The organism is Aeribacillus composti, from assembly GCF_031760945.1.
GTDB classification, from domain to species: Bacteria; Bacillota; Bacilli; order Bacillales; family Aeribacillaceae; genus Aeribacillus; species Aeribacillus composti.
Genome location: NZ_CP134501.1, coordinates 2344989 through 2575674, shown reverse-complemented (window position 1 = coordinate 2575674; position 230686 = coordinate 2344989). Strand labels below are relative to the sequence as shown.

Annotated in this window: 240 protein-coding genes, 1 other RNA gene, 3 pseudogenes and 2 riboswitches (2 of these 246 only partly in view); of the genes and pseudogenes, 208 read left to right on the top strand and 36 right to left on the bottom strand. The window is 39.4% G+C overall.

Annotated elements, in window-relative coordinates; genetic code table 11:
* From RI196_RS12520 to RI196_RS12510, 3 genes are all read left to right on the top strand, one after another.
* Positions 1-1592: the 3' portion of a vitamin B12-dependent ribonucleotide reductase gene (locus tag RI196_RS12520; protein ID WP_063388108.1), read on the top strand. The gene continues 970 nt to the left of window position 1, outside the view; only the last 1592 of its 2562 coding nucleotides appear in the window; its start codon lies beyond the left edge, outside the window; its stop codon occupies positions 1590-1592.
* A 587-nt stretch (positions 1593-2179) separates the two neighbouring features.
* Positions 2180-3439: a group II intron reverse transcriptase/maturase gene (gene ltrA / locus RI196_RS12515; RefSeq protein WP_311067329.1), complete on the top strand. Its 1260-nt coding sequence runs from the start codon at positions 2180-2182 to the stop codon at positions 3437-3439.
* A gap of 147 nt (positions 3440-3586) precedes the next feature.
* Positions 3587-4465, top strand: coding sequence for a patatin-like phospholipase family protein (locus RI196_RS12510; protein WP_066247600.1), 879 nt, complete (start codon positions 3587-3589; stop codon positions 4463-4465).
* On the opposite strand, the gene RI196_RS12505 is transcribed toward RI196_RS12510, so the two are convergent.
* On the bottom strand, positions 4462-4833 hold the full coding sequence (locus tag RI196_RS12505; protein ID WP_066247602.1) for an SA1362 family protein: 372 nt from the start codon (positions 4831-4833) through the stop codon (positions 4462-4464). The genes RI196_RS12510 and RI196_RS12505 overlap by 4 nt on opposite strands.
* 57 nt (positions 4834-4890) lie before the next feature.
* Entirely contained in the window at positions 4891-5829 is a 939-nt protein-coding gene (locus RI196_RS12500) for a DUF1385 domain-containing protein (protein ID WP_066247604.1), read from the bottom strand.
* Between the two features lie 243 nt (positions 5830-6072).
* Here RI196_RS12500 and RI196_RS12495 point away from each other — a divergent pair, with 243 nt between their 5' ends.
* The 27 genes from RI196_RS12495 (at position 6073) to spo0A (ending at position 30482) form a co-directional block, all read left to right on the top strand.
* Positions 6073-6567, top strand: coding sequence for a YqhR family membrane protein (locus RI196_RS12495; protein WP_063388112.1), 495 nt, complete (start codon positions 6073-6075; stop codon positions 6565-6567).
* 140 nt (positions 6568-6707) lie between these two features.
* Entirely contained in the window at positions 6708-7160 is a 453-nt protein-coding gene (gene aroQ, locus RI196_RS12490) for a type II 3-dehydroquinate dehydratase (protein ID WP_063388113.1), read from the top strand.
* Positions 7150-8211 (top strand): M24 family metallopeptidase, encoded by a 1062-nt coding sequence (locus RI196_RS12485; RefSeq protein WP_094246194.1) that lies wholly within the window; start codon positions 7150-7152, stop codon positions 8209-8211. The genes aroQ and RI196_RS12485 overlap by 11 nt, the downstream gene beginning before the upstream one ends.
* Before the next feature lie 50 nt (positions 8212-8261).
* The gene (gene efp / locus RI196_RS12480; protein WP_063388115.1) at positions 8262-8819 is read left to right on the top strand and encodes an elongation factor P; all 558 of its coding nucleotides are present in this window, start codon (positions 8262-8264) and stop codon (positions 8817-8819) included.
* Between the two features lie 481 nt (positions 8820-9300).
* On the top strand, positions 9301-10218 hold the full coding sequence (spoIIIAA, locus tag RI196_RS12475; protein WP_063388116.1) for a stage III sporulation protein AA: 918 nt from the start codon (positions 9301-9303) through the stop codon (positions 10216-10218).
* Positions 10219-10220: 2 nt separating this feature from the next.
* A complete protein-coding gene (gene spoIIIAB / locus RI196_RS12470) occupies positions 10221-10733 on the top strand; it encodes a stage III sporulation protein SpoIIIAB (protein WP_063388117.1) in 513 nt (170 codons plus the stop codon).
* A 27-nt stretch (positions 10734-10760) separates the two neighbouring features.
* Positions 10761-10967, top strand: coding sequence for a stage III sporulation protein AC (gene spoIIIAC, locus RI196_RS12465; protein WP_063388118.1), 207 nt, complete (start codon positions 10761-10763; stop codon positions 10965-10967).
* A 6-nt stretch (positions 10968-10973) separates the two neighbouring features.
* Positions 10974-11372, top strand: coding sequence for a stage III sporulation protein AD (gene spoIIIAD / locus RI196_RS12460; protein WP_094246193.1), 399 nt, complete (start codon positions 10974-10976; stop codon positions 11370-11372).
* A 13-nt stretch (positions 11373-11385) separates the two neighbouring features.
* Complete coding sequence (spoIIIAE, locus tag RI196_RS12455) at positions 11386-12603, top strand: stage III sporulation protein AE (protein ID WP_094246192.1); 1218 nt, start codon at positions 11386-11388, stop codon at positions 12601-12603.
* 12 nt (positions 12604-12615) lie between these two features.
* Positions 12616-13233, top strand: coding sequence for a stage III sporulation protein AF (gene spoIIIAF / locus RI196_RS12450; RefSeq protein WP_063388120.1), 618 nt, complete (start codon positions 12616-12618; stop codon positions 13231-13233).
* Positions 13226-13861, top strand: a complete 636-nt coding sequence (gene spoIIIAG, locus RI196_RS12445) for a stage III sporulation protein AG (protein ID WP_242009268.1) — start codon at positions 13226-13228, stop codon at positions 13859-13861. The genes spoIIIAF and spoIIIAG overlap by 8 nt, the downstream gene beginning before the upstream one ends.
* Positions 13862-13876: 15 nt before the next feature.
* The gene (locus tag RI196_RS12440) at positions 13877-14497 is read left to right on the top strand and encodes a SpoIIIAH-like family protein (protein ID WP_066247608.1); all 621 of its coding nucleotides are present in this window, start codon (positions 13877-13879) and stop codon (positions 14495-14497) included.
* Positions 14498-14682: 185 nt separating this feature from the next.
* The gene (gene accB, locus RI196_RS12435) at positions 14683-15174 is read left to right on the top strand and encodes an acetyl-CoA carboxylase biotin carboxyl carrier protein (protein WP_066247610.1); all 492 of its coding nucleotides are present in this window, start codon (positions 14683-14685) and stop codon (positions 15172-15174) included.
* A 10-nt stretch (positions 15175-15184) separates the two neighbouring features.
* Positions 15185-16534, top strand: a complete 1350-nt coding sequence (accC, locus tag RI196_RS12430; RefSeq protein WP_063388123.1) for an acetyl-CoA carboxylase biotin carboxylase subunit — start codon at positions 15185-15187, stop codon at positions 16532-16534.
* Positions 16535-16551: 17 nt separating this feature from the next.
* A complete protein-coding gene (locus RI196_RS12425) occupies positions 16552-16953 on the top strand; it encodes an Asp23/Gls24 family envelope stress response protein (protein ID WP_063388124.1) in 402 nt (133 codons plus the stop codon).
* A 158-nt stretch (positions 16954-17111) separates the two neighbouring features.
* Positions 17112-17510 (top strand): transcription antitermination factor NusB, encoded by a 399-nt coding sequence (gene nusB, locus RI196_RS12420; protein ID WP_063388125.1) that lies wholly within the window; start codon positions 17112-17114, stop codon positions 17508-17510.
* Positions 17511-17520: 10 nt separating this feature from the next.
* Positions 17521-18375 carry a bifunctional methylenetetrahydrofolate dehydrogenase/methenyltetrahydrofolate cyclohydrolase FolD gene (gene folD, locus RI196_RS12415; protein ID WP_066247612.1) on the top strand — a complete coding sequence of 285 codons (855 nt, stop codon included), beginning with the start codon at positions 17521-17523 and terminating at the stop codon, positions 18373-18375.
* Positions 18376-18397: 22 nt separating this feature from the next.
* Positions 18398-19744, top strand: a complete 1347-nt coding sequence (xseA, locus tag RI196_RS12410) for an exodeoxyribonuclease VII large subunit (protein ID WP_063388127.1) — start codon at positions 18398-18400, stop codon at positions 19742-19744.
* Positions 19741-19980 carry an exodeoxyribonuclease VII small subunit gene (locus RI196_RS12405; RefSeq protein WP_063388128.1) on the top strand — a complete coding sequence of 80 codons (240 nt, stop codon included), beginning with the start codon at positions 19741-19743 and terminating at the stop codon, positions 19978-19980. The genes xseA and RI196_RS12405 overlap by 4 nt, the downstream gene beginning before the upstream one ends.
* Positions 19980-20858 (top strand): polyprenyl synthetase family protein, encoded by an 879-nt coding sequence (locus RI196_RS12400; RefSeq protein ID WP_063388129.1) that lies wholly within the window; start codon positions 19980-19982, stop codon positions 20856-20858. Before RI196_RS12405 ends, RI196_RS12400 begins: the two co-directional genes overlap by 1 nt.
* A 764-nt stretch (positions 20859-21622) precedes the next feature.
* Complete coding sequence (locus RI196_RS12395) at positions 21623-22243, top strand: CNNM metal transporter family protein (RefSeq protein ID WP_094246530.1); 621 nt, start codon at positions 21623-21625, stop codon at positions 22241-22243.
* 10 nt (positions 22244-22253) lie between these two features.
* A complete protein-coding gene (dxs, locus tag RI196_RS12390; RefSeq protein ID WP_311066314.1) occupies positions 22254-24155 on the top strand; it encodes a 1-deoxy-D-xylulose-5-phosphate synthase in 1902 nt (633 codons plus the stop codon).
* The gene (locus RI196_RS12385) at positions 24148-24981 is read left to right on the top strand and encodes a TlyA family RNA methyltransferase (protein WP_063388131.1); all 834 of its coding nucleotides are present in this window, start codon (positions 24148-24150) and stop codon (positions 24979-24981) included. The genes dxs and RI196_RS12385 overlap by 8 nt, the downstream gene beginning before the upstream one ends.
* A gap of 67 nt (positions 24982-25048) precedes the next feature.
* A complete protein-coding gene (ahrC, locus tag RI196_RS12380; protein WP_063388132.1) occupies positions 25049-25498 on the top strand; it encodes a transcriptional regulator AhrC/ArgR in 450 nt (149 codons plus the stop codon).
* Positions 25499-25519: 21 nt separating this feature from the next.
* Positions 25520-27244, top strand: coding sequence for a DNA repair protein RecN (gene recN / locus RI196_RS12375; protein WP_311066313.1), 1725 nt, complete (start codon positions 25520-25522; stop codon positions 27242-27244).
* A 115-nt stretch (positions 27245-27359) separates the two neighbouring features.
* Positions 27360-28649 carry a SpoIVB peptidase gene (spoIVB, locus tag RI196_RS12370; protein WP_311066312.1) on the top strand — a complete coding sequence of 430 codons (1290 nt, stop codon included), beginning with the start codon at positions 27360-27362 and terminating at the stop codon, positions 28647-28649.
* A 1038-nt stretch (positions 28650-29687) separates the two neighbouring features.
* Positions 29688-30482 (top strand): sporulation transcription factor Spo0A, encoded by a 795-nt coding sequence (spo0A, locus tag RI196_RS12365; protein ID WP_063388135.1) that lies wholly within the window; start codon positions 29688-29690, stop codon positions 30480-30482.
* A gap of 20 nt (positions 30483-30502) precedes the next feature.
* Here spo0A and RI196_RS12360 read toward each other — a convergent pair whose 3' ends face one another.
* Positions 30503-30751 (bottom strand): DUF2627 domain-containing protein, encoded by a 249-nt coding sequence (locus RI196_RS12360; protein ID WP_063388136.1) that lies wholly within the window; start codon positions 30749-30751, stop codon positions 30503-30505.
* A gap of 211 nt (positions 30752-30962) precedes the next feature.
* On the opposite strand from RI196_RS12360, the gene lpdA reads away from it, so the two are divergent.
* From lpdA to RI196_RS12330, 6 genes are all read left to right on the top strand, one after another.
* The gene (gene lpdA, locus RI196_RS12355) at positions 30963-32384 is read left to right on the top strand and encodes a dihydrolipoyl dehydrogenase (protein ID WP_063388137.1); all 1422 of its coding nucleotides are present in this window, start codon (positions 30963-30965) and stop codon (positions 32382-32384) included.
* A 17-nt stretch (positions 32385-32401) separates the two neighbouring features.
* Positions 32402-33394: a thiamine pyrophosphate-dependent dehydrogenase E1 component subunit alpha gene (locus RI196_RS12350; RefSeq protein WP_311066311.1), complete on the top strand. Its 993-nt coding sequence runs from the start codon at positions 32402-32404 to the stop codon at positions 33392-33394.
* A gap of 13 nt (positions 33395-33407) precedes the next feature.
* Complete coding sequence (locus RI196_RS12345) at positions 33408-34391, top strand: alpha-ketoacid dehydrogenase subunit beta (RefSeq protein WP_063388139.1); 984 nt, start codon at positions 33408-33410, stop codon at positions 34389-34391.
* A 30-nt stretch (positions 34392-34421) separates the two neighbouring features.
* Positions 34422-35657 (top strand): dihydrolipoamide acetyltransferase family protein, encoded by a 1236-nt coding sequence (locus tag RI196_RS12340; RefSeq protein WP_311066310.1) that lies wholly within the window; start codon positions 34422-34424, stop codon positions 35655-35657.
* 117 nt (positions 35658-35774) lie between these two features.
* Complete coding sequence (locus tag RI196_RS12335) at positions 35775-36212, top strand: BrxA/BrxB family bacilliredoxin (RefSeq protein ID WP_063388141.1); 438 nt, start codon at positions 35775-35777, stop codon at positions 36210-36212.
* Between the two features lie 77 nt (positions 36213-36289).
* Entirely contained in the window at positions 36290-37267 is a 978-nt protein-coding gene (locus RI196_RS12330) for an aromatic acid exporter family protein (protein WP_066247620.1), read from the top strand.
* A 425-nt stretch (positions 37268-37692) separates the two neighbouring features.
* On the opposite strand, the gene prli42 is transcribed toward RI196_RS12330, so the two are convergent.
* The gene (prli42, locus tag RI196_RS12325) at positions 37693-37788 is read right to left on the bottom strand and encodes a stressosome-associated protein Prli42 (RefSeq protein ID WP_153028099.1); all 96 of its coding nucleotides are present in this window, start codon (positions 37786-37788) and stop codon (positions 37693-37695) included.
* A 150-nt stretch (positions 37789-37938) separates the two neighbouring features.
* Between prli42 and RI196_RS12320 the strand changes: the two genes are divergently transcribed.
* Positions 37939-39060 carry a tripeptidase T gene (locus RI196_RS12320; protein ID WP_063388143.1) on the top strand — a complete coding sequence of 374 codons (1122 nt, stop codon included), beginning with the start codon at positions 37939-37941 and terminating at the stop codon, positions 39058-39060.
* A 190-nt stretch (positions 39061-39250) separates the two neighbouring features.
* Here the strand turns inward: RI196_RS12320 and gltC are convergent, their stop codons facing one another.
* Entirely contained in the window at positions 39251-40153 is a 903-nt protein-coding gene (gene gltC / locus RI196_RS12315; RefSeq protein ID WP_063388144.1) for a glutamate biosynthesis transcriptional regulator GltC, read from the bottom strand.
* 128 nt (positions 40154-40281) lie between these two features.
* Here gltC and gltB point away from each other — a divergent pair, with 128 nt between their 5' ends.
* From gltB to RI196_RS12270, 9 genes are all read left to right on the top strand, one after another.
* Positions 40282-44841, top strand: a complete 4560-nt coding sequence (gene gltB / locus RI196_RS12310; protein ID WP_063388145.1) for a glutamate synthase large subunit — start codon at positions 40282-40284, stop codon at positions 44839-44841.
* 45 nt (positions 44842-44886) lie between these two features.
* Positions 44887-46368 carry a glutamate synthase subunit beta gene (locus RI196_RS12305; RefSeq protein WP_063388146.1) on the top strand — a complete coding sequence of 494 codons (1482 nt, stop codon included), beginning with the start codon at positions 44887-44889 and terminating at the stop codon, positions 46366-46368.
* Between the two features lie 268 nt (positions 46369-46636).
* The gene (locus tag RI196_RS12300) at positions 46637-47857 is read left to right on the top strand and encodes a DNA polymerase IV (RefSeq protein ID WP_066247697.1); all 1221 of its coding nucleotides are present in this window, start codon (positions 46637-46639) and stop codon (positions 47855-47857) included.
* Between the two features lie 110 nt (positions 47858-47967).
* Positions 47968-49380: an NADP-dependent phosphogluconate dehydrogenase gene (gene gnd / locus RI196_RS12295; protein ID WP_063388147.1), complete on the top strand. Its 1413-nt coding sequence runs from the start codon at positions 47968-47970 to the stop codon at positions 49378-49380.
* Between the two features lie 226 nt (positions 49381-49606).
* Positions 49607-50158, top strand: coding sequence for a hypothetical protein (locus RI196_RS12290; RefSeq protein WP_094246183.1), 552 nt, complete (start codon positions 49607-49609; stop codon positions 50156-50158).
* 161 nt (positions 50159-50319) lie between these two features.
* Positions 50320-51483: a hypothetical protein gene (locus tag RI196_RS12285; protein ID WP_311066309.1), complete on the top strand. Its 1164-nt coding sequence runs from the start codon at positions 50320-50322 to the stop codon at positions 51481-51483.
* Between the two features lie 41 nt (positions 51484-51524).
* A protein-coding gene (locus tag RI196_RS12280; protein ID WP_445958362.1) for an IS3 family transposase occupies positions 51525-52671 on the top strand; the annotation gives its coding sequence in 2 pieces (ribosomal slippage) (positions 51525-51796 and positions 51795-52671; 1149 coding nt in all).
* 223 nt (positions 52672-52894) lie between these two features.
* The gene (locus RI196_RS12275) at positions 52895-53245 is read left to right on the top strand and encodes a hypothetical protein (RefSeq protein WP_311066307.1); all 351 of its coding nucleotides are present in this window, start codon (positions 52895-52897) and stop codon (positions 53243-53245) included.
* Positions 53246-53542: 297 nt separating this feature from the next.
* The gene (locus RI196_RS12270) at positions 53543-54214 is read left to right on the top strand and encodes an ABC transporter ATP-binding protein (RefSeq protein WP_311066306.1); all 672 of its coding nucleotides are present in this window, start codon (positions 53543-53545) and stop codon (positions 54212-54214) included.
* A gap of 194 nt (positions 54215-54408) precedes the next feature.
* On the opposite strand, the gene RI196_RS12265 is transcribed toward RI196_RS12270, so the two are convergent.
* Together RI196_RS12265 and RI196_RS12260 are read right to left on the bottom strand one after the other, a co-directional pair.
* Positions 54409-54876 (bottom strand): CBO0543 family protein, encoded by a 468-nt coding sequence (locus tag RI196_RS12265; RefSeq protein WP_066247629.1) that lies wholly within the window; start codon positions 54874-54876, stop codon positions 54409-54411.
* Positions 54797-55948 (bottom strand): annotated as a pseudogene (locus RI196_RS12260) (DUF2515 family protein). The gene RI196_RS12265 and the pseudogene RI196_RS12260 overlap by 80 nt, the downstream one beginning before the upstream one ends.
* Positions 55949-56038: 90 nt before the next feature.
* Here RI196_RS12260 and shc point away from each other — a divergent pair.
* The 7 genes from shc (at position 56039) to RI196_RS12225 (ending at position 66012) form a co-directional block, all read left to right on the top strand.
* Positions 56039-57901 (top strand): squalene--hopene cyclase, encoded by a 1863-nt coding sequence (shc, locus tag RI196_RS12255; protein WP_311066305.1) that lies wholly within the window; start codon positions 56039-56041, stop codon positions 57899-57901.
* A gap of 215 nt (positions 57902-58116) precedes the next feature.
* Positions 58117-59232 (top strand): sugar-binding protein, encoded by a 1116-nt coding sequence (locus RI196_RS12250; protein ID WP_261308723.1) that lies wholly within the window; start codon positions 58117-58119, stop codon positions 59230-59232.
* Between the two features lie 14 nt (positions 59233-59246).
* On the top strand, positions 59247-60662 hold the full coding sequence (locus RI196_RS12245) for a sensor histidine kinase (RefSeq protein ID WP_488168134.1): 1416 nt from the start codon (positions 59247-59249) through the stop codon (positions 60660-60662).
* A complete protein-coding gene (locus RI196_RS12240) occupies positions 60655-61929 on the top strand; it encodes a response regulator (protein ID WP_311066304.1) in 1275 nt (424 codons plus the stop codon). The genes RI196_RS12245 and RI196_RS12240 overlap by 8 nt, the downstream gene beginning before the upstream one ends.
* Before the next feature lie 221 nt (positions 61930-62150).
* Complete coding sequence (xylF, locus tag RI196_RS12235; RefSeq protein ID WP_311066303.1) at positions 62151-63239, top strand: D-xylose ABC transporter substrate-binding protein; 1089 nt, start codon at positions 62151-62153, stop codon at positions 63237-63239.
* Between the two features lie 91 nt (positions 63240-63330).
* Positions 63331-64830 carry a xylose ABC transporter ATP-binding protein gene (locus tag RI196_RS12230; protein ID WP_311067359.1) on the top strand — a complete coding sequence of 500 codons (1500 nt, stop codon included), beginning with the start codon at positions 63331-63333 and terminating at the stop codon, positions 64828-64830.
* Positions 64831-66012, top strand: coding sequence for a sugar ABC transporter permease (locus tag RI196_RS12225; RefSeq protein ID WP_063388156.1), 1182 nt, complete (start codon positions 64831-64833; stop codon positions 66010-66012). It abuts the gene before it with no gap.
* 318 nt (positions 66013-66330) lie between these two features.
* On the opposite strand, the gene RI196_RS12220 is transcribed toward RI196_RS12225, so the two are convergent.
* Complete coding sequence (locus RI196_RS12220) at positions 66331-66423, bottom strand: hypothetical protein (RefSeq protein WP_375338814.1); 93 nt, start codon at positions 66421-66423, stop codon at positions 66331-66333.
* Positions 66424-66830: 407 nt separating this feature from the next.
* Here RI196_RS12220 and RI196_RS12215 point away from each other — a divergent pair, with 407 nt between their 5' ends.
* Positions 66831-67103 (top strand): acylphosphatase, encoded by a 273-nt coding sequence (locus RI196_RS12215; protein ID WP_094246179.1) that lies wholly within the window; start codon positions 66831-66833, stop codon positions 67101-67103.
* 85 nt (positions 67104-67188) lie between these two features.
* Here RI196_RS12215 and zwf read toward each other — a convergent pair whose 3' ends face one another.
* Complete coding sequence (zwf, locus tag RI196_RS12210) at positions 67189-68664, bottom strand: glucose-6-phosphate dehydrogenase (RefSeq protein ID WP_311066302.1); 1476 nt, start codon at positions 68662-68664, stop codon at positions 67189-67191.
* Between the two features lie 177 nt (positions 68665-68841).
* On the opposite strand from zwf, the gene rnz reads away from it, so the two are divergent.
* On the top strand, positions 68842-69771 hold the full coding sequence (rnz, locus tag RI196_RS12205; RefSeq protein ID WP_130157788.1) for a ribonuclease Z: 930 nt from the start codon (positions 68842-68844) through the stop codon (positions 69769-69771).
* 263 nt (positions 69772-70034) lie between these two features.
* On the opposite strand, the gene namA is transcribed toward rnz, so the two are convergent.
* Positions 70035-71060 (bottom strand): NADPH dehydrogenase NamA, encoded by a 1026-nt coding sequence (namA, locus tag RI196_RS12200; RefSeq protein ID WP_311066301.1) that lies wholly within the window; start codon positions 71058-71060, stop codon positions 70035-70037.
* Between the two features lie 129 nt (positions 71061-71189).
* Positions 71190-72026 (bottom strand): pyrroline-5-carboxylate reductase, encoded by an 837-nt coding sequence (proC, locus tag RI196_RS12195; RefSeq protein WP_130157792.1) that lies wholly within the window; start codon positions 72024-72026, stop codon positions 71190-71192.
* Positions 72027-72351: 325 nt separating this feature from the next.
* On the opposite strand from proC, the gene RI196_RS12190 reads away from it, so the two are divergent.
* The 5 genes from RI196_RS12190 to ltrA (RI196_RS12170) all read left to right on the top strand — a co-directional run bounded on the left by RI196_RS12190 (position 72352) and on the right by ltrA (RI196_RS12170) (position 78021).
* The gene (locus RI196_RS12190) at positions 72352-73320 is read left to right on the top strand and encodes an MBL fold metallo-hydrolase (protein ID WP_130157794.1); all 969 of its coding nucleotides are present in this window, start codon (positions 72352-72354) and stop codon (positions 73318-73320) included.
* On the top strand, positions 73321-74115 hold the full coding sequence (locus tag RI196_RS12185; RefSeq protein WP_094246172.1) for an SDR family NAD(P)-dependent oxidoreductase: 795 nt from the start codon (positions 73321-73323) through the stop codon (positions 74113-74115). It abuts the gene before it with no gap.
* A gap of 339 nt (positions 74116-74454) precedes the next feature.
* Positions 74455-75711, top strand: coding sequence for a Y-family DNA polymerase (locus RI196_RS12180; protein WP_063388352.1), 1257 nt, complete (start codon positions 74455-74457; stop codon positions 75709-75711).
* Positions 75712-75749: 38 nt separating this feature from the next.
* Positions 75750-76079, top strand: coding sequence for a YolD-like family protein (locus RI196_RS12175; RefSeq protein WP_066247653.1), 330 nt, complete (start codon positions 75750-75752; stop codon positions 76077-76079).
* 682 nt (positions 76080-76761) lie between these two features.
* Complete coding sequence (ltrA, locus tag RI196_RS12170) at positions 76762-78021, top strand: group II intron reverse transcriptase/maturase (protein ID WP_311067332.1); 1260 nt, start codon at positions 76762-76764, stop codon at positions 78019-78021.
* 423 nt (positions 78022-78444) lie between these two features.
* Here the strand turns inward: ltrA (RI196_RS12170) and RI196_RS12165 are convergent, their stop codons facing one another.
* Positions 78445-78816, bottom strand: coding sequence for an iron chaperone (locus RI196_RS12165; RefSeq protein WP_130157796.1), 372 nt, complete (start codon positions 78814-78816; stop codon positions 78445-78447).
* A gap of 22 nt (positions 78817-78838) precedes the next feature.
* Complete coding sequence (locus RI196_RS12160; RefSeq protein ID WP_130157798.1) at positions 78839-79210, bottom strand: iron chaperone; 372 nt, start codon at positions 79208-79210, stop codon at positions 78839-78841.
* 402 nt (positions 79211-79612) lie between these two features.
* Between RI196_RS12160 and RI196_RS12155 the strand changes: the two genes are divergently transcribed.
* The 4 genes from RI196_RS12155 to RI196_RS12140 all read left to right on the top strand — a co-directional run bounded on the left by RI196_RS12155 (position 79613) and on the right by RI196_RS12140 (position 81427).
* The gene (locus RI196_RS12155) at positions 79613-80395 is read left to right on the top strand and encodes a class I SAM-dependent methyltransferase (RefSeq protein WP_311066300.1); all 783 of its coding nucleotides are present in this window, start codon (positions 79613-79615) and stop codon (positions 80393-80395) included.
* Between the two features lie 209 nt (positions 80396-80604).
* Entirely contained in the window at positions 80605-80928 is a 324-nt protein-coding gene (locus tag RI196_RS12150) for an iron-sulfur cluster biosynthesis family protein (protein ID WP_066247658.1), read from the top strand.
* A gap of 10 nt (positions 80929-80938) precedes the next feature.
* Positions 80939-81181, top strand: a complete 243-nt coding sequence (locus RI196_RS12145; protein ID WP_063388346.1) for a DUF2552 family protein — start codon at positions 80939-80941, stop codon at positions 81179-81181.
* A gap of 36 nt (positions 81182-81217) precedes the next feature.
* The gene (locus RI196_RS12140) at positions 81218-81427 is read left to right on the top strand and encodes a DUF3886 domain-containing protein (RefSeq protein ID WP_130157802.1); all 210 of its coding nucleotides are present in this window, start codon (positions 81218-81220) and stop codon (positions 81425-81427) included.
* Between the two features lie 372 nt (positions 81428-81799).
* Here RI196_RS12140 and cyoE (RI196_RS12135) read toward each other — a convergent pair whose 3' ends face one another.
* The gene (gene cyoE, locus RI196_RS12135) at positions 81800-82717 is read right to left on the bottom strand and encodes a heme o synthase (RefSeq protein WP_063388344.1); all 918 of its coding nucleotides are present in this window, start codon (positions 82715-82717) and stop codon (positions 81800-81802) included.
* 170 nt (positions 82718-82887) lie between these two features.
* On the opposite strand from cyoE (RI196_RS12135), the gene RI196_RS12130 reads away from it, so the two are divergent.
* Positions 82888-83493: a TetR/AcrR family transcriptional regulator gene (locus tag RI196_RS12130; protein ID WP_094246168.1), complete on the top strand. Its 606-nt coding sequence runs from the start codon at positions 82888-82890 to the stop codon at positions 83491-83493.
* 264 nt (positions 83494-83757) lie between these two features.
* Here RI196_RS12130 and RI196_RS12125 read toward each other — a convergent pair whose 3' ends face one another.
* Both RI196_RS12125 and mciZ read right to left on the bottom strand, forming a co-directional pair.
* A complete protein-coding gene (locus RI196_RS12125; RefSeq protein WP_311066299.1) occupies positions 83758-84678 on the bottom strand; it encodes an aldo/keto reductase in 921 nt (306 codons plus the stop codon).
* 5 nt (positions 84679-84683) lie between these two features.
* Complete coding sequence (gene mciZ / locus RI196_RS12120) at positions 84684-84863, bottom strand: Z-ring formation inhibitor MciZ (RefSeq protein ID WP_145976098.1); 180 nt, start codon at positions 84861-84863, stop codon at positions 84684-84686.
* Positions 84864-84941: 78 nt separating this feature from the next.
* Between mciZ and RI196_RS12115 the strand changes: the two genes are divergently transcribed.
* The 18 genes from RI196_RS12115 (at position 84942) to lysA (ending at position 100745) form a co-directional block, all read left to right on the top strand.
* A complete protein-coding gene (locus tag RI196_RS12115) occupies positions 84942-85496 on the top strand; it encodes an NUDIX hydrolase (RefSeq protein ID WP_311066298.1) in 555 nt (184 codons plus the stop codon).
* Positions 85493-86662: a TIGR00375 family protein gene (locus RI196_RS12110; protein ID WP_311066297.1), complete on the top strand. Its 1170-nt coding sequence runs from the start codon at positions 85493-85495 to the stop codon at positions 86660-86662. Before RI196_RS12115 ends, RI196_RS12110 begins: the two co-directional genes overlap by 4 nt.
* 96 nt (positions 86663-86758) lie before the next feature.
* Entirely contained in the window at positions 86759-87397 is a 639-nt protein-coding gene (gene spoIIM, locus RI196_RS12105; RefSeq protein WP_066247667.1) for a stage II sporulation protein M, read from the top strand.
* 111 nt (positions 87398-87508) lie between these two features.
* Positions 87509-87967, top strand: coding sequence for a ferric iron uptake transcriptional regulator (gene fur, locus RI196_RS12100; protein WP_311066296.1), 459 nt, complete (start codon positions 87509-87511; stop codon positions 87965-87967).
* Between the two features lie 107 nt (positions 87968-88074).
* A complete protein-coding gene (locus tag RI196_RS12095) occupies positions 88075-88302 on the top strand; it encodes a YqzK family protein (protein ID WP_063388337.1) in 228 nt (75 codons plus the stop codon).
* A 6-nt stretch (positions 88303-88308) separates the two neighbouring features.
* A complete protein-coding gene (xerD, locus tag RI196_RS12090; protein ID WP_063388336.1) occupies positions 88309-89202 on the top strand; it encodes a site-specific tyrosine recombinase XerD in 894 nt (297 codons plus the stop codon).
* 99 nt (positions 89203-89301) lie between these two features.
* Positions 89302-90492: a phosphopentomutase gene (deoB, locus tag RI196_RS12085; protein WP_311066295.1), complete on the top strand. Its 1191-nt coding sequence runs from the start codon at positions 89302-89304 to the stop codon at positions 90490-90492.
* Positions 90493-90495: 3 nt separating this feature from the next.
* On the top strand, positions 90496-91314 hold the full coding sequence (locus tag RI196_RS12080; protein WP_094246165.1) for a purine-nucleoside phosphorylase: 819 nt from the start codon (positions 90496-90498) through the stop codon (positions 91312-91314).
* A gap of 15 nt (positions 91315-91329) precedes the next feature.
* Complete coding sequence (locus tag RI196_RS12075; protein WP_311066294.1) at positions 91330-92634, top strand: pyrimidine-nucleoside phosphorylase; 1305 nt, start codon at positions 91330-91332, stop codon at positions 92632-92634.
* A gap of 181 nt (positions 92635-92815) precedes the next feature.
* Positions 92816-93982, top strand: coding sequence for a D-alanyl-D-alanine carboxypeptidase family protein (locus tag RI196_RS12070; protein WP_063388332.1), 1167 nt, complete (start codon positions 92816-92818; stop codon positions 93980-93982).
* Positions 93983-94079: 97 nt separating this feature from the next.
* On the top strand, positions 94080-94433 hold the full coding sequence (gene spoIIAA / locus RI196_RS12065; protein WP_063388331.1) for an anti-sigma F factor antagonist: 354 nt from the start codon (positions 94080-94082) through the stop codon (positions 94431-94433).
* Complete coding sequence (gene spoIIAB / locus RI196_RS12060) at positions 94430-94870, top strand: anti-sigma F factor (RefSeq protein WP_063388330.1); 441 nt, start codon at positions 94430-94432, stop codon at positions 94868-94870. Before spoIIAA ends, spoIIAB begins: the two co-directional genes overlap by 4 nt.
* 12 nt (positions 94871-94882) lie before the next feature.
* The gene (gene sigF / locus RI196_RS12055; RefSeq protein WP_063388329.1) at positions 94883-95641 is read left to right on the top strand and encodes an RNA polymerase sporulation sigma factor SigF; all 759 of its coding nucleotides are present in this window, start codon (positions 94883-94885) and stop codon (positions 95639-95641) included.
* A 101-nt stretch (positions 95642-95742) separates the two neighbouring features.
* The gene (locus RI196_RS12050; RefSeq protein WP_063388643.1) at positions 95743-96360 is read left to right on the top strand and encodes a stage V sporulation protein AA; all 618 of its coding nucleotides are present in this window, start codon (positions 95743-95745) and stop codon (positions 96358-96360) included.
* On the top strand, positions 96350-96772 hold the full coding sequence (locus RI196_RS12045) for a stage V sporulation protein AB (protein ID WP_063388663.1): 423 nt from the start codon (positions 96350-96352) through the stop codon (positions 96770-96772). The genes RI196_RS12050 and RI196_RS12045 overlap by 11 nt, the downstream gene beginning before the upstream one ends.
* A gap of 37 nt (positions 96773-96809) precedes the next feature.
* Positions 96810-97817: a stage V sporulation protein AD gene (spoVAD, locus tag RI196_RS12040; protein ID WP_063388662.1), complete on the top strand. Its 1008-nt coding sequence runs from the start codon at positions 96810-96812 to the stop codon at positions 97815-97817.
* A 55-nt stretch (positions 97818-97872) separates the two neighbouring features.
* A complete protein-coding gene (locus RI196_RS12035; protein WP_130157487.1) occupies positions 97873-99348 on the top strand; it encodes a spore germination protein in 1476 nt (491 codons plus the stop codon).
* A 74-nt stretch (positions 99349-99422) separates the two neighbouring features.
* On the top strand, positions 99423-100745 hold the full coding sequence (gene lysA / locus RI196_RS12030; protein WP_311066293.1) for a diaminopimelate decarboxylase: 1323 nt from the start codon (positions 99423-99425) through the stop codon (positions 100743-100745).
* Positions 100746-100788: 43 nt separating this feature from the next.
* Here lysA and RI196_RS12025 read toward each other — a convergent pair whose 3' ends face one another.
* Positions 100789-101655: a DUF1002 domain-containing protein gene (locus RI196_RS12025; RefSeq protein ID WP_094246160.1), complete on the bottom strand. Its 867-nt coding sequence runs from the start codon at positions 101653-101655 to the stop codon at positions 100789-100791.
* 163 nt (positions 101656-101818) lie between these two features.
* Here RI196_RS12025 and RI196_RS12020 point away from each other — a divergent pair, with 163 nt between their 5' ends.
* The 6 genes from RI196_RS12020 to RI196_RS11995 all read left to right on the top strand — a co-directional run bounded on the left by RI196_RS12020 (position 101819) and on the right by RI196_RS11995 (position 106880).
* The gene (locus RI196_RS12020) at positions 101819-102256 is read left to right on the top strand and encodes a peptidylprolyl isomerase (RefSeq protein WP_063388640.1); all 438 of its coding nucleotides are present in this window, start codon (positions 101819-101821) and stop codon (positions 102254-102256) included.
* 392 nt (positions 102257-102648) lie between these two features.
* Positions 102649-102800: riboswitch (FMN riboswitch) on the top strand.
* 152 nt (positions 102801-102952) lie between these two features.
* Entirely contained in the window at positions 102953-104068 is a 1116-nt protein-coding gene (gene ribD / locus RI196_RS12015; protein WP_311066292.1) for a bifunctional diaminohydroxyphosphoribosylaminopyrimidine deaminase/5-amino-6-(5-phosphoribosylamino)uracil reductase RibD, read from the top strand.
* The gene (gene ribE / locus RI196_RS12010; protein ID WP_311066291.1) at positions 104041-104685 is read left to right on the top strand and encodes a riboflavin synthase; all 645 of its coding nucleotides are present in this window, start codon (positions 104041-104043) and stop codon (positions 104683-104685) included. Before ribD ends, ribE begins: the two co-directional genes overlap by 28 nt.
* A 13-nt stretch (positions 104686-104698) precedes the next feature.
* Positions 104699-105892 carry a bifunctional 3,4-dihydroxy-2-butanone-4-phosphate synthase/GTP cyclohydrolase II gene (locus RI196_RS12005; RefSeq protein ID WP_063388637.1) on the top strand — a complete coding sequence of 398 codons (1194 nt, stop codon included), beginning with the start codon at positions 104699-104701 and terminating at the stop codon, positions 105890-105892.
* Positions 105893-105913: 21 nt separating this feature from the next.
* Entirely contained in the window at positions 105914-106384 is a 471-nt protein-coding gene (ribH, locus tag RI196_RS12000) for a 6,7-dimethyl-8-ribityllumazine synthase (protein WP_063388660.1), read from the top strand.
* 127 nt (positions 106385-106511) lie between these two features.
* Entirely contained in the window at positions 106512-106880 is a 369-nt protein-coding gene (locus RI196_RS11995) for a GNAT family N-acetyltransferase (protein WP_063388636.1), read from the top strand.
* On the opposite strand, the gene RI196_RS11990 is transcribed toward RI196_RS11995, so the two are convergent.
* Positions 106881-107405 (bottom strand): DUF309 domain-containing protein, encoded by a 525-nt coding sequence (locus RI196_RS11990; RefSeq protein WP_311066290.1) that lies wholly within the window; start codon positions 107403-107405, stop codon positions 106881-106883.
* Between the two features lie 184 nt (positions 107406-107589).
* Between RI196_RS11990 and RI196_RS11985 the strand changes: the two genes are divergently transcribed.
* From RI196_RS11985 to RI196_RS11915, 15 genes are all read left to right on the top strand, one after another.
* Complete coding sequence (locus RI196_RS11985) at positions 107590-108354, top strand: segregation/condensation protein A (RefSeq protein ID WP_063388634.1); 765 nt, start codon at positions 107590-107592, stop codon at positions 108352-108354.
* Positions 108335-108919, top strand: a complete 585-nt coding sequence (gene scpB, locus RI196_RS11980) for an SMC-Scp complex subunit ScpB (RefSeq protein WP_311066289.1) — start codon at positions 108335-108337, stop codon at positions 108917-108919. Before RI196_RS11985 ends, scpB begins: the two co-directional genes overlap by 20 nt.
* A gap of 124 nt (positions 108920-109043) precedes the next feature.
* The gene (locus RI196_RS11975; protein ID WP_311066288.1) at positions 109044-110174 is read left to right on the top strand and encodes a D-alanyl-D-alanine carboxypeptidase family protein; all 1131 of its coding nucleotides are present in this window, start codon (positions 109044-109046) and stop codon (positions 110172-110174) included.
* Positions 110171-110761, top strand: a complete 591-nt coding sequence (locus RI196_RS11970) for a nucleoside recognition domain-containing protein (protein ID WP_063388631.1) — start codon at positions 110171-110173, stop codon at positions 110759-110761. The genes RI196_RS11975 and RI196_RS11970 overlap by 4 nt, the downstream gene beginning before the upstream one ends.
* Positions 110762-110763: 2 nt before the next feature.
* Positions 110764-111294, top strand: coding sequence for a spore maturation protein (locus RI196_RS11965; RefSeq protein WP_063388630.1), 531 nt, complete (start codon positions 110764-110766; stop codon positions 111292-111294).
* A gap of 99 nt (positions 111295-111393) precedes the next feature.
* Positions 111394-112131 (top strand): pseudouridine synthase, encoded by a 738-nt coding sequence (locus RI196_RS11960; RefSeq protein ID WP_311066287.1) that lies wholly within the window; start codon positions 111394-111396, stop codon positions 112129-112131.
* A 171-nt stretch (positions 112132-112302) separates the two neighbouring features.
* Positions 112303-112824, top strand: coding sequence for a thiol-disulfide oxidoreductase ResA (resA, locus tag RI196_RS11955; protein ID WP_063388628.1), 522 nt, complete (start codon positions 112303-112305; stop codon positions 112822-112824).
* 16 nt (positions 112825-112840) lie between these two features.
* Positions 112841-114472: a cytochrome c biogenesis protein ResB gene (gene resB, locus RI196_RS11950; RefSeq protein ID WP_130157473.1), complete on the top strand. Its 1632-nt coding sequence runs from the start codon at positions 112841-112843 to the stop codon at positions 114470-114472.
* A 24-nt stretch (positions 114473-114496) separates the two neighbouring features.
* Complete coding sequence (gene ccsB, locus RI196_RS11945; RefSeq protein ID WP_063388626.1) at positions 114497-115672, top strand: c-type cytochrome biogenesis protein CcsB; 1176 nt, start codon at positions 114497-114499, stop codon at positions 115670-115672.
* 91 nt (positions 115673-115763) lie between these two features.
* A complete protein-coding gene (locus RI196_RS11940; protein WP_066247683.1) occupies positions 115764-116486 on the top strand; it encodes a response regulator transcription factor in 723 nt (240 codons plus the stop codon).
* Positions 116483-118249, top strand: coding sequence for an ATP-binding protein (locus RI196_RS11935; protein WP_094246154.1), 1767 nt, complete (start codon positions 116483-116485; stop codon positions 118247-118249). The genes RI196_RS11940 and RI196_RS11935 overlap by 4 nt, the downstream gene beginning before the upstream one ends.
* A 50-nt stretch (positions 118250-118299) precedes the next feature.
* Positions 118300-118884, top strand: a complete 585-nt coding sequence (locus tag RI196_RS11930) for a cob(I)yrinic acid a,c-diamide adenosyltransferase (protein ID WP_130157471.1) — start codon at positions 118300-118302, stop codon at positions 118882-118884.
* A 92-nt stretch (positions 118885-118976) separates the two neighbouring features.
* Positions 118977-119567 (top strand): RNA polymerase sigma factor SigX, encoded by a 591-nt coding sequence (gene sigX, locus RI196_RS11925; RefSeq protein WP_063388622.1) that lies wholly within the window; start codon positions 118977-118979, stop codon positions 119565-119567.
* Positions 119542-120654 (top strand): GerMN domain-containing protein, encoded by a 1113-nt coding sequence (locus RI196_RS11920; RefSeq protein ID WP_311066286.1) that lies wholly within the window; start codon positions 119542-119544, stop codon positions 120652-120654. The genes sigX and RI196_RS11920 overlap by 26 nt, the downstream gene beginning before the upstream one ends.
* 84 nt (positions 120655-120738) lie before the next feature.
* A complete protein-coding gene (locus RI196_RS11915; protein ID WP_261308724.1) occupies positions 120739-120873 on the top strand; it encodes a hypothetical protein in 135 nt (44 codons plus the stop codon).
* Here the strand turns inward: RI196_RS11915 and serA are convergent.
* Both serA and RI196_RS11905 read right to left on the bottom strand, forming a co-directional pair.
* Entirely contained in the window at positions 120864-122435 is a 1572-nt protein-coding gene (gene serA / locus RI196_RS11910) for a phosphoglycerate dehydrogenase (protein WP_311066285.1), read from the bottom strand. The genes RI196_RS11915 and serA overlap by 10 nt on opposite strands.
* Positions 122436-122605: 170 nt before the next feature.
* The gene (locus RI196_RS11905; protein WP_063388619.1) at positions 122606-123103 is read right to left on the bottom strand and encodes an inorganic diphosphatase; all 498 of its coding nucleotides are present in this window, start codon (positions 123101-123103) and stop codon (positions 122606-122608) included.
* Positions 123104-123242: 139 nt separating this feature from the next.
* A riboswitch (FMN riboswitch) is annotated at positions 123243-123394 on the top strand.
* Between the two features lie 196 nt (positions 123395-123590).
* On the opposite strand from RI196_RS11905, the gene RI196_RS11900 reads away from it, so the two are divergent.
* Positions 123591-124133, top strand: coding sequence for an ECF transporter S component (locus RI196_RS11900; RefSeq protein WP_063388659.1), 543 nt, complete (start codon positions 123591-123593; stop codon positions 124131-124133).
* A gap of 135 nt (positions 124134-124268) precedes the next feature.
* On the opposite strand, the gene RI196_RS11895 is transcribed toward RI196_RS11900, so the two are convergent.
* On the bottom strand, positions 124269-124517 hold the full coding sequence (locus RI196_RS11895; protein WP_063388618.1) for a ferredoxin: 249 nt from the start codon (positions 124515-124517) through the stop codon (positions 124269-124271).
* Between the two features lie 277 nt (positions 124518-124794).
* Between RI196_RS11895 and RI196_RS11890 the strand changes: the two genes are divergently transcribed.
* The 8 genes from RI196_RS11890 (at position 124795) to RI196_RS11855 (ending at position 132389) form a co-directional block, all read left to right on the top strand.
* Complete coding sequence (locus tag RI196_RS11890; RefSeq protein ID WP_311066284.1) at positions 124795-125856, top strand: YpbB family protein; 1062 nt, start codon at positions 124795-124797, stop codon at positions 125854-125856.
* Positions 125853-127349, top strand: a complete 1497-nt coding sequence (locus tag RI196_RS11885) for a RecQ family ATP-dependent DNA helicase (RefSeq protein WP_311066283.1) — start codon at positions 125853-125855, stop codon at positions 127347-127349. The genes RI196_RS11890 and RI196_RS11885 overlap by 4 nt, the downstream gene beginning before the upstream one ends.
* A 4-nt stretch (positions 127350-127353) precedes the next feature.
* On the top strand, positions 127354-127977 hold the full coding sequence (locus tag RI196_RS11880; protein WP_311066282.1) for a CPBP family intramembrane glutamic endopeptidase: 624 nt from the start codon (positions 127354-127356) through the stop codon (positions 127975-127977).
* Positions 127952-128602, top strand: coding sequence for a LysM peptidoglycan-binding domain-containing protein (locus tag RI196_RS11875; RefSeq protein WP_157728008.1), 651 nt, complete (start codon positions 127952-127954; stop codon positions 128600-128602). The genes RI196_RS11880 and RI196_RS11875 overlap by 26 nt, the downstream gene beginning before the upstream one ends.
* Before the next feature lie 70 nt (positions 128603-128672).
* Positions 128673-129125, top strand: coding sequence for a DUF2663 family protein (locus RI196_RS11870; RefSeq protein ID WP_063388613.1), 453 nt, complete (start codon positions 128673-128675; stop codon positions 129123-129125).
* A 130-nt stretch (positions 129126-129255) separates the two neighbouring features.
* On the top strand, positions 129256-129837 hold the full coding sequence (locus tag RI196_RS11865) for a genetic competence negative regulator (RefSeq protein WP_063388612.1): 582 nt from the start codon (positions 129256-129258) through the stop codon (positions 129835-129837).
* 236 nt (positions 129838-130073) lie between these two features.
* Positions 130074-131330: a Glu/Leu/Phe/Val family dehydrogenase gene (locus RI196_RS11860; protein ID WP_063388611.1), complete on the top strand. Its 1257-nt coding sequence runs from the start codon at positions 130074-130076 to the stop codon at positions 131328-131330.
* Between the two features lie 90 nt (positions 131331-131420).
* Complete coding sequence (locus tag RI196_RS11855) at positions 131421-132389, top strand: YpdA family putative bacillithiol disulfide reductase (RefSeq protein WP_066247690.1); 969 nt, start codon at positions 131421-131423, stop codon at positions 132387-132389.
* A 257-nt stretch (positions 132390-132646) separates the two neighbouring features.
* Here the strand turns inward: RI196_RS11855 and RI196_RS11850 are convergent, their stop codons facing one another.
* The gene (locus tag RI196_RS11850; protein ID WP_144598199.1) at positions 132647-133615 is read right to left on the bottom strand and encodes an asparaginase; all 969 of its coding nucleotides are present in this window, start codon (positions 133613-133615) and stop codon (positions 132647-132649) included.
* A 224-nt stretch (positions 133616-133839) separates the two neighbouring features.
* On the opposite strand from RI196_RS11850, the gene prsW reads away from it, so the two are divergent.
* From prsW to RI196_RS11765, 17 genes and pseudogenes are all read left to right on the top strand, one after another.
* Positions 133840-134511, top strand: a complete 672-nt coding sequence (gene prsW / locus RI196_RS11845) for a glutamic-type intramembrane protease PrsW (RefSeq protein WP_066251976.1) — start codon at positions 133840-133842, stop codon at positions 134509-134511.
* A 92-nt stretch (positions 134512-134603) separates the two neighbouring features.
* Positions 134604-135557 carry a spore cortex-lytic enzyme gene (sleB, locus tag RI196_RS11840; protein WP_094246145.1) on the top strand — a complete coding sequence of 318 codons (954 nt, stop codon included), beginning with the start codon at positions 134604-134606 and terminating at the stop codon, positions 135555-135557.
* 14 nt (positions 135558-135571) lie between these two features.
* Positions 135572-136915 carry a germination protein YpeB gene (gene ypeB / locus RI196_RS11835; protein WP_144598200.1) on the top strand — a complete coding sequence of 448 codons (1344 nt, stop codon included), beginning with the start codon at positions 135572-135574 and terminating at the stop codon, positions 136913-136915.
* Between the two features lie 95 nt (positions 136916-137010).
* On the top strand, positions 137011-137658 hold the full coding sequence (locus RI196_RS11830) for a flagellar brake protein (protein ID WP_130156168.1): 648 nt from the start codon (positions 137011-137013) through the stop codon (positions 137656-137658).
* Positions 137659-137702: 44 nt separating this feature from the next.
* A complete protein-coding gene (locus tag RI196_RS11825; protein WP_232515564.1) occupies positions 137703-137888 on the top strand; it encodes a DUF5359 family protein in 186 nt (61 codons plus the stop codon).
* A gap of 79 nt (positions 137889-137967) precedes the next feature.
* The gene (cmk, locus tag RI196_RS11820; protein WP_063388604.1) at positions 137968-138639 is read left to right on the top strand and encodes a (d)CMP kinase; all 672 of its coding nucleotides are present in this window, start codon (positions 137968-137970) and stop codon (positions 138637-138639) included.
* A 3-nt stretch (positions 138640-138642) separates the two neighbouring features.
* On the top strand, positions 138643-139227 hold the full coding sequence (locus RI196_RS11815; protein WP_311066281.1) for a lysophospholipid acyltransferase family protein: 585 nt from the start codon (positions 138643-138645) through the stop codon (positions 139225-139227).
* 150 nt (positions 139228-139377) lie between these two features.
* Positions 139378-140523: a 30S ribosomal protein S1 gene (gene rpsA / locus RI196_RS11810; RefSeq protein ID WP_066251967.1), complete on the top strand. Its 1146-nt coding sequence runs from the start codon at positions 139378-139380 to the stop codon at positions 140521-140523.
* Positions 140524-141370: 847 nt separating this feature from the next.
* Entirely contained in the window at positions 141371-141967 is a 597-nt protein-coding gene (locus tag RI196_RS11805) for a YphA family membrane protein (RefSeq protein ID WP_063388601.1), read from the top strand.
* Positions 141964-142866 (top strand): YIEGIA family protein, encoded by a 903-nt coding sequence (locus RI196_RS11800; RefSeq protein ID WP_063388600.1) that lies wholly within the window; start codon positions 141964-141966, stop codon positions 142864-142866. Before RI196_RS11805 ends, RI196_RS11800 begins: the two co-directional genes overlap by 4 nt.
* Positions 142857-143045 carry a capping complex subunit for YIEGIA gene (locus tag RI196_RS11795; RefSeq protein WP_066251964.1) on the top strand — a complete coding sequence of 63 codons (189 nt, stop codon included), beginning with the start codon at positions 142857-142859 and terminating at the stop codon, positions 143043-143045. The genes RI196_RS11800 and RI196_RS11795 overlap by 10 nt, the downstream gene beginning before the upstream one ends.
* 190 nt (positions 143046-143235) lie before the next feature.
* Positions 143236-144546, top strand: a complete 1311-nt coding sequence (der, locus tag RI196_RS11790) for a ribosome biogenesis GTPase Der (protein ID WP_063388598.1) — start codon at positions 143236-143238, stop codon at positions 144544-144546.
* Positions 144547-144565: 19 nt separating this feature from the next.
* The gene (locus RI196_RS11785; protein ID WP_311066280.1) at positions 144566-145609 is read left to right on the top strand and encodes an NAD(P)H-dependent glycerol-3-phosphate dehydrogenase; all 1044 of its coding nucleotides are present in this window, start codon (positions 144566-144568) and stop codon (positions 145607-145609) included.
* Positions 145610-145723: 114 nt separating this feature from the next.
* A complete protein-coding gene (locus tag RI196_RS11780; RefSeq protein ID WP_063388596.1) occupies positions 145724-145924 on the top strand; it encodes a DUF2768 domain-containing protein in 201 nt (66 codons plus the stop codon).
* A 20-nt stretch (positions 145925-145944) separates the two neighbouring features.
* The gene (locus tag RI196_RS11775; RefSeq protein WP_311066279.1) at positions 145945-146658 is read left to right on the top strand and encodes a YphF family lipoprotein; all 714 of its coding nucleotides are present in this window, start codon (positions 145945-145947) and stop codon (positions 146656-146658) included.
* A 170-nt stretch (positions 146659-146828) separates the two neighbouring features.
* Complete coding sequence (spoIVA, locus tag RI196_RS11770; protein ID WP_063388595.1) at positions 146829-148307, top strand: stage IV sporulation protein A; 1479 nt, start codon at positions 146829-146831, stop codon at positions 148305-148307.
* Positions 148308-148703: 396 nt separating this feature from the next.
* Positions 148704-150004, top strand: a pseudogene (locus RI196_RS11765) (arsenic transporter).
* An 88-nt stretch (positions 150005-150092) separates the two neighbouring features.
* Here RI196_RS11765 and RI196_RS11760 read toward each other — a convergent pair.
* From RI196_RS11760 to RI196_RS11750, 3 genes and pseudogenes are all read right to left on the bottom strand, one after another.
* The gene (locus RI196_RS11760; RefSeq protein WP_375338754.1) at positions 150093-150758 is read right to left on the bottom strand and encodes a YwrJ family protein; all 666 of its coding nucleotides are present in this window, start codon (positions 150756-150758) and stop codon (positions 150093-150095) included.
* A 71-nt stretch (positions 150759-150829) separates the two neighbouring features.
* A complete protein-coding gene (locus tag RI196_RS11755; protein WP_066251960.1) occupies positions 150830-151702 on the bottom strand; it encodes a hypothetical protein in 873 nt (290 codons plus the stop codon).
* A 369-nt stretch (positions 151703-152071) separates the two neighbouring features.
* A pseudogene (locus RI196_RS11750) lies at positions 152072-152835 on the bottom strand (CotH kinase family protein).
* Positions 152836-153172: 337 nt separating this feature from the next.
* On the opposite strand from RI196_RS11750, the gene RI196_RS11745 reads away from it, so the two are divergent.
* The 29 genes from RI196_RS11745 to RI196_RS11605 all read left to right on the top strand — a co-directional run bounded on the left by RI196_RS11745 (position 153173) and on the right by RI196_RS11605 (position 179326).
* The gene (locus RI196_RS11745; RefSeq protein ID WP_311066278.1) at positions 153173-153364 is read left to right on the top strand and encodes a CotG/ExsB N-terminal domain-containing protein; all 192 of its coding nucleotides are present in this window, start codon (positions 153173-153175) and stop codon (positions 153362-153364) included.
* A 337-nt stretch (positions 153365-153701) separates the two neighbouring features.
* On the top strand, positions 153702-153980 hold the full coding sequence (gene hbs, locus RI196_RS11740; RefSeq protein WP_063388591.1) for a non-specific DNA-binding protein Hbs: 279 nt from the start codon (positions 153702-153704) through the stop codon (positions 153978-153980).
* 227 nt (positions 153981-154207) lie between these two features.
* A complete protein-coding gene (gene folE, locus RI196_RS11735; RefSeq protein WP_066251953.1) occupies positions 154208-154774 on the top strand; it encodes a GTP cyclohydrolase I FolE in 567 nt (188 codons plus the stop codon).
* A 17-nt stretch (positions 154775-154791) separates the two neighbouring features.
* The gene (gene mtrB / locus RI196_RS11730; protein WP_063388589.1) at positions 154792-155019 is read left to right on the top strand and encodes a trp RNA-binding attenuation protein MtrB; all 228 of its coding nucleotides are present in this window, start codon (positions 154792-154794) and stop codon (positions 155017-155019) included.
* Positions 155020-155132: 113 nt separating this feature from the next.
* Positions 155133-155909: a heptaprenyl diphosphate synthase component 1 gene (locus RI196_RS11725; protein WP_158640198.1), complete on the top strand. Its 777-nt coding sequence runs from the start codon at positions 155133-155135 to the stop codon at positions 155907-155909.
* Between the two features lie 3 nt (positions 155910-155912).
* The gene (locus tag RI196_RS11720) at positions 155913-156638 is read left to right on the top strand and encodes a demethylmenaquinone methyltransferase (protein ID WP_063388587.1); all 726 of its coding nucleotides are present in this window, start codon (positions 155913-155915) and stop codon (positions 156636-156638) included.
* Positions 156639-157601 (top strand): heptaprenyl diphosphate synthase component II, encoded by a 963-nt coding sequence (gene hepT / locus RI196_RS11715; protein WP_311066277.1) that lies wholly within the window; start codon positions 156639-156641, stop codon positions 157599-157601.
* A gap of 84 nt (positions 157602-157685) precedes the next feature.
* Positions 157686-158132, top strand: a complete 447-nt coding sequence (gene ndk, locus RI196_RS11710; protein WP_063388585.1) for a nucleoside-diphosphate kinase — start codon at positions 157686-157688, stop codon at positions 158130-158132.
* Between the two features lie 68 nt (positions 158133-158200).
* Positions 158201-158977: a CheR family methyltransferase gene (locus RI196_RS11705; RefSeq protein ID WP_311066276.1), complete on the top strand. Its 777-nt coding sequence runs from the start codon at positions 158201-158203 to the stop codon at positions 158975-158977.
* 105 nt (positions 158978-159082) lie between these two features.
* A complete protein-coding gene (aroC, locus tag RI196_RS11700; protein WP_311066275.1) occupies positions 159083-160255 on the top strand; it encodes a chorismate synthase in 1173 nt (390 codons plus the stop codon).
* Positions 160255-161349 carry a 3-dehydroquinate synthase gene (gene aroB, locus RI196_RS11695; protein WP_311066274.1) on the top strand — a complete coding sequence of 365 codons (1095 nt, stop codon included), beginning with the start codon at positions 160255-160257 and terminating at the stop codon, positions 161347-161349. Before aroC ends, aroB begins: the two co-directional genes overlap by 1 nt.
* Entirely contained in the window at positions 161346-161711 is a 366-nt protein-coding gene (gene aroH / locus RI196_RS11690) for a chorismate mutase (protein WP_311067356.1), read from the top strand. The genes aroB and aroH overlap by 4 nt, the downstream gene beginning before the upstream one ends.
* A gap of 237 nt (positions 161712-161948) precedes the next feature.
* Positions 161949-163463 (top strand): anthranilate synthase component I, encoded by a 1515-nt coding sequence (gene trpE, locus RI196_RS11685; protein WP_311066273.1) that lies wholly within the window; start codon positions 161949-161951, stop codon positions 163461-163463.
* A complete protein-coding gene (gene trpD / locus RI196_RS11680) occupies positions 163460-164476 on the top strand; it encodes an anthranilate phosphoribosyltransferase (protein WP_144598138.1) in 1017 nt (338 codons plus the stop codon). Before trpE ends, trpD begins: the two co-directional genes overlap by 4 nt.
* Positions 164469-165236 carry an indole-3-glycerol phosphate synthase TrpC gene (gene trpC / locus RI196_RS11675; RefSeq protein WP_144598139.1) on the top strand — a complete coding sequence of 256 codons (768 nt, stop codon included), beginning with the start codon at positions 164469-164471 and terminating at the stop codon, positions 165234-165236. The genes trpD and trpC overlap by 8 nt, the downstream gene beginning before the upstream one ends.
* Complete coding sequence (locus RI196_RS11670; RefSeq protein ID WP_066251930.1) at positions 165233-165871, top strand: phosphoribosylanthranilate isomerase; 639 nt, start codon at positions 165233-165235, stop codon at positions 165869-165871. The genes trpC and RI196_RS11670 overlap by 4 nt, the downstream gene beginning before the upstream one ends.
* Positions 165868-167067 (top strand): tryptophan synthase subunit beta, encoded by a 1200-nt coding sequence (gene trpB, locus RI196_RS11665; RefSeq protein WP_133309193.1) that lies wholly within the window; start codon positions 165868-165870, stop codon positions 167065-167067. Before RI196_RS11670 ends, trpB begins: the two co-directional genes overlap by 4 nt.
* A complete protein-coding gene (gene trpA / locus RI196_RS11660) occupies positions 167057-167851 on the top strand; it encodes a tryptophan synthase subunit alpha (protein ID WP_375338753.1) in 795 nt (264 codons plus the stop codon). Before trpB ends, trpA begins: the two co-directional genes overlap by 11 nt.
* 21 nt (positions 167852-167872) lie before the next feature.
* Positions 167873-168955 (top strand): histidinol-phosphate transaminase, encoded by a 1083-nt coding sequence (gene hisC, locus RI196_RS11655; RefSeq protein WP_066251925.1) that lies wholly within the window; start codon positions 167873-167875, stop codon positions 168953-168955.
* A 55-nt stretch (positions 168956-169010) separates the two neighbouring features.
* The gene (locus tag RI196_RS11650; protein WP_311066272.1) at positions 169011-170111 is read left to right on the top strand and encodes a prephenate dehydrogenase; all 1101 of its coding nucleotides are present in this window, start codon (positions 169011-169013) and stop codon (positions 170109-170111) included.
* A gap of 16 nt (positions 170112-170127) precedes the next feature.
* Complete coding sequence (aroA, locus tag RI196_RS11645; RefSeq protein WP_311066271.1) at positions 170128-171423, top strand: 3-phosphoshikimate 1-carboxyvinyltransferase; 1296 nt, start codon at positions 170128-170130, stop codon at positions 171421-171423.
* Positions 171424-171498: 75 nt separating this feature from the next.
* Positions 171499-172410, top strand: coding sequence for a hypothetical protein (locus RI196_RS11640; RefSeq protein WP_311066270.1), 912 nt, complete (start codon positions 171499-171501; stop codon positions 172408-172410).
* Between the two features lie 21 nt (positions 172411-172431).
* Positions 172432-173697, top strand: a complete 1266-nt coding sequence (locus RI196_RS11635) for a tetratricopeptide repeat protein (RefSeq protein WP_311066269.1) — start codon at positions 172432-172434, stop codon at positions 173695-173697.
* 72 nt (positions 173698-173769) lie between these two features.
* A complete protein-coding gene (locus tag RI196_RS11630) occupies positions 173770-174312 on the top strand; it encodes a ReoY family proteolytic degradation factor (RefSeq protein WP_066251907.1) in 543 nt (180 codons plus the stop codon).
* Positions 174313-174395: 83 nt separating this feature from the next.
* Positions 174396-174839, top strand: coding sequence for a YpiF family protein (locus tag RI196_RS11625; protein ID WP_066251905.1), 444 nt, complete (start codon positions 174396-174398; stop codon positions 174837-174839).
* A 140-nt stretch (positions 174840-174979) separates the two neighbouring features.
* The gene (locus RI196_RS11620; protein WP_063388569.1) at positions 174980-175492 is read left to right on the top strand and encodes a QcrA and Rieske domain-containing protein; all 513 of its coding nucleotides are present in this window, start codon (positions 174980-174982) and stop codon (positions 175490-175492) included.
* Between the two features lie 3 nt (positions 175493-175495).
* Positions 175496-176170 carry a menaquinol-cytochrome c reductase cytochrome b subunit gene (gene qcrB / locus RI196_RS11615; protein WP_063388568.1) on the top strand — a complete coding sequence of 225 codons (675 nt, stop codon included), beginning with the start codon at positions 175496-175498 and terminating at the stop codon, positions 176168-176170.
* A gap of 64 nt (positions 176171-176234) precedes the next feature.
* The gene (locus RI196_RS11610) at positions 176235-177002 is read left to right on the top strand and encodes a menaquinol-cytochrome c reductase cytochrome b/c subunit (RefSeq protein ID WP_063388567.1); all 768 of its coding nucleotides are present in this window, start codon (positions 176235-176237) and stop codon (positions 177000-177002) included.
* Between the two features lie 863 nt (positions 177003-177865).
* A complete protein-coding gene (locus RI196_RS11605) occupies positions 177866-179326 on the top strand; it encodes an alanine/glycine:cation symporter family protein (protein WP_063388566.1) in 1461 nt (486 codons plus the stop codon).
* 388 nt (positions 179327-179714) lie between these two features.
* Here the strand turns inward: RI196_RS11605 and RI196_RS11595 are convergent, their stop codons facing one another.
* Positions 179715-179915 (bottom strand): hypothetical protein, encoded by a 201-nt coding sequence (locus RI196_RS11595; RefSeq protein WP_311066268.1) that lies wholly within the window; start codon positions 179913-179915, stop codon positions 179715-179717.
* Between the two features lie 152 nt (positions 179916-180067).
* Positions 180068-180355 carry a hypothetical protein gene (locus RI196_RS11590; RefSeq protein WP_311066267.1) on the bottom strand — a complete coding sequence of 96 codons (288 nt, stop codon included), beginning with the start codon at positions 180353-180355 and terminating at the stop codon, positions 180068-180070.
* A 287-nt stretch (positions 180356-180642) separates the two neighbouring features.
* Here RI196_RS11590 and lhaT point away from each other — a divergent pair, with 287 nt between their 5' ends.
* Complete coding sequence (gene lhaT, locus RI196_RS11585; RefSeq protein ID WP_066251898.1) at positions 180643-181242, top strand: lipoprotein heptaprenylglyceryl N-acetyltransferase LhaT; 600 nt, start codon at positions 180643-180645, stop codon at positions 181240-181242.
* Positions 181243-181306: 64 nt separating this feature from the next.
* On the top strand, positions 181307-182086 hold the full coding sequence (ypjB, locus tag RI196_RS11580) for a sporulation protein YpjB (RefSeq protein ID WP_063388562.1): 780 nt from the start codon (positions 181307-181309) through the stop codon (positions 182084-182086).
* Positions 182087-182293: 207 nt separating this feature from the next.
* On the opposite strand, the gene RI196_RS11575 is transcribed toward ypjB, so the two are convergent.
* The gene (locus RI196_RS11575; RefSeq protein WP_094246122.1) at positions 182294-183163 is read right to left on the bottom strand and encodes a YitT family protein; all 870 of its coding nucleotides are present in this window, start codon (positions 183161-183163) and stop codon (positions 182294-182296) included.
* Between the two features lie 141 nt (positions 183164-183304).
* On the opposite strand from RI196_RS11575, the gene RI196_RS11570 reads away from it, so the two are divergent.
* The 16 genes from RI196_RS11570 to RI196_RS11495 all read left to right on the top strand — a co-directional run bounded on the left by RI196_RS11570 (position 183305) and on the right by RI196_RS11495 (position 196102).
* The gene (locus RI196_RS11570) at positions 183305-183628 is read left to right on the top strand and encodes a nucleotide pyrophosphohydrolase (protein WP_063388560.1); all 324 of its coding nucleotides are present in this window, start codon (positions 183305-183307) and stop codon (positions 183626-183628) included.
* 15 nt (positions 183629-183643) lie between these two features.
* On the top strand, positions 183644-184423 hold the full coding sequence (dapB, locus tag RI196_RS11565) for a 4-hydroxy-tetrahydrodipicolinate reductase (RefSeq protein ID WP_094246121.1): 780 nt from the start codon (positions 183644-183646) through the stop codon (positions 184421-184423).
* A gap of 11 nt (positions 184424-184434) precedes the next feature.
* Positions 184435-184839 carry a methylglyoxal synthase gene (mgsA, locus tag RI196_RS11560; protein WP_311066266.1) on the top strand — a complete coding sequence of 135 codons (405 nt, stop codon included), beginning with the start codon at positions 184435-184437 and terminating at the stop codon, positions 184837-184839.
* A 44-nt stretch (positions 184840-184883) separates the two neighbouring features.
* A complete protein-coding gene (gene bshA, locus RI196_RS11555; protein ID WP_063388557.1) occupies positions 184884-186026 on the top strand; it encodes an N-acetyl-alpha-D-glucosaminyl L-malate synthase BshA in 1143 nt (380 codons plus the stop codon).
* Positions 186023-187234: a CCA tRNA nucleotidyltransferase gene (locus RI196_RS11550; RefSeq protein ID WP_311066265.1), complete on the top strand. Its 1212-nt coding sequence runs from the start codon at positions 186023-186025 to the stop codon at positions 187232-187234. Before bshA ends, RI196_RS11550 begins: the two co-directional genes overlap by 4 nt.
* Complete coding sequence (locus RI196_RS11545) at positions 187204-188184, top strand: biotin--[acetyl-CoA-carboxylase] ligase (protein ID WP_063388555.1); 981 nt, start codon at positions 187204-187206, stop codon at positions 188182-188184. Before RI196_RS11550 ends, RI196_RS11545 begins: the two co-directional genes overlap by 31 nt.
* A 246-nt stretch (positions 188185-188430) precedes the next feature.
* Positions 188431-189264, top strand: a complete 834-nt coding sequence (panB, locus tag RI196_RS11540) for a 3-methyl-2-oxobutanoate hydroxymethyltransferase (protein WP_063388554.1) — start codon at positions 188431-188433, stop codon at positions 189262-189264.
* On the top strand, positions 189261-190109 hold the full coding sequence (gene panC, locus RI196_RS11535; protein WP_117016803.1) for a pantoate--beta-alanine ligase: 849 nt from the start codon (positions 189261-189263) through the stop codon (positions 190107-190109). The genes panB and panC overlap by 4 nt, the downstream gene beginning before the upstream one ends.
* Before the next feature lie 15 nt (positions 190110-190124).
* Positions 190125-190508, top strand: a complete 384-nt coding sequence (panD, locus tag RI196_RS11530) for an aspartate 1-decarboxylase (protein WP_063388552.1) — start codon at positions 190125-190127, stop codon at positions 190506-190508.
* A gap of 278 nt (positions 190509-190786) precedes the next feature.
* Positions 190787-190957 (top strand): YpmA family protein, encoded by a 171-nt coding sequence (locus RI196_RS11525; RefSeq protein ID WP_065095534.1) that lies wholly within the window; start codon positions 190787-190789, stop codon positions 190955-190957.
* A gap of 12 nt (positions 190958-190969) precedes the next feature.
* Positions 190970-191473, top strand: a complete 504-nt coding sequence (locus RI196_RS11520) for a cell wall elongation regulator TseB-like domain-containing protein (RefSeq protein ID WP_094246117.1) — start codon at positions 190970-190972, stop codon at positions 191471-191473.
* Positions 191474-191491: 18 nt separating this feature from the next.
* The gene (locus tag RI196_RS11515) at positions 191492-192676 is read left to right on the top strand and encodes a pyridoxal phosphate-dependent aminotransferase (RefSeq protein WP_063388549.1); all 1185 of its coding nucleotides are present in this window, start codon (positions 191492-191494) and stop codon (positions 192674-192676) included.
* Positions 192677-192801: 125 nt separating this feature from the next.
* Positions 192802-194094, top strand: a complete 1293-nt coding sequence (gene asnS, locus RI196_RS11510) for an asparagine--tRNA ligase (protein WP_144598146.1) — start codon at positions 192802-192804, stop codon at positions 194092-194094.
* A gap of 104 nt (positions 194095-194198) precedes the next feature.
* Complete coding sequence (locus RI196_RS11505; protein ID WP_063388653.1) at positions 194199-194891, top strand: DnaD domain-containing protein; 693 nt, start codon at positions 194199-194201, stop codon at positions 194889-194891.
* A 41-nt stretch (positions 194892-194932) separates the two neighbouring features.
* Positions 194933-195583, top strand: a complete 651-nt coding sequence (gene nth, locus RI196_RS11500; protein WP_063388548.1) for an endonuclease III — start codon at positions 194933-194935, stop codon at positions 195581-195583.
* Between the two features lie 3 nt (positions 195584-195586).
* Entirely contained in the window at positions 195587-196102 is a 516-nt protein-coding gene (locus RI196_RS11495; protein WP_311066264.1) for a YpoC family protein, read from the top strand.
* 109 nt (positions 196103-196211) lie between these two features.
* Here RI196_RS11495 and RI196_RS11490 read toward each other — a convergent pair whose 3' ends face one another.
* Entirely contained in the window at positions 196212-198836 is a 2625-nt protein-coding gene (locus RI196_RS11490; protein WP_311066263.1) for a transglycosylase domain-containing protein, read from the bottom strand.
* 40 nt (positions 198837-198876) lie between these two features.
* A complete protein-coding gene (gene recU, locus RI196_RS11485) occupies positions 198877-199473 on the bottom strand; it encodes a Holliday junction resolvase RecU (protein WP_144598150.1) in 597 nt (198 codons plus the stop codon).
* A 106-nt stretch (positions 199474-199579) separates the two neighbouring features.
* Here recU and RI196_RS11480 point away from each other — a divergent pair, with 106 nt between their 5' ends.
* The 3 genes from RI196_RS11480 (at position 199580) to RI196_RS11470 (ending at position 201480) form a co-directional block, all read left to right on the top strand.
* On the top strand, positions 199580-200524 hold the full coding sequence (locus RI196_RS11480; RefSeq protein ID WP_311066262.1) for a DUF2515 family protein: 945 nt from the start codon (positions 199580-199582) through the stop codon (positions 200522-200524).
* 312 nt (positions 200525-200836) lie between these two features.
* Entirely contained in the window at positions 200837-201064 is a 228-nt protein-coding gene (locus RI196_RS11475) for a hypothetical protein (RefSeq protein ID WP_311066261.1), read from the top strand.
* Between the two features lie 50 nt (positions 201065-201114).
* The gene (locus tag RI196_RS11470; protein WP_311066260.1) at positions 201115-201480 is read left to right on the top strand and encodes a YppE family protein; all 366 of its coding nucleotides are present in this window, start codon (positions 201115-201117) and stop codon (positions 201478-201480) included.
* A 236-nt stretch (positions 201481-201716) separates the two neighbouring features.
* Here the strand turns inward: RI196_RS11470 and yppF are convergent, their stop codons facing one another.
* Positions 201717-201902 carry a YppF family protein gene (gene yppF / locus RI196_RS11465; protein ID WP_063388541.1) on the bottom strand — a complete coding sequence of 62 codons (186 nt, stop codon included), beginning with the start codon at positions 201900-201902 and terminating at the stop codon, positions 201717-201719.
* A 160-nt stretch (positions 201903-202062) separates the two neighbouring features.
* On the opposite strand from yppF, the gene RI196_RS11460 reads away from it, so the two are divergent.
* Positions 202063-202377 carry a YppG family protein gene (locus RI196_RS11460; RefSeq protein ID WP_094246113.1) on the top strand — a complete coding sequence of 105 codons (315 nt, stop codon included), beginning with the start codon at positions 202063-202065 and terminating at the stop codon, positions 202375-202377.
* 738 nt (positions 202378-203115) lie between these two features.
* Here RI196_RS11460 and RI196_RS11455 read toward each other — a convergent pair.
* The gene (locus RI196_RS11455; RefSeq protein WP_063388539.1) at positions 203116-203583 is read right to left on the bottom strand and encodes an Hsp20 family protein; all 468 of its coding nucleotides are present in this window, start codon (positions 203581-203583) and stop codon (positions 203116-203118) included.
* A 146-nt stretch (positions 203584-203729) separates the two neighbouring features.
* On the opposite strand from RI196_RS11455, the gene RI196_RS11450 reads away from it, so the two are divergent.
* The 9 genes from RI196_RS11450 (at position 203730) to RI196_RS11410 (ending at position 213902) form a co-directional block, all read left to right on the top strand.
* Positions 203730-206012 (top strand): DEAD/DEAH box helicase, encoded by a 2283-nt coding sequence (locus tag RI196_RS11450; protein WP_311066259.1) that lies wholly within the window; start codon positions 203730-203732, stop codon positions 206010-206012.
* Complete coding sequence (locus RI196_RS11445; protein ID WP_311066258.1) at positions 206003-207262, top strand: ribonuclease H-like domain-containing protein; 1260 nt, start codon at positions 206003-206005, stop codon at positions 207260-207262. The genes RI196_RS11450 and RI196_RS11445 overlap by 10 nt, the downstream gene beginning before the upstream one ends.
* A gap of 365 nt (positions 207263-207627) precedes the next feature.
* A complete protein-coding gene (locus RI196_RS11440) occupies positions 207628-207855 on the top strand; it encodes a CotD family spore coat protein (protein ID WP_063388536.1) in 228 nt (75 codons plus the stop codon).
* A 187-nt stretch (positions 207856-208042) separates the two neighbouring features.
* Positions 208043-208342, top strand: a complete 300-nt coding sequence (gpsB, locus tag RI196_RS11435) for a cell division regulator GpsB (RefSeq protein WP_063388535.1) — start codon at positions 208043-208045, stop codon at positions 208340-208342.
* 65 nt (positions 208343-208407) lie between these two features.
* Positions 208408-208783: RNase P RNA component class B (gene rnpB / locus RI196_RS11430), an RNA gene on the top strand.
* Between the two features lie 76 nt (positions 208784-208859).
* On the top strand, positions 208860-210005 hold the full coding sequence (locus tag RI196_RS11425) for a THUMP domain-containing class I SAM-dependent RNA methyltransferase (protein ID WP_311066257.1): 1146 nt from the start codon (positions 208860-208862) through the stop codon (positions 210003-210005).
* A 58-nt stretch (positions 210006-210063) separates the two neighbouring features.
* Complete coding sequence (locus RI196_RS11420) at positions 210064-210237, top strand: hypothetical protein (RefSeq protein WP_157728005.1); 174 nt, start codon at positions 210064-210066, stop codon at positions 210235-210237.
* Positions 210238-210438: 201 nt separating this feature from the next.
* A complete protein-coding gene (locus tag RI196_RS11415; RefSeq protein ID WP_375338752.1) occupies positions 210439-212352 on the top strand; it encodes an ATP-dependent DNA helicase in 1914 nt (637 codons plus the stop codon).
* A gap of 26 nt (positions 212353-212378) precedes the next feature.
* Positions 212379-213902, top strand: a complete 1524-nt coding sequence (locus RI196_RS11410) for a carboxypeptidase M32 (RefSeq protein ID WP_311066256.1) — start codon at positions 212379-212381, stop codon at positions 213900-213902.
* A 143-nt stretch (positions 213903-214045) separates the two neighbouring features.
* Here the strand turns inward: RI196_RS11410 and RI196_RS11405 are convergent, their stop codons facing one another.
* Positions 214046-214951 carry a COX15/CtaA family protein gene (locus RI196_RS11405; RefSeq protein ID WP_063388531.1) on the bottom strand — a complete coding sequence of 302 codons (906 nt, stop codon included), beginning with the start codon at positions 214949-214951 and terminating at the stop codon, positions 214046-214048.
* Between the two features lie 427 nt (positions 214952-215378).
* On the opposite strand from RI196_RS11405, the gene cyoE (RI196_RS11400) reads away from it, so the two are divergent.
* The 6 genes from cyoE (RI196_RS11400) (at position 215379) to ctaG (ending at position 221368) form a co-directional block, all read left to right on the top strand.
* On the top strand, positions 215379-216251 hold the full coding sequence (gene cyoE, locus RI196_RS11400) for a heme o synthase (protein ID WP_232515768.1): 873 nt from the start codon (positions 215379-215381) through the stop codon (positions 216249-216251).
* A 105-nt stretch (positions 216252-216356) separates the two neighbouring features.
* Entirely contained in the window at positions 216357-217439 is a 1083-nt protein-coding gene (gene coxB, locus RI196_RS11395) for a cytochrome c oxidase subunit II (RefSeq protein WP_063388529.1), read from the top strand.
* Positions 217440-217470: 31 nt separating this feature from the next.
* A complete protein-coding gene (ctaD, locus tag RI196_RS11390) occupies positions 217471-219339 on the top strand; it encodes a cytochrome c oxidase subunit I (protein ID WP_063388528.1) in 1869 nt (622 codons plus the stop codon).
* The gene (ctaE, locus tag RI196_RS11385; protein ID WP_063388527.1) at positions 219339-219962 is read left to right on the top strand and encodes a cytochrome c oxidase subunit III; all 624 of its coding nucleotides are present in this window, start codon (positions 219339-219341) and stop codon (positions 219960-219962) included. The genes ctaD and ctaE overlap by 1 nt, the downstream gene beginning before the upstream one ends.
* Before the next feature lie 2 nt (positions 219963-219964).
* Entirely contained in the window at positions 219965-220294 is a 330-nt protein-coding gene (gene ctaF, locus RI196_RS11380) for a cytochrome c oxidase subunit IVB (protein ID WP_063388526.1), read from the top strand.
* A 174-nt stretch (positions 220295-220468) separates the two neighbouring features.
* On the top strand, positions 220469-221368 hold the full coding sequence (gene ctaG, locus RI196_RS11375) for a cytochrome c oxidase assembly factor CtaG (protein WP_063388525.1): 900 nt from the start codon (positions 220469-220471) through the stop codon (positions 221366-221368).
* A 32-nt stretch (positions 221369-221400) separates the two neighbouring features.
* Here ctaG and RI196_RS11370 read toward each other — a convergent pair whose 3' ends face one another.
* Entirely contained in the window at positions 221401-221760 is a 360-nt protein-coding gene (locus RI196_RS11370; protein ID WP_063388524.1) for a YugN family protein, read from the bottom strand.
* Positions 221761-221960: 200 nt separating this feature from the next.
* On the opposite strand from RI196_RS11370, the gene RI196_RS11365 reads away from it, so the two are divergent.
* The 7 genes from RI196_RS11365 to RI196_RS11335 all read left to right on the top strand — a co-directional run bounded on the left by RI196_RS11365 (position 221961) and on the right by RI196_RS11335 (position 225614).
* Positions 221961-222317: a CBS domain-containing protein gene (locus RI196_RS11365; RefSeq protein WP_094246106.1), complete on the top strand. Its 357-nt coding sequence runs from the start codon at positions 221961-221963 to the stop codon at positions 222315-222317.
* Positions 222318-222452: 135 nt separating this feature from the next.
* On the top strand, positions 222453-223484 hold the full coding sequence (locus RI196_RS11360) for a CAP domain-containing protein (protein ID WP_066251847.1): 1032 nt from the start codon (positions 222453-222455) through the stop codon (positions 223482-223484).
* A gap of 82 nt (positions 223485-223566) precedes the next feature.
* Positions 223567-223941, top strand: a complete 375-nt coding sequence (locus RI196_RS11355; protein ID WP_063388521.1) for a YlbD family protein — start codon at positions 223567-223569, stop codon at positions 223939-223941.
* 5 nt (positions 223942-223946) lie between these two features.
* Complete coding sequence (locus RI196_RS11350; protein ID WP_063388520.1) at positions 223947-224183, top strand: YlbE-like family protein; 237 nt, start codon at positions 223947-223949, stop codon at positions 224181-224183.
* Positions 224184-224364: 181 nt separating this feature from the next.
* Entirely contained in the window at positions 224365-224802 is a 438-nt protein-coding gene (locus tag RI196_RS11345; protein ID WP_063388519.1) for a hypothetical protein, read from the top strand.
* Between the two features lie 64 nt (positions 224803-224866).
* A complete protein-coding gene (locus tag RI196_RS11340; RefSeq protein WP_063388518.1) occupies positions 224867-225307 on the top strand; it encodes a YlbF/YmcA family competence regulator in 441 nt (146 codons plus the stop codon).
* 34 nt (positions 225308-225341) lie between these two features.
* Complete coding sequence (locus tag RI196_RS11335) at positions 225342-225614, top strand: YlbG family protein (protein WP_063388517.1); 273 nt, start codon at positions 225342-225344, stop codon at positions 225612-225614.
* 30 nt (positions 225615-225644) lie between these two features.
* Here RI196_RS11335 and RI196_RS11330 read toward each other — a convergent pair whose 3' ends face one another.
* Positions 225645-226034 carry a DUF7147 family protein gene (locus RI196_RS11330; RefSeq protein ID WP_063388516.1) on the bottom strand — a complete coding sequence of 130 codons (390 nt, stop codon included), beginning with the start codon at positions 226032-226034 and terminating at the stop codon, positions 225645-225647.
* Positions 226035-226243: 209 nt separating this feature from the next.
* Between RI196_RS11330 and RI196_RS11325 the strand changes: the two genes are divergently transcribed.
* The 3 genes from RI196_RS11325 to coaD all read left to right on the top strand — a co-directional run bounded on the left by RI196_RS11325 (position 226244) and on the right by coaD (position 227510).
* Positions 226244-226369 (top strand): hypothetical protein, encoded by a 126-nt coding sequence (locus RI196_RS11325; RefSeq protein WP_311066255.1) that lies wholly within the window; start codon positions 226244-226246, stop codon positions 226367-226369.
* Positions 226370-226442: 73 nt separating this feature from the next.
* On the top strand, positions 226443-226994 hold the full coding sequence (rsmD, locus tag RI196_RS11320; RefSeq protein WP_066251986.1) for a 16S rRNA (guanine(966)-N(2))-methyltransferase RsmD: 552 nt from the start codon (positions 226443-226445) through the stop codon (positions 226992-226994).
* Positions 226995-227015: 21 nt separating this feature from the next.
* Positions 227016-227510 carry a pantetheine-phosphate adenylyltransferase gene (gene coaD, locus RI196_RS11315; RefSeq protein ID WP_063388514.1) on the top strand — a complete coding sequence of 165 codons (495 nt, stop codon included), beginning with the start codon at positions 227016-227018 and terminating at the stop codon, positions 227508-227510.
* 40 nt (positions 227511-227550) lie between these two features.
* On the opposite strand, the gene spoVV is transcribed toward coaD, so the two are convergent.
* Entirely contained in the window at positions 227551-228771 is a 1221-nt protein-coding gene (gene spoVV, locus RI196_RS11310) for a dipicolinic acid transporter SpoVV (RefSeq protein ID WP_133309190.1), read from the bottom strand.
* 153 nt (positions 228772-228924) lie between these two features.
* Here spoVV and RI196_RS11305 point away from each other — a divergent pair, with 153 nt between their 5' ends.
* On the top strand, positions 228925-229719 hold the full coding sequence (locus RI196_RS11305) for a patatin-like phospholipase family protein (RefSeq protein ID WP_063388513.1): 795 nt from the start codon (positions 228925-228927) through the stop codon (positions 229717-229719).
* Positions 229709-230686, top strand: the 5' portion of a protein-coding gene (locus tag RI196_RS11300; protein ID WP_311066254.1) for a SepM family pheromone-processing serine protease. It continues 45 nt past the right edge of the window; the window shows 978 of its 1023 coding nt (coding positions 1-978); its start codon is at positions 229709-229711; the stop codon falls past the right edge of the window. Before RI196_RS11305 ends, RI196_RS11300 begins: the two co-directional genes overlap by 11 nt.

Sequence of the window (230686 nt, the reverse complement as noted above, 5' to 3'; positions counted from 1 at the left end):
TGTATCAAGGAATTGTCAACTTTAAAAATGTTCCGGGCAAAGGAGGCTTTTCAGACGCTGTTATTAGAGAGGCGGAATTAAAGCTTCGAGTCGGAGGAACATATACTGTTCATAATCCGGAATTTTTAACAGGCGCTAACATTTCTGTCTGCTTGACGAAAGAGTTTATGGAAGCAGTGGAAGAAGATCGGGAGTATGAGCTTCGCTTCCCAGATGTGGAAAGCTACAATGATGAAGAAATGAAGATTTACAATGAAGAATGGCATAAAGTTGGCGATGTGCGCGAGTGGGAGAAAATGGGGCATCGCGTGCGCGTGTACCGCAAAATTCGCGCAAGAGAGCTTTGGAAGCTGATTAACATTTGTGCAACCTATTCAGCGGAGCCAGGTATTTTCTTCATTGACAATGCCAATGATATGACGAACGCAAGAGCATACGGTCAAAAGGTTGTTGCAACAAATCCGTGCGGTGAACAGCCTCTTGCACCATATTCCGTCTGCAACTTAGCAGCAGTAAACTTGGCGAAGATGGTCGACAAGGAAAAGAAAGCTGTTGACTATGAAAAGCTCAAACGAACTGTGGAAATCGGCGTCAGAATGCAAGATAATGTCATTGATGCTACGCCTTATTTTCTCGAAGAAAACAAAAAGCAAGCGCTGGGTGAACGGCGCATCGGCTTAGGCGTTATGGGTTTGGCGGACTTGCTTATCTACTGCGAAAAAGAATATGGAGCAGAGGACGGCAACAAGCTTGTTGATGAAGTGTTTAAGGTAATTGCAACGACCGCATACCGGGCATCAATAGAACTGGCAAAAGAAAAAGGCAGCTTCCCGTTCCTAGTCGGCGAAACGGAGGAAGAGACGCAAAAATTAAGACAAGCCTTCATTAATACAGGATATATGAAAAAAATGCCGGAAGATATTCGCGAAAACATTTTAAAATATGGTATTCGCAACTCGCATTTGCTGACGGTAGCACCGACAGGATCAACTGGCACTATGGTTGGCGTTTCTACAGGTCTTGAGCCATATTTCTCCTTCTCATACTACCGAAGCGGGCGTCTTGGCAAATTTATTGAAGTAAAAGCGGATATCGTTCAAGAATATTTAAATGAACATCCGGAAGCTGACCCGAATCATTTACCGCATTGGTTTGTGTCAGCGATGGACTTGTCGCCTGAAGCTCATGCCGATGTGCAATGCATCATTCAACGATGGGTCGATTCAAGCCTTTCCAAAACAGTAAATGCACCGAAAGGCTATACAGTTGATCAAGTGCAAAAAGTATATGAGCGCCTATGGAAGGGCGGAGCAAAAGGCGGAACTGTTTATGTAGACGGAAGCCGTGATACCCAAGTCCTGACATTAAAAGCGGAAGAAAATGTATTGAATGACGACATTCCGGAATCGACGAAAGAAAATGAAGGTAAAGTTGTGTTAATGAACACTGTTCAAGATTTGCGCTCAACTGATGTCACATATGGCAACGAAGTTGGCAATACATGTCCTGTTTGCCGGGAAGGAAAGGTTCAAGAAATCGGCGGCTGCAATACTTGTACAAAATGCGGTGCCCAATTGAAATGTGGATTATAATAAAGCGGCAGACTTGTTCTGCTGCTTTATTCTTTGTGCGCCCGGCATGGGTGTAATCTATAGGGTGAAAGTCCCGAGCTGCGAAGGCAGAAGTAGCAGTTAGCTTAACGCAAGGGTGTCTGTGGTGACGCGGAATCTGAAGGAAGCGAGCGGCAAACTTCCGGTCTGAGGAACACGAACTTCATATGAGGCTAGGTATCACTGGGTGAGTTTGCACAACAAAACAAAGCCCTTTCTGCCGAAGGTGATACAAAGTAAATGAAGCAGATGGATGGAAGGAAAGATTACACTCTTACCCGGGGAGGTCTGGCTGGCACGCCAAGTAACCTTGGTAACCTATCTAGTGATAGATAGCTGAACAGTCAGAAGTCAGCAGAAGTCATAGTACTCTTCCAAGCTCGAGATGGAAGAGGAAGGACTGAACAATTAAGGAGAACGAATCGCTAGGCGTTCATCTTCTGTGTGGAAGCAGACAATCCGATAGGACTTACTTGAAGGAGGAAGTGGTGAATCCCACGGGGGACTTCAAGAGGGTGGAGCAGAAGATGGCACAAATAGAAGAATTCGTTCACGTGGAGAGGATATCAATGTTGATGGAAATGATTTTGTCACGGGAAAATCTCCTGGCGGCACTGAAACGAGTCGAACAGAATAAAGGAGGTCACGGAGTAGATGGCATGTCCGTAAAAGACCTACGAAGACACCTCTACGAAAATTGGGACTCCATTCGACAGTCGTTGAGAGAAGGAACCTACAAGCCCTTACCCGTCCGTCGAGTCGAAATCCCGAAACCGAACGGTGGAGTAAGGCTTCTAGGGATCCCTACCGTGACGGATCGTTTCATCCAACAAGCGATTGCCCAAGTGTTGACGAAAATCTTTGATCCGACCTTCTCGAACCATAGCTATGGTTTCCGCCCAGGTAGAAGGGGACATGATGCGGTTAGGGAAGCAAAGGGTTATATCAAAGAAGGATATCGTTGGGTAGTCGATATAGACCTAGAGAAATTCTTTGACAAGGTGAATCACGACAAACTGATGGGGATCTTGGCGAAAACGATCAAAGATCGAATTCTACTGAAGGTAATCCGCCGGTATCTTCAATCAGGCGTGATGATCAATGGAGTGGTAATGGAAACGGACATGGGAACGCCTCAAGGCGGCCCGCTTAGTCCACTTTTATCAAACATCATGCTTCATGAATTGGATAAGGAGCTTGAGAAACGTGGACATAAGTTTGTTCGGTATGCGGATGACTGTAACATCTATGTGAAAACAAAGAAAGCAGGAATTCGTGTCATGAACTCCATTACGAACTTTATAGAGAAGGAGTTAAAGCTCAAGGTAAATAAAGAGAAATCGGCGGTAGACCGTCCTTGGAAACGGAAGTTTCTCGGTTTCAGCTTCACACTCAATAAGACTCCAAAGGTACGGATTGCGAACGAAAGTGTGAAACGTTTGAAGAACAAGATCCGTGAAATTACATCAAGGTCGAAACCGTATCCAATGGAGAAAAGGATTGAGAATCTGAACAAGTATTTAATGGGATGGTGCGGATATTTTGCCTTGGCAGAAACACCAAGTAAGTTCAAAGAATTTGATGAATGGATTAGACGAAGGCTTCGGATGTGTTTGTGGAAAGAATGGAAAACCCCGAAAACAAGAATTCGGAAACTCAGAGGATTAGGGGTTCCAAGCCATAAAGCATTCGAATGGGGCAATACACGCAAGAAATATTGGCGGATTGCCTGCAGTCCCATTCTACACAAAACCCTCGACAACTCCTATTGGAAGCGTCGAGGGTTAAGAAGTCTATTCGAAAGATATCAAGCACTACGTCATACTTAATTGAACCGCCGTATACCGAACGGTACGTACGGTGGTGTGAGAGGTCGGGGGTTAGTCACCCCCTCCTACTCGATTATTGAAAACAAACTTCTAAACATCGTTTTCCCTTCTTAAAATGTAGTAACGGAATAGTAAGGAGGGAATGCTTTGAAAATTGACGGTGTTTTTTCTGGTGGAGGGATCAAAGGCTTCGCTTTTATTGGAGCATACAAGGCCTTGGAGGAAAAAGGATTTGAATTCGCCAGGGTTGCTGGCACGAGCGCCGGTTCGATCATTGCCGCTCTCATTGCAGCCGGCTACAAAAGTGATGAAATCCTTTCTTTGATGGACAGCTTAGAGCTGCGAAAGTTTTTAGATAAAAGAAAAGGAATTATGTCATTTATGCTCATGAAATGGATCAGTGTTTATTGGCGGATGGGACTATATAAAGGACAATTTTTAGAAGAATGGATGGAAGAAAAATTAAAAGCAAAAGGAGTTTCAACATTTGCAGATTTGCCGAAAGGAAAGCTTCGTGTGATTGCCTCCGACCTTACGAACGGAAAAATTGTTGTATTGCCGGACGATTTAAGCAAATATGGAATCAATCCTAATAGATTTTCTGTTGCAAAGGCAGTCAGAATGAGCTCATGCCTCCCGTATTTTTTTGAACCTGTCAAACTATGGACGAAGGATGGCGTCAGTATTGTTGTCGATGGAGGAGTGCTCAGCAATTTCCCGATTTGGCTTTTTGATGGAAAAATAAAAAAAAGACCGATCCTCGGTTTTCAGCTTAGCGCGCATATAGAGGAAAGGCCAAGAAATGAAATAAAAAACGCTTTATCAATGTTTCACGCGTTATTTGAAACGATGAAGGAAGCGCACGATGCAAGGCATATTGCCACAAGGCATGAACGCAGCATCGTTTTTATTCCGGTTGAAAATATTTTAACGACGGAATTTAAAATTACGAATGAGAAGAAACAGGAATTAATTCAGCTCGGCAAAGAAAAAACGGAAACCTTTTTAAAAAAGTGGTCCTATTAGAAAAGAGCTCTATTTTTCTTTTTTCCTTTTTTACCTTCGATGACTGTCAAATGATTGTTTTCTCTCCGCCTTTTAGCAGAGATAGCCGTTTTGTTTTTTTTGTGGAGTACGTGCTTTTGAGCATAATGTATCTTTTTATCTTTAAATCTTTTTTTCGATCTTTTCGCAGCTTTTAAAAACTGTGAATACTCATTATTTGTACGTTTTTTCATCACTAAGCGATAAATGAGGATGATGATCCCGATGACAACCGCCCAAATAAACAATTTGAAAAAAGTCTTTGGATTGAAAAAGAGCATATAAATAAGCCCTAAACCTCCTAAAGTAGCGATAACGGCGAATACGGGATGGACGGGAAAACGGTTCATCTAAAGGCCACCTCCATCAGTCGTTTTCAAGAAAAAGAAAAGCTCTCGTTTATCAAATCAACCAATACGCTCCATTTTTTCCGTCTCTTCTTCCAATAAAAGCAGCTTTTGAAAGCTTGCAATCGCTACTTCCACTTGATCGTCTGTAGGTTCTTTTGTCGTCAGCAGCTGAAGCCATAGTCCTGGATAACCAAGATATTTTAAAACAGGCTTATGCCGCAGCTTATTTGTAAACTGCAATACTTCAAATGAAATGCCGAGAACAACCGGTATAAGAGCGATTCGGTCAACAACGCGAAGCCAAAGCGGGTCTGTCGGAACGAGCAGATACACAAATACTCCAACAATAACCGTAAACAAAATGAAACTGGAACCGCATCGATAATGAAGTCTTGATTGTTTTTGTACATTTTCAACAGTTAAAGCGAGCCCGTTTTCATAGGCGTTAATCACTTTATGCTCAGCCCCATGGTATTGAAAAACACGCTTTACTAAAGGAGTCATCGAGATGAAATAAATATAAGCAAGCAACAGCAAAAGCTTAAAAAAGCCTTCGAGCAAAATTTGCCCCACATCCGATGAGATGATCGGCCTGAACCATTCTGCGATAAACACTGGAATTAAAGTAAAGATAAATTTGCCAAGCAAAAATGACAGCACTCCGACAGCAGCAGCTCCTAAAATGAGTGAAAGCTTCGACTCTTTTTTTTCTTCTGACAATAATTTTTCATCATCGGCTGGATCAACATCGTATCGATCTGAAGAATAGCTTAAATGTTTGGAGCCGTTTGCGCTTGCTTCAATAATGGCGGCAATTCCGCGAATAAAAGGAATTTTTTTGAAGCGGGATAATATAGGATGTTTTTTTCGCGGCAATTGAAAAAAATCAATTGAATTGTCTTTTCTCCTGATCGCTGTGACGAAATGATGCTTCCCTCCAAACATAACTCCTTCAATTACCGCTTGCCCGCCATACATAGTCTTTTCGTTTTTCATGACGCACCAACCTGCCTATCTATATAATAAAAAAGCTATTGAAAAGTTTTATTTATTACTATTCTACAAAAAATTAGATGAAACCTCTAGGTTGGATGTGTCTTTTTTCCAATAGGGCGGCGTGAAAAACTTTATCATTATTTAGTATGAATGAAATAAATTTTTTTATACAAAAAATAAACTTTTCATGAAAAATTCATCAAGAAAAGAAAAGTGGACATATTAAAAAAGGGAGGTGGACGGATGCTTAACAGCGAAAAAAAGAATTCTACTGGTAAGGAAAAGAAAAAAGAACCATTCCGATCCTTTTTTCTGAAAATTGTTGTCATTGGTTTTACTGGCGGAGTATTATGGAGTTTGATAGGATATTTAGCGTATGTGTTGAACTTTACGAAAATCGGGCCAAATCGAGCTCTCATGTTATTTGCCTTTGATAATTGGAAGAACGGAGTCGCTGGGCATTTTGCGGGAGCTGCCTTCATAGGCATCATTTCTATACTTACTGCATTTTTATATTATGTTCTGTTCAAAAAAGTTCGGTCAATATGGGGAGGCATTGTTTTCGGAGTCGCGCTGTGGGCCGTTGTTTTTTGCTGGCTGGGACCGGCATTTCTAAAAATCGATCCGCTCGGTCGGCTTGGTACAAATACCATTGTCACCTCCATCTGCTTGTATGTGCTGTTTGGCGTTTTTGTCGGGTATTCCATTTCCTACGAATATGGGGAGCGTCAATCATAAACTAAATGATGAGATTATAGAACTGTGTCAGGGTCACAAGATCCAATCATAAACTAAATGATGAGAGATCAAGAATCTTATGGTAGAATGTTCATAATACTGGACATTCTTTTTTAATACATGATAGAAAGGTGTAATCGATGGAGAGAATACTTGTGATCAATGGCCCGAATTTAAATTATTTAGGCGTGAGGGAGCCGCATATTTACGGAAAAAAAACATTGGCAGATTTGGAAAATGAATTGAAATCTCTCGGTGAAAAAAAACAAGTTCAATTTTCTTTTTTTCAATCGAATCATGAAGGAGAGATTATCGATAAGCTTTATGAAGCCGATCAACAATTTGATGGAGTGATTTTAAATCCAGGAGCTTTTACTCATTACAGCTATGCGATACGGGATGCAATTGCCAGCATTTCAAAACCGGTAATTGAAGTCCATATCTCCAATACAAATCAACGGGAACCGTTCCGGCATCATTCTGTCACAGCGCCGGTGACACAAGGGCAAATAATTGGCTTAGGGTTTTACGGCTATCAATTGGCAGCTTTATCTTTACTACATTTGATCAGGGAGGAAACACATGAAGCTTGAAAAAGTTCGTTCACAAATGGAACAGTTAAATATTGACGGCATGCTCATTACAAACGAATATAACCGCCGCTATTTGACGGGATTTACAGGTACGGCCGGGGTCGCACTGGTGGCAAAAGAGGATGCATGCTTTATTACCGATTTCCGGTATGTAGAACAGTCAAAAAAACAAGTAAAGCATTTTAGAATCGTGCAGCATTCAGGATCGATTTTTGAAGAAGTCGCTGCGCAGGCGAAGAAAATGGGGATCAAAACGCTCGGGTTTGAGCAGGATCATCTTTCTTATTCAACATACACATCGTACAAGGATGTTTTAAAAGGGATTGAATTCGTTCCTGTCTCAAATATTGTGGAAAAGTTGCGCTTGATAAAGACTGATGAAGAGATTAAGATATTAAAGGAAGCCGCTGAAATCGTTGATGCTGCCTTTACACACATTTTACATATGATCCGTCCAGGTGTGAGAGAGATTGAACTAGCGAATGAGCTCGAATTTTTTATGCGAAAAAAAGGAGCAGCTTCCTCATCTTTCGATACGATTGTCGCGTCAGGCTATCGGTCAGCCCTTCCCCATGGTGTAGCAAGTGAAAAACCAATTGAAAAGGGAGAGCTTGTAACGTTTGACTTTGGCGCCTATTATAAAGGATACTGTTCAGATATGACGCGGACAATTGCTGTTGGAGATCCTGGAGATGAAATGAAAGAAATTTATAACATCGTGCTTGAAGCACAAAAGAAAGGCGTGCGCGAAATCAAGTCTGGAATGACTGGAAGGGAAGCGGATGCTGTCACACGTACCTACATTGAGGATAAAGGGTACGGGGAATATTTCGGTCATTCAACTGGACATGGAATCGGACTTGAAATCCATGAAGGACCGACACTATCAGCTCGCTCTGATACCGTTCTTCAGCCAGGCATGGTGGTCACGGTTGAACCTGGTATATACCTTCCAGGAAAAGGCGGGGTAAGAATTGAGGATGATATTTTGATCACTGAGCACGGAAATGAAGTGTTGACTCATTCGAAGAAAGAGCTCATCATTCTCTAGCGAGTGCCCCAATCAATGTTGTTAAAGAAAATGTAATAGGAGGACCAAATATGATTTCTGTAAATGATTTTCGTACAGGTTTAACGATTGAAGTCGATGGGGGGATTTGGCGCGTTCTTGAATTCCAGCATGTAAAGCCTGGTAAAGGGGCGGCGTTCGTTCGTTCAAAATTGCGCAACCTTCGGACAGGTGCCATCCAAGAAAAAACGTTTCGGGCTGGCGAAAAAGTAGCACGTGCTCAAATTGACACCCGGAAAATGCAATATTTGTATGCAAATGGCGATCAGCACGTTTTCATGGACACAGAATCGTATGAACAAATTGAGCTTACTTCAAAACAAATTGAATATGAGTTGAAGTTTTTGAAAGAAAATATGGAAGTATACATCATGATGTATCAAGGCGAAACAATCGGAATTGAGCTTCCGAACACGGTTGAATTAACTGTTACGGAAACAGAACCTGGCATTAAAGGGGACACTGCATCAGGCGGCTCTAAACCGGCTACGCTTGAAACAGGGCTTGTCGTGCAAGTGCCGTTTTTCGTTAATGAAGGGGACGTTATTATCGTCAATACTTCTGACGGTTCTTATGTTTCCCGTGCGTAATTATTCTTAAAAAAATAATGAAAAAAGACAAAGAAAACGAAAAGACCCGCAGAATTCATAACTGATTTCTGTGGGTTATTTTTTTGAAAAGAAAGATTTTATAGCTATTTTCGCAATCGTTTATAAAAGATCAGAATACACAAGCTTTCCAACCTGGCCTTTTTTTAAACAGGATTCAATTACAGCTTGTCCACCTTTAATGATCCATCCACGCTTTTTTCTTTTTCCTCAATTCACTGAAAACGGCAAAAGGTATAACAATATAAATAAAAGCCGCAAGAAGCCATACAAGTCCATCATAAATTTGAACCAACATTCACTCACCACCCCCTAACTCCATTATAACTATTAAAATCAGAAAATTCTATCAAATTCTATTGAAAAGATAAATGCAAAAAAAGGAATAAGAGAAACGGTAGTCATAAAGTGGCCAAGCTTGCATACATTGAAAATAAATAAGGTATTAAAGGGGGAAGGAAGATTGAAAGAAATCATCTCAATTTTTCCCGAAACAATTGCAAATGAATTAAAGCAGCTTCCTTCTTCTTTTTTTGAACAGATGGAAGAAATTCGCATACGTTTGTACAAGCCGATTGAAATCATCGCTTTCGGCAAACCGCACTTTCTTCACTACGAGGCGACAAAAGAAGACGGGATGATGATTTTAAACAAGATCAGCCAATATTCGATTTACACACTGGAGGAAGAATTAAAGAGAGGTTTTATTACGATTGGAGGAGGGCACCGGATCGGCCTTGCTGGAAAAGTGATTACAGAAAACGGCAATGTCAAAGCCATACGGCACGTTACATCTTTTAATATCCGGATAGCAAGGGAGAAAATAGGCCTGGCTGAGCAATATATTCCTTATGTATATGAAAAAAAATGGTTAAATACGCTTATTTTTGGACCTCCCCAATCAGGAAAAACGACTCTGCTGCGCGATTTTGCCCGGATCATAAGTACTGGGGTTAAAACGATCCCGCCTCAAAAGGTCGGCATTGTGGATGAAAGATCAGAAATAGCCGGCAGTGTAAAAGGAATTCCGCAATTTACTTTTGGTCTTCGCATTGATGTATTGGACGGATGCCCGAAAGCAGAAGGGATGATGATGTTGATCCGTTCGATGAGCCCTGACATCATTATTGCTGATGAAATAGGGCGTAAGGAAGATACCGATGCATTAATGGAAGCTGTGAACAGCGGTGTTCAGCTGTTTGTGAGCGCTCATGGCGAATGCTTTGAAGATTTGCTGCACCGTCCGACTTTAAGAGAACTTATTCAATTAGGCATTTTTGACCGATACATGGAATTGGAGAAAAAAGGTACTCCAGGGACGGTTTCCCGTATATTTGGAAAAAAAGAAAAAGAGATTGTGTATAAAGCAGGTGTGAAATAGCGATGAAATTGCTAGGGTCTTTATTCATCTTATTAGCAACAACATGGATTGGGTTTGATTCGGCTAAAAGATTGACAGAGCGGACAAGACAATTGCGGCAATTAAAGGTTTCTTTGCAAAGCTTGGAAGCTGAGATCATGTACGGCCACACACCATTGCAGGATGCATCGCTTCATATTGCCAAACAGGCAGCCCCTCCGCTTTCTAATCTATTTACATTATTTTCTGAGAAATTATCGCAAGGCGACATTGATGTGAAAAGCGCATGGGAAAGCAGTCTGCTTGAAATATGGCCTTATACATCGCTGAAGGAAGGGGAATTGGAAGTTTTAAAGCAATTTGGAGAAACATTGGGGCAGCATGATTTAATCAGCCAGCAAAAGCATATTAAATTGACAATGGCTCATTTGGAAAAAGAAGAAAAAGAAGCGCTGTTTAATCAAGAGCATTACGGAAAAATGACGAAAAGCTTAGGATTTTTAGCGGGATTGCTCATTATCATTCTTTTGATGTAGCGATATAAGCTGGGAGGAGAAAGGGACATGGGTGTTGACGTCAACACAATTTTCCAAATCGCTGGAATCGGAATTATCGTTGCGTTTCTTCATACCATTTTAGATCAAATGGGGAAGAAAGAGTACGCCCAATGGGTTACATTGTTGGGATTTATTTACATACTTTTTATGGTTGCTTCCATTGTCAACGATTTGTTCCAAAAAATTAAAGCGGTTTTTCTTTTTCAAGGATAGGAGGTTTTGGAGATTGAAATTTTTCAAATTGTCGGGCTAGGATTGATTGCAACTTTGCTCGCTCTTGTCATAAAAGAACAAAAGCCGACCTTTGCCTTTCTATTAATCGTCTTTACCGGTGTCTCCATTTTTCTTTTTTTAGTGGATCAAATTTATGAATTGATTCGAATGGTCGAAAGAATTGCGAATGAAGCAAGCATTGATTTGATTTATGTCGAAACCATTTTAAAAATCATCGGAATTGCCTATATTGCTGAATTTGGTGCGCAAATTACGAAAGATGCCGGACAAGGCTCTATTGCATCCAAAATTGAATTGGCAGGGAAAATTTTAATCTTATCTATGGCAATTCCGATCATGACGGTGATTATACAAACGATGATTAAGCTTCTCCCAAATATATAATTTTAAGGGGGTGATGGGGATTCAGTCATCATTTTTTCGCGGCATCCTTTTTTTGGCGTTTTTTGCTTTCGCTGTGCCAAACATGGTACAAGCCTCTCAAGAGCAAAATTCCTCGGCAGATCCTCCAAAAGAAGAAGCGATTCAACAAGAATATATGGCAGAACAAATGGACGAGCTTGGGATTGAGGAAATTAAAAATTTTTGGAATGACATTATGACGACATACGGAGGACTTCTTCCGGAAAGCCAGAAGGGAAGCTTGATGGATTTTATTAAAGGTGAAAAACAATTTTCTATAAAAGAGTGGGCCGTTGGCATTTTGAAATTTCTTTTACATGAAATCTTGGCAAACGGAAAGCTTCTTGGAACCATTATCATTTTAACGATATTTAGCGTTCTTCTCCAGCATTTACAAAACGCCTTTGAAGAAAAAAATGTGAGCAAAGTTGCTTACTCCATTGTTTATATGGTGCTTGTCATTTTAGCTTTAAACAGTTTTCACGTAGCCATTTCCTATGCAACGAATGCGATTAACGGGATGACAAGCTTTCTTCTAGCCTTAATTCCGATGTTAATAGCTTTAATGGCGTCATCTGGAGGAGTTGCTTCGGCTGCATTTTTTCACCCCATTACCATTTTCTTGATGAACGGAAGCGGTTTGTTGATTGAAAAAATTGTTCTCCCTCTGCTGTTTTTGTCTTCTTTGTTATTTTTAATCAGCACGATGACGGATCAATATAAAGTTACTCAGCTTGCTCAGCTGTTCAGAAGCATTAGCATCTGGCTTTTAGGCATTTTCTTAACCATTTTTTTAGGAGTGATTTCTGTCCAGGGGGCGACGGCAGCTGTGACAGACGGGATCGCCTTGCGGACGACAAAGTTTATAACGGGAAACTTTATACCTGTGCTTGGAAAAATGTTTACGGAAGCGGCTGATACGCTCTTCAGCGCATCGATGCTGTTAAAAAACACAATTGGCGTCATTGGTGTTGCCATTCTCTTTTTGATCACCATTTTTCCGGCAATGAAAGTACTGGCGATTGCCTTCATCTATAAATTTGCCGCTGCCGTTTTGCAGCCTTTAGGGCCGGGAGAGATTATCTCCTGTTTAGACATCATCTCCAAGAGCATCATCTATATACTAGCGGCACTGATCCTTGTATCGTTCATGTTTTTTTTAAGCATTACAGTTATTATCGCAGCGAGCAATGTCACCATGATGGTTCGATAGGAGTGGTGGTATATGTCATTCATCACCGAATGGGTCACTAATATCATATTATTTATTTTTATTGCCATTATTTTAGATATGCTGCTGCCGAGATCCGCAATGCAAAAATATGTAAAAGTCGTTGTTAGTTTATTATTAGTGTCTGTCATTCTTACGCCGATTTTAAAAATATTTTCCTATGATTTTCCGAACTTGTTATCCGAGGAGCTGCTGAACTCGGAAGCAAAAGAAGATTCAATAAAAAAATCAATAGAATTTAAGAAAAATGAAATACAAGCTAACAACCGTGCATATATTTTAGAACAAATGGCTGTCCAAATGAAAAATTTAGCGGAAGAGGAGCTGGTAGAAAACTATGGTTTAAAGGTTCAAAAAATTCATCTTTCGGTTGATGAAACAAAAGAGAAGATTGAATCAGAAAACGATTTAAAGCAAGTTACAGTTTTCGTGGAAGAAAAAGATCTTCCCCACACGGTTGAAACGGTTAAACCGGTTGAAATCAACATGAACGAAGAAGACAAAAAAATGCTCGCAAATGAAAACGAAATAATTGCCCAGCTTGCTGAAACATGGGGAGTATCGAAAGAAAAAATTTCGATTGAAATGGAAGGAGGCGGCCTAAGTGAATGATAGGAAAAATTTTTTGCAGCGACTAGCCTCTCTTCTTCCCGGACGAAATATGCTCAAAAAATCAGCCACCTATCCATTCATGCTTATACTTTTGACGCTTGGAATCGCTTTTATGCTGATCGGCAGTTTTTTATCCGGCGAAAGCAAAACAGTAGAAACGATAAACACCGCTGCAGAAGAAGAGGATGTTGAGCCCGCATTTAAACAAACAACAAGTGAAAAAGGAACAATTGAACGTTATGAACAGCAGTATGCAAATGAGCTAAAAGGAGCGCTTCAGTCCATTTCAGGCGTAGGTGAGGTAGAAGTTATTGTCAATGTTGACTCTTCATCTGAAAGTGTGTTGGAAAAAAATCGCTCGATTCAAAACCAAACGACAGATGAGACGGACCGTGAAGGCGGAAAGCGGCAGGTGGAAGATAAATCTGTTGACGAACAAGTGGTAATCATTCGAAAAGGGGATCAAGAATCGCCCATCGTTGTAAAAACCGAAAAGCCGAAAATACGCGGAGTATTAGTAGTAGCAAAAGGTGCTGAAAACGTTCAAATTAAAAAAATGATCACCGATGCAGTTACAAGGGTGCTTGATGTCGATAGTCATAGAGTAGCCGTATTGCCAAAAAAGTAAAGGAGGATGCTTGACATGTTAAAAAAACAAACTGTTTGGTTATTAACCATGTTAAGTTTAGTTGTTGTGCTGTCCGTTTATTACATTACATCTCCTGAAGGAGGATCTTCCCCTGATGTGGTGTTGACGGATACAGAGACGAATTCGAATGAAAAAGAAAGCGGAAATGACAATAATAAAGAACAAACAGAGCAACAAAAAACTGATGCGAAGCAGCAAGAAAAAGAACAATCGAGCAAGCAGTCCAGCTCAGAAGATGGATCGGTAGTCTCCACAATAACGGACGATGATTTATTTACTGCGCTGAGAATGGAAGTGGAAGATGAAAGAAGTGAACGCAAGCAGGAGCTGGAGACAATTATTGGGTCCAATGATGTCTCATCTGAGGAAAAAAACAATGCATATGAGGAGATGCGCGAATTATCCAAGCTGTCAGAGAAAGAGAAGGTATTAGAAACACTTATCAAAACAAAAGGCTACGAGGATGCATTAGTTCGCGCTGATGGAGACAAGGTGAGAATTACCGTAAAAGCGAAAGAACACTCCCCGCAGCAAGCAAACGAACTGATTCAATTGGTGAAGGATGAAATCCAGTCCATGCAAGATGTTGCCGTAACATTTGAAATAGCAAAGTAACATGACTCCCCGAGAAAAATCGGGGATTTTTTCATGTGAAGAAAAAGCTGCTTTGAATTGTTTGCTCATATTTTTAATAGTTATTGAATTTTAGCAAAAAGTTATCGTATCATAAATGATAGTTACTTTTAATACTTGATGATAATATCTAGCAAATTGGAATTCATTTTAAGGAGTGTTTTTTCATGTTAAATTTTAAGGAAATAAAGGAAATCATCAAATTGATCGATGATTCATCCATTGATGAATTTACATATGAAAGCGAAGGGGCAAAGGTCCAATTAAAAAAAACTGCGGCTCGCGCTAATCAGCATGTTGTCTATAACAATGCTTCTGAAATTCAAGCTTTGCCAAAGCAGCCAGCTGCTGAATCTTTAGAACAGCCGAAAAAAGAGGTGCATTTGCCGAAAGAAGAAAGCGAGCAGAAAACAGAAAATTTACATAAAATTACTTCGCCGATGGTCGGCACATTTTATGCTGCTCCAAACCCAGATGCAGATCCTTATGTTACAATAGGATCAAAAGTAAAAGAGAATACCGTTGTTTGCATTGTAGAGGCAATGAAATTATTTAATGAGATTGAAGCGGAAGTAAAAGGCGAAATTGTCGACATTTTAGTTGAGAACGGTCAGCTTGTTGAATACGGACAACCATTATTCCTTGTAAAACCAGAGTGAGGGAAAGAAAATGTTTAAAAAATTGCTGATAGCAAACAGAGGAGAAATTGCAGTAAGAATCATACGCGCCTGCAAGGAATTAGGGATCGAAACAGTCGCCATATATTCTGAGGCGGATAAAGACTCCTTGCATGTTCAGCTTGCAGATGAAGCGTATTGCATAGGACCGACTGCATCTAAAGACAGCTATTTAAACTTTACGAACATCGTGAGTGTAGCGACGCTGACTGGATCAGAAGCCATTCATCCAGGCTACGGATTTTTGGCAGAAAACGCTGATTTCGCCGAGCTTTGCAATGATTGCAACATTGTTTTTGTAGGCCCTAGTCCAGAAGCAATCACAAAAATGGGAAAAAAAGATGTTGCTAGGGAAACAATGCGGCAGGCGGGTGTTCCGATTGTGCCTGGGTCAAAAGGGATCATTAAAAGCGAAGAGGAAGCAGTTGAGATCGCAAATCAAATCGGTTATCCAGTCATTATTAAAGCAGCCGCCGGAGGCGGAGGAAAAGGAATACGCGTTGCGAATGACGAAGAAAGCTTGCGGAAAGGGATCCAAATTACTCAGCAGGAAGCGCAAACAGCATTTGGAAACCCAGGCGTTTACATTGAAAAATGTATTGAAGATTTCCGCCATGTTGAAATCCAAATTCTTGCCGATCACCATGGAAACGTCGTTCATTTAGGTGAAAGGGACTGCAGCATTCAAAGGCGCTTACAAAAGCTGGTGGAAGAAACTCCTTCTCCTGCACTATCTGATAAAATGCGACATAAAATGGGGGAAGCGGCTGTAAAAGCAGCCAAAGCGGTGCGTTATTCCGGTGCAGGTACAGTGGAATTCATTTTTGATTATAAAAATGAGCAATTTTATTTCATGGAAATGAATACCCGCATTCAAGTTGAGCATCCTGTTACTGAAATGGTCACAGGCATTGATCTGATCAAAGAGCAGATCAAGATTGCAGCAAACGAACCACTAAGCTTTGAACAGAAAGACATTACATTTAACGGCTGGGCGATCGAATGTAGAATTAACGCAGAAAACCCGGAAAAGAATTTTATGCCTTCAGCTGGTAAAATCGAAATGTACCTGCCTCCGGGCGGACCGGGTGTCCGCATTGATTCTGCCTGCTACCCTGGCTATTCCATTCCGCCATATTATGATTCAATGGTCGCAAAGCTGATTACACACGGAGCGACAAGGGAAGAAGCGATAGCCAAAATGAAAAGAGCTTTAAGTGAATTTGTTATAGAAGGAGTGCATACAACCATACCTTTCCACCTGAAATTAATGGATCATGAAAAATTTATCAGCGGGGAGTTCAACACTAGATTTCTTGAAAATTATAAAATCATGTCATAATTTTGGAGGTGTACTATTTGAAAGATACAGGATTGGAAATGAATCATGAAGCAAGCTTTGGAAAAGTGGAAATCGCTCCGGAAGTCATTGAAGTCATCGCCGGAATTGCCGCATCTGAAATAGAAGGGGTAGCCCAAATGCGCGGCAATTTCGCTTCAGGAGTCGCTGAACGCTTTGGCAAAAAAAATCATGGTAAAGGCGTAAAAGTAGACTTAGGTGAAGAAGGCATTGTCATTGATGTATATTGTGTCATGAATTTCGGGGTTTCCATTCCGGCTGTTGCACAGAAAGTACAAGAAAACATTCGTCAAACGCTTTTAACGATGACGGCGCTTGAAATCAACGAAATCAACATTCATGTAGTGGGCATTCAGTTTGAAACGAAGACGGAAGAGCCTGAAATTCAAGAGGAAATGTAAAGGCGGAGGATATCCTCCCCTTTTTTGTTTAAAATAAAGAATAATAAGAAAGATTCTGAAATTTCTTTTCGGATAAACTTTCATATGTGATACAAGAGGCAGTTATGATATGATTCATATATGACATTTCGACATAGTTTGAAAAAAGGAGCAAAAAGATGAAACGGAGAACAGCTAGGAAAAAGGCATTGCAGGCACTGTTTCAAATTGACTTGGCTGAAGCGCTTCCTGAGGAAGCCATCAATCATGTTTTGGACGGTAATGAACATGATCCATTTTTAAATAAGCTTGTACTCGGAACGGTTGAACATCAAAACGAAATTGACGAATTGATAAAAAGGAATTTAACCAATTGGAAATTGGAAAGATTGGCTAACATTGACCGTGCCATTTTGCGTTTAGCTGTATATGAGATGAAATATGAACCGGATATTCCGTTCAATGTAACAATTGATGAAGCGATTGAACTTGCTAAAATGTTCGGAGATGTTCAGTCGAGCAAATTTGTAAATGGTGTCCTCTCAAGTATAAAAGAAGAGTTAGAAAAAAAAGCTTAGGAGGAAAAAGATGGTGGCGACGATTATTGACGGAAAAGAATTGGCAAAAGAAATGCGAAGCGAGTTAAAAAAAGAAGTGGAACAATTAAAGGAAAAAGGGGTAACACCCGGCCTTGCCATTATTTTAGTTGGGAACAATCCTGCTTCCCTTTCTTACATTAAGGGGAAGCAAAAAGCTTCGGAGGAAATCGGCGTTTCTTTTAAGCTGGAACATTTGGAGGAGTCGATTTCACAAGAAGAACTGCTTGAAGTGATAGAAAAATATAATCAGGACGATCGTTATGACGGAATTCTTGTTCAGCTTCCGTTACCTGACCATATTGATGAAACAGCAGTCATTGAAAAAATTTCTCCAGAAAAAGATGTGGATGGCTTTCATCCGATTAATGTTGGACGCATGATGACGGGACAGGATGCGTTTTTGCCGTGCACGCCGGCCGGAATTGTTGAAATGATCAAATCTGCAAATATCGAAATTCCCGGAAAGCATGTTGTCGTTGTTGGCAGAAGCAATATTGTCGGAAAACCGGTCGGACAATTGCTTCTAAACGAAAATGCAACGGTTACATATTGCCATTCGAAAACGAAAAATTTACGGGAGCATACGATCCAAGGAGATATTTTAATCGTTGCTGTCGGGCGTCCTCATTTCATAGGTGCTGATCATATTAAAGAAGGTGCAGTCGTAATAGATGTTGGCGTCAATAGACTTGAGAACGGAAAACTTGTAGGCGATGTAAAATTTGATGAGGCAAAAGAAAAAGCAAGCGCCATTACTCCTGTTCCCGGCGGAGTAGGTCCAATGACGATTACGATGCTGGTTTATAATACGGTTAAATCCGCAAAGAAGCGGGTACGTCCATAAACTTGCTTTAAAGGAGTTGTTCATGAGTAACAAAAAATTTGTAACCGTTTCGGCGTTAACAAAATACCTTAAGCGAAAATTTGATGTTGATCCACATTTGCGCGATATTTGGGTAAAAGGCGAATTATCAAACGTAAAAATTCATGACAGCGGACATATTTATTTTACGTTAAAGGACGAGCATGCCAGAATACAGGCGGTTATGTTTTCAAGTTTTAACCGTTCTCTTCCATTTCGCCCAGAGGACGGGATGAACGTATTGGTACGCGGTGAAATTACCATTTACCAGCCCGGAGGAATATACCAAATTTATGCAAAGGAAATGGAGCCTGATGGAGTAGGAGGGCTTTATCTTGCATTCGAGCAGCTGAAAAAAAAATTGGAGCAAGAAGGGCTGTTCGATGTCAAGCATAAAAAAACGATTCCTGCCTTTCCAAAGACGATCGGTGTGATCACATCGCCGACAGGTGCAGCCGTCAGGGATATCATCACAACGATCAAACGAAGATACCCTGTGGCAAAAGTGGTGGTTATTCCCGCAATTGTTCAAGGTGTACAAGCGGGAAAATCGATTGTGAATAAAATACAGCTTGCCAACTCCCTCGGTTATTTCGATGTCCTCATTGTTGGAAGAGGAGGCGGATCGATTGAAGAGTTGTGGGCTTTCAATGAAGAGATGGTGGCAAGGGAAATTTTTAAATCAAAAATACCCGTTATATCTGCTGTAGGCCATGAAACAGATTATACAATCGCAGATTTTGTCGCCGATCTTCGGGCGCCGACTCCAACCGGAGCAGCAGAGCTGGCTGTTCCTAATATAACGGATTTAATCGAAAAGATCCGGGAACGGAACATTAGAATGACGAACGCTTTAAAGGAACGGATCAAAAAGGAAAAGCTCAAGCTTTTCCGCTTAACCAACTCATATGCATTCAAATATCCGAAAAAGCTTTATATGCAAAAGGAACAGGAGCTGGACATTTTATTCGAAAGGTTTAAAAAAGCAGGAAAACGTTACTTAAGCGATCAAACGAACCGATACTTGTTATTGACGAATCGTCTTAAAAACGAACTTCCATATGACCAAATTGAGCGGGCGAAGACAAGAATGAAGGATCTGGACAAAAAAATGCTGCGCGAGATGACAGCTTTATATCAACAGAAGCTGAATCGCTTTCAAGCATTGGCTTCTAAACTTGATGCACTCAGCCCATTAAAGATTATGGAACGTGGATACAGCCTTGTGTATAAACAAGATAAGCTGGTAAAGAGCGTAAAACAAACGGCTGAAGGGGATTTTATTCAAATTAAATTGCAGGACGGGACCATCCATTGTGAAGTATCTGAAATTGAGGAGAGAAGATCATGAATGATCAAAAAGAATTAACGTTTGAAGAAGCGATGAAAGAGCTGGAAGCAATTGTTTTAAAATTAGAAGACGGGGATGTTCCATTAGAACAGGCGATCCAATATTTTCAAGAAGGAATGAAGCTTTCAAAGCTTTGCCATGAAAAATTAACGCAAGCTGAAAAGCAATTGGATTTTATTCTTGATGAAGATGGAACGATCAAACCTTTCCAAGCACAGGAGGAAGAACAAAAGTGATGTCTTTTCCGGAATACTTAAAAACGCGCAAAGCTGCCATTGATTCCGTTCTTCCCACATATATTGAAAGATTAAATGCCCCGAAAATTATTAAAGAATCGATGCTTTATTCCTTAAATGCCGGCGGGAAACGTCTGCGCCCTATGCTCTTGCTTGCCGTTCTCCATTCGTATGGAAAAGAAGAGAAAATTGGTTACCCGGTCGCATGTGCGGTGGAATTGATTCATACGTATTCGCTCATTCATGATGACCTTCCATGCATGGACAATGATGATTTTAGAAGAGGAAAGCCGACCAATCATAAAGTATATGGAGAAGCCATAGCCGTGCTGGCAGGTGACGGATTACTGACTGAAAGCTTTCGGCTGATTGCTGATGCTGAAGAGCTTTCAGATCGCGTAAAATTGACGCTCATTTCAGAGCTTTCAAAGGCGGCTGGTGCAGAAGGAATGGTTGGCGGACAAGTTGCCGACATGGAAGGAGAAAACAAACAATTAACTTTAAAACAGCTTGAATATATTCATGAGCATAAAACAGCAAAGCTTCTGGCTTTCAGTATTATTGCAGGTGCCATCATTGCTGAGGCGTCGATTGAAGAAATAAATAAATTAAAGGAATTCGCATACCATATAGGCATTGCCTTCCAAATTAAAGATGACATATTAGATGTTGAAGGAGACGAAGAAAAGATCGGAAAGCCTGTTGGTTCCGATGAAGAGAATAAAAAAACAACGTATTTGTCCGTACTGTCTTTGGAAGGCGCAAAGGAAAAATTGTCGGAGCATATTGAAACATCAAAGGCTATTTTGCAAACATGTTCCATAAACAATGAGCTTCTATTATCGTTTTGTGATTTAATTGGGGAGCGCGAACATTAAACGATGAAAATTCGGTGCACCTCCAACGGGTCGACAAAATGTGAGGAACGGGATTCGCATTTGAATGTGTGCATTCTCCAACAAGTTGAGGAAAACACTCCTATATGATATAATTCTGTCAGAAAACATGATGGAGTGGTGCAGTATTCTAGTCAGCCCTCCGGTTCTGAAGGCGGGCCTAAAAATCCGCTAAAGGGCACATCGATGAAGTTCCTGGTGTTGGCTTGAGGCGCCCAGCCTTGGGTTGATGCTGGGGGTTAAGGTTAGAGGGCGATCCACAATGGCATGTGGGCGTTGACCCTCTTTCCGCGGAGGCCCATTTTATGTGCAAAATGGGTATGAACCTGTCTACGCGCTTCATAGTGCAATGAGGCGCGGACAGCGTAGCCTGCCTTGAGTGGAGGCCGAGGGGATTATGGAAACAAGGAACTTTTTCATATGGCCAATGAAAGAGTTTCTTATGTGACATATGAAATCGGCTCTGCAAAAGAGGCTAGGAACCGGCTAAAGGCTGTTTGAGGAAAACTCCTAGACTGTTCACATGACATATATAGAGGATTGTAGTACGGACTAAGTGGCAATCCAGTCTAGCGTTTGGCGACAGCGCTAAGTCAGGTTTAAAGGGAAACCGCCGGGGCGGCAACGCCTGGTACTTGACTGGGAAAACCTACTGGACCTAAGCCGTAATGTTTACTCTATATATGACCACTCCATTTCCGTTATATATAGTTTTTACATAGAAATCAGGTGTTATGCATTTCATGATGAAAGAGCTAATTCGATATTCAATACGATGGAGTTTAGGAATTGCCGTTATCACATTCGTGTTAGCGGCTCTTTTTTCAATTGTATCAACTGTTCTTCTGGAAGGCGTCGGATGGGCTGCCGGTATGATGATCGTTTTTGTGATCGTTTTAATCGGCATTTTTTTTGATATGCTCGGCATTGCTGCCACATCAGCAGATGAGGTTCCGTTTCATGCGATGGCGTCAAAGCGTGTGAGCGGTGCCAAGCATGCCATTCAAATTATCCGAAATGCCGATCGCTTTTCGAACTTTTGCAACGATGTTATTGGCGATATTTCCGGCATAATCAGCGGAACAGCCTCGGCTGTTGTCGTAGTGCAGCTGGCGCTGACGTTTGCCGACCGTCAAACTTCGGCGCTTGAGTTTACGATTTCAATCGTATTCACAAGCATTGTAGCTGCTCTTACTGTCGGAGGAAAAGCGTTTGGAAAGGCGTTTGCAATCCGTTTTTCAACTCCGATTATTTTTTATGTCGGAAAGATATTTTATTTTTTTGAAAAAAGATTTAATATTGTTTTGATGAAAGAGAAAAAAGGAAAGAATCATAAAAAAGCAAGCATATCTAAAAAGCGAAAGTGAGTGATCCGTTTTGGATCTATTGTCCATCGAAAATCCAAAATTTCTGAAAAAGTTTTCAATAAAAGAACTGGAGCAATTGAGCGCGGAAATTCGCCAATTTTTAATTGAAAAGCTGTCAGTGACCGGCGGACATATTGGACCAAATTTAGGAGTAGTTGAGCTGACAATATCTTTACATAAAATGTTTGACAGCCCGAAAGATAAATTTATTTGGGATGTAGGTCACCAGGCGTACGTTCATAAAATTTTGACAGGCAGGGCGAAAGAGTTTGATACGTTGAGGCAGTATAAAGGATTGTCCGGTTTTCCGAAGCGTTCAGAAAGCGAGCACGATGTTTGGGAAACGGGGCACAGTTCAACTTCACTTTCTGCGGCAATGGGAATGGTTATTGCCCGCGATTTAAAAGGAACGGATGAATATATTGTGCCGATTATCGGCGACGGTGCTTTAACCGGAGGCATGGCGCTTGAAGCATTGAATCACATCGGCCATGAACAAAAGGATATTATTGTTGTGTTAAACGATAATGAAATGTCTATTGCTCCAAACGTCGGTGCTCTTCATCATATACTTGGAAGATTAAGAACAACGGGCAAATATCACTGGGTAAAAGAAGAGTTGGAATACTTGTTAAAAAAAATTCCAGCTGTCGGAGGAAAGCTTGCCTCAACAGCAGAACGGCTTAAAGACAGTCTGAAATATTTATTCGTTTCGGGCATGTTTTTTGAGGAGCTTGGCTTTACCTATTTTGGACCGATTGACGGACATGATTTTCAGGCATTGATGGAAAACATTAGTTATGCCAAAAAAACAAAAGGCCCTGTTTTGGTGCATGTTATCACGAAAAAAGGAAAGGGCTATTTGCCTGCCGAAAAAGACAAGGTTGGAACATGGCATGGAACAGGCCCGTATAAAATTGAAACAGGCGATTTTGTTAAACCGAAAATATCGGCTCCGTCTTGGAGTGAATTAGTAAGTGAAACAGTTCGAAAATTAGCGAGAAACGATGAAAGAATTGTTGCAATTACACCAGCCATGCCGGTTGGTTCGAAACTTGAAAAATTCCGAGAAGAATTTCCGGACAGAATGTTTGATGTCGGTATTGCCGAGCAGCATGCGGTGACGCTTGCAGGAGGACTTGCTGCTGCCAATATGAAGCCGTTTTTGGCAATCTATTCAACCTTTTTGCAGCGCGGTTATGACCAAATGGTTCATGACATTTGCCGACAAAACTTAAATGTGTTTTTCGGAATTGACCGCGCAGGACTCGTCGGAGCTGACGGAGAAACCCATCAGGGAGTATTTGACATCGCTTTTTTGCGCCATATACCAAACATTGTATTAATGATGGCGAAAGACGAAAATGAAGGACAGCATATGGTTTATACGGCTCTGAAGTACGATGAAGGGCCGATCGCTCTTCGCTATCCGAGAGGAACAGGATTGGGTGTGCCTCTTGATCCTGAGCTGAAAGAAATTCCGATCGGTACGTGGGAAGTTCTTTTACAAGGTAAAGATGCTGTCATTTTAACATTTGGAACGACGATTAAAATGGCATTGGATGCAGCGAAAGCACTTGCCAAAAATAATGTTTCCGTTCGAGTCGTCAATGCCCGCTTTTTAAAGCCGCTTGATGAGAAAATGCTTCTTGAGATTTTCAACGAAGGAATACCGATTTTAACAGTAGAGGAAGCAGTTCTTGAAGGCGGTTTTGGCAGCTCGGTATTAGAATTTGCTGAAAAGCATGGCTTTACAAATCTTACAATGAAAAGAATGGGAATTCCAGATCGCTTTATCGAGCATGGAAGCGTGGAAAAACTATTAGAAGAGATTGGATTAACAAAAGAAGGAATAATAAAAAATGTGCTCGAAGTAATACCAAAAAAAGAAAAAGGAATCAAATATGGGTAAAAAGGAACGTTTAGATGTATTGCTTGTAGAAAGAGGACTTGCAGAAACGAGAGAAAAAGCAAAAAGGGCCGTTATGGCCGGGCTTGTTTATTCAAATGAAAAACGATTGGATAAGCCTGGCGAAAAAATTGATCGCGACATCCCGTTAACTGTAAAGGGAGATGCGATCCCTTATGTTTCAAGAGGCGGTTTAAAGCTGGAAAAGGCATTGAAACAATTTGAAATCAGTGTGGCAGGAAAAATTATGGTAGATGTCGGCTCTTCTACGGGAGGATTTACCGACTGCGCCTTGCAGAACGGCGCAAAATTATGTTATGCGGTGGATGTCGGGTATAATCAATTGGATTGGAAGCTGCGTCAAGATGAACGTGTCATCGTGATGGAACGGACAAACTTCCGTTATGTAAAGCCGGAGGATTTTCAAAAGGGGCTTCCGGAATTTGCTACCATTGATGTATCGTTTATCTCTTTAAAATTGATCCTCCCTGTTTTAAAAACCATTTTGGTGCCCACTGGTGAATGCGTCGCGCTAATTAAGCCGCAATTTGAAGCAGGAAAAGAAAAAGTCGGGAAAAAAGGAATTGTGAAGGATGCTCGGGTTCATGAGGAAGTTTTGCATGACATAACGGCCTTTGCAATCAGTGAAGGATTTGATTGCTTACATTTATCGTACTCTCCGATCACTGGCAGCAACGGGAATATAGAGTTTTTGCTCCATTTGTATTGGGGAGGGGCAAAAGAAAAAGGTGACATAAAATTTACGGAAACAATTGAAGAAATTGTGAAAAATGCTCATTCGACGTTAAAAATAAAGAGACAGGGATAACGAATACAAGTTATTCCTGTTTTTCTATGAGATATCATAACAGGAAAGAGAATAGGGGTGGTCGCTAATGACAAAAGGACAGCGTCTTATTAAAATTAGAGAGCTTGTCACAAATTACGAAATCGAAACGCAGGATGAACTAGTAGAAATGCTGAAAAATTTAGGTTTTAATGTCACCCAAGCAACCGTATCCCGCGACATCAAAGAGCTCCATTTAGTGAAGGTTCCGACATCTGATGGACGTTATAAATACAGCCTGCCCGCAGATCAGCGCTTCAATCCCCATCAAAAGCTGAAAAGAGCATTGATGGATGCATTTGTTAAAATCGATTCTGCCGGACATTTGCTTGTGATGAAAACAATGCCGGGAAATGCTCATGCAATTGGTGCATTAATTGATAATTTGGACTGGGAAGAAATATTAGGGACAATTTGCGGCGATGACACGATTTTAATTATATGCAGGAAGAATGAAGACACCAAAACGTTGACGGAAAAATTTTTGGACATGCTTTAACAAGTTTGGGGTGAAAATGCGATGTTAGCGGAATTGTCGATTAAAAATTTTGCCATTATTGAATCCCTATCTCTTTCTTTTGAAAAAGGGCTGACAGTGCTGACGGGAGAAACGGGTGCTGGGAAATCGATCATTATTGATGCTATATCTCTTCTTGTAGGAGGACGCGGTTCTTCTGAATTTGTCCGAGCCGGTGAAAAGCGCGCTGAATTGGAAGGGTTGTTTATATTGGAAGAAGAGGACCATCCGTGCTTGAAAAAGTGCCATGAATTAGGAATAGATGCTAGTGAAGGCATGATTGTTTTAAACCGGAATATCTCCGCTAACGGAAAAAGCATTTGCAGAATTAATGGAAAGCTTGTCACAATCGGAATTCTCCGGGATATTGGGAGCACATTAGTCGATATACACGGACAGCACGATCATCAAGAGCTGATGGACGAGCAAAAGCATCTTCATCTTCTCGACGAATATGGCGGCGAAGAAGTGAAAAAAGCAAAGGATGCATACGTAAAGCTTTATAAAAAATACGCGGACTTAACAAAGCGGTTAAAAGCCCTTTCAGAAAATGAGCAGCAGATGGCGCATCGATTGGATTTATTGAAGTTTCAATTAAAGGAAATTGACGATGCCGATTTAAAAATGGATGAAGATATAAAGCTTCAGGAAGAACGGCAGGAAATGTTAAATTTTGAAAAAATTTATGAAGCCTTGAAAAATAGCTATGAATCGCTGCAGGGAGAGCAGCGCGGGCTTGATTTTTTACGACTTGCCATGAATCATTTAGAAGAAGCAGCAGAATTTAATAAACAGTTAAAAGAAATGTCCGAAACGCTGTCGAACAGTTTTTACGTTGTAGAGGATTTAACGTTTCAGCTTAGAAATGAATTAGAACGCATGGAATTTAATCCTGATCGGTTAAATATGATAGAGGATCGTCTCCATGTCATTCATCGGTTAAAACGAAAGTACGGGCAAACAATCAAAGACATTTTGCAATATAGAGATGAAATTGAAAAAGAGATCGATACGATTGAAAACCGTGATAGCCATATTCAAACGCTTAGAAATGAGCTTAAATCTGTCGTCGAAGAACTGCTGACAAAATCCCAACATTTAACAGCAATAAGAAAAAAATACGCAAACAAGCTAACCGCTCAAATCACATCTGAATTAAAACAGCTGTACATGGATAAAACTACATTTAAGGTTCAATTTTCGCAGAAAGAGGCCCAAGATTCCGCTTTGATCGATGGAATTCCAGCGAAATTTGGAAGTGACGGCATGGATTTTGTGGAATTTTACATTTCCACCAATCCAGGCGAACCTCTTAAGCCTCTTGCGAAAATTGCTTCCGGCGGGGAATTATCAAGAATCATGCTTGCCTTAAAAACGATTTTTTCCAAGCATCAAGGAATTACTTCCATCATATTTGACGAGGTGGATACTGGTGTAAGCGGCCGTGTCGCCCAAGCGATCGGAGAAAAAATTTATCAGGTGTCGATTAACTCTCAAGTGCTATGCATCACGCATCTTCCTCAAGTTGCAGCGATGGCTGACAACCATCTATTAATTGCTAAGGAAGTAAGCAAAGAGGGAAGAACGAAAACAAAGGTTCTTCCGCTTTCTGAAAAAGAAAAAATTGCAGAAATCGGCCGGATGATTGCTGGAGCGGAAGTGACGGAATTGTCGAAGCAGCATGCAAAAGAGCTGTTGGATCTGGCTATATCGGTGAAATCCTCCTAGCGGAAATAATTTCTTTAAGAAAAAGTTATAAATGGCCTCGCTCAAGGAAAAATTATTAGATGTAGCCATGTGAAATAGTCATATGGTGTGGGTTAGGAGCGAGGAGAGTGAAGAAATGACTTTAGAATACATCAGAAAAATAATTGGTACGATTCTCCTTGTTTCTTTAATCAGTTTAGGCTTTTCAAAAGAGGTGCGACAATATTTACACATTCCGAAAACAATCACCATTTTTGAACATGACGTTTATACAATAGAAAAAAATGTTATTCCAGCTCAAGCTCAAGTTCAGGATGTTCAGAACGCTTTAAAAGTGTCGGAAAGCGGGGACGAATTGCTGCTAAAAGGCACGAAATCTGGAGATGGACAAATTCTCTATGAAATAAAAGGCATGCCGGTTAAAAACGTGAATGTCAAAGTTCTCCCGGAATTAAAGGTAATTCCTGGAGGCCAATCGATCGGTGTTAAGTTAAATACACTTGGTGTTTTAGTAGTCGGCTTTCACCAAATTGAAACTGAAGCCGGAAAAAAATCACCGGGTGAATCGGCAGGTGTAGAAGTCGGCGATATGATAACAAAAATTAATGGGACAAAAATAGAAAAAATGAGTGATATTATTCCATTTATACAAGAAGCAGGAAGAACAGGCCGCCCTTTAGCGATCGAAGTAAAACGCAACAACAAAGTTCTCAACACGAAATTGACACCAGTCAAAGACAAAAGCGACAAAACGTATCGTATCGGTCTCTATATACGGGATTCTGCAGCAGGCATTGGAACGATGACGTTTTATGATCCGAAATCAAAAAAATACGGTGCTCTTGGTCACGTTATATCAGATATGGATACAAAAAAACCGATTGTGGTTGAAAATGGAAAAATTGTCCGCTCAACGGTAACGTCGATTGAAAAAGGTAGAGGCGGAAGTCCAGGTGAAAAATTAGCAAGATTTTCAGAAAAACATGAAGTGATCGGCTCTATTTCAAAAAACAGTCCATTCGGCATATTTGGCAGGCTGAATCAAGAAGTGAAAAACGGAATTATGGACAAACCGATACCAGTTGCTTTCTCACATCAAGTAAAAGAAGGTCCTGCAAAAATTTTAACAGTGGTAGATCAAAATAAAGTGGAAGCATTTGATGTGGAAATTGTCAGTACAGTGAATCAAAAGTTTCCTGCAACAAAAGGCATGGTCATAAAAGTGACAGATAAGGAGTTGCTTAAGAAAACAGGAGGCATTGTTCAAGGAATGAGCGGCAGTCCAATCATTCAAGATGGAAAACTGGTTGGCGCTGTGACGCATGTATTTGTCAATGATCCGACATCTGGTTACGGTGTTCACATTGAATGGATGCTGCAAGATGCAGGGATTAGTATTGACGAAAAGCAGCAAAAAGCGAGTTAACGCACTCGCTTTTTCTTATGTGCGCCCGGCATGTACATGAACTATAGGATGTAAGTCCCGAACCCCGAAGACAGAAGTAGAGGTTAGCTCAACGAAAGGGTGTCCGTGGTGACGCGGAATCTGAAGGAAGCTGGAGGCAAAACACCGGTCCGAGGAACACGAACCTCATATAAGGCTAGGTATGATTGAGTGAGTTTGCATAACAAAACAAAGCGCTTTCTGTCGAAGGTCATATCGAGTAAATGAGGCGGATAGATGGTGTGAAAGTGCATGTACTTACCCGGGGAGGTCTGGCGGATATGTGAAGTACTCTTCATAACCTACTTAGTGATAAGTAGCTGAACCGTCAGAAGTCAGCAGAGGTCATAGTATTAGTTGGTCTAGAACAACTAAGAAGGACCGAACAATTAAGAGAGAATAGCCCTTGGCATTCAGTGAGTCATGATGAACACAGAAAACGTAGTACCTCACTTGAGGGAGGAAGCGGTGAATCCCGTGGGAGACCTCTTGGAGGGTGGAGTGACCACTGGCATAAAGAGAACAGCTATTCACGGAAGTTATAAAGACTTGCGTCAATTATCTTAATGGAACCGCCGTATACGGAACCGTATGTACGGTGGTGTGAGAGGACGGGAGTTAATCGCTCCCTCCTACTCTTATTACATGATGCAGCGTTCTGACATAAATCCTTTTGCGAAAAACGTCACGTTCACATAAAGGAATTTTGTGAAGTGGGCTGTTTGCTTTAAAAGCAAGGGAAGTGTACTGGCTGAATCAAGCGAAAATTTATGTATAAACTTATTTAATTCGACATACATATTTATTACAAAAACGCTGTTTATGTTTGTTAGAGGAGAAATTTGGTTGAAATCTAAGACTTTATTCATAATAAATAGGAAGAAAAAAGAAGAACTTTGAAAAAACACATATTTTTTCACTTTTTTTTAAAAAAGGAAAAGGATTATTTGTAAAGTTGTCGAAAATATCTTGTAGATCAAACAATGTATAATTTTGTAAAGAGGATTGGGAGGAGTGCGTGTGGAAAAAATTAAAGTATGTATTGTTGATGATAACCGAGAGCTTGTTGCCCTTTTGGATGAATATTTATCCAGCCAAGAAGATATGGAAGTGATCGGTGTTGCTTACAATGGTCAGGAATGTTTAAATATTTTAAATGAAAAAAGCCCGGACGTTCTTGTATTGGATATTATAATGCCCCATTTAGATGGTTTAGCAGTGCTGCAAAAGCTCAAGGAGCTAAACAAAGCGAAAAAACCGAACGTGATCATGTTAACTGCTTTTGGCCAGGAGGATGTAACGAAAAAAGCGGTCGACCTAGGGGCTGCTTATTTTATTTTAAAACCGTTCGACATGGAACAGCTGGCTGGAAATATTCGTCAAGTGAGTGGAAAACCTTCGCCTCTAATGAAAAATATATCTTTACATAAATCTGGCTCTGCTGTTTCTGAAAATAAAAATGACAATCTAGACGCTAGTATTACAAGCATTATTCATGAAATCGGGGTTCCTGCGCACATCAAAGGATATTTATATTTAAGAGAAGCGATTTCCATGGTTTATAATGATATCGAGCTGTTAGGATCGATTACAAAAGTGCTTTATCCAGATATTGCGAAAAAATTTAACACAACGGCAAGCCGTGTGGAACGTGCTATCCGCCATGCTATTGAAGTAGCATGGAGCCGCGGCAACATTGAATCTATCTCATCGCTGTTTGGCTACACAGTCAGCATGTCAAAAGCCAAACCGACGAACTCGGAATTTATTGCAATGGTGGCAGATAAATTGAGATTGGAGCATAAGGCCTCCTGAAAAAAAAGTAACCGCTGAGCCTAACGGCGGTTACTTTTTTTCTGAAAACGCGGCTGAACTCGATTGCGTTTTCTATCTCTATGCAAAATAAATCCTCCTATAAAGAACAATCCTGCTAGGAAAAATAATAAACCCATTAAAAATTGCAGCCATAAATAAGGAAACGGGGGCTGTAAAATGCCAAAAAGCATGTCTCTCATTAATTTAATTCCGTAAACCGCCAGGATCCCTGGAATCACCATAATCAACAATGCAATAAGCCTTATCATTTGACTTTATATCCCTTTCTGTTAAAATAGAGCGAATCAATTTCATTTTTACGATCATATTACAATTTGTCAATACAAATAAACATGTTATGATGAAGATATGCCATTTTATTAACGATGAATGGACAAGGAGCATACGTCTTTTCTATATAAATATTTTTAAAAATCGGTTTTTTAGCATACATAGAAGAGATGAAGGAAGGAGAGTTTCATGGCCAAAGAATATGATGTAGTGATTTTAGGAGGAGGAACGGCAGGATATGTTACAGCGATCCGGGCATCCCAGCTCGGAATGAAAACAGCTATTGTTGAAAAATCAAAGCTTGGAGGGACCTGTTTGCATTCGGGCTGCATCCCGAGCAAAGTTTTATTGCGAAGCGCTGAAATATTTGCTCAATCAAAAAAAAGCAGCGACTTTGGAATCGAGCTGTCCAATGTTCAAGTCAATTTTGATAAAGTGCAGGAGCGGAAGGAAAAGATAGTTTCTCAACTTTATCAAGGGGTCAGGCAATTAGTCAAAAAGGGAAAGATCGATGTGTTTCATGGCATCGGACGAATTTTAGGTGCGTCCATCTTTTCTCCGCAGCCGGGAACAGTTTCTGTAGAGATGGAAAACGGGGAGGAAAACCAAATTTTACTTCCGAAATACGTTATTATTGCAACTGGATCGCGCCCTCGTGAATTGCCTGGATTAACGATTGACGGCGAGACTATTTTGACGTCAGATGAAGCATTGCAATTACAACGCCTTCCTTCATCTATGATCATTGTGGGCGGCGGAGTGATTGGAATGGAATGGGCATCTATGCTCTCTGATTTCGGAGTTGAAGTCACGATCCTTGAAATGGCGGATCGAATTTTGCCGTCAGAAGATATTGAAATAAGTAAAGAAATGGAACGACTAATGAGGAAAAAAGGAGTCCGCATTTTTACGAATATATCGATTTTGCCTGAAAAAACAGAAATACAAAACGGAATCACAGTGTTCATCGAACAGGATGGACAAGAAATCAGTTTGCACAGTGAAAAACTGCTGTTGTCAATAGGGAGAAAAGGGAACACAGAAGGAATTGGATTGGAAAATACCGAAATTGAAATCCATAATGGCTATATTGTGACAAACGAGTTTTATCAAACAAAGGAATCAAACATCTATGCAGTCGGTGATGTCATCGGCGGTCTTCAGCTTGCCCATGTCGCATCGCAAGAAGGAATACGCGCCGTAGAACATATTGCAGGAGAGAATGTTTTGCCAATTGACTACAAAAAAGTCCCTAAATGTATTTATTCGAATCCTGCAGCTGCAAGTATCGGTTTAACAGAACAAGAAGCGAGGGAAAAAGGCTATACCATCAAAATCGGAAAATTTCCTTTTCAAGGAGTTGGAAAAGCGCTCATTTATGGAGAACCGCAAGGGTTTGTCAAAATTGTCGCAGATGAAAAGACCGATGATCTTTTAGGAATTCATATTATCGGACCAAATGCAACAGAGCTGATTTCTGAAGGAAGTTTAGCAAGCTTTCTCGATGCAAGCTCTTGGGAACTCTCCCGTACGATTCATGCCCATCCAACATTGTCAGAAGGGATAATGGAAGCGGCTCTTGCGGTAAATGGCAAAGCAATACATATATAAGCTAGGGAGGTCTTGTCATGCCCAAAAATCGTCATCAGTCTTTAGGTTTAACGGATCAGGACGTATTAAACATGTATGAAACGATGCTTCTTGCAAGAAAAGTGGACGAACGGATGTGGCTTTTAAACCGAGCAGGAAAAATCCCATTTGTCATCTCATGTCAAGGGCATGAAGGCGCTCAAGTTGGTGCAGCCTTTGCCTTGGACAAAACAAAGGATTATATCTTGCCTTACTACCGTGATGTAGGCGTTGTCCTGCACTTTGGAATGACCGTGAAAGAATTAATGCTATCAGCATTTGCAAAAGCGGAAGACCCGAATTCCGGGGGCAGGCAAATGCCAGGACATTTCGGCCAAAAGAAAAATCGGATTGTAACTGGTTCATCCCCTGTTACAACTCAAGTTCCTCATGCAGCTGGGATCGCCTTAGCAGGAAAAATCGATAAAAAGGATTTTGTCACATTTGTTTCCTTTGGGGAAGGATCATCGAACCAAGGAGATTTTCATGAAGGGGCGAATTTTGCTGGAGTACATAAATTACCTGTCATTTTGATGTGTGAAAATAACCAATACGCCATCAGCGTTCCGATTCAAAAGCAATTAGCTTGCGAAAAAGTGTCAGACAGAGCAGCAGGGTACGGCATGCACGGGGTGACTGTAGATGGAAACGATCCTCTTGAAGTGTATAAAGTTGTGAAAGAAGCGAGAGAAAGAGCTGTCCGAGGAGAGGGACCGACATTGGTTGAAACGCTTGTGCACCGCCTTACACCCCATTCGAGCGATGATGATGATCGGAGCTACCGGACAAAAGAAGAAATCGAAGAAGCTAAGAAAAAAGATCCGATTTATACGTTTGCATCCTATTTAAAAGAAATTGGATTGTTAACAGAGGAATTGGAACAAAATATGCAGACGAAAATTGCAAGCGTAATCGATGAAGCAACTGATTATGCAGAAAATGCGCCTTATGCGGCTCCGGAACATGCACTGAAACATGTGTATGGAAACTGAAGGAGGAAAAAAGATGCCAATTATGTCATATATCGAAGCAGTTACAGCTGCACTTCGTGAGGAAATGGAGCGAGATGAAAAAGTATTTCTACTAGGAGAAGATGTCGGGAAAAAAGGAGGAGTTTTTAAAGCGACTCAAGGGTTATATGAACAGTTTGGAGAAGAGAGGGTAATCGATGCTCCCCTTGCTGAATCTGCTATCGCTGGCGTCGGAATAGGAGCGGCCATGTACGGAATGCGCCCTGTTTGTGAAATACAATTTGCTGATTTTATTATGCCGGCTGTCAATCAAATTATTTCAGAAGCAGCGAAAATACGGTATCGCTCCAACAATGACTGGAACTGTCCGATTACGATTCGGGCGCCGTTTGGCGGAGGAGTGCACGGTGCTTTATACCATTCTCAGTCTGTTGAAGCGGTATTTGCCAACCAGCCCGGTTTGAAAATTGTCATACCTTCTACGCCGTATGACGTAAAAGGATTATTAAAAGCAGCGATACGCGATGATGATCCTGTCTTATTTTTTGAACATAAGCGGGCATACAGGCTCATTAAAGGGGAAGTTCCGGCAGATGATTATGTTTTGCCGATTGGAAAGGCGGATGTCAAGCTGGAAGGGGATGACATTACCGTTATTACATATGGATTGTGCGTTCATTTTGCTCTGCAGGCAGCTGAACGATTAGAAAAAGATGGAATTTCTGTCCACCTTTTAGATTTAAGAACGGTATATCCGCTTGATCAGGAGGCTATTATTGAGGCCGCTTCAAAAACCGGCAAGGTGCTTCTCGTGACTGAGGATAATAAAGAAGGCAGTGTAATGAGCGAGGTATCCGCCATTATTGCAGAGCATTGTTTGTTTGATCTTGATGCACCAATTAAACGGCTTGCAGGCCCGGATGTACCTGCGATGCCATTTGCACCGACAATGGAAAAATTTTTTATGATGAATGCAGAAAAAATTGAAAAAGCGATGAGAGAATTGGCAGAGTTTTAAAGTTGACCCTAATCTCAAGGAGGAATCAACGTGCTAATCGAAGAAATGAAAATGCCTCAATTAGGAGAAAGCGTGACAGAAGGAACAATCAGCAAGTGGCTCGTCTCCATCGGCGATAAGGTCAACAAATATGATCCCATTGCAGAAGTTATGACGGATAAAGTAAATGCAGAAGTTCCTTCATCATATACAGGTGTAATTAAAGAGCTTGTAGCTGAGGAGGGAGATACTCTCCAAGTTGGCGAAGTTATTTGCAGAATTGAAGTGGAGGCTGTGGCGGTTGAACAAGAAAAAAACATTCAGCCAAAAGACAGTCTTTATGCTAATGACCATCAGCCGGCTGAAAAAGAAGAAACGGAAAAGAAGACTATGAAAAACAGGTATTCTCCGGCAGTGCTCCGGCTAGCTCAAGAACATGATATTGATTTAGAAAAAGTCAACGGAACGGGAGCTTTCGGAAGAATTACCCGAAAAGATGTGTTGAAGCTGATTGAAGCAGGTAATATACCGAAAAAGGGCTCCTTGATCCAAGAAACGAAATCCTATAAATCACCTAAAACAGCCGGTGATACTGAAATTCCTGTTTCTGGGGTGCGCAAAGCCATTGCTCAAAATATGGCGCGAAGCAAAACAGAAATTCCCCATGCTTGGATGATGATTGAGGTCGATGTAACTGGGTTAGTTGAATTAAGAAATTCGATCAAGGAAGAATTTAAAGCAAAAGAAGGTTTTCCTTTAACATTTTTCCCGTTTTTTGTGAAAAGCGTTGCAGAAGCGTTGAAAGAATATCCGCAAATGAATTCGACTTGGGCGGGGGATAAAATTATTCAAAAGAAAGACATTAATATTTCGATCGCTGTTGCAACAGATGATGCGCTTTATGTACCAGTTATTAAACATGCTGATGAAAAATCCATTAAAGGAATTGCTCGAGAAATTAACGAGCTTGCTTTAAAGGTTAGAACGGGAACGATTGAAGCGAAGGAAATGGAAGGCGGTACATTTACCGTTAACAACACAGGTTCATTCGGCTCTATTCAATCAATGGGAATTATTAACTATCCACAAGCGGCTTTGCTGCAAGTAGAAACGATTGTGAAAAGATTAGTTGTCATGAAAAACGGAATGATCGCCGTGCGCGATATGGTGAATCTCTGCCTTTCTCTCGATCATAGAGTATTAGATGGGGTTGTATGCGGAAGATTTTTGCAAAGAGTAAAACAAATATTAGAAGGTATTTCGAAAGAAACGACATCCGTATATTAGTCCTTTGAGTTATTAGAAATAATGCTTAAGCAGAATTGGTTAACATTTGCTTCAAAGATTGCTGTTATTGTAAGATAACAATATAATGGTGAAAAAAAGGGAAAGGGGTGCGAATGAATGAGCATCGATTTTAATTTCTTCATGAACGACATAGTTCGCCAAGCGCGTGAGGAAATCGTTGCCGCTGGCTATACGGAATTGAAAACACCGGAAGAAGTGGATGAAGCTTTAACGAAAAAAGGAACCACTTTAGTAATGGTTAATTCTGTTTGCGGCTGTGCAGGCGGAATCGCAAGACCGGCTGCATATCATGCGCTCCATTATGATAAACGTCCTGATCAATTAGTGACTGTATTTGCAGGTCAAGATAAAGAAGCTACGGAACGAGCTAGATCTTATTTTACCGGTTATCCGCCGTCTTCTCCATCTTTTGCGCTGCTCAAGGATGGAAAGCTCGTTACCATGATTGAACGCCATGAAATCGAAGGACATGAGCCGATGTCTGTTGTCCAAAAATTGCAAGAGGCATTCGAGCAATATTGTGACGAAGTATAAAAAGAAAAGGCTGCCATTTTTAGATGTGGCGCCTTTTTTATTTCGAAAAGAGAATAGGCAAATGATGGTGATGAGTAATGAGAAAATTTAAAATCGGTTATCGTACGTTAAAAACAGCGATAGGTGCTCCTCTATCGATATTTTTAGCACAGCTGATGGATTTAAACCATTTTGTTTCCACCGGCATCATCGCGATTCTTTGTATTCAAGTAACAAAAAAGAAATCATTGAAAAGCGCTTGGTCCAGGTTTTTTGCTTGTATAACGGGAATGATGTTTTCTTTTCTTTTTTTTGAAATTTTTGGTTACCATCCAATTGTCATTGGATTTCTGTTGCTTTTTTTCATACCGACAATGGTGCTTTTTAAAACGACAGAAGGCATTGTAACGAGCGCTGTTATTATTTTGCACTTATATGAAGCAGGTCAAATAACGCTGGATATTGTTCAAAACGAACTTTTGATTATTGTGACAGGGATCGGAGTAGCGCTCTTAATGAATCTGTATATGCCGAGCCTAGAAAATGACCTTAATGTTTATCGAAAAGAAGTAGAAAAAAACTTTGCGGTTATTTTTGAAAAAATTGTAGCTTTTTTAAGAGAAGGCGACTATACGTGGGATGGAAAAGAAATTCCTGAGACAGCCGATCTCATTGAAAAAGGGAAAGGATTGGCGCTCCGAAATGTAGAAAATCGTTTGCTAAGACATGAAGACCAATATTATGCATATTTTAAAATGAGAGAAAAACAATTTGAAATCATTGAACGAGTGCTGCCGACGTTCACGATGATCACCGCAAACGTAGAACAAGCGCACCTTATTGCACAGTTTATTGAAGAGTTAAAAGACAACATTCATTCCGGAAATACAGCAAAGAAATTTTTAAAAAAGCTAGATGACATCAAAAAAGAGATGGAAAGGGCACCGCTTCCGAAAACAAGAAAGGAATTTGAAACGAGAGCAAGGCTTTATCATTTTTTATATGAAATGGAGCAATATTTAATTATTAAAAGCCAGTTTAAAGGTCTTGCCGACGCCAAAAAAGGAAAAGGATGAAGCGCTTGTCATTGAGCACAATAAAACGAGAGATCGTGTCAATGCTTTTTTCGTACATATGTTTAGAAGAAACGCCTTTACGAGCTGCACTTTTCAAAATACAAACAGAAGAATGGACCGTGTCTGCTGAAAAAAATCGGCTAAGAATGTTCACCATATCGGTTCGCATGATCTGAAAATATTCGTGAACAGCTATGGAATAAATCAGCGTGATCTGTAAAAAAATTCGCGGCAACGATGCCAAAAGTCCGCAGCGGACGAGATTGATTTTGCGAAAATGAATGTGCGGAATTCATGGACTTTATCGGAAAATATGTAACAAAAGGTAGTATGAGGACGAGCAATCGAGAGGAGGAAGCACCGATTTGAAAGAAATTGTTTTTCACCAAACAGCCTATGTGGTGTAAAAAGTGCATGTTGAATTTTTAAAGCCACATAGTGATGCCTGTTAAAATTGAGGTGATCAGCAATGAACCTAACATAATATAAACAACCCACTTTTGCATTTTTTTGCTTGTCATCATGATTCCCTCCACATACATGATTTATAAAACATTGTACAACGATTTTTTAGAGGGGACAACCTTCATCGACAGCTTCTTTTTGATTTCACAAGCGGAATCAAAATCGGTTACACTAAACATGAATACATAATTAGGAGGAAAGACAAAATGGTTCAGGAAAACCGGCTAGTGAATGAATTTTTAGAACTCGTGAAAATTGATTCAGAAACAAAATTTGAACGGGAAATAGCAAATGTATTAAAGCAAAAATTTACCGAGCTTGGACTACAAGTAATAGAAGACGAATCAATTGAAAAAACAGGACATGGAGCAGGAAATTTAATTTGTACGCTAGAGGCGACGAAAGAAGGCGTTGATACGATTTATTTTACCTCTCATATGGATACGGTCGTACCTGGAAAAGGGGTAAAACCTTCTATACAAAACGGATATATTGTGACGGACGGAACAACGATTTTAGGCGCTGATGATAAAGCGGGCCTTGCCGCAATGCTGGAAGCGGTGCGTGTATTAAAAGAAAATAACATTCCTCACGGGAAAATCGAGTTTGTCATTACGGTTGGAGAAGAATCAGGTTTAATTGGGGCAAAAGCGCTCGATTCAAAACTGATTACCGCGCAATACGGGTATGCATTGGACAGTGACGGAAAAGTTGGAGACATTATTGTTTCGGCGCCGACACATGCAAAAATTAAAGCGACGATTCACGGAAAAACCGCTCATGCCGGGGTTGCGCCAGAAAAAGGAATTTCCGCTATTACGGTTGCAGCAAAAGCAGTTGCCAATATGCCTTTAGGCCGAATCGATGAAGAAACAACGGCAAATATCGGCCGTTTTGAAGGGGGAACGCAAACAAATATCGTATGCGACCGCGTTGATATTTTAGCTGAAGCGCGTTCACTTGTACCTGAAAAATTGGAGCAGCAAGTACAAAAAATGAAGGAAGCTTTTGAAACAGCTGCTGCCGAAATGGGAGCAAAAGCAGAAGTGGATATTAACGTAATGTATCCCGGATTTACGTTTACCGATGAAGATAAGGTCGTTCAAATTGCTAAAAAAGCTATCAAAACAATCGGCAGAGAGAGCAGATTGTTAAAAAGCGGGGGCGGAAGCGATGCGAATATTATCGCTGGCTTCGGTATTCCGACTGTTAATCTTGCTGTTGGTTATGAGGAAATTCATACAACAAATGAAAAAATGCCGATTGAGGAGCTTGTCAAAACAGCAGAATTAGTTGTCGCCATTATAAAAGAGGTAGCAAACCAATAGAGCTTTGAAAATTTGAAGCCGGAAGCTCGTCACTCAGCAAACGATCCGATGTGCCAGGCCTTAGGCTTCATAATAAGAATTGACAGCTCCAAAACATCTGCAAGACCTCTGATAGTTTTTACAACCTCCGGCTTCTATAATATTGACAGCCGTTCCGCTCTTCCAGCGTCGTGTTGGAAGAGCATCTTTTTTATTGATATTTTTCTAGTACTGAGAAAAACTCTTTAGCAAATTGATAAAAAACTTTAACGGACGGGGCCAGCTCGTAATTTTTCGATATAATAATGCCGACATTTCTGCTTACACGAGGCATTTCAATCGGAATTTTTACCGTAAAACGAGGCATTGTTTCATAAAAAGTGCTTTCAGGCAGCAATGTTACGCCAATTTCTGCCGATACGAGCCCTTTGATGGCATCTAAATCTTCCCCTTCCGATGAAATAATTGGGGAAAATCCAGCCTGTTGACACGCTTCATGCACGATTTTATGCAGAATATAACCTTCTGGAAACGTCACAAACGGTTCATTACGCAATTCAGTCAGCACTAAGCTTTTTTTATGCGCAAGCGGATGATTGTGCGGCAAAAGGGCTGCAAAGGATTCCGTAAATAAAATATCCCCTTTCACATCGTTGTCATCCGTCGGAATAGGACCGAGAAAAGCTAAATCGATTTCTCTTTTTTTGACGGCTTCAATTAAATATTTATAAGAACCTTGTCGCAAATGAAAGGAAACGTTCGGGTGTTTTGCTTTAAAAGCGGAAATAACAGTCGGCATTGTATGGCTTGCCAAGCTCGTCGGAAAGCCGATTTTAACTGTTCCTCTTTCCGGATCCAAAAATTCTTCAATTTGCTGTTTGGCGTGTTCGATCGCTTTTAAAGCCGTCTCGACATGGGGCAAAAAATGACGTCCAATTGGAGTAAGCTTAACATTCCTTCCTTCCCTTTCAAAAAGCTCCACTCCGAGCTCCGCCTCTAAATTTGCTATTTGCCTGCTGATAGCCGACTGTGCGACATGAAGGGCTTCAGCAGCTTCTGAAACATGCTCCCGCTTCGCAACCTCCCAAAAATATATAAGCTGTCTCAGTTCCATTTGACTCACCCCCAAGCAATTTATATCAAAATGAGATTATTATTATCTAAATTATATATTGTTAATATTATTTTTGAAAACTACAATTATACATACAGACTTATCGGCATGAGAATGGGGGAGAAGAGATGAAACAGATAGGATTACCAAAGGCACAAGGTCTCTATCGTCCTGAATTTGAACATGATGCATGTGGGATCGGTTTATATGCTCATCTGAAGGGGAAACCTTCTCATGATATTGTCAAAAAAGGCCTTCACATGCTTTGTCAATTGGAGCACCGCGGCGGACAAGGAAGCGATCCGAAAACTGGAGACGGTGCAGGCATTATGGTTCAAATTCCGCACAATTATTTTAAAGTTGCTTGCGGACGAATGAACCTTCCAGAAAAAGGACGATATGGAGTCGGAATGGTCTTTTTGCCGAGTCGTGAACATGATCGGATACATTATGAAACAGAAATCAATAAAATCATTGAAAAAGAAGGACAAATATTATTAGGTTGGAGAACTGTGCCGGTAAATTCTGAAAAGATCGGTTGGCTTGCAAAAGAGAGCAAACCTTTCATCAGACAAGTATTTATTGGGGCGAGCGATGATATTCAAGACGAGCTTACTTTTGAGAGAAAGCTGTATGTTATTCGGAAACAAGCAGAACGTCTTGTTCAAAATAATGAATTTTATTTTGCAAGTTTATCAAGCCGGACAATTGTTTATAAAGGTCTCTTGACGCCTGAACAATTAGATGAATTTTATGTAGACTTGCAGGACGAGAGATTTCAATCAGCTTTTGCTCTAGTCCACTCCCGATTCAGCACCAATACGTTCCCAAGCTGGGAAAGAGCGCATCCAAACAGATATTTAATCCATAATGGCGAGATCAACACATTGCGCGGCAATGTGAATTGGATGGCTGCAAGGGAAAAGCTGTTTGTTTCAGACGTTTTCGGGGATGATTTGACAAAAATCACACCTATTTTAGATATGAACGGAAGCGATTCATCCATTTTAGACAACGCTTTTGAATTTTTTGTGCTGGCAGGGAAAAAGCTGGCGCACGCGGCGATGATGCTTATTCCTGAACCGTGGTTTTGGGATGATGAAATGGATGATGATAAGAAAGCATTTTATGAGTTTCACAGCTGTTTTATGGAGCCGTGGGACGGTCCAACGGCCATCTCGTTTACAGACGGAAAGCAGATCGGAGCTATTTTGGACCGCAATGGACTTAGACCAGCCCGCTACTATGTGACGAAAGATGATTACATTATTTTCTCATCAGAAGTCGGTGTGATTGATGTTGAACCGGAAAATGTGCTTTATAAAGACCGGCTGAGTCCAGGAAAAATGCTGTTGATTGACTTGGAAGAAGGAAGAATCATTTCTGATCAGGAAATCAAAGAAGAAATCGCCAAAGAAAAACCATATCGCCAGTGGATCAATGATCAGATGATTTCTATTTTCGACATCAATGTCCCTGAAGATGTTGAAAAGGTTGACGATCTAACCAAACTCCAAAAAGCGTTTGGTTATACGTATGAAGATGTTGAAAAAACAATTGCAGCAATGGTGATCGATGGAAAAGATCCGATCGGCGCAATGGGAAATGATACTCCTCTTGCAGTGCTGTCAGATCGCCCGCAAAGCTTGTTTAATTATTTTAAACAATTGTTTGCCCAAGTAACGAATCCTCCGATTGATGCGATTCGTGAATCGATCGTCACTTCTACGATGACACTGTTAGGAAAAGAAGGAAATATTCTCGATCCTGATCCATCAGCAGCACGACGCATTCGCTTAGAATCTCCAATTCTTTCGAATGAAGAACTCGCTGCTTTGAAAAATAATCCGTATCCTGAATTTAAATGCGTCACTTTGCCAGCTTTGTTTAAAGATGATTTGAAAAATGCATTAGATCAGCTCTTTCAAGCTGCTGATGAAGCGGTGGAAAACGGCGCTACACTTCTAGTTTTATCAGATCGCGGAGTAAATGAAGAATATGCAGCAATTCCAGCACTGCTTGCCGGAAGCGCTCTGCATCAATATATGGTGAAAAAAGGAACCCGCACGAAAGCAAGCATTATTGTTGAATGCGGAGAAGCGAGAGAAGTGCACCATTTTGCGGCTCTAATAGGATATGGTGTAGATGCGGTCAATCCTTATTTAGCTTTAGAAACAGTGCGAAATGCTGTTCAAAAGGGAACGATTCCATATTCATATAAAGAAGCAGTAAAAAGATTTAAAAAAGCGGTGACAGACGGGGTCGTCAAAGTCATGTCAAAAATGGGAATTTCTACGATTCAAAGCTACCGCGGAGCCCAAATTTTTGAAGCGGTCGGCATTGGAGAAGAAGTTATCGAGGAATACTTCACTGGAACAGCCTCGCAAATTGGAGGAATCGGATTAAAAGAAATTGAAAAAGAAGCGAAAATGCGTCATGCTCAAGGATTTAAAACAACTTATCGAGATGAAACGCTCGATCCAGGCAGCGAATTTCAATGGAGAAGAAACGGAGAACACCATGCATTCAATCCGAAAACGATCCATACGCTGCAATGGGCATGCCGGAAAAACGATTATAAGTTATTTAAAGAATACTCGAAGATGGCCAATGAAGAGCAAGTGACGTTTTTGCGCAACTTGTTTGAATTCAATGAATCTAGAAAACCGATTCCTATTGAAGAAGTTGAGCCGGTGGAATCGATCGTACGCCGCTTTAAAACAGGAGCAATGTCCTTCGGTTCCTTAAGCAAGGAAGCGCATGAAGCATTGGCGGTTGCAATGAACCGCATCGGTGGAAAAAGCAACAGCGGTGAAGGTGGAGAAGATCCGAACCGCTATGTTCCAGATGAAAATGGAGATTTGAAGCGAAGTGCCATAAAACAAGTAGCTTCCGGCCGCTTCGGCGTGAAAATCCATTATTTAGTCAATGCTGACGAGCTGCAAATTAAAATGGCTCAAGGAGCAAAGCCAGGTGAGGGCGGACAGCTGCCAAGCAAAAAGGTGTATCCTTGGATCGGAAAAGTTCGCGGCTCTACACCGGGTGTGGAATTGATTTCACCGCCTCCGCACCATGACATTTATTCAATTGAAGACTTGGCGCAGCTTATTCATGATTTGAAAAACGCGAATAGAGATGCCCGAATCAGCGTCAAGCTTGTTTCAAAAGCTGGAGTAGGAACGATTGCTGCTGGAGTTGCGAAAGGTGCAGCGGACGTTATTACAATCAGCGGCTATGACGGCGGTACCGGGGCATCTCCAAAGACGAGCATTAAGCATGCCGGACTTCCGTGGGAGCTCGGCCTTAGTGAAACACATCAAACGCTTATGCTCAACGGATTGCGTGACCGAGTCGTTCTTGAAACAGACGGCAAGCTGATGACAGGCCGTGATGTTGTGATGGCGGCATTGTTCGGGGCAGAAGAATTTGGTTTTGCAACCGCTCCTCTAGTCGTTCTAGGATGTGTCATGATGCGTGTATGTCATCTTGATACATGTCCAGTCGGAGTGGCAACGCAAAATCCTGAACTTCGTGAAAAATTTATGGGCAAGCCAGAGCATGTTGTTAATTTCATGTATTTCATCGCGCAGGAAGTTCGCGAAATCATGGCAAGCCTCGGATTCCGAACTATTGATGAAATGGTTGGAAGAGTAGATGTATTGAAGGTTAGCGACCGTGCAAAAAAACATTGGAAAGCAAAGCATCTTGACCTATCCCGCTTGCTTTATCAAGTGGAGGGTCCGCGAACATTTGCACGTCCGCAAAACCATAAAATCGACCAGTCATTAGACGTGAACGAAGTATTGCCGAAAGTTGAAGAGGCAATTAAACGGAAAGAAAAAGTTGAACTCCATTTGAACATTAAAAATGTGAACCGCGTCGTTGGAACCATTACAGGCAGCGAAATTGCAAAACAATATGGCGAAGAGGGGCTGCCGGAAGATACGATCAATCTTCATTTCTACGGCTCAGCAGGTCAAAGCTTTGCTGCGTTTGTACCGAAAGGAATGACGATGACGCTTACTGGCGACGCCAATGATTACATTGGAAAAGGCTTATCCGGCGGAAAAGTAATTGTCCGTCACCCGAAAGAAGCATCTTTTGCATCAAGTGACAATGTCATTATTGGAAATGTGGCGTTCTACGGTGCAACGAGCGGTGAAGCATATATTCAAGGGCGAGCCGGCGAAAGATTTTGTGTAAGAAACAGCGGTGTGAATGCTGTTGTTGAAGGTGTCGGCGATCACGGTTGTGAATATATGACCGGAGGACGTGTTGTCATTCTCGGATCTGTCGGCAAAAACTTTGCAGCTGGTATGTCCGGAGGCATTGCTTACGTATTGGCGGATGATCAGGAGAAATTCAAACGAACAGCCAATAAGGAATTAGTGTTATTTGAATCTCTTGAAGATGAAGAAGAAATCCGCACTGTATATGACATGATTTCGAAGCATTTCCAATATACAGAAAGTCCAAAGGCCCGGCATATATTAGATCATTGGGAAGAGTATGTCGGAAGATTTATTAAAGTGATACCTAGAAACTACAAATTAATGATCAGCACGATTGAAAAAATGGAAAATTCAGGTCTTACGAAAGAAGAAGCTGTACTTGCAGCATTTGAAGCGGTTGCGAATGAGAAAACAACCGCCGGTGAACCATTCGCTTTACAGGCTGTTGCAAATTAACCTCATTGCACACCTAGTGAATGGATGAAAAGGAGGGGGAGACTCGTGGGAAAAGCAACAGGTTTTATGGAGTATGTACGCGAAGAAGAGAAAAAACGTGATCCGCTTTCCCGCCTTGATGATTGGAAGGAATATTCATTCCCGTTTTCAAATGAAACACTTGCCAGACAAGGTGCCCGCTGCATGGACTGCGGGACTCCTTTCTGTCATATGGGAATGGAGATCAACGGCTTAACATCAGGTTGTCCGATTCATAATTTAATCCCTGAATGGAATGATCTTGTTTATAGAGGTAGATGGAAGGAAGCGCTGGACCGTCTTTTAAAAACAAATAATTTTCCTGAATTTACCGGAAGGGTTTGCCCTGCACCGTGTGAAGGATCTTGTACGGTTGCGATTTCAGATCCTGCTGTTGCCATTAAAGGCATCGAGCGCGCAATAATCGATAAAGGGTTTGACGAAGGATGGGTTCAGCCGAGAATTCCTGAAAAGCGCACAGGTAAAAAAGTCGCTATTGTTGGGTCAGGTCCTGCCGGTCTGGCATGTGCGGATCAATTGAACCAAGCGGGACATTCCGTTACGGTTTATGAGCGGGCTGATCGAATCGGCGGGTTATTAATGTACGGTATTCCGAATATGAAGCTTGAGAAGGAAATTGTTGAAAGAAGAGTGCGTCTTTTAGAAGAAGAAGGAATTACGTTTATAACTAATACGGAAGTAGGCAAAGACATCACCGCTGATGAGCTTCGCTCCCAATATGATGCTGTTGTTTTATGCACAGGAGCGCAAAAGCAGCGTGATCTTGTGATTGAAGGAAGAGAATTAAACGGCGTGCACTTTGCGATGGATTATTTAACAGAAACGACGAAAAGCCTGCTCAATTCTAATTTTGCAGACAAAAAGTTTATTGATGCAAAAGATAAGCATGTCATCGTCATTGGCGGCGGTGATACAGGTGCTGACTGTGTAGCGACAGCATTGCGGCAAAAGTGTAAAAGCGTTGTGCAATTTGGTAAACATCCAGCCTTGCCGAAGGAGCGGGCGGAAGGCAATCCATGGCCTCAAGCTCCGCTGGTCTTTACGTTAGATTATGCATATGAGGAAGCCAAAAGCAAATTCGGACAGGATCCTCGTCAATTTTGCATCCAAACAAAGAAAATTGTCGGCGATGAAAATGGCAATGTAAAAGAATTGCATACGATTCAAATGGAAAAATCATTTGATGAAAACGGCAATGCGGTGTTTAAAGAAATACCCGGCACAGAAAAAGTATGGCCGTGCGATTTAGTCTTTATCGCAATCGGCTTTGAAGGGCCGGAACAGCCTGTTCTGAAGCAATTTGGCGTTGAAACGGTAAACCGGAAAGTGAACGCTCCGTACGGCAAATTTACAACAAATGTAGAAGGCGTATTTGCCGCAGGTGACGCAAGAAGAGGACAGAGCTTGATTGTCTGGGCGATTCATGAGGGAAGAGGTGCCGCAAGGGAAGTGGATCGCTTCTTAATGGGAGCGACGAATTTACCTTAAAATTATATTTTGAAATCCCGGGGCTGTCTAGAAAGTCCAATCGCCATTGAAAATAAAAATCATAAACACCGATATATCAACGTTTCTAAAACATTAATGGGGGCGTCAATAAGCCGTAAAAACGACTTATTAGACACCCCCTTTCCTTTATTTTTAAAGCATTTGCATAGCAGGCAGCAAGAAATGCCAGCTTCATTCAGCTCTGTCCGCCCATTCAAAAGAACAAGGGAGCCTCTTTTATTTATGTATGGTACAATGATATTGGGTGATGTGTATGAGCCGCGTTATTTTGCATATTGATATGAATAGTTTTTACGCATCTGTTGAGGCTGCCTTTGATCCGTCGTTAAAAGGGCTGCCGCTTGCGATAGCCGGCAACCCGGAGGAGAGGAAAGGAATTGTTGTGACTTGCAGCTATGAAGCTAGAGCGTTTGGGGTAAAGACGACCATGCCAGTATGGGAGGCAAAGAAGCTTTGCCCGAATTTAATTGTCAAAAAGCCCCGTTTTGATCGTTATCGAAAAGCATCGAAAGCAATGTTTGCGATTTTATGTTCATACACACCGATTGTAGAGCCGGTTTCTATAGACGAAGGATATATGGATGTCACAGACGTCGCAAGACATCCGCTCGATCTGGCAAAAGAAATTCAACAGCGGCTTCTTGATGAGTTGGAGCTGCCGTCCAGCATCGGAATTGCCCCGAATAAATTTTTGGCTAAAACAGCTTCTGATATGAAAAAGCCTTTAGGCATAACGGTTTTAAGGAAGAGGGATATTAAAGAGAAATTGTGGCCTCTTGATGTAGAAGAGATGCATGGCGTAGGGGCGAAAACAGCTGAAAAATTAAAGAAGATCGGAATTCGGACAATCGGTGACCTTGCAAGAGGAAACGACGTTCAATTAGAAAAAATAATTGGCATTAATGGATTAAGGTTAAAAGAAAAAGCAAACGGCATTGACCATCGCCCGGTTGATCCATCGTCCGTTTATGATTTTAAAAGCGTCGGAAATCAGATGACGCTGCCCGAAGATGCAACAAATGAAGAAGAGTTAAAGAATGCCCTGAAAAGTTTGGCGAAATCGGTAAGTCTCCGATTGAAGAAAAAAGAGGCGGTAGCGACAAAAGTTGCAGTGATGCTTCGCTATAAAGACCGGACGACTGTAACAAAAAGTATGAAATTAGAAAACCCAACCGATGATGAAAGAACAATTTTCCAGCATGCTTTGATTGTTTTTCAAAAGCTGTGGAAAAACGAGCCTGTGCGCCTGCTCGGCATAACAGGGCAGGATGTGATGCACAAAAAAAATGCTTTTAAACAGCTTGATCTATTTACTTTTGAAGAAGAAGCGAAAAATGAACCGCTCCATCAGGCGATAGAAAAATTGTCTGAAAAATATGGAGAAGGAATTATCAAAAAAGGACTGAGCATGCATAAAGAGATTGATTCTTTCGGCTCGAGCTTCGGGAAAGATTTTTTCTTTAAATAAGTTTTTTAAGCCTGTACTTTGTATATGGCTTTGACTTGAAAACAATCTATTAATTATGGTATTTTCAGTTCTGTAGAATAGTTATTCGAAATAGAAAGGGACGTATTCATATGTCAAAACAGCAAATAGGTGTTATCGGATTAGCAGTAATGGGAAAAAATTTAGCATTGAATATTGAAAGCAGAGGCTACAGCGTTTCTGTCTACAACCGTTCTTCAGAAAAAACAGACGAAATGCTAAAAGAAGCAGCAGGAAAAAAAATCGTCGGAACGTATAGTATAGAGGAATTTGTCAATTCTCTTGAAAAGCCTCGAAAAATTTTACTGATGGTTAAAGCGGGTGCTGCGACTGATGCAACTATTGAACAGCTTCTTCCATATCTCGATGAAGGAGATATTTTAATTGACGGCGGAAATACATATTATAAAGATACTCAACGCCGCAGCAAACAGCTCGCTGAACGCGGCATCCATTTCATTGGCACAGGGGTTTCCGGCGGGGAAGAAGGAGCTTTAAAAGGCCCTTCCATCATGCCGGGAGGACAAAAAGAGGCTCATGAGCTTGTGCGTCCAATTTTTGAAGCGATCGCCGCTAAGGTAAATGGTGAGCCGTGCACCACCTACATTGGTCCAGATGGAGCAGGACATTACGTAAAAATGGTGCATAACGGCATTGAATACGGAGATATGCAATTAATTTCCGAAGCTTACTTCATTTTAAAACATGTTCTAGGGTTAAATGCTCAAGAGCTTCATGAAGTGTTTGCTGAATGGAATAAAGGAGAGCTCGACAGCTATTTAATTGAAATTACAGCAGATATTTTCACAAAAATCGATGAAGAAACAGGAAAACCGCTTGTCGATGTCATTCTTGACACCGCCGGGCAAAAAGGAACAGGAAAATGGACAAGCCAAGACGCGCTCGATTTAGGAATCCCTCTTCCGATCATTACTGAATCGGTATTTGCCCGTTTTATTTCCGCCATGAAGGAAGAGCGTGTTAAAGCAAGCAAACTGTTGAGCGGACCGAATGTACGGCCTTATGAAGGAAGCAAGGAAGAACTCATTGAAGCTGTTCGCAAAGCGCTGTACATGAGCAAAATTTGTTCTTATGCTCAAGGGTTTGCGCAAATGAAAGCAGCAAGCGAAGAGTATAATTGGAATTTAAAATACGGCGATATTGCCATGATCTTCCGCGGCGGCTGCATCATCCGCGCAGCGTTTTTGCAAAAAATCAAAGACGCTTACGATCGCGACCCTGATCTTCCAAACCTACTGTTGGACCCTTATTTTAAAGAAATTGTTGAAAGCTATCAGGGAGCTTTACGACAAGTTATTGCGATTGCCATCGAAAGAGGAATTCCAGTGCCGTGCTTCTCTGCCGCTCTTGCTTATTATGACAGCTACCGCACTGAAACATTGCCGGCAAACTTAATTCAAGCACAGCGCGATTATTTCGGCGCTCATACGTATCAGCGCGTTGACAAAGAAGGCATCTTCCATACAGATTGGCTGAATAAATAACGATAAAAAGCATCGGTTTTAACCGATGCTTTTTCATTTCGCCATGATTCCTTTCTCGTGAGCACCGTTCTGCTATTTTTCATTTTGAAAAAGAAAAATACAAAATTTTTCTTGATAAAAATTTCAACATAAATTACTATAAATTCAAATAAAGGTTATATATTCCATTAAGATATAAAACTAGACTTATAATTCATTTGCTAAAAAGCGAGATGAGTGATAAAAAATGATCCAATGGATAAAGGATAATAAATTTTCCAGCTATGTATTGTTTTTTATTGCTTTTACATTGTCGTTCATTTCGATCATTCTGTCCATCTATATATCGATGGGCTCAGAGGCGGAAAATATTCCAATCATGCTGAAAAAAGAAGGGGCGCCGGCTTATGCAATTTTCGGAATTGTCCTCGTGTTTATTATATTATCAGTCATAATGCAATTATTTGTAGGAGCTTCCATTACTCATTTTTTCGTAAAATTTCTATTTAGAATTCCTTTACAATTTTCTTTATTTTATAGAGTTTATCTTATTTTCACTTCTTTTTTAGCGCTATCGATTATTTGGCAATTGTTTATGTTCCGAGATACTTCGAATATTTTTTTCATTGTAGCCAATCCGTTTTTACTCTCAGGTCTTTTTGCTCTTTTTATTCTATTGAAAAGAATGGCGAATTTAAGCTGGAAAAAGCCGCTCCTTTTCACCATTTTTTCTTTATTCGTCTATTTGGCTTTTACATTTTTAGGAGGTTACGTATTTGATGAAGAATACATTATGTGACGTGATCTTTTCTAATATGGCATCAGGATGAAGTTATGCAGTTTATTATAAAGGGTGCACTAAAAGCGGCTTTTAAAATTTAGTACTCTTAAAATATCACATGATTCATCCTTATTCACGAGAAAACCGATCTAAACTTGTGTAAGCGAGTATGATAAGACATGTATTTAAAATTATGCTATTTATTAACGAATAAAATCATCAAAGTATTTATAAACAGGCTTTTTTATTTAAGCGATGGAATTGGATTGAAGTCTAATATTTTTAATCCGATCCTTCAAATACTGAAAAGATATGCTGTTTTTGTATGTTTGGCTGCTTATATATTCTGGTTTGTACTTGCGGTCTTATTCCAAATCTTGTTTCACCATATTTCCTTGCCCATAAAAACATTGAATTTATTGATTATCTTATATATTTTGCAGCTGTGTATAATTCAGGCTGGAAGCGGTGTTAGCGATGAAATTCGCAATTTTGCAATTGAAAGCAGATTTTCAGCAGACATAAAGAAGAAATTGATCATCACTAATGAATTTTTAGGCTTCTTTTTAATATGGCTGTTTCTTTTGCTCGTGTCATTGCCTTTTTTTATCGTACAGACATATTACAACTCCTATGCAGGCTTTGTTTTTCTTCTGCAAATCTTTTCATTTTTGTTCTTCTATGGGTTTGTGCTGGCATTTATAAAATTTTTATTATTTGTGTTCAAGCGAAGCTACCCCTTTGGAAGCAATCGGTTCATTATTTCTTTCATTTATTTGCTTCTCTGTTTATTCATCAATGGAAAAAAAGAAGATCTTGAATTTTTTGTTGGTTCTGCCGTTCGTTATTTTATTCACGGAGATTTTGCGGATTTTGTAATAAAATTTGTCCCTACCGAAGTCAATTTATATGAGTTGAGAATACATGGATGGCTGTTTTTGCTGGGCATTGTTTTAATAGGAATTTGCTTGTTTTTCTTTCATAAAGCCTGCGATTATTTATTCATTGAAAAGCAAATAATACGATCTTTTTCTAAATACCATTTGCCTAAAAAGAAGTCATTATATATTTTTTTCAATTATATAAGATCAAACGGGATCATCAACAGCCATTTTTTCGTGACGTATACATTAACTGTTCTGCTGTTTCTATTTGTCGAATCTCTTCCTATAAAGGTGAATGATATATCCCTTTTTACAGTTTTTCTATTTATTTCTCTATTCATGAATCATAATCATTCGAATATCATTTTGCTTTGTAAAAGACATAAACTTTCGATCATTCAAACGTCTGTTATGTTTTCGTATATTTTATGGGTTCAATACTTTATAATGCTCCCATAAGGTGAGACACATGAGCGTGATAAATAAGTTATAATGATACCATGAAAAAAAGAAACCGATATACCGCAGAATTTAAAGCTAAGGTGGTTCTTGAGGTGTTGCGTGAAGAGCAAACCGTCAATGAAATAGCCGCCAAATATGAATTAAGCCCAGTCATGGTCAGTCGTTGGAAAGCAGAATTTCTAGAACGATCCTCGATGGTCTTTGAAAAAGGCTCAAGCGAAGTGGATAAAATCCGTAAAGAATATGAGGCCAAACAAGAAAATTTAGAGAAATTGGTAGGTCAGTTAACGGTTGAAGTTGACTGGCTGAAAAAAAAATCTGGACTCAAATAAGTCTGTTGACGAACGAAAGGCTATGGTCGAATTCAATCACCCATCGATCAGCATCAAGCGTCAGGCACAGTTATTAGGTATTCATCGTACTAGCGTGTATCGCCAATCAAAGGGGCAAACAGAAAGCTCAGAAAACATCATGCTCATGCACGAAATGGATATGCTTTATACAGCTCATCCCTACTTTGGCTACAGGCGCATGACTGCGAAACTTCGTGAGAAAGGATTTGATGTGAATCGTAAACGCGTACGCCGTCTCATGCGCCTTATGGGTATACAAGCTATTTACCCAAAACCCAACCTTAGTAAGAGGCTACATGCCAAGTACTGCCGGCCTTACCTGCTCCGTGGATGGGAGATCACCCGTCCGAACCATGTATGGGGAGTGGATATCACCTACCTTCGTATGGGACGGGGCTTTATGTACCTGTTTACCATCATCGACTGGTTCAGCCGCAAAGTGATCGATTACGAGTTATCTAGTACGCTGGAGAAAGGATTTGTCATCAACTGTCTGAAGCGGGCATTGCGTCATGGTAAGCCGACCATCATCAATAGTGACCAGGGCAGCCATTTTACAAACGCTGACTATCTCGGGCTGTTGAAAGAGTATGGCATCCAGGTATCAATGGATGGCAAAGGACGAGCAACAGACAATAGTCGTACGGAACGCTTCTTTAGAGCTTTAAAGTATGAATGTATCTATCTCAATGAATTCGATAATCCTAAAGAGTTGCGAAAAGGCATTCGACGCTATGTTACGTTCTATAATACAGACCGACCTCACCAATCCTTGGACTATTTGACGCCAGCAACAGTGTACAAGCAACCTAAGATGGCTCAAGCATCCTAACCATCGAACGTGATGAGAGGCTTTATATGGAGAGACGGGCATGATAGGCTGTTTTAGCCATGCGATGTTATCTGTCCATCGCTCCAGCGCAAAAAATCGTGCCCGTAGAGGCTCCATGTCAAGCCTTTATCGCACACGCACCACATTCATAGCGAAAGGAGAGAATGGATAACTTAAATATTATCAATTTGTGTCTTGACAAAGGGGTGCATTACACTTCATTGTGGTGATTTTACTAATTTCTGCGAAGTTGATATCTGCTGATCTGGCAGCATTATCCTTTATTTTATTAGGATTTGCCTTTATATTTTCCAGTCTAATCATTTATTGTACGTTTATTTATCAATTTGAAAAATATTTTATTGACGAAAAAGCGTTTGAAAAATTAGGCGGGATTTTAATCGTTCTCTTTTTTGCCTTCGTTGCTGCTATAAAATCCTTGCTGCGTCTAATAGGTTTAAACAATTTATTTTTAGGAGAAATGCTAAGTCTCATTTGTGTTTGTACAATTTTATTTTTAATTTTTCATAAAATCGATCGAATAAGAGGCTTCTTTTATGAGCGATTTCATTGATTTTTGAATGATGGCGTGCTTGGAATTTACCTAAACAATCGGCTTCTACGAAAATTTATTGATAAAACGCACCATTTTTGTCGCATTATTCACTATGCTAATTTTTGCTGCTTTTTCAACAGCGATCGGTCATGGACAGCTTATCAACATTTCGCTTCATTTTATATAGGCTGGGAAGACAGCGGTCGCGTTGGCTTGCAGTCAGCTTCAATTAAGAATCAACAATGGGATTATGTTGTCTCCTCTTTAAATATAGAGGGAAATGTTAAAAATTAACATAAGTTAGGGTTGAAATAGATGATTCAAGTTGCGGATTTAAAAAAGTCGTATCGGGCGAAAATGGAAATATTAAAAGGAGTTCAATTTACATTAGAACCAAATAATATCTATTGTCTATTAGGGAGAAATGGTGCGGGGAAAACGACATTGATGAAAATTTTGTCCGGCATTTTAGCTTATGATTCCGGCACGATTATAATAAAAGATAACAAAAAGCTTAATGAGCTTGTTCATTATGTTTCAGAGAAGCCAATTTTTCTAGATTTTTTATCTGGCTTTGACAACTTAGATTTTATTCAAAAAATCTATCATTTGAATATGTCGAAAGTTGAATTGGAAAGGTTTTGTGAAGAACAAGGAATTCAGTCGTTTATCCACGAACTGGTCATCAATTATTCACATGGAATGAAGCACCAACTGGCTTTAGCCGTTGCTTTTTTAATAAAACCGAAGGTATTGCTGTTGGATGAGCCGCTAGTATCTTTAGACCCGATTAACATTGCTGAAACTTATAAGAAGCTCGTTTCTTATGCCAGAAGGGGAAATATTGTTCTTCTTTCCACGCATATGATCCCGATCGCCCATAAATTGGCCGATGAAATATTATTGCTGAAAAACGGGAAAATTCATCAAGTTGCCAATCAATACAGCGAAAGCGAATTGGAAGATTATGTGTTAAATCAAATATAATAATATTTTTGCTAGATGCTTCAGCCATTTCAAAATCGATGCCGTTAATTATGCTGTCGGGCTTAAAACAGCAATTATTGTCAAGACCGAAAAAATCACCGATTTATCATTCTCCAGAAAGATCTCATTGATCCTTTTATTGGGAGCCTCTTTTCCCGTAATCGACAGCTTCAAAAGGGCTGAACGTTGCAGCCCTAATTGTTTTGGGGAGAATTCACCAGTATGCTGTAAAATCTCCATATAATTATAAAGAAAAGGATATATCCAAAAAAAGAATAGAAATGATTCCAATTAGAAGAATGGATAAACACGCCCGCTCGTTCAGCCGCTTGTTCAAAAATGCAGGCTAAAATACCAATTAAGCAAAGTAGGATTGGGCGAACAAAAGGACGGATTTTATGCATGACGATTAAAAATGAGGCGGTGATAATAGGTAGAATGACGAGCGTAAACAAGATGTTAATAGAGAAGATTTTCGGGAACAATCGTTTTGGAAAGGCGTAAAATCTGCATTCAACAAAAATCAAATCTAAGTATGTTCCAAGTAAAGAGGCAAAAAGTGCTGCAGCAAGTAAAGCAATGTTATTCCTTTCTAAGAAAAATTGCTTTTTTCGCCATGATGGTAAGTTCAATTTTTTCGATTGTTTTACAATAATCTTCATAAATATCCCCGCCTGAAAATGTTTCTTCTTTTAAATAGTGGATGACCTTCCAATCATGGAACCAATCTCCACCGTCCGCGTCTTCGTGTTTGATATTTCCCCAAGCGAATTTTAATTGAGGGCTGTAAATGCGCGGCTCTCCTTTTTTCAACTCGCACTTTTTTGTCCTTCGTTTATAGATTGTGCCTGGCTATGATTCTTTCACATGATGAAAGAGGTGCCCCCAGTAATCTGCTCTCGAACCTGTATGCTTATTTTTTTTGGCCCAACGCAGCACTCCTTGTAAAACGTTCTCTTGGTGAAAAAGCAAAGAATATAAACGTTTTCCTAACATAATTCGTTCATGAAGCGATGCAAAATGCTGCAGCGTCGCCCCCATTAAAGCAGGCTTTGTTTCATTTTCAACATACGGAAAGATGATGTGATTAAATCGCAAAAAATCATAAAGCTTGAAACCAATCGTGTTTAATACGGTCTTTTGAAAATGATGATTTTGAATAACATGTTTTTCTAAATAGTTTTGTTCATTGATGACCGTTGCGATTGCCAGTAGATAATAGTTTCTGTTTTCCCAATAGTGATTCCAGATTGTTTCCATAAATGTTGATACGTTTAAATAGGGGAGGAGGTAAAATAAGTTTCGTTTCATGCGCAAGCTGTGGTGATAAAGTAAAAATTGCGGGAATACATCTTGAAAGATTAACCAATTTCCACGTTCTAAAAATAAAAAGTAGTTTTTTTGCTCCTTTTCTGATATTAGCCTTGTTAACAAGTCTCCTTTTAAATCTGTCATATGCCATCCTCCATTCCGGGAAACCATATGTCCTAAGAGCGCCCAATGGATGTCTGGATGCCTGATATAAAAATTTAAATATGCAGCTGTTCTAGTTACGTTGTTAGCGTTGAGTGTATTTGTCACGTTCACAATGGAATCAATGATGTTTTGTTCCCATGTTTGTAATGGAGGCATAGTCTGATTTACGTTATATTTCATTTTTTCGACGAGATCTTCCTTAATTTTCAAAAGCTGTTGATCGATCAATTTATTGTTGTTCAACCATGGAAAGACCATCCTATTCCTCCCTCATCGAATAGCTTCCATAAAAGCTGAATATGTATAGGAATAAGCTAAAACTTACTACATGAAGTGGTGGTGAATAGGATGAAACAACGAATTGAAGCTGAAATCAATCGATTGGCGGAATTAATCCTAAAGAGGCAAAATTTTGACGGAACTTGGGATTTCCCATTTGAAACGGGTATTGCCACAGATTGTTATATGATTATCTTATTACGAACATTGGAAATTCATGATGAACAATTCATTCAATCACTCGTTGAAAGGATATTAAGTAAACAGGAGAAAAACGGAGCATGGAAGCTGTTTTACGATGAAGAGAAGGGAAATCTATCCACAACAGTTGAAGCATACTATGCTTTACTTTATTCGGGATTCATCGATCAAAACAATACAAACATGCGACTAGCTAGGAAGTTTATCATAAACCATGGTGGCATTGGAAAAGTAAATATGTTTACGAAAGTCATGCTTGCTTTAACGGGCCAAATCAAATGGCCTAAATCCTTTCATCTGCCGATCGAATTCATTTTATTTCCGACTACTTTTCCTGTAAATTTTTTTGACTTTTCCGTTTATGCAAGAGCCAATTTAATACCAATATTGATTGCTGCTGATCGCAAGTTTAGTATAAAGACAAAGCATACTCCTGACTTATCAGACTTATATGTTCATAGAAATGAAGACCTTTGGGACTTGGACTCTTCTGAATGGCGTTCTTTTTTTTCGTGTATATATGACGGCATGAAACAATTAGTAGGTACTCCTTTTGAGCTTCATCGATTGGCATTACATCGAGCAGAACAATATATGTTAAATCGAATTGAACAAGATGGTACCTTTTATAGCTACTTTAGTTCAACATTTTTAATGATTTTTGCTCTGATGGCTCTAGGATATTCGAAAAAGCATCCAGTTATTGTTCGGGCTGTTCAAGGGCTAAAGTCAATGAAGACAACAATAGATGGACACACTCATATTCAATACACGACGGCAACTGTTTGGAATACGGCATTATTAAGCTATTCATTACAAGAAGCTGGTGTGCCATCTGCGTCAGCTGCTATTCAAAGAGCAAATCAATATTTGCTTTCTCGCCAGCACTATCTATATGGTGATTGGGCTGTTCATAATCCGTATCAAATACCGGGGGGATGGGGATTTTCAAATATTAATACGATGAATCCGGATATTGATGATACAACAGCGGCTTTACGCGCGTTGCGAAAAGAAGCATTAAATAATCGCTCCTTTTGGGATCGAGGAATGAAATGGCTCCTGTCTATGCAAAACGATGATGGAGGCTGGGGATCGTTCGAAAAAAATGTCAATAAGTCATCGCTATCTTGGCTTCCGATAGAAGGCGGGGAAAAAATGCTTCTTGACCCATCAACGCCTGATTTAACGGGAAGAACGTTGGAGTTTTTAGGTAATTTTACACGATCAAGCTACAATCAAACGTTTATAAAGCAAGGGGTAAAGTGGCTTTTAAAAAATCAACGAAGCGATGGTTCTTGGTATGGACGGTGGGGAATTTGTTATATTTATGGATCATGGTGTGCATTAACAGGCTTAATCGCAGTAAAGGTGAGAAGAGATCACCCTGCCGTACGAAAGGCTGTGAAATGGTTATACTCCATTCAAAATGACGATGGGGGCTGGGGAGAGTCTTGTAAAAGTGATATACAGAAAAAATTTATCCCTTTACCAGCTAGTACTAGAGTGCATACCGCGTGGGCATTAGACGCTTTGGCAGCGGCAGAAGAAACGGTTACACCACAAATGAATCAAGCAGTGAACTATTTATTAAATTCAAAAGATGAAAATTCATGGACAATCACATACCCAAAAGGTCAAGGCTTACCTGGCGGATTTTACATTCATTATCCAAGCTATGAATATATTTTTCCTTTGCTGGCATTGGCTCATTTTGTAAAGAAATGGTGATTAGAGGATGGAAATTTGTACGCAAAAAGCTACGGCCGTAACATTTTTGATAATTAATTTTTAACCTTTTTACCGAAAAATAGTAGAACGATGTTTCAATGGAAAGCTATCCTCATTTAAAGTGAAATTCGCGAGACTCCTAAAGGGAAAAAGCGATCAGTGTAAGACAAAAGCTATGAATTATTTCCCTATGAGGAGTCATACATGAGAAATTTATGAAAAATAAAAAGGAAATCGCACTAGTTTATAATAATATTAATAGATATAAGGCTTGTAGATTATCAAAATATTTAATCGGATTAACTGTAAACGGTTACAATTTATTTGAGCTAAAGGTGAAATATATGTCAAACAAAAGATGGACATTAACTTTTTTATTCTTAATTATTTTGTTTCTATATGTTTTTATTCAATTTATATGGACGTCAAAGCAGATGGAAGAGACAGTGGAAGCTCTTGACAAAAGGGTTTCCCTACATGAAGAACCTCCGCATTTTATTCTTATTGCTCAAGAATTCGATAATCCATACTGGCGGAAAGTAGAAAAAGGTGCTCAGGATGCTGCAAAAAAGTTTCAAGTAGAAGTTGAATATGTCGCTCCGTTACGAACAAGTATTGAAGAACAGATTAAGCTATTAGAAAAAGCAATTGCTTCTAAAGTAGATGGAATCATTGTTCAAAGTTTGGATGAAGAAGCATTTACTCCAATCATTAATAAAGCAATATCCAAAAATATTCCAATTATCACAATTGATACAGATGCTAAAGCGAGCCGTCGTCTTTCCTATGTAGGGACAGACAATTTTGCAGCTGGTCAATTGCTTGGGAAAACCGTGGTAGATATGACAACAGGGCAGCATAAAATTGGGGTTATTATTGGGAGTGAATCATCTGACAATCAACAGGAGCGGCTAGATGGTTTTTTGTCAGTTATTAAACAACATCCAAGGTTAGAAGTAGTGGAAGTCCAAGCATCCAATATTTCAAGAATACAAGCGTCCATTCAAGCTGATATTATGTTAAGAAAATATCCCGATATTTCAGTGATGGTTGGGACAAGTGCTTTAGATGCAATTGGTATGACAGTGGCTGTGAAAAATTTGCAACGATCCGATATTCAAATTTTTGGATTTGATGACGTCGAAGAAACATTATTGGCAATAAAAAAAGGAGAGATTACAGCAACCATCATTCAAAAACCATATGAAATGGGTTTTATTGCTGTTCAATTAATGTCCAAGCATTTGCAAGGACAACCTATACCAAACGTATATTTTACTTCAAGCAAAAAAGTAGATGCATCAAACGTACAAATGGAGGTAACACCGTGAATATACGGACAAAATTGTTTATCTTTATTCCATTGCTCGTCATTTTACTCAATACTATAGCATTTTTTATTTTTGATAGTGGAAAAAAAGTTCAAAAGAGCTATGACTTCATGGTCCATCGTATTTACTTATACAAACAAATTTCCAATGAAACTCAAGAAAATCTTCGCTATTTAAGCAGCTATCTCATATATCAAGACAAAGAAAATCTTAACTTGCTAATTAAACATAAAGCTAATTTAGAAGCTCTGCAAAATAATTTAAGCAACAATTCGGCCAGTAATGCTTTAGTAGTTGATAATTACAAAAATATGATCAATACTTTTCTCCAACTGGAAGAAGCTATTTTAACAAACTTAAAAGAAAAAAAATTTCTGGATCAAGCTGATCAATTCAAAGAAATAGAAAGAGTTGCTTCTTTCATTCGGGAGGATAGCCAACAACTAGTAGACATGGAATTGAGTGAATACCAGCCTGTGTATAATAGTATGTTGGCAATTAACGAAAATATGAATAAATGGGGAGGAAGTTTGTTTATTGTAACCACAGCATTAAGTATCGTATTTGCTATCTGGCTGTCTCGAAGTATCGTCATTCCCATTCAGCAGCTTGTTCAAACAGCTAAACAAGTCGCTGCGGGAGACTTAAATACGAACGTGCCGATATACCAGCCAAATGATGAGGTTGGGGTACTAGGAAAAGTGTTTAATCAGATGATTGAAAATTTACGAAAATTAATCTCTAAAAATATGGAAATACTAGAAAAAGAAAAATTAATGAGAGAATTAGAGTTAAAAGCACTTCAAAGTCAAATTAACCCGCACTTTTTATTTAACACATTAAATGTGATCTCAAAGCTTGCATATATTGAAGGAGCTGAAAAAACGAGTGAACTAACCATTTCTACTTCCAATTTATTACGATATAATTTGCGGAAATTAAACGAACCTGTCATGCTGCGTGAAGAAATTGAAAATGCAAAAGAGTATTTTGCCATACAAAAAGCACGATTTCGTGACCGTATTTCATTTCAAATGGAGATTGATAATCATTGTTTAGACCAATCAATACCTGCACTTACGATTCAGCCTTTGCTTGAAAATGCTTTTGTCCACGGGATCGAATCAATGGAATCAGGAGCTGTTATTGAGTTAAGTGTCAAAGAAAAAGAAGGAAGAGTGTTGGTGAAAATTTCGGATAATGGTGTAGGGATGGATGAAAAGATTGTGAAAACAATACTCGAGTCACCATCTTTTTCAATTAAAAAATCAACAGGACATTCAACAGGATTAGGAATGGAAAATGTGTTTCGACGTTTGCGATTATTTTACCAAGTACATGATATCGTGGATATTAAAAGCAAGCAAGGTCGCGGCACCACGATTTTGTTGTCATTACCAAGAGTAAGGGGGGAAAAGATGCATGTATAAACTTCTCATTGCAGATGATGAACCTCTAGAGCGTGAAGGGTTAGAATTGATGATTCAAAAATGTTTGCCCAATCAATTTCAAATTTTTCATGCTGAAAATGGCCGATTGGCGATACAACAGATGGAAAAGCATCAGCCGGAAATTATATTTATGGATTTAAAAATGCCTGGTATTCAAGGACTGGAGGCGATTGAAGAAATAAAAAAACAAAATCCTAAGATTAAAATCATTATATTAACTGCATTTGATTATTTTTCCTATGCAAAAGAAGCCATTGAACTCGGTGTGAATGATTATATTTTAAAACCAGCTAAAAAAGAGAAAATTGTCTCTGTGTTGAAAAAATGTATATCAGAATTAGAAGAAGAATTGTTAAATCGTGAGAAGGAACTGAAAATGAAAGAAAAGCTGGGACACCTTTTTTCAATTAGTGAATCCGAATGTGCCCTAATGATTATGATGGATGCAGTATCAGAAACAGACGTGGATGAATTGCTTTCTCTGTTAAAAATCCCTCACCGAACTAGTGTAGCCTTTGTCATTGAATTTTCCGATATAAAGATGGAAGAGAAACAAGATTTATACCAAATTGTCAAAAGGTATATGAAAAATAAACAAGAGTGTATATGCAGTCCTTTAATCGATCATCGTATGACGATATTTTCGTTTCCTTCCGATCAGGACATGACGAGAAATCAATGGATTACTCTTTCCATGAAATGGTTGAAGGAAATCGAAAAACGAACAAACAAAAAAATTAAAATAGGAATTGGTACTTTGCAAAAGGATATTCAAGGCTTTAAAAAGTCATATCAAGAAGCTCTTCTGGCTGTAACATCTCAACCGTATTTTGGACGGGTAAAACATATTTCAGAAGTAGAGGCTGCACACGATTCAGACAAGAAAGAAAAGAATCGAACTTTACTAAATTCAGAGAATACGAAGGGACTAGATATAGCACTTCAATTTATTTCTGATCATTTTCACGAAGATATTACACTAGAGGAAGTCGCTCAATTGATGAATTTTCATCCACACTATTTTAGTAAACGATTTAAACAGGAAACGGGCCAAACGTTCTCTGATTTTTTAACACACATGCGTATTGAAAAAGCGAAAGAACTGATGAAACAATACCACCTTAACGTAAAAGAAATCTCTTATTATGTTGGTTATAACGATCCTAACTATTTTAGCCGAGTTTTTAAAAAAGTTACAAAAATGACGCCAAAAGAGTATCGAAACCAACTGCAGAAAAATAAATGATAAATTCGATCACTTCTCCTATACGTGCAGGAGGGGTGATCTTTTTTTAGCACTTTTTTGACAAATATTAAAAGAGTCCTATTTTGGTAGTCAGTAAAATTTTTACAGGTGAAAAATGTCCCTTTATAAGTCGAAAAAGTGAAGGAAATAAGAAAGAAATCGTTTTCATATGCGTGATAGGCTTAAAAATGAAAGCGTAAACATTACGAGGGGGGTTTCAAATGAAGAAATGGTGGAAAACTTTATCGATGGCAGCTGCATCACTTGTTTTAGCTTCTGCTTTAACAGGATGCGGCGTTGTTTCATCGGGAGGCGAGGACAAAAGCAGTCAAGCGAAAGAAGATGGCGACAAAATTGTGGTTGGTTTCTCAATGGATACGTTAAAGGAGGAGCGCTGGCAGCGCGATAAAGACCTGTTTGAAGCAAAGGTAAAAGAATTAGGAGCAGAAGTAAAAACGCTTGCGGCTAATGGCGATGATGCCGCTCAATTGAATCAAGCAGAACAATTAATTTCCGAAGGGGTAGATGTGTTAGTTGTTGTACCACATAATGCAGAAGCTACAGCAGCTATTGTTGACAAAGCGCATAAAGAAGGAATTAAGGTTATTTCGTATGACCGCCTGATTAAAAATGCAGATGTAGACTACTATGTATCTTTTGACAATGTTCGAGTTGGGGAAATGCAGGCGAAAGAGATTGTTAAGCAAGCACCGACTGGAAACTATGTATACATCGGTGGTGCCGATACAGATAATAATGCTCACCTATTTCGTGAAGGAGCTATGAATGTGTTAAAACCGCTTGAAGAAAAAGGGGATATTAAGATTGTTTATGATCAGTTCTCAAAGGACTGGAAGCCTGAAGAAGCATTGAAAAATATGGAAAACGCTTTAACAGCAAATAAAAATAATATTCAAGCAGTTATAGCAGCAAATGATGGCACAGCTGGCGGCGCCATTCAAGCATTAGCGGCTCAAGGACTGGCAGGGAGAATCCCTGTGTCTGGTCAAGATGCAGAGCTGGCTGCGCTGCAACGCATCGTGGAAGGAACGCAAACAATGACGGTTTATAAACCAATTCATGCTATTGCCACGAAAGCGGCTGAAATAGCTGTAGCTGTTGCAAAAGGAGAAAAAATCGAAACAGATCAAAAAATACCGAACGGTAAAATCGATGTTCCATCTGTCCTTCTCGATCCTATTGCTGTAACGAAAGAAAATGTTCTAGATACTGTCATTAAAGATGGATTTCACAAATTAGAAGATGTCTATCAAAATGTTCCAAAAGATCAATGGCCAAAACAGAATTAAATGTTATAAAGGCTGACTCTTCCAAAAGAGTCAGACCTTTCTCATTCTATCATGCTGCGAATGGGAGGGAAGATGGTTGTATTCGTTAGAGATGGATCAAATAACAAAAGAGTTTCCCGGAGTGAAAGCATTAGACCGTGTAACATTTAAAGTGAAAAAAGGTGAAATTCATGCGCTCTGTGGTGAAAATGGAGCGGGTAAATCGACGTTAATGAAAGTATTAAGTGGATTATATCCAACTGGAACATATTCAGGAGAGATTCGTATAAACGGAACCCCTGTACATTTCCGCAATATTAAAGATGCAGAAAAGGCAGGGATTGCAATTATTCACCAAGAACTTGCACTCGTTAAAGATTTGACAGTTGGAGAGAACATTTTTCTAGGAGCAGAACCGAAAAAATATGGCGTCATCCAATGGGATCAATTGTTTTATGAGTCATCCGAATGGTTAAATGCAGTAGGTTTAAATGTGGCTCCTCAAACGAAAATCTATTCACTTGGCATCGGGCAGCAACAACTTGTGGAAATTGCCAAAGCTTTGTCTAAAAATACGAAGATATTGATTTTAGATGAACCGACAGCTGCTTTAACAGAGAGTGAAGTCGAAATATTAATGGGAATTTTAGAGGAATTAAGAAAAAAAGGGGTAACATGTATTTACATTTCTCACAAAATGCCTGAAGTTTTTCGTTTAGCTGATTCCATAACCGTCTTACGTGATGGAAAATCCATTGCAACTCTATCCAAAGATGAAACAAGTGAGGATGAAATTATTTCTTTAATGGTCGGCAGAGAATTAACGGAACGATATCCGCAAGCTGAACGAACTCCAAATGAAACGATTCTTGAAGTGAAAAACTATTCTGTCTGGCATCCAGATATGCCAAAAATGAAGGTAAATGATAATATTTCCTTTTCACTTAGAAAAGGAGAGATCCTTGGAATAGCTGGATTAATGGGGTCTGGTAGATCAGAGCTTGCCACAAGTCTTTTTGGAGCATATGAGGGAAAACGGGAAGGCGAGGTATGGATAGAAGGTAAAAAGGTTCACATTCGCAACGTTCAAGATGCTATTAATGAAGGGATAGCATTAGTGACAGAGGATCGAAAACGCTTTGGTCTTGTTTTAAGTATGGATGTGAAAACAAATACCACTCTTGCCAGTTTGAAAAAAATTAGCAAATGGGGCGTTATGAACCATAATGAAGAAATGAAATCAAGCCAACAGTTTGTCCAGAAGTTAAAAACTAAAACGGCATCTCTCGAAACGAAAGTTGGAGCATTATCGGGAGGGAATCAGCAAAAAGTCGTTATTGCCAAATGGTTGATGTCTAAGCCGAAAATTTTAATTTTAGATGAACCTACACGGGGAATTGATGTAGGGGCAAAATATGAGATTTATCAATTAATGAATCAGCTGGTTAATGAAGGAGTCGCAATCATTATGATCTCATCAGAGCTGCCTGAAATACTTGGTATGAGCGATCGAATTCTGGTCATGAACGAAGGCAGATTTGTGAAAGAGCTGACGAAAGAAGAAGCCACACAAGAAAAAATTATGTCAGCAGCAACGGGAGGAGGGAAATAAATGGAATTAAAAGTGACGGCTCAACAAAAGACAAATGTCAAAAAAAAGTCGTTGAAAGATATAATCGGAAAAATTGACGTACGGGCTTATACGATGATTGGTGCCATAGTTGCGATTTGGCTGTTCTTTGGAATTTTGAACGATACATTCTTAACAGCGCGTAACCTTTCAAATTTATTCACTCAAATGTCTGTTACTTCTATTTTAGCGATTGGAATGGTCCTCGTTATTGTTGCCGGACACATTGACTTATCTGTCGGATCCATTGTAGGTCTTACAGGAGGTATTGCTGCCATATTTAGTAACTGGATGGGAATGCCAACGATTGTTGTCATTGTTGTCACGTTAGTTGCTGGTGCAATTGTTGGCCTACTTCAGGGTTGGCTAGTTGCCTATCAGGCAATTCCTGCATTTATTGTCACTTTAGGAGGTATGATGGCATTTCGCGGCATCTTAATGGGAATAACGAAATCAACAACCATTCCTATTTTTGATGCGAATTTTATTGCCCTTGGAAGTGCCTATTTTACAAATATGTTTGGGATTGTGTTGGCCATACTAGCAGTAGTCATTTTGGTTATTTTAACAATAAGAAAACGAAAAACTCGCTTAAATTATGGATTTGAAGTAATGCCTCTTTCATTGGAAATCATGAAAATACTTTTTCTTAGCTCACTCATTGTTTTATTCGTCATCACGATGAACAGCTATAAAGGAATTCCGTTTCCCATTATATTTGTTATCGGTTTGGCAGTCATTTTTTCATTTATTGCGAATAACACAACATTTGGCCGTCATATTTATGCAATTGGCGGAAATTCAGAAGCTGCGCGTTTATCAGGAATTAATATTAAAAGTCGCACGATGATGCTGTTTGTATTTAGCGGATTGTTATCAGCCGTTGCAGCAATTGTGTTAACAGCTCGTCTTTCTTCTGCTACCATTTCGGCTGGTCAGATGTATGAATTAGATGCTATCGCTGCATGTGTCATTGGCGGAACCTCTTTAATGGGCGGATCTGGAACGATTATTGGTGCGATTATAGGGGCCATGGTCATGACATCGCTCGATAATGGAATGTCCCTTATGGGGCTGGACACCTATTGGCAGTACATTGTGAAAGGAAGTATTCTTGTACTAGCAGTCTGGATAGATATTGCAAGCCGTAAAAAAAATAAGTAGTTAAAAATCTGCTACAAAAGGGCTGAACTTTGGATATCATTCATAGTTTCAGCCCTATTTGTATTGGTAAAAAATGTACCAGTATGCTGTAAAATTTCCATATAATTATGAAGACTATATCAAACTATGGAAAGCTTGGAATAAACCTCATTTCATTTCCTATCCTTGTGGTCATTTAGGCATCGTATTTCAACGAAGGAAAATCACTAAGGACGGAATGTGATTTATTAAATGTAAAATCACATAAATAAAAAAGCCTATAGGTAATTCTAGAAGCAATTAAGAAGTTCGATAACTAAACTTACCTCTTAAATAAGCCTAATTTTTTTGCTGCTTTTTTCTTCCATTTTTTAAAATGTTGTTGACATGGTTTTTGACCGTTCGGATGGAAATGAACATTTCACCTGCAATTTCACGTATTATCTATGAACTCTAATATTTTTCATTCGGTTGGCGTTAGTTGTGATTGGATTTTTCCCATCTTATATTGATTTTCTATCTTTTTAACTTGCAAAATTCTTTGGTCAAGTCCAAATTATTGTGTAAATTCCCCCCTACGAACTTTACTTTCTATAATTTGGATGGGGATGTTTAATAAGTCGTTTTTCGGCTTATAGACGCTCTTTTAATGTTTTAGAAATGTTGATAGATTGATATTTTTCAATGAGGATTTGACTTTTTAGACAGCCTCTATTGGATATATTTTTTAACTATCACTTTTTTGATTAATTCTTTCACAAACCGTTTCGTTTATATCTAAATTCGGTAAAAAATAAATTAAGATAGAAATGAAGAATATTTATGAAAGGAGTGAAAAAATGAAGCAATACCATATCATTGTTTCAGGACGTGTGCAAGGAGTGGGGTTTCGATATTTTACGCAATCAAAAGCAGTCGAGCACCAAATTTCCGGTTGGGTTCGAAACAAGATGGACGGAACGGTTGAAATCGTTGCAGAAGGAGAGGAGCAAAATTTACAGAACTTTCTTGCCTCTATTCAAAAAGGTAGTCCTTTTTCAAAAGTTGAAAATATACAATTAACGGAACATGATGAAGTGGAAGGCTTTCAAAAGTTTGATATTCGTTATTAATCATTAAAGCATCAATATGATAAAACACCCCTATTTGTACAAGGGGTGTTTTAATAAGGTAACACTTTTAAATTGAAAAATGTCATTAGATCGGCCACCAATGGAAGCCGTCTTTGGCAAGAAGTTCATCCGCTTCTTTAGGACCCATCGAGCCTGCCTCATAGTTCGGGAAGGCCGCTTTTTTACGGGACCATGCATTTGAAATCGGATCAACATATGCCCATGATAAGGCGACTTCATCCCAGTGGGTAAAGTTCGTGGCATCGCCTTGCATGCAATCATATAGCAATCTTTCATATGCCTCCGGAGTGTTCATGCCGTCGATGCCGTTATTGTTGTAAGAAAGCTTAATTGGTGTAGCCTCTGAGCTTACTCCCGCTTTTTTGGCATTGAGATGAAGCGTAATCCCTTCATCAGGCTGGATATGGATGACAAGCAAGTTTGGAACGCGGTCGCTTTCCTTTTTAAAGTAAAGGTTCATTGGAATGTCTTTAAATTCGACAACAATTTTTGTTGATTTTTCTTTCATCCGCTTTCCTGTGCGAATGTAAAAAGGAACGCCTGCCCAACGGTAATTGTCAATCAAAATCTTTCCGGCCACAAACGTTTCTGTATTGGAATCGGGATCTACATTTGTTTCTTCTCGGTAGCCGATAACCTCTTTTCCATTAATTATTCCCTTTGTATATTGGCCTCTTACAAAATAGCTGTCGACTTCATTTTCCTGAATTGGCCGTAATGCACGAAGCACTTTAATTTTTTCGGAACGAATTTCGTCAGTCGTTAATTTAATTGGCGGTTCCATCGCAAGCAGGGCCACCATCTGCAGCATATGGTTTTGCACCATATCTCTGAGCGCACCGGATGTTTCATAATAGTTGCCCCGGTCTTCCACGCCGAGTGATTCGCTTGAAGTAATTTGAATATTGGAAATAAAACGGTTATTCCATAAATGTTCAAAAAGCGCATTGGCAAATCGAATGACTTCAATATTTTGCACCATTTCTTTTCCTAAATAGTGGTCGATTCGGTAAATTTGCTCTTCATCGAATGCGGCGCGGATTTCATCGTTTAATTTTTGGGCGGAAGCTAGGTCATGGCCGAACGGCTTTTCAATGACAAGTCTTGTCCATCCGTTTGTATCTTTTAAACCGTGCTCTTTTAAATTGTTAGCGATGATTCCGAAAAATTCAGGCGCCATCGCCAAGTAAAAGACTCGGTTCCCTTCCGTTTGATATTTTTCATCCAAGTCGGAAAGTAAGCTTTTTAAGCTGTGATACGAAGACTGGTTCGATACATCAAACGGATGATAATAAAAATGCGAAGTAAAGGATGTTAGATCGCTGTTGACGGAAACTGCATTTTCAACGGAATCTTTAACATTTTCCCTGAACGTTTCGTTCGTCCATGGTCTTCTTGCCACGCCAACGACCGCGAATTCTTCGCTGATCTTACCGCTTTGATATAAACGGTAAATGGATGGGAATAATTTCCGTTTTGCTAAATCTCCTGTTGCTCCGAATATAATGATGATTGCTTTTGGTAACTGGATTGTATTCACTGAACGTACCTCACTTTATCGTTTTGCTATAAATTTTGCTAAAAATATGTACCCGTTCAAATATTTAATTTTAAAGGTAAACGTACTGTAACGCAAATAATATTTGCTGATTTTTCTGCTAAATATTGAATGAATGTATTATAATAACTGATAAAAAGACATTTGGAGGAGCGAACGTTGAATCTTTATTTTTTAGGAACAGGTGCTGGTCTGCCGGCCAAACATCGAAATGTGTCTTCCATTGCGCTTGAATTGCTTGAAGAACGCGGTTCTATTTGGCTGTTTGATTGCGGCGAGGCGACACAGCACCGGATTTTATATACGAACATCAAACCGGCAAAAATTGAAAAAATTTTTATTACGCATTTGCATGGTGATCATATATACGGACTTCCCGGTTTGTTAGGAACAAGATCCTTTCATGGCGCCGAGAGCCCGCTCGTAATTTACGGTCCTCCCGGCATTAAAGAATTTGTGGAACAAACTTTGAAGTTAAGCTTTACTCATCTTAAATATCCGCTTATCACAAAAGAAATATTTGACGATGAAACCGTTTTTGAGGATGATCAATTCATCGTTAAGGTAAAGAAATTGGAGCACGGCATCCCTTCATTCGGTTATCGGATTATAGAGAAGGATCTGCCCGGAACACTTTTAGCGGATCGATTAAAAGAAATTGGAGTAAAACCTGGACCTATATACAAAAAATTAAAAAATGGCGAAACAGTCCAACTTGCTGATGGAAGAGTTTTGAATGGAAAAGATTTTTTAGGTCCTGTCAAAAAAGGACGGATTGTTTCGATTTTGGGTGATACAAGATATTGCAAGCAAAGCGTCGAATTATCAAAGGATGCGGATGTTTTAGTGCATGAGGCGACATTTGCAAAGGATGAAGAGCTTTTGGCCTACAATTATTTTCATTCGACAACAGTTCAAGCAGCGCAAATTGCTTTAGAGGCAAACGCAAAAACGTTATGGCTGACGCATATTAGCTCGCGATATCAAGGCGAAGAGGATTGTCAAATGCTTCTTGCTGAAGCAAGGGCTGTATTTCCAGAAGCAAGCCTTGCCCATGATTTTTTATGTGTCCCAATTCCTAAAAAGTAGAAAATGGTATGGGGATGCCAAAAATGAAACTTTCGCCGCCTTTTTTACATAGAATAAAAGAATCGTCTACAGGCATATTTAGTCCTATAATCGGGCAAAAAAATCGTCGACATGATTCTTGCAGAATCTCTGAACTTTCAAAATTTTTTCGGTTGCGGCAATGAAAGAATTATATGTTGATTCAACACTCACTGTATGCTTTGGAAAATGCAATATGCAAACAAAAGCTGCCTCAAAAGGCTTTTTTGAGACAGCTTCTTCTTTTATACGCGCCATCCGCGTTCATATTGTGTCGGCGATTCAATTTTTGCGTTTAGTTCATTAGCTGCATGGTAAGGCCAATATGGATTTCTCAATAATTCGCGGGCGACAAAAATAAGATCCGCCCGGTTGTTTTTTAAAATCTCTTCCGCCTGCAAAGGTGAAGTAATTAAGCCGACTGCCCCTGTTTTGATGTTTGCTTCCTGTCTGATTTTTTCGCTAAATGGCACTTGGTACCCGGGATAAACATCTATATTTGTCGGGACAAGCCCTCCTGAGCTGACATCAATCAAATCGACACCATCCTCTTTCAGCCATTTAGCAATTTGTACGTAATCATTTATCGTCGATCCGCCTTCAACATAGTCACTGGCGGAAACACGAACAAACAACGGGCCTTCCCACACTTTCCTTACGGCTTGGATAACCTCTTTTAAAAACCGGTAGCGGTTCTCTAAGCTTCCTCCGTACTCATCATTGCGCTTGTTTGATAGCGGAGATAAAAATTCGTTAATGAGATAACCGTGGGCTGCATGGATTTCGATGATATCAAAGCCTGCGTCCTTAGCTCGTTTTGCTCCTAATTGAAATTTTTCAACCGTTTCTTTTATTTGTTCTTTTGTCAGTTCTTTCGGTGTACGGCTGTTTTGATCAAAAGGAATTGAAGATGGGGCGAATATGTCTCCGCTCACATTTGACTTTCTTCCTGCATGAGCAAGCTGGATGCCTGTTTTCGCTCCGTATGATTTGATTTGCTGCACAAGTTCAGCCAATTTTATAATATGGTCATCTTCCCATATACCGAGGTCCAATTCAGAAATTCTGCCTTCCGGCGTAACAGCTGTTGCTTCAAGAATGATGAGGCCCACCTGTCCAACCGCTCTTGAAATGTAATGTGTGAAATGAAAATCTTCAAGAAATCCTTTTTTATTTGCGGCTGAGTACATGCACATCGGCGACATGACAATTCGATTTTTCAATGTGACATCTTTAATCGTAAATGGAGAAAATAATAATCGGTCTTTCATCTTTTATTCGCCTCCCTAAATATTTCCTTTAAAATTTTAGCAATTATGATTATTTTTGTCATATGATCTGCTTGGTAAATATAAAAAAGGGGTTCAGTATTGCTCGCTGAACCCGAGTCCGATTTCAGATTATTGTTCGTTCACCAGTTTTTCCTCCAAAGCGCTGTTTAATTCTTTTGACCGTTCGACTGCCCGTTTCACACAGCTTATAATAGCTTCATCTACGTGATGATTGTTTAGGACGCTTAAGCCGGCTTCAGTTGTGCCGCCTGGGCTCATTATTTCTTTTCTTAGAGTAGACGGCTCTTTGTCAGACGTTTTTAACATTAATGCTGCCCCATAAAGTGTTTGAACAATGAGGGAGCGTGCCATGGACTTTTCTAAACCGATTTCTTCTGCTGCTTTTTCCATTGCTTCTACTATGTAATAAATATAGGCTGGTCCGCTTCCTGCCAGTCCTGTGACGGCATCGAGCTTGTCTTCTTCAACAATTTCAACTGTTCCGATCAATTGAAACAGTTCAACAGCTGCTGACAGGTCACCATCCGTTGCATATTGTCCTTGTGCCAAGGCGGTTGCTGATTGTCTGATGGTAGCGGACGTATTCGGCATTGCTCGAATGACGGGAATACGTTTGTTGAATAATGTTTCAATTGCTTTCGTTGAAACGCCTGCGAGCATGGAAATAACAAGATGGTTTTCTGTTGCGTATTCGCGGACTGTTTTTACTGCCTCGTCAACGTCCTTCGGCTTCATCGCGAAAAAAATCGTTTTTGTGTTGTCAAACAAATGCTTTTTATCTTTTGTAATCGTGACGCCGTATGTTTTTTGCAGCTCCTCGAGCCGCTTTTCATTGGAACGGTTTGTCACAACGATCTCTTCTCTCCGGCACTTGTTCCCGTTGATCAATCCGGATATAATAGCTTCCGCCATAGATCCGGCTCCGATAAATCCAAACTTGTACATAAAAAGAGACTCCTTCCTGATCGTTTTATATGTTTCTTTTGAACTTCTTCCCTATAAACTTAGTTTAAAAGAGAAGAGATTCAGTGGGAAAGGTAGCGAGAAAACGTTTTACTATTCATCTGTTAAGCAACAGAAGCGCATGCTTTGGATGGGCTTGTATGATGAAATGTTTCCCTGCCTTAAATTCTAAAAGCGTTGTAGAATTAATTTTTTATCAGTTCCAACGGCTTGTCAAGTATACTTATGAATTATTCGAATAAAATGACAAATTGATTTATCATGTGTAAAATAAGTTATATTAAAAAATTAAAGGCGGTTTGCAAAAATGTTCAGCAAAGATGCAATTTATAAAATAACGATCCCTATACCTTATCCGATTAAAGATGTGAACGTGTATGTTGTAAAAGGGGACGCATTGACATTAGTGGATGCAGGGATGAAAACGGAGGAAGCGTGGAGAGTTTTTGAACATAAGCTGAAGGAAATAGGGCTTGTGCCTGAGGATATTGAGCAGGTCATTCTTACCCACCATCATCCTGACCATATCGGTTTGCTCGATTTTTTTGATGGCGATCTTCGTGTTTTGGGCCATCGTTTGCTTGCTCCTTGGCTTTCTCATGATGTGCGTTTTTTTGATCGGCAAAAGGAATTTTTTTTAGAATTATTGAAGCAGTTTGCCGTCCCGGAGTCGTTTGCGTCACACTTAGATCATCTTGATCTTTCCTTATATCCACGCAATCATCCGCTGACCTCCTCCATTCAAGAAGGAGATGAAATAGACGGGATGCCTGGGTTTACAGTCATTGAGACTCCTGGACATGCCCAAAGCCATATCGTTTTGTACAATGAGGAAGACTGCCGAATGATCGGCGGCGATCATTTGCTGAAAACCATTTCCTCCAATCCTGTTCTTGAAATGCCGTATGAAGGAAAAGAGCGTCCAAAACCTCAGCTGCAATATAATGAATCTTTGAAAAAGCTTTTGCATATTCCGATTTCTGTTGTCTTTCCGGGTCATAAAGATGAATTTTTCGATCCTCACCTGTTGATTCGGAACCGTTTAGACAAACAGCATGAACGCGCGCTCACCGTATTAAAGCATTTAGAAAAACAGGAAATGACGGTGTTTGCTCTTTGCAAGCTTCTTTTTCCGTCTGCTTATCAACAAGAGCTTTTATTTGCTATATCAGAAACTGTTGCTCAGCTTGATTATTTAGAACAATATGGAAAAATTAACAAAAGAATAGAAAATGGCGTTTTACTTTTTTCCGCGCAACGAAGAGGTGACAAATAAATGAATTCGCGGCTTAAAGATCGATTGGTAGTTATTACGGGGGCATCGAGCGGGATCGGGGAAAAAATCGCAAGGATCGTTGCAGAAAGCGGTGGACATTTAGTTTTGCTGGCTAGGAGGAAGGATCGTCTCAAGAAACTTTCGGATGAGCTTCAAGCCTCTCACTCTATTTCTTGTACATATTACGAACTGGATGTCAGTGACCTTGACGCAGTTTCCGAAGTATTTACGGACATCACAGAGAATTTTGACCGAGTGGATGTTTTAGTCAATAATGCTGGTTTTGGTATTTTTCGAAATGCAGAGGAAGCAACATTCGAAGAGATGCAGCAAATGTTTAAAGTAAATGTGTTCGGATTAATTGCTGCGACAAAGCTGGTTCTTCCGAAGATGCTGGCCCAACGGGAAGGGCATATTATTAATGTCGCCTCTCAGGCTGGCAAAATAGCTACTCCGAAATCAAGCATCTATTCTGCTACAAAACATGCTGTTTTAGGCTTTACGAACAGCTTGCGGATGGAAGTGGCGGACCGCGGGATTTTTGTAACATCTGTCAATCCGGGTCCAATTGAAACGGATTTTTTCAATCTTGCCGATACGTCAGGGGATTATGTGAAAAACGTCCAACGCTGGATGCTTAATCCGGAAGCTGTTGCACAAAAAATCGTGAGCGTGATGCTGACAAATAAACGGGAAATTAATATGCCTGTTTGGATGGAGCTTGGCGGGCTTGTTTATCGTCTCATGCCCTCCCTATTTGAAAAAGTTGCCGGAAATTTGTTTCGGCAAAAATGACCGGGAGCATTATGCAGGAAATGAACAGAAAGCTGAAGGCGGACTTTTCGCTAAAATCTCCGCTCTCACTTCTGAAAAGGCGCGTCAAGCGTCTTTTTATTTTGATAAAAAATTCAGCTCTTTCACCGATTTGTCTCCAACTTAAATCTTCTAAAAAACGCGGCTGTATTTTGAATAAGCTTTCCAAGCTTAATATCTGTTTTTCGATGCCGTACTTCGTTGTTATGCTCCTTTTGTACCGCGAAAAATGGCGCAAATTCCCATTGAAACCGAACGTATATTCCCATACAATGAAAATAAAATAAAACCGAACATACATTCTCATGAGGGGATGATGGAATGAATTATGAATCGTTTCCAAACCGGCATATATTATGCATCGATATGAAAAGCTTTTATGCGAGCTGTGCGGCGGTCATACTTGGGCTTGATCCTTTAACAGCCCACATTGCTATCGTTGGGGACAAAGAGCGGACAGGAAGCATTGTATTGGCCGCTTCACCAAAACTGAAGGAAGATTTCGGAATTCAAACCGGATCCCGCTTATTTCAAATTCCAAACGACCCCCGCATCCGCCTCATCACTCCGAAAATGGCGACGTATTTACGGATTTCTGCTGAAATTACTCGGCTGCTGAACCGCTATGTTCCGAAAGAAAACATCCATGTTTACAGCGTAGATGAATGTTTTATTACTGCGGATGGAACAGAAAGACTTTGGGGGGATGCGCATAGTCTGGCCGAAAAAATTGTGGAAGATTTACGAAATGAATTTTCTCTCCCATGTGCGGTCGGGATCGGTCCAAACATATTGATGGCGAAGCTTTGTCTAGATTTGGAGGCGAAAAAGAAAGGTATAGCGGAATGGACGTATGATGATGTCAAAACGAAGCTGTGGAGCATCAAGCCGTTGCGTAAGATGTGGGGGATTGGGGCAAGACTTGAAAAAACGTTAAATCGAATGGGAATTTTTACAGTCGGTCAGCTCGCAAATTATCCGTTAGAGCTCCTTGAAAAGAAGTTCGGCGTCATGGGGAATCAGCTTTATTACCACGCATGGGGAATAGATCTTTCCGACATAGGCTCTCCGATTATGCTGGGGCAAATCAGTTTTGGAAAAAATCAAATATTGCTTCGCGACTATCCGGACCCCGAAGAGGTGAAATGCGTCATCTTAGAAATGTGCGAGGAAGTGGCAAAAAGAGCGAGGGAACACCGGATGGCGGGGAGAACAATCAGCCTTGGAATCGGCTACAGCCAAAAGGAAGGCGGAGGAGGATTTTACCGTTCAAAAACGATGGATGTCTCAACAAATATTACGATGGATCTTTATCGAGCCTGCCTTTTGCTGTTTGATCGTTTTTATGAGGGGAAGACAGTCAGAAAAATTTCCATCTCTCTTTCCAACGTGGAAAAAGACAGCGGCATGCAGCTTGATTTGTTTAGGCCGAACCGCATAAAAGAGCATCGTTTAGGATATGTAATGGATGCGATTCGGAACAAGCACGGCTCCAATGCACTGCTGCGCGCTGTTTCGTATACGAAGGCAGGAACGAGTCTTCACCGCAACAAGCTGATCGGCGGGCATTATGCGTAACGAATATGAAGAAAAGAAAGCAAAGGATGGGATAAACAATGATTCAGGATCGTGGAAGCATAAAATGGACAGCTATGATGCTGCCCGAGCATGTGAAATTACTAAGGAAATACAATGAAAGTTTAGATAAAGTCGAAAAACCGGTTTTAGATGAACAAAAATATGAAGAATTTAATGAAGTTATCTGTGAGGCTATGGAAGAGAACATTACTCTACAATTCACCTATTATCAAAAAGGTGAAATAAAGAAGCTTGTCGGCAATATTCATTATATCGATCAGCTAAAAAGAGAATTACGAATTGTTGATTACTTGACTAAAAAACATGTTTTAAAATTAGGAGATATTATTGAAATTGAGCAATACTAAGAAAACAGCATTAGAAATACAAATTTAATAGGGGTAGCGTAAGGTCAGGAAAATGCAGATTTACAACGCTTAGAAAATGACGATAATTAACAGCCCAATTTCTAAAAATTTGAGAAATTGGGCTTTTTGCGTGCGCCCGGCATGGGTGTAATCTATAGGGTGAAAGTCCCGAGCTGCGAAGGCAGAAGTAGCAGTTAGCTTAACGCAAGGGTGTCCGTGGTGACGCGGAATCTGAAGGAAGCGAGCGGCAAACTTCCGGTCTGAGGAACACGAACTTCATATGAGGCTAGGTATCACTGGGTGAGTTTGCACAACAAAACAAAGCCCTTTCTGCCGAAGGTGATACAAAGTAAATGAAGCAGATGGATGGAAGGAAAGATTACACTCTTACCCGGGGAGGTCTGGCTGGCACGCCAAGTAACCTTGGTAACCTATCTAGTGATAGATAGCTGAACAGTCAGAAGTCAGCAGAAGTCATAGTACTCTTTCAAGCTCGAGATGGAAGAGGAAGGACTGAACAATTAAGGAGAACGAATCGCTAGGCGTTCATCTTCTGTGTGGAAGCAGACAATCCGATAGGACTTACTTGAAGGAGGAAGTGGTGAATCCCACGGGGGACTTCAAGAGGGTGGAGCAGAAGATGGCACAAATAGAAGAATTCGTTCACGTGGAGAGGATATCAATGTTGATGGAAATGATTTTGTCACGGGAAAATCTCCTGGCGGCACTGAAACGAGTCGAACAGAATAAAGGAGGTCACGGAGTAGATGGCATGTCCGTAAAAGACCTACGAAGACACCTCTACGAAAATTGGGACTCCATTCGACAGTCGTTGAGAGAAGGAACCTACAAGCCCTTACCCGTCCGTCGAGTCGAAATCCCGAAACCGAACGGTGGAGTAAGGCTTCTAGGGATCCCTACCGTGACGGATCGTTTCATCCAACAAGCGATTGCCCAAGTGTTGACGAAAATCTTTGATCCGACCTTCTCGAACCATAGCTATGGTTTCCGCCCAGGTAGAAGGGGACATGATGCGGTTAGGGAAGCAAAGGGTTATATCAAAGAAGGATATCGTTGGGTAGTCGATATAGACCTAGAGAAATTCTTTGACAAGGTGAATCACGACAAACTGATGGGGATCTTGGCGAAAACGATCAAAGATCGAATTCTACTGAAGGTAATCCGCCGGTATCTTCAATCAGGCGTGATGATCAATGGAGTGGTAATGGAAACGGACATGGGAACGCCTCAAGGCGGCCCGCTTAGTCCACTTTTATCAAACATCATGCTTCATGAATTGGATAAGGAGCTTGAGAAACGTGGACATAAGTTTGTTCGGTATGCGGATGACTGTAACATCTATGTGAAAACAAAGAAAGCAGGAATTCGTGTCATGAACTCCATTACGAACTTTATAGAGAAGGAGTTAAAGCTCAAGGTAAATAAAGAGAAATCGGCGGTAGACCGTCCTTGGAAACGGAAGTTTCTCGGTTTCAGCTTCACACTCAATAAGACTCCAAAGGTACGGATTGCGAACGAAAGTGTGAAACGTTTGAAGAACAAGATCCGTGAAATTACATCAAGGTCGAAACCGTATCCAATGGAGAAAAGGATTGAGAAACTGAACAAGTATTTAATGGGATGGTGCGGATATTTTGCCTTGGCAGAAACACCAAGTAAGTTCAAAGAATTTGATGAATGGATTAGACGAAGGCTTCGGATGTGTTTGTGGAAAGAATGGAAAACCCCGAAAACAAGAATTCGGAAACTCAGAGGATTAGGGGTTCCAAGCCATAAAGCATTCGAATGGGGCAATACACGCAAGAAATATTGGCGGATTGCCTGCAGTCCCATTCTACACAAAACCCTCGACAACTCCTATTGGAAGCGTCGAGGGTTAAGAAGTCTATTCGAAAGATATCAAGCACTACGTCATACTTAATTGAACCGCCGTATACCGAACGGTACGTACGGTGGTGTGAGAGGTCGGGGGTTAGTCACCCCCTCCTACTCGATTACTCTACCATCGGCGCCCTATAATGGAATAACTAAAACATGATCTCAATCTTAAAATCAATTAATTTTTCTTTCACTAAAAAAGCACCCGTTAGTGAATAAGTGACATTCACGGTTAACTAAAAACAATTAAGTTTCACTCTGCCACTATAGGGTCATTTTCTGGAATAAGTAAGAGAATTATTTTCTTAGCTCCTGTAATAATTTACACTTATTAAAAAAGCTTTGACATTAGCTGTGTCAGGGCGTCCACAACAAGAGTGTTGGGGCATGAAAAAGCGTTTTTGTAGCTATCAACTTCTTAAAGCCTCTCAGAAGCCCTCACAGGCTTTCTAAGGGCTATCCTATTCTATTTCCGCCAAAAAGTTGAACAGTCTGCTTTATCCTGAATATTAAATTCAATCATTTTCTCAAGCAATTCGTAATTTACCGGCTCATTCCACGGAATTCGAAACAAGCCTTTGGTAGCGCTGTAGCCAGCTTGGGCGATTTCATCGGCAAAATGCATCATTGTCTTTTCTTCAGGTGAAACGCTCAAATGATGCTTCGCTGTGGAAAAGCCGATGATAAATGTGCCGTGATCGGTAAACATTGGCGTATTCCACTTGATTTGCGGTTTCAAATTTGGGAATTTATTGGCAACCCACGCCAAAATTTCCTCTGTTCGGTCGCGGTGGTCGGGGTTATCGATACCTGCTAAATATTTTGCAAAAACTTCCATGTCTTCCTCCTTCGATATTATGCTATTTCCGCCAAAAATTCGAATTCTCAGCCTTATCCTTGATATTAAATTCAATTATTTTCTCAAGCAATTCGTAATTAACTGGTTCAGACCATTGAATTCGGAACAAGCGTGAAGAAGCGCTGTAGCCAGCTTGAACGATTTCATCAGCAAAATGCACCATTGTTTTTTCTTCGGGTAAAATGCTCAAATGATTCTTTGCTGCGGCAAACATAATGATGTATGTGCCGTGATCGGTAAATGTGGGTTTGTTCCACTTGATTTGCGGTTTCAAATTTGGAAATTTATTAGCAACCCACGCCAAAATTTCCTCTGTTCGGTCGCGGTGGTCGGGGTTATCAATACCTGCTAAATATTTTGCAAAAACTTCCATGTTATTTCCTCCTAAAATAAAAATCGTTCAGAGAAGTTCCTCAAACCCATTCGTCGTTAAAACTCCTCACAGAACCGCTCAGAACACGACACCTATTTCCACTATATATTTTACAACCTGAATAGTCAAAATGGCTTAAAATGCAAATTAGTTTTGAAATTTTCCATCCGAATGTAGAGTTAAAAAAAGGTTCGACCATTTAAAGCAAAACTTGATTATTTATAATAAAGATTGATAAAACCATGATATTGTGAAACAATTTACTTAAACTGAAGGAAAGGATACAGCACCAAATTAAATGAATATTAGTTTAATTTATGCTGTATCTTTTCGCTAGTCAACTACACGAGCCGTAGCAATTCAATGACCGAATTGCTACGGTAATCAGTTTATGATTTAAGGATGGCTGATAACTTGAAAACAAATGCTAGGTATCAAACTTGGATTCGAATGAATAAACTACTAATTTTTTTGCTTTTTTCACTTTTATTCATTTTGTTGACATTCTTACCTATTAATTTATATCTGCGAGTTTTGTCAGGTATTATAGCGTTACCATTAATTTATATTACATTTATCCTTTCTTATTCTTATTACCAATTCGCAGCATTTGGGGGAAATTATCAGTCAAAAATACATGACTTAATTGTTGCCAAGGTGAATTGGGATGGGCAAGGAAAAATGCTGGATATAGGAACAGGCAGCGGTTCACTGATTATAAAACTTGCAAAGGCTTTTCCTGAGTCTCTATTAACTGGAATTGATTATTGGGGCGACGATTGGGAATATTCGAAAGATCAATGCCAACGAAACGCTGAAATTGAAGGGGTTTCTGATCGAATAAATTTTCTGAAAGCAAGTGCCACAAAACTGCCTTTTAAAAATGATGAATTCGATATAATTGTAAGTTGTCTAACATTTCATGAAGTTAAAGATGAAAGAAATAAAACAGAAGTAATGAAAGAGGCATTAAGAGTGTTAAAACCTGGTGGTGGATTTGTCTTTTTAGATTTGTTTATGGATGAAAAAATATTTGGGGATGAAAAAGAGCTCTTAAATTCCTTAAAGAAACATGGTGTATCTGAATTGAAAAGCTACAAACTCGCTAAAGTAATGAAACTGCCAAAGCTTTTATTGAACAAAAAAGTATTAGGGAATGCAATGATATTGATTGGAAGAAAATAGACGTGTCATAATTTGCTTGTGAAAATAACGCTGATTTCTCACAAATAAAAACAACAGCTTTATTCAACTAACCCGGCTAATAGTTTGTCAATATTTCTCTATAAATGTTTAAAAAACGTTAATCGGTTATGTTCATTCTGCTTCAATAAGCGGAGAGAGCTAAAATATGATAGAATGGAGGCAAAATTAAAAAAGGATGATTTTAGCCTATGAACATTTCGTTTACAAACGCAGCGAAAGCAAAACTTAAAGAGATATTGGAAATGAACGAAAACCGCTATATAAAGCTGAAATATGATACAGATGGCTGCGGCTGTGTCATGAGCGGTGTTACTGTTCTTTGGCTTGTGAAAGATCTTGATGAGGATGATATGAAAATTGATACAAATTTTGTCCCGGTGTACGTGGAGCGATCAAAGCTTGTTTTTTTAGATGATGAATTGCAAATCGATTATCACGGGCAAAAACAAATATTCATGCTCAAAAGTCCAATGCAAATTTACAATCCAAGAATGAGCTGCATTGTGAAATGAGGGAACAAAATTGAAGGAACGTCTAGCTTCTTTAAAGAACATTGCTTTAAATAAAACATGGGTGTCCTTTCTCCATGACAATCATCCGTACACCCTTCTGCATTGGTCTGTAGGAGGAATGGGATATGAAAAAAAGGATGTGTGGCTGATTCAAGATGAAATGACGTTTGAAGCGGAAGAGTTTGCCACGATCGATGAAGCAATTGCATGGATGGAAAAAAACATGCAGAATATTCACGATGTATTAGGATAAAAAAGAGCATGCATTGGTCAAAGGAAGGGAAAAAACATGAAAGATGCATGGAATCTCAAAGATCAGATCGGCGAAGAAAAAGCGAAAAAGCTTATAGATATGAAGAAGCAAATTGAAGAAGAAAAGGAGAAATTAAAAAAACTGGAATTGGAGCGTAAAAGAAAAGAGGAACAAAAGCGGGAAAAACAGAAAAGCTTTGCTGAATTGCTCGCAGAAAGCGACTTGAAATGGGAAGATTTTAAATAAAAAGCTGGAAAGGAGGCTGTCCAAAAAGTCAGGATTCACTGACTTTTTGGAGCCCCTTCATTTTAGGGACTTATCGGATAGACCATTTTTCCTGTCTTGTTTATATCCTCCAGAAGTCTTATGAAGGACTTTTCTTATGCTTTTTTTCTTCATTAGGTTCTTCAAAAGTTGTATGACGGACATTCAGCATATACAACTGCTTCTTGTTGGACTTCATTGCCTCTATGAAGGACATTTACAAATTTTATTTGATTATTTTTGTCCTTCACAGTAGTATTTTTCCCCGATCCTTCATTTTAGGAACTCATCGGACAGCCCCTTAATTCCCAACATTTATTATGCCGCCATGAATTTGTTTAGAAACACTTTCTTTTATAAATGAAAAAGAATTCCCACAAGAGAATAGATAATGACAGTTGAAAATAAGATTGTCATATGAAACAGAGAATAAAGAAACATTGATTTTGCCCATTTCTCTGAATCCATCTTTTTATAGCCGAAAATGCTTAACATAAGCCACAGAACGCTTAAAAGAAGGGCTACTAGCATAAGACCGAGGCTTAAAGGCCCAAAAAGAAAGCTTGCTGCAATTAAAATAATTAAATAAATATTCGTTTGTATATATGCTCTTTTAACACCTTTGACAACTGGGAGCATAGGGACCTTCGCAGCCTTATACTCATCGTGCTTGCGAATAGCTATAGCATAAAAATGAGGCATTTGCCAAATAATTGAAATCACAAACAGACCAAGAATGGCTGGATGTGTCACGTCCGGATGAACAGCAGCCCATCCGATGAGAGGGGGCATTGCTCCAGAAATACTGCCAATTTCCGTATTATAAATTGTTCTTCTCTTGCTCCACATCGTATATGGGACAACATAAAAAAACAAACCTAGAAACCCTAGGAATGCTGCTAGAGGAGTTGTTAATGCAAGGGCTGCAATTCCTAAAATAGACATACAGATTCCAAGCCATAATACTGTTTTAGGCTTTATTGCTCCTGTCACAGTCGGTCTGTTTTTCGTCCTTTCCATGATAGAATCTATATCTCGGTCATATAAGTTGTTAAAAGCTCCAGCTGCACCCATTACGAAAATCGATCCAATCAAAGCAAATAACATTTCCGGCAATTTCTCAAACAGGCTGATCTGATACGTATACAATGCCAATGTCAATCCAGCCAACATCGGAACGAGATTTGATTGAATAATTCCAATTTTACAAGTTTCAGCCAAAATTTGGGGCAAAGTTGGTTTCTGTGTTGTAAGGCTTTCTTCTTTTCGCATTCTTCCCCTCTTCCTTTTTCACTCATGATCTATAAATCTAGGAGGACATTGTTGATAGTTGCGTCCAGCATAATGTAAAATTATAATTTGTATACTGATTAGAATTTATATACTATTTGGTATGTTAATGCTATATGGTATGATTGTCAAGAGAGAGGGAGGATAGCAAATTGGTCAGACGAAGATTAACCCAAGAGGAGCGAAAAAAAGAAACGCGGCAATTACTTTTAGAGTCAGCTGTTGAAATCTTTGCTCGATTCGGCTTTCACGGCGCTTCTGTTGATAAAATTGCAGAACATGCCGGATTTAGCAAAGGGGCGGTATATGCCCATTTTCGTTCCAAAGAAGAGCTCTTTTTAGCTATTTTGGAGCAACAAATGCAATTGCATGTGGACAACATTCTTCAAGTCATAGACGGACAGCATTCGCTTTCACATTTTATCGAAACGATGGATGAATATTTCCTGTCAGTTAGGCAGAAAAATCGAACGTGGAGCATGCTTAACATGGAATTTTTTCTTTATGCGATGCGTGAAGAATCGATACGCCGAAAATGGTCTGACATGATAACGGAAGCGGTACAACAAATTTCCAAGGCGATTGAAAAATTGAAGTCGAAAGAGAATAACGATTCTGCTCTATCTGCGGATGAAATAGCATGGACTATTCTTTCGTTAGAAAACGGTTTAGCGATATTTTATTATATTAGCGAAGACTGTGTGCCCCTTCATTTATATGGAAAAGCACTGCAAAATTTGCTTAGATCCCCTCATTAGAAAATATTCAAGCTTAAACGGATTTCAAAATATATTAGTCCAAAAATTTTTCAAGATAGGAATGGACGGCGCTGTTCAATGAACCGATACATATAGTTGTAAATCCGGTTTATGTGCTATGAACAATCGTTTAGCCATTGAGATTGCAACACGATCGTGCGAATCCCATCCGTTTCGGTAGGAACATCAACTGGATAGATAAATTGAATTTTCAACAGTCATGTGAATCCGAAAATAAATAAGCGGGGATCGTCCCCGCCTGTTTTAATCGCGATGGATTGTATAAAGAGACTGTTTTGTTGCGTTTATAAGCGCTTCGTATTCTTCTTCCAGCAGATCTTTTGCTTTCGCTGCTTGGACATTTTCAAGCAGCTGCTCTTGCTTGCTCGCTCCGGCAATGCAGGAGGCTACAACACGCTGATGAAGAACATATTTTATGGCTGTTTCCGTCCGAGTGCGATCCGGGCATGCTGAATCGATGCTGTGCAAAGCTTCTTTTAATTCATCGAACGTGTAGTCTAAATACCCATTGTTCTTGACGCGCTCAGAGGCTTTTTCGAGCGGGCGCTCTGTCAAGAGGCCTTGAGCCAACGGCCCTCTGGCAATAACAGAAACGTTATGCTCCTGAATCAAAGAAAACCATTCTTCTGGGCGCCGGTCAAGAAGGCTGTATTGCATCATGATTGAAACGATATTGGAGCGTTTCAACCATTCTTTAATAACGTTCGGCCGAATCGAAGAAATGCCGTAGTAGCGGATGACGCCTTCCTGCTTTAACTCTTCGAACGCTTCAATCGTTTCATCGATCGGGTCGTCGATTGTTCCTCCGTGAAGCTGATATAAGTCGATATAATCTGTACCCAGCCGTCTGAGGCTTTCTTTCACTTCTTCCTTTATGTATTTCTTGGATGGATCCCACCACCATCCGTCTTTGCCAACTTCAAACCGATTTCCTACTTTTGTTGCTAAAATGATATCGTTTCGACGCGATTTAAGAGCCCTTCCGACAAATTCTTCATTCAGGCCTTGATCATAAAGATCTGCTGTATCAAAAAAATTAATCCCCAATTCAAGAGCTTGGTCAATCAGCGAACGCGCATGCTTTTCGTCGCGGCCAAGCGACATGCATCCAAGACCGATTTCGCTCACATACAGCTCGGATGTTCCTAATCTGCGCTTTTTCAAAAAGATCACCTCTCTTTTTCTCTTCTAATTTGAAAGTAGTATAAACTTTTTGAAAAAGCAAATGTTTCATATTCATGATGAAGCCATTCATAGACTGTTTTATATCGTTTTGCGGCTTCCTTTAAGCTGTAAGCAATTTCCTTCGGCTTTCCGATCATCACGACCCGGTTATAATTCCGATACATGAGCAATCGCTCCGCCTCCTTTTTAATTATGGTAGAATGTATGAAGAATGATTGGATAATAGAACAGGAGTTGAATATATGAACCGTTTAAACGAGGAAACGATTGCGAAGGAAAAAATTTTTTCAGGGAAGATTATTGATGTATATGTGGAAGATGTCCGTCTCCCAAACGGAGAAAATGCGAAACGTGAAGTCGTGAAGCATCCGGGTGCAGTTGCCGTGATTCCTATTACAAATGAAGGGAAAATTGTCATGGTGAGACAATATCGCAAAGCTTTAGAACGCCAGCTTGTGGAAATTCCTGCCGGAAAGCTTGAAAAAGGGGAGTCACCTGAAATCACAGCAAGAAGAGAGTTGGAAGAAGAAACGGGCTATGGATGTGAATCATTAAAACATGTCATTTCGTTTTATACTTCACCGGGCTTTGCTGATGAACTCGTTCATCTTTATTTAGCTGAAGGATTGATAAAGCTGGAAAATAAAGCAAGTTTGGATGAAGACGAGTTTGTCGAGGTGCTGGAAGTAACCCTTGAGGAAGCGAGAAAATTGATAGAAGATAAAGAAATTTACGATGCAAAAACTGCTTATGCATTTCAATATTTAACATTAAAACAATTGAGTGAGGAGATATGAACGCTTTTTTCGCAGATTTGCACATTCATATTGGCAGAACAAATACAGGAAAACCGGTAAAGATTACGGGGGCCAAGTCGCTGACGCTTGAAAATATTTTTATAGAAGCAGCTGAGAGCAAAGGTATGGATATAATTGGCATCATTGATTGCCATGTCCCCGAAGTAATCAAGGAAATTGAAGATGGCATCAGAAGGGGAAAGTATGAGGAATTAATGGAAGGGGGAGTCCGCTATCAAAATTCGACACTTATTTTAGGTACGGAGCTTGAAATATTTGATGAACATTGCAATGGGCCGATCCATGTTCTATGCTTTATGCCGACTTTAGAAAAGATGAAGGAATTTTCCCATTGGCTCAGCTCCCATTTAAAAAATATTCATTTAAGCTCTCAACGGGTATATGTTGAAGGGAAAAGACTTCAGCATAAAGTGAAGAGCTTGGACGGATTGTTCATTCCGGCGCATATTTTTACTCCTTTTAAAAGCTTGTACGGAAAAGGGGTTCAGCGAAGCTTGACAGAAGTTTTTGATCAAACACTCATCGATGCGGTCGAGCTTGGTTTGAGCAGCGATACTAACATGGCAAGCCGTATTCGTGAACTAGCTTCCTATCCATTTTTAACGAACTCAGACGCCCATTCATTGCCAAAAATCGGGCGGGAATATCAGAAGTTGTTGTTAAAAGCGCCGACGTTTCAGGAATTGGTGATGGCGATCAAAAAAGAAAACGACAGAAAAATTGAGGCGAATTACGGATTAAACCCGAAACTTGGAAAGTATTACGAAACGTTTTGTGAAGCGTGCCAAAAAACAGTAGGCTTGACAGATGAGGGATGCTGTCAAATATGCGGAGGAGTAAAAATTACAAAAGGTGTAAAACAGCGGGTTGAAGAACTGGGGGATAAAACAAATCATGTGGAGAAAAGGCCCCCTTATATTCATCAAGTCCCGCTAGCTTTTCTGCCTGGCATTGGCCCTAAAACATTAAAAAAATTAAAGCATTATTTTGGAACGGAAATGAATATTTTACACAAAGTTCCGTACGCCGATCTTGTCGAAGTGGTTCCGGAAAAAATCGCCGCTTCCATCATCTCGGCAAGAGAAGGCACCCTTTATGTGCAATCAGGGGGAGGAGGAAAATACGGAAAAGTGGAAGGTGCGTAAATTTTCGCGCCTTTTCTTTTTTTCTAGTAAAAATACGAATATGTACCATCCGTTCTCTCATACAATCTAGTAAAGAAAGACAGGAGAGGATAGGATATGCAGAATATTCAGCGTTTTTTACTAAAACAATTGAAAGATCAATCAACCGTCTATTTATTTGTGCTTATATTGTTCATAATGGGAGTAATTTTTGGCGCAATCATCGTAAACAGCATGAGCATTACGCAAAAAGAAGATCTGTATTATTATTTAAACCTGTTTTTTGGACAAGTATCGGACGGAAAACTTGCCAGCTCGTTTGAAATGTTCAAGCAAAGTTTTTTCCACAATACAAAATATGTAGGGCTTATGTGGCTTCTAGGCATTTCGATCATTGGTCTGCCGATTATTTTTATCATGTTATTTTTAAAAGGAATGGTCGTTGGATTTACAGTCGGATTTTTAGTAAATCAAATGAAATGGGGCGGATTTTTGCTGTCATTCGTTTCCGTTTTGCCGCAAAATTTGCTGCTGATACCTGTGTTTCTTATTATGAGCGCATCGGCAATTTCTTTTTCCTTCAAGCTCATTAGACAGCTTTTTGTAAAAAAGTTCCACGATCAGCCGTTTAGAATGTTTGCAGGCTATGCAGTCACATTTTCTTGCTTGATCGCCGTTATATTGCTCGCTGCAATGTTAGAAGCATATGTTTCCCCGATCCTGATGAGAGGGACGATCGATTTTATTTATAAATAATAATTATTATTTAATATAAATTTTATTTTTTAATTTAAAATTATTTCAGTTGGACACTTTCTTTTATTTTGTTATAATATATGAGGAATGCGGCGAGGGAGGGAAAGTGTCATGGAAAACCGCATAGAGCGTATAAAAAAGCAGTTGCATTCTTCAAGCTATAAATTAACCCCGCAAAGGGAAGCAACCGTTCGTGTTTTGCTTGAACATGAAGAGGATCATTTAAGTGCCGAAGATGTTTACCTCCTCGTTAAGGAAAAATCGCCTGAGATCGGGCTCGCAACAGTGTACAGAACGCTGGAATTGTTAACTGAGCTGAAAATTGTTGATAAAATAAACTTTGGAGACGGGGTTTCCAGATATGATTTGCGCAGGGAAGGAGCCGCTCATTTTCACCATCATCTCGTATGTATGGAATGCGGTTCCGTTGATGAGATTCAGGAAGATTTATTAGAAGATGTTGAAAAAATTGTCGAACGAGATTGGAAGTTTAAAATTAAAGATCATCGTCTAACTTTTCACGGCATATGCCACCGCTGTCAGGAAAAAGAAGATAACAAGAAAGAATAAAGCCTTTTCCGCGAGGGGAAAGGTTTTTTTATATTATATACGTATAAAGATTGTCCAGACGGTCATATCTTTAAATATAAGAAAATATGGCCTTGTGGAGGACGAACATGGAAAAATGGACGAAAACCGTAAAGAATATGCTTAAAATTTTTATCTTGTTTACAGGATTTACGATTTTGTTCTACTATGCTATTATATGGGTTAACTTGGAATATCAAGATTACCATCGCTATGACGAGCCTGAAGGATCTGCCGTAAAGGTGACAAGCGTTGTGGAAGAACAGAACGATAATTGGCTGAATCGCTTAATATTCTTTTATTTAAACGGGGAGTAGAGAAGATTGAACGATCATATCCAAGATTTTATTCATTATTTGACCGTTGAGAGAGGACTTGCGAACAATACGATCGTTTCATATGAGCGAGACTTGAAATCGTACAAGCAATTTTTGAACGAAAAACTGAATATTCAAGAAGTGCAAAATATTCAACGCTATCATATTTTGCAATATTTGCATTTTTTGAAAGATCAAGGGAAATCCAGCAAGACAATCGCCCGGCATATCGCCTCAATCCGCGCTTTCCATCAATTTTTGTTAAGGGAAAAAGCTGCGGATGAAGACCCGTCCGTCCATATTGAAACACCGCAGATTGAACGGAAGCTTCCGAAAGTGCTGTCTCTTGAGGAAGTGGAGCGGCTTCTTGAAACGCCTGAGCTGACCTCACCGATTGGATATAGAGATAAAGCAATGCTTGAACTTTTATATGCGACAGGTATTCGGGTGAGTGAAATGGTTCATTTGAATCTTTCAGACGTCCATTTGATCATGGGATTTATCCGCTGCTACGGAAAAGGGAAAAAAGAACGGCTCGTTCCGATTGGAGAAAAAGCAACAAAAGCGCTGGAGGAATATTTGGAAAAGGGCCGGCCAAAGCTTGTAAGACAGAAGCATAAAACGGATGCCTTATTTTTAAACCATCATGGAAAAAGAATTTCCCGCCAAGGATTTTGGAAAAATTTAAAATCGATTGCGGTTAAAGCAGGAATACAAAAAGAATTGACTCCTCATACATTGCGACATTCCTTTGCCACCCATCTGCTTGAAAACGGCGCTGATCTAAGAGCGGTGCAAGAAATGCTAGGTCATGCTGATATTTCAACCACGCAAATTTATACTCATGTGACAAAAACACGTTTAAAAGATGTATATAAAATGTACCACCCCCGTGCTTAATGCCATCGTCATGCTAAAAATCAAGTTGCTCGTCTGTTTCGGCAAGCATTAGGAAAAAATATAATCATCACCGCTTTCAAATGGCAGGAGGAATTTAACATGCAGCATACATATAAACGCGTCTTTTTAATTGTAATGGATTCAGTTGGAATCGGCGAAGCACCGGATGCAGAGCTTTATAACGACAAAGGTGCTGACACGCTTGGCCATATCGCTGAACATCTCGGCGGTTTGCATTTGCCGAATTTAGCGAAGCTCGGATTGGGGAATATACGTGAAATAAAAGGTGTTCCAAAGACAGACAAGCCGCTCGCCTTCTATACAAAAATGAAAGAAGCTTCAGCAGGAAAAGATACGATGACTGGTCATTGGGAGCTGATGGGGTTAAAAATCGATTCTCCTTTTCAAGTATTTCCAGACGGCTTCCCAGAAGAACTGATAGAGGAGCTTGAAAAAAGAACCGGGCGAAAAGTGCTTGGCAATAAGCCGGCAAGCGGTACGGCAATTATAGAAGAGCTTGGAAAAGAACATATGAAAACAGGAGCCATCATTGTCTATACGTCGGCAGACTCTGTTTTACAGATTGCTGCACATGAAAAAGTCATTCCTCTGAACGAATTATATCAAATTTGTCAAATTGCCCGCGAACTGACTTTGGATGAAAAGTACATGGTTGGGCGAGTTATAGCTCGTCCGTTTGTCGGGGAGCCGGGGAATTTTGAACGGACTGCCAACCGGCATGACTATGCTTTAAAGCCTTTCGGCCGAACAGTTATGAACGAGTTGAAGGACGGAGGATTTGATGTAATTGCCCTTGGGAAAATTTCCGATATTTATGACGGCGAAGGCATTACAGATGCAATCCGGACAAAGTCGAATATGGATGGATTGGACAAATTGATCCAAACATTCGACCGGGATTTTACAGGTCTTTCCTTTTTGAACCTTGTCGATTTTGATGCAAAATTCGGCCATAGAAGAGATCCTGAAGGGTATGGACAAGCGCTTGAGGAATTCGATGCTCGTCTTCCTGAAGTGTTCGAAAAAATGAAGGAAGAAGACCTGCTCATCATCACAGCAGACCATGGAAACGACCCTCTTCATCATGGTACAGATCATACTAGAGAATATGTTCCGCTGTTAGTTTATAATTCAACCTATACAAAAGGAAAAGAACTGCCAATCAGAGAAACATTTGCAGATGTAGGAGCAACCATTGCAGAAAATTTCGGCGTGCAAATGCCAAATTACGGAACAAGCTTTTTAACAGAATTGAAGCAGGGGGATTGATCAATGTCAATTGTGGAAGAAGTTGAAAAGGCCTCTCAATTTTTAAAAGATAAATGCAAACAAACTCCAGAGATCGGTCTCGTTCTAGGATCAGGTTTAGGAGTTCTCGCTGAAGAAGTGGAGGATGCTGTAACCATTCCATACAGCGACATTCCTTATTTTCCGGTTTCCACTGTTGAAGGGCATAAAGGCCAATTCGTAATTGGGGAGCTAAATGGCAAAACAGTAGCGATCATGCAAGGCAGATTCCATTTTTACGAAGGGTATAGTGTAAAGCAAGTGACATTTCCTGTGCGAGTCATGAAGGCGCTGGGTATTCATTCCTTAATTGTGACAAATGCAGCCGGAGGGATCAATCAGTCATATCAGCCAGGTGATTTAATGCTGATTACCGATCATATTAACAACATGGGACAAAACCCTTTAATTGGCGAACATAGCCCTGAGCTTGGCGACCGTTTTCCCGATATGTCGGAAGCGTACGATAGCAGACTAATCCAGCTGGCAAAAGAAGCAGCGAAAGAGCTTGGCATCGAAATAAAAGAGGGGGTTTATGTTGCCAATACTGGACCGTCCTATGAAACGCCGGCTGAAATACGGATGTTAAGAGCGATCGGGGGAGACGCAGTTGGCATGTCAACAGTTCCAGAAGTAATTGTGGCGAATCAAGTCAAAATGAAAGTGCTTGGCATTTCATGTATTACGAACATGGCGGCTGGTATTTTAAAACAGCCTTTGACGCATGAAGAAGTCATGAAAACGGCGGAAATGGTTCGGGCTGATTTTATAGCGCTAGTAAAATCCATCGTAGCCAAAATGTAGAAAAAGGTGATTTGCATGCGAATGGTCGATTTAATAGAGAAGAAGCGGGATGGGAAAGCGCTCACAAAAAAAGAAATCCGTTATATCATTGAAGGATATACGGCTGGGGAGATTCCGGACTATCAAATGAGCGCTTTCGCCATGGCCGTTTTTTTTAGAGGGATGACGGAAGAGGAAATGGCGGAGCTCACAATGGCGATGGTTGATTCTGGAGAAAAGATCGATCTTAGTGAAATTAAAGGAATAAAAGTGGATAAGCATTCGACCGGAGGAGTTGGCGATAAAACTACGTTGGTGCTTGCGCCGCTTGTGGCTTCAGCTGGTGTTCCTGTTGCCAAGATGAGCGGAAGAGGTCTTGGCCATACCGGCGGAACGATTGATAAACTAGAATCGATCCCGGGGTTTCATGTTGAAATAGACAATCGACAGTTTGTCCATTTAGTCAATCAAAATAAAATTGCAGTCGTTGGACAAACGGGGAATTTAACTCCCGCTGATAAAAAACTGTACGCATTAAGAGATGTGACAGCGACGGTTAACAGTATTCCTCTTATTGCCAGCTCCATCATGAGCAAAAAAATCGCTGCCGGAGCGGATGCCATTGTTTTAGATGTTAAAACCGGATCGGGCGCTTTTATGAAAAATATAGAAGAATCAAAAAAACTGGCAAAAGCGATGGTGAAAATAGGGGAAAACGTCGGCAAAAAAACGATTGCCGTGATCTCCGATATGAGTCAGCCGTTAGGGTTTGCCATCGGAAACGCTCTTGAAGTCCAAGAAGCGATTGATACATTAAAAGGTGAAGGTCCTGAAGATTTAACTGAACTATGTTTAACGCTTGGCAGCTATATGGTGTATATGGCGGAAAAAGCAGACAGTTTAGAAAAAGCGCGTAAACTGCTCGAGCAATCCATTGCTTCCGGAAAAGCTTTAGAGACTTTTAAAACATTTGTCTCTGCCCAAGGGGGAGATGCCTCAATTGTGGACGATCCATCAAAATTGCCGCATTCTTCGTATACATTCGAATTAAAGGCGAAAGAAGAAGGCTATGTAAACGAAATTGCAGCTGATGCAGTCGGGACTGCCGCCATGTGGCTTGGTGCCGGAAGAGCGACGAAAGATGCTGCAATTGATTTGGCAGTCGGCCTCATCCTCCATAAAAAAATAGGCGATTACGTAAAAAAGGGAGAAACATTCGTTACAATTTACAGCAATCAACAAGATATTGAAAAGGTGAAACAAACTTTATACTACAGCATTAAAATTTCGAAAAACAAAACAAAAAAGCCTGTCCTTATTTATGAAACAATAACAAATTAGGAAAGAAAAAAAGAATCGGGTAATCCCGATTCTTTTTTTGTATAACTTTTTAATAATTGGAAAAAATGGGTTTTATACAGATAATTTTACCAGTAAAAATTCATTCTCATTTCATTTTTAGAGTCTTTTACATTTCATTAGATTAGATTGCAGTTACATATGAGGAATGGAGGATGTGGAGATGAAACAATTACTACTGTCTGTCATGGCAACATTTGTTCTTTTTTTTGGGGTTTCAACGGCTGCGTGGGCAGAAGAAAAAAATGTCAAACTAGTAGATGGAGTGAAATCGGCTATATTGATTGAGCGGGATACAGGTCAAGTACTATATGAAGAAAATTCAGATACACCGCTGCCGCCCGCCAGTATGACGAAAATCATGACGCTTCTTCTTATTATGGAAGCTCTTGATAAAGGAAAGATTCAAATGGATGAAAAAGTAAGAGCGAGCGAATATGCAGCATCCATGGGGGGATCGCAAATCTTTTTGGAGCCTGGGGAAGAAATGACAGTGGAAGATTTATTAAAAGGAATTGCGATTGCTTCCGGCAATGATGCGTCTGTCGCGATGGCGGAGAGAATTGCAGGATCAGAAGAACAGTTTGTATCCATGATGAATCAAAAAGCGAAAGAGCTCGGACTGAAAAATACGCATTTTAAAAATTCGACCGGATTACCTGCAAAAGGACATTATTCGTCGGCAAAGGACATGGCGGTTATTGCCAAAGAGCTATTAAAATATGAAGAAATTACGAAATTTACGGGAACATATGAGGATTATTTACGAGAAGGAACAGACAAAAAATTTTGGTTGGTCAATACAAATCGGCTTGTGAAATTTTACGACGGAGTAGACGGTGTAAAAACAGGTTATACAAACGAAGCGAAATACTGTTTAACGGCAACAGCCAAAAAAGGGAATATGCGGGTTATTGCTGTTGTATTTGGAGCTAAAACGCCAAAAGATCGAAATGCTCAAATCACGAAGCTGTTAGACTATGCCTTTTCCCAGTATGAAACCCATCCTCTGTTTAAACGAAACGAAGTGGTGACAAAAGCAAAACTGAGCAAAGGAAGCGATAAAGATGTACAGCTGATTACTTCGGAGCCTGTTTCCATTATAACCAAAAAGGGCGAAAGCATTGATGATATTAAACAAGAAATTATGTTTAAAAACCACCTGGTAGCGCCAGTGAAAAAAGGAGATGAGCTTGGAACCCTCGTGCTGAAAAAGAATGGAAAGGTTTTTGCTGAAAGCAAGCTTGTGGCTAAACAAGATGTTCGCGTTGCGAGCTGGTGGAAGCTGTTCAAAAGGGTTCTAGGCGAATGGACGAAGGCCGAAAAATGATATTTTTGGCGAAATTCCACTAGTTTTGTCTTCAGGCAGGAAATATGAAAGGTCAACTCGAAAGATTCAATATCATAGTTGAAGGAGGAATATGATCTTGAGTCTAGCGGTTGACCTTGAAGTAAAAGAAAACGTGTTATTGATACGTCTGTCAGGGGAGCTCGACCACCATACAGCAGAGGAACTTCGGCAAAAAGTCAATGATGCCATCGAAAATAACTCTATTCAACATATTTTATTAAATTTAGAACAATTAACTTTTATGGATAGCTCCGGACTTGGAGTGATTCTCGGGCGTTATAAGCAAATAAAACATCTCGGCGGTGAAATGATTGTTTGCGCCATCTCCCCGAGTGTAAAGCGTCTTTTTGACATGTCAGGTTTATTTAAAATTATTCATCTGGCCGAGACAGAGAAAGCGGCTTTGCAAACGTTGGGGGTGGCGTCATGAAAAACGAAATGAAGCTTCAATTTTCCGCTGTAAGTCAAAATGAATCATTTGCAAGAGTAGCTGTAGCTTCCTTTATCGCACAGCTGGATCCGACGATCGATGAACTAACCGAAATCAAAACAGTAGTTTCCGAAGCTGTGACAAATGCGATCATTCACGGTTATGAAAATAATCCTGACGGTATTGTGTATATTTCCTGCACGCTAGAGGACCATATCGTTCATTTGACGATTCGAGATGAAGGGGTAGGAATTGACAACATTGAAGAAGCTAGACAGCCGCTTTTTACAACAAAGCCTGAGCTGGAGCGTTCAGGAATGGGATTTACCATCATGGAAAATTTTATGGATGAAGTGAAAATAGAATCGGAAAAAAATAAAGGCACAATCATTCGATTAACAAAACATCTTACAAAAAGCAAAGCTTTATGTAATTAAGGAGATTAGCTTATGGATGTGGAGGTCAAGAACGAACATTCGAATGGACAATTGAAGGATCAGGAAGTCAGGGATTTGATTAAAAGAAGCCAGCAAGGCGATCAGGCAGCCCGCGATTTGCTTATCCAAAAAAACATGCGGCTCGTTTGGTCAGTTGTGCAGCGATTTTTAAACCGAGGCTATGAGGCGGATGATCTATTTCAAATCGGCTGCATTGGCTTAGTGAAATCGGTCGATAAGTTTGATTTGTCGTATGATGTTAAATTTTCCACTTATGCTGTTCCGATGATTATAGGAGAAATTCAACGATTCATCCGGGATGACGGAACAGTAAAAGTGAGCCGTTCATTAAAAGAGCTCGGAAATAAAATTAGACGGGCTAGAGAGGAACTGTCCAAAACACTTGGCAAGGTGCCAACAGTAGGGGAGATCGCTGACTACTTAGATATTTCACCTGAAGATATCGTTCTTGCACAAGAAGCTGTACGTGCACCTTCCTCCATCCATGAAACGGTTTATGAAAATGATGGCGATCCGATTACATTGCTGGATCAAATTGCAGATCAAAATGAGCAAAAATGGTTTGATCAAATAGCATTAAAAGATGCTATGAACGATTTAGGCGAGCGGGAGCGGCTGATCGTTTATTTGCGGTATTATAAAGATCAAACACAGTCGGAAGTCGCAAAACGGTTAGGAATCTCACAAGTTCAGGTGTCCAGACTGGAAAAGAAAATATTAAAGCAAATGAAAGACCGAATGAGCGGATAGCTCTTTGGTCTTTTTTTGTGGAAATAAATGGTCTTGATCATTTTGCATGAGGGAGTGGCGAACGTTTCATACTATTAGAAAAAAGTAGGATGTGACAGGGCGTGAATAAAACGGTTTATGTGCGTCTAAAGCATCGTATTCAGGCAAAACCGAACGAAAGGATCACGCTTAACAAAATCGCGAAAATAATTGCAGACGAAGCGTTAATCAGCAAAATGGGGGATCAAATCATTCATCAAATTCAATCAAAAGATAAAACATATGTTGTCATTGATGTCATCAACGTCATAGAAAAAATCCAATCCATTGATCCTTCCCTTGATGTCCAACCTGTTGGGCCGACGCAAACAATTGTTGAAATTCAAAATCATCGAAAAAAATTTGCTCCCGTCCTTTTTTTTCTTGTATGGCTGTTATTATTTGTCGGATCGGCTTTAACGATTATGAACTTTCATGAAGATGTCAGCATGCAGCGGATGCATCGCAATTTGTATCAGTTTTTCACTGGCAATAAGATCGATAAGCCGTTAATTTTGCAAATCCCCTACTCCATCGGTTTGGGGCTGGGAATGGTTCTGTTTTTTAATCACGTTTTTAAAAAGAAATTTAATGAAGAGCCGAGTCCGTTGGAAGTCGAGATTTTTAATTATCAAATGGATCTCGACCAATACATCGCCATAAACGAAAACAAAGAAAGCGTGAAAAATGATGATGATTAAATGGTTCATGCTTTTGTTTACGGGGTTTGCAGGGGGCTTGGCTGTCGGGTGTGGATTTGTTGCGTTTTTATCTGTTCTCGGAATCATTCCAAGACTCATGCAGCTGACGAAGACAATAAAATGGATTCGTTTGTATGAATGGGCTGTTATTCTTGGCGCCGTGTCCGGCGGTTGGTTCAGCCTCTCTCCCGTCTATTTGCATGCTTCGCATTATTGGTTTATCCCGATCGGTCTCCTTTACGGAATATTTGTCGGAATGCTTGCAGCAGCATTAACAGAAGTGCTGAATGTATTTCCGATATTAGCGAAAAGGATCGGCATTGATGACAAAATCGTTATGTTGATGATGGCGATCGTTTTAGGAAAAATTTGCGGCTCTTTGTTTCATTGGCTTTATTTTGCTGGTCTGTAAAGGCAATTTGTCATATGATCGGAGGAAACATAGCATGATGCGGTTAACGGGAAAGCAAACATGGGTGTTTCAACATAAATTGTTTGTCAATAAAACGGCAACTGTCGTTGGGCCGAAGGAAGCGAAAGGACCGCTTAAGGAAACATTTGATGCTCATTTTGATGATATGTACTGCGGTGCGCCGTCTTGGGAATTGGCCGAGCGGAATTTAATGGAGCAGGCGATCAGCCGCTGTTTAAAAAAAGCTGAATTAAAGGAAGAGGATATTGATTTGTTTTTGGCGGGGGATTTATTGAACCAAAATGCTACATCGAACTATACAGCTAGAATGCTCAATATTCCGCTGTTATGTATGTACGGGGCCTGTTCGACTTCAATGGAAACAGTCGCTGCGGCATGCGCGCTGATCGATGGGGGGTTCGCGAACAAAATTATCGCTGCCACAAGCAGCCATTATGGCGCAGCTGAAAAGCAGTTTCGGCATCCAACGAATTTCGGCGGACAAAAGCCAGAAACAGCGACGACAACCGTAACAGGGGCAGGTGCTGTATTAATCAGCAAAGACGAAAGTGAGATTGCCATAACGGCTGCAACGATCGGCAAGGTGATCGATGTTGGCAGGAAAAACCCTTATGATATGGGGTCCGCAATGGCGCCGGCAGCTGCAGATACAATTAAGCAGCACTTTCGTGATTTAAATCGGACTCCTTCTGACTACGATTTAATTCTTACCGGCGATCTTTCGGGAGTCGGCAGTCCGAAGCTGAAGGAATTATTGCTTGAGGATGGGTACGACATCCGAGGCAACCATTCAGATTGCGGACTGTTAATTTTTCATCCAGCACAAAGAGCATTTGCCGGCGGGAGCGGATGTGCTTGTTCAGCAGTTGTAACTTACGGTCACATATTCCAAGAAATGAAAAAAGGAAATTTAAAACGAGTATTGATGGTGGCAACCGGGGCTCTGTTAAGTAAAACGATGATCAAGCTGAACGAATCGATCCCGGCCATAGCTCACGGAGTAGTTTTTGAAAGACAGAGATAGAAAGGTGGGAAAAGGTGAGCTGAACATGAATGATGAAGAGAAAGGATTCGATAGCATGACGAAATTAACCGATCAAGAAAAAAGTCAAATCTCTCCCAAGCTGCAAGATACCGAAAAATTTTTTCGAGATCATATTGGCTTAGGAACAAGCTTTGATTTAGGCGTGCGCAAATTTATGCTTCTCGGAAAACAAGTGCATTTATATTATGTGACAGGACTTTGCGATTCACTTTATGTCATCGAACTGATCAAGGAGCTTTTGAAAATCAATGATCATGAAACGGAAGCCAATCGTTTAAAGGAAATTGTCAAAAACCGTCTCGTTCATCAGCAAGTAACATTGGTTCAAACGCTTGATGAAGCAGTCGATCAAGTGTTGTCAGGCTTAGTCGTTTTTTTTGTCGAAGACAGCGATTTTGCTTTTGTTGTCGATGTCCGCAACTATCCTGGAAGACAGCCGGAAGAGCCGGATACGGAAAAAGTGATTCGCGGCGCACGTGACGGTTTTGTGGAAAATATCGTTGTCAACACGGGACTGATTCGGAGAAGAATAAGGGACGAACGTCTGAGATATGAAATCATGAAAATCGGCGAGCGATCAAAAACCGACATTGCGATCGCGTATTTGGAAGATGTGGCGGATCCAGGATTAATTGAAGTGATCAAAAAGGAGTTAAAAACGATAAAGATTGACGGGCTTCCAATGGCAGATAAAACAATTGAAGAATTTTTAGTAAAGCAAGGCTTTAATCCGTTTCCGCTTGTCCGCTATACGGAAAGAGCGGATGTCGCTGCAACTCATTTGCTGGAAGGACATGTCATTATTCTTGTTGACACGTCCCCGAGTGTCATTATTACGCCAACTACTTTTTTTCACCATGTTCAGCACGCCGAAGAATACCGTCAGGCGCCAGCGGCCGGAACGTTTGTTAGATGGGTGCGCTTTTTTGGCATGCTAGCTTCTATTTATTTGCTTCCTCTTTGGATGCTGTATGTAGTGCAGCCGTCTTTACTGCCGGAGGCTATATCTTACATCGGACCAAACAAAGAAAAAAATATTCCGATTGTTGTTCAAATTTTTCTTGCTGACATAGGGATTGAGCTTTTAAGAATGGCAGCCATTCATACACCGACAGCTCTTTCAGTGGCGATGGGTTTAATTGCAGCAGTTCTCATAGGACAAATTGCCATCGATGTCGGTTTGTTTTCGCCGGAAGTTATTTTGTACGTTTCCATTGCGGCGGTCGGTACTTTTGCAACCCCGAGCTATGAATTGAGCGTAGCCAATAAAATCGTTCGTTTTGTATTGCTGCTATTAGTAGTGATCTTTAAAGTGCCCGGATTAGTGATCGGCTGCACACTGTTCATCCTTTTCCTTGCCAGCATTCGATCGTTAAATACGCCTTATTTATGGCCGTTTATCCCTTTTAATCCTCAAGCCTTTTGGCAGATCATCGTCAGGTCGTCGGTGCCTCATATAAAAGTAAGGCCAAGCATTGTTCATCCGCAGAACGTAAAAAAGCAGCCTTAAAAAAATTTGAAAGAGAAAATGTTTTATGGTAATGTATTTTTAACTTTTACGTTCACGAAAGCGGGGGCTAGTCTTTGTATTTACAGGGAACAAGTAAAATCAACCAGTTAGGGCATTTAGAAATCGGCGGTGTCGATACAGTTGAACTTGTCAAACAGTATGGGACACCGTTATATGTATACGATGTCGCACTCATTCGCGAACGAGCCCGTTCTTTTAAAAATACATTTGAATCATTAGGAGTTCCATATCAAGTTGCTTATGCAAGCAAAGCCTTTTCTTCCATTGCAATGGTGCAGCTTGCAAATGAGGAAGGGCTTTCTCTTGATGTCGTTTCAGGCGGTGAACTGTATACGGCATTAAAAGCAGGATTTCCTCCGGAAAAAATTCATTTTCATGGAAACAATAAAAGCATCGACGAGCTTGCAATGGCTCTGGAGGCAAATATCGGTTGCATTGTGATTGATAATTTTTATGAAATTGATGTTTTATCTTCTCTTTGCCGGCAAATGAATAAAAAAGTTGCGGTATTGCTTCGCGTTACACCGGGCGTCGAGGCACATACACATGATTACATTACAACCGGGCAGGAAGATTCGAAATTTGGATTCGACCTTCATAATGGTCAAATCGAAAAAGCGATTGAGCTTGTAAAAAATCAATCGCATTTACAGCTATTAGGAATCCATTGCCATATCGGTTCGCAAATTTTTGGCACTGAAGGATTTGTTTTAGCAGCAGGAAAGATTTTTGGGAAAATTTCTATTTGGAAAGAGAAGTTTCAGTTTGTTCCGAAAGTTGTAAACTTAGGGGGAGGATTCGGAATTCGATATACGAAAGAGGATGATCCTCTGCCAATGAATGTATATGTTGAAAAAATGGTGGAAGTTGTGAAAGGACACTCTGAGAAGCTTCAAATTTCTCTCCCTGAAATATGGATTGAGCCAGGACGCTCTCTCGTCGGGGATGCAGGAACAACCTTGTACTCGATAGGATCTCAAAAGGTCGTCCCTAACATTCGCAAATATGTTGCGGTGGACGGAGGCATGAGCGACAACATCCGGCCTGCTTTGTACCAGGCAAAATACGAGGGGGCTCTTGCCAACCGGATGAATGACGAATGTTCTGAGACTGTATCGATTGCAGGAAAATGCTGCGAAAGCGGGGACATGCTCATTTGGGATTTATCCCTTCCTACCGTAAAAGCAGGCGATATATTAGCTGTTTTTTGCACGGGAGCTTACGGATATTCTATGGCAAATAATTATAACCGGATCGCTCGGCCTGCTGTTGTATTTGTTGAAAACGGCGAAGCGAGACTTGTCGTCAAAAGGGAAACATACGAGGATTTAGTCAGTCTTGATTTGCCTTTAAAAGCGGAAGTCGGTCAACCGTAAACGAAAAACGGCGTCTCAACATTAGTTGAAGACGCCGTTTTCATTATTGGAAAAACGATGCGATGGCATCAATGATCGAAGAAAAGAATTCTTTCAATTTTTGCAAAAAGCTTTGTCCTTCTTCGGATTCGAGAAATTTAGAAATTTTGTCTTTTGCTTTGTCAAGCTGGTTTCCGACTTCATCCCAATTGATATTGACGTTAATCATATTGTTAAATAAGAGGATTAAATTGTTTATATCATCTTCGGAAAGATTTATTTGCAAATCTTTTGCTGCTTGTTCAATCATTTCTCTTAACTCTTGGTCATTTTTCGGAACGCCGTTTTCGGACATCTGTTCTTTTACTTTTGCAATTAATGCCGAAGCATTTTCGTCACCAATCTTATCTCCAAGCTTTGCTGTTTCCACCAGCTCTTGGTTGGCGACCTGTTTCACGTCTTCAGGGATCGCTTTATCAGTCGAAACTTCATAAGCTTTTATTAACCCTGTTAAAGCGGCTGTTCCGGAAACTTCAAAAGGCGCGGTGACATAAACATTTGCATCTTTGACACCAGCTGTCATGAGCGCATTTAAGTACATTTCATCCGTGACCCAGTTTATGTTGTTTGTTTGGACTTCTAAACCAGATCCCTTTTTCTCAATTTGTATTTTGGAAGAAGAAATCGCTTTTGAACCGATTTGCGCTTTCGGAATATAATCCCCTAAATATTTGTGCTCCTCTTCGTTTGTCACGGTGACCGTTTGCACGTTATCTGGTACGTCCATTTCCTTTAAGAGATCCTGCTTTTGCTGCTCCGTTAAATCGCTGCCTAACGTGACAATAACATCTCCAACAACAGAATCAGCAAAACTAGTAGTTGGTGTTGCCAACCCAATAGCAAGTAATATGGATAAAACGATTTTTTTCATCACTTAACCTCCTAAGCGAACATGACTTCGAATATATGATATAGAGTGCAAAAACTTTCAACCATTTAAGACGTATATATATACTAAAACGTTTCATCTGTATTTTATGTTTTACTCTATGATAAAATAAAGAGAAAATTTTTTCATGAAAGGGAGCTGTTTTATGAGCAAAAAAGGCTACATTTTAATGGAAAACGGAGAAAAAATTGAATTTGAGCTTTTTCCGAATGAAGCTCCAAATACAGTGAAGAACTTTGAAAAACTTGCGAATTCAGGCTTTTATGACGGTTTGACTTTTCATCGCGTTATTCCAGGGTTTGTAAGCCAAGGCGGATGTCCGAATGGCAACGGCACTGGTAATGCAGGATATACGATCAAATGCGAAACAGATGGCAATCCGCATAAACATGTAACCGGCGCCATTTCTATGGCTCACGCAGGCAGGGATACAGGCTCTTGTCAATTTTTTATCGTTCATGAACCTCAGCCTCACTTGGATGGAGTTCATACTGTTTTTGGCCAAGTAACTTCAGGCATGGAAACTGTGTTGAGCATGAAAAACGGAGATGTAATGAAAAAAGTAGAAGTGTATGAAAATTAAATTCCTCTTTCAAATAGAAAGGGATGTACAAAATGAGAATGAAAAACTGGATGTTATTTATTGTTCTTGTTGTATTGAGCATTATTTGGGGACTCGTCTATTGGATGTTCATTGCTGACTAGCTGAATACCGCTCAGCTTTAGTTGATAATATAATTCTTGTAGATGCGGTCAAGTGTAGGAGAGAAATAATCGATAAAAAGGCACTTTTTCATATTGGTCAAAGATTGCTTTCTTGACAGAAGACCGTTTGAAGGGAGATAATAGTAAAATAATTGGCTGTTTTCTTCAGCTTTGTTTCTTTTTCAAAAACTCGTGAATGCTTCAAAATGGAAGGTGGGAAGCAAGAGGAAGCAGCCGTTTTTCCCATTGAAAATAACATAAAATGAATGATGCATCCTTCGGGGCAGGGTGAAATTCCCGACCGGCGGTGATAAAAGCTTTTAAGCTTTTTTAGCCCGTGACCCGCATTGGCGGAACGCCTTTGCGGTGGATCTGGTGAAAATCCAGAGCCGACAGTATAGTCTGGATGGGAGAAGGATCACTTTTGAAGGTGAGGAGTATAAACTGTTCAAAAAGAACAGATTTTATACTCTTATTTGAGTATACCTTCTTTTCGTTAAAGTGATCATCAAGCCCTGGGGGAACAAACCCGGGGCTTTTGTTTTGAAATCAACAAAAGGGAGGTGTGTCCTTCATGAATGACGAAAAATGGATGGAATTTGCCTTTCAGCTAGCGAAACAAGCAATCGGCCAAACGAGCCCTAACCCGTTGGTGGGAGCGGTCGTTGTGAAGGATGGGGAACTGATCGGGTTTGGAGCGCATTTAAAGGCTGGGGAACCCCATGCGGAAGTTCATGCTTTAAATATGGCTGGGGAAAAGGCAAAAGGTGCAACGCTGTACGTCACGCTTGAACCTTGCAGCCATTTTGGCAAAACTCCTCCCTGCTCTGAGCTTATTATCAAAAGAGGGATTAAACGGGTCGTTGTAGCTGCTTTGGATCCGAATCCTCTCGTAAGTGGACGCGGTGTGAAAGCTTTGCAAGATGCTGGAATCGATGTGGAAGCCGGGATATTGCAAAAAAATGGACATGAACTTAACAAAGTTTTCTTTCATTACATTCAAACAAACACTCCGTTTGTCACATTAAAATATGCCGCAACATTCGATGGGAAAATTGCTACAAAAACAGGTGACAGCAAGTGGATTACCGGAGAGGAAGCAAGACAGGATGTGCACCGTTACAGAGAAATACACGACGGCATTTTAGTGGGTGTTAATACAATTATAAAAGACAATCCAAGTCTGACTTGTCGGCTGCCGGATCGCAAACGAACACCGATACGGATTATTTTAGATACCCATCTGCGAATTCCGCTGGATGCCAATGTGATAACTGACAAGGAAGCAGAAACTTGGGTCATTTGCCAAGATGGGGATCTCAATAAAAAAGCGGAACTGAAAAAATTAGGAATAGAAGTGTTGACTTTACATGATCAATGGAATATCCCAAATATTTTAAAAATATTAGGCGAGCGAGGCATCACCTCCCTGTTCGTTGAAGGAGGAGCAAGAGTCCATGCTTCATTTTTAAAAGCGGAAGCGGTGAATGAATTAATCGTGTATTTTGCACCCAAAATATTGGGGGACCCTGAAGGAATATCAGCCGTCATGGGCGATGAAGCATTAAAGATGAGCATGGCACATTCATTTGAAATTCAGTCCGTTACGAAAATAGGAGAAGATGTGAAAATTGTCTCCGTTCCGAAAAGAGGTGGACAAGATTGTTTACTGGAATCATTGAAGAAATAGGGGAAATCAAATCAGTAAAAGGAACGAATCAAGCAGTAATTTTAGAAATTTATGCAAAAAACATTTTGCAAGATGTAAAAATAGGCGACAGCATTGCCGTCAACGGAGTCTGTTTAACGGTCACCGACTTTGAATCGAATTATTTTTCTGTGGATGTCATGCCTGAGACGATGGCGGCAACGACATTAGGTACATTAAAAACCGGATCAAAGGTGAATTTGGAAAGGGCAATGGCTGTTGGCGACCGATTTGGCGGCCACATCGTTTCAGGACATGTTGATGGCGTTGGCACGATCGTCAAAAAAGAAAGAAAGGAAAATGCTGTTTATTATCAAATTAAAGCTCCTAAAGATTTGCTTTGTTACATGATATTAAAAGGTTCAGTTGCAGTTGACGGAACGAGTTTAACCATTTTTGGCTTAACAGAACAAACCTTTACGATTTCGATTATTCCTCACACATATTCAGAAACAATTATTGGGGAAAAGGAGATTGGCGATAAGGTCAATATTGAATGTGATTTGATCGGGAAATATTTAGAAAAGTTTGCTCGCAAAGAGGCGCCAACCGGAATTACCGTTGATTTTTTGCAAAAGCACGGTTTTTACAGTGAATAGAGGTGATAGAATAATGTTTCATTCCATTGAGGATGCCATCGCAGATTTAAAACAGGGGAAAGTGATCATTGTCGTGGATGATGAGAATCGGGAAAACGAAGGAGATTTTGTCGGTCTAGCTGAGTTTTCCACCCCTGAAATGATCAATTTTATGATTTCGAAAGGAAAAGGTCTCGTTTGTGTGCCGATCACGGAATCGTTAGCGCACCGTTTGCAGCTTCACCCTATGGTAGCGGAAAATACAGATTTGCACCAAACCGCGTTTACTGTCAGCATCGATCATCAAACAACAACGACGGGAATCAGCGCATATGAGCGAGCTAAAACGATTCAGTCGCTCATTCAGCCGGATGCAAGGGCGGAGGATTTTAAAAGACCCGGACATGTTTTCCCGTTGATTGCAAAGAACGAAGGAGTATTAAAAAGAGCCGGCCACACGGAAGCAGCCGTTGATTTGGCAAAGCTGGCAGGATGCTTTCCAGCTGGCGTCATTTGTGAAATTATTAATGAAGACGGAACAATGGCTCGGGTTCCTCAATTAAAAGAAATAGCGGAACAATACAATTTAAAAATGATCACGATTCAAGATTTAATTCAATACCGCAGAAAACGGGAGGAATTAATCAAAAAAGAAGTGGAAATCGAGCTTCCGACAGGTTTTGGCCGTTTTAAAGCCATCGGTTATACCAGCTTGTATGATGGAAAAGAGCATATTGCGCTGGTGAAGGGTGAAATTAAGCCGGAGCATCCCGTTTTAGTTAGAATCCATTCAGAATGCCTGACAGGAGACGTCTTTCATTCTCACAGATGCGACTGCGGCCCGCAGCTTCATTCTGCATTGAGTGAAATTGAAAAAGAAGGAAGCGGAATTTTGCTCTATTTGCGCCAAGAAGGCAGGGGGATCGGGCTAATAAATAAATTGAAAGCATATAAGCTTCAAGAAAAAGGTTATGATACGGTCGAAGCAAATGAGGAGCTCGGCTTTCAGCCGGATCAAAGAGAATATGCTGTTGCAGCACAGATGCTGAAGGATATTGGAGCCAAGTCTATTCGTTTAATGACAAACAATCCGAGAAAAATGAAAGAAATGCAAGAATACGGACTTGAAATATTGGAGCGGGTTCCAATTGAAATACCGGCAAACAAGGATAATGAAAAATATTTGAAAACAAAAAAATCGAAACTAGGACATCTACTTCATATTTAGCGGGAGGTTATACTAATGAGCATAAACAAAATTGAAGGACATTTAGTCGGAAAAGATTTGAAAATCGGAATTGTCGTATCAAGATTTAATGAATTTATTACAAGCAAGCTGTTAAGCGGAGCAATCGATGCCCTCATCCGCCACGGCGTTTCGGAAAGCGACATTGATGTTGCATGGGTTCCGGGGGCTTTTGAAATCCCGCTTGTATCCAAAAAACTGGCTGAGTCCAAAAAATACGATGCGGTCATTGCCTTAGGAACAGTTATCCGTGGATCCACTACGCATTACGATTACGTATGCAATGAAGCGGCAAAAGGGATTGCGAACGCTTCTCTGCAAACAGGAGTGCCGGTAATATTTGGCGTCGTCACGACGGAAAATATCGAGCAAGCGATTGAACGAGCAGGAACGAAAGCGGGCAATAAAGGCTGGGACGCAGCACTATCGGCAATTGAAATGGCAAATTTAATCAAATCCCTCGCCCAACTTTAAAGAAAACAGTTTAAAATTCATAAGAAAATGTATATAATGTTAAGAGCAATATGATAAATGGGATTCAACACTAGTTGCCCATAAAATCTTTCTTGAAAGAATGTTATATATTAACGAGGGATCCAGCATGTTAGTTCGATATAAGAAAGCTTTTGAAAAAATTGCGATGGGGCTTCTTTCCTTTATGCCGAGTGAAAAGGATTTAAAGCAGCTCCAGCAAACGATGAAAACGTATGAAAATGACGAAAATTGGCAGCTTTTCTTATGGAAGGAAGAAGATGTTATCGGAGTGATCGGCGTTGAATTGAAAGATAAAGGAATAGTGGAAATTCAGCATATTTGCGTAAACCCGTCCCATCGTCATGAAGGAATCGGCAAAAAAATGATCAATGCCGTAAAAGAGCTATATAAAGATAAACATGTTATTCCTAGCGAACAAATTCAATCCTTTTTTGAAAAATGCGACCATGAACAATTGGAAAAAGAAGAGAGCTGATCACTCTCTTCTTTTTCTTTTTTTATGCCAATTTTTCAATCTCTCCTCAATGATGTCCGTTCGATCCCTTGTTTTATGTTTATGTATTAAAAAAACGTTTGAAATATCGCTAGGCTCACCGAACGTTTTTCCTCGTTCCTTTGCCGTTGTTAAGCAAATTTCGTAAAGGTTTTGATCAAAAATCGGCAGCTGAATGCTTTTATATGGTTCTCTTTTTTGAATTCGACCAAAAGTGTCTTGTAAAATATGTAAGAGCTGTTCATCATCCAAACCGAGTTTGTTAAGAGACGCCGTTTCATTTTTTAAAATGCGAATAGCATTTTTCATCATCCGCTCAGCACCATTGAAATTTTTTCTCCTGTAATGATAAAAGCTAACGGCAATTTGTATGAGCCCGACCCAGATTTGTTTTCTCTCTTCTTTAGGATCTTTTTTCCACAATTCTTCTAAAATTTCATGACATTCAAAATAATCCCGGTCACAATGAAAATGATATAAAAACTCAATATATTCAGGTGGGTACATGTTGAGAAAACTCCTTTTTTCTACTATATATGTTATAGTTTATGAAAATGGCTGCAAAAAAGAAAGTATTCATGCCTGATTTAAAAATAAACAAAAATGAGCTTTGTTGAAAAAGAGTATTGGATGTATTTTTCTATTGGTCTATACTAAAAATTAGCCATTTATCGAGGGTGATGATCAGGTAATGTATCTAGTAAAGTTAGAAGCTTTTGAAGGTCCGTTAGATTTGCTTTTGCATTTAATTCATCGTTTAGAAATTGATATATATGATATCCCTGTCAGCGAAATAACAGAACAGTATATGGAATATATTCACACGATGCAGGAGCTTGAGCTGGATGTTGCCAGTGAATATTTAGTGATGGCAGCCACATTATTGTCGATTAAAAGCAAAATGCTCCTTCCAAGACAGGAGGAAGAGTGGTCAGACGAGGAAATCATCGAAGAAGAGCAGTCCGATCCGAGAGATGAGCTTGTTACCCGTTTAATTGAATACAAGAAATATAAAGAAGCGGCAGTAAAGCTGAAAGAACTGGAAAGTGAACGGGCGCTTGTCTATACGAAGCCTCCAAGCGACTTGAGCGAATATTTGGAGGAAAAAGAGCCGATTTTGCAAAAAGGAAACGTAACGGTTTATGATATGATCGCTGCCTTTCAAAAAATGCTAAAACGAAAAAAAATTGAAAAGCCAATCGAACGAACCGTAGCAAAAGAAGAAATCCCGATCGAAAAACGAATGAAGGAAATGATCATGGAGCTGAAGGCATCGAAAAAGAAAAAGGAGTTTCACGATTTCTTTCCAGCTGACAGGAAGGATTATATGGTCGTGACTTTTTTAGCTTTGCTTCAGCTGATGAAAAATGAATACGTTCATGTAGAGCAAGAACATAATTTTTCAGAAATTTATATTTACGGGAGTGAAAAGCTGCATGAGTTTAGGGATTATTGAATGGAAATCCATTTTGGAAGGGCTCTTATTTGCGGCTGGGGACGAAGGCCTTTCCATCAAGCAATTAACTTCCGTTCTTGAAATTGACGAAGCAACGGTTTTAAGTATTATTGAAGATTTAAAAGAGGAATACCAAAAAAAAGAACGGGGGATCGACCTTGTAGAAGTAGCAGGGGTTTATCAGTTCACAACCAAAAAGGAGCATGCACCATATTTAAAGCGGCTGATGGAAACTCCTATGAACCAATCACTCTCTCAGGCTGCGCTTGAAACATTGGCCATTATCGCTTATAAACAGCCGATTACCCGGATTGAAATAGAAGAAATTAGAGGGGTAAAGTCAGAAAGGCCGATCCGGACCCTTTTAGCGAAAGGGCTTATTCAAGAAGTCGGCAGAGAAGAGGGAGTGGGAAGAGCTATTTTATACGGAACGACAAAAGAGTTTCTTGAATATTTCGGATTAAAAACGATCGAAGAATTGCCTTCATTGACAGAGATCGAGAATGAAGAGCATTTTATTCAAGAAGAGGCAGATTTATTCTTTGAAAAATTAAATAACTTGTAAGTCGTCTCAGGCGGCAGTCTGAGACTTATTTTTATTTCACATTCTTTCAAATTCCGTTCATACGGTTGTCTTCTTTGCATAAACTTGTACAAAACGAATCGAATAAAGGGACGTGAAAGCATTAATGAACAAATGGACATCACGTATTAATGTATTCATTCTTTTTATATTGATAGGCCATTTTTTTATCCCGACAGCTCATGCAACTCATACGATTGAAGTTAGTGCAGAAAGCGCCATATTAATGGATCAGGAGAGCGGCCGGATCCTTTTTGAAAAAAACCCACATAAAAAAATGCGCATTGCGAGCATTACGAAAATCATGACGGCGATTTTAGCAATTGAATCAGGAAAAATGGATCAAAATGTGACTGTCAGTGACCGCGCTGTCCGAACTGAAGGGTCTTCCATATATCTTAAGCAAAAGCAAAAGGTGAAGCTGGAAGATTTGGTTTATGGTCTTATGCTAAGGTCCGGAAATGACGCTGCGGTGGCGATTGCTGAATTTGTCGGAGGCAGTTTAGATGGTTTCGTATTTATGATGAACGAAAAGGCGAAGGAAATCGGCATGACAAATACTGAATTTGCCAACCCGCACGGTTTGGATGATCACGAAAACCACTATTCTACCGCATATGATATGGCTCTTTTAACGAAATACGCCATGGAGAATGAAACGTTCCGCAAAATATTTGGAACAAAAGTTTATAAAAAAGACGGATTTCAGTGGAAAAATAAAAACAAACTTTTAAATTTATATGAATATTGTACAGGCGGTAAAACCGGGTACACAAAGAGGGCAAATAGAACATTAGTCTCCACTGCGGAAAAAGATGATTTACATTTAATTGCTGTTACGCTAAATGCTCCCGATGATTGGAACGACCATATGTCGATGTTTAACAGCGCGTTCAGCGAATATGATCAAGTGACGATCAAAAAAGAAGGATACCTTGCCATTGACAACAAGTTTTACAAAGACCGCATCTTCATTAATCGCGACATTGTTTATCCGCTGATGGAGGAAGAAAAAAACAAAATAAACATCCGTTTATTCCTAGCAAAACCGAAGGCTTCGTGGAAGAACCATCCTGAAAAGGTTCCAGAAAAAGTAGGAACATTGAGAGTGTTGCTCGATGGCGAAACGATTGAAGAAGTGCCGATCTATTTTGAAAACGGTGATGTAGAGCCTCCGCATGGCTGGTTTGGAAAGATGATCGATCTACTTTTTGATATGCTGGGTGTTTCCGCATGATTCATATTATTTGGGTTGCCTTAACTTTGATCGGCGTCGTATTTGCAATGTTCAACGGAACAATGGAGGAAGTGAATAAAGCCGTCTTTTCAGGTGCAAAAGAGGGTGTCACCATTGCCTTTGGCTTCATCAGCGTGCTTGTATTTTGGTTAGGCTTAATGAATATTGCGGAGAAAAGCGGTCTGTTAGAAAAGCTAGGGAATTTGTTCAAACCGTTGATGAGGAGAATTTTTCCTGATGTTCCCCCTGAGCATCCTGCGATGGGCTACATGCTGTCAAACTTGCTCGCCAATATGTTTGGGCTAGGAAACGCAGCTACACCGTTGGGAATTAAGGCGATGGAGCAGCTGAAAAAATTGAACAAAAATAAAGACCAGGCGTCCAGAAGCATGATCACCTTTCTAGCATTAAATACAACTGGATTAACTCTTGTTCCAACAACTGTAATTTCTATACGAATGACATATGGTTCGCATAATCCGACTGATATTGTCGTGCCAACGCTTCTGTCGACTTTCTTTGCTACCATAGCCGCTATTATGATTGACCGCTATTTTTACTATTTACGAAAAAGAAAAGGAGAATAACGATGGTGTTCATTAGTGCTGTTTCGATATGGCTGATCCCATTGATCATCGGTTTTATTTTGTTGTACGGGACTTTTAAACGCATTCCAACTTATGAAGCGTTTGTTGAAGGTGGAAAAGAAGGAATCGAAATTTCTTTTTCCATTATTCCGTATCTTGTCGGCATGCTCGTGGCAGTGTCTGTTTTTCGCGCTTCAGGGGCTCTCGATTTTTTTATGGACCTGTTAAAACCGATGTTTCAAGCTATCCACGTCCCGGCGGAAATTGTTCCGCTGGCGTTAATTCGGCCCATCTCTGGAACAGCTTCGTTAGGAATTATGAGCGATTTAATTTCAATGCATGGAGCGGATTCGTTGATCGGCCGACTGGCAGCCACCATGCAAGGGAGCACAGACACGACTTTGTATATCATTACAGTATATTTCGGTGCTGTTGGGATCAAGCGAATGGGCGATGCGATAAAGGTTGGGCTGCTGGCGGATTTTGCAGCCATCCTTTCTTCCATAATAATTGTTACGCTCCTTTTCGGTTAAGCTTTAATGAGCTTAGCTTTTTTATTTGCAAAAAAATAAATGCGTTCATCTTGTGTAACCAGACCGAAAGAAGGTAATATTTTTAGAGAGGTGAGATCAATGGAACGTTTGCAAAAGGTGATAGCGCGTTCGGGAATTGCTTCAAGAAGAAAAGCGGAGCAATTAATTTTGGACGGAAAAGTTACTGTAAATGGACAAGTTGTAACAGAGCTCGGAACAAAAGTATCTGACGAGGACAAGGTGGAGGTAAACGGGATTCCGGTAGAAAGGGAAGAACCGATTTATATTTTGTTTTATAAGCCTAGGGGAGTTATTTCGAGCGTGAAAGATGAAAAAGGGAGAAAAGTCGTCACCGATTACTTTCGAGATTTTGAGCAGCGCATCTTTCCGGTCGGCAGACTTGATTATGATACTTCAGGCCTTCTAATCCTGACAAACGATGGCGATTTTGCTAATTTGTTAATGCATCCACGATATGAAATTGATAAAGTGTATGTAGCGAAAGTTAAAGGAATTCCAGAAAGGAAAGAATTAAAACAACTGGAGCAAGGGATCATGCTGGAAGATGGAATGACAAAACCAGCAAAAGTCAAAACGCTTTCTTTAGATAAAAGAAAAAAAACGTGTATAATCGAAATTACCATTCATGAAGGAAGAAACCGGCAAATTAGAAGAATGTTTGATAAAATCGGCTATCCTGTGCTGAAGCTGAAAAGAGAACGGTACGCATTTTTAGATTTAAAAGGGCTCAATCCGGGTGCGTTCCGCGAAATTACTCCCCACGAGGTGAAGAGATTGCGGGCGCTGGCCCAGCACGGCAAGCATGCGAGAGTTTAGCCTAAAATCGGTTAAGCTTTCGCATTTATACCGACAAAACGTTGCAAACAATGTACTGCTTTAGGGGCTTACACGTTTTTATGTCACATAAACGTCAAAATTATTTTTCTGAATGAACGGAAATTCAATGATATAATAACAAGCGAATGAAAAACAAAGGGAGTACACACGATGAAAAAAAGGCGACTCATTACTCGCTCGATTATTCTTGTTATTTTATTAGGTGCTCTTGGATATACACTCTATTCAAATTTTTTTATGAGCAAAGAAAAAGTGAAAGTCGGATCAGCTGCGCCTGATTTTGTTCTTACTGATTTAGAAGGAAAAAAGCATCAATTTTCCGATTATAGAGGAAAAGGTGTATTTCTCAATTTCTGGGGAACGTGGTGCAAACCTTGTGAACGTGAAATGCCTTACATTGAAAGACAATATCAGCACTATAAAAATTTAGGCGTGGAAGTTTTAGCTGTCAACGTTGGCGAATCAAAATTAGTAGTGGAAAAATTTGCGGAAAAATACGGACTCAATTTCCCGATTGTCATTGACAAAAATCAGCAGGTGCTTCATGCATATGATGTAGATCCGCTGCCTACTACGTTTCTCATCGATAAGAACGGGAAGGTTGTCAAAATCATTACTGCACCAATGACGGAACGGGAAGTTCGAGATTACATGGAAATGATAAAACCATAGTTAGGGAGTTTTCAACATGAATCATGTGAAATGTGAATGCGGTCATGTAAATCCGTTCGGTACTGTGCTGTGTGAAAATTGCGGACGGGCCTTGGCAGCAGAGGGCGAAGGCAATTCGGAAAAACTTCATGATATGCGTTATGACGGAAGCGCCAGACGTTCTCAAACATATAATAAAACGATCGTCGATAAAGTATGGAATTTTTTCTCTTCTGTTAAAGTTGGAGTCTGGCTGATTGTGATAACGCTGATCGCATCAGCAATCGGAACGATTTTTCCGCAAGAATTGTACATACCTTCCAACGTAACGCCAGAGCAATTTTATAAAGATGAATATGGAATTTTAGGCCAGCTTTATTATCAATTAGGCTTCCACCGCCTATACGGTTCTTGGTGGTATATGACCTTGATCGCATCGATTGGAATATCGCTTGTGATTTGCTCGCTTGACCGGGTTATTCCACTTTATCGTGCCTTGAAAAATCAAGGTGTGTCTCGGCACGAGTCTTTTTTGAAAAGACAGCGCCTTTTTAGCGAATCATATGTGGACAATATTGAAAAAAATGTAGAACAAGTTAAAAAAAATTTAACAGCGCGCCGTTATCGCATTCGAGAAGAAAATGGAAACATTTTGGCAGAGAAAAATCGATTTTCCAGATGGGGTCCGTATGTCAATCATATCGGATTGATTATTTTTTTAATTGGAGCCATGCTCCGCTTTTTCCCGGGGATGTATGTGGATGAGGTTCTCTGGTTAAGAGAAGGGGAAACGAAAGAAATACCCGGGACAAATGGCGAGTATTATTTGAAACATCATCAATTCATTTTGGAAACTTATCAAAAGGAAAAAGAAAAAGATGTGTTTCAGGAAGCGATTGACCGTGTCGGCGATGGAAGCGTAGCTAAAAACTTCCAATCAAATGTGACGCTTTATAAAAAGCAGGGAGACAGCCTGCCGGGTGAAGAACCAAAATTAAAAGAGGTAAAAGACTTCAGCATTCGCGTCAACGAACCGTTGAAATTTGATTCTTATGCTGTCTATCAAGTGAATTACAAGCTGAATGAATTAAATAAAATGACGTTTGATCTTATCGATAAAAAATCGGGGAAAAGCTTCGGGAAAGTTGTCATTGACCTCTTAAATCCAGAAAAGAAATATGATTTAGGAAACGGCTATGCTGTTGAAATTGCCAGCTATCTTCCAGATTTTTATTTTGATGACGAAGGCAATCCAGCCACGCGGTCGAGAGTGCCAAACAACCCGGCATTTGTTTTTAAAATGATTGCACCTGACAGACCGAAGGGAGAAACGAGTTTCGTTGCCATCCAGCAAACGATTGAACCTAACGAGAATAACAAATACAAAATGAAATTTTCAGGAATTGAAACGAAAAACTTAACGGGTCTAGTTGTAAGAAAAGATTTAACTTTATGGGTGCTCGGTGTCGGCGGAGCCATTTTTATGATAGGCTTAATTCAAGGATTGTACTGGCAGCATCGCCGCATATGGCTGAAAGCGGATAACGACAAAATCATGCTGGCGGGGCATACAAACAAAAACTGGTTTGGATTAAAAAATGAATTGGACATCATTTTGCGCGATACTGAAATTCAAAAGCCTGTTGACCAAAAACAATTAAAAGAATAGAACCTCATGAAGGAGGGGAAGTTTGTGGCTGAACTTAGCAGCACTTTATTATACATTGCGTTTATTTTGTATTTAATAGGAACATTCTTTTTTGGCGGTTCTATCCGTGACAAAAGAGGAAAGGATGAAAAACCGAATAGATGGGCGCGATTAGGCATTGCGGCGGCGATCCTCGGTTTTTTGTCTCAACTGGGATACTTCGTTACGAGATGGATCGCTGCTGGACATGCCCCGGTTTCGAACTTATTTGAATTCACGACATTCTTTGGTATGATGCTAGTAGGAGCATTTATCATTATTTATTTTATTTATAAGCTGTCTGCACTTGGCTTATTTACATTGCCAGTTGCACTTTTATTGATTGCATATGCCAGCATGTTTCCGACAGAAATCAGCCCTTTAATACCAGCTCTTCAAAGCGATTGGCTGAAAATCCATGTAACAACAGCTGCTGCCGGACAAGCTATTTTGGCGATCAGCTTTGTAGCCGGAGTCCTGTATTTAACAAAGGTTGTGGACCAATCAAAAGCAACAAAAAAGACGTTTTGGCTTGAATTTGTCATGTTTGTATTAGTCACAACACTAGCATTTGTCATTGTCACAACCGTGTTCCGAGCAATGGATTATGAATCAGTGTTTAAATGGATCGATAAAAATGGACAAGAGGCGGAAATGGAATTTCATTTGCCTGCTCTCGTTGCGCCGCACGAAGGAGAATTGTTGACAAAAGATCGGCTTGCAGGCTTTGTGGAATTGCCGGCGATTTTATCGGCCAGAAAGGTGAACACTGTTTTATGGTCCACATTTGTAGGACTGATTTTATACGGAGTGATCCGCCTAATATTGAGAAAGCGTATTTCTGCAGCGTTGCAGCCTTTAGTGAAAAATTTAAATTTGGATGTGGTGGATGAAATTGGCTACCGTTCAGTAGCGATTGGATTCCCAGTATTTACGCTAGGTGCTTTAATATTTGCCATGATTTGGGCGCAGATCGCTTGGACCCGATTTTGGGGCTGGGATCCGAAAGAGGTTTGGGCATTGATCACTTGGCTGTTTTACGCGGCATATCTTCACTTACGGCTTTCGAGAGGATGGCATGGAGAAAAATCAGCATGGCTTGCGGTTATCGGATTTGCGATCATCATGTTTAATTTAATTTTTGTAAACCTTGTGATAGCTGGTTTACATTCATATGCATAAACGGATTGGCTGACTCATGATACATGCTGGAATTTGGATCATTATCATTTGAGTCAGCTCTTTTTTAACCTGATCAAGGGAGGAATAAAATATGTCAGAGAACCAGGATGTAACGATTTTAGTGGTAGATGATGAAGAAAGAATTCGCAGGCTTTTGAAAATGTACTTAGAAAGGGAAAATTATCAAATAGATGAGGCGGAAAATGGTGATGAAGCGCTTGAAAAGGCTCTTTGTGCCGATTATGATTTGATTATTCTGGATATTATGATGCCCGGAATTGACGGAATCGAAGTGTGCAAGCAGCTGAGAGAAAAGAAAGCCACTCCTGTCATTATGCTGACAGCAAAAGGAGAGGAGGTAAACCGTGTTCAAGGGTTTGAGGTCGGTGCGGACGATTATATTGTAAAACCGTTCAGCCCGAGAGAGGTTGTTTTGCGTGTGAAAGCGATTTTAAGAAGGGCGTCACAAACAAGCTATTTAAAAACCGATTCATCGGCGAAAAATGTGATCGTTTTCCCGCACTTAACAATCGATCATGATGCTCATCGCGTGACGGCCGACGGCAAGGAAGTCAACTTAACCCCGAAAGAGTACGAGCTGCTTTATTTTTTGGCAAAAACTCCTGATAAAGTATACGACCGGGAAAAGCTGCTGAAGGAAGTATGGCATTACGAATTTTTTGGAGATTTACGAACAGTTGACACTCATGTGAAAAGACTTAGGGAAAAATTAAACAAAGTTTCGCCTGAAGCCGCCAAAATGATCGTGACTGTTTGGGGTGTCGGCTATAAATTCGAGGTCGTTGAAGAATGAAATTTTGGAGAAGCGTTGTTGGCAAGCTTTGGATGACCATTTTATTTCTTGTGATAGTGGTTCTGTCGATTTTAACCATTTTGCTGCTCGAGTTTATGGAAAATTATCATATAAAAGATGCCGAGCAAAAATTGACCCAGCTTGCCAATAAAGCAGCCATTATTATGGAAAATCATCAAAATACACCATTAGCCGGCTCCATCGCAACTGAACTTTCTGATAAACTAACAAGTGTGTATATCGTTGATGGTGGAAAAACATATTGGCAAAAGCAAAATGACGGGGCGGGTGTCGCTCAATATTCATTAAATGAAATCATCAGTGAGAAAGAGCTGTCAAAAGTATTGGAAGATCAAGAAAAAATCAGCCTTGTAAAAAGCTTTCCGCAAACGAATGATCACAATAAATTCAATAATGAAATGATGATCGTCGGAGTGCCTTATCAATCTGGAGCGATATTTGTCGTACAATCTTTGTCTGCCATTAATGAAACAACAAAACAAACAACTAAATATATTTTTATGGCAGCATTTATAGCTATTATATTAACGACCGTTTTTGCCTTTTTTTTATCAACCCGCATTACCTATCCGCTCCGAAAAATGAGAGAAGTCGCAATTGAAGTGGCGAATGGAAAATTTGATACGAAAGTTCCAAAGCTGACAAGCGATGAAATTGGTGAATTAGCTGTTGCCTTTAACCAAATGGGCCGGCAGGTGAAATTCCATATTAACGCTTTGCGGCAAGAAAAAGAACAGCTTTCAAACATTTTAAGCAGTATGGCCGACGGTGTCATTACGTTAAATATCGATGGAACGATTTTAGTCACAAATCCTCCTGCTGAACGTTTTTTGCAGGCATGGTATTATGAAAACGGAATGGATCCGAAAAAGGAACATGAGCTTCCGCCGGCTATTGAAGAACTGTTTAAACGAGTGACGACGACTCACCGCGAGCAGGTTACTGAGATTACTTTGCAAGGCAGAACATGGGGAGTGATCATGAGCTCTCTTTATAATCAAAATCGTGTTCGAGGAGCGGTCGTTGTTTTGCGCGATATAACGGAGGAAAGACGTCTCGACAAATTAAGAATTGATTTTATTGCCAATGTGTCCCACGAGCTGCGGACGCCTATTGCCATGCTGCAAGGATACAGCGAAGCTCTTCGCGATGACATTGCAGGAAGCGAAAAGGAGCGGAAGGAGATTGTTCAGGTTATTTATGACGAATCATTGCGAATGGGCCGATTGGTGAATGATTTATTGGATTTGGCCAGAATGGAGGCAGGACATATTTCCTTAAATATACAAGATGTCAAATTGAAGCCTTTTATTGAAAAAATTATTCGCAAATTTCAAGGCATTGCAAAAGAAAAACAGATTCACCTCGAATATTTGCTGAATGTTCAAACGGATTCCTTTTCGTTTGATCCGGACCGCATTGAGCAAGTACTGACCAATTTAATTGACAATGCCATCCGCCATACGAGTGCACAAGGATTTGTAAAAGTAATTATTTCAGAAAGCAATGGTTTAAAAATAGATGTTCAGGACTCAGGAAGCGGAATCAGTGAAGAAGATCTGCCGTTTGTGTTTGAACGCTTTTATAAAGCTGACAAAGCGAGAACGCGTGGAAGAGCAGGTACGGGTCTGGGGCTTGCCATTGCGAAAAATATTGTTGATGCCCATAAAGGGGTAATACAAGTTCACAGCAAATTAAATGTTGGAACGACATTTACCGTACTATTGCCGCAAACATCGTAAAAATTTGCCGATCTTTATTGTTTCACACGTAACAGAAGGGAGGTTTGGCAATGAATTTATATACGCGTACAGGGGATCAAGGACAGACGAACGTTATTGGTGCGCGCGTCGATAAAGATGATCCAAGGGTGGAAGCTTACGGAACGATTGATGAATTGAACGCTTACATAGGCTATGCAAGGACGTTTTTAACAGATAAAGCGTTTCAAGATATTTACGAAGAGCTTGAAAAAATTCAGCATCATTTGTTTGATTGCGGATCTGACATAGCGGTTGTGTACGAAAAGCAAAAACATCCGTTTAAAACGACGGAGGATATGATTCATTTTTTAGAGGAACGAATCGATCATTATGTGGAAGAAGCTCCTGCATTAGAAAAATTTATTTTGCCCGGAGGAACGGAGGCGGCCAGCGTTTTACATATTGCGAGAACAGTTGCCAGAAGAGCAGAGCGTTTAATCGTTTCTTTAATGAAAGAGGTTAAAATTCATCATCCGGTCCTCATTTACATGAACCGTCTGTCTGATTATTTATTTGCTGCTGCTCGGGTTGTAAATTACCGCCTAAACGTGAAGGATGTCGAATACGAACGAAGCGGGAAGGTGTTCCGGACAAATAATAGCAAAAAAAATTGACACCGAGGGTCTCTTTTATAAGACCCTTTCTTTTTTGTTTGTAACATGTCATGCGTCTCTTTCGACAAATATTTTAAACGGAGGGTATGTGCATGGATGAATCGTTTCAAAGATTATACGAAAAATATCATCAAGATATTTTTCAGTTTTTATATTATTTGGTGAAGGATCGGGAACAAGCGGAAGATTTGGTGCATGAAGTGTATATAAAAGTTTTAAAATCATACTCGAGCTTTGAAGGACGAAGCAGTGAAAAAACATGGTTATTTTCCATTGCTCGGCATGTAGCGATTGATTTTTTTCGAAAGCAAAAAACTCTCCGTCAGCGAATAATGGAAAAATTTGATTTAGATCAAGCACAAATTGCGGATCGAGAGCCCCTCCCGGAAGAAATAGCTTTACAACGAGAAGAAATACAGATGCTATACAAAGCAATGAATGACTGTAATGTGAATCAAAGAACCGTTTTAATTTTACGGTTTATAAAAGAATTATCTGTTGCAGAAACAGCCGAGGTGTTGGGGTGGACGGAAAGCAAAGTCAAAACAACCCAGCATCGGGCTTTAAAAGTGTTAAAAAATTATATAGATAAAGCTATGAAAGAACAAGGTGTCACGAAAGATCAGGGAGCTATGACAGAACAGGAGGTAGTTTCAAGTGAAAAACTCTCTGTGGAGCGATGAACAAATCAAAAAATGGATAAGCGAGTTTCCAAAAGTAGAAGATTCCCGCAGTTCATTCGAGATTTGGAACAATATTACCGAGAAAAAAAGAAAAAGAACAATATTGAAATTCATTGTTCCATCAGCTTCGATTGTTGCTTTGACAGCAGCCGTCACTTTTGTAGTTTTTCCGCTAAGCAACAGCAAAAATGAACAAACCCAATATTCATACAACAAAAAGGCCGAAAACGCAGGAAACAGTCATTTAACCGAAAGTCAAACGATGGAGGCTTCGCCGAAGTATCGTTCCATAGTTCCAAATTCTTCAACTGAACAAATTATCACAGTAGGGCTTTTAGATGAAAGCAAACAGCATGTCGTTCCTCTAAGCTTTAAAGGAAATCAATTCGAGCCTGCCGTCAAGCAAATAAATGACGTCTTAAACAAGATCGATGTGAAACGTTTCAATCTTTCAGCTTTTGCCTTTCAAGATGCAGACATTTATGAAAGCAAAAGCCGAAGTGACGAGGTGATCATAAATTTTGAAAAATTGAATATAAAAGACCGTTTCCATAATGAACAAAATTTTAAAGAAGTATTAAAAGAAACATTTCGGTGGCAAAATTATAAAAAGGTGCGCTTATTTACAAATGAAAAGCAGCATGTTCCTTCTGAGCATTTTGTTTCCGAATTTCAAATAAAGAAGCTGCTGAAAAAAGCCTATTTCTTGTTTTTTCCTAAAAATAGCAGCAATCCTTTGCTCGTTCCATCAAAAAATGAATATGAAACAATTGAAGAGGCAATGAATGCCATGCAAAAAGGGAAGGAAGACGGGCTTGAACCTTCCATTAATAATTCCGTTAAAATTAAGCAATTGAAAAAGGATGATGAGCTGCTTACGGTCACTTTTGACAATGCTTCAAAAATGAAAAACACAGAGCATACTGAAGTTATGCTGGAAGCGATTTTAATGACAGCGAAAGAATTCGGCTTTAAGAAAGTGAAGTTCGAAGGCTTTGATGCGAAAAAAATCGGAAATATTGATATTTCAAAACCGGTGGAAGTGCCTTTTTCGCCTAATTTTATTGACCTGAAAGTTGATGCATAGCAAAAGGAACGGAAATAGGTCTAAACATAAAGACACCATCATAAATATTGAGAATGTACGAAAGGAGGAAAGGAGGATGAACGGATGCTGGATTTAATGCGGAGGCTGGGTATTGCCCTAATTATGGGGCTTTTCATCGGTCTTTTGTTTTTGGGAGGATTAAAAACAGAGGAGCCAGGAGAGATAAGCCCTCCCAGCACCTTTAAATATTATAAATGAATAGTTTTGGCAGAAACGATGTCATCGAACTGGACTAACGCTTCAATAAGCTGATCATCAATCAGTTTATCACAAGTTAAAACCATGATTGCTTCGCCGCCGATGTTTTTACGTCCAACCTGCATTGTTGCGATGTTTACGCCATGGTCGCCAAGTACTTTTCCGACGCGTCCAATAACACCTGGTTTATCGATGTGTTCTACATATAATACTTCCCCTGCCGGGTAAAAATCGATATCGAAACCGTTTAAATCAACAATTCGTTCACCGTAGTTTGGAATATACGTTGCTTTTACGGAAAAAGTCCGATGATCTCCATCTACTTGAACAGCGATGCAATTTGCATATCCAGAACCGTTTGAAGCAATTTTTTCGCTGAAGCTGATGCCGCGTTCTTTGGCCATGAGGCCAGCATTCACTTCGTTAACAGTTGAATCAACCCGTTCTCCTAAAAATCCAGCAAGAAATGCTTTCGTAATAAAAGATGTTTCGAGTTCAGCAACCGTTCCTTCGTAAACGATTCCGATATGTTGAACAGGTTCTTTCATGTATTGAGAAGCAAGCTGACCCAATTTTTTGGCCAATTTATAAAACGGCTGTATTTTGTCAAATATATCTTTTGTTAATGTTGGTAGATTAATAGAATTTGTAACAGGTTTTCCATTTAAAAATTTTAATACTTCTTCAGCAACTTGAGAGGCAACGTTTAATTGGGCCTCTTTCGTTGATGCTCCAAGATGCGGTGTAGCAATGACCTGTTCAAAATCAAGCAGCTTCCGATTTACTGGAGGCTCGACTTCAAATACATCAAGTGCAACGCCTTTCACATGTCCAATTTCTAAATAATGAATTAATGCTTCTTCATCGATGATGCCGCCCCGGGCGCAGTTTAATAAATAAACTCCTTTTTTCGTTTTTCCGATATTTTCTTTTCCTAATAAACCTCTTGTTTCTTTTGTCAATGGTGTATGAACAGTAATGATATCAGCTTGCGCTAAAACTTCATCGAGCTTGCAGCTGTTTACTCCCAATTTTTGCGCCCGGTCTTTTGTTAAAAATGGATCAAACACTAAGACGTTCATTCCAAAAGCTTTTGCTCTTTTGGCAATTTCGCTGCCGATTCGTCCTAAACCGATGATTCCTAAGCTTTTGCCGTATAGCTCAGTACCGAGAAAGGCGGAGCGGTTCCATTCACCTGATTTAACGGAAACATTTGCTTGTGGAATATGACGAACAAGCGATGCCATCATGGCAAATGTATGCTCGGCAGTTGAAATCGTATTTCCGTCAGGTGCATTAATTACGACAACTCCGTATTTTGTCGCTGCTTCAACATCGATATTATCGACTCCGACGCCTGCTCTTGCAACAATTTTTAAATTTGTCATTTTTTGAAGCAGTTCTTCTGTTACTTTCGTTGCACTGCGGACGAGCAGAGCATCATATTTTTCCAGGTCGTCAACTTCACTTACTTTTTTCTGAACGACATTGATGTTTTCATCGTTCAATAATGGTGCTAATCCATCGCTTGATATTGAGTCAGAAACAAGAACATGAAACATTTTCTAAGATCCCCCTAGTGAACGAATTAAAAATGAAAACAAAATTTCTGATTATTTTATCTTAACTGATCTATGTTGTCAAGGTTCAAAACTTTACAGTTTGAAAACGTTTACTGTGTGTAAAAAGGGAAAAAGAGAGTTGCTTCTGAAGAAACAGCTCTCTTTTTTGTTTAATTGTTAGATTCATTGTATCGTGCAATACATTCGTCAATTAGTTTTGCCGCTGCTTCAGGTCCTTCCCAGCTGCCGATCTCTGTTCGTTTTCCTTCCAAATCTTTGTAACGTTCAAAGAAATGGGCAATTTCTTTTAATTTGTGCTCCGGCAGATCTTCAATCGATTGAACATGGTCAAAACGAGGATCATCTACAGGAACGCCGATTAATTTTGCATCTTCTTCACCGCTGTCGATCATGTTTAAATAGCCAATGACACGCGATTCTATGACGCATCCAGGGAAAGTCGGATTGGTGACGATTACGAGAATGTCAAGAGGATCGCCGTCAAGTGCTAAAGTATTTTCTAAATAACCGTACTCTGCAGGGTAAAACATAGGCGAATAAAGAACCCGGTCTAGTTTAAAAACGCCTTTTTCCTTGTCATATTCATATTTGTTTTGGCTTCCTGTCGGAATTTCAATAAAAGCTTCGACAACTTTATTGTTTGCCATCGACAAAATCCTCCTTTATTATGTATGCCTTTTTATTATAGAGGATGTAAAAAATATTGGCAATTGTAGAAAAAAGACAATGAAATAAAATAAGTTTCTTTTTTTTTATTATTGTATATAATGAAGATAAAAAATATGGATTCATCTTCGGGGCAGGGTGAAATTCCCGACCGGCGGTGATAAAAGCTTTTAAGCTTTTTTAGCCCGTGACCCGTAAAGGTGTTTTTCCTTTACGGTGGATCTGGTGAGAATCCAGAGCCGACAGTATAGTCTGGATGGGAGAAGATGAGGGTTCAGGCGTTTCAAAAAATATGATCATTGAAACGTTTATTTTAACCTGCTTACAATTCTCCCTCTGCGTCAATGTAGAGGGTTTTTTTATTGAAGCAGGAGATGGACCCTTCCTTCTTTTCAAGATGGATCACAGAAAGAAAAGGAGAGAAGGACTGTGTTAAAAACAAAGGCATTTAAACTTGTTTTTGTAGGAATGTTGAGCGGGATTTCCTACTTGCTTATGGCTCTTAACTTTCCGCTTCCGGGACTTCCGGCATTTTTAAAAATTGATTTCAGCGAAATTCCTGCTATGCTGGCGACGATTTTATTAGGGCCGATTGCAGGATTGGCTGTAGAAGCGATTAAAAATACGCTTCATTACATCATTCAAGGAAGCGCGACAGGAGTTCCGATTGATCAGTTGGCAAATTTCTTGGCCGGATTGTTTTTCCTTTTGCCGTTTGCATTCGTGTTTCAAAAAGTTCGTTCGATGAAAGGGGTTCTTTTCGGTTTAGCTGCCGGGACCATTTCGATGTCAGTAGCCATGAGCTTATTGAACTATTATTTCATTTTGCCGGCATATACGCTGTTTTTAAATATGCCGCAAATGTCGATTGCAGAAGTGAAGCAAGTCATTATTGCCGGGATTTTGCCTTTTAACCTCATTAAAGGAACAATTATTGCCATTGTCTTTTTAATGATTTACGGCAGAATCAAAGAATGGCTTCAACATAAATTTAACGTGCAAAATGCATAAATTTATATGCAAAAAAGCGGAGATCAGCCGTTATGATGTTTTCGCATCATCACGGTGCTCCGAATTATGATACACAAAACCCCCACAGAAATTCGTTTTTCCGTGGGGGTTGTTCTTTTAAAGCTGATGAAACAGCTATTCAAATTTTAAAGGATCGCCGTCAAAGGGTTCATCGGCAATTTTAATGGAATCTGTTGGGCAACCTTCAAAAGCATCCATTAAATCATCTTCTAAAACTTCTGGAACTTCAACCGTCCCTTGGTTATCATCTAGAATAACGTATGCGATTCCTTCGTCGTCATAATCATAAATATCTGGCGCTGCTGCCCCACATGCACCACATGCAATGCATGTTTCTTTGTCAACGATTGTATATTTTGGCATTGTCTAACCTCCTGTATAAATGAAATGAGTAGAAGTCATAAAAGAGAAAGAAACATTTATCTTCCACTTCAGAATGTTTTATATAATAATCAGAATACCACATAATTATTGTAAGATGGAATATTAAACATTTCAATAAAAAAAGATGAAATGTCATAGTATTTCGATAAACTTACTTAAATCAAATCATTCATTATAATATATTTTTCGACAATTATTGGATAAATTTTGATAAAATAAGGATTGAACAGAAGGTTTCAATTTTTAAGGTGATCAAATGCCTCTCTCTTATTTGGAAGGAATCATCCTTTATTGTTTTCAACAGCTCAAATGCGAGCGATCGAAAGCAGCTGTTTTTCATTTATTAAAAGGAAAAAAATCTTCTCAAACGATTCAAGATAGCATTATTTTTCATTTATCGAACTTATTTGGCATTTGCCGTGAGCTCGAGCTTGAAGAATATAATCACTTGTTAAACAGATTGGTTCAGCTGTCATATGTCAAACAAGTAAAAGGCGTGTTTTATATGGTCACAATGAACGGCGAACGGGTGCTGCAAGAATTTTTGTCAGAAAAACCGTTTCCTGATAAGCTGGATGGGGCCACCTACAATGATATAGGAAAAATTTTTTGGCAGCGTTTATCTTTATTTGTTCAAACGGTTTCCCATCTAGTTTATAACCATTCGAAATTTTTACCTATAACAAATAATGGTCAGCTGTTGCATTTTGTCAAAACATACATATTACAGATGAAAGAGACAAAGAAAAATATCGGAAATCGAACGTTTTTGGAAATGAACCGTTTGCTTGAATGTTTAGATGAAAAGGGAGCTATCTTAGTTGTCAATCGTTTGTCCGGCTTTAAAAAAAATGGAATCACCTTTGAACAGCTTGCAGCAGCTGCGAATGAAGATCCTTTTTATTTGAAGCTTATGTTTCAAGCTGCCGTCATTCAAATGGTGAACGAATTGCAAAAACGTTCTGATCAATATCCGATATTATTCGGTCTTTTACGAGATTTGATAAAAAAACACCCGCTAACCGCATCGGCGGAAAAAACGTACCGCTTGTTGGCGGAGGGGTTGGGCATTGATGAAATTGCAGCAGTCCGAAAGCTTAAAAGAAATACGATTGAGGACCATATTGTTGAGATTGCTTTAAACATGCACGATTTTGCCTTCGAACCTTATGTAAGCAAAGAAGATGTGGTCAAAATCGGGCAAGCGATTGAAAAGCTGCAAACGAACAAGCTGAAAACAGTTAAAGAATATCTTCAAGATCAATACAGCTATTTTCAAATTCGGCTGGCAATGGCTGCAATAAGGAGATGGCAATGACGAAAGATCTTTTTACTTTGCTGAAGGAAAAATTCGGTTATTCAAGCTTTAAAACAGGCCAAAAGGAAATAATTGAAGATGTTATTAGCGGACATGACGTAGTTGCCATGCTGCCGACAGGCGGTGGAAAATCATTGTGCTATCAGCTTTCTGGCTATTGTTTACAAGGTGCTGTATTAATAGTGTCCCCGCTATTGTCGCTCATGCAAGACCAGGAACAGCAGATGAAAATGTTTGGAGAAAAAAGAGTCATTGCATTAAACAGCTTTTTAACCCGATATGAAAAAGAAAAAGCTTTTCGGCAATTGCACCGTTACAAATTTATATTTTTATCGCCTGAAATGTTTAAATCAAAAAGGCTATTGGATGCATTGGCGCAAATCCAAATATCTTTATTTGTCGTCGATGAAGCGCATTGCATTTCACAGTGGGGACATGATTTTCGGCCTGACTATTTAAAGCTCGGAAAGGTAAGGGAGATGATCGGTTCTCCTCCTTGTTTGGCGATGACCGCCACAGCCACTAAAGAAGTGCTGAACGATATCGCGAAATGCTTGCATTTAACCGATGCAACATTTCATATTCATTCTATTGACAGGCAAAACGTTGCCATTAATGTTGAAGCCGTAAGCAGCCAAGAGGAAAAATTGGAGCGATTAGCCGAATGGCTGAAAATGTTAGAAGGGTCGGGTATCATTTATTGCTCCACAAGAAAGTGGGCGGAAGAGCTTGCCAGATGGATTGAACAAAAGGGAATGACAAATGCGGCTTATTATCATGGCGGAATGGAATATGAAGATAGAATGTTGATTCAACAGCAATTTTTAAATGACGAACTTTCGGTTATAACGGCGACAAATGCTTTTGGAATGGGAATAAACAAAAAAGACGTTCGATTTGTCATCCATTTCCATTATCCTGCTGACATGGAATCATACGTACAAGAAATAGGCCGGGCAGGAAGAGATGGAAACCAAAGCATTGCAATTGCACTTGTAGCAAAGGGTGACGAGGAGTTTCCCCGGTCGATAATACGTTCTGAATTTCCTGAAAAAAAAGAGATTGAGTTGATTGTAAAAACGATTCGGTTAAAGGGATGCTTTGATTTAACAGATGAAGAGTGGAGCAGCTTCGGCTTGTCTGATGTACAGAGGAGATTTTTACAATATAATTTCCAAATGTTGGATGAAAACATGTATCATTGGACGACTGATCAGATCGTAAATTATGTATGGAGCAAGATTGAAGATCGAATGAAAATGAAATTTAAAAAATTAGCCGACATGGAAGCATTTTTACGAGCAAAAGCATGCAGGCGGAACATGATTTTAAGCTATTTTCAGGAAAAACCTTCAACAAAGGTTTCGATTTGCTGCGACAATTGCGGAATAAACGATCGTTTTTTTATCCGAAAAAAAATTCATTCATCCCAGCCAATGATAAAGTGGGATTGGAAGCAAGAATTAAAAAGGCTGTTTCGTCAAAGTGGGTGAAGGCGTGATTAAAAGACAAGAAGAATTGATAAAGAACATGACCGATCGAGAGCTTTTATTTCATCTCATGGTCACTCAGTCGCTATTTCTTCTTATATCGATTATTTTAGGGTTCATTTTTTTTGACCGTGCGGAGGATTTTTTTCAATTATGGGAATTGAGTTGGGAATCGATAGCTGTTGGCTTGCTTGCAACAGTTATCGTTCTGCTCATTGATTTGGTAATTATGAAATGGGCGCCAAAAAGCTGGTACGATGATGGAGGAATCAATGAAAAACTGTTTCAAAACAGAAGCTTGCCGGAAATTTTTTGGATGACCCTTATCGTTGCTTTTGCGGAAGAAATATTGTTTCGCGGGGTTCTGCAAACCCATTTTGGACTGTTTATCGCCAGTTTGATCTTTGCCTTCATGCATTTTCGTTATCTTTCAAAATGGCTGTTATTTGCAACGGTTTTGTTCGTCAGTTTTTTTCTCGGAGTGATATTTGAACTGACTGAGAATATTTTAACAACAATTTTCGCTCATTTTCTTATCGACTTTGTATCGGCAGTGCAAATTCGCTTTCAATATTTGAAAAATAGTAAAGGCGATGGGAGGGACGATGAAGAAGATGACAAGTCCGTATGAACATGACCAAGCTGAGCGTTTAAGGGAAAAAATGATTGATGAAATAAAAGAGAGAACGGGGACATATCCGTCTCGGAGTGAAGTGCATAAAAAAAGGCGGAAGAAAAAAAAGAAAATGAACTATCCGCTTTTGCGTATTCTCGTCTTTCTTTTTATATTAGTGCCAGTCGTTGTTTTATTTTTAACTTCTTATTTGGAACGAAATCAATCAAACCGCAGCGGGGAAAATCTTTCAGATTTTGACTCTGTAATTATTAAAAATAATAGCGGGAAGTCTGTTCAAGAAGAGAGAGTGGAAGAAAATAATTCCTCTAACTCAGACAAAGAAGAAGGAAATCAGAATGAACAGGAAGCTTCTCCAACGACTGAAGAACAATCCTCTTCCAACAGCACAAGAGACGAAACCCGAAAAGAAATTTCTGGAAATGAAAGCGATGGAAACATGGAAGAGAACAGACGCATCATTACTCATGTTGTCCAGCCGAACGAAACGCTGTATAAAATCTCGATGAAGTATTATAAAAGCCGAAATGGCGAAGAGCTTATTCGAGAATGGAATCATCTTCAAGATTCCAACATTTATGTCGGACAAGTTTTAAAAATCCCTTTAGATAATCCCCAATAACTAAAAATTTTTCATATTTGAAAAAGATCATGCATAACTTGTACAAAAAACTTTGGGGGATTTTAAACGAATGGAAAGGCAAATTAAAGATCTGCCCTATACAGATCAACCTACCAAGCATATGCTGCAAGGGCTCATTGAGCGTAAAAGAGAATTCGAAACATATAAACAGAAATGTTTGGTTTGGCAAATAATTACATTTGTGGAAGTGATCATTTTTATAGTGTTTATTTATTTCAACGTATATCAACGATTGGAAACAGATCTTTTGTTTGTTTTATTCTATTTTTTTCAATCATCACACTTATTCGCCGTTTTGCTGATTGCATTCAGCTATTCAACAGCCGTTTATTTTAAAAAGAAAGAAGAAAAAGCGGAAAAAGAATATCATGAGCTTAGATGGGAAATTATTGATAAAAGCACTGATTTTTGGAAAAGCGAAGAAGAGTGGATGAATCGCGACAAGGTTTTTTCTGTTATGAAAAAAGAATTTGATATTAATCTCTATTATAAAACGAAATAAAAATGTGATTTGTGAGTAAAAATGCTTGTCTTCACCCCCTCGTAATTGTAAACTGTTTACTAACTAAAGAACCATCTTTTAGAATCAACATACAATATCGTATGATGTATTGACGGCAGGAGGGAAGAAGATGCGGCTCGAGCGTCTTAATCATAATAAAATTAAAATTTTCCTGACTCTAGATGATTTGTCGGATCGCGGCTTAACAAAAGAAGATCTATGGAACAACTCTTTAAAAGTTCATCAGCTTTTCCGGGAAATGATCAATGAGGCAAGTGAAGAACTCGATTTTCATGCAAACGGTTCGATTGCGGTCGAGGTTTATTCACTAAAAGCACAGGGAATGGTGATCATTGTTTCCAAAAATAATGATGAAGAACTTGAAGATGAATTTTTAGATGATTATATTGAAATGCAAGTAAAAGTGGATGAACATCAAGATATATTGTATGAGTTTTTGAATTTCGAAGATGTCCTCGATCTTGCAAAAGTTCTTCAACGTTTCGAAATAACAGAAGGCGCGCTATATTCATATCAGGGACGATACTACCTGCTGTTTGATGACATCTCTAAGATTGAAACGGAGCATCTTGTTGCAATTTTAGCGGAATATGGAACGCCAACACATATGACAACTCATAGACTGCATGAATATGGAAAATTATTGATAAAGGATCACGCTGTTCGTCTTTTGAATGACTATTTTTCCTGAGGCTGACAAAACATCGCCTTTCAGCGATGTTTTATCAGCTTTTTTTGCGTAGATTTAGTATTTTATTTGATAAAAAACAAAGCGGTTTGCCGCTTTCTTTTTTTAACAAGAAATTCAGTATCCCTTTATTTTCTATGAATTAATGATTGAATTAATTTATAGAAGGTGTATACTAAGTCATGAAAGGTGGACTTTTCCTTTTCATTATTAAAGAACATATAGGAGGTTTACTTATTATGGTAGCCGAAGGCAATGACAAGCATGATGTGCTAAAAGCTACGCAAAAGGTAATACATAAAGCGTTAGGAAAACTAGGTTATCCAGAAGAGGTGTATGAATTATTAAAAGAGCCGATTCGCATGCTGACAGTGAAAATACCTGTTCGCATGGATGACGGTTCTGTTAAAATATTTACTGGCTACCGGGCGCAGCATAATGATTCTGTAGGACCTACAAAAGGAGGCGTTCGCTTCCATCCAAATGTAACTGAAAACGAGGTAAAAGCGCTTTCAATTTGGATGAGTCTAAAATGCGGAATTATTGATTTGCCTTACGGTGGTGGAAAAGGTGGAATTGTTTGTGATCCAAGAGATATGTCGTTCAGGGAATTAGAAAGATTAAGCAGAGGATACGTTCGGGCAATTAGTCAAATTGTTGGCCCTACAAAAGATATACCTGCACCTGATGTATTTACGAACTCGCAAATCATGGCTTGGATGATGGATGAATACAGCCGGATTGATGAATTTAATTCGCCAGGATTTATTACCGGCAAGCCTCTCGTTCTCGGCGGTTCACATGGCCGTGAATCGGCAACGGCAAAAGGCGTGACCATTTGCATTCGCGAAGCAGCGAAAAAGCGTGGAATTTCTTTACAAGGGGCTAGGGTCGTTGTCCAAGGATTTGGAAATGCAGGCGGTTATTTAGCAAAATTTATGCATGATGCCGGAGCAAAAGTTGTAGGTATTTCCGATGCATACGGCGGTCTGTACGATCCAGACGGACTTGACATCGATTATTTATTAGACCGGCGCGACAGCTTCGGAACTGTTACGAAATTGTTTAATGATACGATCACTAATAAAGAATTGTTAGAACTTGATTGCGAAATTTTAGTTCCTGCGGCGATTGAAAACCAAATTACAGAAGAAAATGCCCATAATATTCGGGCTCAAATTGTCGTAGAAGCAGCCAACGGTCCGACAACTGTTGAAGCCACTCAAATCTTAACGGACCGGGGAATTTTACTCGTGCCTGACGTATTGGCAAGCGCGGGAGGAGTAACGGTTTCTTATTTCGAATGGGTTCAAAATAATCAGGGCTACTATTGGTCTGAAGAAGAAGTGGAAGAAAAATTGGAAAAAATGATGGTGAAAGCATTTAACACTGTATATGAAACGGCGCAAAACAGAAGAGTAGATATGCGGCTTGCTGCATATATGGTAGGCGTAAGAAAAATGGCAGAAGCATGCAGATATCGCGGATGGGTATAATATTTGCATCGTTTTGCAGTTTCCCCTATGATAATGTAGGGGAAATTTTTCTTTTGTCACCAGCCGCTTAATGCTATAGGAGTGATCATGATGCAAGAAGAAAAAGTGATCATTGTCGGCGGAGGTCCATGTGGACTATCGGCTGCGATCGAATTGAAGGAAAAAGGAATAAATCCTTTAGTTATTGAAAAAGGAAATATTGTTGATTCCATTTATCGCTTTCCAACACATCAAACCTTTTTCAGCACAGCAGACAGGCTTGAAATTGGCGGAGTCCCATTTATCACAGAAAACCGAAAGCCTGTCCGCAATCAAGCGCTTGCTTACTACCGGGAAGTTGTGAAGCGAAAAAATTTGCGCATTCATACATATGAAAAAGTAGAGAAGGTAGAAAAGCAGCAGGACGGAACGTTCATGGTAACGACGGAAAAAGGAAAATATCGTGCGTCATTTGTTGTGATTGCTACAGGTTATTATGATAATCCAAATTACATGAATGTTCCAGGCGAAAATCTGCCCCACGTTTTCCATTATTTTAAAGAAGCTCATCCATATTTTGATAAAGATGTCGTTGTGATCGGCGGGAAAAACTCAAGTGTTGATGCCGCGCTTGAGCTTTATAAAGCCGGGGCTAGAGTAACTGTATTGTACCGAGGAAGCGGGTATTCTTCAAGCATTAAGCCTTGGATATTGCCGGAATTTGATTCTCTTATCAAAAAAGGCTATATAAAAATGGAATTTCGGGCAGATGTAAAAGAAATTAAAAATGACTCTATTAGTTATATTGTGAACGGAACAGAAGAAAAAACTATTCCTTGTGATTTTGTCTTTGCCATGACTGGCTACCATCCAGATCATAACTTTTTGAAAAAAATGGGTGTACTTATTGATGAGCAGACAGGCAGACCTTACTACAATCCCGATACAATGGAAACGAATGTAAATGGGATTTTTATAGCCGGTGTCATCGCAGCTGGAAATGATGCGAATGAGATTTTTATCGAAAACGGCAGATTTCACGGGGAATTGATCGCAGAAGAAATTATCAAAAGAGTATAGAAATAGGGGATGTCCCGAAAATAATCAAGTAGAGAAAAACAATCCGTTTTTCTCTACTTGATTTTGTTGCTTTCATAAGTTGTGGGGCCGTCCAGAAATCAAATCGCCATTGAAAACAAAAAATCATAAACACCGATATATCAACGTTTCTAACACATTAATGGGGGCGTCAATAAGCTGTAAAAATGGCTTATTAGACACCCCCTTTACTTGTAACATTTTTTAGTAAAATTTGTGTTGATCATCACAACAGCTTATTATTTCGAAAACATTTCTTCTATTTCAGTTAAATCGCTCGTTTTTTCTAAAGCCACTAAAAGCTTTATTCTAGCTTTTTGCCCGTTTAATCCGTTCGAAAATATAACGCCAAGCTGTTTTAAATGTTTTCCTCCGCCCTGATAATCATAGACATCCTGCACAATGCCGTTAAAACATCGTGAGACAATGACGATCGGCACTTTCTTCTCAATAAGCCGTTTCATGCCGGGGACTAAAGCCGGCGGCAAATTTCCTTGCCCTAAAGCTTCAATGACGATTCCATCCGGATTCAGTCCTTCAACTGCTTCCATTATTTTTTCATCCATGCCTGCATACGCCTTTAAAAGGAGCACATGTTTAGAGATTTTCGTTATACTATATGTTTCTTTTCTTAACGGATAGTGATGAAATGCCAGAATTTTTTTGTTCACAATACCGATCGGTCCGTATTGCGGACTTTGGAATGTAGCGATATTGCTTGTATGCGTTTTTGTGACGTTTTTTGCTGTATGAATCTCGTCATTCATGACAACTAACACACCAAGGTTTTTCGCTTTGTCGGAAGCAGCAACTTTTATGGACATCAATAAATTATATAATCCGTCTGATCCGAGTTCATTATTTGACCTCATCGCACCCGTTACAACAACGGGGATGGGAAGGTCAAGAGTCAAATCTAAAAAATAAGCTGTTTCTTCTAAAGTATCCGTTCCATGAGTGACGACGACACCGTCGATGCTTCCATTTTTGGCATGATGTTCGATTTCTTTTTTAATTTCCAGCATTTCCTTAGGAGTTATATGCGGGGAAGGCAAGTTAAAAAGCTCTTTTACGATTGTTTGTACATTGTTTACATTCAATGAAAAATTTGTTAGAGGATTGGACCCTTCTGGTCTCACTGCACCGCTTTGTTCATCTTCCAGCATTGAAATTGTACCGCCTGTATGTAAAATCAATACTTTCTTCATCTTTTTATCCCTTTCATTAAAGTTTCATTTTTTCATGCTTATTTTTGATTTTCATTTTGTCATATACATGTTACCATTTTATCAAAAGGATGTTTTTAACAACTTACTGCTGCTCTAACATGAATCATCATTTCTCATTCTTTTATTTTGTTTTATTTTAAAAGGAACATTCTGATAAATCTATACATAAATAAGGAGATACTAGAAGAAAAGAGGCTGTCATTATGATTGCGATTATTACAGCAGGCATTGCACCAGGGCTGGCAATACTTTCATATTTTTATTTGAAGGATCAATATGAAATGGAACCCCTTTACATGGTTGTTCGGACGTTTATTTTCGGTGCGCTGCTTGTTTTTCCAATTATGTTTATTGAATACGTTCTGGAAACAGAAAATGTATTTCCCTCTTCTTTTTTACAAGCTTTCTTTGCTTCGAGTTTATTGGAAGAGTTTTTTAAATGGTTTATTTTTTATTTTACAATTTACTCCCATTTTCATTTTGATGAACATTACGATGGAATCGTTTATGGTGTGTCCATCTCTCTCGGCTTTGCGACATTGGAAAATATTTTATATTTAATTGCGAACGGTGTGGAGTTTGCATTCGGGCGCGCAATTTTTCCAGTCCCAAGCCATGCATTGTTCGGTGTCATCATGGGGTATTATTTAGGAAAAAGCAAATTTTCGAATGATAGGCTTAAAAAAAGATGGCTCTTTTATTCTCTAGTTATTCCGTTTCTTTTGCACGGAACGTACAATTATATCTTGCTTTCCAATGAAGACTGGAAGTTTTGGGTCACTCCGTTTATGGTGTTTTTATGGTGGTTTGGGCTTCATAAAGCAAAAAAAGCGCGCATGGTATACAAGCAAAATATCGAAACAATATCAGGATAAAAAAATTTTTGAACCGGCATGAGCCGGTTTTTTTGTTGTATAAAATGACATCTACTACAGAAAATACATGTAACGATATAAAGTGAGGAGGCATGATGATGGGAAAAAACATGAAATATCTGCTCGCAAACGCTTTTGTTTTAATCGTTTTTCTTATTCTTTCTAACAATCAGCTGCATGTTCATGCTTTTAGCGAACAAGTGATTCAGAGAGGTGCGACAGGTGATGATGTCATTGAACTGCAGGCAAGACTTCAATATAACGGATATTATCATGGGAAAATTGATGGGGTATATGGATGGAATACTTATTGGGCAGTTAGAAAATTTCAAAATAATTTCGGACTTAAAGAAGTAGATGGTTTAGTTGGTCCTGAAACAAAACAAAAGCTTATCAATACGACAAAATATTATAAGTCTTTTGTCCACGAACAAATTCGAAAAGGCAGAGACTTTACCCATTATGGCGGAGTGCCGCTAAAAATCCAAACAGCGCCTTCTGAGGAGCTGCGCGCAAAATGGCGGAAGCAAACCGAAAAAAATCTCGCAAAAAATGTACCGCCAAAAAAACAACAAGCTGGTCAGGCTGGACAAGGGCAAAAGCAGGCTGCTCCTAAACAGCAAGCAGCCCAAAATAAACAACAAACAGGGAAATCGGTACAGCCGATGGCGGTGAATATGCCTGGAGGCTTTTCACAAAATGACTTAAATCTTTTAGCCAATGCCGTTTACGGAGAAGCCCGCGGCGAGCCTTATATTGGTCAAGTAGCAATTGCGGCAGTTATTTTAAACCGACTGAACAGCCCGACATTTCCAAATACGGTTGCTGGTGTTATTTTTGAACCGGGTGCTTTTACAGCTGTCAGCGATGGACAAATATATTTGACACCAAATGAAACAGCGAGAAAAGCGGTGATGGACGCCATTAACGGGTGGGATCCGACAGAAGAAGCTCTCTATTATTTCAATCCTGATACAGCAACAAGCCCATGGATATGGACGCGGCCGCAAATCAAGAAAATCGGAAAACACATATTCTGTGAATAGTGAGGTGATTCAGTATGCTTCGAGGATTATTAATCGGGCTGCTTACAGTGGCCTTAATCGGAACAGGCTACTGGGGATATAAAGAGCATCAGGAAAAAAACGCCGTATTAATTCATGCAGAAAACAATTACCAGCGGGCTTTTCACGATCTAACCTATCAAGTGGATCTGCTTCATGACAAAATTGGCGAGACACTCGCCATGAATTCAAGAAAATCATTGTCACCGGCGCTGGCGGAAGTTTGGAGAATTACATCGGAAGCGCACAATGATGTCGGCCAGCTTCCGTTAACTCTTTTACCTTTCAATAAAACAGAGGAATTTTTGTCAAATATTGGGAAATTTAGTTATCAAACAGCAGTGAGAGATTTAAACAAAGATCCGTTAACGGATCAAGAATATGAAACGTTAAAAAAATTGTATAAAAATGCAAAAGACATACAAGACGAATTGAGAAACGTCCAGCATTTAATCTTAAAAAACAATCTGCGCTGGATGGATGTTGAACTCGCACTAGCATCAGGGCAAAAACAAATGGACAATACGATCATTGATGGATTTAAAACGGTAGAAAAAAATGTTGAAGGCTATTCCGAAACTAATTTCGGTCCAACGGCAACAGCGCTGCAAAAGCCTAAAAAAGGATTTGAACAATTAACTGGAAAGGAAATATCAGAGCAAGAAGCAAAACAAATCGCAAAACGATTTGCCCCTAAAAATGTAGAACGAGTAGATGTAACAACAAATGGTAAAGGATCAAACATTCAGTTTTACAGCATTACTATGCATGATAAAGGAAATAAACATGATGTTTATATGGATATCACGAAAAAAGGCGGTCATTTAATTTATTTATTGCACAACAGAGATATTAAACAACAAAAAATCAGCTTAAATGAAGCATCCAACCGAGCAACGGAATTTTTGAAAAAGCTAAAATTTAAGGATTTAGAGCTTTATGAGAGTGCACAATATGACAACATTGGTGTTTTCACATTTGTTTCTAATTATAAAGGTGTACGTCTATATCCTGATGCAGTTCGTTTAAAGGTAGCGTTGGACAACGGAGAAATTATAGGTTATTCTGGACGTGATTATTTAGCAGCGCACAAAAAAAGAAATTTGCCGAAACCGGCTATTACAAAAGAAGAAGCGAAAAAATCAGTCCATTCTAACGTTGAAATTCAGGAGGATCGATTAGCTGTTGTGACAAATGATGCCGGCGAAGAAGTGCTGTGCTATGAATTTTTAGGAACGATTGACCAAGACACGTACCGCATTTTCATCAACGCAATGGACGGAACGGAAGAAAAAGTGGAAAAATTGCAAAGTGCTGAACCGTTATTCAGAGAAATTTAATCACAAAAAGGGGAGTCGATTTTTAGGCTTTCCCTTTTTTTCATTTCATGCTTTAATAAATGTAGAGCGCTTATTACATTGAAAGAGTGGTAACGTTGATAAAAATTGGTACGATGATCACATTGGAACTTTCTGGCCAAGATCAAATACTAAAATGCAAACTTGTGGACCAAGAAGAAAACATTCTTTATATTGATTTTCCTATAAATAGCAAGACAGGAAAAACTGTTTTCTTACCAGACGGCACCGAGCTCGTTGCAACATTTGTGAACAGCGAAAAAAAACCATATAAATTTCGTACTAAAGTTCTTGGCAAGAAAAAAGATAACCTCCCGATGATCATGCTTCAGGCACCTGAGTATATGGAGGAGATCCAAAGGCGGCAATTTGTCAGAATCGAGACAGCCGTTGATGTAGCCATACACGCCATTAATCAGGAATTCGCCCCATTTACAACAGTTACAAACGACATAAGTGCTGGCGGCATTTCAATCATTATTCCAAATGGTGTGGACGTACCGCTAAATGAAAATATACATATTTATATGGTGCTCACGTTTATGGACGGAACGATTGAATATTATAAGGTAACAGGGAAGGCGCTCAGAGTTGTGGAAGCGGAACATCATAAGCTCGCTTCCATAGCATTTATCAATATTGATGAAAAGACACAGCAAAAATTGATTCGCTTTTGCTTTGAACAGCAGCTGCAAATGAAAAAGAAAGGAATTTTGAATGAATAATACCGGCAAGGCTGTCCATACTATTTATAAAAAATGGCAAAAGGATGTTTTTTGTGAAGCGCTTTGAACAAATATTGATCAAATTGATCATTATACAATTCATTATGTTAATTGCCGCTCAGCTTTTTTTGCGCCATTCTGAATTGAAGCCATATTTATCAAAAGCCGTGCAATATGAAGGTGTTGGAAACATGTCCATCTCCGAATGGGTGGAAACTATCAGCCGCTAAAAGAGCAGGAAACCCCTGCTTTTCTTTCTGTATTCCAAAAAAATAGATACATATTTTTTGAAACTAGCTAGGAGGTATTATGAGTAAAAAAATTTCCATTGCAATCGACGGTCCGGCAGCTGCCGGGAAAAGCACAGTTGCCAAAAAAATCGCAAAAGATTTAGGCTATACATACATTGATACGGGTGCGATGTACAGAGCTCTCACTTTGAAAGCTTTACAGAATGGCATTTCTTTGGAGGATGAAAAAGCGCTCACCAAGCTTTTGAATGAAATGACGATTGAACTGAAGCCGGTAAATGAAGGTCAGCAAGTGCTAGTAAACGGTGAAGACGTAACGGCGATTATCCGTTCCAATGAAGTAACAAAGCATGTTTCCACTGTTTCCAAACATCCTAATGTGCGGGAGGAAATGGTGAAAAGGCAAAAACAGCTTGCAGGAAACGGCGGCGTTGTCATGGATGGCAGGGATATCGGCACTCATGTGCTGCCGAATGCGGAGTTGAAAATATTTTTAAAGGCTTCTGTAGAGGAAAGAGCAAAAAGAAGGTATGAGGAGAATTTAAGAAAAGGTTTTACATCCGATTTAACACAATTAAAGAAAGAAATTGAAGAAAGAGATAAGCTTGATTCCACGAGGGCAACTGCCCCATTAAAAAAAGCGCCGGATGCCGTCGAAATCGATACAACTTCATTGACGATTGAAGAGGTGGCGGAATTAATTAAAGAATTGGTAAAAGAAAGGCTGTAAGAAATGGGTAAATTTTATCAATTTGCAAGGGCAATTGTTTACTGCTTTATTAAACCGCTCTTTCGGGTCGAAGTGATCGGAAAGGAACATTTTCCAATGGATGGTGCCGTGCTGCTTTGTTCCAATCATATTAATAATTTGGACCCTCCGACGATTGGTATCGTTTCACCAAGGCAGCTCCGTTTTATGGCTAAAGAGGAGCTGTTTAAAATTCCGGTTTTCAGCCTGATCGTCCGGGCATTGGGGGCGTTTCCGGTCAAAAGGGGCTTTTCCGATCGAGAGGCGTTAAGAACAGGCTTGAAAATATTAAAAGAAAGAGAAGTTTTAGCCATTTTTCCGGAAGGAACGAGAAGCAAAACAGGTGAACTCGGAAAAGGTTTGGCTGGTGCAGGTTTTTTTGCCTTAAGATCAGATTGTGTCGTCTTGCCATGCGCCGTCGTCAGTTCTTACAAACCGTTTCGGAAAACGAAAGTCATTTTCGGCCCAGCCATTGATTTTACATCTTATCGAAACAAAAAAATTTCAGCTGAAGAAGCGACCGATAAAATCATGACAGAAATTAGAAATTTGCTCGAAAAATATAGGTAATCAATGGATTTAACTTGACAAACGGAATTTTTTGTTAGAACTTATAGAAAAGAGGTATTTTTCATTCTATTTAGAGTAGCTTGTGACATACTAAATAGAATGGTACATATTTTGTTGAGTTGCTATGGCTTGACCAAGGAGGTAAATGGTATGGTAGAGGACATCAATCAAGGTGAAGTTTTTGTGCCTGAAGTGGGAGACGTTGTAGAGGGAATTGTAACAAAAGTGGAAGATAAGCAGGTGATTGTTGATATTAAAAATTGCAAACAAATGGGCATCATTCCGATTAGTGAACTGTCTAGTTTGCATATTGAAAAAGCTTCAGATGTTGTAGAGGAAAATGACAAGCTTGAACTAGCGGTCATTAAAGTTGAGGAAGAAGCAGTCATTTTATCGAAAAGCAAAGTGGCTGCGGATAAAGCTTGGGTGGAATTAGAGAGAAAATTTGAAAATAAAGAAGTATTTGAGGCAGAAGTGAAGGATGTCGTAAAAGGCGGTTTAGTGGTAGACCTGGGCGTCCGCGGATTTATTCCTGCTTCATTGGTTGAACCTCACTATGTTGAGGATTTTTCAGATTATAAAGGAAAAACATTGACATTGATGGTTGTGGAGCTAAACCGTGAAAAAAATCGAGTGATTTTGTCTCATCGTGCTGTAGTGGAAAAGGAGCAGGAAGAGAAAAAACAGCAAGTGCTTCAGTCGATTCAGCCTGGTGATGTATTGGAAGGAACAGTCCAACGTTTAGCCGATTTCGGAGCCTTTGTTGACATCGGCGGGATTGACGGTCTTGTACATATTTCTCAGATCTCTCATGCTCATGTAGATAAACCGTCAGATGTGCTTCAAGAAGGCGAAAAGGTAAAAGTGAAAGTTTTGTCTGTCGATCGGGATAATGGACGGGTTTCACTATCGATTAAAGAAACATTGCCTGGTCCATGGGAAAACATTTCTGAAAAAATCAAATCCGGTGATGTTGTCGAAGGAACTGTACAACGCCTCGTCTCATTCGGAGCTTTTGTTGAAGTTTTACCTGGAGTAGAAGGTCTTGTCCATATATCGCAAATTTCTAAAAAACATATAGGCACTCCTCAAGAAGTATTAGAAGAAGGACAAAAGGTAAAAGTAAAAGTGCTTGATGTAAACGAAGAAGAGAAACGGATTTCCTTAAGCATAAAGGAATTGGAAGATGATGGGCCCGGTAGTGAAGAAGATTTTCGCAAATATCGTCCGAAAGAGGAATCGACAGGATTTCAACTAAGTGAAATGATCGGAGAGCAATTAAATAAATTAAAATAAAGACAAAGGCGATTATCACGAGCTGCCCCTTGTCAAGGTGACAGCGGAATAAAAAATGATCTAAGCGGCTTTATCTCTATATTCCATAGGGCTGAGGCCGTTTAGTCGTTTTATGAGGGTAATTTGTATCGATTGCCAGTCCTCAAACGAAATCTACGTTTCGCATTTGAGCGTTCTCCAAAAAGACTCAATAAGCACCGCCCAGCATATAACGAGCTGTTTTATCATCTTCTCCACTGCTGTTCTTTTCATAAATCCTTGAGAATGATACGATCCATCCTCCCTGTAATAAGCTGTTATTGTTCGAAGCCTTGCCTAGTATATAGCTTCCATATCACTTCAATAAGCTGTCTTTTGAGTTCTGCAGTATCGGTTCGATTTTTGCTAAGCTGCTCTATATCGTGATTATATGTGCGAACAAAATTCTTCACTGCTTTTAATAAGCAAGCGATACGTCCGTTTTGCGTTCGTATCTCCATTAAAAATCAAAACTTGTGCAGATAAACAAGTGATACATCCAGCCTGTATTCATTAGCCCACAATTTTTTTGCAGAAAAACTCCCTCCTAAAAAAACAAATAATGATTTAGAAGCCTTTTTTTATGAAAAGAAATTATACGGACATTCTGCCATTAAACAGATCGGCTTATGAGTTCTAAAAAAATAGCGAAAATTCATTTCTTGACGGGCAGTGAAATGTTTACATTTTCCTCTCACAGCAATCCATCAGCAATCAATTCTCCCACAGCCCTTTAACTGCTTTTTATACGCTTTTAGCTTTGGTTTCAAAATTTGTACGGTTAGCATCCATAAATTTTTCACATAATGGAAATAGTAGGAGGTTGGAGATGGAAGGAATATATTATTATTGGTTCATGTGGATGATTTGGGTAATTGTAACATTTTGGCTTCCAAAAACGGATGCTCGTTTTTGGCTCTCCTTTTTTATATTGTTAAATATTTTAGGAAGTGCAACGTTTATACACTTTACACAAATACATGTTGGTTTTTCGTATATCTTATTTGCTTTGCTTAGTTTTTTCATCTTGTATAGAACTAAGCGTTTATTTTATTCATTATTTTCCGTTTTGATCATTACGGTTGCCTATGCAGGAGTCAAGCTGTTTTATTTATTTGATCCTGTCTGGTTTTTACTTGACGTTCAGATGTATTTATCTATATTAGGAGTCATTTTATCCAATATGCTGAGCAAAGATTTTTTTGAAGGAATGGCATTTTTTATATTGGGGTCTTGTTACGGAGAAGCTCTTTTTTCGTCTGCAGTTTATTCTTATTATCGGCCGATTGTAATAGGCGACTTTCCTTTTCTTGATATGCTGTCAATCGGAATCTTTTCATTGCTCATATGGGCGTCATTCAAAACATTCGCTGCTTCTTTAGAACATATATTCAAAAAACATGCAAGGGAGAGGCAAGGGTCATGAATGAATACACGCTTCCTATTTTTTATGGTGTCTTCGTAGGTGTGTTAGCCCGTCTTTTTATGCTAAAAACCGATTATCGCCAATATCCAACATATTTGCACGGAAAAATTATTCATATCGCACTTGGATTTATAGCGGCGGGACTCGGCACGATTGCTGTTCCGGCCATAATGGAAAAGGAGTTTACTGCCATTACTTTTTTAACGTTGGCTGCATCGCAGTTTCGCGAAGTCCGCAACATGGAAAGAAATACACTGTCAGAGCTCGATCAATATGAGCTTGTTCCTCGGGGAAGTACATATATTGAAGGAATTGCAATCGCCTTTGAAAGCAGAAATTATTTAGTGATTTTCACATCTTTATTTGTTACGCTTGCTTATTTAATCTTTGGCTTTTGGATGGCTCTTGTGATGACGGTCGTTTGCTTTATCATTTCTAAAGTGTTAATGTCTGGAGGCACATTGAAAGATATTGTTGACATTCAATATGTAAAGCCGCATTTTGACGGTGCAGGCTTGTATGTCGATGACATTTATATTATGAATATCGGCATCCCGGAAAAACGTGAACTAGTTTTAAAATATGGCATGGGGTTTATTTTGACACCAAAATCATTTGATGCGAGAACAACGATTGCCAACATCGGACAACGTCAGGCGATTCTCCATGATGTCTCAACTGCGCTGGGCGTAAACCGCGATGCGGGTGAACCATCTTTAGTCCCATTGGCAAAACGAGATCTTGAGGATGGAAGAGTCGGCGTGTTTGTGCTTCCTCAAAAACATGATTTGGATATCGCCATTCGAGTGATCAGCAACGTGCCAACGCTTGAAAATGCCATTCGCATGCCGACGGAGTCGAAGGCAAATAGGAAAGGTGAGAAAAAACGATGGTTTTAGAGAAAGCGGTTTTAGCGGTCGTTACGACAAATGAGAAAAAAATAAAAGGCGGTGCACCTGTTTTTATTTGTGATAACCAAAAAGAAATGGATTCGATTGCAAAAAATTTAGAAGCGATTCTAGATGGAATTGCTCATGCCATAAGCGAGGAAATATATATCATTGTGAAACATTTTTAAGGCAGTTGTTCAATTTCATAAACTGCTATATAATAGGGTAGTTGGAAAAAAGCTTGGTAAAAAACTTCCGGGGCATGCCGAAAAAGGAGTTAGGCGAAAACATGCTGCGATTTCTTGAAGGCGTAGCCCCTTTAACATTATACATAGTGAAAAAATGCGATGAGTTTTAAATTAGGAAGGAAGTTTTAGTATGCCGAAACCTGTTGTGGCTATTGTCGGTCGACCAAATGTCGGCAAATCGACGATTTTTAATCGAATTGTCGGTGAACGTATTTCAATTGTAGAAGATATACCTGGTGTTACCCGTGACCGTATTTATGCACCTTGTGAATGGCTGAATTTCCAATTTAACTTGATCGATACAGGTGGAATTGAAATTGGGGATGAACCGTTTCTAGCACAAATTCGTCATCAGGCGGAAATTGCGATTGAAGAAGCAGATGTAATTATTTTCATTACAAACGGTCGAGAAGGCGTAACTCCCGCTGATGAAGAAGTTGCAAAAATATTGTACCGCTCAAACAAACCCGTTGTCCTTGCCGTTAATAAAATGGACAACCCGGATATGAGGGAAAATATATATGAATTTTATTCTCTTGGCTTTGGAGAACCGTACCCGATATCAGGAGCGCATGGGCTCGGACTGGGAGATCTTTTGGATGCAGTATGCAAACATTTTCCAAAACCCCAATCAGAAAATGATGATGAAGGCATCATTAAATTTTCTTTGATTGGCCGACCAAATGTCGGCAAATCTTCCTTAGTAAATGCTATTTTAGGAGAAGAAAGAGTGATCGTCAGCGAAATTGCTGGAACAACACGAGACGCTATTGACACTAAGTTTACGTATAACAAGCAGGAGTTTGTCATCATTGATACAGCTGGCATGAGAAAAAAAGGAAAAATTTATGAGACAACAGAAAAATACAGTGTTTTGCGGGCGCTTAAAGCGATTGAACGCTCTGACGTAGTGTTAGTTGTTTTAAATGCAGAGGAAGGAATTATTGAACAAGACAAGCGAATTGCTGGCTACGCCCATGAAGCCGGGAAAGCCGTTGTCATTGTAGTAAACAAATGGGATGCAGTGGAAAAAGATGAAAGAACGATGAGAGAGTTTGAAAAAGATATTCGCGATCAATTTTTATTTTTAGACTATGCGCCAATCGTCTTTTTGTCTGCAAAAACGAAGAAAAGATTGCACACATTAATGCCTCAAATTATTCTTGCCAGCGAGAATCATGCGATGCGTGTCCAAACAAACGTATTGAATGATGTGATCATGGATGCCGTTGCTATGAATCCGACTCCAACGGACCATGGTACGAGATTAAAAATCTATTATGCAACACAAGTTTCTGTTAAACCGCCTACATTTGTCATATTTGTAAATGATCCGGAGCTTCTTCATTTTTCATACGAACGTTTTTTGGAAAATCGCATTCGCGATGCATTCGGGTTTGAAGGAACCCCTATTAAAATCATTGCGAGAAAAAGAAGATAAATAAAAGGAAGTGAGCAATTTGGCGAAGGTGGCAATATTGGGAGCTGGAAGCTGGGGAACAGCGCTTGCAATAGTTCTTTGCGACAATGGTCATGAAGTGTATCTTTGGGGACATCGGAAAGAACATATAGAAGCGATCAATCGTACAAAAAAAAATGAGAAATATTTGCCAAATGTCCCATTGCCGGACAATTTAACCGGATTTTATTCCTTAAAGGATGCGGTTGAAAATGTGGAAACGATTGTCTTGGCAGTCCCGACAAAAGCGATAAGAGAAGTGCTGAGTCAATTAAGAGAAGCCATTGATCGGACGATTTTAATTGTCCATGTTTCAAAAGGGATTGAGCCGGGTTCATTAAAAAGAATTTCCGAAATTATTGAAGAAGAAATGCCTCCTCACCTTTTGAAGGACGTAGTTGTATTATCAGGTCCAAGCCATGCGGAAGAAGTGTCTTTGAGACAGCCGACAACAGTGACTTCTGCGAGCAAAAATATTCAAGCAGCAAAATTTGTTCAAGATTTATTTATTAACCGTTATTTTCGTGTGTATACGAATCCGGATATAATCGGGGTTGAAATTGGAGGAGCGCTGAAAAACATTATTGCTTTAGCTGCCGGAATCAGCGACGGTCTTGGATACGGGGACAATGCGAAGGCTGCTTTAATAACTAGAGGATTGGCGGAAATTTCGAGATTAGGCTGTAAAATGGGTGCCAATCCATTAACATTTTCTGGTCTTGCCGGAATCGGCGACTTAATTGTCACTTGCACAAGTGTGCATTCCCGCAATTGGCGTGCCGGCCATTTGCTAGGAAAGGGTAAAAAACTAGATGAAGTTTTAGAAAGCATGGGAATGGTTGTCGAAGGAGTAAGAACAACAAAAGCAGCTAAACAGCTTTCTGAAAAATATTCAGTAAAAATGCCGATTGCCAATGTCCTTTATGAAGTGCTGTTTCACGAAAAAGATCCGAAAGAAGCAGTCGAAGAGCTTATGGCGAGAGTTAAAACGCATGAAATGGAAGATCTTGTGAACATTTTAGAAAATCGAAATGAAGAACTGTAGCACATTTCCCAGCTGCTTCAGTTTTTTTTTGAATTCGATTCTTATATGGAAAACAATTGCGTGAAAAAGAGCATATGTTAAAATGATTGGTAGGAATAAAAGGAGTGGATCACAATGTCAGAAGGTCTAATGAAAATGTGGATTGCTCTCACAGCGATGGCCTTTATGTTTATCGCGGTCTTTTCCATATACTTGAGCCGTTTTAAACTAAAAGGATTTTTGAAATCTATCACAGCAGTGATTGCTTATTTTTTTATGATTTTAGCAGGAATTATCATTTTTTTCGTAGTCTTTTCCGGACCGACAAGCGAGTAGGCAAAGTGAGGAAGACGAGGATGAACAAGAAAAGCATAATGAAATCTTTCATCTCTATCATGTTTGTTTTGCTTTTATCTGGATGTTTATACCCAGAAGAACGATTACATAAAAATGAAATACCTTATGAAGCGCAAATACAATCCGTGCAAAAAGCAGTAGAACAATATAAAGCTGATACGGAAGGGCTTTTGCCGATTAAAACGAGAGACAAATCAACGCCTATTTATGAAAAATACCCTATTGATTTCAATCTGTTGATTCCTGAATATTTGCCTGAGCCCCCTGGCACCGCGTTTGAAAATGGAGGTATTTACTTATATGTTTTAGTCGATGTGGAAAAAAATCCAACCGTAAAGCTGATCGATTTACGAATAGCAGAGGCGATCCGTGAACTAAAGATGAGGATCAATGCTCATGAATATCCTCCTTATGAAAAGCAAATAGCGAAAAATGTATTTACACTGAAGTATAAAAAGCTAGGATTAAAAGAGCCTCCTCATGTGAAGAGTCCGTACTCAGGGGAAAATCTTCCGCTTGTGATCGACAACAATCGAGAAGTTTACGTTGATTACAGCTTAGATTTATACCGTGCCATTAAGGAATCAAAAAGATCATTCAAAGAGGGGGAAGATATCCGTCATTTGCTAGTAGAAAACTCTCCGTTCGTCCCTGCATTTTCCCTTCCATATACTGTGAATGAAAAAAATGAACCGGTATTTTTAATAAAATAAGTCATGAACCTTTTTCTTAAGAATACAATTTAAGAGAAAGGTTCTTTTCTTTTTGGAAGAAATTCTTTTTTTACAGTCATAACTAGATAGGACAACATCATAAATATGTAATGACTAAAGAATTGTAAATGTATGGATGTTATAAGACTTGAAAGTCGGGAGGGAATCACTTGGAAAAGGTAGATATTTTCAAAGACATTGCAGAGCGAACTGGCGGCGATATTTATCTAGGGGTCGTTGGTGCAGTTAGAACTGGTAAATCAACATTCATAAAAAAGTTTATGGAATTAGTTGTTCTTCCCAATATTGAAAATGAAGCGGATAAAGCACGTGCTCAAGATGAGCTCCCTCAGAGCGCAGCAGGCAAAACCATTATGACAACGGAGCCAAAGTTTGTCCCGAATCAAGCGGTCACCGTCCATGTTGATGAAGGCCTTGATGTCAATATAAGATTAGTAGATTGCGTAGGATATACAGTGCCTGGTGCAAAGGGATACGAAGATGAAAATGGGCCGAGAATGATCAACACTCCATGGTATGAGGAGCCGATCCCGTTTCATGAAGCAGCGGAAATTGGCACCCGCAAGGTTATTCAAGACCACTCAACAATTGGTGTAGTCGTCACAACAGACGGTTCAATTGGCGAAATTCCTAGAAAAGATTACGTAGAAGCGGAAGAACGAGTAATTGAAGAGTTAAAAGAAGTCGGAAAACCATTTATTATGATTATTAATTCTGTGCATCCTCATCATCCGGATACGGAGGCTTTAAGAAAAGAATTAAATGAAAAATATGATATTCCAGTTCTTGCTATGAGCGTGGAAAGCATGAGGGAAATTGATGTAACGAATGTATTGAGAGAAGCGCTTTTCGAATTTCCTGTCTTGGAAGTCAATGTGAATTTGCCCAGCTGGGTGATGGTGCTGAGAGAAGATCATTGGCTTCGCACGAGCTATCAAGAAACGGTGAAAGAAACAGTAAAAGATATCAAACGTCTGCGTGATGTCAATCAAGTTGTCCAGCAGTTCAGTGAGTATGATTTTATTGAGCGGGCTGGACTAGCTGGTATTCAAATGGGCCAAGGGATTGCGGAGATCGATTTGTTTGCGCCGGATGAGCTGTACGATCAAATTTTAAAAGAAGTTGTCGGTGTTGAAATACGCGGGAAGGATCATCTGCTTGAGCTCATGCAAAATTTTGCACACGCTAAGGCGGAATACGATCAAGTAGCCGATGCTTTAAAAATGGTAAAACAGACAGGTTACGGCATAGCAGCACCGGCTTTATCAGATATGAGTCTGGATGAACCGGAAATTATCCGCCAAGGATCGAGATTCGGCGTCCGGCTCAAAGCAGTCGCACCTTCCATTCATATGATTAAAGTAGATGTTGAATCTGAATTTGCACCGATCATTGGCACAGAAAAACAAAGTGAAGAGCTTGTGCGTTATTTAATGCAAGATTTTGAAGAAAATCCTTTGTCCATATGGAATTCCGATATATTCGGAAGAAGCTTAAGCTCGATCGTCAGAGAAGGAATACAGGCAAAATTGTCGTTGATGCCTGAAAATGCCCGCTACAAATTAAAAGAAACATTGGAAAGAATCATCAACGAGGGGTCAGGCGGGCTCATAGCAATCATATTATAAAAGATCAAAAGGTCAAAAACAACGGTTTTTTGGCCGTTGTTTTTTTCACAAGGGGCAAACGAGTGAGCCCTGTTTTTTTGACAAGAAGTTCTGCCCTGCGTTTTCCGGCCTTTGAAAAGACACATCATTTTTTTTTAAAGGTTAAACAACTTAGCGAAAAAACCGACAAGTGAATCGATTTCCGAGATAATAGTAGATAGTTTTTTGCGGATTTAATAGAAAATGGGTTGTTGATAGATGGCAGAGATATTGTTAGACACATATTTATATAGTACAGGTGATAAGGAGTGATAGAAACCATGGTGGATATTTAAAAAGAACCTGACGGTAAGGAAGAAGGGAAATAGTTTGCTAGTTGACCGCGATTTAGTGATTTTATTCGTGTTTTTCATAACGATGATCTTGATTTTTTGGCGCCCCCGCGGAGTAAATGAAGCATTTCCAGCAACAATTGGGGCACTTATCATATTATTCGTTGGGGGAATCAGCTTTCAAGAATTGTCGGAAATTGCTTTAAATGTAACAGAAGCTTCTGTTACGATTATCGCAACGATTGTTATGGCAATCGTTCTGGAAAGCTTTCGTTTTTTCGAATGGTGTGCTCATCAGTTGGCATTTAAAGCTAACGGATCTGGAATCCGATTGTTTTGATATACGAATCTTCTCTGTTTTTTCATGACTGTCATATTTAATAATGACGGAAGCATTTTAATTACGACTCCTATTTTACTGCTACTTCTTCATCACCTTCGTTTAAAACATCACGAAAAAATTCCGTACCTTCTAAGTGGAGCGCTGGTTGCCACCGCTTCAAGCGCGCCAATTGGTGTCAGCAACATTGTAAATCTGATCGCATTAAAGATTGTAGGAATGGATTTATACATGCATACGGCAATGATTTTCGCACCTACTGTGACCGGGTTGTTGCTAATGGTCAGTTTGCTCTTTTTCGTTTTTTATAAAGACATTCCAAAAAGGGTGATAAACGTGCCAAAAGATGAGAACTTTTTCATCCAATCGTATCATCCTTTGAAGCCTAAATTGTTGCCAAAAGTTTTTAAAGAGAAGACAAGTATGATGATGAAAATGTTGATGTTTGTGATCGTTGTTCGAATCAGTCTGTTTGTCGCTTCACTTTTCGAAATCTCGATAGGGCTTGTGGCTCTGTTTGGTTCAATCGTTTTATTAACGGTGCGATGGTATAAGCTTCGTTTAAGTCCAATCGATGTTTTAATGAAAGCACCATGGTCAGTATTTCTGTTTGCTTTTTCCATGTACATCATCGTTTATGGCTTGAAAAATATCGGATTAGTTACTTTTTCCTTCAGCTGTTAAAGCCGTTGATGACAGATGTAGCAAGCGGAATTTTTTGGATGGGCGGACTGATCACTGTTTTATCCAATATCTTTAATAATCACCCGGCATTAATGATCGGTTCAATGGTGCTTACAAATTTCGGATTGGACGAAATCACGTTAAAAACAGCTTATTTAGCAAGCATCATCGGCAGTGATATCGGCTCATTGCTGCTTCCGATCGGTACGTTAGCGACGCTCTTATGGATGCACATTTTAAAAGAGAACGGAATGAAAATCGGCTGGGGAAAATATGTGAAAGTAACATTTGTTGTCATTCCGCCAACATTAATATTTACGATGTTCTGTTTATACTATTGGATCAAGCTTTTGTTTGTATAATGTTAAAAAATGGGGTGTGCTTCACCCCATTTTTTTCATAAATTGAAGCAACGGTTTAGGTGAAACGTATTTAAGAAGGCGGAAGCGTTTACGGAACGTGCACTGTTTTTATATGGGAAATTTTTAAAAACACCGTGTGGCTTTCAGCTGTTACCAATTCGACGAAGTTTTGCTGAACAGACTTTATCACTCCGATTTTTCCTTGTTTTTCCCCAAGATCAAATACAACTAATTTGTTGATGAATTTTTTTAATTGTTCCTCAAAGGTGCGGTTAACGGTGATCATGGCGGGCACCACTGGCAATTCATGTTCGTTTAACGAGTATGGCGTTGTTGTGTTTTGATATGGAATGAGCCATTTTAAATGCTGAAAAGACACTAAAACATATTTAAACACAGGGGAATAAAAAACAAAGTAGTCAGTTAAGACAGATGTAATATAACCGTGTAAAGCTTTATTTCCAGTTACATATATTTCAACAAACATTCCTTTAGCATTGATTAATATTTTTCGGTAGGAAATGGAATCTTCCTCAATAAACATTGGTTTAATCGTTTTGTGATCGTATTTAATCGGATTTTCGTCATCATATTTTTCCAAACTGTGTAAATGTAGAAGAGGAATATATATATATTTATAACCATTATAAAGCACGATCACATCTAATCCTTCGTCAACTAAAATTCCGATAATTTCGTTTTTGCCGCTTATTTCTGCTTTTACTTGTTCGTCAATAAGTTCAGAAAATCTCAAAACTTCAATGCCTCCTTTCTTTGAAACACTGAAACAAAAACAGAGGGGGAATTTGATGGCGGAGACGCTAGCTAACCTTTCCAACGATAGTGGACAGTTTTGACTACTTTTTCAGGATGCGGCATTGATTGCAACTGTATCTCTGCTCTTTCTATATAGGCATTCGAAGCTCTTCTTCTATCATCTGGCATTGACCGTTTAGTCCTTCTATCAAGATCATCGGTTCTAACATGACGTTCTGAGTGTGAGTAAGTGTTTTTATGCTCAATCTCGTACGTGCTTTGTCCGCTTTTAGAATCTTTTTCCGTTGAAGTTCTTTTATCACGATCGGATCGATCTTTTTTTTCAGTTTGTTTGTTCTCATTTTTTTTCTGATCACGGGAACCTTCAAAAATGCTTCGAACGTGGAACGGCTGAATTCGAATGACTTCTTCTTTGTTAATTAAAATGAATGTCCCATTTCCGCTGTATGACAGAACACCTTCGAGCGCTTCCGGTCCTCCCAAATTAATGGAAACCCATTTATGAATAAAATAATTGAGTATTTCATCAAATGTTTTTACTTTCAAATAGCGGACGGTTTCCTTTTCTTCAGCGTTTTTGCTTTTGTTTAATGAGAAGCTTTTAATATGCTCCAAATTGAGATAGATCACCTGATCATCTTTGTAGAGAACAGCATAATGATTTGTTACATCTAATAACTTCCCGCTCATTGCTTCAGGGCCGCCTTGGTTAATTTGAAGGTATTCGTACTGAAATAATTTCATTAGGTGGCGGAAGCTGTCGCTTTTCGAAGCGTTTTGTCCAACATCTTCCAGTCGTAAAGGTTTGAAATTTGTCTTAGAATTTTCTGTAATGCTTTTAATGTGTTTCAATTGGTAGTAAACAACATTGTTTGATTCGAATAAATAGAGGGCCAAATAATCAGTTTTTACATCAAGCAAGCAAACCGCTTTTGCTTTCAGGACCGCCTCTATTCACCTTAATCATTTTTCCAACAAGCGACTTTACATATTGATAAAATTTTTCTCCAGCTGCAGTCATTTTCTTTAACCTCCCTTGGCATTCAACCATACAGGTCAATCATAATGTATTTATACGTTCAAAATGGGAGAAAGCAACAGAACATTTACCCAATTCATGAAAAATAAGCGATCGCCTATTTGCGTCGTTCAACTTGCTAAAACATTAAATGTGAAGCGATAAATTGATTTCTTTTCGAGATAAAATCGAGAATTTGTGAAGGCTGTTGATTAAATTCGTCAAGGGTATATTGGAAATAAGGATCTTTGCTAATAAACTTTTTCACTTGTTCATAATAACCGTATACAGCATCTATCAAATTTTTTTACCGTAAATTGATGTTGTATAGTGTCATATAAAAGTTGTTGGTAAAGTTTTTTATACTTTTGGGCGTCTAGCAGCCTTGCCGTTAAAGTGTTAAATCCTTCTACCCGAACATAGTCATGTCGAATTTTTTCTCCGTTGACATCAATTCCCCATGTCGCATCGTAATCCCAGGGAATAATATGAAAACGGCTTGTTTCTCCATGTAAGTAAAGTGCGTAATTGTGAACAAAACCATCGTAATTTTGTGTGCAAATAACACCTGTCAGCCATTTTAATATTGCTCCACGTCTAAATATTGTTCAATTTCTTCAGAAAATTGGGACGAATTGCTTGTATTAACAAAATAAATAAATTGTTCGAACTTACTAAAATCGTCATTTTCCCCGTATTTTAGCTCATATCCTTGTGATAAGCTTTTTTTTACCTTTTGGTCTAAATCGCTGTATAACGAAAAATTAGCATCACCATCTATTGCATAAAAAATTGGGCCTTTAGGCAGTTTTCTTTTTGCTAAAAAATCTTCATTGACGGATTCAAGGCGTAAATAAATGCCTTGATGGATTCTATTGATCGATAAAAGGGTGAATTTTGTTTCGGGGACGTATACTCCTATACGGTCGAAAAAATAATAAGAAAGCTTATTGCGAATCAGTGAAGGATCAAAATATTCCGCATTTAAATGAAATTCCTTTTCGTTATTGTATTGTGAAGGACGGTAATATTTTATAAAAAAAGATTTTTTTTCGCTTTTCTAGTATGAGAGCCACGATACATTATATCCGCATCGATCTTCTTCTTCCCTAAATAAACCATGCCGGGAACTCCGTCTTCATCCCATTTATTTTTTGTAAAAAAAGCAAATCTTTCGGATGAATGTATAAGAAAATTTTCTCCAAGTCTTTTTCCATTTGATCCCTCTTTTCTCTGTTTTTCATTTAAATAGTATGAATGTGGATAAAACATGCCACTGTTGGTAAACGCACATTTTTTTAACGATTTAAAGGTCCAAACGAATTAATGTAAAGACACATATGCTATACAAAATAAAAGGGGAGGGCAGAATAGTGATTTCCGAAAAAGTGATTAAAGAAGCATTTCATAGGGGGGAAGAAAAAGGGTTGAAACATTTTTATTTCCAAGAACCTGAAGGAAGAAGAAGATCGGATAAAACAAGCGGGAGCCGGGATTTTAAACATACGAAAAGAAAAAAAATTCGGCGCTTTGAAAACGGAAATATGTGGGAGATGCGTTTTTAAATGATGGAAGGGTTGACTGCTCATGCAGTCTCCCTATATTGTTTTGGCGAACTTTTTGCCAAATCGATTGAAAAATGACTGAAATTAATAGAATTGTGCTTGATTCTGCCATTATTGTTATGATAATCTTTTTACAGAAATTCTTCTCTCATAAGGATGAATCATCCTTTGCAACCAATTTGAAAATGAAAAACTGTTGAAATGAAATATTGTTTCATTTATGATAAGCTAGTCACCAACTTCTTGTTGTTGCATGTATAGAATTCTTAAAAGCTGTGAAGAAATGTATAATAGCTGGATTTTCATGAAACTTTTTTGGGAGGAGGTGAAACATTAAATGAACAAAACAGAATTAATCAACGCTGTAGCAGAAGCTAGCGAATTATCCAAAAAGGATGCAACGAAAGCTGTAGATGCTGTTTTCGATACAATTTTAGAATCTTTGAAAAAAGGTGACAAAGTTCAACTCATCGGTTTTGGAAACTTTGAAGTGCGTGAGCGTTCAGCGCGCAAAGGTCGCAATCCTCAAACTGGTGAAGAAATTGAAATTCCGGCAAGCAAAGTGCCTGCGTTTAAACCAGGCAAAGCTCTTAAAGATGCAGTTGCTGGCAAGTAATGAAATGAACGCACACAATTAAGAAATGAGTAGCGACTACATATGCTCGCTGCATTTCTTCACAGAATAAGCCCCTTTTTGGGGCTTTTCCTATTTAGGCGAGATTGTTCAAAGGTTTTATTGAAAAGATTTCTGTTCTATTTGCGGGAAAGGAAGCTTCATTTTGCTTTTTTTTCATTAATTGTGCTAGAATCGGTATGAATGAATGACAATAGGAGGAGCCGAGTATGCCAAAAATTAATAAAGAGCAAATAGAACAGGCAGTACGTTTAATTATAGAAGCTATAGGGGAGGATCCTAATAGGGAAGGATTGGCTGATACACCTAAGCGGGTTGCCAATATGTATGAGGAAATTTTTTCAGGTATAAATCAGGATCCTAAAGAATATTTTCAAACCGTATTTGAAGAGGATCATGAAGAGCTTGTTTTAGTAAAGGATATTCAATTTTTTTCAATGTGCGAACACCATCTAGTTCCTTTTTTCGGTAAAGTACATATTGCATACATACCAAAAGGCGGCAAAGTGACTGGACTAAGCAAACTAGCCCGCGCTGTTGAAGCGGTTGTAAAAAAACCACAGCTGCAAGAACGGATTACATCAACGATTGCCGACAGCATAGTCGAATCATTGGATCCTCACGGTGTGATGGTTGTTGTTGAAGCGGAGCATATGTGCATGACAATGCGCGGAGTGAAAAAGCCTGGATCAATCACTGTAACGTCAGCAGTCAGAGGATGTTTTTTGAATGATGCTGCGGCAAGAAGCGAAGTGCTGTCATTAATAAAAAAATAAACGGTAGGTGTTGATAGATGAATCCGAATCAAAATGATTATGTGGTTATTAAAGCAATTGAAGATGGCGTCAATGTGATTGGTTTGACAAGAGGTTCCGATACTAGGTTCCACCATTCCGAAAAGCTTGATAAAGGAGAAGTAATGATTGCTCAATTTACGGAACACACTTCTGCCATTAAAATTCGCGGCAAGGCGCTTATTCAAACAAGCTATGGAGAGATTGAGAGCGGCGAGAGAAAATAAGCAGGATTTCTGCTTTTACTTTTTCGACAAAGCCTAATGAAAAAATGTGGTTATGATATAATAAAATTTGTAAATGTTAGTATAGAGATATATGGGGGACAAGGGTGATAATGATGGAAATCTATCAAAAGCTGGAGCAAATAAAACGTTCGCTAGACCAATATTTTTCACATCCTGTGCTTAAACAATATATTCAAAAGCCTGTAATTGATGAAGACAAGCTGCTATTGTTTTACGCGCTTTTTGAAGAAGCGGAAATAGCAGATGAAAAGAAGGAAAAATATGTTGTGACCGCCATGCTTGTTCAATCAGCCCTTGATACCCATGATTTAGTAACGACAACGGAATGTGAAAATAAGAAGCTTTTTGTTGAAAGACAATTAAATGTCATTGCAGGTGATTATTTCAGCGGACTATATTATTTTATTCTTTCTGAAATTCAAGACTTGAAAATGGTTCGTGCGCTTGCAACCGCGATTAAAGAAATTAATGAGCATAAAATTCGTCTTTACGACCGAAGCTGCCAGTCGATTGAAGCAATAGTCGAAAGCATCGTCATTGTGGAAACCGCGTTATTTCAACGGATCGGAGAGCATTTTCAAATTGAGACGTGGCCGGAAATTTCCAAAACATATTTAACATATAAACGTTTATGTGAAGAAAAACATAAATACGATAAAAATAGCCAGTCCGTTTTAACACAATTTCAAAAGAAATCTAAAAGCCCGATTGATTTAGTTGGAACTTTCATAGAATGCTGCAATCATTATTTCTGGGAAATTAATAAACTGTTGGAAAAAAGTCTGAAATATTCGCCTGCCGTAAAACAATTTATTATGAACCGAATTCATGTATTACGGTTTTCGCATATGATAGTGGAGGAAGGTTAAAAAATGCAGCAATCGAAAGAAGAACGTGTGCACCGCGTATTTGAAAAAATTTATAAAAATTATGACCGGATGAATTCTGTGATCAGCTTTAATCGTCATATTGCATGGCGAAAAGAAACGATGCGGAGAATGAATGTGAAAAAAGGTTCCTACGCACTCGATGTTTGCTGCGGAACGGGGGACTGGACGCTTGCGCTCGGGGAAGCAGTCGGGCAAAACGGAAAGGTCATAGGACTTGATTTTAGCCAAAATATGTTAAGCATCGGTGAGGAAAAGGCAAAGGAAAGACAATTTTCCAATATTTCATTTATTCACGGCAATGCGATGGATTTGCCGTTTCCTGAAAACGAGTTTGATTATGTGACCATCGGGTTTGGCCTCAGAAATGTTCCTGATTATATGCAGGTTCTATCGGAAATGTACCGCGTATTGAAACCCGGAGGAATGGTAGTTTGTTTGGAGACATCACAGCCGACCTTGATTGGCTTCAAACAGCTTTACTATTTTTATTTTCGCTTTATCATGCCTTTATTCGGCAAGATATTTGCTAAAAGCTATGAAGAATATTCTTGGCTGCAGGAGTCCGCGCGTCAATTTCCTGGCATGAAAGAGCTGAAAAAAATGTTCGAGCAAACTGGTTTTATAAATGTAGAAGTGAAGCCATTTACAGGCGGTGTTGCAGCAATGCACTTAGGTTATAAACCGAAATTGGAAACAAAGGTGAAATAAATGAAGTTAAAATCATTCTATTCCTTTTTAACAAAAGACCTTGAAGTGATTGAAAATGAATTGCTGTCTTCCGTACAAACAAAAGATCCGTTAATACGTGAAGCCGGGATTCATCTTCTTCAAGCAGGGGGAAAACGGATTCGCCCTGTTTTTGTATTGTTGTCAGGAATGTTCGGAGATTATAACATTGACCGTATGAAACCGGTTGCCGTCGCTTTAGAGCTGATTCACAGCGCCTCATTGGTACACGATGACGTCATCGACAATGCTGAGCTGCGAAGAGGAAAACCAACAGTTAATGCAAAATGGGACAATCGCATTGCCATGTATGTTGGAGATTACTTATTCGCACGGGCTCTTGAAATCATAACAGAGCTGGACGAGCCGCTTATTCACCGAGTTCTTTCGAAAGCTCTTGTTGAACTCTGTTTAGGAGAAATCGAACAAATCAACGATAAATACAATTTTGATCAGTCTTATCGGACGTATGTCAAACGAATTAAAAGAAAAACAGCTTTATTAATTGCTGTCAGCTGCCAATTGGGCGCTCTTGCCTCCGGCGCTCCAGAATCCGTTTGTAAAAAGCTTTATTTGTACGGTTATTATGTTGGAATTTCGTATCAAATTATTGACGATCTTTTAGATTTTATCTCTACGGAAGAAGAGCTTGGAAAACCAGTTGGGAGCGATTTACTTCAAGGAAACATTACCCTTCCTGTTTTGTTTGCCATGCAAAATGAGGAATTAAGAAAAAAAATTGTCAAAATCAATAATCAAACAACTGCTGAAGAAATCAAACCGATTATTTATGAAATTAAAAAATCAAGAGCAATCGAACAGTCGATGAATATTAGTGACCGCTATTTGCAGAAGAGCTTTCATCAATTGGAAGGCCTCAAGCACGGGAAAGCGCGAACTTCGCTATACAATATTGCCAAATATATTGGAAAAAGGAAATTTTAGTTTGCGTAACCGCTTTAATAATGATACTATTTTCTTGTGGATTTTGTACTTATACATAATGAAATTTTCGAGGTGGATGTGTTGATGGAAAAGACGTTTTTAATGGTAAAGCCTGATGGTGTACAACGACAGCTAATTGGACAAATCGTTTCAAGATTTGAGCAAAAAGGGCTGAAGCTTATCGGTGCAAAATTAATGAAAATCTCTGAAGAATTGGCCCAGCAGCATTATGGAGAACATAAAGAAAAGCCTTTTTTCAATGAGCTCGTTCAATTCATCACATCAGGACCGGTTTTTGCAATGGTTTGGGAAGGCGAAAATGCAATCGAAATTGCCCGTCAAATGATGGGAAAAACCAATCCAAAGGATGCCCTTTCTGGAACAATTCGCGGCGATTTTGGTTTAACAGTAGGGAAGAATGTAATTCACGGTTCAGATTCACCTGAAAGCGCTGAGCGGGAAATTCAATTGTTTTTTAAAGCTGAAGAGCTTGTAGAATATGACCGTGAAATTGATGCATGGATCTATTAACATCTGACCCTAATCAAACAATGGTTTGATTAGGGTTTTCTACATTACATTCGGGGGAAGATCGGAAAGTGACAGATAAGGACTATGTTGCATTTATCGAAAAGATAAAAAGAAAAAGCGGGATTGACCTGTCGTTATATAAAGAGACTCAAATGAAAAGAAGATTAAAATCATTGTATGAAAAAAAAGGATTTCAATCCTTTCAAGAGTTTTTTTTAGCTATGGAAAAGGACAAATGTTTATACAATCTGTTTTTAGATCGAATGACGATTAATGTTTCTGAATTTTTTCGCAACTATCAGCGCTGGAACATCCTTGAAAAAAAATTGCTTCCGCGTTTGCTGAATGGTAAAAAACATATAAAAGTTTGGAGCGCTGCGTGCTCAACGGGAGAAGAACCTTACACAATTGCGATGATTTTAGCACAGAATTCGCTATTGGAAGCCTCATATATTTTAGCAACAGATATAGATGAACAAGCGATTAAAACAGCACAAATTGGAATTTATCCGGAAAGAGCGCTAAAAGAAGTACCTCTTGAATATAAAACTAATTATTTTCAGCAAGAAGGCTCTTTCTATCATGTAAAAGAAGACATTAAACGCTCGGTTACTTTTCGAAAACATAATTTGCTGTCAGATCGTTTTGAAACAGATTTTGATTTGATCGTATGCCGAAACGTCCTCATTTATTTTACTGAGTCTGCGAAAAAAGAACTTTATGAAAAATTCAGCAAGTCGCTTAGACGAAACGGGATTTTATTTGTTGGCAGCACAGAGCAAATTTTCACTCCGGAAAAATATGGATTAAAAACGATCGAAACGTTTTTTTATACACGATTGTAGCAATAGCAAAGATCTTTCTATTCAAACAAAAAATCTTATGGTATAGTTACGTAAAAGCATAAAAGCATAAAAGCGTTAAAGTGTTATGGGAAGGAGTTTGCTAGTATGAGATATTTGACAGCAGGGGAATCTCACGGCCCGCAATTAACGACGATTATAGAAGGAGTTCCGGCAGGGCTTCCTCTAACGAAAGAAGACATCAATATTGAGCTTGCAAGAAGACAGAAAGGCTATGGCCGCGGTCGAAGAATGCAAATCGAAAAAGACCAGGTGCAAATTCTAGGCGGAGTGCGCCATGGCGAAACGCTAGGATCACCAATAGCGCTAGTTGTAGAAAATAAAGACTTTGCCCATTGGACGAAAATTATGGGGGCAGAGCCGATTTCCGAATCGGAGAAAGCGGAAATGAAACGAAAAATTACGAGACCTCGCCCAGGCCATGCCGACTTAGTCGGGGCGATCAAATACGGACATCGTGATATGCGCAACGTGCTTGAACGCTCTTCTGCCCGGGAAACAACTGTCAGGGTGGCAGCAGGAGCTGTTGCGAAGAAAATTTTGTCTGAACTCGGCATTCAAGTGGCAGGACATGTCATTGAAATTGGCGGTGTCCGTGCGCAAAAATTGGACTATTCGACGCTTGCTGAGTTGAAGGAAAAGACAGAGAACTCACTTGTGCGTTGTTTAGATGAAAATGCGGCTCAGCAAATGATGAAGGCGATCGACGAAGCAAAAGAAAAGGGTGATTCCATCGGCGGCATTGTTGAGGTGATTGTTGAAGGAATGCCGCCTGGTGTCGGCAGCTATGTTCATTGGGACAAAAAGCTGGATGCCAAAATAGCGCAAGCGATCGTAAGCATCAACGCGTTTAAAGGGGTTGAATTCGGCTTGGGATTTGAAGCGGGACGGAGTTTTGGCAGCGAAGTTCATGATGAAATCCTTTGGAGCGAAGAGAAAGGATACTATCGCAAAACAAACAATCTGGGAGGCTTTGAGGGCGGCATGACGACCGGCATGCCCATCGTCGTCAGAGGAGTCATGAAGCCAATTCCAACACTGTACAAACCTTTGCAAAGCGTTGACATTGATACGAAAGAGCCTTTTTTGGCGAGCATTGAACGATCGGACAGCTGCGCAGTCCCGGCTGCAAGTGTTGTGGCGGAGGCAGTTGTTGCATGGGAAGTAGCCAAAGCGATCGTTGAACAGTTTGGTCTTGATCGCATTGACCTTATTCGTGAAAATATCGAACGTATGAAACAATATGCGAGGGAATTTTAATGGAACAGATGATGATTCAAACGAAAAGTCGCCCGTATCCAGTTTTTTTAGGAGACGGAATTATCGATAATGTCGGAGAATGGCTTCTGTCTGTTTGCAATAATCCTTCGAAAATTTTGATCATTACTGATCAAACAATCAAGGATCTGTATGGCGGAAAATTAGAGTCGGTATTAAAAGCATTCGATTTGGACGTATTGACATGTGTTGTTCCGAGCGGCGAACAGTCTAAATCATTTGAAACGTACTATAAATGCTTGACCTTTGCTTTAGAAAACAATCTGGACAGAGAATCCGTGATCATTGCTTTTGGCGGCGGCGTAGTGGGTGATTTAGCTGGCTTTGTAGCTGCAACATTTATGAGAGGAATTCCGTTCATTCAAGTGCCGACGACCCTTTTGGCTCATGACAGTGCTGTCGGGGGAAAGGTGGCCATTAACCATCCGCTCGGAAAAAATATGATCGGGGCTTTTCATCAGCCTCATGCCATTATTTATGATACACAGTTTTTAAAAACACTGCCTCTTCTAGAAATCCGCTCAGGATTTGCGGAAGTGGTGAAGCACGGCTTCATCAATGATCGTTCATTTGTTGAAAATTTAATGAAAACGATCCATTCGTTGAATCATGTAACAAGCGAACAGCTGCAATGGTTTATACGAAAGGGAATTGAAGTGAAAGCAGAAATTGTCGCTGAAGATGAAAGAGAAACGGGAAAAAGGGCGTTTTTAAACTTCGGTCATACTCTCGGCCATGCGCTCGAAGCGGAGTTAGGTTACGGGAAGATTTCCCACGGAGATGCCGTTGCATGCGGCATGCTGTTTGCTCTATGGCTGAGTGAAAAGATATTCCGCAAAGATTTTCAATATAAATCGACCAAAAATTGGTTTAACGAAATCGGCTTTCCTGTCAAAATCGATGAAAATATTCAAACCGAATCGCTTCTCGAACGAATGAAAAAAGACAAAAAAACGGTACATAGCCAGATTCGTTTTGTGCTTCTCGAGGATATCGGCAATCCGGTACTTAAGACGTTTGACACGCATACATTATATTCATTTCTTAATGAGTGGAGAACGGAGGGATGCGTTTGATAAGAGGCGTTAGAGGGGCCATCACCGTTTCGGAAAATAATGAAGAACAGATTGTCGAAAGCACGGAGAGGCTCTTAAGGGAGATGATTCGATTAAACAACATTGACCCTGAACAAGTAGCTTCCGTGTTTATTTCGGCGACAAATGATTTAAATGCCTGCTTCCCTGCAAAAGCATTAAGAAATATTGAAGGCTGGAAATATGTTCCGGTAACATGCATGCAGGAAATAGCCGTTGAAGGCGCCCTTGAGAAATGCGTAAGGGTGATGATGCATATTAATACAGAAGCCGCCCAAAAAGATATTTGCCATGTTTATTTAGAGAAGGCAAAAATTTTACGACCGGATCTTGTTGACAAATAATGCTGTATCCGATAATATGGCGAATAAGAAAGTTTTTATATGACCTGAGATGAGCTGAGTTTAGTTAAGGGTAGTTGAGAATGAGTCGAGGAAGTAATAGATGAGTGGTTTAGGAAGATAGATGATCGACTGCCCAAAAACGTAATGTTTTTGGGCATTTTTATTATCAATTTCATCCCTCAAAAACGATCCTCTATGACTCATTCTCCAAAATACTTTGGAGGAGTGAGTACTTCAATGGCAACAACCTTTCAAGATTTTTTGCAGGATTGCCGCAAATATAAGACGGTTCCCATTATCGAGCAATATCATGTCGATATGCTGACACCTATCCAAATATTTCAAACGCTGCAAACCGATGCTTGTTATATTTTAGAAAGCAATGACAGCGAGTCGAACTGGTCCAACTACTCGTTTATCGGTCTTGAGCCGATGTATTTTATCAAGGAAGAAAATGGAACGTTCCAGCTGCAAAATCGAAAACAGATGGTCATGGACAAAGATGTTTCGTTATCAGCATTGTTTCATAGAATGACGGTAAGCTTCAATGTAAAAAAAGTGGCGATCGATGTGCCGTTTTCAGGCGGAGCTGTCGGAAAAATCGATTATGATGCGGTCAGCCTATTTGAAAAAATTCCAGCTCATCGTCATGCTGACAGAACCCATTCTGTATGTGAACTGGTCATTTGCCAAACGGTCATTGCATATAGCCACAAGGAAAAACTGCTGACATTTATTCATTATAGAGAGCTAGAAGGAAACGAAAGCGAGCAAGAGCTGAAGCAAATATTTGAGGCGGGAAAGGAACGCATTTTTCAATATCGCAATGAATTAAAAAACGTCAAGCCGGAAGGAAATATTTTCATCCCGTCAAACAAAGAACCGGTTTCTTTCGCCGGATTTGAATCGAATTATACAAAAGAACAATTTTTGGATCATGTAGAAAAAATGAAGGAATATATTCGTTCTGGCGATATATTTCAAGGAGTTCTTTCGCAGCGCTTTGAAAAACAAGTATCGGTAACCGGTCTGCAATTGTATCGAATTTTAAGAATTATCAATCCTTCCCCTTATTTATTTTATATAAAACTGTCAAACCAAGAGCTTATCGGCAGTTCACCGGAAAGATTGATTCATGTTCGCGACGATTATGTTGAAATTCATCCTATTGCCGGCACGAGAAAGCGGGGCAAAACAAAGGAAGAAGATAGAAAACTCGTTCGTCAATTGCTGCAGGATGAAAAAGAACTAGCGGAGCATTATATGCTTGTTGATTTAGCAAGAAATGATATCGGCCGAGTTGCTGAATACGGGACGGTCAAAACACCTGTACTTCTGGATGCAGCTTATTTTTCACATGTTATCCATCTCATTTCAAAAGTGAGAGGAAAATTGAGAAAAAGCATTCATCCGATTGATGCATTAATTTCGGCTTTTCCAGCCGGAACCGTTTCAGGAGCCCCAAAAATACGCGCGATGGAAATTATTCATGAGCTGGAGCCGACTGCCAGGGGGAGCTATGCGGGGACTGTTGCATACATCAGCTTCGATGGAAGCATTGATTCATGCATCACAATTCGGACGATCACGCTGAGCAATCAGAAGGCATATGTCCAGGCGGGGGCTGGGATCGTTGCCGATTCTGTTCCTTTAAAAGAATGGGAAGAAACAAGAAACAAAGCGAGTGCGCTCATTCAAACGATCGAATTAGCAGAACAATTGTTTTTAGAAAAAGGGAGGAAGAGGGCATGAAGCATATATTGGAGAAGTGCATTAATGGTGAGACTCTTTCAGCATCTGAAGCAGAAGATATTATGAAAAAAATCATGGAAGGAAAGGTTCCGGACAGTCAAATTGCCAGTCTCATCACTATTTTACGATTTCGCGGCGAAACGGTCGAAGAGATGACGGGATTTGTGAAAGCGATGAAGGAAAATATGACTCAGCTTGAAGGATTTGAAAATGCAGTTGATACTTGCGGAACGGGCGGAGATGGAGCATCAACATTTAACATTTCAACCGCATCTGCCATTGTTGCTTCATCGTTGGGAGTGAAAGTCGCAAAACACGGAAACCGCGCTGTTTCTTCAAGAAGCGGCAGCGCTGATGTGCTCGAATGTTTAAACATCCCAATCCAAACAACGCCTGAAGAAGCTAGAAGAAGCCTGGAAGAAACGAATATGAGCTTCTTGTTTGCTCCTCTCTATCATTCATCGATGAAGCATGTTGCCAAAGCAAGAAAAGAAGTGGGATTCCGAACGATTTTTAATTTGCTCGGGCCGCTGGCTAATCCGGCCAATACAAAACGACAAGTGCTTGGCGTTTCATCATTGGAGCATGCGGAGAAAATGGCTGAAACATTAAAACATTTCCGTTCAGAGCATGTGCTGTTAGTATCAGGAAGGGACGGATTGGATGAAATTTCGATCAGTGATGAAACGGATGTCGTAGAACTAAAAGATGGGAACATAACAAAATATACGATTTCTCCGGAACAATTTGGAATGAATCGAGGGAAGCTTGAAGAAATACAAGTCTCAGATGCGAAAGAAAGTGCTAAAATGATAGAGGAAGTACTGAAAAATAAAGGAAATGAAAGCGTGAAGAACATTGTAGCATTAAATTCGGCTGCAGCTCTTTACGTAGCAGGAAAAGCAAAAAACATTTCTGATGGGGTACAGATGGCTTTAACAGCCATAAAAGACGGGACCGCCTATCAGCAATTGAGGAGATTGGCCATCCGAAAGGAAGAGAGCTATGCTTGATACGATCATAAGAGTTAAAGAACAAGAAGTGAAAGAACTTGATTTGACGCAATTAGACAAAAAAGCATTCGAAAAAAGATCATTTTTCGATGCTCTTCAAAACCCGAACCGTTTTCTTGGGCTCATTGCGGAAGTGAAGAAGGCATCGCCGTCCAAAGGTGTCATTCGTGAAGATTTCGATCCTGTCGATATTGCAAAAAAATATGAGAGAGGGAAGGCAGACTGCTTATCTGTTTTAACCGATCAAAAGTTTTTTCAAGGGTCAACCGCATTTTTGTCTGAAATTAAAGAAAAGGTGAAACTTCCTGTTTTGCGCAAAGATTTTATTATCGATAAAAAGCAAGTGTATGAATCGAAATGGATCGGAGCGGATGCCATTTTGTTAATCGGGGAGGCTCTTCCGCCAAAAAAATTAAAGGAGCTTTGGGATGAAGCGGTCAGCTTAGAGCTGGATGTGCTGGTGGAGGTCCATTCTGTCGAGACTCTTGAAAGAATACTAGATATATTTGTACCGAATATACTGGGGGTGAACAACAGGGATTTAACAACCTTTCATACGGATATTCATCATCTGGAAACGATTCAAAAATATGTGCCGAAAGATATTTTATTGATCAGTGAAAGCGGCATAAGCACGATGGCAGATTTGCAAACGGTGTATGAATATGGAGCAAAAGGCGTGCTTGTCGGGGAGTCGCTCATGCGGAAAAAAGATCCGGAACAAGGAATTTATGAGCTGTTTAAGGAGAGTGTAAAGTGAGACTCGTCAAAATTTGCGGCAACCGCACATTTGAAGATACAGCTGTTTCCATCAATCAAGGAGCCGATTATATCGGCTTTATCTTTTCCTCTGAAAGCAGGCGACAGGTGAAGGCAAATGATGTCGGCAGGTGGATGGAAGCTTTTCCAAAAGAAATGCGTCCAAAACTAGTAGGCGTATTTGTTCATCCGACGATTCAATTTTTAGAGGATGTGCTAGCAGCGGTCGAATTAGACTGCATACAGCTGCATGGCGATGAAGATGAAGAATTTGTAAAACAGGTAAAGGAAAAGTTCGGTCTTTCTGTTTGGAAAGCTCTCCCTCATCATGAACATGTGATAGAGGAAATGGAAAAATTTTCGCGTTGGGTGGATGGATATGTGATTGACAGCCGTGTGAAAGGAATGTGGGGCGGAACAGGCGTTGCTTTTGACTGGTCAAATGTGTCCGATTATACAATATGGGCGAAAAATCACCGGAAGCTTTGTTTTATTGCGGGCGGCATTACACCTGAAAACATAACAGAGCTGCTTGAAAAAGGCGCTGAAAACATTGATGTTGCAAGCGGTGTTGAAACAAATGAAAAAAAAGATGTCGAAAAAATAGCAAAATTAATAGAGAAGGTGAAAGGCTGATGAAATATCCTGATGAATATGGCAGGTTTGGAGAATTTGGAGGAAAATATGTACCAGAAACGTTAATGAAGCCGTTGTATGAATTAGAAGAAGCATTAAAGGATGCATTAAGTGATTCTTCTTTTCAACAGCAATATCATCAAATGCTGCAAAAATATTCCGGCAGACCGACCGCTTTAACATTTGCAGACCAATTAACAAAACATGTCGGGGGAGCAAACATTTTTTTAAAACGGGAGGATCTCAACCATACTGGTGCCCATAAGATCAATAATGCCATTGGTCAAGCGCTTCTTTCGAAAAGAATGGGAAAAAAGAAGCTTATTGCTGAAACAGGTGCCGGACAGCACGGTGTAGCATCAGCAACTGTCGCTGCGAAATTTGGCATGGACTGCAAAGTATTTATGGGAGAAGAAGACATCGATAGACAGCGCCTCAACGTTTTTCGGATGCAACTGCTAGGTGCTGAAGTAGTGCCTGTTACAAGCGGAAATAAAACATTAAAAGACGCTGTGAATGAGGCGATCCGATATTGGGTTCAGCATTGTGAAGACCATTTTTATTTAATGGGCTCAGCTGTCGGTCCGCATCCATATCCGATGATGGTAAGAGAATTCCAGCGGATCATTGGAGATGAAGCGAAAGAGCAGTTTTTCAACGAGTTTGGCAAGCTGCCGGATGTTGTCATAGCTTGTGTGGGCGGAGGAAGCAATGCGATCGGGATGTTTACACCGTTTTTAGAAGAAGATGTAAAGCTTATTGGAGTGGAAGCAGGAGGAAAAGGAGTGGAAACGGGTGAACATGCGGCAACAATTACCAAGGGGACGAAAGGCGTTATTCACGGTTCGATGACGTACTTATTGCAAAATCAATACGGTGAAATTATTGAGCCTTATTCGATTTCTGCCGGCCTCGATTATCCGGGTGTCGGTCCGGAGCATGCTTATTTAGCAAAAATAGGGCGTGTCGTTTATGAATCTGTTACAGATGAAGAGGCGATTCTAGCACTCGAAACATTGGCGAAAACAGAAGGAATATTAGCCGCAATTGAATCTGCTCATGCCGTTGCAAAAGGAATTGAAATAGCAAAAACTTTATCAAATGAACAGTCAATTTTAATTTGTTTGTCCGGACGGGGCGATAAAGATGTTCACACTTTGATGAAAACGAAAGGGGGAGTTGAAAATGGTTTCTAACAAAAGCATGTTTCAACAGTTTGACAAGCTTTTTATTCCTTTTATTACAGCTGGAGATCCGAATGAAGAGTTGACCATTGATCTCGCCCTTACTTTAGAAAAATGCGGGGCGTCAGCCATTGAGCTTGGCGTTCCCTATTCGGACCCGCTTGCTGACGGCCCCGTTATTCAACAGGCATCCATCCGGGCAAGAAGAAATGGAATGAATATTGAAAAGGCGATGGAATTAGCATATAAAATGAAAGAAAGAGGTTTAAAAATTCCGATCATTCTCTTTACTTATTTCAATCCTGTGCTACAATTAGGAGAAAAATACTTTTTTACTTTAATGGAGAAAAATCGATTAGAAGGACTTCTCATTCCTGATCTCCCGTTCGAAGAAAGCGGATGGATGCGAAAAAAATGTGACGAGCATGGGATTTATTTTATCTCTATGGTTGCTCCCACTTCCTACAATCGAATAAAAAAAATTGCTGAGAACGCCGCAGGATTTTTATATTGTGTTTCATCTCTCGGGGTGACGGGTGAGCGCCAATCATTTGATGAGCGCGTTTCTGATTTTATCTCTCATGTAAAGAAGTATGCGGAAGTTCCGGTGGCTGTCGGGTTCGGCATTTCGTCGAATGAGCATGTAAAAAAATTTTTCAAAATAAGTGACGGCGTCGTTGTGGGCAGTGCGATTGTTAAACAAATTGAAAAGCTTATTCCGCTTCTCACAAATGCGAATACAAAACAGAGCGGGTTACAGGAATTTGAAAGGTTTATTAACGGTTTGCTCCATTAGGGGATGAAAGAGGTGTTAAGGTTGGAGGTAAAAGAACAGTTAAAGTCGCTGAAACCATACGAACCTGGAAAACCAATTGAACAAGTAAAAGAACAGTTTGGTCTAACAAAGGTGATCAAGCTTGCATCAAACGAAAACCCGTACGGTTGTTCTGATAAAGTGAAACAAGCGATACAAGAAGAGCTTGAATCTCTTGCGATCTATCCTGACGGCTATAGTGCAGAGCTGCGAAAACAGGTGGCAAAGCATGTAGGCGTAAAAGAAAATCAGCTCATTTTCGGAAACGGATCAGATAATATTATACAAATTCTGTCACGTTCACTTTTGAGCGAAGGCTTCAATACCGTAATGGCGTCACCGTCATTTTCCCAATACCGGCATAATGCGGTGATCGAAAATGCCGAAATTCGCGAAATTGAACTTGTAGATGGGCGGCACAATTTGGATAAAATGGCAGACTCTATTGATTCCAAAACAAAAATTGTATGGTTATGCAATCCGAATAACCCTACAGGAGTTTACATAAGTGAAGAAGAGCTTATTAATTTTTTAAACAAAGTGCCGAAGGATGTCCTTGTCGTATCTGATGAAGCGTATTACGAATATGTGACGGCGGAAGATTATCCGAATTCAGTCGCCTTATTGGATCAATTTCCAAATCTATTAATTTTACGGACGTTCTCAAAAGCATACGGTCTAGCTGCACTCCGAGTAGGATATGGAATTGGAAATGAAGAACTCATCCGCTTAATTGAGCCGGCAAGGGAACCTTTTAATACAAATCGTCTTGGACAAAAGGCTGCTATTGCAGCGCTAAACGATCAAACTTTTATCGAAACCTGCAAAAAATTGAACCGGGAAGGGCTCAAACAATACTATGATTTTTGTGAACAATTTGGTCTTGAGTACTTCCCTTCGCAAACGAACTTTATTTTAATAGATTTTCAAAGGGATGCGGATGAGCTTTTTCAACAGCTGCTTGAAAAAGGATTCATCGTCCGGTCAGGAAAAGCTCTCGGATTTCCGACATCGCTGAGAATTACTGTCGGAACAGAAGAGGAAAATGAAGCACTGATTCAAACTTTAAAGGAACTACTTTCCTAAAAGAGGTGAACGCTCACCTCTTTTTTTACCAAAAAGCAGAAACAGGTGGTTTTTTGTGGAAAAAGTTTTTATCATTGGTCTTGGCTTAATCGGTGGATCGATTTCACGTGCAATTAAGAAAGAACACCCATCGGTTCAATTGGTCGGATATGATATAAAAAATGATCAAGTGCAAATGGCAAAAAAATTGGGAATCATTGATCAATCAGCAGAATCTATTAAGGAAGGCGCTGAATCAGCGGACGTTATTATTATTTCAACTCCCGTTGAACAAACATTGAACGTTTTAACGTTTTTGGGAGAGCTAAGCTTGAAAGAAGGAGTCATTATCACTGATGTCGGCAGCACAAAGAAAAAAATTGTCGATCATGCGAGCTTTTCTTTACCGAAAACAGTAACATTTATTGGCGGTCACCCAATGGCGGGCTCACATAAATCAGGCGTTGCGGCAGCGAAAACTCATTTATTTGAAAATGCGTTTTATATTTTAACGCCTGGCAGCAACGAACGTCCGGAAAAAATAGAACAATTAAAAAAGCTTTTAAAGGGAACAAAAGCGCAATTTATTGTCATGACACCTGAAGAACATGATTCCATTACCGGGGTCATTAGCCATTTTCCGCATTTAATCGCGGCAAGCCTCGTCCATCAGGCAGAAAAGAAAGAAGAAATGTTTCCAATTATTAAGCGGCTTGCGGCCGGAGGATTTCGCGACATTACCCGAATTGCGTCAAGCAACCCGGTTATGTGGCGCGATATTATTGTTCACAACCATGATGTATTAATCAAGTTATTTGATGAATGGATTCAAGAAATGAAGCAAATTAAACAATTCATTGAGAAGCTCGATAAAGAACAGCTTTATACATATTTTGAAAAAGCGAAGACATATCGAGACGGATTGCCTGAAAGGGAAAAAGGAGCCATTCCGTCCTTTTATGACCTTTATGTCGATGTTCCGGATTATCCGGGGGTTATTTCTGAAATTACCGGTTATTTAGCAAAAGAGGAAATTAGCATAACAAATATTCGAATTTTAGAAACGCGTGAAGAAATTTTTGGTGTTTTGCGCATCAGCTTTCAGTCGGATGAAGACCGGATGAAGGCGAAACAATGCATTGATCGCTACACGAATTATGAAACATATATACTGTAGTTGGGGTGATACAGATATGAATCAAGGGCTTGTCTTGACAAAAAAACATTCGCTGAACGGAACTATTGAAGTTCCCGGCGATAAATCGATCTCCCATAGGGCGGTTATGTTTGGGGCAATTGCGGAAGGAAAAACAACTATTCAAAACTTTTTAACTGGAGAGGATTGCTTAAGCACCATTTCATGCTTCAAAGAGATGGGGGTGTCGATCAAACAGGAAGGAACGAATGTAACAATTGAAGGGAAAGGATTTTCCGGACTGAAAGAACCTGTCAACATTTTAAATGTTGGGAACTCAGGCACCACGACAAGATTAATACTGGGCATTTTAGCGGGACGTCCTTTTCATGCATGCATTATTGGTGATGAGTCAATTGCGAAAAGACCGATGGATCGTGTAACAGCTCCTTTAAGACAAATGGGAGCTCATATTGATGGACGGAATAACGGATCTTTTACCCCGCTGTCTTTGCGCGGCGGGAATTTAAAGAGCATTTATTACAAATCCCCAGTAGCGAGTGCTCAAGTGAAGTCATCGATTTTGCTTGCAGGTCTTCAAGCAGATGGAACCACAACAGTTGAGGAGCCGTATCAATCAAGAGATCATACGGAACGTCTTTTGTCAGCCTTTGGCGTCCATGTGGAAAAACAAAATTTGACCGTTTCGGTAGAGGGAGGACAAACATTAAAAGGCGCCAATATTTATGTGCCTGGTGACATTTCTTCCGCTGCTTTTTTCCTTGTTGCGGGAGCCATTGTTCCGGACAGTTCAATCAAGCTGAAAAATGTCGGCATTAACCCAACAAGAACAGGGATTTTAGATGTTTTAGAAAATATGGGTGCAGAGATCGAGATTATACCTACATTAGATTCTGCCGAACCGATGGCTGATATATCGATCAGGACATCTGAGTTAAAAGGAACCGAAATTTCAGGAGAGCTGATTCCAAGACTGATTGATGAAATTCCGATCATTGCCCTTCTTGCGACACAGGCTGAAGGAACGACAGTTATTAAAGACGCCGAAGAATTAAAGGTAAAAGAAACAAATAGAATTGATACAGTTGTCGGCGAGCTGAAAAAGCTTGGCGCGGATATTGAAGCTACAAACGATGGAATGATCATTCGCGGAAAAACAAAGCTGAAAGGAGGAACGAATGTTTCCAGCCATGGAGATCACCGCATCGGCATGATGCTCGCGATTGCCAGCACTATTTGTGAAGAACCTGTGGAATTAATGCAGCACGAGGCAGTCAGTGTATCCTATCCTGCTTTTTTTGACCATTTGAATTTGCTTTCCAAAACCATCTGAGTTTGTCAGATGGTTTTTGTCATATTTTTATCAACCTTTTCATAGCTTGTCTAAAAAAGCTATTGAGGTGGGAAAATGGCATATATTATTGATCAAATTCGTTTAATGGAAGACAATCAAATTGTGACGCGCTCAATACTCGTTGACGGAAATGAGTTTCGTTTTAAAGAAAAGCAATTAGATCAGTTTCGATTTATGAAAATGGATGGATCGCCCTATTTCATGACACCGGGCTTTGTCATGCTTGACCAAAACATTCAACATTTAGACCAAAGCCATTCATTCAAATTATATGTGAAGAATTTGATCCAAAAAGGCTGCACCTTTTTAATTGCTGCTGTTGATTTGCCGTTTGAAAGACAATGGGATGAAAAGAAAAAACATATTCGCAAAGTGATGATGAATTCGCCGATCGATTATGCGATCGCTGCAAAACTCCCAATCGACCGGCTGACTCCTTCAATCATCAGAATGCTAAAAAGAGAAAAAATTACTGTGATTATCGTGGAAATTAAACAGATTGCTGAGCTTGATGATGTTCCATGGGAATGGATTCGTGAGACTTTATTTCCAAAGCAAACTCCAATTTTTCCCCATTTTTCTTCAGAAGATCAATCCATCTTCCATCAGTTGAAAAGCAAATGGCGGCAAATTGTAAAAAAATATAAATTGCCATCATTGGAAGAATGTCCTGAAAACGGTGTCCCACTTACGAAAGAAGCATTAATGAAAATCGGTCTTTATCCGATTCGCGGCGAAATTTTAAGCGGAAGCAATGTTGATTATAATTTATTTCGGATGATCGATTTAGTTGAAGAAAATAATTATCTAGATTATTATAATCATAACCCAGAAGTGATCGTTCACAACGGAAGCGTTTTGAAAGCAGGAGAACAAATATTTTATAAACCAGGGTTCGGAAAAGAAGTGCAGCTGAATGCACCAGGACGCTTCAATATGTATTCGCAGCCAATAAACAAGTACTGAATTTAGAAGGGGAGTTTTAGGTTGAATAAAAAAATGAGCGAAGCCGTTCAATTAGTTGAAAGCGGCCAAGTGGAAAAAGGATTGAAAAAACTTTCATCCATTGAAAAAGAGTTAAATGATGAAGAAAAGTTTGAGCTTGCGGAAAAATATTTTCAATGGGGCAGGACAGATGAAGCGTTAAAAATAGCTGAGGAGCTGTCGCAGCTATACCCTGATGAATCTGCTATCACTCTTTTTTTGGCGGAAATATACATTGAGCTTGACGATGAAGAAAAAGCGATTGATCTGCTGAATGAAATTGATCAAGAAGATGAATCATATCCGCAAGCCCTTCTTCTTATGGCTGATTTGTATCAATTGCAAGGCTTATATGAAGTCAGCGAACAAAAGCTGAAGGAAGCAAAGAGAAGGTTGCCTGAAGAGAAAGTAATTGATTTCGCATTAGCCGAGCATTATTTTCATCTCGGAAAATATCGTCAAGCAATCGACTTTTATAGAGTAGTCCTAGAGGAATTTGAAAATATAATGAATGTAAATATTCATAAACGAATAGGCGAGTCTTTATCTGCTTGCGGTGAATTTGAAGAAGCCCTTGCTTATTTTGAGAAAGCGGTGGAAGAAGAGGATTTGGACACATATTTCGCTTATGGGATGACAGCTTTAAATGCAGGCCAGACAAAAACAGCAATTGCACAATTTGAACGAATAAAGGAATTGGACACTACCTACCACTCACTATATTTATATTTGGCCAAAAGCTATGAACAGGAAGGGATGGTGGAAAAAAGTTTTCAAATTGTTCAAGAAGGTTTACAGGAGGATCCATTTAATAAAGAGCTTTATTTATTCGGCGGAAAAATTGCCTTAAAGCTTAAAGATGTAGACAATGCAGTAAAATTGTTAAAAAAAGCGCTGGAGCTGGATCCGGGTTATATAGAAGCAATTATAACACTTTCAGGAGTGTTGTTAAACCAAGGCAAATATATGGAAACGATTGAGATGTTGACGGAAATCGTGGAAAAACATGAAGAATATGATCCTCATTTTGACTTCAATTTAGCGATCGCTTATCATCGCACCGAACAGTACGAAAAGGCATTAAAGCATTATGAAAATGCATATAATAATTTTAAAACAGACCCGGAATTTTTGGAGAATTACGCTTATTTTCTGCTTGAAGAAGGGGAGCGGGCAAAGGCTAGGAAGCTTTTTGAAAAAGCGCTGGAGCTTGATCCAGGCAACATTGAATATGAAAATATGCTGCTCGAATTGGAGGACAATTTTTAGGCGGAATTGGAAGGAATTCAACGCAACTATGTTGAATTTTTGAATTAGATGGAAAGCAGAGGAGGGTTAAAGATGAAAGCCCCTGTTTCTGTTAACGAGAAGAAAGAATTTATTCGCTGGTTTTTAAATCATTATCAGTTGAAAAGACGGGAATGCGTATGGATATTAAATTATTTAATGAGCCATGATTCATTAATGGAAAACGTCCACTTTGTAGAGCATGCCAAATTTTGTCCGAGGGGAATGGTCATGTCCACCCACTGTGTGGATGATGTTCCGTTTAGATTTTATAAAGAAAATGTGATGACAACAGATGCAGAAAAGTCTTTTCACGATATTCGCTTGAATAAAGATGAAGACTTGTATATCCAGTTAAACTTTCGCGCTCAATACCGTTCCCCGGAATATGCTGCCGTTTTAGTTGAAAATCCATATTTGCCTAAAGATATGCAAAGAAATGAGAAAGACCGGCTGCTTGCGGAAAAAATTTTGGAGGAGTCAATTAAAAAATTTCAAAAAGAAAAACTCCTCCGCTTAATTGATGAAGCGTTGGATGCTCACGATGAAGAGGCGTTTCGAAAGCTTGTAAAACAATTGAACAATTTAGGATGTTAGGCAATGTGTACAGCATTGCTTTTTTATTTTGCTTATCAGTTTTATAATGAGTAAGGAAAAATAAAAAATAGGGGCTGAAATCAGTGAAATGGCAAATGGTTGATATCGATTCTTTTCTTCAATCAAGGGAGTACGTTGATACTGCAGTTGTTCCTCTCCTATCGGTATCTTTTGATGAGGAACTGAAAAGAAGTGCGTCAAAAGCAGATTTTATTACGATTGTTTCACAAGAGCTTGAACGGCAGTTAAAGGGGCGGATCATGCTGTTGCCTCCGTTTGTTTCTTTAAAAAATGACGACATTGATTTGGATAAACTGTTAAAAAAGTGGAAAGATACGATTAAACAGCATTTTCAGCATGTCATTTTTTTAACATGTGAAGAAAGATGGCGCAAAGAAGGTGATGAATTTATATGGATTCCGTCAATCCCAATAGAACATATGGATCAGGATGTAAAGCGAAAGGTTGTTCAGGACCAAATCGAACAAATTATGAACATTTTATTACAATATTGGAATCGAACCTAAAAACCCTTTCAATCCCTTGTTTCTAACGATATGATTATATTGACCTTCTACAAAGATTGATATATCATGAGTATGTCCTAGTTTTATATGTTTCTGTATATGTCCATTATGGACTAGCTTGAGATAGAGGGGGGAAAAAGATGAGCGAGAATAAACACCGTGTTTCAAGACGTCAATTTTTAAACTATACGCTAACGGGTGTAGGCGGTTTTATGGCTGCGGGCATGCTCATGCCGATGGTTCGTTTCGCTGTAGATCCTGTATTGCAGCCGAAAGCAGCTGGGGAATTTGTTAATACAAATGTAAAGGAATCAGACATTAAAGAAGAACCGACACGTGTTGACTTTACCATTAAACAGAAGGACGCGTGGCATGAAGCTGAAGAGCCAAAATCCGCGTGGGTTTATAAAAATGAAAAAGGAGAAATTGTTGCACTTTCTCCAATTTGTAAACACCTTGGCTGCACAGTAAACTGGAACGGGGATAAATCAAACCCTAACATGTTCTTCTGTCCTTGCCACGGAGGATTGTATGAGAAAAACGGCGACAATGTCCCTGGAACACCGCCTTCTGCTCCGCTGGATGAATATGAGTACAAAATTCAAGATGGATTTTTATATTTAGGAAAAGCTAAACCAAGAGGGGGGGCGTAATAAGTGCTCAACAAATTGTATGATTGGGTTGATGAACGGTTAGATATCACCCCTTTATGGCGCGATATCGCAGACCATGAAGTTCCCGAACATGTTAACCCAGCCCATCACTTCTCAGCATTTGTATACTGCTTTGGGGGTTTGACGTTTTTTGTTACAGTGATTCAAGTGCTGTCTGGCATGTTTTTAACGATGTATTACGTGCCGGATATTAAAAATGCATGGGAGTCTGTCTATTATTTGCAAAATGAAGTGGCGTTCGGACAAATTGTTCGCGGTATGCACCATTGGGGAGCAAGCTTAGTCATCGTCATGATGTTTTTACATACTTTACGTGTATTTTTCCAAGGAGCATACAAAAAGCCACGCGAGCTTAACTGGATTGTCGGTGTACTCATTTTCTTCGTTATGCTAGGTTTAGGTTTGACAGGCTATTTATTGCCTTGGGACATGAAAGCGTTATTTGCGACAAAAGTTACCTTGCAGATTGCTGAATCGACACCGCTTATTGGTGAGTACGTCAAAATTTTGCTTGCAGGGCATTCCGAAATTGTCGGTGCGCAAACATTGACTCGCTTCTTTGCGATTCATGTATTTTTCTTGCCTGCTGCATTATTCGGATTAATGGCAGCGCACTTCTTAATGATTCGCAAACAAGGGATTTCAGGTCCGCTATAAAATCCGGCTTATTCTTTTTTAGTAAGTTGTTCGTGGCGAACCGCTTAACAAAGGAGGGGAAACAATGCATCGCGGAAAAGGTATGAAGTTCGTTGGAGATTCTCGTGTGTCGGCTGAAAGAAAGCCGAACATACCGAAAGATTACTCCGAATACCCAGGGAAAACTGAAGCTTTTTGGCCCAACTTTCTTTTAAAAGAATGGTTAGTTGGCGCGGTCTTTTTAATTGGCTTTTTATGTTTAACCGTTGCCCATCCGTCACCGCTTGAGCGGGTTGCAGATCCTACGGATACTGGTTACATACCGCTTCCTGACTGGTACTTCTTATTTTTATACCAGCTTTTAAAATATTCTTATGCATCAGGTCCTTATACCGTTATCGGTGCAATCGTAATACCTGGACTGGCATTTTCTGCGCTACTTCTTGCTCCATTTTTGGATCGCGGGCCAGAACGCCGTCCGCATAAGCGTCCGGTTGCTGTAGGAATGATGCTGCTAGCTGTAGCTTCCATCGTTTATTTAACATGGGAGTCGGTTGAGCATACGGACTGGGAATTAAAAGAGGAACAAGGGAAAATTAAAGCGGAAGCTAAAATTGATACAAATTCGGAAGGATACAAAATATTTCAGGAACAAGGCTGCGTCTCCTGCCACGGTGATAACCTGCAAGGCGGAGCGGCTGGACCTTCTTTAGTTGATAACGGATTGTCTCCGGAAGAAGTTGCGAAAATTGCTAAAGAAGGCGTAGGAAGCATGCCTCCTGGAATCTTTAAAGGTACGGATGAAGAGTTGAAAGTATTAGCAGAGTTTGTTTCTAGTGTTACATCGAAATAAAAAGAGCTGACATCGCGTTTGTCTGTATAGCTTGTAGAGAAAGGAAGATTTTTTCTCTACAAGCTTTTTTATTGTCTTATCTCCATTGACTGTGAAACAACTCTAACAATTAAGTCAGCAAGATTGATGCGATTGTATTTTCTTTTTGTAGACTGGTAAATGAAAAAATAGAGGAGGTCAATCGCCTTTGTTGACGGCTTTCTATCCATTTACTATTTTTTGACAAAATGATAAAGAAGGAGGGCTAGGACACCTGCTTATTATACGTTTCTCCTGTACAATCTAAACAAGCCACGTGTTCTAAATCGGTATTGGTTTCTATAGCCAGTATGCTAAGGCGTTTACTGTTTTGATTTTATGATTTGTGCCCTCTGCTCATGTGTAGGTATGGAGTGTCTGAAAGTATTCCATGATTGGGGTATTTGATAATTGAATTTTGAGCTGCTCCAATTATATATTTCACGATCATCGACACAACGATATCGTTTCACATAAACAATTCAAAACAACGGTTTATTTCATAAGGGTAATTCACAGATTTTTCTCGTCCACCTGTTCTGAACATTTGTGGTGAAAAAAGCCGTAAAAGGACAGCGTTCTTGCTAAAACCTTTTCTCTATTTAAACATTATAATGTGTTTCAAACATATGTTAAGTAACGACTTAAAATTCTGGAAATTCTAGTCACACAGAAAATATGTTCAACCTCCTGATAATTGGTTGCATAGCACTAACATTCATTTCAAATAATTCAAAAATATTTTCTTTTTTGTGTTATTTCACAAAAATTAATGAAGAATCTATTATAAATATAAATGCTGAGCTATAATTACTCATAACATTAAAATAAGGGGGAATTTTTTTTTGGATGGTTTTATTGAAACATTGAGTGGGTGGCTTTGGAGTACGCCGATGATCGTATTTTGTATTGGAATCGGAGTGTTTTTTTCATTTATGACAAAATTTGCTCAAATACGATTGATCAAAGATATGGTTCAGCAAATGTTTAAAGGAAAAAGTTCCAAGTCGGGAATTTCTTCTTTTCAAGCATTGTCGATCGCATTATCGGGACGGGTCGGAACCGGGAATATTGCTGGTGTTGCTACTGCGATCGCATATGGTGGTCCCGGTTCAGTATTTTGGATGTGGCTAATTGCTTTTTTTGGTGCTGCTACGGCATATGTGGAATCGACACTTGGCCAAATTTATAAAGAAAAAGTGGATGGGATATACTGCGGAGGACCGGCTTATTATATTGAAAAAGGGTTAAATCGACGTTGGGCCGGAATGGTTTTTGCTGTGGCTGCGATTGTAGCAATGAGTGTTTTAATGCCGGGTGTTCAATCAAATGCCATTTCTTCTGGATTTAAAAAAGCATTCTCCGTTGATCCGACCGTAACAGGAATCATCTTAGTTGTACTATTGGGAGTGATTATTCTTGGCGGAGTAAAAAGAATCGCCAACGTCGCTCAATTAGTAGTGCCTTTTATGGCAATCGGATATATACTTATTTCACTTATCATTATTATCATGAATATTGAAGCAGTTCCTGGTGTATTTAAACTAATTTTCTCTAGTGCGTTTGGAGCTAATCAATTATTCGGAGGGATTTTAGGAAGTGCGATTTCTTGGGGTGTAAAGCGTGGGATTTATTCAAATGAAGCTGGTCAAGGAACGGGGCCGCATGCTGCTAGTGCTGCCGAAGTTTCCCACCCGGCCAAACAGGGGCTCGTACAGTCATTTTCTATTTACATTGATACATTGCTTGTCTGTTCAGCAACAGCTTTTATGATTTTGTTTACAAATTCCTACAATGTGTATGAGCCTGATCAAAAATCATTGCTTGTAAACAATATTGGAGAAACTGTTGAAGTGGGTACTGCTTATACTCAAATTGCAGTCGATTCCCAACTACCTGGATTTGGATCCCCCTTTGTAGCAGTGGCATTATTCTTCTTTGCATTTACAACAATAATGGCATACTATTATATTGCCGAGGTAAATATTATATATTTGTTTAAGAAAAAAAGTAAGAATATACCGATTCTTGTCTTAAAGTTAATTTTTTTGGCTGCCGTCTTTTACGGAACGGTTCGGACATCTGATATCGCATGGACTTTGGGAGATGTCGGACTAGGATTGATGGTATGGGTGAACTTAATCGGTCTCGTATTATTATATAAACCGGCCATCAGGGCGTTAAAAGACTATGAAAATCAGAAAAAACAAGGTGTTGATCCGACTTATGATTCTACAAAACAGGGTGTAAAAAATGCCGAATTTTGGGCAGACGGGTATAAACATGAAAATGAAGAAAGATCCTAAAGATTGCGTACCAACAATAAGCCCCTTTTTTAACGTAAATTGGCGAGAAGTCGCTCACCTTTATAGGCTGTGTGATGAATCGCCCTTTCTTTTCACTTGTGTTATGATCAGTTTATCAAAGGAAATGATCTTAATATAACATTGGGATTAGATAGTAATAATCATTCAGTGTTTTTCAGCATCGTAGACAATGATAGATGACGAAATATCAGAGTATGCAAACAGTACATTTGTTAGCATCGCTGAATCATATCACATGACTCTTTAGTCTTCCCTCCCGACTGTTAAGAGCTTCGGTATTCCTATGCGAAATTGTGGTAAACTCATTCTAGCCGGACGATCTTTGTTTCGCTTCTCCTCCAGGTCTGTTGATTAGCAAAATCTTTTATCAACCTGAGAATTCCTCGACAGCTGTACCGTACATTGCTGTACAACGGAAGAATTCTAAGTGAAACCGAGCAGTGCTGTATGCTCGATGAACGGGTTCACAGTAATCTTGTTTAAACCGCTCATAGCGGTTGTTGGAAAACAGTTTGGTGAGAAAGTCAAGTTCATTCGCTTCAAAATCGCCAGTCGCAATCCAGTCCATGGCAAACCTGCACTTAGCTTCTTTGATGTAATTTCCCATGGAACATCGTTTGTTGTAAAAACGCCACAAATTGAGCGCTTCCTACTCGAGGTTGGTGACGATTGGTGTGTATCGAAATCCGTATCAAAGATTAGATTTAGAGCATCTGGCCGTCATCCACCACCTGTGTTTGGCATTATGATCTCAACACGATGAGGGTTCTTCCAGAAGATCGCTTGGTAGGTGACCGTCATGCCTTCTTCATCATCGACGTACCATTTCCAGTAACGACAGGCGGCATCTTCCGCAGCGAGACGTTTCGTTGATGCTGGCAAGTCCTGTAGCGCTTTCTCAGGCTTGATTTTTCGTGTGCTCCAGGAATATTTGAATCTGTCGAAGTTGTTTGCATTTTGCGATGTACATTCGGTCTTGATTTTGTGGATAGGTGTGGTAGACTTCACCTTAAAGGTGCTCCTTTTTTGGTAGGTCATGTTCTTATCAAACAAAATTCTACCAAAGATGAGGAGCGCTTTCCTTATTTACAGAGAATGTTACTCTTGATAATCAGGATGAATATTGTTGCTGTGGAAGGCGATAAACTTATTTTTAAAATGCCTTCCTACATTTAGTTCTTCAAAATATAAGGAACATTTCTGCAATGAAAAAAGAGTGTTTTCTTGGCATACATAGTACAGGGTGTCTCATGATACATGACCCCGAATTCAATAAAACCAAGGAGTGAACTTGGATGGGTTGGTTATTTTTTGTATTAAGGCAGCGATCATTTTTATATTTGATGCTTTTAATCAATACAGCAGGAACAATTTATGGTTATATTTGGTATAAACAGCAGCTTTCCGAAACACCGCCACAGTTTATTGCGTTTGTTCCTGACAGTCCAACCGCTAGTTTGTTCTTTGTTTTCGTTTTGATTGGGTTTCTTGTTGGAAAGCATTTTAAATTGTTTGAAGCACTAGCGATGATTACGCTATTTAAATATGGAATTTGGGCGGTTGCCATGAACCTGTTTGTATATTTGGAAACGGGTGTTTTATCCATTTACGGAATGATGCTCATTTTGTCCCATTTAGGAATGGCAATAGAAGGGCTGTTGTATGCACCGTATTATCGGTTTGAAATGAAGCACTTGATGCTGGCCTCCATATGGACGCTTCACAATGAAATTATTGATTACGTTTTTGATATGATGCCTCAATATAGCGTTTTAAATCAATATTCTGCGCTAATCGGTTACTTTACGTTTTGGCTGAGTATTATTTCCATTGCGATCGCCTATTTTTTTGTTATAAAAAATCAAACATACAAATTTGAATTGAAAGAATTGTAAGAAACATGGTCTACTCTTGTCCACTCTTGAATAACTATTACTAGTAGTTATAGGGGGGACAAGAATGAAAAAATGGATCAGTACGTTGATTGTTCTCTTGCTTTTTTTCCTGCTTCAAATACCGATCAATGCAAAAGAAAAAAACAATTGGGAAACATTGGATGTCATGACGAACTATGCGTGGCAGCTTTCAAAGCAAAAAAAGTTTGATGAAGCGAAGCAGCTGTTATTATTTCTTGAAAACGAATTTAAAGAAAATAATGTTGAAAACCGCTTATCAATAAATGAGCTTCGGGTCATTTCTGCTTCTTACGAAAAAGCGTTGGATGCCGTTGAGAACGATGGAATGAGCTATGAAGATCGGATCGACAAAGTCACTCAATTCCGGCTTGTTGTTGATGCAATTCTGTCTGAACACCAGCCGCTCTGGAGCACAATGGAAGAACCGATCATGACGACATTTGCAGAATTAAAAACGGAAATGGAAAAAGAGGATTGGGCGGCTTTTCAGCATGAGTGGAATCGTTTTTTGTCACTGTATTCTGTTATTTATCCAAGCCTTACCGTTGATGTTGACAGCAAAAACATTGATAAGATTGAAACACATATTTCAGCAGTAAACGACAAAATGTTTTTTGAAATTTCGAAAAAGACAAGACAGAAGCATATGATGGAAATCGAAAAAGACTTAAAAAACATTTTTGATCGCGTCAAAAACGACGAAGCAGATCCATCGCTGTTATGGGTGATGTTTTCAACGGGCAGCGTCATTTTTATTGCACTAGCTTATACAGGATGGAAAAAATACAAAGGAGAAAAAACAGATAAAAGAAAAGAGAACTAGAGTGCGTGGCTGTCTAATAAGTCGTTTTTTGGCTTATTGACAGCCCCCTTTTATGTTTTAGAAACGTTGATATATCGATGTTTATGATTTTTTGTTTTCAAAAGGGATTTGACTTTCTGGACAGCCCCTGTCAGTGCTTAAACAAGTTTTTGTTTTCATGAAGGGTAAATCCTTCTTGAGCAAACATCGTTGACGACAAGAAACGCGTTAGTGCTCAATCGGATTTTTATTTTCATCAAGGGTAAAGCCCTCACCGAGTACATCATGAACGTCGCTGACGACAACAAACGCATGAGGGTCGACAGCTGTAATAACTTGTTTCAGCTTGACAAATTCATTTTTGGCAACGACGCAATATAAAATATTCCGATTCTGTTTTGTAAACGAACCTTGTCCTTTTAAAATGGTCACTCCGCGATCCATATCCTTCATGATTTTTTCGGCAATTTCCTCATGTTTCTCCGATATGATGGTCGCTGCTTTTGCTCTATAGGCACCTTCCTGAATAAAATCAATGACTCTTGTTCCGATAAAAACAGCCACTAATGTGTACATGGCTTCGCGATAGGATAAATAAAAAATGGACGATAAAGTGATCACGCACGCGTCAAATAAAAACATTGTTTTTCCCATGCTGATGCCGAAAAATTTATAAACAAGACGAGCAATGATATCAACTCCACCTGTTGTTCCGCCATAGCGAAAAATAATCCCTAGTCCAACGCCGATGAAAACTCCTGCAAACAGAGCCGCCAATGTTAAATCTTCATGTAGAGGAATATGAAATGGATGCAGCTGAAAAATCCATAAAAAGAACGAAACCGAAATCGTTCCAATTAATGTATACAAAAAAGTCGTCTTCCCTAAAAGCTTCCATCCAATAAAAAAAATGGGTACATTCAATACAAGATTGGAAATAGAGGGGTTGATTTGAAACAAAAAAAATAAAAGGAGCGTAATACCAGTAAAACCGCCTTCAGCTAAATTGTTTTGCATATTAAAATGAACGAGTCCAAACGAGAAAATAGCGGATCCGAGCAATATAAAAAAGAGGTTTTTCAATTTAAAAGGCAACAAACTCCCACCTCCTATTTTTTTCGATGTTTTTAATTATAATGGATCAGATTGTATGTTACAATTCAATCGACATTTCTTTTCATTGTCAAATGGTAAGGAATTAGCTAACATGAAAGAGAAGACAAATGAGGTGGTTGCCTAATGGAACGTAAAACAATTAAAGACCTGCAAAAAGAAGTAGATGATTACATATCCCAATTTAAGGAAGGCTATTTCAGCCCGCTGGCGATGCTTGCGCGATTAACAGAAGAGCTTGGTGAGCTTGCAAGAGAAATTAATCATTACTATGGGGAAAAGCCAAAAAAAGAAACGGAGAAAGAGAAAGAAATTGAAGAGGAAATTGGCGATTTATTGTTTGTCATCATTTGCTTGGCCAATTCTTTAAACATTGATCTTGAGAAGGCGCACGATCGCGTCATGCATAAATTTCAAACTAGAGATCGAAACAGATGGACAAAAAAATAGAAAGGTGATGGAATAATGGAACAAATTAAGATCGTCATTGCCGGTCCAAGAGGACGCATGGGGCAAGAGGCAGTAAAACTGGTAAATGAAACAGAGCATTTTACACTTTCAGCTGTAATAGACAAAATAAATGATGGCGAATGGTTTCAAGATCAAGTCCGCACCTATACAAACCCTGAACAATGCTTTGCAGAAACATCGCCAGACGTGTTGATTGATTTGACAACACCAGAGGTTGGAAAAATACATACAAAGCTTGCGCTGGAGCACGGTGTCCGCCCTGTAGTAGGAACTACCGGCTTTCAGGAAGAAGACTTGCAGGAATTGAGAAAATTAGCGGAAGAAAAAGGAATCGGGGCAATTATCGCGCCAAATTTTGCGATTGGAGCTGTACTGATGATGAAATTTGCAAAAATGGCGGCCAGATACTTCCCTGATGTTGAAATCATCGAAATGCATCATGATAAAAAGCTTGATGCACCTTCTGGAACTGGAATCAAAACGGCTGAAATGATTTATGAAGTTCGCGGAAATAAAAAGCAAGGACATCCGGAGGAAAAGGAAACGATCAAAGGAGCAAGAGGCGGCGAATGGAATGGCATTCATATCCACAGCGTTCGTCTTCCAGGGTTAGTGGCTCATCAAGAGGTTTTGTTTGGCGGTGACGGTCAAACGCTGAAAATTCGCCATGATTCCTATAATCGTGCGTCTTTTATGTCAGGAGTAAAGCTTTCCGTTGAAACCGTGATGAAGATCGATACGCTCGTTTACGGGTTGGAAAACATTATTGAATGAGGGGGAAATATATGAAGATTGCACTCATTGCTCACGATAAGAAAAAGGATGATATGGTTCAATTTACTATTGCTTATAAACATATATTAGAAAAGCATGTTTTATTTGCAACAGGCACAACAGGCTTAAGAATACAGGAAGCAACTGGACTGAAAATTCACCGCTTCCAATCCGGTCCGCTTGGAGGCGACCAAGAAATTGGTGCATTAGTCGCGAAAAACGAAATGGATGCCGTCTTCTTTTTTCGCGACCCGCTGACTGCCCAGCCTCATGAACCGGACGTTTCTGCCCTTATCCGCCTATGCGATGTGTATGCAATCCCCCTGGCAACCAATATGGGCACTGCGGAAATATTAGTAAAGGGGCTTGAACGGGGAGATTTTACATGGAGAAACATCATCCACGAGAAAAATTGAGCAGAAATCATAGTTTTGAAAATATCCTTTCCTGGTGATAATGAATGAAAAAATTGAAAATTGGCATTACTTGCTACCCGTCTGTTGGAGGATCAGGCGTGGTGGCGACAGAGCTTGGAAAATTGCTTGCAGAAAGAGGGCATGAAATTCACTTTATTTCCTCCAGCATGCCATTCAGGCTGAATAAGGTTTATCACAACATTTATTTTCATGAAGTGGAAGTAAATCAATACTCTGTTTTTAAATATCCTCCATATGATCTCGCTTTATCCAGCAAAATTGCCGAAGTCATTGAGAGGGAAAATTTAGATATTTTGCACGTTCATTATGCTGTGCCTCATGCGATTTGCGCTTTTTTGGCTAAACAAATGGTTGGGGGAAAAATAAAAATCGTCACAACTCTTCATGGTACTGATATTACTGTGCTAGGATATGATCCGACGCTCTCCATAGCGATCAAATTTGGGATTGAAGCTTCGGACCGCGTTACAGCCGTATCAAAGGCGCTCGTTGAACAAACATATGATTTATTGGAGCCTAAAAAAGAAATTGAAACGGTTTACAATTTTATTGATGAACGAATTTATCATAAAAAACATTTGCCTTCATTAAAAAGAGAGTACGGGATTCAAGATGATGAAAAAGTGCTTATACACGTATCAAATTTTCGGCAAGTGAAGCGAGTTCCTGATGTCGTCAAAGCATTTGCCCTCATCCGACAGGAAGTCCCATCGAAGCTGTTGCTGGTCGGCGACGGACCGGAAGTGTCGATTGTCATGAAATTAGTGAAACAGCTGCAATTGGAAGATCATGTGCTGTTTTTGGGGAAGCAAGAAAACTTAGATCAATTGTATTCCATCAGTGATTTAAAATTGCTGCTGTCAGAAAAAGAAAGCTTTGGATTAGTTTTATTGGAAGCGATGGCTTGCGGAGTTCCCTGTATTGGAACGAGGATCGGCGGCATACCGGAAGTAATTGAAGATCATAAAACAGGCTATATTGTTGAGCTTGGCGATATTGAGGATACCGCCGAAAAATCGATTCGCTTATTGGAAGATCAAACACTTCATCAAAAAATGTCAGAAAATGCGATACTGCTTGTCAGAGAAAAATTTCATTCTGAAAAAATTGTGTCAACATATGAGCAAATTTATTTTGAATTACTATCTGAAGGAGTTCCAACATGAAAGCAGAATTTGTGGAGGCAATACCGATTATAGAACAATTAAATGAGCATGGCCATGAAGCGTATTTTGTCGGCGGTTCTGTTCGTGATTTATTGCTGAATCGGAAGATCGGGGATATCGACATTGCCACATCAGCAAAGCCTGATGAGATTCAAAAAATTTTTCCGAAAACAATTGATGTTGGGGTGCAGCATGGTACAGTCATTGTTCTTCATAATGGAAAGCCGTATGAAGTGACGACTTTTCGGACGGAAGGGGAATACGAAGAGTATCGAAGACCTAAATATGTCCGTTTTGTCAGCTCGCTGCAAGAAGATTTAAAGCGGCGCGATTTTACAATTAATGCTTTGGCGATGGACAAAAACGGGCGCATTTTAGATTATGTCAATGGCATGGAAGATTTAGAAAACCGCATGATTCGTACAGTGGGAGATCCGTATGAACGCTTTTCCGAAGATGCGTTAAGAATGCTGCGCGCTTTAAGATTTGTCAGCCAATTGTCCTTTCGGCTTGAAGAAAAAACTATGCAAGCCATAACCGTTTGGCATAAGCTTCTTCAGAACATATCGATCGAGCGAATAACTGCTGAATTTGAAAAACTTCTGGCTGGAGCTTCCGCAAATGATGCGATACAACTATTAACTCTTACGAATGTTTATCAACATATGCCTGGATTAAAACAAAAGAAAGAACAGTTGCACAAGCTGCTCAGCTATCCAATGCATAATTTGTGTGAGCGGGAAGAATACTGGACTGTTTTGTTATTCGTTTTAGAAACGGATGATGGTGAATCATTTATGCGGAATTGGAAGCTTCCTAGAAGGGTGATCAAAAAAGTATGCAGACATCTTGAGTTGCTCAATTGTCTCTTCGAGAAAGACTGGACAGCCTTTCTTTTATATAAGACAGGGCTTGAGGATGCTCTTCAGCTGGAAAGAATAAGGCAGGTGCTGCAAAAAGAAAAAAACGAAGAAGCCATTCAGAAACTGCAAAAGTCGTACGAACAGCTTCCAATCCATTCTAGAAAAGAATTGGCCGTAACGGGGAATGACATTTTAAACATCGTGCCGAAAAAGCCGGGCAAATGGGTGGAGGAATATTTAACGCTGGTTGAACAACAGGTTGTCAATGGATTGATTGAAAATAATAGCGGAGAAATAAAGGAGTGGTTAAAAAATTGCAATCAGAAATTAGGCGAAAGCTGTTAGCAGCTTTTTCTGAAGCTGATGGAGGATATGTTTCAGGCCAAAAAATCAGCGAATTGCTCGGTTGTTCAAGAACGGCAGTATGGAAGCATATTGAGGAATTGAGGAAGGAAGGATTTGTCCTCGAGGCGGTGCGAAGAAAGGGGTACAGAATAGTCAAGACGCCGGAAAAAATTACAGCCAACGAAATACAATTAGGTCTGCAAACGGATTTTATAGGACAAAACATTGTATATTACGATACGGTTGATTCTACTCAAAAAATTGCCCATGAATTGTCACAGAAAGGTGCTGAGGAGGGAACGCTCGTAGTTGCGGATGAACAGACAGGCGGAAGAGGGAGAATGGCTAGAGTATGGTATTCGCCAAAAGGTACAGGGATTTGGATGAGCATCATTTTGCGGCCGAACATACCTTTACAGAAAACTCCTCAGCTTACTTTATTGACAGCCGTTGCTCTCGTAGAAGGGATTGAAGAGGCAACAGGGCTTTCTCCGACCATTAAATGGCCCAATGACATTTTGATTAATGGAAAAAAAGCAGTCGGAATTTTAACAGAGCTTGAGGCGGAAGCTGATCAAGTGCATTCGGTGATCATCGGCATCGGTATTAATGTAAATCAGCAAATTGATGAATTTCCTGAAGCGATTCGCAATACCGCCACCTCCATAGCGATTGAAAAGGGAGAGAAAATTCATCGCGCCCTTATCATTCAAAAGTTTCTCGAACGTTTTGAAAAATGGTATACTACATATTTAGAGCATGGATTTAAACCGATTAAACTTTTATGGGAAAGCTATTCCATTAGTTTAAACAAAACGATCCATGCCCGGACATTATCCGGAACAGTTGTCGGCAAGGCTCTTGGCATTAATGAAGAAGGGGCGCTTCTCATTGAAACTTCTGAAGGAAAAATAGAAAAAGTGTATTCAGCAGATATTGATATCAAATAAATATATTTTACAATGAAATTTTGTTATACTTAACGAAAGGGCAGTATCCTGTTTGGAACTGCACCAAAAAAGTTTCATGTTGTCATTATTAAAAGATTGATTCTGCCTTGATCCAAAAGGACTGGGACAGAGGGATGAAGAAGCCGATAATAAGGAAATGGTAAAAATCCTTCTTTCTCAGTGAAAGAAGGTTTTTTTAATCGGTTCGTTCTTACCCTCTGCAACTACAAAAGAGGGGGAGTTTTTATGAAAACAAAGCTGGATTTTATTCAAATGAAACAAAAGCAAGAGCCAATCGTGATGATGACGGCATACGATTATCCGTCCGCTAAGCTTGCTGAACAGGCAAATGTTGATATGATCCTTGTCGGCGATTCGCTTGGAATGGTCGTTTTAGGGTATGATTCAACCGTACCTGTAACGGTGGAAGATATGATTCATCATACGAAGGCTGTAAAACGCGGAGCAAAAAATACATTTGTTGTGACGGATATGCCCTTTATGTCGTATCATATTTCGACAGAAGACACGCTGCAAAATGCAAAGAAAATGGTGCAGCAAAGCGGGGCAGATGCCTTAAAGGTGGAAGGGCCTGTTTTTGACGTCATATCTCTGTTAACAAATGCCGGCATTCCTGTTGTTGCCCACCTCGGACTGACTCCTCAGTCAGTAGGTGTATTAGGCGGATATAAAGTACAAGGAAAAGAAGCGAAAAGTGCAGAAAAGCTGCTGCTAGATGCGAAAAAATGCGAACAGGCTGGCGCGATTGCCATTGTATTGGAATGCATCCCGTTTCAGCTGGCGGAAAAAATAACAAAAGAGCTGTCCATTCCAACCATCGGCATCGGCGCAGGAAAATATACAGATGGACAAGTGTTAGTGTTTCATGATTTGATTGGATTTGGAGTGGAAAGAGTGCCGAAGTTTGTTAAACAATATGCAAATGTAAATGAAAGCATTGTAAAAGCGATTGAAGCTTATAAAGATGAAGTGAAAAATCGGGACTTTCCATCGTTGGATCATTCGTTCCGCATGAATGAAGAGGAACTTGCAAGCTTATATGGAGGAAAAGGAAAATGAAAATCGTCACTTCGATAGAGGAAATAAAAAAAGAAATCGATCTCAAGAAAAAAGAAGGAAAAACGATAGGGTTCGTGCCAACGATGGGATATTTGCATGAAGGTCATTTATCATTGGTTGAACGGGCCAAACAGGAAAACGACGTAACGGTGATGAGCGTTTTTGTGAATCCGCTTCAATTTGGACCGAATGAAGACTATCAAACATACCCTCGCGATATCAAACGCGACGAAGAGCTGGCAAGACAAAAAGGGGTTGACCTTTTTTTCGCGCCGACAAAAGAAGAAATGTATCCGGAAGAACCTGCCGTCACAGTAAAAGTGACGAAGCGCGTTGACGTTTTGTGCGGAAAATCAAGACCGGGACATTTTGACGGAGTGGCAACGGTTTTAACAAAGCTGTTTCACATCATAACTCCAGACAGAGCCTATTTCGGATTGAAGGATGCCCAGCAAGTTGCCGTTGTTACAGCACTTATAAAAGATCTTAATTTCCCAATTGAAATTGTTCCGGTGGAAACGGTTCGTGAAGAGGACGGATTGGCCAAAAGCTCTCGAAACGTACGGTTAGACGAACAGGAACGAAAAGAAGCCGTTCATTTATATCAATCGTTATTAATGGCAAAAGAAATGGTTGAGAACAAAGTGCATGATCAAGAAGCCATCATCGAAAAAATGAGAGCGTTTATAACGGAAAAGACGAGCGGAGAAATTGATTATATAGATATTTTGACTTATCCTGACTTGAAAAAACCAAACGCACTTACGGGAAAAATTATCGTTGCGATTGCTGTAAAATTTAAGCATGCTAGGCTGATCGATAATATTATTATCGATTTGACCTAAAGGGGGGGTTCATACATGTTTCGTATGATGATGAACGGAAAAATTCATCGTGCAAGGGTGACGGAAGCAAATTTGAACTATGTCGGTTCCGTTACGATCGACCAGGATATTTTAGATGCCGTTGGGATTGTCCCGAATGAAAAAGTGCAAATCGTGAATAATAATAATGGCGAACGCTTTGAAACGTATGTGATTCCTGGAAAAAGAGGAAGCGGTGTCATTTGTTTAAACGGTGCGGCTGCCCGGCTTGTTCAGGTCGGTGATGTGGTCATTATCATTTCCTATAAGCTTGTGCATGAAGATCAATTAAAAAACCACCGTCCAACGATAGCCATCATGAATGAAAACAATGAAATCATCGAGTTAATTAAAGAGGAACCGGCGAACACGATTATGTGATAAACAAGGGTCAGGCTCTTAAGCTTTCGATAGGGCTTGACCTATTTTCTGTTGCGGACGTAATTGGCCATAACTTTTCTGTACATATAGAAAAAAGAGGAGCGGCGATGACTCCTCAAAAAATTAGGTGTGGACTAGGAGAAATTTTATTTAGTGTGAGCCGTAAAGCTGTTATAATGGGTACAGATAACAACATATTGCTGTTGTATCTGTATTGTTTCCTGGATGCTTTGTAAGTATGAATTACAAATTTTGTTTTTGTAAAGGAGGAAGCTGACATGGAAAGCAAAATCGAAATTATATCTTCCGTTACGGTTGAGCATTCCGACGATTTGTATAAAATAGTTGATTTGCTAAATCGGACATTAAAAAGAGAACATTTATTATTCGGATTAGCCCTTGACAGCAAAGATCCAAATAAAGCGGTTTTTACTATTTATAGAACATAATCGGTGATCATAATGAAAGGAAAAATTTTTATTTCTTTTATATGCGCTCTTATCTTTTTAGTGGTGACGTTTGCTTTTCTTTATAATAGTGCAAAAGAAGATAAAACAAAAGGACATGAAACAGCTATACAAGCTGCGAAGGAGCATGGCTTTGCATCGATCGATGAAGTCAACACATTTTATAATCGAAATGTTTACTATATCATTCAAGGGAGAAATAAAAAAGGCGAAAAAATTATCGGCTGGATGAAAAAGGGGAACACGGATAAAATTTTAATTAAAAAAGCGAAGGAAGGCTTGAGCAAAGACGACGTACTTCAATTGATTCAAAACATTGACAACAGCAAGCCGAAGAAAATAAAGAAAATCATGCTTGGGTATGATGATACAGATTCGAAAAAATGGGATATACCGGTTTGGGAGGTCCAATATATTGACCAACAAAACCGTTATACATATTTTATTGTTAGCTTTACGGATGACAGAGTTTATAAAATGTACAGCATTAAGCAATAAGAAGGGAGCATTGTAAAAGTGAATTTATCTAAACGCGTATCAACTTTAACACCTTCATCTACACTGGCGATCACTGCAAAAGCAAAAGAATTGAAAGCAGCCGGGCATGATGTGATTGGCCTTGGGGCAGGTGAGCCGGATTTTAACACTCCTGATCATATTTTAGACGCTGCAGAAAAAGCGATGAAAGAAGGGCATACGAAGTATACGCCTTCTGGAGGACTTATATCATTGAAAGAGGCAATTATAGAAAAATTTAAAAAAGACCAGCATTTAGAATATAAACCGTCTGAAATTATTGTTTCAACAGGCGCTAAACACGCTTTATATACATTGTTTCAAGCTATTCTTGACGATGGTGATGAAGTGATCATTCCTTCTCCATACTGGGTAAGCTATCCGGAACAAGTGAAGCTTGCAGGCGGAGCTCCAGTATTTGTAGAGGGAAGGGAAGAAAATCAATTTAAAATTACGCCTGATCAGCTGCAGCAAGCGATCACAAACAAAACAAAAGCGGTTATTATCAATTCTCCGAGCAACCCGACCGGCATGATCTATACGCGGGATGAGTTAAAAGAATTGGCGGAGGTTTGCCTTAGCCATGATCTTATTATCGTTTCCGATGAAATTTATGAAAAATTAGTATACGGAGAAAATGAACATGTGTCCATCGCTCAAATTTCTCCTGAAGTAAAAGAAAAAACAATTATTATTAATGGTGTATCGAAATCCCATTCAATGACAGGATGGAGAATTGGTTATGCGGCGGGCAATGAGCGCATTATTCAAGCTATGACGAACCTAGCGAGCCACAGCACTTCAAATCCGACTTCAATTGCTCAATATGCTGCGATCGCGGCGTATGAGGGACCTCAAGAACCGGTCGAAATAATGAGAAGAGCTTTTGAAGACCGTTTAAATATCATTTACGAAAAACTTGTGCAAATACCTGGTTTCTCGTGCATTAAACCACAAGGAGCATTTTATTTATTTCCAAATGCAAAAGAAGCAGCAGAGATAACAGGTTTTCGTAATGTTGACGAATTTGTCGAGGCGCTCTTGGAAGAGGAAAAGGTAGCGCTAGTACCAGGAAGCGGCTTCGGTGCTCCAGATAATGTAAGATTATCGTATGCGACATCGCTAGAACTTTTAAATAAAGCGATTGAACGTATTGATCGCTTTGTCAACAATCATAAACAGTAAAGATTGTCAATAGCCGGTGGTTCTGCCGGCTTTTTCGCTGGTTTCCTTTATTGAAAAAAAAGGAATAACATATGTATAATAGAAAGCATCGAATAAAAAGGCGGTTTCATATGGAGGGTAAAGCTGTGAAAACAACGATTTCAAATGTTAAAAACCATGTCGGAGAACAAGTAACAATCGGCTGCTGGTTGGCGAATAAGCGATCAAGCGGAAAAATTGCTTTTTTGCAGCTTCGGGATGGAACAGGCTTTATTCAAGGGGTTGTTGAAAAATCGAAGGTGGATGAAGAAATATTTAAAAAAGCAAAACAACTCACACAAGAAAGCTCTTTGTATGTCACAGGAGTTGTGAGAGTGGATGAACGTTCACCTTTTGGATATGAGCTTGGCGTTGAAAATATAGAAATTATTCATGAAGCAAGCGATTATCCGATTACGCCGAAAGAACACGGTACTGAATTTTTAATGGACAATCGCCACCTTTGGCTTCGATCAAAGCGCCAGCACGCCATTATGAAAGTGCGCAACGAACTCATCCGTGCCACTTATGAATTTTTTAATGATCAAGGGTTTGTCAAAGTGGATCCCCCTATTTTGACCGGAAGTGCGCCTGAAGGAACGACGGAATTGTTTCATACGAAATATTTTGATGAAGATGCTTACCTTTCGCAGAGTGGTCAGCTGTATATGGAAGCAGCTGCTATGGCTTTAGGCAAAGTATTTTCATTCGGGCCGACATTCCGGGCTGAAAAATCGAAAACGCGCCGTCATTTAATTGAATTTTGGATGATTGAACCGGAAATGGCGTTTTATCAATTTGAAGACAATTTGCAGCTGCAGGAGCAGTACGTTTCCCATATTGTGCAATCGGTATTAAAAAATTGTTCACTTGAATTGAAAACATTAGAACGTGACATTTCCAAGCTAGAGCAGGTTGTTCCTCCGTTTTCGAAAATAACATACGACGACGCTATCGCGCTGCTGCATAAGAAAGGATTCAACGACATCGCATGGGGGGACGATTTTGGTTCGCCGCATGAAACAGCGATCGCGGAAAGCTTTGATAAACCAGTTTTCATTACACATTATCCGACAAGCTTAAAACCTTTTTATATGCAGCCTGATCCAAATCGACCAGAGGTTGTTCTGTGCGCGGATTTAATCGCTCCTGAAGGGTACGGAGAAATCATCGGCGGATCTGAACGCATCCATGATTATCATTTATTAAAAAAACGTCTTGAAGAGCATCATCTGGACGAAGCAGCTTATAAATGGTATCTTGAGCTGCGGCAATACGGATCCGTACCTCATTCCGGCTTCGGCCTTGGACTTGAACGAACTGTTGCTTGGATATGCGGTGTCGAACATGTTCGTGAAACGATTCCATTTCCGCGTTTATTAAATCGTTTATATCCGTAAACTGCATGAAGCCTCCTATCTTCAGGAGGTTTCGTTTTTCAGCCATGCATTCTGAAGCCATGAATGGCCGCAATCATGGTATACTTATTTTGAGGTGTCGAAATATGAAGAAAAAACAGTTCACCGAATTAGTGGAAGATGGATCACTGACCGTTCCCAATATACTGCTGCGGAATTATGCCGATTTAGGTTTGTCAGAAAAAGAATTTGTTCTCCTTTTGCACGTACATTCCCACATTCAAAAAGGAAATGCTTTTCCAACTCCTACAGAACTTTCCGACCATATGACAATCACAACGGCGGAATGTGTCAAATTGCTTCGGAGTTTAGTTCAGAGAGGTTTTTTAACGATAGAGGAATTTGAGCAAAACGGGATGATTTATGAGAAATATTCTTTAAAACAGCTATGGGAAAAGTTGTATGATGTAGTCGTCATGGACCAAGATCAAGAAAAAGTAGAAAAGGAAAATCAATTATACACCATCTTTGAACAAGAATTTGGACGACCTCTTTCCCCGATTGAGTGCGAAACGTTAGCTTTTTGGATCGACCAAGATCATCATGATCCCGATATTATCATTTCTGCATTAAGGGAAGCGGTGATCTCCGGAAAATTAAATTTTCGATATATTGACCGGATTTTATTTGAATGGAAGAAGAATGGAATCAAAACAATTGAACAAGCTAAGAAGCATTCACAAAAATTTCATGAATTCAATCAAAAACAAAAGCAGTCTACTCAAGGGGAGCAAGAATATAAAAGGAAGGTGCCTTTCTACAACTGGCTGGAAAACTAAAATTCTTTTCCTCGTTCAAGCTGATTGAAAGGTGATGGTACATGCTATCAAAAAAGAAAGTAAAAGAATGCTTAGAGGTTATCGGGAAAATGTTTCCTGATGCTCATTGCGAGCTTGTACACAGCAATCCTTTTGAACTGGTCATTGCTGTCGTTTTGTCTGCTCAATGCACGGATGCGTTAGTCAATAAAGTAACAAAAAATTTGTTTCAAAAATATAAAACACCTGATGATTATTTGTCTGTCCCGTTGGAGGAATTAGAACAAGATATTCGCTCCATCGGTCTTTATCGTAACAAAGCGAAAAATATTCAAAAATTATGCAAAATGTTAATTGAAGAATTTGACCGAAAAGTGCCGGAAACTAGAGAGGAATTAATGAGCCTTCCTGGAGTAGGAAGGAAAACGGCAAACGTTGTTTTATCTGTTGCGTTTGGAAAACCTGCCATCGCCGTCGATACACACGTTGAACGGGTGTCGAAGCGGCTCGGAATTTGCCGTTGGAAGGATTCTGTATTGGAAGTGGAAAAAACATTGATGGAAAAAGTTCCTGAGGACGAATGGGGAATCACCCACCATCGGCTTATTTTTTTTGGAAGGTATCATTGCAAAGCCCAATCACCAAAGTGTCATGAATGTCCTCTTCTTTATTTGTGCAGAGAAGGGGAAAAAAGAATGAAAGGAAAGGCATAAAAAATGCACGATAGGAAGATGTTTCATCTCCCTGAGCAATTTCAAAATACTGCGTTTTTTGACGAGGAATCTGTATATTTGCATCCAACTGATTTTTTTTATTATGATCTTCAATATTTGGTTGGAATGGATGATACGAGACCGTGGGAGGCGAGCGAACAATTTTTGCCCAAGCTTTTTAAGCAGTGGAAGGAAATTCAAACCGAGATTCAACGCACGATAACAAAACCGTTTAAAATGGATCGACAAAAAATGATGACAGGGATCTGCCTCTATATCCAACTTCTTTATTGGCTCAATGAAAAGCCGGTTCATTCACTGCAATTAGACGAAATAAAGAAGCTGGATATAGCTCCCGTCAATATTGAAGATCGTCTAACGTTTATTTTAAAAAAGCCTACTCAATATCATGCATATATTCAATTAAATGAACTATTTACAGAAACGGAAAAATTGTTTTATAAACATCAGGCGATCAAAAAAGCAAAACAAAAGGGGGCTTCGAAAAATTCAGGGTAACTGAATTTTTCGAGCCCTCTCATTTTTTTATAACAAAAGCCAGTGGAGAAAAACGAGCTGTTTTTCTCCACTGGCTCCATTTAGGAACTTATCGGACAGTCCCTTATTTTCATTGCTGAACAGCAGGCGTTTCGGTTTGTGAACTTCCGTTTCCACCCGTTTGTGAACGATTGAAGTTATTGCCTGGATCTTGAGGAGGAGTAGGTCCGCCGCCTTGGTTGCCGTTTTGTGTACTGTCATTTGGCGTCTGCGGCTGTTCAGGATTCTCGTTTTGATTTTCCTCTTCATTTTGCCCGTTATTTTGTTCATTGTCATTTTCGTTCTCCAATTGATCCTCTTCATCTTGTCCTTCATTTTGTTCCTGTTCAGGCGGTGTTAATTCATCTGGTAATTCTTCTTGCTCCTCTTCCTCCACAGAAGGTATTTCGATCATTGCGCTTGCAGGATCGCTTCGCATGCTGTCCCTTACAGCTGTAACGCTGAATTTATATACAGAACCAGGTTTCACATTTGACAAGACATACGATTTGTCTTTTGTAGTCGTTAATACTTTGGAAGCAGCGTTATCGATCGAGGCGCTCACTTCAAATGAAACGTCCGATTCACTGTGATTCCAGCTAAGCTTCACTGCATTCGTTTTTTGATCATAATTGATGGATAGGCCTGACGGTTTGTCCAGCTTTTCATATTTCGTTGAAACTTTTGTCGGCTCTTCGCCTCTTACAAAATATTCGTACGTAATCATATTTTTTGGCGTATATTTGCTTGCAAGCTTCGCCGGATTAGATCCTTTTTCGATTGCCTTTTTCACCACGCTTTTCGGCTGTTTGAAATCGGATGAATCCCCGTCAGATACATGCCGCATTAGCTTTCTAAAGATGTCTCTGGCAATTTGTTGTTCCCTTTTTGTTATATACATTTTCTCTTCATTTTTCTCATATCCAGTCCAAACAGCAGCTGTGTATTTTGGTGTATAGCCGACAAACCAATTGTCTTTTGCTGCACCGCGCTCCGGATGATATTTTGCTTTTTCTTGCTCTGTAAAGTTCGTTGAACCCGTTTTGCCGGCAATATTTAAGCCAGGCACCCGAGCTCTTGTACCGGTTCCTCGTTCTACAACGGTTTTTAACATATCGGTGATCATAAATGCTGTGTAATCGCTCATTGCTTCGACCGGATCTGGTGTTAAATCAGCTTTTGTTCCATCAACAAAAACAACCTTTGTTACGGAATATGGTTCATTGTATATACCGTTGTTGCCAAAGGCGCTGTAAGCCCCCGCCAATTGAAGAGGGGATATGCCGTGTTCAAATCCGCCGATTGCATATGCTTCTGTAATTTTATCGATTTTAATTCCCAATTTCTCGGCAAATGCTTTTGCCCTCGATTCACCAACCTCTTGAAACGCCTTTAATGCTGGGATGTTTCTTGAATCAGCCAATGCTTCTCTGATTGACATCTGCCCTTTATAGCTGCGGTCATAGTTGTTTATTGGATTTCCGTTTGAATACGTGTACGGCTCATCAACGATTTGGTGATACGTTGACCATTTTAAATGCTCAATGGCAGGGCCGTAATCTAAAATAGGCTTAATGGTTGAACCAGGCTGCCGTTTTAAATCGACAGCATAGTTAAATCCGCCAATCGGTTGGTTTCTCCCGCCGCCGATGGCGCGTATTTCACCTGTTGTCGTGTCGATTAGAGCAATTCCAGCCTGAAAATATTTGCTCGGATAACTGATTTCATCGCCGTTCAATAATTGTTCAACATATTCTTGAGCATCTGTATCGATTGTTGTATAGATTTTTAATCCTGCTGAGCTCGGATCAACGCCAAGCTTTTTTCTTACTTCTTCAATCGCATGTTCAATAAAGGCATGATATTTGTTTTGCTGCTGTTTTGGTTCTACTAATGATTCTGTGATGGATGTTTGTTTAGCTTTTGCCGCTTCCTCTTCACTGATAAATCCGTTTTTAACCATTAAATTTAAGACAACATTGCGGCGCTTTTCCGCCAGATCGGGATTTTTTCTAGGGTTGTATAGATCAGGATTTTTAATCATCCCAGCCAGCATTGCCGCTTCAGACAGCGTGATGTCTTTAAGATCCTTCCCGAAGAAAGCTTCCGTAGCTCTTGCGACGCCGTAATAGTTGCCGGGATAATAAATTCTGTTTAAATACATTTCAAGTATTTCATCTTTTGAATATTTTTGCTCCACTTGCAAGGCAAGCCATGCTTCTTGAGCTTTTCTTTTTACTGTTTTGTCAAGAGATAAAAAGGAAAGCTTGACAAGCTGCTGCGTAATTGTACTTGCACCTTCAGAACCGAATCCTTCTTTAAAGTTGGCAATTACAGCGCCTCCAATACGAATTGGATCGATTCCGTTATGTTTATAAAATCGAACATCTTCCGTAGCAATAAACGCATCTTTTACAACTTGCGGAATTTCATCGATTTTCACATATGTCCGTTTTTCCGAACCGACTTCACCTATTTCATTTCCGTCCTTGTCATATACTTTTGATGACATATTTCCTTTTAAAAGATCATCATTTAGAGGAGGTGCTGTTGCTGCAAAATAAGCAAATGTCGATGTTCCTCCAATGATGCCTACGAGCCCTAACAAAAGAATGAAAAACACAATTTTTCTTGCGATTCCTTTTTTCTTCGGCTTTTTTTTCTTACTTGCTAAAGCTTTTCGTCTTTCTTCCCTCGATTTATATTGTTGACTCATTATAAATCCAACCTTTCATTTAGAATGAAAAGGGCAGTAGCTAAAAATATAACTTGTCTATTATACTAATATAATCAACTCTTGGGCAATAGCCAAGGGGGATATGGTGACCACATTCTACAATTTCTTGATGCGAAATCGATTTTCTTCCCCCGTTTTTCTGTCTTTTCCAAAAATGCATCAATTTTTCAGCCTCTAAGAAGTATATTTGATTTAGTTTAGTGAATCGTATAATTAGAAAACATATTCCGTTTTGTTCGAGCACAGCTTTCATATGCTCGATTTGATGATCATGAATATTTTTTAGTGGAAAAGAGCTGTTTTTTGTCTCTTTTGCTTCAAAGTCAATATATTTGCCTTTATAAACTCCGTTGTAGTCGGTTGTTGAAGCCTGTTTAAAATAAGCTTCTTTAATGACTGCTGCGCTCCGTTTCGGATAATCAACCGAAACGATTTGGATCGGAGTCGGTTTTTTATGGATGACAGCTATTCCATTTTCCCTGTAATAAAGATTTGTCTCATTTAAGTCGTCCTCGAGGGTCATCCCTCTATTTGAATATTGTATTTCAACTGGGACTGGATTCGCTACATTTTGTTTAGCTTTCCACAACTTTCCGTTAGGATAACGAATAGCCAAGCGATCTCCTCCTTTTTCCTACTATTTATATCTTAACAAAAAATGTTAACCTTTTTTCGATGAAATGACTTCATTATACATGATTTAAGTTGAAAGAGGGAATACTATGTCACTACATGATATAATATTACAAACAAAATTAAAAACAGATGACGGAAATGTTGATAATATTTCACGGACGGAACGATATGCAAAGTTTTATAAAAAACATCCGGAAGTAAAATGGGCGTTGCTGGCAAGCATGGTCTCCAGAAACGCCGGCTGGTTTATGACAGATTTAGAAGGTATTCCCCTCAAACAGGCTTTGCCTTATGAAAAACGGCAATGGCTCTTTTTATCAGTTGAAACCGCAAACTGGCTCATTTTTGCTGATGCTTATCCACAGCTTTTACTATATGAATATTCCAAGCGTTACAACAAACCGATGTTTTATTTGCTCGAAGCTTTTCATGTATCTGCCTTTATGATGGAGGAGTGGGAACGCTTTTTCCGCACAAAAGATGAGAAAAGGCTTTTAACCTCCCTTATTATTAATGAGCAGCATGTTATTCAAAAACCGGTTATTGATCATCCATTATTTAAAAAATTTGTCTTTCACAGCTTGCCGTTTATTTTTCAAGATCTATTTCATTTTCGCGTTATACTGTTTCCGACGATAACAGGAAAATTGTACGGATTTTCCACCCATCAATTCAGCCATGTCAAAAAACGGATTGAATTGGGAAAAAGGCTGGCATGGCTTTTATTTCATCCTCTTTACCATGGACAGTTTCTAAAATTTTCAAATCGTGTAATACATACAGGATCACGGTATGATTATGAAAAATATATGAAAAAAACAACAAAAAGAAAATCCCCATATTTAAGGACGGCTTTTCCGATAATCTCACACGAAATAGACGAAAAAGAAAGAGAATGGTTTCATGGGCAGCGGCTCGGTAAGTATTATAAAGATCCGGAGATTCCGAAACGAATTGAATTAACTGACTGGTATGAGAAAAAACAGTCCCAGCTACATTTATTATGCATGATGAAGCAATACTTAAAATAATGGTCAGGCAATGAGCCTGACCATTTTTAAGTAGAGGGTCTGTTTGGACCTTCAAGCTTTTTGTCTCCAACTCCTCGCTTTTTTTCTTTTTGACTATCATTTTGAATGGTTTTTTTATCGTTTTTCATTATAACACCTCCCTTGTTTATTTTGTCTAACCTGAAAAAATACATGCGCACAATGAAGCGGATTTTTGAATGCTGCAGGGAATTTACACTTTTTTTGCCGAATCACAACTAGTTTTGTCAAACAGGCAGGACTCATATTTAGGAAGAAGAATTTTTTAGCAAAAATAAGAAAAGAGGGATGCTGATGAGTTCGTTTATAGAAAAGCAAGAGGCATTAAAAAAATTGCAGGAAATCGAAAAACAAATTGATCTTTTAGAGCAGCAATTGACGCAAAATATAGATAAAGAAATTCAGCGGACAAAACAAGCCGTTTCAAACTTTATAGAAAATGGAGAAGAAAAGATGAATGAATTTGAGAAAATGTTTCCAGAAAGGAAATTCGTGCGGAGCTTGAGAAAAAAGGTAGTATAAAATTTGGTAAAACAAAAAAAATTTGCTATGATGAATCTGAGGTGAGAACCTTGGATGAAGAACAAGTCCGGAAAATCACGGAGCAATTGCTTCAAGTGATTCAAAAAAGTGCTCAACGTTTCGAGAGAACCAAGAAGGAAGGACTGGAATACGATTTTTTTGCCGAAATTAAACCGAGTGTTGACAAGATTTTGCCAATATTGAATGAATGGGAAATTGTTGCGAAAAAATGGATCAATAAGTACCATCCTAGATACCTGCATTCGCAACAAATTGATACGGCGAAAGAGCATATTGAAAACATTGTGATCCAATCTTTTTTTCAAGATACAAGCAAGGTGAGATTTAAAAATATAAAAGAATCTGCTGAATACACATTAAGAAGCATGATCCGTGAAATGGAAAAAAATGAATGAAAATGGGGAAGCGGAGAAGCGAGCAGTTTCTCCGCTTTATTATGTGTGAATATATAGACACAATCTATCGGGATTTACGCAAAACCTTACTTCGTTTGGAGAAATCTTGGGGTTAAAAGATTCTATCTAAAAAATATCCTTTCTTTTTGTCAATCTATGTTATTGAACTGCCGTAAACGGGACTATTCGTAAGCGGCAAAAAGAGGCCGGAGAAAATTCCCCCGCCTCTGCTTGATTTAAAGGATGTATTCAGGTGTAACGGCTCCTTGCTGTTCTAGCGTTTTGACAATATTTCGAAAGTCTTTAATGCTGATGTTTTCATAAAGATACAATCTGCGAGCAAAGTCCAGCAATTCATTTGCACATTCTGCTTCATATTGCTTCTCCATTTTAAATCTTTCCCTCAATGTTTGAACCGTCATAAAACATCCCCCCCCTAACACTTATATTAATATGTTACCATCTCTTTTGTAATTATCAATTTCAAAAAAAATAAAAACTTCCGACACTATTTGACATCTCACCCTTTAAAAGGCAAAAACATATTTTATGATTAGTTAAGTTTTTATTGGAGGGATCAAAATGTATCATGATCATGCTTATGATTGGTTAAGACCTGTTTCTTACGATCAATATTTCATGATGAATCAACATGTTGTTCCTTATTTCCAATCTCCATATTATCAGCCTTTTATGAATCCGTATCCTCAGCCTTATCCAAGCACGTTGCCTATGATGATGCCAAAAGGGTCAAATCCTTCATTGCTTTCTTCATTTAAAAAAGCGGACGGACAGATGGATTTTAACAAAATGATCGATACAGCAGGACAAGTTGTTCAAACGATGAATCAAATGAGCTCCCTTTTAAAAGGAGTCACGCAAATTTTTAAAGCTTGATGCTGAATAATGAGCTTTGAAACGATGTAAGGGGCTAGGGATGCCGTTCGCCGCAAGTCAAGGCTGTTCATACTTTGTTGGATATACGAAAAAATACTTTTTTACCAAAACAATCTATTTTTGCAAAAAGAATATTTCCAATCGGAACAACAGGCTGATGACATGATTGCCCGGGGAATGATGAGTACCGATCACAAAACAGACAATTACAGGATGCAATAGGAAAAATGGGACTGCCCGATAAGTCCCTAAAAGGAAGCAAGTAGAGAAAAACAACGCGTTTCTCTCCACTTGCTTTTATATTTTTCGATTTTTATCTGAAAGTAGCGGTGGATGCCGGCTATTTCAGGAAGTGTGAGCTAATGAGAAAACAATACCTTATCTTGCATCGTCTCCACCATTTCGTCTACGACACGTGCCACGTGATGTTCTGGTATGAGCAATTTAATATCCAAAATTACTTGAACTTGACGGTTGTCATATAGTTTGAAAGTAGGAGGGAATGTTAATTTCTTTTGTTAGGAGTATTTTCTTCTTTTACATCTAGTGAAAGTGCTGTTTCCGTAGTAATCATTTGATTGGTTCATAAAAAAATCGTCCTTTCTGTGATGTTGGGTCCCAACTACATTTTATTTAGAAAGGACGATTTTTTTGTGCTTTTTTTAAAAGTGGAAAAATGAGGGACTCCAAAAGTCCGTTACCCTGACTTTTTGGACAACCTCTTTGCTTAGAAGCATATTAGTCAATATTTATTTTTGTTTTTTTGGAAGGGATCACAATTTTCAGCTTTTCATTTTGAAACGATGCTTTAATACGTTGCACATCTAAGTAAGCTGGCAAATAAAAGGATTTCGCAAATTTGCCATGAGACTTGAACATTTGCGTCATCTGTTTTTCATCATTTGTTTGTTCAATATGTTGATCTTGATGAATGGAAATCGTTAATACATGATCATACGATTCGATGCGTATTTGCTCTTTTTTCACTCCTGGAAGCTTTCCCTCTAACACCCATTCTTGATCGGTTTCATGAGTGTCAAAATGAAAAAAAGGAAGGGACATTGCGGTATCAAACAAATCATGAAACGGTTTTAATAGCGATTGAATGTAGGCAGGATCGAAAAATTGTGAAAACCTGCCTGGAAGCGGATCTAGTTGGGAAAACACGGGCAAAAATTCATCATGTTCCTTTTTGTCTTTTTTCATCTTGCTCTCTCACTCCCTTTCTTTTTTTCACATTTATATGCAAAAGAGTTTCGAAAAGTTTATACGAAAGTTCCAATGAAAACATGCTTTATTTACGAACGTTTATTCGTTAGAATAGATGTAGTGAATTTGAGGAGGAATGGGTCATGCTTGGGCGGAAACCTTTTGAAAAAGTCATCCATGATTTTAGACATGACGAGCGTTTTCGGGATCAGATTGTATATTGGCACACAATACCTGAAAAAGAAGCAATCACAGTTCCTTTTCCAGAAGATATGGATAACCGATTGAAGGAAATGTTGAAGAAAAAAGGAATTGAACAATTATACAGTCATCAAAAAGAAGCGTTTGAATTAGCGTTAAATCATCACAACATTGTCGCTGTAACCCCGACAGCGTCGGGAAAAACGTTGTGCTACAATTTGCCTGTTTTAAACGCAATATTAAAAAACAATAACACGAGAGCATTATATCTTTTTCCGACAAAGGCGCTAGCTCAGGATCAAAAAAGCGAACTGAATGAATGGATTGAAGGAATAAAAACGGAGATAAATTGCTATACATACGATGGAGATACTTCTCCAACGATCCGTCAAAAGATTCGAAAAGCTGGTCATATTGTTATGACAAATCCTGATATGCTACATTCAGGCATTTTGCCGCATCATACGAAATGGGTGTCGCTTTTTGAAAACTTAAAATATGTCGTCATCGATGAATTGCATACATATCGCGGAGTGTTTGGAAGCCATGTTGCGAATGTAATTAGAAGGCTGAAGAGAATTTGCCGATTTTACGGAAGCGACGTTCAATTTATATGTACGTCGGCAACGATTGCAAATCCGTTGGAATTTGCTGAAACATTGATTGGAGAGAAAGCGGTTCTTATTGATCGAAACGGAGCCCCAAGAAGCAAAAAACATTTCATCTTTTACAATCCGCCTGTTGTTAACAAGCCTCTCAATATCCGCAGAAGCGCCATGCTTGATGTAAAAGAGATTGCGAAAGAATTTTTAAAAAACGACATTCAAACGATTGTGTTTGCTAGAAGCCGGACAAGGGTTGAAATTATTTTAACGTATCTTCAAGAGATGACGAAAAAGGAATTGGGATCGAAAACGATACGCGGATATCGCGGAGGTTATTTGCCGAAGCAGCGAAGGGAAATTGAAAAAGGCCTTAGAGAGGGAAAAATTAAAGGTGTCGTCAGCACCAATGCTTTGGAGCTAGGGGTTGATATCGGTCAGCTGCAGGTTTGCATTATGACAGGATACCCCGGGTCGATTGCCAGCGCGTGGCAGCAATCAGGCCGGGCGGGCAGAAGGGAAGAGGAAGCAGCGATTATTCTCGTCGGAGGATCGAGTCCATTAGATCAATATATTTTAAAGCATCCAGAATATTTGTTTGAAAAAAATCCGGAAAGTGCGATCATTCATCCAGATAACTTAATCATTCTCGTAGATCATATAAAATGTGCGGCGTTTGAGCTTCCATTTCAGTCAGGTGAAACGTTAGACGGGGTGGAGGTTGACGATATACTTGATTTTCTGAAAGAGGAAGGCGTTCTTTACGAAAACGGAGGCAGATGGTATTGGATGAGCGATTCGTTTCCTGCACATGGGATCAGCTTGCGTTCTGCTTCTCAAGAAAATGTCGTAATTATTGACACTACAAATGGCGCAAATGTCATCGGGGAAATGGACCGATTCAGCGCCATGACGATGCTTCATGAAGAAGCGATCTATTTGCATGAAGGAAGGCAATTTCAGGTTGAAAAGCTCGATTGGGAAGAAAAAAAAGCATATGTTACTGAAGTCAATGTTGACTATTTTACGGATGCGAACCTAGCTGTTCAATTGAAGGTGCTTGAGGTGGATCAGGAAAAGGAAAGCAAGAGCATGGAGATTGGATTTGGTGATGTCATGGTGCTTGCCCAACCGACGATATTTAAAAAAATCAAATTTGGCACACATGAGAACATTGGTTCTGGTCCTATTCATCTGCCGGAGGAAGAGCTTCATACAACAGGTGCTTGGATTAGCTTTAAAAATGACGTTTTTTCTGTTTTATCGGAAGAACAAATGGAAAAAGCTTTAGTCGGCATCAGCCATGCTTTAAAATATGTGAGTGCTCTTGCAGCAATGTGCGATCCAAACGATCTTGACGTTGTATTTCAAGTGAAATCCATTCACAACGGAAAACCGACCATCTATTTGTATGACCGATATCCAGGCGGAGTTGGGCTTGCGAAGAAAGTATTTGATGAGTTTGAAAGCTTGCTTGAAAGAACGGAAGAAATGGTGACAAACTGTAAATGCGATGATGGCTGTCCTTCCTGCATCGGTCTTGATGGAGAATCGAGCGGAAGAAAGGAGGCGACGCTTCGGCTGCTTCAATATATAAAGAAAGGACAGATTTTATGTCCATAAAACAAAAATTAAACAGATTAAAAAATCATATCGTTCATGAAGACGTATTGAAAAAGGAACAGGATATAGAGATTCCATACTTAAAACGCTGGGAAAGCGTTGGAGTCAAGCCGTTTTTCTTTGATGGCCAATATATTCTCATCCGTGAAGTAGAATATCCGCTCAATTATCGCCATGGATTGTATGAATTGAGCGAAGTAATTGATGTTGTAGAATACTGGAATGACAATGAAATGGAGCATCCGCTATCAGCAAAAGGGCATAAACCTTATGAACTTTTCTTTTTCGATACGGAAACGACTGGTTTAAAGGGCGGAGCAGGCAATATGATCTTTTTACTTGGATTTGCGCGAATATTATTCGATAAAGTGGTGATCAAACAGCTTTTTTTGCCTGCTCCTGGCCATGAGGTTGCTTTATATCAGCGGTTTTTAAGTGAAGTAAATATAAAAACATTAGTCACATACAATGGAAAAGCATTTGATTGGCCTCAGGTGAAAACGAGGCATACTCTCATTCGCAATATGGTGCCGCAATTGCCTGAGTACGGCCATTTTGATTTATATCATGCAGCTAGACGTCTCTGGAAAAATAGATTAGAGTCGGTAAAATTATCAAATGTTGAAAAAGATATTTTGCAAGTGAACCGAAAGGAAGATACTCCCGGCTATTTAGCGCCGATCCTTTACCATCATTTTTTGAAAGACCCAAATCCTGATAGTGTGATCGGAATTTTTCAGCATAATGAGATGGATATTCTCTCCTTAATTTCACTTTATATTCATTTGTCAAAAAAGCTTTTGTTTCCCGATGACAACCATGATGATAAAGAACTGTTTGAAATGGCAAGATGGTTTCAAGCTCAAGGAAATGAAAAGCTTGCTTATTTTTCATATGCGAAAATAAACGAGCAGTCAAACAGCCTTCACCTCAAGGCGAAATTTGAAATGGCAATGCTGGCAAAACGAAACGGACGTTTGGATGAGGCAGTGAAACTATGGAGCGAAATTAAAAAACATGGACAAGGCTTTTTGAAAATAAAAGCTTTAGTCGAACTGGCCAAATTTTATGAGCATCATGAAAAAAATATTGATGCTGCATATATGGACACAAACGAAGCGATTCAAATTTTGAAACAGCTGGAAAGAATGGGAGTATCCAATCATTCAACACAAAAAGAAGAGCTGCTGAAAAGAAAATGGAGGCTGGAAAAGAAAAAAAATAAGTTGGAAGATTTGGGAGAAAGATGAAACAATTACTCGATCACAACCGTCTAAATATAAGGATTTGTTAAAAGGAATAGATGCCGGCGGTAACATATTTTGGTATTATATACGAGAAAAAACGGCATCGCCTATTAGATGCTTTTTCTGTCAAATATAAAAAATTAAAGAGAAAGATTGACTAGCAAGACCTTCCATCGAACAAGAAGGTCTTTCTCTTTCAAAAATTTTAATATAGTGCCTTAATCAATCGGTTATGAAGGAAAAGCCTATACAGGATAAATATCGCGCCTGCTTTTTTTTTGAAAATAGGTATTTGAATTAGTACATGTACACTTTTATATTCATAGGCTAGTATTGTAAAAATAATAAATAGGAAGGAGTTATATAATATGAAATGCAGACCGAACGTTCTTCAGCCGATTGTTCATCCGACGAAATGCTGCGTCAATCATACACATTCAACAACAATCGTTCCTCATATCCATCCAATTCATACAACAAATGTTAATCATCAAATGTATCAACATTTGCATTATTTCCCGCATACTCAATCTGCGGTAAATAACGTGTCACATCAACATTTTCAGTGCATGGGACCTGGTCCGTTTCCGAGATAATCTTTGAGAAGGGGCTGAGTAACCAGCTCCTTCCGTTTATAATCATTATTTTTAAACCTCTGAAGGCTTCATTTTTTCCTATAATAGGATGGAGACATGTTATTACCATAAAGAATAAATTGACATTAATCAGGAAGTTTGAAAAAATATAGCCTAGGAGGACTTCTGACGATTGAGGTGAACCGAGTTGATTTCAGATAAAATTAGATTAACGGCGAAAGAAATTTTGGAAAAAGAGTTTAAAACTTCGATGCGCGGTTATAAACAAGAAGAAGTTGATAAATTTTTAGATATTATCATTAAAGATTACGAAACGTTTTACCAGGAGATTGAACAGTTGCGGCAGGAAAATATGCGGCTGAAAAAGCAGCTCGAAGAAGCATCGAAAAAACAACCGACGATGCAGGCGAATACAACGAACTTTGACATTTTGAAGCGTTTATCGAATTTAGAAAAACATGTATTTGGAAGCAAATTATATGAGTAATGTTCATGGATGCCACTTGAATTTTTTATTCATTTTCACTATACTACATAATGCGGTTTAGCATAACGTTCGGGTAATCGCTGCAACGGATCATCCGTTGTAGAGGAAAGTCCATGCTCGCACGGTGCTGAGATGCCCGTAGTGTTCGTGCCTAGCGAAACCATAAGCTAGGGCAGCCTTTTCGGCTGACGGCGGGGAACGTGCCTAAGCTATTGATTAGTATGGCACTATTACCCTGAAAGTGCCACAGTGACGTAGTCTTGCGAGAAATCGCAAGAGTGGAACGCGGTAAACCCCACGAGCGAGAAACCCAAATGATGGTAGGGGCACCTTCTCTGAGGAAATGAACGAGGAGAAGGACAGAAGGGCTAAAACCCTTCTGTAGATAGATGATTACCACCCATGTACAAGCTGCATGGGGACAAAACATGGCTTACAGAACGTTATGGAATAAACCGCAATTTTTCATGCTCTCCATTTGGAGAGCTTTTATTTTCTTAAAAAGATAGGTGAAAAAATGAGCAAACGGTTTACATTGATTGCAACAGCTGCAATGGGAATTGAAGCGATTGTTGCATCAGAAGTGCGCAATTTAGGATATACATGCAAAGTGGAAAACGGAAAAGTAACGTTTGAAGGCGATGAACTGGCGATTTGCCGAGCGAATTTATGGCTTAGAACGGCTGATCGAGTGAAACTAAAAGTGGCTGAATTTCCGGCGACGACATTTGAAGAACTGTTTGAAAAAACGAACGCCATTGATTGGGCGGAATTTTTGCCTGAAAACGCTCAATTTCCTGTCATCGGAAAATCGGTGAAATCAAAACTGGCAAGCGTTTCTGACTGCCAGAAAATTGTAAAAAAAGCAATAGTTGAAAAATTGAAGCAGCAGTACCGAAAAACGACCGATTGGTTAGAAGAGACAGGGGCGGTTTACAAGATTGAGATCTCTTTACATAAAGACATTGCTACACTGACCATTGATACGAGCGGAGACGGCCTCCATAAACGAGGATACCGCGCTCGAAAAGGAAATGCCCCTTTAAAAGAAACGCTCGCTGCTGCACTTATTTTGCTAACGAATTGGACTCCTGACAGACCTTTCTTTGATCCATTTTGTGGTTCAGGTACGATTCCGATTGAAGCGGCGTTAATTGGGCAAAATATCGCGCCCGGCTTCAATAGAGATTTTATTTCAGAGCAATGGGACTGGATCGGCAAGGATGTATGGAGAAGGGCAAGAGAAGAAGCAGAGGATTTAGCTAAATATGATATTCGCCTCGACTGCATCGGGACGGACATTGATCATAAAATGATTGAGATTTCAAAAGAAAATGCCATGGAGGCCGGGCTTTCGGATGTCATTACTTTTAAACAAATGCAAGTTAAAGATTTACGTACAGTGAAGGAATTTGGGGTAATAGTCGGGAATCCACCGTATGGTGAGCGACTCGGAGAACGAGAAGAAGTGGAGCAATTATATAAGGAAATGGGGAAAACATTCTCGCTGTTAGATACTTGGTCGATTTACATTTTGACTAGCAATAAAAGCTTTGAACAGTTTTACGGAAAAAAGGCGACAAAAAAACGGAAACTTTTTAACGGGTTTATCGAAACGCACTATTATCAGTATTGGGGACATAAACCGCCCAAAAAAGCATAAATAATACCAGCCCTGCATAAATTAAAATGGATAAAATTTATACGGGGTTGGTTGATTTATGACAAAGGAAGAATATGCGATTATTTCTCGCGCATTAAAAAATACGTATACTGCGTTGGTAGAAAGAGGTTCAACAGAAAAAGCGCTCAGTCAAATCTTTGAAGCGGAAGGGCAATTGAAAAAGGCTATTTTTCACGGATCTCTTTCCGTTCGAGAAAAACGGCTTCCCTGAAAATGGGAAGTTTTTTCTGTTTTTAAAATGATTTCGTTTCATCCAAGTCAATCGCTTATGCTTCAAACCTTACCGCTCGTTTCCTGCATAAGCGAGGTTGACATGATTCTAATTGAATCGCGCGCTGCCAGAAAAGATATTGACGTTATGCGTAATAAGTGAAATAATTTTACTCTATGAATAATCACGGAGGTTGGAGTCATGATGTTTCAAGGTTTACCTTTCCCGCTGACAAAAAATGAAAGCTTTTATGAAGCGTTAAACAAATGGATCGGTGATGTTCTGTATGATATTTTGCCTGAAAAAGGCTTTGAATTGCGCGACGAACAAATTTTTATGGCTTTCCAGCTTGACAGAGCTTTTAAAGAAAAGAAAGTTATGTTTGCTGAAGCGGGAGTAGGGACAGGAAAAACGATTGTTTATTTGCTTTATGCGATTGCATATGCGCGATATACCGGAAGACCTGCCGTCATTGCCTGTGCGGACGAAGCTTTAATTGAACAGCTTGTCAAAAAACAAGGGGATATAAAAAAGCTTGAAGAAGCTCTAGGTCTAAAAGTGGATGTGCGATTGGCAAAATCGATGAACCAATATTTATGTTTGGACAAGCTTGAGGATTTGCTTGGAATGGACGATGATGAGGACTTTTTTGATCTTTATGAATCTCTCCCTGAATTCGTGCATGATCAGAGCGGATTGCAATCTTACTATCATTATGGAGACCGGAAGCAATACCCGCTTTTTTCCGATGAAAAATGGGAAAAAATCAGCTGGGATCCTTTTAAAAACTGTTTGTCATGCAGCAAAAGACATCGGTGCGGCTTAATTCTTTCCCGCGATTTTTATCGGAAGGCGAAGGATTTAATCGTTTGCTCCCATGATTTTTATATGGAGCATATTTGGACGAAAGAATCCCGGAAACGTGAAGGACAGCTCCCGCTTCTCCCAGAGCACAGCTGCGTCGTGTTTGATGAAGGCCATTTATTAGAATTTGCGGCTCAAAAGGCACTTACGTATCAAGTGAAAAAAGAAACGTTAGCAGCATATTTAGAAAAAATTTTAAAGAACAACATTCGTGAACAACTTGCTGAAATGGTCGAAGAAGCGCTTTTAGCGAACGATCATTTTTTTCATATGCTGTTTAAAAGTGCACATCAAAAGGAAGGCTCCAATCGGATGACAATCACGAGAACAGACGATTTGTTAGAAGCGGCCGGAAATTTGTACGAACGATTGAATCAGCTGTCTGAAGCTTTAGTTTTTGAAAGTGAGCTATATACCATTGATGAATATAGCTTAAAGATTGTGGAAGAATACCTTGATCAAATGGAATTTTCTTTTCGCTTGTTTTTACAATTTGACAACACAATTACCTGGCTTGAACAAAACGTCGCGTCATCTTCTTTTGTGATCATGCCGCAAAGGATAGAAGATATTTTAAAAGAAAAAGTGTTTTCTCATAAAATACCTTATATCTTTTCATCAGCCACTTTATCGGATCAAAACGGATCGTTTGCTTATTTAGCGAATAGCCTTGGTATAAAAGATTATCTATCATTCTCCGTTTCCTCTCCTTTTGACTATGAAAAAAATATGAAAGTGTTTGTAAAAAAAGGTACGAGCGAGGAAAAATTGAACTGGACGGAATCTGTCATAAAATCAAACAAAGGGCGCACGTTAATTTTATGCAGAACGAAAGAGGAGCTGCTTTTCTTAAAAAAATATTTACCAAGCTTTTGGCATTCATGTTTATTTGAAGGAGATTATGAAATCAGCGAATTAGTGGCATCTTTTGAAAGAGATCCGGAAACCGTTTTATGCGCTGTGCATTTATGGGAGGGGCTTGACGTTCCAGGACCGTCGCTTGAACATGTGATCATTTGGTCGCTGCCATTCCCGCCGGATGATCCTGTATTTGATGCGAAACGAAAATCCGCAACAAATCCTTTCTATGAAGTGGATCTTCCGTATATGATACTGCGCCTGAAGCAAGGGGTTGGACGCCTCCTTCGCACGAAAGATGACCATGGTACTGTAACGATTTTTATCAGCAAAGATGAGGGAGAAAATATTGTTTCGGAGGTCGTAAAAGCGTTGCCGGTCAAACCGAGCTGAAATATATTTTCAATTGGAAGAAGGGGATGATCAAAATGGGCTTAAAAGAAAAAGAACAAAAATTTTTCGATTACTTAAAGAAAATGGAAAGCTATGAAGAAGCATTAAATTTAATGTATTGGGATTTACGGACGGGTGCGCCGAAAAATGGATTGGAGCGGCGAGCTGAAACAATCGGCATTCTTTCTGAAGAGTGGTTCCAGATGTCCGTTTCAGATACTATGAAAGAGTTTCTTGATGAATTAACAGAAAAACATGTTTATGACAATCTCTCTTCGGTGACAAAGAAAGCTCTTCAGGAATGCAAAGAGGAGTATGAAAAAAACATTAAGATTCCGAAAGAGGAATATAAAGAATATGTCATTCTCCAATCAAAAAGCGAATCAGTTTGGGAAGAAGCGAAAGCAAATGCAGATTTCAATCAATTTGCTCCTTATTTAGAAAAATTAATAGAATTCAATAAAAAGTTTATTTCCTATTGGGGCTATAAGGGACATAAATATAATACGCTCCTTCATTTGTATGAACCAGGAATAACTGTGGAGACGCTTGACAAGGTTTTTGCAGAGCTTAAAAAACATATCGTCCCATTAGTACAACAAATTGTAGAATCATCAAAAAAAATCGACGTTTCGTTTTTGCACAAACCGTTTCCGAAAGAAAAACAGCGAAAGTTTTCCGAATATATTTTAAAGGAAATAGGCTACAATTTTGATGCCGGCCGCCTTGATGAAACCGTCCATCCTTTTGAAATTCGAATGAACCGGGGCGATGTTCGAATTACAACAAAGTATGATGAAACAGATTTTCGAACGGCCGTTTTCGGAACCATTCATGAAGCCGGACATGCGATTTATGAGCAAAACATAAATGAAGAACTGGAAGGAACTCCTCTTGCTGACGGCGCTTCAATGGGGATTCATGAATCTCAATCATTATTTTATGAAAATTTAATTGGGCGAAACTATCATTTCTGGAAGCGATATTACAACCAACTTAAAACGTATGCTCCAAACCAATTTACTGGGGTTTCTTTAAATGATTTTTACAGAGCGATCAATGAAGTTAAACCATCGCTGATCCGTATTGAAGCAGATGAATTGACATATTGTCTTCATATCATTGTACGCTATGAAATAGAAAAATTGCTGTTTGAAGGAAATTTGGATGTGTCTGATCTTCCAAAAGTTTGGAATGATAAATATAGCGAATATTTAGGTATTGCTCCAGATCATGATGGAAACGGGGTGCTTCAAGATGTTCATTGGGCGGGAGGAAGCTTTGGCTATTTCCCTTCATATGCTTTAGGATATATGTATGCAACGCAATTGATGCAAAAAATGGAGCAGGATCTTTCGAATGTTGAAGAACTTATTGAAAACGGAGAATTTCAGCAAATTCAAAGCTGGCTGACAAAACATGTTCATCTATATGGCAAAATGAAAAAACCGCTGGAAATATTAAAGGATGCGACTGGCGAATCGTTGAATCCGGCATATTTTATTCAGTATTTAGAAAAGAAATATAAAGACATTTACAGTCTTGATTAAAAGATTCGTTTGGAAAACTTTCCATCGTCAATCAGGGAAAAATTGTTTCGATTTTTAAAATGACATCCCACATTCTTAAAAAAAATAAAAGATGGCGGATATCAGCTCTTTCGCCGATTTCCGCCATCATCAATTCTAAAGGTTTAATCATTCGAAGCTTTTGCCCGGCCTGCAAGAAGAACAAAATAGCACAACAGCCCGAACAAGCAGGAAATAAATAAAGCATGTGCCAAGGCAAGATAAAGATTTAAATCAGACAAGATCACGGATATGCCGGATAATGCTTGGAGAAGAATGAGAATGAAAGCTATAATCCAACCCCAATACATCACTTTTTGATCTTTATAATGTTTTATCGCATGAATAGTGGCAACCGCAATCCAAATAAACAGCAAGCCTGCTGCAAAGCGGTGGCCCATTTGCACCCATTCATGGACGGTTTGCGGGAACAAGCGATTTTCGCTGCAAAAAGGAATGCTTGGACAAGCTAGACTTGCGCCTTTATGCCGAACATATGCACCTGTGTAAATGACAATATAACTGTAAGTAATAATGCCATAAATATGAAATCGCATTTTTTTCCCAATGACAGCATTATCTGCGTCAAATTTTTTATCAACTTCAAAAATCAGCAGAGTAAGCAGCAAAACAGCTGCAAATGAAATGAGGGAAATTCCAAAATGAAGTGCAAGAACGGCATCGGATTGCCCCCATACGACAGCTGCAGCACCGATTAGCGCCTGCAAAACAATAAAAAAGATGGCCAGAAAACAAAGCAGCTTTGTTTCTTTTTTATGCCCGATCGCTTTCCAAGCCCAAATAACAAGACATAAAACAAGGATTCCTGCAATTCCGCTCACAAGTCGGTGTGAAAGTTCAATGATTGTTTCTAATGTCAAAGGGTCTGGAAGAACTTTTCCGTGGCAAAGCGGCCAAGACCGGCCGCATCCTTGAGATGATCCTGTTTTTGTTACGAGTGCTCCGCCAATTAAAACGAATAGCATGACGATTGTTGTCACGACGCCAAGCCATTTTAATAAATAGTGCATGTCTCATTCACCTTCTAACATCTTTAATAAGTTTAAAAAGCCGAAAGAAACTCCATAATGGGTATAGAAACATCAAACTTCGAAACAAATAGTTTCTTGTAGAATCAGAAAAAGCTTGAATATTCAAAAGGAGTTTGCTAGAAATATTATGGGGAAGGCATTTTGCCGAAACGTTCGACCAACTATTATTATAATCGGAAAATATTTTATTTTTAACCGCTTCACAATTTCGACAAACTTTATTCGCGAAATGTACACAAAAAATTGACGAATTATGGTTTAATACTATATGAATGCTTTTTTGTCTCGTGTTTTTTTTATATGATAGAGGCAAACGCTAAATGGTCTCAGATAGGAGGCCGTCCCAGAGGAGGTCATTCAATTGGGTAATACAAGGGGCGAAGTTGTTTTAAACGATCGGCAAGAAATAGAAGTGGCAACTTCCGCTTGGAAAGATTTTTTATCATTAATTAAAATCGGAATCGTCAACTCCAATTTAATCACCACTTTTACCGGAATATGGTTGGCATTATATTTCAGCGGTAAAGGTTTTCTTGAAAATATAGATATTGTTGTGTTTACATTGCTTGGAACAGCAGCTATTATTGCTGGATCTTGCGCAATCAACAATTTTTATGACAGAGATATTGACCATGTAATGGAAAGAACAAGATTACGCCCAACCGTAACGGGCCGTATAAGCTCGTTTCAAGTATTGCTGCTGGGGACCGGCTTCATTTCCATTGGAACGATTTTGCTTCTAATGGTTTCTGTTTCCGCAGCCGTCATTGGTTTGTTAGGCGTGTTTTCCTACATAGTGCTATACACGATGTGGACAAAACGCCAATATACGATCAATACGGTAGTCGGCAGCATCGCTGGAGCTGTTCCGCCGCTGATTGGATGGGCTGCAGTTGATGATTTAAATATCATTGCATGGATTTTATTTCTAATCATGTTTATTTGGCAGCCGCCTCATTTCTTGGCACTTGCGATGAAGCGTTCGGAAGAATACCGTAAAGCTGGAATTCCGATGCTTCCAGTTGTTCATGGCTTTGAGGTGACGAAAAGACAAATCATTGTTTGGGTTGCCTGCTTGCTGCCCCTTCCTTTTTATTTGTTTAGCCTAGGCATTGGCTTCATCGTTTTGGCTACTGTATTGAACATTATTTGGTTGATTTTGTCATTAATTGGACTGAAAATGAAAAATGATTTAAAATGGTCTAAGTGGATGTTTATCTATTCAATTAACTATTTAACCATTTTGTTTGTGGCTATGGTTGCCTTTTCAATAATTTAACGTTCGGTAGTAATTCTTTCTAGATAAGAATTTATTCATAGAAGGAATTCTTCATTTTTTCTTTATGAACAGGATTTAACAAAGAAAGAGGGGTTTGATTTAGCGATGAAAAAGCTGAAATGGCGTCTTTTGTTACTACTTTCAGTCATGACGCTCGTATTGTCAGGCTGCGGCGAACCGTTTATTTCCACGCTGATTCCAGCTGGAGAAGTTGCCGATGAACAATTTTCGCTCATGATGTTGAGTACGGCAATCATGGTGATTGTTGTTGCAGTCGTAACGATTATTTTTATTTATGTCTTAATGAAATTCCGCCGGAAAGGAAGCGATAAAATTCCGGTACAAGTGGAAGGAAGCCATAAGCTTGAAATCATTTGGACTGTTATTCCTATATTATTGCTGATTGTATTGGCAGTTCCGGTAGTTGCTTCCACCTTTAATTTGGCGGATACCGACCCAATGAAAAAAGCGTTGGCAGATGATAAAAATGGAGGAAAAGATCCTCTTGTTGTCAATGTAAGAGCAAGTTTGTATTGGTGGGAATTTGAATATCCTGGCTATGGAGTCATTACAAGCCAAGATTTAGTCTTGCCGACAGATGAAAAAGTTTATTTTAACTTAAAAGCATCAGATGTGAAGCACTCATTCTGGATTCCTCCAGTTGGTGGTAAAATCGATACAAACACAGATAATGAGAACCAGTTCTGGTTAAAAATTGATTCAAAACGTGCGAAGGAAGCTGAAAACATTTTTTACGGGAAATGTGCTGAATTATGCGGACCATCTCACGCATTGATGGACTTTAAAGTGAAGGCGGTTTCCCGAGATGAATTTAATTCTTGGATTAATAAAATGAAAAATTTCAAAGCTGAAACTGTTGCTCAAACAGCGTCTGCAAAACAGGGAGAACAAGTGTTCAAAGATAAAGGCTGTATCGGCTGCCATGCAGTATCACCAGCTGATAACCGACCTGAACAAGCACGAACGGCACCTAACTTAGCTAACTTTGCTGATCGTGAACGAGTAGCCGGCATCTTGGAACACAATGAAGAAAATATTAAAAACTGGTTGAAAGATCCTGAAAAATATAAACCTGGCAACACAATGACAGGCACATACGGTAAGTTGACTGAAGAAGAACTTCAAGCATTAACAGATTATTTACAAAGCCTATCAGTTGAAAAGTAATGCTCACTAATTATAAAAGGGAGGTTACATCGTGAGTACGTTAGCTCGGAAAAAAGGGTTCTGGCCAACGGTTTGGGACTATTTGACAACTGTTGACCATAAAAAGATTGCCATCCTTTATTTAATCGCTGGAGGACTCTTTTTTGTAATTGGTGGAATTGAAGCGCTTTTGATGCGTATTCAATTGGCCATTCCAGAAAATGACTTTGTCAGTGCAGGTACGTTTAACGAATTGATGACAATGCACGGTACAACGATGATATTTTTAGCAGCTACGCCGTTATTGTTTGCATATATGAACGCAGTTGTTCCACTCCAAATTGGGGCTCGTGACGTTGCGTTTCCGTTTTTGAATTCTTTAGGCTTTTGGTTGTTTTTCTTTGGCGGTGTTTTCTTAAATTTAAGCTGGTTTTTAGGCGGGGCACCTGATGCTGGCTGGACGGCATACGCTTCAGTGGCCTTGAATTCTCCTGGACATGGAGTAGACTTTTATATACTAGGGCTGCAAATTTCCGGATTAGGAACATTAATTTCCGGGATCAATTTTCTTGTTACGATTATTAATATGCGTGCACCCGGAATGACATACATGCGGATGCCATTGTTTACATGGACTACTTTTGTAGCATCAGGACTTATTTTGTTTGCGTTCCCACCGCTGACTGTTGGAATTGCGCTTTTAATGTTTGACCGTTTATTTGGCGGGAACTTTTTCAATCCGGCTTTAGGCGGGAATACGATCATTTATGAACATATTTTCTGGATTTTTGGACATCCTGAAGTTTACATTTTAGTTTTGCCGGCATTCGGAATTTTTTCAGAAATTATTCCAACTTTTGCTCGGAAAAGATTGTTTGGGTACACATCAATGGTGTTTGCAACAGTGTTGATCGGATTTTTAGGATTCATGGTGTGGGCGCACCACATGTTTACAACAGGTCTTGGTCCGATTGCCAATGCGATTTTTGCAGTTGCAACTATGACAATTGGTGTGCCGACAGGAATTAAAGTGTTTAACTGGCTCTTTACAATGTGGGGCGGAAGCATCCGCTTTACAACACCGATGCTTTATGCAGTCGGTTTTATTCCATCATTTGTTATGGGTGGTGTAACTGGAGTCATGCTCGCTGCTGCTCCAGCCGATTATCAATACCACGATACTTACTTTGTTGTTGCACACTTCCACTACGTAATTGTTGGTGGTGTTGTATTTGCTATTTTGGCTGCTGCCCATTATTGGTGGCCAAAAATGTTTGGAAAAATGTTAAATGAGACGCTTGGTAAAATAACATTTGTATTATTTTTCATCGGTTTCCATTTAACGTTCTTTATCCAGCATTTCCTTGGTTTAATGGGAATGCCGCGCCGCGTGTTCACATTCTTATCAGGCCAAGGCTTTGATACTGGAAACTTGATCAGTACAATAGGTGCGGTTCTGATGGGGATAGCAGTAGTCGTTCTCTTGATCAATGTTGTGGTTACTTCTGTGAAGGGAGAAAAAGTAGGTGCAGATCCTTGGGAAGATGGACGTTCACTAGAGTGGGCAGTTGCATCACCTCCACCTGAATACAACTTTAAACAAACTCCGCTTGTTCGCGGATTAGATCCTTTATGGATTGAAAAAATGGAGGGCAAAAAAGGCTTAACACCTGCTGAACCGCTAAGCGATATTCATATGCCGAACTCTTCAATCTTGCCTTTTATTATTTCAATAGGCTTATTCATTGCCGCTTTCGGCCTCATGTACCACAATGACTATTCGTGGGGTGTGCCGGTTGCTATTATCGGCTTTATCATTACGTTCGGTACGATGTTTTTACGCTCGATTATTGATGACCATGGATACCATATTCATAAAGAAGACCTTTTAAAAGATGATAATGGGGGGGTTCAGGCATAATGCATGTAGAAGAAAAATTAACGGCTGAAACGTTTCCTGAGCAGCCAGAAAAGGCCACCCTCGAAGGGAAAAATAAGTTTATTGGTTTTTGGGTTTTCTTAGGCGGCGAAACAGTATTGTTTGCCACGTTGTTTGCTACGTTTCTAGCGTTGAGAGATTCCACCGCTGGCGGGGCCTCAACGCAGGAGCTCTTTGACATCAAATTAGTATTTGTAGCGACAATGCTTTTATTAACAAGCAGTTTGACAAGCGTCTATGCAATTTATCATATGAAAAACTTTCAATTTGGCAAAATGCAGTTCTGGTTTGGAGTCACCGTTTTATTAGGTCTTGCGTTCTTAATTTTGGAAATTTATGAATTTAATCATTACATGCATGAATTTGAATTTAAGTTGACAAGCAGTGCGCTTGGTTCAGCCTTTTACACGCTAGTAGGAACACACGGTGCACACGTTGCCTTTGGGCTTCTCTGGATCACAACGCTGATGATTCGAAATGCAAAACGCGGATTAAACTTATACAACGCTCCTAAATATTACGTCGCAAGCCTTTATTGGCACTTTATCGACGTTGTTTGGGTATTTATATTCACAGTTGTATACTTAATGGGAATGGTGGGATAACGATGGTGAGTGAAAATTCTCGTAACCCAAAAGTTGATTTAGCGTTTCGCCGTAAAAAAAATGCGGAAGAAATGAAGCACCAAGTCGTTTCATTTGCGTTAATGATCTTTTTAACGATTGTAGCTTTTATTACAGTAGGATATGATGGAATCGACGAATGGTTGAAAGTTCCATTTATTGTACTGCTTGCATGCATTCAAGTCATTTTTCAGCTATATTATTTCATGCATATGAATCATAAAGGACATGAAGGACCACAGTTTTTCATATGGTCAGGTATTTTTGTCACATTTCTGACGGTTCTTGCCTTTATGACAATTGTCTGGTGGTAAAATACTCTTTATGGAAGCAATCAGTTTTAACTGGTTGCTTCTTTTTTTAAAGGCAATATAAATCTGCTTGCTGAAAGAAATGCAAATTCATAGAACGTTCATTGAAAAAAGAAAAGGAAAGCATGTATAATGAAATGGAATCGACTAGATCGATGATTGAAAGGATTGATTCAGTTGAGTTTAGATATATTTGGCTTTCGCGCTATGTGGAGTCCGCTGTTTTTTATATTTTGTGTTATTTTAATTGTGCTTTACTTATTATTAACCGATTCGCTTCGTCACTATTTTAAAAATTCTGAACCGGTCAGCCTAAAACAAAAATTAGTGTTTATATTGGCAATCGTTCTCCTTTATGTCAGCAAAGGAAGCCCGCTTGATTTGCTGGGGCACATTACATTTACAGGGCATATGGCTTCAATGGCAATTTTGTTTTTAATCGTAGCACCGCTTTTGATTATCGGCGTTCCTGAATGGTTATGGAAGGCTGTTATGGAAAAGCCGGTCATAAAACCTGTTGTAAAATTTTTCACTAAACCGATATTGGCTATGATTTTGTTTAATTTATTTTTTTCCTTGTATCATGTGCCGTTTATTTTCGATACATTAAAATCAAATTATATTTATCATGAGGCGGCTACTACTTTTATTTTCGTTTTTGCCTTTTTTATGTATTGGCCATTGATTGGAAAAAGTCCAAATTGGCATCCAATTGGGGGTCTGAAAAAAATTGCCTACATTTTAGGAAACAGCGTTTTAATCACACCAGCCTGCGGTTTAATCATTTTTGCAGGTGCGCCGCTGTTTGAAACATATTCGAATCCGGAGGCGTGGGTAAAGACTTTAAGCTTATGTGTTCCTTCTGATACGTTGGCTGGGTTGTCTTTGTCAGGCCCGCAAATGTTTAGCGGAATGCCGCTGCTTGAGGATCAGCAGCTTGGCGGCATTATTATGAAAGTGATCCAAGAGCTTGTGTACGGAACATTTTTAGCTCATGTATTTTTTGAATGGGCGAAAAAAGAAAGAGAAAAAGACGACATCGATGTGCAAAATTTGTCTCCTGAACCAAATAAATAAAAAAAAACTGCAGGTTATTTGCCTGCAGTTTTTCAAACAGTTAAGCTTTCAATCGCTTCTTTTGCCCGCTTTAACAGTTTTTCGCTCGACTCAACGATGACAGCTGGAAAATGTTCATCCTCTCCATATTCGACACCATGAGGATAATAATGTTTCCCTAATATTGGAGTTAGCAATTTAATAAGTGCGTAGCGGCCTCCCACATCGCCTTCAATACAATATCCTTGTACTCTTAAATAAAAAACATCGCCCTTATGCTCAAATTTCTTGTCAAACGTCACACGGTCATAATCCCATTGGCCGGCAAGGATAAAACCTAATTCTGACAACGCATCCTTAAGGTGAGACAATTCCACCGTCAGCCCTTCCAGGCCGATTTGTTCAAATTTCATATGTATTTCCCTCCTAAGCGCTTCGAACAAAAAATTGATTTCTCTCTACTGTTTAATAATAGTATGAATAATTAAAACATGCAATGTTATATATATAGCATTTACACAATGTTCAAATAAAATTCGGTATTCAAATGGAGAGCGAATAAAGAAAATCGAAATTTCCCATAATAGATCAAAAAGCATAAGAGGTGTCCTCATTGAAAAAGGTAAAGGAAATTATGTCAACAAATTGTATTTTTTGCACACCGTTAGATAATGTGTTTGAAGCGGCTGTGAAAATGAAAGAGTCAAATGCTGATGCCGTTTTAATCGTTGAAAATGATCAATTAGCAGGAATCATAACCGATCGTGATCTTGTGACAAAAGGAATTGCAGAAAAACGTCCTGGTTCTACGAAAATTACGGATGTAATGAACGACGATGTTGTTACGATCACTCCTGATGCATCAGCAGAAGACGCAGCTGAGATGCTTGCAGCTCATCATATTCATCATTTGCCGGTTGTTGAGGATGGAAAGGTTGTTGGCATTATAACAGAACGTTGTTTTACATGATGAGAAGACAAAAACTACACCATTTAAATGAAAGAAGTGAATTTTTCATGAAATGTTTGCAAAATTTCCCCATTTTTGATTAAAATGACTTAAAACAGAATATATAAGAAACAAAGAAAGAAGAGGGGAATTGAACTGAAAAGAGTTACAAGAATTATATTGATATTTGTAATTATTACATTAACATATATCGTATATGTCACCTTTCAAAAGGAACCAGTACTGCCTCCGGAACAGCAAAATTTTCAAGAGAAAACGGACAAAGAAATAAAAGTGGGGGAAGGAGTTATCTCATTTGTCGGAAGATCTTCCAAAGAAGTACTAAAAACTTTTGGCAAACCTGATCGGATTGATCCATCAAGATATGATTATGAATGGTGGATATACCGAGATGATTTGCAGCAATACAAGCAATTCGGTGTTTTAAACGGAAAGGTCGTTACAGTTTTTGCTATTGGAAAAGAAGTAAATGTAGATCCGTTTCAAATTGGCCAGCCGTCTACCCAAGTATTTCATATTGTCGCTCCCAATTCATTTGTCACAGCAGATATTGGTTTAAACTCATACCGGTTCGAGCTGTCGGAGGATGATCTGAATGTCAGGCCGACAGTCCGTTTGAATGATGATCTTTATGTTCAGTTGTATATGGATAAATTCACTGGAACGTTATCGAGCATTAGAGCTTTTGATGTTCAAACATTAGTAAAACAGCGTCCATATGAAGTTGTATATAGAGGCGAGCTTTTAGAGGCAGAGCCTATAACAGAGGAAGAGCAGCGGAAAATTGAATACGGGGAAGAACAACAAATTGTTGACATAACAAATGTAATTCGAACAATAAATGGTTTAAGTCCTCTTAAGCAGGAAGAAAGCACAGCGAAAGTCGCTTATTCTCACAGCAAGGAAATGAGTGAAAAAGGATATTTTTCTCATGTGTCGCCTGAGAGAGGCTCTCTTTCCGATCGTTTGACATCGGCTGGGGTTCATTTTGAAATGGCTGGTGAAAATATTGCGCATGGATATATGGATGGAATTGACGTAGTCGAAGGCTGGCTGAATAGTGAAGGACACCGAAAAACGCTTCTTGATGAACGGTTCACACATATAGGGGTAGGAGTGTATGAAAAATTTTATACGCAAAATTTTATTGCAAAGCGGGCCAAATGAAGAGGCTCGCTTTTTCATTTTATCACCAATTTTTCCGTTATCGATATATTAAATATAAGAAAAACGTTTATGAGGTGATCGCATGAAAACAAAATCGTTATCAAAACTCGAATTGTTTAAACAATTTATTAAAAAACATCCAAAATTAATAGAAGAAGTCCGCAAAGAAAAGAAAACATGGAAGGAGATTTATGAAGATTGGCAGCTTTTAGGTGAGGAAGATCCTTTGTGGAATAAATACCGATCAAACAGTATGAAAAGCCGTAAACATCAACAAGGTGATTTTCTGAAAAATATTTTACAAACTTTTCAGCATTTAGATGTGGAGACGGTAAACGAACATTTATATAAAATGAATGATGCGATTTCAACCATTCAAAATCTTTTAAAAGAGATCGAGAGCAGCCGCAAATCAGATCCGAATCATTCGCATCCCTTATCGTTTAGAAAGGATTAATAACAATGAGAAAGGACTTGTATTTATATATTCAACAAAATCCCCTTTTAAAGCAATACATTCGCGAAAAGCCATATTGGTACCGCACCTTGACTAGACATCCTGAATTTCTTGAGAAAATGGAAATTAGCATGGCAAATGACTATTATCTAACTCTGCCGCATAAAATAGAAAAATTTTCGAATTCTATTCAAATGATGTCGATGATGCTGGCGATGCTACAAGCATTTCGCGAAAATTAACGGTTCAAATGTGTTTGTAAGAAAATAATCATTTTTCCTAATGGAATGAAAAAAACGGGTTTTTGTTTGTATTCCGCACTCAGCAGCTTCCGAATTTGTGAATGACGCGTCAGCGTCTTTTTTATTTTTAAGCACATGTTTTTACATAAAGTGTTGAAAATATATGAAAAAGGAGGCATCAATGATTATGCAAATGAAATGGCTCGCAATGCTGACGCTTCTCACGGTTATGGCGGCTTGTTCCCCAGAAAAACCGGTACCGGAAGGAAATAAAAAAGACAGCATCGTTCCGACAGAAATTCATGAATCCGACAGAAATGCCATTGAAACGATGAACAGCCAAATAAGAAAATTTCAAGTTCGTCATCATGTAGAAGGAAACAACGTTTATGTAGAATGCTATGTGCCTGATTTTACATTTAACGGTGAACGGAACACGAAAAAAGAAGGAGAAGGTCATATCGTATTATATATTGATGGAAAGAAAAAAAGTGATATTTATTCTGCTGCATTTATTATAAAAGGATTGTCTAAAGGGCGGCACACAATCAACCTGGAATTAGTATATAATGATTCAACCAGCTATCAATTGAAAAAAGAATGGATTGTAAATATATGAGAAACGCAGGCGTTGTAAATAAGATGATGTTCGTGCTACAATCAATATTGGAGGTGTGATCTTAATGGTTACGTCAATGGAAAGCGTTCTGCTTTTAGATGAAGCGGAAGCTTTAGCAAAAATGATAACAGAATCAGAACTTGCGATCGAATATCGGCGTTCATTATATAATTTGCAAAATGATCAAGAAGCTCAAACAATCATTCAAAAATTTGTCAAAATAAAAGAGCAATACGAGGATGTCATGAGATTTGGCAAATATCATCCTGATTATAATCGAATTAAAAGCGAAATGAGGGAAATTAAAAGAGAACTTGATTTAAATGATAAAGTCGCTGCATTTAAAAAAGCGGAAAAAGAAATTCAAAAACTTCTCGATGAAATCAGCATGTATATCGGACGAGCTGTTTCAACAGCCATTAAAGTTCCGACTGGAAACCCTTATTTTGAAATGATGCCTAGCTGTGGATGCGCATCAGGCGGAGCATGCGGCTGTTCAGCTTAAACGGGTTTAGAAGCAAAGGAAAAGGAGAATCGGGATGTTTGAAAAAAGACAGGGAATTATTGTTTGGCTGCATTCTTTAAAATATGTAAAAAGTTTGCGGAAATTTGGAAACATTCATTATGTTTCAAAAAAAATGAAATATGTTGTCCTTTATTGTGATAGAGAACAAATAGACGAAATAATGGACACCATTGCATCATTTTCTTTCGTAAAAAGGGTCGAACCTTCTTACAGACCGCTTTTAAAAATTGAATTTGAATCAAAAGTGGATAAAGCAAAAGAATATGATTATAAAATTGGATTATAAATAGGACAGCCGAGAATTTAGGCTGTCCTACTATTGTAAAGAAGGTATGTATCGGTTCATCCGCAATATGCCGATTAAATGCTGGTAATACAATTCAACATCAGAAAATTGGTCTGAGGGCTTTACAACAAGCTCGATCAGCTCATGACCATATGTTTCGGCAGCCTGTTGAAAAAGTTCAAATCGTTTGTTCGTTTTTTTCTGCGGATTTGGGATGCCTTCCCGGCAAATATAAAGAGGTTGGAAATCACCTATCTCCGTCGGTTTTAACACAATGACGAGCGAACAAACCTCTTTTCCATTTTTTACTGTATAAAGGACTAGAAAGTGCGAAATCCGGTCTTGATTTCTTTTTGCGATTTCCAATAATTCGTATATATCTGAATATCCTTCTCCTAGTTCAATAAATCGCTGGATCATTTTTATCCTTCCTCCAATGGGTATTTGGTTGCTAAATTCATAAGCTAAATGTATTGCGCTTTTGTCCGTAAATAAATGTATCATGAAAATGGAAGAATTGAAAGAATAAAAAAAAGCCTGCAGATTGGATCTGCAGGATCCTTCCTAGCTTTGAAGCAAAATCTTCAAAGCAGAAGGGAAAGGGAGAGGAGAAACCGGAGGAAGAACTTATGGGGAAACGTAAGTCTTCTCCGCGGTTGGCAACAACACCATCACAACTGATGTTGTCACTTTCATTATGGTCAATTGGCAAAAAATTATACTCGCTTCTGCAAAAAAAAGGCTGTCAAATTTAATTGATGATCTTACATTTTCTATGTTAATATTATTCCGAGCCAAAAGGAATTTTGTCAAGTTGTGGTGAATGGTATGAGAGTGGTTTCCGGTGCATTAAAAGGACGAGCATTAAAATCGGTTCCTGGAAAGACGACAAGACCGACGACAGATAAAGTAAAAGAAGCAATATTTAACATGATCGGACCATATTTTGAAGGGGGACTTGCTTTAGATTTGTTTGCCGGTAGCGGCAGTCTTGGAATAGAAGCTTTATCAAGAGGGATAGAATGCTCTATTTTTATTGATAAAGATATGAAAGCGATTCAAACGATTCGAGAGAATTTAGAAAATTTAAAGTTAAACGACTGTTCTGAAGTATATCGCACCAGCGCTGATCAAGCGTTAAAAGCTGTCAGCAAACGCGGGCTGAAGTTTCGGATCATATTTCTGGATCCGCCTTATAAAAAACAAAAATTAGAATCTATTCTAAAGGTAATTCATGAGCAGTCTTTATTGTCAACGGATGGTGTCGTTGTGTGCGAACATAGCTATGAAGTAACATTGCCAGACCAAGTTTTATCACTTGCAAAAACGAAGTCTGAGAGATATGGTATAACAAGTGTATCTTTGTATCAAAATGTTTGAAGTCGGATGGGGGTATTTATTTTGGCAAGCATTGCAGTCTGTCCGGGAAGCTTTGATCCCGTTACATATGGACATTTAGACATCATAAAGCGGGGGGCAAATGTATTTGAAAAAGTGTATGTTTGCGTTTTAAACAATTCTTCAAAAAAGCCGCTATTTACTGTAGAAGAAAGATGTGAACTGCTGAGAAAGGTAACGGGCAACTTACCAAACGTATACATTGAATCCTTTCAAGGGCTGCTCGTTGATTATGCGAGAAGCAAAAATGCGAACGCTATATTGAGAGGCCTTCGGGCTGTTTCTGATTTTGAATATGAAATGCAAATCACATCAGTGAACAGAGTGCTGGATGAAAATATAGAAACTTTTTTTATGATGACAAACAATCAGTATTCGTTTTTAAGTTCAAGTATTGTTAAAGAAGTCGCTAAATACGGCGGAAAAGTTTCTGAGCTTGTACCGTATGAAGTGGAAGAAGCATTAAAGAAAAAATATGAGCATATGTATAAAAAATAATTTTTTGAGGTTCGGAAAATTTTGGTTTCCGAACCTTTTCTTATGTTCCACTTTTATTTCTTAAACGAAAGTAGTAAATCAAAATATACACAATGAGCGTGCAAATCGTGATAACGGGGCCGACTTTGGAAAGGAGCAGCCAATACTCCGTGAGAAAGCTTGGCGTTTTTTCAAATATAAATGCCGGTGCATAACCTTCATTCTTTGACAATAGATCGATATATAAAGGCTTGAATAAGATCAAAGCAGAGAGGCTTGAAAAAATCCCTTGCATAATGCGGGCGAAGAAAAAAGGCTTAAAGCGGATGTCTGTTTCTGCTAAAATGCTTGCCACTTGTGCTTGAACGGAGAAGCCGCTGAATGCCAATATAAAGCTTGTGATGATCACCTTATCCAGCATGGCGGCTTGTGCCTGGCTTGTAAGCTGGCTACCTAATGTTATTTCAAACAGTCCGGAAAAAAACGGAACGGAAAGCTCAGTCGGTATATGAACAAGAATAAACAAAGACGATATGAAAGTTGCTGCTATGTCCGCCACATGAACGATGCTTAAAATTTGATTTAATACCGAAAACAAAATGATAAAGCCCCCGATGACGAGCAGCGTTTGGACAGAATTGAGAACGGCATCCCCGAGCATTTTTCCAAGAGGTTTTTCATTTTGCATTCTCATTTCGTGCATAAGCTGAAACGCTTTTTTAAATGATGGCTTCGAATGTACTGTTTCCTTTTGCGGCTTTTTTTCATCTTTTCCCCAAAATCTCATCGTTAGCCCGACGAAAACATTTCCTAAATAATGCGAAACGGCCAGCAGCAATCCGAGATTTTTATCTTGAAAAAAACCTATTGACACAGCTCCGAAAATAAATAGCGGATTTGAAGAGTTGGAAAAAGACACAAGCCTTTCCGCTTCATGTCTTGAGATCTGGTTTTCTTGTCTTAATCTTGCAGTTAATTTTGCCCCGGCGGGGAATCCGGAAGCCATCCCCATTGCCCAAACGAATCCCCCTGCTCCTGGAACTTTAAAAACGGGCCGCATAAGCGGTTCTAAAAACACGCCGATAAAACGGACCACACCGATTGATATAAGAATTTCCGAGACAATAAAAAAAGGCAGCAAGGAAGGAAAAACAATGTTCCACCACATATGTAATCCCCGCTTTGATGCCTCAAGTGAGGCGTCAGGAAAAAAAATAATCGCGCAGGTGATAAAGAAAATAACGGTTGCGTATAAAGCAGTTTTAATTTTTGCCTCTTTCAATTGTTATGCCCCCTATTGAAAACTGCACACGTATAAGCTGACATGATAGAATGAATAAGAGGTTTTCGTACAACCTATAATTCAATATACGTGAATAGGGTGGCATTTTAGACCATATGATGAATAACAAATTCATGAAAGGGGGCTCCGTTTATGCCGAAACATCCAACAATTGGTGTGGCGTTAGGTTCCGGGGGAGCTAGAGGGTTTGCTCATCTGGGTGTTTTGAAAGTGTTGAAGCAGCATGAAATACCGATTGATATGATTTCCGGTTCGAGCATGGGGGCCCTTGTAGGAAGCTTTTATGCCTCAGGCTTAACTGTTGAACAAATGTATAAATTGGCGGCAGCATTTAAACGAAAATATTTTATCGATGTGACCGTTCCAAAAATGGGGTTTATTCAAGGAGACCGCATTAAACAGTTAATTCGAATTTTTACCCGAAATCAAAATATAGAAGATTTGCCGATTCCTTTAGCGGTCGTTGCAACCGATTTAAATGAAGGGAAAAAAGTTGTTTTTCGAAAAGGTCCTGTTGCGGATGCCGTTCGGGCAAGCATTTCGATTCCGGGAATTTTTGTTCCTTTTTCTTATAACGGCTCGTTATTAGTTGACGGAGGAGTGATTGAACGGGTTCCCGTTTCAGCGGTGAAAGAAATGGGGGCTGATATCGTAATAGCGGTCGATGTATCACATGTCAAAAAAGAAGCTCGCATTCAGTCCATTTTTGATGTCATTATGCGGAGTTTAGACATTATGCAAAATGAGTTAGCGCAGCATCGAATAACATCAGATGTAGTGATCTGCCCGCGTGTTGAACATTTTCACAGCGGAGCGTTTACGAAAATTGATGAAATTATTAAACTCGGTGAAGAGGAAGCAACGAAACATATTGATGAGATCAAGAATAAGATCAACCAATGGAAGGAGACCAATCATGAAAAGTAAACGCATTATTATTTCTCTTATCATCAGCATCATTGTCGCACTCTCCGGTTCCTTCATCAAGCTCCCTTATTATATTACAAAACCGGGATTGGTCAATGATTTATCCAATATGATTCATGTTGAAAACGGATATAAGGAAGAGGGCAGCTTTTCGTTAACAACAGTCCGTTTCGGGAGAGCAACATTATTTACGTATTTATGGGCGAAAATGCAGAATGATTATGAGATTATGCCGATTCAACATGTCCGCCAAGAAGATGAATCTGATGAGGAATATATAAAACGTCAAATACATATAATGGAAGCTTCACAAAAAGCTGCGATTACCATCGCCTATAAAGAAGCCGGCAAAAAAATTACTATTCAAAATAATGGCGTTACAGTATTGGAGGTTATGAAAGAAGTACCGGCAAGGGAAAAATTAAAAGTTGGCGACCGAATCGTCGAAGCCGATGGAATGAATATAAAAACTTCAGAGCAATTCACTGATTATTTAAAAGGGAAGAAAAAAGGCGATCATATATCACTAAAAATAAACAGAGATGGAAAAATAATTGAAACATCAGTAGAACTTGTCCAAATTCCTGGTTATCCTAATAAAACGGGTCTCGGTGTTGGCGTCGTGACGGATAAAAAATTGACGACTTCACCAGGTATTACTATCAATACAAAAGACATCGGCGGTCCTTCAGCAGGTCTGATGATGGCTCTTGAAATTTACGATCAGCTGACGAAAACGGATTTAACAAAAGGATTAGATATTGCTGGAACAGGAACGATTAATGAAAAAGGGGAGATAGGTCCGATCGGCGGCATTTCACAAAAAGTGATAGCAGCAGACCGTGCTGGGATTGATATATTTTTTGCCCCTAACGAAAACGGCAAGAGAGGCTCCGATTATGAAGAAGCGCTGAAGACACGAGACTCCATTCATTCTGATATGAAAATCATACCGGTGGATACATTT

Coding starts and splice junctions, on each gene's coding strand:
- trpC (WP_144598139.1), top strand. CDS start 164,469: ATGCTTGATACGATCATAAGAGTTAAAGAACAAGAAGTGAAAGAACTT.
- RI196_RS12395 (WP_094246530.1), top strand. CDS start 21,623: ATGAAAGAGCTAATTCGATATTCAATACGATGGAGTTTAGGAATTGCC.
- ribD (WP_311066292.1), top strand. CDS start 102,953: ATGAATGACGAAAAATGGATGGAATTTGCCTTTCAGCTAGCGAAACAA.
- RI196_RS12140 (WP_130157802.1), top strand. CDS start 81,218: ATGAAAGATGCATGGAATCTCAAAGATCAGATCGGCGAAGAAAAAGCG.
- RI196_RS11935 (WP_094246154.1), top strand. CDS start 116,483: ATGAAATTTTGGAGAAGCGTTGTTGGCAAGCTTTGGATGACCATTTTA.
- RI196_RS12155 (WP_311066300.1), top strand. CDS start 79,613: ATGGCTGATAACTTGAAAACAAATGCTAGGTATCAAACTTGGATTCGA.
- RI196_RS12225 (WP_063388156.1), top strand. CDS start 64,831: ATGGAATTAAAAGTGACGGCTCAACAAAAGACAAATGTCAAAAAAAAG.
- spoIIIAF (WP_063388120.1), top strand. CDS start 12,616: ATGTCATTCATCACCGAATGGGTCACTAATATCATATTATTTATTTTT.
- RI196_RS11405 (WP_063388531.1), bottom strand. CDS start 214,951: ATGCACTATTTATTAAAATGGCTTGGCGTCGTGACAACAATCGTCATG.
- efp (WP_063388115.1), top strand. CDS start 8,262: ATGATTTCTGTAAATGATTTTCGTACAGGTTTAACGATTGAAGTCGAT.
- RI196_RS11855 (WP_066247690.1), top strand. CDS start 131,421: ATGCAAGAAGAAAAAGTGATCATTGTCGGCGGAGGTCCATGTGGACTA.
- sleB (WP_094246145.1), top strand. CDS start 134,604: ATGATGATGGGAAAAAACATGAAATATCTGCTCGCAAACGCTTTTGTT.
- rsmD (WP_066251986.1), top strand. CDS start 226,443: ATGAGAGTGGTTTCCGGTGCATTAAAAGGACGAGCATTAAAATCGGTT.
- trpA (WP_375338753.1), top strand. CDS start 167,057: ATGGTTTCTAACAAAAGCATGTTTCAACAGTTTGACAAGCTTTTTATT.
- RI196_RS11825 (WP_232515564.1), top strand. CDS start 137,703: ATGTTTTTTGTGAAGCGCTTTGAACAAATATTGATCAAATTGATCATT.
- panC (WP_117016803.1), top strand. CDS start 189,261: ATGAAAATCGTCACTTCGATAGAGGAAATAAAAAAAGAAATCGATCTC.
- RI196_RS12215 (WP_094246179.1), top strand. CDS start 66,831: ATGAAGCAATACCATATCATTGTTTCAGGACGTGTGCAAGGAGTGGGG.
- serA (WP_311066285.1), bottom strand. CDS start 122,435: ATGTTTCATGTTCTTGTTTCTGACTCAATATCAAGCGATGGATTAGCA.
- RI196_RS12045 (WP_063388663.1), top strand. CDS start 96,350: ATGATGATTAAATGGTTCATGCTTTTGTTTACGGGGTTTGCAGGGGGC.
- RI196_RS11410 (WP_311066256.1), top strand. CDS start 212,379: ATGATCAAAATGGGCTTAAAAGAAAAAGAACAAAAATTTTTCGATTAC.
- cmk (WP_063388604.1), top strand. CDS start 137,968: ATGAGTAAAAAAATTTCCATTGCAATCGACGGTCCGGCAGCTGCCGGG.
- RI196_RS12265 (WP_066247629.1), bottom strand. CDS start 54,876: ATGAAGATTATTGTAAAACAATCGAAAAAATTGAACTTACCATCATGG.
- spoIIIAC (WP_063388118.1), top strand. CDS start 10,761: ATGGGTGTTGACGTCAACACAATTTTCCAAATCGCTGGAATCGGAATT.
- RI196_RS12025 (WP_094246160.1), bottom strand. CDS start 101,655: ATGAAAAAAATCGTTTTATCCATATTACTTGCTATTGGGTTGGCAACA.
- RI196_RS12290 (WP_094246183.1), top strand. CDS start 49,607: ATGATCCAATGGATAAAGGATAATAAATTTTCCAGCTATGTATTGTTT.
- proC (WP_130157792.1), bottom strand. CDS start 72,026: ATGTACAAGTTTGGATTTATCGGAGCCGGATCTATGGCGGAAGCTATT.
- RI196_RS12165 (WP_130157796.1), bottom strand. CDS start 78,816: ATGGAAGTTTTTGCAAAATATTTAGCAGGTATCGATAACCCCGACCAC.
- xylF (WP_311066303.1), top strand. CDS start 62,151: ATGAAGAAATGGTGGAAAACTTTATCGATGGCAGCTGCATCACTTGTT.
- RI196_RS11895 (WP_063388618.1), bottom strand. CDS start 124,517: ATGCCAAAATATACAATCGTTGACAAAGAAACATGCATTGCATGTGGT.
- scpB (WP_311066289.1), top strand. CDS start 108,335: ATGAGTTTAGGGATTATTGAATGGAAATCCATTTTGGAAGGGCTCTTA.
- RI196_RS12330 (WP_066247620.1), top strand. CDS start 36,290: ATGAGAAAATTTAAAATCGGTTATCGTACGTTAAAAACAGCGATAGGT.
- mciZ (WP_145976098.1), bottom strand. CDS start 84,863: ATGTATCGGAATTATAACCGGGTCGTGATGATCGGAAAGCCGAAGGAA.
- RI196_RS11940 (WP_066247683.1), top strand. CDS start 115,764: ATGTCAGAGAACCAGGATGTAACGATTTTAGTGGTAGATGATGAAGAA.
- RI196_RS12240 (WP_311066304.1), top strand. CDS start 60,655: ATGTATAAACTTCTCATTGCAGATGATGAACCTCTAGAGCGTGAAGGG.
- spoIVB (WP_311066312.1), top strand. CDS start 27,360: ATGACTTTAGAATACATCAGAAAAATAATTGGTACGATTCTCCTTGTT.
- RI196_RS12285 (WP_311066309.1), top strand. CDS start 50,320: ATGTATTTAAAATTATGCTATTTATTAACGAATAAAATCATCAAAGTA.
- RI196_RS11525 (WP_065095534.1), top strand. CDS start 190,787: ATGGAAAGCAAAATCGAAATTATATCTTCCGTTACGGTTGAGCATTCC.
- RI196_RS11975 (WP_311066288.1), top strand. CDS start 109,044: ATGAACAAATGGACATCACGTATTAATGTATTCATTCTTTTTATATTG.
- RI196_RS12185 (WP_094246172.1), top strand. CDS start 73,321: ATGAATTCGCGGCTTAAAGATCGATTGGTAGTTATTACGGGGGCATCG.
- RI196_RS11450 (WP_311066259.1), top strand. CDS start 203,730: ATGCTTGGGCGGAAACCTTTTGAAAAAGTCATCCATGATTTTAGACAT.
- RI196_RS11595 (WP_311066268.1), bottom strand. CDS start 179,915: ATGGACTGGATTGCGACTGGCGATTTTGAAGCGAATGAACTTGACTTT.
- RI196_RS11355 (WP_063388521.1), top strand. CDS start 223,567: ATGAAAACAAAATCGTTATCAAAACTCGAATTGTTTAAACAATTTATT.
- prsW (WP_066251976.1), top strand. CDS start 133,840: ATGATTGCGATTATTACAGCAGGCATTGCACCAGGGCTGGCAATACTT.
- RI196_RS12440 (WP_066247608.1), top strand. CDS start 13,877: ATGTTAAAAAAACAAACTGTTTGGTTATTAACCATGTTAAGTTTAGTT.
- RI196_RS11995 (WP_063388636.1), top strand. CDS start 106,512: ATGTTAGTTCGATATAAGAAAGCTTTTGAAAAAATTGCGATGGGGCTT.
- RI196_RS11550 (WP_311066265.1), top strand. CDS start 186,023: ATGAAAGCAGAATTTGTGGAGGCAATACCGATTATAGAACAATTAAAT.
- cyoE (WP_063388344.1), bottom strand. CDS start 82,717: ATGCGAAAAGAAGAAAGCCTTACAACACAGAAACCAACTTTGCCCCAA.
- RI196_RS11780 (WP_063388596.1), top strand. CDS start 145,724: ATGTCAGAAGGTCTAATGAAAATGTGGATTGCTCTCACAGCGATGGCC.
- RI196_RS12190 (WP_130157794.1), top strand. CDS start 72,352: ATGTTCAGCAAAGATGCAATTTATAAAATAACGATCCCTATACCTTAT.
- folE (WP_066251953.1), top strand. CDS start 154,208: ATGCCAAAAATTAATAAAGAGCAAATAGAACAGGCAGTACGTTTAATT.
- RI196_RS12270 (WP_311066306.1), top strand. CDS start 53,543: ATGATTCAAGTTGCGGATTTAAAAAAGTCGTATCGGGCGAAAATGGAA.
- resB (WP_130157473.1), top strand. CDS start 112,841: ATGAATCATGTGAAATGTGAATGCGGTCATGTAAATCCGTTCGGTACT.
- namA (WP_311066301.1), bottom strand. CDS start 71,060: ATGAAAGACCGATTATTATTTTCTCCATTTACGATTAAAGATGTCACA.
- RI196_RS12360 (WP_063388136.1), bottom strand. CDS start 30,751: ATGATAAGGCTTATTGCATTGTTGATTATGGTGATTCCAGGGATCCTG.
- prli42 (WP_153028099.1), bottom strand. CDS start 37,788: ATGACAAGCAAAAAAATGCAAAAGTGGGTTGTTTATATTATGTTAGGT.
- lpdA (WP_063388137.1), top strand. CDS start 30,963: ATGGCCAAAGAATATGATGTAGTGATTTTAGGAGGAGGAACGGCAGGA.
- RI196_RS11905 (WP_063388619.1), bottom strand. CDS start 123,103: ATGGCAAACAATAAAGTTGTCGAAGCTTTTATTGAAATTCCGACAGGA.
- lhaT (WP_066251898.1), top strand. CDS start 180,643: ATGGGTTGGTTATTTTTTGTATTAAGGCAGCGATCATTTTTATATTTG.
- RI196_RS12175 (WP_066247653.1), top strand. CDS start 75,750: ATGATTCAGGATCGTGGAAGCATAAAATGGACAGCTATGATGCTGCCC.
- RI196_RS11415 (WP_375338752.1), top strand. CDS start 210,439: ATGATGTTTCAAGGTTTACCTTTCCCGCTGACAAAAAATGAAAGCTTT.
- RI196_RS11900 (WP_063388659.1), top strand. CDS start 123,591: ATGTTGAGCGGGATTTCCTACTTGCTTATGGCTCTTAACTTTCCGCTT.
- RI196_RS12300 (WP_066247697.1), top strand. CDS start 46,637: ATGTGTATGAGCCGCGTTATTTTGCATATTGATATGAATAGTTTTTAC.
- RI196_RS11720 (WP_063388587.1), top strand. CDS start 155,913: ATGCAGCAATCGAAAGAAGAACGTGTGCACCGCGTATTTGAAAAAATT.
- sigF (WP_063388329.1), top strand. CDS start 94,883: ATGGATGTGGAGGTCAAGAACGAACATTCGAATGGACAATTGAAGGAT.
- RI196_RS11875 (WP_157728008.1), top strand. CDS start 127,952: ATGAAGAAGATGACAAGTCCGTATGAACATGACCAAGCTGAGCGTTTA.
- spoIIIAB (WP_063388117.1), top strand. CDS start 10,221: ATGAAATTGCTAGGGTCTTTATTCATCTTATTAGCAACAACATGGATT.
- RI196_RS11630 (WP_066251907.1), top strand. CDS start 173,770: ATGAAAGCCCCTGTTTCTGTTAACGAGAAGAAAGAATTTATTCGCTGG.
- der (WP_063388598.1), top strand. CDS start 143,236: ATGCCGAAACCTGTTGTGGCTATTGTCGGTCGACCAAATGTCGGCAAA.
- sigX (WP_063388622.1), top strand. CDS start 118,977: ATGGATGAATCGTTTCAAAGATTATACGAAAAATATCATCAAGATATT.
- gltC (WP_063388144.1), bottom strand. CDS start 40,153: ATGGAACTGAGACAGCTTATATATTTTTGGGAGGTTGCGAAGCGGGAG.
- RI196_RS11890 (WP_311066284.1), top strand. CDS start 124,795: ATGCCTCTCTCTTATTTGGAAGGAATCATCCTTTATTGTTTTCAACAG.
- RI196_RS12350 (WP_311066311.1), top strand. CDS start 32,402: ATGCCCAAAAATCGTCATCAGTCTTTAGGTTTAACGGATCAGGACGTA.
- RI196_RS12345 (WP_063388139.1), top strand. CDS start 33,408: ATGCCAATTATGTCATATATCGAAGCAGTTACAGCTGCACTTCGTGAG.
- RI196_RS11480 (WP_311066262.1), top strand. CDS start 199,580: ATGTCACTACATGATATAATATTACAAACAAAATTAAAAACAGATGAC.
- RI196_RS11865 (WP_063388612.1), top strand. CDS start 129,256: ATGCGGCTCGAGCGTCTTAATCATAATAAAATTAAAATTTTCCTGACT.
- gltB (WP_063388145.1), top strand. CDS start 40,282: ATGAAACAGATAGGATTACCAAAGGCACAAGGTCTCTATCGTCCTGAA.
- RI196_RS12400 (WP_063388129.1), top strand. CDS start 19,980: ATGTCTTTTCCGGAATACTTAAAAACGCGCAAAGCTGCCATTGATTCC.
- ctaF (WP_063388526.1), top strand. CDS start 219,965: ATGGTGAGTGAAAATTCTCGTAACCCAAAAGTTGATTTAGCGTTTCGC.
- spoVAD (WP_063388662.1), top strand. CDS start 96,810: ATGCGGTTAACGGGAAAGCAAACATGGGTGTTTCAACATAAATTGTTT.
- trpD (WP_144598138.1), top strand. CDS start 163,460: ATGAAGCATATATTGGAGAAGTGCATTAATGGTGAGACTCTTTCAGCA.
- RI196_RS12075 (WP_311066294.1), top strand. CDS start 91,330: ATGCGAATGGTCGATTTAATAGAGAAGAAGCGGGATGGGAAAGCGCTC.
- RI196_RS11570 (WP_063388560.1), top strand. CDS start 183,305: ATGGAACGTAAAACAATTAAAGACCTGCAAAAAGAAGTAGATGATTAC.
- trpE (WP_311066273.1), top strand. CDS start 161,949: ATGGCAACAACCTTTCAAGATTTTTTGCAGGATTGCCGCAAATATAAG.
- RI196_RS12500 (WP_066247604.1), bottom strand. CDS start 5,829: ATGAAAAACGAAAAGACTATGTATGGCGGGCAAGCGGTAATTGAAGGA.
- RI196_RS11725 (WP_158640198.1), top strand. CDS start 155,133: ATGGAAATCTATCAAAAGCTGGAGCAAATAAAACGTTCGCTAGACCAA.
- aroA (WP_311066271.1), top strand. CDS start 170,128: ATGAATCAAGGGCTTGTCTTGACAAAAAAACATTCGCTGAACGGAACT.
- ahrC (WP_063388132.1), top strand. CDS start 25,049: ATGACAAAAGGACAGCGTCTTATTAAAATTAGAGAGCTTGTCACAAAT.
- RI196_RS11965 (WP_063388630.1), top strand. CDS start 110,764: ATGGTGTTCATTAGTGCTGTTTCGATATGGCTGATCCCATTGATCATC.
- RI196_RS11305 (WP_063388513.1), top strand. CDS start 228,925: ATGCCGAAACATCCAACAATTGGTGTGGCGTTAGGTTCCGGGGGAGCT.
- spoIIIAE (WP_094246192.1), top strand. CDS start 11,386: ATGGGGATTCAGTCATCATTTTTTCGCGGCATCCTTTTTTTGGCGTTT.
- hepT (WP_311066277.1), top strand. CDS start 156,639: ATGAAGTTAAAATCATTCTATTCCTTTTTAACAAAAGACCTTGAAGTG.
- RI196_RS11870 (WP_063388613.1), top strand. CDS start 128,673: ATGGAAAGGCAAATTAAAGATCTGCCCTATACAGATCAACCTACCAAG.
- aroB (WP_311066274.1), top strand. CDS start 160,255: ATGGAACAGATGATGATTCAAACGAAAAGTCGCCCGTATCCAGTTTTT.
- rpsA (WP_066251967.1), top strand. CDS start 139,378: ATGGTAGAGGACATCAATCAAGGTGAAGTTTTTGTGCCTGAAGTGGGA.
- yppF (WP_063388541.1), bottom strand. CDS start 201,902: ATGACGGTTCAAACATTGAGGGAAAGATTTAAAATGGAGAAGCAATAT.
- hbs (WP_063388591.1), top strand. CDS start 153,702: ATGAACAAAACAGAATTAATCAACGCTGTAGCAGAAGCTAGCGAATTA.
- resA (WP_063388628.1), top strand. CDS start 112,303: ATGAAAAAAAGGCGACTCATTACTCGCTCGATTATTCTTGTTATTTTA.
- deoB (WP_311066295.1), top strand. CDS start 89,302: ATGCAGCATACATATAAACGCGTCTTTTTAATTGTAATGGATTCAGTT.
- RI196_RS11775 (WP_311066279.1), top strand. CDS start 145,945: ATGAACAAGAAAAGCATAATGAAATCTTTCATCTCTATCATGTTTGTT.
- aroC (WP_311066275.1), top strand. CDS start 159,083: ATGAGATATTTGACAGCAGGGGAATCTCACGGCCCGCAATTAACGACG.
- RI196_RS11420 (WP_157728005.1), top strand. CDS start 210,064: ATGACAAAGGAAGAATATGCGATTATTTCTCGCGCATTAAAAAATACG.
- RI196_RS11460 (WP_094246113.1), top strand. CDS start 202,063: ATGTATCATGATCATGCTTATGATTGGTTAAGACCTGTTTCTTACGAT.
- RI196_RS11620 (WP_063388569.1), top strand. CDS start 174,980: ATGAGCGAGAATAAACACCGTGTTTCAAGACGTCAATTTTTAAACTAT.
- RI196_RS11425 (WP_311066257.1), top strand. CDS start 208,860: ATGAGCAAACGGTTTACATTGATTGCAACAGCTGCAATGGGAATTGAA.
- RI196_RS12160 (WP_130157798.1), bottom strand. CDS start 79,210: ATGGAAGTTTTTGCAAAATATTTAGCAGGTATTGATAACCCCGACCAC.
- RI196_RS11350 (WP_063388520.1), top strand. CDS start 223,947: ATGAGAAAGGACTTGTATTTATATATTCAACAAAATCCCCTTTTAAAG.
- RI196_RS12495 (WP_063388112.1), top strand. CDS start 6,073: ATGCTTAACAGCGAAAAAAAGAATTCTACTGGTAAGGAAAAGAAAAAA.
- RI196_RS12070 (WP_063388332.1), top strand. CDS start 92,816: ATGAAACAATTACTACTGTCTGTCATGGCAACATTTGTTCTTTTTTTT.
- RI196_RS11800 (WP_063388600.1), top strand. CDS start 141,964: ATGAATGAATACACGCTTCCTATTTTTTATGGTGTCTTCGTAGGTGTG.
- gnd (WP_063388147.1), top strand. CDS start 47,968: ATGTCAAAACAGCAAATAGGTGTTATCGGATTAGCAGTAATGGGAAAA.
- nth (WP_063388548.1), top strand. CDS start 194,933: ATGCTATCAAAAAAGAAAGTAAAAGAATGCTTAGAGGTTATCGGGAAA.
- RI196_RS11795 (WP_066251964.1), top strand. CDS start 142,857: ATGGTTTTAGAGAAAGCGGTTTTAGCGGTCGTTACGACAAATGAGAAA.
- RI196_RS11860 (WP_063388611.1), top strand. CDS start 130,074: ATGGTAGCCGAAGGCAATGACAAGCATGATGTGCTAAAAGCTACGCAA.
- spoIIAB (WP_063388330.1), top strand. CDS start 94,430: ATGAAAAACGAAATGAAGCTTCAATTTTCCGCTGTAAGTCAAAATGAA.
- RI196_RS11850 (WP_144598199.1), bottom strand. CDS start 133,615: ATGAAGAAAGTATTGATTTTACATACAGGCGGTACAATTTCAATGCTG.
- RI196_RS11970 (WP_063388631.1), top strand. CDS start 110,171: ATGATTCATATTATTTGGGTTGCCTTAACTTTGATCGGCGTCGTATTT.
- RI196_RS12110 (WP_311066297.1), top strand. CDS start 85,493: ATGAACGCTTTTTTCGCAGATTTGCACATTCATATTGGCAGAACAAAT.
- RI196_RS11335 (WP_063388517.1), top strand. CDS start 225,342: ATGTTTGAAAAAAGACAGGGAATTATTGTTTGGCTGCATTCTTTAAAA.
- ltrA (WP_311067329.1), top strand. CDS start 2,180: ATGTTGATGGAAATGATTTTGTCACGGGAAAATCTCCTGGCGGCACTG.
- RI196_RS11325 (WP_311066255.1), top strand. CDS start 226,244: ATGGGGAAACGTAAGTCTTCTCCGCGGTTGGCAACAACACCATCACAA.
- RI196_RS11985 (WP_063388634.1), top strand. CDS start 107,590: ATGTATCTAGTAAAGTTAGAAGCTTTTGAAGGTCCGTTAGATTTGCTT.
- RI196_RS11520 (WP_094246117.1), top strand. CDS start 190,970: ATGAAAGGAAAAATTTTTATTTCTTTTATATGCGCTCTTATCTTTTTA.
- aroQ (WP_063388113.1), top strand. CDS start 6,708: ATGGAGAGAATACTTGTGATCAATGGCCCGAATTTAAATTATTTAGGC.
- mtrB (WP_063388589.1), top strand. CDS start 154,792: ATGAATCCGAATCAAAATGATTATGTGGTTATTAAAGCAATTGAAGAT.
- RI196_RS12485 (WP_094246194.1), top strand. CDS start 7,150: ATGAAGCTTGAAAAAGTTCGTTCACAAATGGAACAGTTAAATATTGAC.
- RI196_RS12505 (WP_066247602.1), bottom strand. CDS start 4,833: ATGAACCGTTTTCCCGTCCATCCCGTATTCGCCGTTATCGCTACTTTA.
- mgsA (WP_311066266.1), top strand. CDS start 184,435: ATGAAGATTGCACTCATTGCTCACGATAAGAAAAAGGATGATATGGTT.
- RI196_RS11345 (WP_063388519.1), top strand. CDS start 224,365: ATGATTATGCAAATGAAATGGCTCGCAATGCTGACGCTTCTCACGGTT.
- RI196_RS11445 (WP_311066258.1), top strand. CDS start 206,003: ATGTCCATAAAACAAAAATTAAACAGATTAAAAAATCATATCGTTCAT.
- RI196_RS11490 (WP_311066263.1), bottom strand. CDS start 198,836: ATGAGTCAACAATATAAATCGAGGGAAGAAAGACGAAAAGCTTTAGCA.
- RI196_RS12005 (WP_063388637.1), top strand. CDS start 104,699: ATGTTTCATTCCATTGAGGATGCCATCGCAGATTTAAAACAGGGGAAA.
- dapB (WP_094246121.1), top strand. CDS start 183,644: ATGGAACAAATTAAGATCGTCATTGCCGGTCCAAGAGGACGCATGGGG.
- panB (WP_063388554.1), top strand. CDS start 188,431: ATGAAAACAAAGCTGGATTTTATTCAAATGAAACAAAAGCAAGAGCCA.
- RI196_RS12385 (WP_063388131.1), top strand. CDS start 24,148: ATGGGTAAAAAGGAACGTTTAGATGTATTGCTTGTAGAAAGAGGACTT.
- RI196_RS11495 (WP_311066264.1), top strand. CDS start 195,587: ATGCACGATAGGAAGATGTTTCATCTCCCTGAGCAATTTCAAAATACT.
- RI196_RS11815 (WP_311066281.1), top strand. CDS start 138,643: ATGGGTAAATTTTATCAATTTGCAAGGGCAATTGTTTACTGCTTTATT.
- RI196_RS11610 (WP_063388567.1), top strand. CDS start 176,235: ATGCATCGCGGAAAAGGTATGAAGTTCGTTGGAGATTCTCGTGTGTCG.
- RI196_RS12250 (WP_261308723.1), top strand. CDS start 58,117: ATGAAAAATAAAAAGGAAATCGCACTAGTTTATAATAATATTAATAGA.
- RI196_RS11915 (WP_261308724.1), top strand. CDS start 120,739: ATGCTGGATTTAATGCGGAGGCTGGGTATTGCCCTAATTATGGGGCTT.
- panD (WP_063388552.1), top strand. CDS start 190,125: ATGTTTCGTATGATGATGAACGGAAAAATTCATCGTGCAAGGGTGACG.
- RI196_RS12035 (WP_130157487.1), top strand. CDS start 97,873: ATGACGAAATTAACCGATCAAGAAAAAAGTCAAATCTCTCCCAAGCTG.
- RI196_RS12405 (WP_063388128.1), top strand. CDS start 19,741: ATGAATGATCAAAAAGAATTAACGTTTGAAGAAGCGATGAAAGAGCTG.
- RI196_RS11960 (WP_311066287.1), top strand. CDS start 111,394: ATGGAACGTTTGCAAAAGGTGATAGCGCGTTCGGGAATTGCTTCAAGA.
- RI196_RS11990 (WP_311066290.1), bottom strand. CDS start 107,405: ATGTACCCACCTGAATATATTGAGTTTTTATATCATTTTCATTGTGAC.
- RI196_RS11930 (WP_130157471.1), top strand. CDS start 118,300: ATGAATTTATATACGCGTACAGGGGATCAAGGACAGACGAACGTTATT.
- accB (WP_066247610.1), top strand. CDS start 14,683: ATGTTAAATTTTAAGGAAATAAAGGAAATCATCAAATTGATCGATGAT.
- RI196_RS11505 (WP_063388653.1), top strand. CDS start 194,199: ATGAAGAAAAAACAGTTCACCGAATTAGTGGAAGATGGATCACTGACC.
- RI196_RS12180 (WP_063388352.1), top strand. CDS start 74,455: ATGAATTATGAATCGTTTCCAAACCGGCATATATTATGCATCGATATG.
- ypjB (WP_063388562.1), top strand. CDS start 181,307: ATGAAAAAATGGATCAGTACGTTGATTGTTCTCTTGCTTTTTTTCCTG.
- RI196_RS12335 (WP_063388141.1), top strand. CDS start 35,775: ATGAGCATCGATTTTAATTTCTTCATGAACGACATAGTTCGCCAAGCG.
- RI196_RS12320 (WP_063388143.1), top strand. CDS start 37,939: ATGGTTCAGGAAAACCGGCTAGTGAATGAATTTTTAGAACTCGTGAAA.
- accC (WP_063388123.1), top strand. CDS start 15,185: ATGTTTAAAAAATTGCTGATAGCAAACAGAGGAGAAATTGCAGTAAGA.
- RI196_RS11455 (WP_063388539.1), bottom strand. CDS start 203,583: ATGAAAAAAGACAAAAAGGAACATGATGAATTTTTGCCCGTGTTTTCC.
- RI196_RS11475 (WP_311066261.1), top strand. CDS start 200,837: ATGAGTTCGTTTATAGAAAAGCAAGAGGCATTAAAAAAATTGCAGGAA.
- RI196_RS11640 (WP_311066270.1), top strand. CDS start 171,499: ATGGCATATATTATTGATCAAATTCGTTTAATGGAAGACAATCAAATT.
- RI196_RS11805 (WP_063388601.1), top strand. CDS start 141,371: ATGGAAGGAATATATTATTATTGGTTCATGTGGATGATTTGGGTAATT.
- RI196_RS11885 (WP_311066283.1), top strand. CDS start 125,853: ATGACGAAAGATCTTTTTACTTTGCTGAAGGAAAAATTCGGTTATTCA.
- folD (WP_066247612.1), top strand. CDS start 17,521: ATGGTGGCGACGATTATTGACGGAAAAGAATTGGCAAAAGAAATGCGA.
- bshA (WP_063388557.1), top strand. CDS start 184,884: ATGAAAAAATTGAAAATTGGCATTACTTGCTACCCGTCTGTTGGAGGA.
- spoIIM (WP_066247667.1), top strand. CDS start 86,759: ATGCAGAATATTCAGCGTTTTTTACTAAAACAATTGAAAGATCAATCA.
- recN (WP_311066313.1), top strand. CDS start 25,520: ATGTTAGCGGAATTGTCGATTAAAAATTTTGCCATTATTGAATCCCTA.
- RI196_RS12020 (WP_063388640.1), top strand. CDS start 101,819: ATGAGCAAAAAAGGCTACATTTTAATGGAAAACGGAGAAAAAATTGAA.
- shc (WP_311066305.1), top strand. CDS start 56,039: ATGAAACAACGAATTGAAGCTGAAATCAATCGATTGGCGGAATTAATC.
- coxB (WP_063388529.1), top strand. CDS start 216,357: ATGAAAAAGCTGAAATGGCGTCTTTTGTTACTACTTTCAGTCATGACG.
- RI196_RS12230 (WP_311067359.1), top strand. CDS start 63,331: ATGGATCAAATAACAAAAGAGTTTCCCGGAGTGAAAGCATTAGACCGT.
- RI196_RS12115 (WP_311066298.1), top strand. CDS start 84,942: ATGAACCGTTTAAACGAGGAAACGATTGCGAAGGAAAAAATTTTTTCA.
- fur (WP_311066296.1), top strand. CDS start 87,509: ATGGAAAACCGCATAGAGCGTATAAAAAAGCAGTTGCATTCTTCAAGC.
- RI196_RS11440 (WP_063388536.1), top strand. CDS start 207,628: ATGAAATGCAGACCGAACGTTCTTCAGCCGATTGTTCATCCGACGAAA.
- ctaE (WP_063388527.1), top strand. CDS start 219,339: ATGCATGTAGAAGAAAAATTAACGGCTGAAACGTTTCCTGAGCAGCCA.
- RI196_RS11330 (WP_063388516.1), bottom strand. CDS start 226,034: ATGATCCAGCGATTTATTGAACTAGGAGAAGGATATTCAGATATATAC.
- ypeB (WP_144598200.1), top strand. CDS start 135,572: ATGCTTCGAGGATTATTAATCGGGCTGCTTACAGTGGCCTTAATCGGA.
- RI196_RS12095 (WP_063388337.1), top strand. CDS start 88,075: ATGGAAAAATGGACGAAAACCGTAAAGAATATGCTTAAAATTTTTATC.
- xseA (WP_063388127.1), top strand. CDS start 18,398: ATGAGTAACAAAAAATTTGTAACCGTTTCGGCGTTAACAAAATACCTT.
- ltrA (WP_311067332.1), top strand. CDS start 76,762: ATGTTGATGGAAATGATTTTGTCACGGGAAAATCTCCTGGCGGCACTG.
- RI196_RS12080 (WP_094246165.1), top strand. CDS start 90,496: ATGTCAATTGTGGAAGAAGTTGAAAAGGCCTCTCAATTTTTAAAAGAT.
- RI196_RS11370 (WP_063388524.1), bottom strand. CDS start 221,760: ATGAAATTTGAACAAATCGGCCTGGAAGGGCTGACGGTGGAATTGTCT.
- ndk (WP_063388585.1), top strand. CDS start 157,686: ATGGAAAAGACGTTTTTAATGGTAAAGCCTGATGGTGTACAACGACAG.
- RI196_RS12150 (WP_066247658.1), top strand. CDS start 80,605: ATGAACATTTCGTTTACAAACGCAGCGAAAGCAAAACTTAAAGAGATA.
- nusB (WP_063388125.1), top strand. CDS start 17,112: ATGAAACGGAGAACAGCTAGGAAAAAGGCATTGCAGGCACTGTTTCAA.
- RI196_RS11340 (WP_063388518.1), top strand. CDS start 224,867: ATGGTTACGTCAATGGAAAGCGTTCTGCTTTTAGATGAAGCGGAAGCT.